Source organism: Delftia acidovorans NBRC 14950, from assembly GCF_001598795.1.
In the GTDB taxonomy this organism is placed as follows: Bacteria; Pseudomonadota; Gammaproteobacteria; order Burkholderiales; family Burkholderiaceae_C; genus Comamonas; species Comamonas acidovorans.
Window position 1 is genome coordinate 55,457 of the sequence record NZ_BCZP01000005.1, and the last position, 228,063, is coordinate 283,519.

Here is a 228,063-nt window from a genome sequence, read left to right on the forward strand (position 1 = left end):
TCCGCCGGCCGGCATGGCCACCAGCTGCCCGTTCAGGCTGCGGCAGGTGCCGGCCAGCGTCTTGCCATCGGGCATGGTCAGCGTCACGCTGTCGCCCTCGGCCTTGCCCTGGCAGGCCGTATAGGCCTCGGGCGGCGGCGACGGCGGATTGCCGTGCCCCCCGTGGCCCTGCGCATGGCTGCAGGCCGCCGCGAAGGCCGCCACAGCCAGCACAAGGGCCGGGCGAACGCGTGAAGCGTTGGTTTGCGAGAAATCAATCATGGTCTTTTCCTGGAGTTGCACAGGAATTCTTGCGACCAATCTGGGGGGAAATTGGGAGAAGTGACCGTGATCGAAATGCAGGCGGCAGGCGGCAGGCGGCAGGCGGCAGGCGGCAGGCGGCAGGCGGCAGGCGGCAGGCGGCAGGCGGCAATGATCGCCCCTACAGCCTGGAAGGCCAGCAGCTCAGCCTGGCCCAGTTGAAAAACGCGCTCTCCAGGAAATGGACATCAGCCCCCGATGCCAACAGCACGGCACGAATTGCCGTACGGGTCGATCCCGATGCGCCATGTCAGCACTGACAATGACTCAGATTTCCCTGTACTGCGGCACTGCGCTCAGCATTTAATTGAATCAGAGATAGTAAAAAGATAATCCAAGCCCAAGTTTCCAGGCCTGATTTCCTCCAGATGTTTTTGAAAGCAATTCGAATCTACATCGTCTCCATCCCGACCGTCCCAAAAATCATAAAGCTCAAGAACTTCTTTTGCCTCGTCAATCTCGGCTTGTGTAAAACCTCGTGCGTGAGCCAGACCAGGAGATGTGAGCACAGACAAAGAAATTGCAAGCCCAGCGATGCTGAGCCTGAAACACCTCGACATTTCTATCGCGAAGTTATCATGCATAGTCATTCCTCCTGTTCAAAATTGATATGACACACCTTTACCGGATATTTCAACAGAATGAACCAGCCATCACCTCACCCAGATTCAAGCACACTTCACAATAATTCATCCAATACGGATCAGATATTGACAATTTGAATCCGATAGATGTATTTCAAATGACGACGTGTCGCTGGTTGCAGCGTCTGGACAGCGCAAGCCTGTGTCCGAAGACACCCAGGCCGCCCCCTGTTTTCTGGCTGGCCCCGACCAGCACCTTCGGAGTTATCACGATTAATTGAAGTTTGCGTGATACATCCGCTACAGGGTCCCTCCAACAATGGGACCCATGAACACCGCCCTCATCACCCCCCAACCGGCACAGCCCAAGGATGGCCAGCGCATCCACCCGCTGTGGCTGCGCCTCACGCATTGGCTCAATGCGCTGGCCGTGGTCATCCTGGTGACCAGCGGCTGGCGCATCTACAACGCGGCGCCGTTCTTTGATTTCAGCTTTCCGGGCTCGATCACGCTGGGCGGCTGGCTGGGCGGGGCGCTGCAATGGCACTTCGCGGCCATGTGGCTGCTGGTGTTCAACGGACTGCTGTACCTGCTGCTCAATATCGCCAGCGGCCGGTGGCTGCGCAAGTTCTTTCCCGTCAGCGTGCAGGGCGTGCGCCAGGACCTGGTGGCCGCCCTCAAGGGCCGGCTGTCGCACGCCGACCCGGCCCGCTACAACCATGTGCAAAAGCTGGCCTACCTGTTCGTGGTGCTGGACCTGGTGGTGATCGTGCTGTCGGGCCTGGTGCTCTGGAAGTCGGTGCAGTTCCCGCTGCTGCGCGAGTTGCTGGGCGGCTATGAATCCGCACGGCGCGTGCACTTCTTCGGCATGTCCGCGCTGGTGGCCTTCGTGGTGGTGCACCTGGCAATGGTCGCCCTGGTGCCCCGGACCTTCCTGACCATGATCCACGGCCGTGCGCCCAAGTCCCCATGAACATCTTCAAAGCCCCTTCCCTGCCCGGCGTCGATGGCGCGGCCGTGGTGCGCGAGGCACGCTCGCTGATCTCCCGCAAGCTGGACCAGCCCGCACGCCGCACCTTCTTGCAGCGCTCGCTCACGCTGGGCGGCCTGTCCCTGCTCACGGGCTGCAGCATCAGCGATGACAGCCACGTCGAGGCCGCGCTCAGCCAGGTATCGCGCTTCAACGACCGCATGCAGGGCCTGCTGTTCAGCCCCTCGCGGCTGGCGCCCACCTATTCCGCAGCCGAGATCACGCGCCCCTTCCCTTTCAATGCCTATTACGGAGAGGACGAGGTACGCGAGGTGGACGGGGCCAGCTGGCGCCTGGAGGTGACCGGCATGGTCGCCGACCGCCATGCCTGGACCCTGGCCGAGCTGCGCGCCATGCCGCAGGACGAACAGATCACGCGCCACATCTGCGTGGAAGGCTGGAGCGCCATAGGCCGCTGGGGCGGCGTGCGCTTTGCCGATTTCCTGCGCCACATAGGCGCCGACACCAGTGCCAAGTACGTCGGCTTCAAGTGCGTTGACGACTACTTCACCAGCATAGACATGGCCACGGCCCTGCATCCGCAGACGCTGATGGCATTGACTTACGACGGGCAGCCCCTGCCGCCCAAATATGGCTTTCCGATGAAGCTGCGCATGCCCACCAAGCTGGGCTACAAGAACCCGAAGCACATCCAGGCCATGTTCGTCACCAACACCTACTCCGGCGGCTACTGGGAAGACCAGGGCTACAACTGGTTCGGAGGCAGTTGAGCGGCCTTCCAAGCCGCTGGGCCGCCAACGAAGGTGCGAGGCCGGGCCCATCCAAAGCCGGCCGATTTGCAATACCGCAAACCGCTAATCCAAAGGAAGACTCAAATGACCAAGCTCACCACCACCCTGCTCGCCACCTGCCTCGCCCTGGCCGGTGCCACCACGGCATTCGCTGCGGATGAGATGGCGAAGGACGGCATGTCCAACGGAGCCATGTCCAAGGATTCGATGTCCAAGGACGGAATGAAGAAGGACTCCATGGCCAAGGACGGCATGAAGAAAGACTCCATGTCCAAGGACGGGATGAAGAAGGACTCGATGTCCAAGGACGGCATGCACAAGGATGGAATGAAGAAGGATTCCATGGGCAAGGACGCCATGTCCAAATAAGCAGACGGACTCGCCTGATCCGTCTGGTGCCCTCCAGGCGGTCGGGCCGTCGGGGCTGCTTGGAAAGCTGACTGGGGCTGCCGATCAGGCAACCAGGCACAGAGCCCGGTCCTGCCTGCGCCCCGAGTGCCCGCTCTGCAACAGAAGCGGGCCGGCGGGCTTCAGCGGCGCTGCGGAGGACGCGGGCCCGGTGCGCCGGAGCGTTGCTCGATGTGGCGGAACGTGAGGCGACCCTTGTTCAGGTCATAGGGCGACATTTCAAGCGTCACCTTGTCGCCGGCCAGCACGCGGATGCGGTGCTTGCGCATTTTTCCGCCGGTATAGGCGATGAGCTGGTGGCCGTTTTCCAGCGTTACGCGGAAGCGGGAATCAGGCAGCACTTCGTCTACCCGGCCTTGCATTTCGATCAGTTCTTCTTTAGCCAATGGGACTCCTGTGAGTACATGTTGAAAGGGTTGCGTCGCCGCAAGTTGCTGGTGCAGCACCATGCTGCGGCCTTGGGCCAGCGCAGGATGACCGCTGCACGCAGGCAGCGGAGCATCGAAAAAAGGGAAAAGAGGTCCCTGCAGGTGGCAGGGAGAGTGCGGACCCGGGAGGTGGGTTGGATTCGCGTGGTGCTCGCCGTTGAGAGTGACAGTTGCGGACCTCGTCACAGACTTTGTGACAGTGGGCGGCTAACGGCAGCCCGGAGACCGCGAAGGTGTCAGACGGGCACTGAGGAGGCGAACAACAAGGACAGCACCTCCATCAGTATAGGTGAATTGCCGGCCGCGCGTTGAAGCGGCGCCGGGTACCACACCTGTACGGGACGGCATTTTCCCTGTCGCGACTGGGGCAATTCGCAGTCGAACCGGGAGAAGTGCCCTCTCTTGGTGGTTGCCGCGGCATCGAAGCGGCCGCCGGCGGCCCGCCTCATGCCTTTCACCTATCCCAGCTTGGGCAGCAGATTGAACAGCAGCACCATCAGCAGGCCCACAAAGGACACGATGGACTGGACCACGGTAATGGTCTTGGTGGCCTCGCCCATGCTCATGCCGAAGGACTCCTTCACCATCCAGAAGCCCGCGTGGTTGGCGTAGTTGAAGAACAGCGAGCCGCAGCCAATGGCCAGCGCCAGCAGCGGCACGTTCAGCGAAGGATCGGAGGCCGCCAGCGGCGCCAGCAGGCCCGCCGCGCCCACGATGCCCACGGTGGCCGAGCCGGTGGACACCGACAGCAGCATGGCGATCATCCAGCCCAGCACCAGCGGAGGCAGGGCGAACTGCTGGGTCATGTGGACGATGGCATCGCCCACCTTGGCGCTGGTCAGGATCTGCTGGAAGGCGCCGCCGCCCGCAATGATGAGCATGATGCCGGCGATGGGCTTGAGGCTCTGGCCCAGCGCGTCGCGCAGCTTCTCGGCATCGGCGCCGCGCAGATAGCCCAGGGTGATGGAGGCAAACACCACGCCCAGCAGCATGGCCACCAGCGGATTGCCCAGGAAGGCCGCCGCATGCAGCAGGCCCGAATCCTTGGGCAGAAGCACCTCGGCCAGCGCATGCACCAGCATCAGCAGCGCGGGCAGCAAGGCGCACAGCACGCCCATGCCGATGCTGGGCGCACTGCCCTCCCCGCCTTCCTTCTTGCCTGATGTGAACTGCTCCAGCAGGGCTGCATCGGGGCGCGTGCTCATGCGCGGCGTGATGAAGGCCCCATACAGCGGGCCACCCAGCACCATGGCGGGAATCACTGCCAGAAAGCCGTACAGCATGGTCGGGCCGACCGTGGTGTGCAGCGTGGCAATGGCGGTGAGAGGGCCGGGGTGCGGCGGCACCATGCCGTGCATGGCGGCCAGCGCGGCGATCACGGGCACGCCCACATAGACATAGGCCGATCCCTTGAAGCGCTCATTGCTTTCCAGCTTGCGCGCCACGCTGAAGATCAGCGGCAGCATGACCACCAGCCCCACCTCGAAGAACATGGGGATGCCGATCACGAAGGCCACCAGGGTCATGGCCCAGGGAATCATGCGCTCGGAGGTGCGCTGCAGGATGGCACTGGCCAGCCGCTCGGTGGTGCCGGAGTCCGCCAGGATCTTGCCCAGCATGGCGCCCAGGGCAATCACCACGCCCACCGCGCCCAGCGTCTTGCCGGCCCCGTTGGTGAGGTTCTTGACGATCTCGCCCGGCGCCATGCCCGTGGCAAAGCCCACGCCAATGGAAACCACCAGCAGGGCCAGCAAGGGATGAAGACGGATGCGCGAGACGATCAGCGCGACGAGGACCAGCACGCTGGCCAGCGCGATGAGCAGCAGTTGGGTATCGAATGAAGACATAGGAAGCTTGGAGTTGTGATTCTTGGCGTTGGACCCCGCCTGCGCGCTTGCGGCATGCGGCATGCCGCAAGCGGTGGGCGGTTTCCAATCGCTACAAATCGTATGCCTGGGCCTGTCGGCGGGTTGTAGGTTTCAGGCTTGTTCACAGAGTTCGCGCTGGCGCCGGTCCACAATCGTGCCTGCCGGGCAAGCCCGGTGCTGCCATCCCGGAACCCATGCGCATACACCATCCCCCCGTACCGGAGCTGCCCGGAATCTCCCTTCGCCAGATCGAACGCTCGGACATCGGCGCCTGGTACGCCTACCTGAGGCTGCCCGCCGTCACCGAGCACACCAGTTGGAACCTCGCCTCAGGCGACGACCTGCTGCCGCTGTTCGATGCGTTCGAGTCCCCGTCCGCCGACTCCCAGCGCCGCCTGGCCGTCGTCGATGCCCGCAGTGGCCGGATGGTGGGCAGCATCGGCTTTCACACCATCTCCGGCGTGAACCGCACCGCCGAAATCGCCTACGACCTCGCCCCGGAGTACTGGGGACGCGGCATAGCCAAGGCCCTGTGCGCGACAGTGACCCGATGGGCCTTTCAGGAATACGGCTTCATCCGCATCCAGGCTGCGGTGCTGGAGTCGAACCAGGCCTCGGCCAAGGTCGTGCAGGCCTGCGGGTACCGGCATGAGGGGCTGCTGCGTTCGTTCAGGCTGGTTCGCGGAATGCCCAGGGACTATGCGCTCTATGCGCGGCTTGCGACAGACGAATGAGCGGGCGATAAGCCCAGGCATCCCCATGCACTCCTGCAGCGATCCTCACGCGCCCCGCACTCTGGACCTCATCCCCAACGATCCTGTCCAGCCCGAGTTCCAGCGCCTGGAGGATGATGCGCGCGCAGCCATCGCCAGCGCCCTCGGCGAGGCGCTGGACAGCCTCTACCTGTATGGCAGCGTGGCGCGCGGCTGCGCGAGGGCGGGCTTCTCGGACCTGGATCTGACGATCGTGCTGGCCCGCCCCCTCTCCAGGCAGGAGAGCTCCCGGCTGGAGCAGCTGCGCCAGGACCTGCAACTACGTCACAAAGAAGTCGTGAAGATCGATTTCGATCTGGGCACTCGGCAAGAGGTGCTGGATCCGGCTCATCTTTACAGCTGGGGCTACTGGCTCAAGCATGAGTGCCGCTGCATCCATGGAGAAGACCTGGCGCAGCAGTTTGAGGCGTTCGAGCCGTCCAGGGCGATTGCACAGGCCGTCAATGGCGACTACGTGCAGGTGCTGAACGACTACCTGCAGCGCATTGCCGCAACCCGGGACGACATGGAGGCCCTGCGTCTGCAACGCGAAGCCGCACGCAAGCTGATCCGGGCCACCAATGTGCTGCGCCCCTGCTCAGGCGGCTTCTGGCCGCGCACGCTGGAGGAGTTCGCCGATTGCTTTGCGCAGCTCCATCCGGAAATGGCGCAGTCCATGGCTTTCTTTCTGGCGCAGTCAAGGACGCCCGAGGCACCCAGAGCTCGTTTCAACGCAGAGCTTTCGGCCTTCATCAGCTGGATTCGGCGCCAGCGGGCTGCATCTACGGCAGTCTAGGTACCGGGCAACGCCAGAGCCCCAAGCCGCCAAACGCCTGGCTGCCACAAAAGCTTCAAACCTTCGTCACCTCCCTGTCACGCGCAGCGGGTGCAATGTAAACGTTTTCAAGAAATCGTTTACATCCATGAGCATCACCGAGGTTGCACGCCGCGCGGGACTGTCCGTCGCCACTGTTTCGCGGGTTTTCAATACGCCGGAGGTGGTCAATGCGCAAACGCGCAGCACGGTGCTGCGCGTGGCGCAGGAAGTGGGCTATGTGGCCAATGCCAGCGCACGCACGCTGCGTACGCGCAGCAGCAAGGTGCTGGGCGTGGTGCTGCCCACGCTCACCAATCCGGTGTTTGCCGAGTGCCTGCAGGGCATTGCCTCACAGGCGGCGCTGCGCGGCTATGCGATTTCGCCCTGCACCACCGAATACGACCACGCCGGTGAAGACGCGGCCACCACGCGGCTGCTGGCCAGCGGAGTGGATGCGCTGGTGCTGGTGGTCTCCAACCCTGGCGATTCGGCGGCGCTGGCGCGTGTGCGCCAGGCCGGCAAGCCCTATGTGCTGGCCTATCACCACACCCATGAGCATGCCTGCGTGGGCGTGGACAACACGGGCGCCGTCAGGGAGCTGGTGCTGCGCCTGGCTGCGGCAGGCCACAGCCGCATCGGCATGGTCACGGGCCAGTTGCGCGCGTCCGACCGCGCCCAGCAGCGCTGCCGTGGCTATGCGCTGGGCATGCAGGCCGCAGGCCTGGCGCCGCTGCCCGTCTGGGAGGTGCCCTTTGCCGCCACGGCCGTGCAGATGCTGCAGCAGCACCTGAGCGAGCAGGCGCCGCCCACGGCCATTGTCTGCAGCAACGATCTGCTGGCGATACGCACCATCCGCGCGGCATCGCTGGCCGGGTTCCGCGTGCCTGCGGACCTCAGCGTGGTCGGCTTTGACGGGATTGCCATGGCGGGCGATCTCACGCCTTCGCTGGCCTCGATTTCCCAACCCAACCACGACATCGGCTCGGCCTGCGTGCGCCTGCTGTGCGATGCGCTGGCGGGCAAGAAAACCCTGGCCGCGCAAGACAGCCTGTGCCTGCCGCATGGCTGGCGCAGCGGCGAGTCCTGCCGGCTCTGAAACCAACAACAGCGGCCCGCGCAAGCCAAGGCCGCGCCCTTCCCTTCCCCACGCTCCCCCACCTCTTCGAGTACGCACCATGAAACTGACTGCCCTCCCCTTCAAGCTCTCCTTCAAGCCCTCCTTCAAGCGCCTGGCCCTGCTGGCCGCCACCACCGCCGTCTGCGGAACGGCCCTGGCCCAGAGCGCAATCTGCTACAACTGCCCGCCCGAATGGGCCGACTGGGGCACGCAGATCAAGGCCATCAAGGCCGATACCGGCATCACCGTGCCGCCCGACAACAAGAACTCCGGCCAGTCGCTGGCCCAGCTGGTGGCCGAGAAGGCCAGCCCCGTGGCCGATGTGACCTACCTGGGCGTGACCTTCGCCATCCAGGCGCAGAAAGACGGCGTGGTCGCCGCCTACAAGCCCGCCAACTGGGACCAGATTCCCGCCGGCCTCAAGGACCCCAAGGGCGAGTGGGTGACCATCCACTCGGGCACGCTGGGCTTCATGGTCAACAAGGCGGCGCTGGGCGGCAAGCCCGTGCCGCAGTCCTGGGCAGACCTGCTCAAGCCCGAATACAAGGGCCTGGTGGGCTACCTGGACCCGGCCTCGGCCTTCGTGGGCTATGTGGGCGCCGTGGCCGTGAACCAGGCCATGGGCGGCACGCTGGACAACTTCCAGCCCGCCATCGACTACTTCAAAAAGCTGCAGAAGAACGAGCCCATCGTGCCCAAGCAGACCTCGTATGCGCGCCTGCTGTCGGGCGAGATCGGCATCCTGCTGGACTACGACTTCAACGCCTACCGCGCCCGCTACAAGGACAAGGCCGACGTGGACTTCGTGATCCCCAAGGAAGGCACCGTGGTCATGCCCTATGTGATGAGCCTGGTGAACAAGGCGCCGCACACGGACAACGGCAAGAAGGTGCTGGACTATGTGCTGTCCGACAAGGGCCAGTCCATCTGGGCCAACGCCTACCTGCGCCCCGTGCGCGACGTGGCCCTGCCCAAGGAGGTGGCCGGCCATTTCCTGCCCGCCAGCGAGTACGCACGCGCCACCTCGGTGGACTACCAGAAGATGGCCGATGTGCAAAAGGGCTTCTCCACGCGCTACCTGCGTGAAGTGCGTTGAGCCAGGCGGACTGCATCGTGGGCATTCCCTCCCAAGCGCCAGGCGACTGGCGCGCCCGCGCGCTGCTGCTGGCCTGCAGCGCGCCGGCCGTGGCCTTCTTCGCGGCGTTCTGGCTGCTGCCGGCCGGCCTGCTGCTGGCGCTGCCGGCGCGTGAAGGCTGGCGCACCTACTTCGCCACGCTGACCGACACGCTGTACCTGCAAAGCCTGCTGCAGACGCTGGCCCTGTCACTGGCCGTGACCCTGGCCACGCTGCTGATCGGCGCGGTGATGGGCATTGCGCTGGCGCGCCACCGCTTCACGGGGCGCGGCCTGCTGCTGTCGCTGCTGACGCTGCCGCTGTCGTTTCCGGGCGTGATCATCGGCTTTTTCATCATCCTGCTGGGCGGGCGCCAGGGCGCGCTGGCCGACCTGTCGGTGGCCCTGGGCGGTGAGCGGATCACCTTCGCCTACGGGCTGCTGGGCCTGTTCCTGGGCTACCTGTATTTCTCGCTGCCGCGCGCCATTGCCTCCTACACGGCAGCGGCCGAGGCGCTGGACCCGCACCTGGAAGAGGCCGCGCGCTCGCTGGGCGGCAACGGCTGGCGCGTGGCGCGCGATGTGTGGTGGCCGCAGCTGCTGCCCACCACGCTGGCCTGCGGCGCCATCGTGTTCGCCACGTCGGTGGGCGCCTTCGGCACGGCCTTCACGCTGTCGAGCAAGTTCGAGGTGCTGCCCATCACCATCTACAACGAGTTCACCAACTACGCCAACTTCGCCCTGGCCGCCAGCCTGTCGATCAGCCTGGGGCTGATCACCTGGCTGGTGCTGTGGCTGTCGCGGCGCTGGGCGGGTCCGGCCGCCTCGGGAGTCTGAACATGCGGACCACACAAAAAAATAGCCCCCACGCTGCCCTTGCAGCGCAAGGTCCGCTGCCCCCCGAAGGGGCCGCTTTTTGCCTTGGGGCGGCCCGGCGGCCAAAAATGCCACCGCTGATGTGGCTGGTGACGGCCACGGTCACCCTGTTCATGCTGGCGCCCATGCTGCTGTCGGTGCTGGCCGGGCTGGTGCAGAACTACGGCCAGGGCCTGGCCAGCGGCTTGACCACGCGCTGGCTGGCCGAAGTCTGGGCCGGCTACGGCAATACCGTGCTGATGTCGCTGCTGCTGGCCTGCGCCTGCGTGGCCATGACCTTGGTGCTGGGCGTGCCCTGCGCCTATGCGCTGGCGCGCAGCCGCTCGCCCTGGGCCCGGCATTTCGAGGAGCTGCTGACGCTGCCCGTGGCCATTCCGGGCCTGGCCAGCGCCCTGGCCCTGCTGCTGGCCTATGGCAGCGTGGCCGCCTTCCGCCAGAGCTTTGCCTTCATCCTGGTGGGCCATGTGGTGTTCACCCTGCCCTTCATGGTGCGCATGGTGGGCTCGGCACTGCGCCGCCAGGAGCTGGTGGCGCTGGAGGAGGCTGCGCGCAGCCTGGGCGCCTCGTTCACGCAGCGCTTCCTGGGCGTGCTGGTGCCTGCCGTGCTGCCCGCCATCGTGGCCGCCTGCCTGATGGTGTTCACCCTGTCCATGGGCGAGTTCAACCTGACCTGGATGCTGCACACGCCGCTGACGCGCACCCTGCCCGTGGGCCTGGCCGACAGCTATGCGTCCATGCGCATCGAGGTGGGTTCGGCCTACACCCTCATCTTCCTCATCGTCATCCTGCCCGTGATGTGGTTGCTGCAGGCGCTGGGGCATTTCATCGAGAAGCATTATGGAAAGTAACAGCGTCGCCATCGACATCCGGCAATGCGCCAAGACCTATGCCGACGGCACCCGCGGCCTGCAGGCCACCGACCTGCGCGTGGAGCCCGGCGAGGTGCTGGCCCTGCTCGGCCCCTCGGGCTGCGGCAAGACCACGCTGCTGCGCATCATCGCGGGGCTGGAGACGCCGGACGCGGGCAGCCGCATCGCCTTCGGCGACACCGACGTCACCCGCGTGCCCATAGAAAAGCGCCAGGTGGGCATGGTGTTCCAGCACTACGCGCTGTTCCCGCAGATGAGCGTGCAGGCCAACATAGCCTATGGCCTGCGCATACGCGGCGTGTCCGAGCAGGAGCAGCGCCGCGTGGTGGGCGAACTGGTGGACCTTGTGCGCCTGAACGGCCTGGAGCACAAGCGCCCGGCCGAACTGTCCGGCGGCCAGCGCCAGCGCGTGGCCCTGGCCCGCGCCGTGGCATCGCGCCCGCGCGTGCTGCTGCTGGACGAGCCGCTGACCGCACTGGACGCCAAGCTCAAGGAAACCCTGCGCGACGAGCTGGCCCAATTGCTGCGCCAGCTGCGCATCACCGCCGTCCACGTCACGCACGACCAGCAGGAGGCCATGGCCATTGCCGACCGCATGGCCGTCATGCAGGCAGGCCGCATCCTGCAGGTGGGCGACGGTGAGAGCCTGTACCGCCGACCGGCCCATCCCTTTGTCGCCACCTTCCTGGGGCGCGTGAACCAGGTCGAACGCAGCGAAGACGATGCGCGCAGCAACCGGCTGGCGCTGGCCGGCATGGAGCTGGCCTGCCCGGCCGAATGCACGGGCGCGGCCCGGCTGCTGCTGCGCCCTGAAGACATCGAGGTCTGCGCCGCCGGCACGCCGGGCGCCGTGCCCGCATCAGTGGCGCGCCGCGTCTTTCTGGGCGACCGCCTGCAGCTCACGCTGGAACTGGCAGGCCACACGCCGCTGATGGCCGACGTGGCCCGCGACCACGCCGCGCAATCGGGCGACCGCGTGGCCTTGCGCATCGCCCCCCACCAATGGATGCCCAACCATGCCCACGCCTGAAACCCTGCGCCCCTCCATGACCACCTTCCTGGCCCAGCTCACCGACCTGCACATCCGCGAACCCGGCCGCCTGACCTACCGCCGCATCGATACCGCCCAATACCTGGAGCGCACGGTGCAAAGCGTGCTCGCCCTGCCGCAGCAGCCGCACGCCGTCGTGATCACGGGCGACCTGACCGACTTCGGCCGGCCCGCCGAATACGCCCACCTGCGCAGCCTGCTGGCGCCGATGGGCACGCTTCCCATCTACCTGCTGCCCGGCAACCACGACGACCGCGACACGCTGCGCACCGCCTTTCCCGAGCACACCTGGCTGCGCAGCGACGGCTTCATCCAGTACGCCGTGGACATTGGCGATCTGCGGCTGATCGCGCTGGACACCGTGGTGCCCGGCCACAGCGAGGGCGCATTGTGCGAGGAGCGCCTGCAATGGCTGGAGCTGCAGCTGGCCGCCAGCGAAGGCCGCCCCGTGGTGATCGCCATGCACCACCCGCCCTTCGAGACCCTGATAGGCCACATGGACAAGATCGGCCTGCTGCAGGGTGCACAGGCGCTGGAAGACCTGGTGCGCCGCCACCCCAACGTGCAGCGCGTCATCTGCGGCCACCTGCACCGCAGCATCCAGGTCGCCTTCGGCGGCACGGTGGCCATGACCTCGCCCGCGCCCGCCCACCAGGTCTGCCTGGACCTGGCGCCCGACGCCGCATCGGCCTGGACGCTGGAGCCGCCCGGCTTCATGCTGCACGCCCTGCCGCACGGCGGCCGGCTGGTCAGCCATGCCGTGGCCAGCGGGCAATTCGACGGGCCGCACCCGTTCTGGGATGCGGACGGGCGGTTGATCGACTGAGCCCGGGCCAGCGCCCCTGTGGCCGCGTCAGCGGCCCGCGCCGACCCGCTGCCGCCGCCCCAGCCCCATCCATCCGATGGCTGCAGCCAGCAGGCTCAGGACCACAAGGGCTGTGTGCTGCAGCGTCGGCACGGGGGTCACCTGGCCACCGCCGGGTGGAGCCGCCACCGTATTGATGGACGCGGAAGCCATGCACGGCACCGTTCCCACGACCTGCCCTGCTTGCATGCACTGCACCGCCGGGTCCCCGGCATTCACGGTGGCCACATTGGTAATGGTTGCGGGCGCCGGGTTGGACACGCTGGCCATCACGGTGAAAACCAGCGAGTCTCCTGCCGCGAACACGGGCACCGTGACTGCCAGCGATCCGGAGCCTGACGCCACGGGACATGGCGTGCTGGCGCCGGGCGTACAGATCCAGGTGGCGCGCTCCAGGCCGGCAGGCAGGCTGTCGGCAATCTGCGCCTGGGTGGCGGGCACGGTCCCCGTATTCCTGACGGTGATGGTGTAGCGCACCTCCTGCCCCGCCTGCACCTGGCCTGCGGGCGAGATGCTGTGGGTCAACGACAGGGCAGGATGCACGGCCTCCCTGTGCCAGGACATGACGTTCTGGTTTTGCACGGGCGCCCCGGTCCACGCAACGGACACGCCGTTGTCGGGCATCTCATAGGTGCCCAAACAGGTGTCGCTTTCACCCGAATGGCTGACCTGCTGGGATGTTTCCGAGAACAAGGAAGCGCACATCGCGTTGTTCATGGCACCCACCTGTTCTGTGGCCATTTCAAACCGGCTGAGCATATCCACATCATTGGGAGATCCACCCGGGCCAATTTGATTGATGGAGCGGTGCGGATTGTTTCCCGTCAGCCAGCGTTGAAGGTGGATTCTGTTTCTCACGATATTGGACCCACTGTCCGTGGAAACCCTGAAAATGAATGCGCGCACATCCGGATCGGAACTGCTGTAGGTGTTCAATCCGTCCGAGAAACTATAGGAAGTCACCAGCGCCCTTATTTCGCTCTCGTCCAGATTGGGCTGCAAGGGTGCGGCCGTTTCAAACCAGCCGGCCAGGCGGGCGGTCCTCGGAAAATCCTGGCATGAGCCGTGAGACCCCAGGGGACACGCCGTGCGATCCTGGAAATCCGAGTAGGAGGTTCTCATCTCCCCGTAGTAACGGGTCACTTGCGCGCTGGCGGGGGGGCAGGCCGAGAGTGCTGCGCCGGCCATCAAGGCAGCCATGAGGGCGTGATTTTTCATAGAACTCCCAGTGATAGATAGATTTGAGCTATCAAGGTATCACTGGCATTGAACTTTAAAAATCAACAATCCCTTACAGCCACTATTCAATGACAAATATTTGCAATCCCGCCATTGGAATTGAACTCCAAGCCGTCGTCCTGTTTACTTTTCAACGGAGAGCGCCGATGAATGCGGAACTCCATAACAACCGATCTTCCGCCCAATATCCTTTTTGATTGGATCGCACAATACCCCATTTGAATCAACGATATTGTGACAAACGTTTCAAACAGTAAATAACAATAAGAAATGGCGGTAGATCCGACCCTGGAACGCCGAGGACGGCTCCCTCACCGATCCACAGGCAGCGCCAGCGTCTCCTTGACCTCTTCCATCACCACATAGCTGTGCGACTCGGCCGGCACGGGCAGTTTCTTGAGGATGTCGCCCAGCAGGCGGCGGTACTCGCGCATGCCGCCCAGGCGGGCCTTGACCAGGTAGTCGAAGCTGCCCGAGACCAGGAAGCACTCCAGCACGTCAGGCACGTGCAGCAGCTCCTGGCGCACCTTGTCGAAGACCTCGCCCGACTTGGACGAGAGCTTGATCTCCACGAACACCAGCAGCGTCTTGCCCAGCGCCTCGGGCGAGAGGTGGGCGTGGTAGCCGGTGATCACGCCATCGCGCTCCAGGCGGCGCACGCGCTCCGAGCAGGGCGTGGCCGAGAGGCTGACCTGCTCGGCCAGTTCGGTCATGGAGATGCGGCCGTCCCGCTGCAGGATGTCGAGGATCTTGCGATCGGTGCGGTCAAGCACGCGGTTTTCACTTTTGGCGGCCATGGCGGCGATTCCCGGGGCTTATCAATCACTGGAGAGTAGCAATATTTCAGTGGTTTCCACTGCCTCATCGTCAATAGACTTTGATTTCATCTTGTTGACCTGGCGGTGAATCGTATGAAAGTCCTTGTTCTTGGCGGCGGTGTCATCGGCGTGACCAGTGCGTACTACCTGGCGCGGGCCGGTGCCGAGGTCACGGTGCTGGACCGGCAGGATGCGCCCGCGTCCGAAACCAGCTTTGCCAACGCAGGCCAGGTCTCGCCCGGCTACTCCACGCCCTGGGCGGCGCCCGGCATTCCGCTCAAGGCCCTGAAGTGGATGCTGCAGGAACACGCGCCGCTGGCCGTGCGCCTGGACGGCAGCCTGTTCCAGCTGCGCTGGATGGCGCAGATGCTGCGCAACTGCTCGGCCCAGCGCTACGCCGTCAACAAGGAACGCATGATGCGCGTGGCCGAGTACAGCCGCAGCTGCCTGCAGCAGTTGCGCGCCGACACCGGCATTGCCTACGAGCAGCGCACGGGCGGCACCTTGCAACTGTTCCGCACCCAGGCCCAGCTGGACGCCGTGGGGCGCGACGTGGCCGTGCTGCGCGAATGCGCCGTGCCCTTCGAGCTGCTGGACCGCGACCAGCTCGCCCAAGTGGAGCCCGCCCTGGCCCAGGCGCGCGACCGGCTGACGGGCGGCCTGCGCCTGCCCAAGGATGAGACCGGCGACTGCCACCGCTTCACCAACGAGCTGGCCCGCATCGCCACCGGCCTGGGCGTGGAGTTGCGCTTCAACCAGAACGTGGATGGCCTGGTGGTCGAAGGCGGCCGCATTGCCGGCGTGCGCGTGAATGGCGAGCTGCTGACCGCCGACCGCTATGTGATGGCCTTCGGCAGCTACTCGCGCCAGGCGCTGGAGCCGCTGGGGCTGGACCTGCCCGTCTACCCCGTCAAGGGCTATTCGCTCACCGTGCCGCTGGGCAACCCGGCGCTGGCGCCGCAGTCCACGGTGCTGGACGAGACCTACAAGATTGCCGTCACCCGCTTTGACGACCGCATCCGCGTGGGGGGCATGGCCGAGCTGGGCGGGTTCGACCTGCGCCTGGACCCGCGCCGCCGCGCCACGCTGGAACTGGTGGTCAACGACCTGTTCCCGGGCGGCGATGTGGCGCGCGCCAGCTTCTGGACCGGGCTGCGGCCCATGACGCCGGACGGCACGCCCATCATCGGCGCCACGCACTATGCCAACCTGTTCCTGAACACCGGCCACGGTACGCTGGGCTGGACCATGGCCTGCGGCTCGGGCCGCCTGATCGCCGACCTGATCACCGGCCGCAGCCCGGAAATCAGCACGGACGGCCTGGCCCTGGACCGCTACACGCACCGGCCGGCCCGGCACCTGGGGGGCAGCTCCACGCCCGTGTCCGCCTGAGCGTCCTGAGCGCGGCCGGGCGTCGCCCCCACTTCAATGCGCCGAGAACCCCAGCAGGTATTCGTAGCTGAGGCTGGTGGTGCGCGCGTCGCCTGCCACGGGCAGGCGCACGATGGCCAGCAACTGGTTCATGCCGGCACGCGGTGTGACGGTCACCAGGCCGTCGGCATCGGTTGCCAGTGGCGTGCCGCTTTCTCCCAGCGACACGCGCACGCCGGCCCGGGGCTGGCCGTTCAGCAGCACCTGGAATTGCTGGGGCTCGCCCGCGTGAGGCGAGCGGCGGGTCCTGGCGATGATCTCCAGGGTCTGGCCCAGCTTCTCGCGGGTGACCGGGCCCCATTCGAGGATGGTCTTGTGGAACTTGAGCGCATGCACGCCGCTGGTGGCACCGGGGTTCTCGGTCATGGGCTTTTCGACCATCGGCCCCTCGCCCACGCGGCTGAAAAATCCGTTGTCGAAATGCGCGGCCAGCAGCGCAGCCTTGCGGGCCGGCGTGGCGCGGGCGCCGCCGGGCACGGGCTGCACGGCCACGTCGATGCGGCGGCCGCGCGCGTCATAGGCCTCAACGCTCTTGAGCTTGCCGGCCGCAAAGTTCTCCAGCTTGCCCTCATGGCCGCCGAATTGAACGGTGTAGGCGCCGTCGGCATCGGGCTCCAGCCAGACGTTGTGGGCCTGGGCCAGCGGTGCGCAGGCCAGCAAGGCCGCGAATGCGGCGGATGTGAAATAGGGGTGGGATTTCATTTCTTGCTTCCTCAAAACTGTGTCTGCACGCCGACCTTGAGCGTGCGCGGCGCGCCGGGCGCGAACAGCGGCACGCCGCGGATGACCGAGGCCGACGTGGCATAGGCCTTGTCCCCCAGGTTGGAGACCACGGCATAGATGCGGCTGCGCGCCGAAGGCAGGCGCCAGCTCAGGCCCAGGTCCCAGGTGGCGTAGCCGCCGTAGAACACGCTGTTGTCGGCCGTGACGGCATAGCGGCCCACGCGGCGCCAGGTGAGCGTGCCCTCCCACTGCGCCAGCGGGCGCCAGGCCAGGCCCACGGTGGCCGTCTGCCGGGGCACGCCGGCCACCTGGTTGCCGACCAGGGCCGGGTTGCCGTTCTCGGTCACGCGCGAATGGGCGCTGCCCCAGGCCAGTTGCAGGTCCAGGTTCTTGCGCACCGCCCACAGCGCGCTGGCCTCCAAGCCCGTGCGGCGCGTGGCGCCGAAGTTCTCGTACACGCCGGGCGCCACGTTGCGGATCTCGCCCGAGGACTGCAGCCGATAGGCGGCCACATCCAGCACCAGGCCCGGCATGGGCTTGATCTGCGCGCCCACTTCGGTCTGCCGAAAGATATTGGGGTCCAGCCGCGCAGCGCCCAGCGCGTACTTGGCGAAATCGCTGGCCAACGCAAATCCTTCGGACCAGCTGGCGCGCAGCAGCACGCCCGGCGCCACCTGCGAGCGCAGGCCCAGCTTGGGGCTGGCATGCGAGGTGCGCGCGAGCGGGCCGCAGGGGTCGCTGCCCGTCTCGGGGCCGTTGGGACGGCAGCCGCCCGTGAAGCGGTCCCAGCGCAGGCCGGCGGACAGCTGCAGCAGGCGGTGAACGGGCGCATCCACCTCGGCAAAGGCCGAGAGGGTGTTGAGCCTGGAATTGCGGTCGTCAATGGCTGCGCCGGTGCGCTCGCGCCATTGCAGGCCGTCGTAGAACTGGTAGTCGGTGGACTCGCGCACGGCCTCCAGCCCGGCCACCCAGTTGAGCGGGGTGAGCGCCGTGACATGGCGGCCATTGAGGCTGGTGCCGGCGCCGTAGACGGCGCGGTCATAGCTTTCCTCGCGCTGGCGCCACTGCAGTGCGTCGATGGGCCGGCTGAACCAGCGCGTGAAGCTTTGCTGCGTGGTGTAGGCATGGCCCAGCCAGGTCAGCCGGGGCGAGAGCGCGTACTGCACATCGGCCCGCAGCGTGGCGAAGTTCTTGCGCGTGCCATCGTTCATGGCGCGCGGGTCCATGCCTTGCGGATCGCGCGCGAACTGCCCCGCCGTCAGGTACGACGGCGAATCGCCCTCACCATGGTGCAGCCGTGCCGACAGCGCAACCTCCAGCTGCGGCGTGAGCCGCTTGCTCCAGCGCAGGGCCGCCGTGCTGCGCTGGAACTGCGACTGCGCGCGAAATCCATCGGTGCGGTAGTGCTGGGCCGCCAGGTTCAGGAATTCGCCCTCCCCCAGCTTCAGCCCCAGGGCGCCCTGCGCGTCCAGCGTGCCGTGGGAGGACAGGCTGACATCAGCCTCGCGGTAGGGGGTGTAGTCGCCCTGCTTGCGCGTCTCTATCGCCATCAGCCCTGCACGGTTGAAGTTGCCGTACAGCGCGGACACGGGACCCTTGTAGATGCTGATGCGCTCCATCTCCAGCGGCACGATCACGCCCAGGTCCACATAGCCGTCAGCATGCGACATGGCCTCGTTCAGTGGAATGCCGTCCAGCACCACGCCCACGTCGCCGCCATGGCCGCCACCGCCGAAGCCGCGCATGACGATGGCGTCACCCACGCCGGACAGCTGGTAGTTCTGCACATTCATGCCCGGCACCTGGCGCAGCAGCTCCTGCGGATGGCTGACATGGGCGTTGGCGATGTCCTCGGCCTCGATCACCGTGGTGGTGTAGGCGGCCGAGGCGCCGCGCGCGGTCTGGCCCTTGACCTCGACAGGCTGCAGGCTGGCCGTGGCGTCGCCCGCCTGCTGTGCACCGACATGGGGAATGCAACCCAGGCCCAGCAGGCCAGCTGCCGCAATCTGGTGCACGGCAAGGCGCCGGGAAAGGGAATTCAGGGAATGTGTCATGCGTTTCCAGGAGTTGTATGAAGAAAAAAGCAAACTTCATACCGACCTGCATGACAAGGGCTGCGCAAGGCGCCCGGCCCCGGGCTGGCTCAATCGTCGTGCGAATGCGGATGGTGGTGCGCGTGATCGTGCCCGCCAGGCTCTGCCCTGCGCACCATCACCACGTTGAGCTGGCCGTGGTGCACGCCGCGCTCGGCCGTGATGGTGTCGGCAAATCGCCGCACGGCGCTGGCCGGGCCGCGCAGCATCACCGTCTCTATGCACTGCTCATGGTCCAGGTGCACATGGGTGGTGGCCATGTGCAGCTCATGGTGGTCGTGCTGCAGGCTGGCCAGGCGCTCGGACAGGTCGCGCTCGTGGTGGTTGTAGACATAGGACAGGTTGGCCACGCACAGGCCGTCGGCGTCCTCGCGCTCGCGCACCTGGGCCAGGTGGGCGCGCAGCACGTCGCGGATGGCCTCGGAGCGGTTGTCGTAGCCGCGCGCGGCGATCCATGCGTCGAAATCACGGGCCAGGTCGTCGTCGATGGAGATGGTGAAGCGTTCCATGGGCAGCAGAAGTGGGGAAACAGGTGGCGGGAACAAAAAAGGTCGGCATCACGCAGGATGTGCCGGCCATTGTCCGGCCATCCAGGCCGGTGCCCTGCATGCAACACCCGCGCCAATCACTGTCGGCGCAGGCTGGCAATAGCGACAAACCACCACGGTCATGCTTTGTTCACATTCGCGCAATATCCGGTTACCCTGATCGAGGTTGCGCAGTGCGCACCGTCGATCGCTGAAAGGGGCGCGGCATGCAGTATTCATTCGATCAGCTTCTGGACATGCTGCTGTCCCTGCTGGAGGCTGCGCCCGCCTGTTCCTCGCGCGAACAGTCCTTCGAGCAGCTGCGCACGCTGTGGCTTCAGACCCACACCTATTTCGCGGCCCCCGAGACCGAGCTGCGCCGCCTCGCCGGACGCAGGCTGGTCGAACTCCACGGCTGGAAGGATCTGGACAAGGACCCCTGCTACCTGGACCACGATCCCGGCAACGGCAGCGCCCTGCGCATCTACCTGCACCGCGATGGTGGCATGGTGATACAGCGCCTGCAGGGCGATGGCCGGCAGATCCTGTTCTCGCGCCTGGGCGTGCAGTTGCAGCCTGCTAGCTGAGCCTGCGCCCGGCTTGCGGGGCCAGTTGCTCCGGGGAAGACACGGCCCGGCCCTTGCGCTCCAGCAGCCACAGCACGGCCAGCGCCGTGACCACCGCCAGCCCCGCCAGCAGCAGCAACAGATCGTGGAAGGCCGCGCCGTACACCTGCGCCAGCAATCCGTCCTGCCCCGGCAGCACCTGGGCGGCACGCGCCAGATCGGCCTGGGCAAGCTGCCCGGCCATCTCGCGCCGCAGGCCTGCATCGAGCGACAGCCCGCCAAGCCGCCCCTCCACCAGCACCGCCAGCACGGCGCCCGCCACGGCCAGGGCCACGCCGTCCGCCGAGATGCGCACGGTGTTGAAGATGCCCGTGGCCATGCCCACGCGGTCTGGCGCCACGGTGCTCACGGCCAGCCCGTCCATCAGGCCCCAGGGCAGGCCAATGCCGGTGCCTATCAGCAGCAAGGGCAGCGCCAACGCCGGACCGGCGCCCTGCCCGAAGGCACCGGCCAGCCACCACAGGCCCGCCGCGGCCAGCAGCAGACCGGCCGCCGACAGCCGGCCGGGGCTGATCCAGCGCGACAGCAGGCCCACCAGCAGGGCCGCCAGCAGCGGCACCACCAGCAAGGGCGCCGCCAGCCAGCCCATCATGCGGCCCGCCGCCAGCGGGCTGAGGCCCTCCACGCCGATGAAGCGCCCGGGCAGCATGACCACCAGAGAGATGAACAGAAACGCCGGTGACGCCGCCAGCAACTGCACGCCCAGAAAGCGCGGCTGCGAGAACAGCGACAGATCCAGCAACGGACGGGCCACGCGCCGCTGCACCGCCACGAAGACCACGAGCAGCACGGCGGACAGCGCCAGCGGCCCCAGCACCTCGGCATGGAGCCAGCCGCGCTCGGGCACCATCAGCACGCCGTAGGTGAAGCCGCCCAGGGCCAGGGTGAACAGGGCTGCGCCCAGCCAGTCGGGCCGGTCGGCAGACACGGCTTCATCGCGCCGCGCGCTGGCCATCACCATGGGCAGGCCGAGCAGCGCCACCAGCCCCGTCCCATGGAACACCCAGCGCCAGCCCAGGCTGTCCACCATCAAGCCCGACACCCAGGGGCCGAAGGCCAGGCCCAGGCCAAAGGTCGTGCCCAGCAGGCTGAAGGCCCGCATGCGCGCTGCGCCCTCGAACAGCGGCGCCAGCGAAGACATGGCCGCCGCAAAGGCCACCGCCCCGCCCAGCCCCTGCAGCAGGCGCAGCCCATCGGCCCAGCGCAGATCGGTTGCCAGGCCCACGCCAAAGCTCAGCAGGCCGAACCAGGCCAGCCCCAGCAGCCACAGGCGGCGCCGGCCATGGATGTCGGTCAGGCTGCCGGCCACCATCATGGCGCTGCCGTAGCTCAGGATGTAGGCATTCATGATCCAGCCCAGCTGGGAGGGCGTGCCGCCCAGCTCGGCATGGATGGAAGGCAGGGCCACGGCCGGGCCCGTGAAGCTCAGGGGAATCAGCAGCCCCGTCAGGCAGACGGCCAGCAGTTGCAGCCATTTGAGGGGGCTGCCGCGAGAGAGGGAAGACATGGTTTGTGCGCCATTTCAAGAAACGACCGCCAGCGTAGGCCCGCCTTCATCTGAGACAATCCATCTTCATTTCCGAACACTTGAGACACCCGAGTCTCAAATCATCTTCTTCATTCACCTCTTCACACAGCGCATGGAAATAGACAGCCTGGGCAGCATCGGCCTGTTTGTGCGCGTGGCCGAGCGGCTGGGCTTTTCTGCCGTGGCGCGCGAGCTGGGGCTGTCGCCCTCGGCCGTGGGCAAGGCCGTGGCGCGGCTGGAGGAGCGCCTGGGCGTGCGCCTGTTCAACCGCAGCACGCGCACACTGGCACTGACGGCCGAGGGCGAACGCTTTCTGGAGCGCTGCCGGCGCATCCTCTGCGAGGTCGAGGCCGCCCAGCAGGAACTGCGCCATGCGGGCGAGCGGCCCCAGGGCCGGCTCAAGGTCAGCCTGCCACGCCACTGCGGTTTGTTCGAGCAGGCGCTCTCGGACTTCCTGCTGGAGTACCCCGAGGTCGAACTGGACCTGAACTTCTCGGACCATCTGGTCGATGTGATCGGCGACGGCTTTGACGTGGCCATACGCGCCGCGCCGCTGCAGGACTCGGGCCTCAAGCACCGGCGGCTGGGCGGCTTCCGGCGCGTGCTGGTGGGCTCGCCCGCCTATTTCCAGCGCCATGGCAGGCCGGCGCAACCTGCCGACCTGGCCCGCCACCAATGCCTGCACTACCGCTATCCGGCCACCGGCCGGCTGGAGCGCTGGCCCTTGGGAAATGACGACGACACCGCCCCGCCCGCGCTGCCCTCCAGCGTGGTCTGCAACAGCGTGGAGATGCGCATCTTCCTGGCGCTGCGCGGCCAGGGCATTGCCTGCCTGCCGGATTTCACCGTGGCCCGCCAGCTGGAGCAGGGCCTGCTGCAGACCGTGCTCGACCCGTTCACCGCCAACGCCCAGGGCACGGTATGGATGGTCTGGCCCCCGGGCCGCGACCTCTCGCCCAAGGTCAGGGCCTTTCTCGAATTCATGGCGCACAGGCTGTTTGCCTGAACCGGGTCAGCGCATCCGCTCAGCCCCGCAGTTGCGAGACGGCCCAGGCCGCGATGAACAGGCCCAGGCCGAACACCGTGTGCGCCATCAGGCTGCGCAGCCGCGCCACGGTGGGCTTGGGTGTCTTGCGGGCAAACAGCCCCGCCCCCATGCACGGCTGCAGCGCCAGGAAGGGTACGGCCACGGTGAACACGCCCCAGGCCAGGGCCGGCCACAGCGTGGGCGCCCGGGCCCAGCCCTCACCCGCCAGGGCCAGCAGGGCTGCCGCAAAGGCCACGCCGATCGCATAGTGCGCCACCCAGCCCAGGGCCTTCTCACCCGCCACCGGCGCGGACCGGCCGATACCGGCATGCACCAGCCGGCCGCGCGGCAGATGGCCCAGCCAGCGGCCCACCATGGCGTAGTCCAGCGAAGGCACGCCCCACAGACGCTGCAGCAGCAGCGCCCACACATCCATCACCAAGGTCGCGCCTGCGCCCGTCAGCACGGCGCGCAGCAGGAATTCCGGCACATCCAGCATGTCTCTTCACTCTCTTGCAGGTTTGCAGCGGCCTCCTTGGATGCCACCGCATGCACAATGAACAATACATTCAATTAATTGATTGAATGTTTGTGCGATGCTAGGCTATCCCCCATGAATCCGTCAAGCAGCCCTGTACCGATCGAGGCCTTCCCCGACCTGGCCGACCTGGCGCGCACCCTGGGCCATGCCCACCGCCTCGCCTTGCTGAGCCATGCGGCCGAAGGCGAGCAGCCCGTGGAGCGCCTGGCCGAGCTGTGCGGGCTGTCCGTGGCCAACACCTCCCAGCACCTGCAGCACCTCAAGCGCGCGGGCATGGTGCTCACACGGCGCGAGGGCAAGCATGTGCTGTACCGGCTGGGCGACGGGCCCATCACCGGCATCATCGATGCGCTGCACAACTATCTGCAATTCCGCCACGCCGAGATCCGCGCCGTGGTCTCCGACAGCCTGCGCCAGCGTGACCGCCTGCAAGCCGTTGCGCTGGACGAGCTGCTGCAGCGCATGCAGATGGACGACACCATCGTGCTGGACGTGCGTCCTCCAGCGGAATTCGCCCAGGGCCACCTGCCCGGGGCCGTCAACATTCCCCTGGAAGCGCTGGAAGGCGAGCTGGACGCGCTGCCGCCCGACAAGGACATCGTGGCCTATTGCGGGGGCCAGTACTGCGTGCTCTCGGCCAATGCCGTCACGGCGCTGCGCGCCAGCGGCCGGGAGGCGCGGCGCTTCGAGGCAGGCTTCACCGGCTGGCAACAGGCCGGCCTGCGCGTGGAGGCCGGCGCCTAGCGCAGCAGCCGCGCCAGCCCTTGCTCGAACCGGCCATGCAAGGCCTGCGCGCCCTCGCCCGACAGGGCCAGCGCCAGCGCATGGCCATGGGTGTAATCGATCAGCAAGTCCAGCAGCACGGCGGCATCGCCATCGCTGGACTCGCACTGCTGCACCTCGCCGCGCAGCCGCTGCGTGAAGGCGGCCAGCGACTCGGTGAACAGGGCCGGGTCGCCCAGAATGCACACCGTCAGCGCCGGATGGCGGCGCACGCGCTCCATGTAGCCCGCCAGCAGCGCCTGCACACGCTGCGCCGGCGCAAGTCCGGGCTGCGGTTCGGCCAGCGGCTGGCCATGCACGCGCTCCACCAGGCTGCGCATCAATTCCTGCTGGTCGCCCACATGGTGGATCACCGACATGGGCGTAATGCCCAGCTGCCGCGCCAGCGGCCGCAGGCCAAAGCCCTGCGCGCCCACGGCCTCCAGCAAGGCCAGCCCGGCATCCAGCACCTGATCACGGCTGAGCGAACGCCCTGCCGAGGGGCGCCCGCGCCGTGCAGCCTGTGCAGACGGTACAGCCTGCTCACTCATCGCCGCCCCCGTTGCGCACCATGACCCGGCCGCCCGCCTCCACCCGGTAGCGCGTGCTGACCATGCCGCTGGGATAGGCCTGGGAGGCCAGGCACGTCAACCGCAGATCGCAGCCAATATCGCCAAACAGCGGCCGCCCCGCGCCGATCAGCACGGGCACGCGGGTGATCGTCATCTCGCCAATCTCGCCGGCCGCCAGAAACGCGCGGATCACGGCGCCGCCGTCGATATAGGCGCTGCTCCAGCCCTCGGCCCGCAGCTCGGCCACCAGTTGGGCAGGCTGGGCTGACGTGATGCGCAACTTGCCGCGCAGGTGGGCAGGCACATCGCTCGCGCCCAGCGTGCGGCTCATCACCACCACGGGTTTCTCAAACGGCCAGCCGTCGAAGCCCAGCACGCTTTCATAGGTGGAGCGGCCCATGACGATGCCATCCACCGTCTTCATGAAGGCCGCGTAGCCATAGTCCTCGCCACCATCGCCCCCGGCCGGCAGCCAGTCCAGCGAACCATCGGGCCGGGCAATAAAACCATCCACCGAAGTGGCGATGAAGACCTTGCCGAATGCATTGCCGAACGCATTGCCGTGTGCTTTTGCGGGTGTCCTGTCGGGTGCCATGGCAGTCTCTCCATCCAATTAAACATACATCGTATGATAATTAATCTGCGGCACCCTGGCTACCGATGGCCGTGCTCAGGCATAGGCCAGGATGTCGGCCAGCGGCCTGCGCGCCTTCTGGGGGCGTGGCGTGCCTGCCGCGTGGCCCACGGCGACCAGCATCACGGGCAGTTCGTGGGCCTGCAGGCCAAAGCCCGCTGCCAGCAGTTCCGCATCGAATCCCACCATGGGGCAGCTGGCCAGCGCCAGGCCCTGGGCGGACAGCATCAGCGTCATGGCCGCCAGCGAGGCCGAGCGCACAGCCTCATCGCGCTGCAGCTGCAGGTTGTCCGCGTGCGCGGCCTGGGCCTGGGCTACCCAGCCATCGGCCGTGCGCTGGCTCATCAGCCCGCCGTCCACGCTGGGCTGCAAGAACTCCGCCAGCCGCGCATGCGCGGCCAGCGTGCCGCAGACGATGAAGACGGCAGAGGCGTCCTCCACCTTCTGCTGCCCATAGGCGGCGGCCTTCAGGCGCGCCTTGGCCTCGGGTGTGCGCACGGCAATGAAGCGCCAGTTCTGCAGGTTGTAGGCCGACGGGGACAGCGAGGCCTGGGCCACAAGCGCGGCCAGCGTCTCATCGGCCAACGGGCAGCCCGGCTCGAAACGGTCTGCGGAAATGCGCGAAGCGATGGCCTGCCCGATGGGCATGGAGGAAAGTGCGGAAGAAGTCATGTGAAACGCTCGGTGGGAAAAAGAGAAAGAACTCAGTGCAAAAACTCAGGCGCCGCGCGAAGCAGACCACTGCACCGCCAGCACGCTGGCCAGCACCACCAGCAGTCCCAGGAAGGACAGGCCCGTCATGGACTGCGACAGCAGCGCCCAGCCCAGGACCACGGCGGTGAGCGGGCTCAGCAGGCCCAGCGAAGACACGGCCACCGAAGGCAGTCGCCCGATGCCGCGAAACCACAGCACATAGGCCAGCAGCGCGCCGGCAAGACACAGGTAGGCATAGGCGCCCAGCTGGGTGGGCGACAGCGCGGGCAGCGGCGCATCCACCCACCAGGCCAGCGGCAGCAGCATCAGCCCGCCAAACAGCAGTTGCCAGCCCGTCAGCGCCAGCACCGGCAAGTCCACGCGCCAGCGCCGCGTGAGCCAGGTGCCGGCCGCCATGCACACCGCACCCGCCAATGCCGCCGCCATGCCCACAGGCTCGAACACCGTCTGCGGCGACAGCAGCAACACCGCCATGCCCGCAATGCCCGCCACGGCGGCCCACAACGTCAGCCGCGCGGGGACCCGCCCGTCCACGCCCCAGGCCAGCGCCATCACCAGCAGGGGCTGCACGGCACCCAGCACGGCCGCCAGCCCGCCCGGCAGCCGGTAGGCCGCCACAAACAACAGCGCCTGGAACACGCCGATGTTCAGCCCGCCCAGCACCAGCAGCCGCCACCAGCCCGAGCCCACGGGCAGCCGCCGCGTGAACAGCACCAGCAGCAGCCCGGCCGGCAGCACGCGGATCAGCGCAGCCGTGAACGGACGGTCTGGCGGCAGCAGTTCGGAAGTGACGATGTAGGTGGAGCCCCAGATGGCGGGCGCCAGCGCGGTCAGCAGGATGTCGCGCCAGGACAGGGCGGGGCTGGCCGAGGGTGAGGCGGAGGAGGATGGCGAGTAGGACATGGCATTTATCTTCAATTCAAGACAAATCCATTATGCACGACTTATCTTAAAATCAAGACAAATGCCGAAACCCACCCTCCCCCGCCTGCCCGACCGGGTAGACACCATCCTCGAACAATGGGCGCGCGAACGCCCCGACCTGGACGCCAGCCCCATGGGCCCCATCGGCCGTATCAAGCGCTGCGCCGCCCTGCTGGAGCAACGGCTGGAAGAGTGCTTTGCGCGCTTCGGCATGACCATGTGGGAATTCGACGTGCTGGCCACGCTGCGCCGCTCGGGCGCGCCCTTCTGCCTCACGCCCACGGCCCTGTTTTCCACGCTCATGGTCACCTCGGGCACCATGACCCACCGCATGAAAAGCCTGGAGACGCGCGGCCTGGTGCAGCGCCTGCCCAACCCGCAGGACGCGCGCAGCATGCTGGTGCAGCTCACCGACCAGGGGCTGGAGCTGATAGACCGCGCGGTGGAAGCGCACCTGGACAACGAGCGCGCCATGCTGGCGCCCATGCCCGTTGCCGAACTGGCCGCGCTGGACCAGCGGCTGTCCCAGCTGCTGCGCGTGCTGGAGGGCGGGCCTGACGAGGGCACTCGCCCTGCCCCCTGAACTGGCGTATATCCAGGTCATTGGGACTGGCGACGGTCGTGGTGCTCACGCCCTTCGTCATGACCCGGGAACGCTTTTGGCAAAAGAGGTGCTTCCCTTGAAGCACGTCGCAGGCACCCAGCCGCTTCTCGATACGCCATGGCAGGAATTGCTTACGCGCATGTCTCAAGACCTGCGCAACAGCCCGCATCCTGGACTCGGATGGGCAATGCCAGAAAATCCTGATCACGCAAGCGCGACCCACAGAAGACCATTGGCTTCCCCACAATCTGCTGCAAAAACCTTGGTGTCGAATTTTTGTAGCCAGATGTAATGATTTCACCAAAGATTTCCACTAAGATGTCCATTCCAACGGTGAAATGGCGATAACAGATTCTCAAACGACTTTGATACTCCCTCAACGCACCACACCATCTTGATAATGGTTTACTAATCTCCCGCCTTGGATACAAAAGGCTGCCACAGGCTGAATGCGCGCGATTTTCCATCGTCCAATGTTCAGGCTTTTTCCGGCTGATCCTTTACCGCACAATTTTCACACGAATGGCATGACGTCAGTTTACTCAGGCGGTAAACAGGCGGTTTAGCGAGTTATTCAATCTTTCAAACGGCACTGTGCAAAGCAGTCTCGCCGAGGCTTCGGCGTGGAATGGCCCTATGGCATCGGCACATAACAAATGGGAGACATACCATGGATAGATCGGAAATAGCTTTGGCAAATAGCGAATGCCATCTCGATGCTGCGCATCCAATAGCAGATGAAGTCATCGCGTCTGCGCTCACCGCGCGCGAAATCGATGTACTCGAAGCGATGGCCAAAGGCCTCGGCTGCAGGGACATTGCGCACACGCTGGGCATCAGCGAACACACGGTACGCAAGCACCGCAGCAATATGTGTACGCGGTTGGGCCTGCGCAATGCCGTAGAACTCGTCACGCATGCCAGGCGGCAAGGCTGGTTGAGCGCTGCCCGCTCACCGCTCCCTCTGTCTCCCCGCGAGCAGGAGGTGATGGTGCACGTGCTGGCGGGCCAGACCAGCAAGGAGATCGCACGTTCGCTTTACCTCAGCGACTTGACCGTGCGCAAGCATCGCGAAAACATTCTGCGCAAACTGGGCCTGACAAGCACCGCCCAATTGCAGACATTCGCGCCAACGGCAACTCGCAATGGCGGCAGCATCTGATATCCAGGCCAGCATGCATCGCCTGTCCGTGCTCACCGAATACGACATTGGAAGTATTCCATCCTCCTGATGCAATTGGGCATGATGAGTCCAACGAATATTTATGACGGCTTCAGCAGGCGCCAGTGCATTCCAGGTTTGCGCGGTTGATATGGAATATCCGCGCGAGCCTTGAAAGGCTGCAAAGGCTCATATCCCTTCACCTCTTCGTCTCTACGGTTAGCGTCCGTCGAGGCATCTTCCCGGCGCCCACGTGTCGGATTCCTGCACGCAACTCAAAGGAGTATCCCGCCATGAACCACTCTTCGCGGTCACCCCCTGCGATTTCTCCCAAGTACCCCATGCCTTAGGCCCAATACCGGGCAATCATTCTCATTGGCAAAGAAAAGCGTTCATGACTTCAAACCTCATGTCGCTCCCCATCCATTCAATTTCAGGAATTGCAAGCCATGTCAGATCAAGCCATGTTCAGCCAGTTGTACAACGCCCTTGTCGATAATCTCGGCACCCCGAATTTCCAGTTGCTTGGCACCCCCAAGGACTTCAGCTGGGGCACGGCTCCGACCGGGCAATGGGACCCGGCCGCCTATCAGATCGTCAGCGGCATGCCGCAGTGGTCCGCGATCGGCCAGTACGGCAGCCTCGATGCAACGCTCTTCGACGCCGTTCGTCAGATCTTCGGTCACGTGACATTCAAGGTCAGCCCCGAGCAGCAGGCCAATCAGACGGAGCTGGCCAACCTGTGCGTCCAGAAAAGCAATGCGATGGCCAAGGCCAACAGCGACATGAACCAGTTCTACCTGAGTTCAAAGCAGAACGGCGGCCTCATATTCGCAGCCCGCTACCCTGACATCAGCACGTGGATCAACAACGCGCCGGAGGCTGCTGCCTACATTACGACCATCCAGGCGGCCACCAACGCCTACAACCAGGCGGTCAAGATGAAGATGGAGCTGGAGCGGGCCAGCATGCCCAGCGATCTGCAGCGCGCCATCGACATGATGCAGATTCCGTCGGGCGACCCTGCCTCAAACAACGCACCGGCAGGCTGGACCAAGGTGCCGGATGGCTCGGGCATCCTGCGCTGGCAGCCGGACTTCCACATCGACACGACGGGCGCGGACTGGCGCGCAGCGCTCAGCAATGGCAGCGCAGGCGCGTTCTCGATCGCGATGAAATCTTCGCAATCGAGCAGCGACTTCAAGTCCTCGTTTGCCAAGGGCTCGACCAGCGTTGGCAACTTCTTCTGGAGCGTCAACGCATCGGGCGGCTGGAGCAAGTCGGACCTGTTCAACCAGGACTCGAGCTCGGCCGTGAAGATCAGCTGCGAGTCCTCCACGCGCGTGAAGGTGAATCCGGGCGACTGGTACCCCGGCGGCTTCATGAGCGAACTGGCCAAGGCACAGCAGGGGCCGAACGGCCAGGGCTACACCATCGTCGCCCCGTGGGTGGCAAACGGTGGCCCGGGGTCGAGCTCCCTGTTCGGCCCGAACGGCATCGTCGCGGCAAGGGTGTCCGAGCTGCTGGTCGTCTACAAGCCTTCGTTCGAGATCACGATGAGCGCCAACACCTATCAGCAAAACAAGCAGGCCTTCGAGGGCAGCGCGGGTGTGCGCATCGGGCCCTTCACCTTCGGTGGCACGGGCGGTCACCAGTCCGAGTACACCAAGAGCACCGCACAGGCCAATACCTTCAAGGGCAGCAGCACCTCGGTGAACCCGCAAATCATCGGCGTGATCGTCGACTTCCCGGGCATCCATTGACCTGAAGACCAGCGGGTGGGCGGGACGCCGTGGCGGGTCCCGCCCACCCCGCCCACCCCCGTCAACCGGAGACAGCGTTCATGAACGTGATCCATCAGTTCCTCGGCGGCTTGGCTGATCTGGTGCCTCCGCCCCCAAGGGCCCCAAGCGTATCGAGCGGGCCGAAAACCGGCATGGTGTTCAAGCGCTCGGCATCCATTTCGGCGCCGCTGGTGCGGGGGCAGATGCTGATGCCGGTGACCGCGTGGAACTGGCCGGATCCAGTGACCGGCACCATGGCCGATGCGCAGTTTCTCTTTGCAGATACGGTGCCCCAGTCCGCTGCCAATGGCGCGCTGTACCAAGCGTCGGGGCGCAGCTTTTCGCAGGGATACAAGACCTTTCTGCAGGTACTCGAAGCCTGCAAATTCCCCTATCAGTCGATGCTTGCAGGCGCCATGCAGAAGATGGCAACGCCTCCAGGCGAACCTGCATACTCGCCCACTCCGGTGGGATGGACCAAGGTGTACGAGACCGGCTACCTCCAGTGGAAACCGATCTGGACACTGCCCAAGAGTTCGTCGGAGTGGAGCGCAGCAGTGGCTGTCGGCACGATCGCAAACCCCGGCACCTTGCGCTTGAATCTCAACGACACATCTGGCGCAGGGCCGCAGGCTCCGGCGTCTCTGCAGGCCCTGGACGCTTCCGGCCGCGTCCTTGCGCTACCCGCCGCTTCACTGGAGACGGTCACGATCACCTCTGAATGCTGGGACCAAGTGCCGATCTACCCCGGCAGCTGGTACGACGCCTCGATGGTGGCGCTGGGTCGCGGCCTGGTGCCGGATGCGGGCGTATTCTTCGGGCCTGGCGGCCTGATGGCGTGCCGTGTGTCAACTTTCTACGTCGCGTTGAAACCCCGCTTCGACTTCACTGCCGCAGCGCCGATCCCCGCCTCGCTGCGCCAGACGCTGGATGAGGCTGACACCGTGCAGGCCATGGGGGTGACGGTTCAGCGCGCACGCGGAGACGGACAGCCAAACCAGGCCTTGCGCCTCGTGAACACGGAGCCTGCCCCCGTCATCGTGGCCGTGAGCCTCGAAACCTTGGCGTGATCCGTCACGTCCACGTCCACGTCCACGTCCACGTCCACGTCCACGTCACGTCACGTCACGTCACGTCACGTCACGTCAGACGATTGCATTGGGCACCCGAGGGCCGCAAGGCGCAGGCTGCTTGCCATGACGCAGCAAAGTGCTTGGTGGCCGAATGCGTGGCGGCCCCCACCCTATCGCAAACCTTCCGCCTGCAGCGACTGGCGCACGGCAGGCCGCTCCCGCATCCGCGCGTACCAGCCTGCAAGATGCTCCAGGCCATCAAAGCGAATGCTCGTCTTGTAGACCGACTCCAGCCACGGCGCCTGCCCCCACTGCGTGAGCGCGTACAGATAGGCATCGGCCACGGTGAAGCCATCGCCCATCAGGTAGCGCTTGCCGGCCAGTTGCGAATCCACCCAGGCATACCGCTGCTCCAGCTTGGGCTTGGCCGTCTCCACGCCGTACTTTCCCGCCAGCACGGCATACAGCAGCGGGATGAAGCCCTTGTGGATTTCCGAATTCAGGAAGGCCAGCCACTCCAGCAGCCGATAGCGCTCCAGGCTGCCCTGGGCCGGCGCCAGAAGCGCTGCAGGCCGCAGGTCCGCCAGGTACTGCAGGACGGCGGGCCCTTCCCGCAGCAGGCTGCCGTCGTCCAACTCCAGCAAGGGGACATAGCCGAACGGGCTGAGCGCACGGAAGTCCCTGCCGTCTTCCGTCTGGTGGGTCTTGTGGTCCACCCGGACCAGTTGGAAATCAAGCCCCAGCTCGTTCAGGACAATGTGCGGCGCCAGCGAACAGGCGCCCGGCAGGTAATACAGCTTCATGGAATTTCTCTGGTGATGGAACAAGGGGCCTGCGCATTCAGGCACAGCCCCTGGCCAATGTCATGCACCAGGGATAAATCTGGAAGAAGGCAATAAAACTGCCCATAGGTTAAAAAAATATACCTGCCGCCTGCCTATGATGAATGTGCTATGAAATCCAACATCTCCGGCTGCTCCGTGGAAGAAGCCATGCGCCTGCTGGGCGGCCGCTGGAGGCTGCTCATCGCCTCCTACCTCATCGACGGCCCCCGGCGCTTCAACGACCTGCGCCGCGACATGCCCGGCATCTCCCAACGCTCCCTCACCCTGGACCTTCGCGCGCTGGAGGAAGCGGGCCTGGTCAAGCGCACGGTCTACCCCACGGCGCCGATCAAGGTGGAGTACGAGCTGACCCAGGATGGGGAGCGGCTCAAGCCCGTGGTGGAAGTGATGAAGGAGTTTGGGCTGTGGGTGAAGGGGAAAGCGCCGGACTGACGAGAACTGCGCCGGCTGGTTGTCTCCATCCGCCCCCTGCTGACAGGCAGGCCCCGCCGCCGCATGCACGGTGATTTGAAGAACAACGACCATGACGAACAAGCCTTCCGAGCAGGCATCCCGCGCCGAGTACGCGCGACGGATCAATCGCGTGCTCAACTACATCGATGCCCACCTGGATCAGCCTCTGGATGGCGCACATCTGGCCGACATCGCCAATTTCTCGCGCTTTCACTTTCACCGAATTTTTGCGGCATGGATGGGAGAAACGCTGGGCAGCTATGCGCAGCGCCGACGGCTGGAGAAGGCGGCGTTCCGGCTGTCCTGCGGCAGCAAGGAAACCGTGCTTGAAACCGCCTTGGCCACCGGCTTCCAATCGGGCGAAGCATTTGCGCGAGCCTTCAAGCTCAAGTTTGGCTGCACGCCATCGGCCTGGCGCTCCACCACGCTTGAGCGACTGAAAACCCAGGCGGCCGCCATCGGACAGCCGCCAGGCAGCCAGGAGAGCAATCCTGATCAGGTCTTCGGCAATTTCCATCAGACAGACCCACGCGCGTTCGGCGAACCTCAGGGCTCTTGTCACCTGAAGGAAGAAATCGCCATGGACGTCCGCATCATTGATCTACCCAAAGCACATGTCGCCTATCAACGCTTGATCGGCCCCTATGGGCCAGCCATAGGCCAATTCTGGCGAGGCACCATTGCGCCGTGGATGCACTCACATGGCCTCAGCGACCAAACGTGCTACGGCATAGGTTATGACGACCCCTCTCTCACGCCCGCCAGCAAATGCCGCTATGACGCATGCGTGGAAGTCCCCGCGCATTTCGTCGCCAGCGGCCAGGTGGACACCCAAGCCCTGCCGGGCGGCCGCTACGCCGTGGCAAGGTTCAAAGGAAAACCCGAGGGCTTGGCCAATGCCTGGATGTGGCTGACGCGCGAATGGATGCCGTCCAGCGGAATGCAATGCGACGACCGGCCTTGCTTTGAGATGTTTTCTGCGGTCACCACCATTGATGCCAACACCGGTGAGTTCTGCTGCGACATCTGCATTCCGGTGCGGGCGCTGTAAAGCGGCTCAAGCTGGGTGAGGTTTGACGACGGCTTTGGGTTGGGCGATTGAACCCGCTACCCGCTGCAGTCGTTCGGCCTTAGCCGTCAGGTGTCGGCTTTGCAGCGGTTGCCGGCGCTGATACCAAAACGGCGAGCGAACGGTCTGCGCCAGTTTGCTGTCGCTTAAGCCTCCGTGGATCGAACGACTCGCTGGAAGGGCCTACGGACAATCCCGTCTTCGTCGTTCGAGGGCTGTCTCGGGCAGCAAGGGATCGACTTCGCGCAAGGTCGCTCTCCAAATCGTGTTGAACGCGAAAACAGTGGCGGAGATCGGCCCCGCGTCGAATCCAATGTTGGAGTGCGTCGCGATCGCCGCAACTATGGGTGACCGTGCTTTGGCAATCGCATCGCGGCTACACGGCAACTCTTCCTGCGTTGCTACGACCTTACCTGCCTTTGAGAAATTCAGACAGCAACACCCATATGAAGGGTCGTTGGCTTTTCGTGGCCAGGATCTCAAAATGATCCATGATGGCTTCCACGCCGTCCTGTGTATCCATGGCCATCTTGAGACAGGAAATACGGATGTCGGCCTTCCCATTGCCATCCATGACCGCAGTGAAGATGGTGCCGCCTACGCTGCCGCAGACGACATTCAACCTCGTCTTCAATCCTTCGGATCTCTGAAGATCAATGCCAGGACGGACTATCAGAGTGACTGTTGTTTCTTCTGTTGCCATGCTGTGTCCTCGTCGGAATGGCTTCAACCGTCGCTGCACGCGCCTTCCGTAGTTGTGAAGGCGTGGGGAGTCCGCGCTATTAAGGTGTTCAGTATTTGTTGCCCACGTACGTTGAATCCCAGGCTTCGGGAATCACCAGGCCGTCGCCCACGGTGAAGTTCTTGCCACCATCCTGGAGCCCGAACGTGCTCTTTGCCCACAGGCCCAGCGTTTGCCAGATCAACGACCCTGGATCGGATTGGCGATCCTTACTCGACTGCCGATGAGGGTGGACCGTCTTGATGGCGCCATTCTGGGCCGCGACCGAATCGATGATCCACCTGATCGTCGTCTGGACAGCTATCGTCTGCGCTTTCGGGAGATTCATGGGCAAGCGCTTGGGGTTCGAGCCGCCAGGTTGCCAGAGTGTCTCCGGCTTCCCCTCTATCCCAGCAAACCAGCCGTCGATCTCGATGCCGACGCTGATCTTGTTGAGGTTTCCTGCATGGTTGCAAACCTCAGTCAGCGCATATAGCTGGTAGATCTTTCCCCCGCGCGTGACGCCGAAATGAATGGGCACGTTGTGCCAGGCTTCTGCCGTTTCCCCGATCTTGGCGGCCGTCTGGTGCAGCACGATCGCGGTGATCGCGGACCAAGGCCTGAACGGATTGGACTTGGAACGCCCTGAGTGTGGGTGCTTGAGTTCTTCGTTAATGATCTCGCTGGGAGCCGGACTCGTGCTCAAGGAGTTGAAGGCCTTGTCCAGTGCGGCTGCTCCGGCCACGGTGACCGATTTGGGGAGATCATCGGTTGGTGCAAGCAACCCTGCTTCGATCATGAAAGCGGCATACGCAGTCAGCGTTTCATCCCCAAGATCTGCATCAGCGCCGAAACGAGGCAGAGCATAGCCGAGCGCTAAAAGCTGCTTCTGAATGTTCTCGACCGCAGGCCCCTTGGAGCCGCTCTTCAGTGCACTCAAAATTGCCATGGCAGTTCCTTTTTCCCAGAGTAGTCGCGGAGAGACCAGTAGCGCGTTGGCGCCTCATTGGTCCGTACGGTCACTGGATGGCGTCCTCCCCGGTCACCACTAAGGTGTCACCGTTGGCAAAGTAGAAGTCCCCTGGTATTAGCTGCTGCGCTCGTTCTTCGATCTGTTCGAGCGTCAGCGCGTTTGGGTTGGCTTCCAGCTGGGTTAAGACCTCTTGCATGGCTGGAGCCAATGCCGGCAAGCTGTAGTCGGCAGGCCGGGTCCGAAACCCCGTGTCGCCTGTGACCGACTTCATCGCGTTGATGCAGTTCTTCCCACAGGCGTTGCCGGCGATGAGCCTGATCCATTTGGGCCCGCCAACCAACACCGCCAAGTACATGGTCTTGGCCTTCGCTTGGGAAACACCCTGGTCCAGCAGTGCATCGTAGAGCACCCGATGCGTCATCCTCCACGAGCGGACGTGACGGTCGCAGTAGTGATCGTGGATCACAGCTGCCTTGATGAACCTTGTCTCAAAGGGACTCCCGATGAACGGCTGGAAGACTCCCGGGATTGAGGCACCGTCCGTCTTGAGCCCCGCCTTCGCCTCCCAGACCGTTCCAGATGCATCTTTGAAACGCAGAGCCTCCTTGATGATGCATTCCCCAGCGGCCTCGCATCCCTTCGGCCAGAGCACCAAATCGCCACTGAATTGGGCTGGCGCCAACGTAGGAGTGAGCAGCGCGGCAGCCGTTGCCAGCGTCCGAAACCACGATGGATTCATCTAAAACCTCCGAAAAGGAGTAGCTTGATGCCAAACGCTGGTGTGCAAAACACGAGCCGACGATGTGCCGCCAGCAACGGCGCATACATTTGCAGTAGTTTCTCGGCGGCAAATGCTTTGTGAGCAGTGCTGCGGATAGTACGGCATCTGCACGTCATTGGGCAATTGATGGCGCCGATGCCGATTTGAGCCATGTGCCAGAGAAGTGATGAGCGACTTCGCGCAAGCCGAAGGCCACGCCAGAGGTCGTGCGCTGCCTCATCTTCAAGGCTCAGATCCGCGCCTGCCACAGCAGCCGATCGCCTACAGCGCCGATAAGCTCCGGCATAAGCGGCTGATTCCGGGTAACGCGGACGAGCCACTTTCGGCGCAAAGCGCTAACTCGCCAACTGCGCGAGCAGCCGGTTGCACGATTTAGCGTTGAGTCGTCTCTGATTGACCTGTTCCAGGTGCACAGCGTACCGCCGCGCCTGTCGAGAGTCAGTGGCCTCTTTCGCAGGCGACGGTCGCTCAGTTCTGAAATCTCAAAGTCAGTAGTCAGCTTGCAGTCGTCGTTCGGTAGCGCACTGCGGCTGTCCGCCCCTGGCCGGATTCTGTCCGATGCTCAGGCTTCCCGCAGTTGCCCGGCAAGCACGACAAAGTTGCTGGTGCCAGCCGTGGATTCGACTCCCGAAGGCTTCGTCGTCGAAGCACTGACCAATGACCGGCCCGCCGCGTCAATCCACTCTGATTCGACCTCGCAAGCGATAGCGCCTGGCACCGGCAACTGGTCGACAGGTAAGGGGGCGGAACTCACGATGGCATCCTTCTCCACGAACCGATGCGTCCGACCTTGTGCGTCGACCAGGATGCATTCCACCAGGGGCGGATACGCGCTGTCGTCGACGAGACGTGTGATTTCAACGGAGATAACTTTCACGAATACCTACTTCTGCTGTTTGGGCGACCGTCTGCTGTTGGCCGAAGCCGGGCCTAGCTAATGGTGAGTACAGCACCGCAAAGCTGACCTTCGAGGCTGCACCTTGAGCGTCCGGTTAAGGAGAGGCATTCAACTGGTGCAGGCCGTCGCCAGTCGGCCAAGAGCGGACGCCTACCAAAGAACGCATCAAGGAAGTCTGCCAAACCGTCTCACACTCAAGGAGTGTCGCCGTTGGCAGACTCGAACAACTCGGGGGCTCCAGGCGACTTGCGCACGTATGATTCCCACCAGCCGTTGGCTGCCCGGGCCTGGCTGGATCCGTTTTCACACCCGCGGGGAGGAAGATGCACAACGTGCAGTTCGAGATTTCGAAACCCACCGAAGATGGGGCCTTCGAAGACATGTGTGCCCGCATCTACGGGACTGTCTTCAATGATCCATTGCCGCAGACGAACGGGCGCCGGGGTCAGAAACAAGGCGGCATCGATGTGTTCATCGATGCACCAGAAGGCCGGCTAGGCGTTCAATGCAAGAGGTACGCAGACGGTGCCCTGAAGCTCAAGCACGTAGAGCATGAGGTCTCAGAAGCAGACAAGGCGAACACCCCAATCGTACGCCTCATCGTCTCTACCACTGCCACGAGTGATGCGGTGCTTCTGCGGGAAGTGCAGGACCTGTCCGATGCCAGGGTGGCTAAGGGGAAGTATCCAGTCAAGATTGAGTTCTGGCAGGACCTCTGCCGGCACATTCGCGGCAGTTCGAAGCTCCAGAACGACTACGCTCCCAATGCACCTGGCGCCGTCTTTCACCGCTTGGATGAACAGAACTCAGGGATTGAGGCGAACCTGCTCAGCATCAACTCCAAACTGGAAGTTCTGACTGGCCTGCCCAGCGGCCGTGCCGACTCGGTCAATAAGTTCCTTACTTCGCAACTTGACGCCGTCAACGATGTGCTTCGAGCCTCAAGGTTCAAGGATGCCTTTGAAGACTTGCAGCGTATCGGCGCGGACATGTCGCTTTTCGATGCTCACCAGCAGGCACGCTGGTACGTGCAGCGGGGCGTCTGCACGTGGCATCTGGAGAGCGGCGCTGCTGCTGCCCCTGACTTCCTTCGCGCCTCCGAGCTGTATCCCGACGACGAGAAAATCGCAGCTGCGAAGGTGAGAGGCCTCCTCTTCACTGACAAGGTCGACGAGGCACTGGCCGCAGGACATGAGGCACTGGCAAGGTATCCCGTATCAGTCCACGTCTGGATTGCCCATGCCAATGCCAGGATGGTCAAGGGTCACACCCTGGCGCTCGCTGATGCACCGGCCGCGATGCGCGACGACTGCGATGTGCTGCAGCTCCTTGCTTGGGCGCGGAAGAAGGCCGGAGACCTAGCTGGCGCCGTCGAGCTTAGCGCCAAAGCATTGGCCAAGCCGAACGCTGCGTTCTTTGTCAGGAACACGGCGCTGGTGTTGGCACTCGAGGCAGCTGCCTGCGACCCCGTAAAGGTCGCACATGGTCTGGTGGGCGAAGCAGCAATCGCCGCGCTTAGGCAGGCAGTCGAAGCGCTCACCCCGCGAAAAGACCAGGTTTGGGCGGTGCAATCGCCGGGCTCAGTCGAAGAAACGCTGGTGCACCTTGGCTACAGCTACCTTGTGCTGGGTGCGCCTGGTGAGACTTTGGCTCTTATCGAGGAGGCCCGACACGCCGGCGTGCTGCCCCCTCGGCTGAAACGCGTCGCACTAGAAGCCTATCGTAGACTGGGCCGCTCAGACGAATTGGACCAACTTGGTCGGGAGTGGCTGGAAGATCTGGAGGAAGAGGCGTTGATTCTGGTCGCGGAGCATGCCGCTGATGTGGGCGATGTTCAGCTGGTCGAGGCAGTGCAAGCCTTGGTGACGCAAAAGGGCTACCAGCAGGCAGAGGTGCCGCACTTGCTGCTCGCTATGCGGTGGGTCGCTCTTTGGCGCTCGGGCACCGGCAAGCTGCAAGCGCTGACGGAGGTCAAGGCAGCGGATGTTGCGAACTCAAACAGCCTCGCCGTCATATGTGGCGGCGCCCGGATACTGCATGCGGATAAAGACGAAGTGACAGCCGATGCCGCGATTGAAAAGGCCTGCACCCTGGTGTCAAAGGACACTGCTTCGGCAGAGCGACTCTTGCTCGCGGACCTGCTCTTCGCCACGGACAAGCTGGAGTTTGCCGCTCGTCAGTACGAGCTACTCGCCCCACGCGGCAAGCACTCCGAGCTCCACAACCGGCTGCTTCGCTGCTATGTGCGCACGGGCGCACTCCGCAAGGCGAAGGAACTGATCTTGTCGTTTCCAGACACCTGGACAAGCGACGAACGAACTTTGAGTCTCGCAATTGACCTAGGACAGCAGGCATCAGACTGGGAGTTTCTGGTTCCCCTTGCTGAGTTGCATTGCGAGCGGCGGCCGCAGGAGGCCGGCGGCTGGTTGCTACGTCTCGCGCTCGACCTCAAGATGCGCAAGATGGCCCGATTCCACCATGCGCTTGAGTCGGTTCCGGCCGACTTGTCAGGGCCACCAAGACTCCTTTCTCAGGTTGCGTCACTTGAACTCCGCTTCGGCCGCAAAGAGACCGGCATGCTGCGGCTGTATGGCATGTTTCGTCGCAACCTCGACGATGTAGATGCAGCCTCAGCCTACTTCATCGCCCTAGTTGCCGCACCTCAAGAGCTTCCATTCATGGAAGAGGAACTGACGGAAGTTCAGCCTGGGGTTGCCGTGACGCTCAAGAACGAATTGGGCGAGACGGTGACACTGTCTCTGGACCCGGCGGGTTTGCCGGGCCTCCCAGCTCGCGAAGGCATGGTCGCTCCGTCCGATGATCTAGCCCGCAGCCTACTGGGCGCGGCCGTGGGCCAGCAAGTCTCTCTGCCCGGACCCTTCGGAACCGAACTGCGCTTCGTTGTCGAAGGGGTGACAAGTACCTTCCGGCGGCTGCTTCACATCGCGCAGGCACGGGTCAACTCGCCTGTTGCTTCAAACCTGCCGTTGATGTCCGTTCCTGTCCCGAAAACAGACAAAGGGGTCGATTTCAGCCACGTGCACGCCATGCTGAAGCGGCAGTCCGAGCACTCACGCCGCGCGCTTCAAGGCTACGCGGACAGCCCCATCACGCTGGGAATTTTGGGCAAGCTGCTCGGCCGAAGCGTGATAGACATGGTCGCTGGTTGGCCGTCTGACGCGCCGCCCTTGTTCGTGTGCGATGGCACCAAGGAGCAACGGGAGGCTGCTGTTGAACTGCTCCAACGGCATGACGTCGAGTATGTTGTTGACGCTGCAACCATTGCCGAACTGGCGTCACTTGACTGTCTTGCCGCCCTGGCGGCGTTACCTCGCGTCTATATCTCTACGAAGTCCGTTGAGACTCTCGAAGCTCGACTCGAAGAGGCGAAGGTCGAACGCTCCGACGGGCAGATGTTTGATGACAACGGCACGATGCGGTTTGTCGAGTACACGACCCAGGACAGGGAGCGGCAGACCGCGTTCATTCAAACCATGGTTGACGCCGTCCGACTGCACTGTGTGATGGCTCCTGCTTATGGCCCGGAAGAGATTCCGGCAGACCTGGAGCGAGCGCAGGACGTTCTCGAAGACGAGGAACTCGCTGCACTGCTACTGACATCGGAAAAGAACGCAACCCTGTTCACCGTTGACGGGCGACTCGCTCAGTTTGGTCTTGCATCGGCGAAGCTCAAGTCGGTGTGGCCGCAGGAGGTTCTCCGGTACGCCGGAGAACGAGGGGAACTGACGCCCCAGCAATACACCTACGCTGTCGTTCGGATGTTTCTGCGGAATCGCAGCTTCGTCTCGCTAGGCTCGTACGACTTGGTGTTCATGTGCTTGCAAGGAGGCTACGCGCTAACCGAGGGGCTTCAGCGATTCAAGGACTACTTGGCCTCCGGTTCCACTGAGCTTGTGTCGGCTGTTTCTGTTGCGTTCGAGTTCCTCGAGCTTCAAGCGCAACACCCCACTCAGTTCAAGGCGTTTGCGGAGCTCATGGGCCACATCGTCGAAGCGAGCCTTCGCCATCCGCACTGCAATCAGGAGGTACTCTTAAAGTTCGCACTTGATTTTGCAAGCGATATGGCACTCAAGAGCAATGGTACCTTCATACCGTACTCTCTTGCCGAGGGCTACAGGCAGGCGCGCATGCGTGTCTACGCCAAGGTCCTCGGGGATGCGGTTGAGGCCGCCGAACGGCTAGCCAGTTCACCTCCGCGTCGACGAGCAATCAAGCTGCGTGCGTTGAAGTGTACGCAGCCTCCGTATCTCACGTTCGATGGTGAGGCGAGGGATCCAGTCGAGCCACCTATCCAGCAAGTGGACGCGGCGCGCGGAGAAGACTTTCAAGCCGAAGGTGTTACGACCACGTTAGGCAGCAGTCAGGCAGTGATGCCGCCCCGCGCTGACGAAGCGGATGAACGTGCTGAAGATGCGACAACTAAACAGGAGCCGCAGCGAAGCACAGGGGGCGACTTGACGGTCAACTTCGAAACGGGCTCCGTTCCCCGAAAGCAGTCAGAACCCGATCCACTAACAATCCTAAAAGTGCCACTGGAAAGCTAAGACCCAGCCTACTGGTTTAGTTCCGCAGGTTCCTCTGCGATATTATTACGTTTAGGCGCCGCATCACACACCCTCGATAAAGTGGAGAAGCATGGACTGGCTTACGTTCATCAGCAAGTTAGTTGACTCTTTAGCATGGCCAGTGGCAGGAGTTCTTCTGGGCCTCATCTTCCGCAAGAAGCTACTTGACCTGATTCCATTACTCCGCAGGGTGAAGGCGGGTCCATTGGAAGCTGAGTTCGAGATCGCAGCAAAGCAAGTACTGGCAAGCACCGCTGAGCTGACCTCGAAGCAGCAGACACCAGATGTTGCCCAAACGGGAACTCAACCGAACGAGGGAGACACAGCAGAGAAATTGCTTACAGCAAGATCTGAACCGACCGCAACCATCATCGAGGGTTGGTCAACATTGGACGGAGAGTTGTATAAGCTTGGACGTCAGACTGGAATCGTGGTTGATCCACTTGAAAACCAACTCAAGGTGTATCAGGCCGTCATGGATTCAAACGTAATTCCAGTCGAGACAAGGCAGTTAGTGAAAAACCTTCGGCTGTTGCGAAATCAAGTCGCTCACGCGAAGGTCATTCCCACGCCCGAATCCGCACAGGACTATTTGGTGTCTATCGAGCGCGTGGTCGAACTCATACGCAACTACCGGAAAAACCTGCCTGGCTACACTGCCGATGTTCGCTAAGCACGGGAGCTCCTATGGCAAGCCACTAGGTGAGATTCGCCTCAAATGTCGAGCATCCGCAGGAGATACCCGTCACCGACCGACGTTAGTCGCGACCCATGGCTGCCGCCCGAAAGGCCGCGTGCCGGCGCGCGTATTGCTGCGAATGCAGGTCTCGGCTTCCGAAGATCGCATCTTTGCTTACGAGCTGAAGCGGTCATCGCTCATCTTCCTTCAAGTTGAGTATATATTTGTTACGTAATTAAGACCTCTCCTGCAAGCTAGCGAACCAAGCCAGCTTCTATGGAAGAAGAACCCATGTCAACGTGATTGAAGTAATGTCCCGACTAATTAGACCTGCAGATATTCCGGAAACACTTTGGCATGCCAAAACAACGTGTTTGCATCTTGCCCCGACACTTCGGAGAGCTTGGGAGCACTTGCTACTACACGCCGGACTCGAAGATAAGGCTCGGCTACCGGTTCCTGAGGGAAGAATCGGCGGCTTGAGTAAGGAAGATACGGACGATCATCTGGCATGGCGCTTCAGTGGGTCGTCGGCGCGGGTTCAGCTCAGTTTTCTCGATCCAGAGGAAAAACTTACTGAGGTGGCAGATGCGTTTGCAAAAGTCTTTTCTGGTGGAACCGTGTTGCTTGCAGACCTACCCTGCGGCTCAGGTGCTGCAGCATTGACGTTGCTGGCAAACATTGCTGAGTTGCGGCGCCAAGACCGAATCCCACGTAACCCGCTTAACGTCAAGATTGTTGGCGGTGAGTTGTCAGAGTTCGCACGAGGCTATGCCGACCTAGCAACAAAACACATCAAAGATGCGTTGGCCGAACAAGCAATCTGGGTATCCGCTGAGTTTCTTTCCTGGAATGCATTGGATAAATTTTCTACAGCAGAACTAACTAACCGCCTGACCGTGCTTGGCCAGGAATGTTCAGCCCGCCTAATAGTTCTGGCCAATTTTTCCGGATTTTTACAGCGCGAGGGAAAATGGAAGGAGGCTCTCCCTCAATTTGAAAACTTATTCCTGCATGGCCGAGCTCATAACAGTTTTGTACTCTGGATTGAGCCGCAAACAAACGAGGTGCTTGGCTCTGGGGGATTCTTCAGTAGAGCTATTAATTGGTTTAAAAAACTGTTTTCAGCACATCACACTAAGGACGAGCAAGATGCTCTAGTTGTTGAGAACCTCGGAAAGAGTGCTGCTGACGTCCAACACCCATTAAAGGATCATCAATTCAAAGTTCAACTAGTAGTTCAGCGCTTCGATTTACCTTTGAACGGAGCGAAGGCATGAGGCCACAGCTACTCGCACTGCGCACAGCCAATGAGTACCGCACACGTGACATTATGGCCTACCTTGGGTTGCGCTATTACTTTGCCAATCAGTGCGCACGCAGGGATCGCTGGGCTGAAGAGGTGTCTTCTCATCTTGTGATGAGCGGCAGCAGTGCTTATTTCGAGTCCCTGCATTTCAAGGATATTCGCTCTGACGGCTTGGTTGGCTACCGCAGCATTTTTGTGCCTGGCCCCAATGAGTCTTATGCTGAAGCCGCATTGCTCTCCGAGTGCAGTCGACACGCAGTATTTCGTTCACCCAGCTTTGTCTTTAGCTATCGTTTGGCAGAGGGCGAGGAAACTCAAGGGGTCTACAAGCCTTACTTCATGGGGTTACAAGAGCGGCAAAAAAAAATTGCCGATGCATGCAAAGCAGGCGCAGGTCAGGTTGTGCGCTATACCGATATTAAACGATTTTATCCGAATATATCCTATGAGCTGGCAATTGGTGCTTGGTTGAAGGCATGCGATGCAACTAAAATAGCCACCTTGTACCGTGATTTAGGTATAAAACTTTTAACTCAACACGCACAGGTATGTCAGACAGCCGCTCATGGCAAGGGATTGCTTACCGGCCCCATGTTCAGTCACCTAATTGCCAACCTTGTGTTACGCGATGTTGACGAAGCAATGTCTGCGGCCTTCCCAATGCGTTACTTCCGCTATGTGGATGACGTAGTCCTGGTAGGATCAGCAGCAGAGGTTTCCACAGGCCGGTCGCAATTGGCAGCGATGTTGACAGAGTTAGGGCTTGAATTGCATGAGAACGGCACGGGTAAGGACTTTGAGCTCGCTTCTGATGATTGGCTGCATGGAGAGGGGGATTTCAGCGGAAAAGACTCATACAACTGGATGCTCTTTGTTCATGACATTAAGCAGTTCCTAATTTCACAGCCATCGTCTCGTGCCAACCTAGTTAATAGATTTGCTGCAGAGGGATTCAGGATACCGTTGCTGGATTACAGCATGCAAGTCAGTGATGCGAGGTATCAAGAACGATTTTTTAACCAATTGCGCCGCTATCCTTGGTTATTAAAGAAAATATTCCGACGGGCTACTCCAAACACGCTTTTGATTTCTGCACAAAACCTTCGGGCTGAATTTTCAAATAGTTTGTTTAAAATCCTGGACGCCGGCCATGATTTGGATGGTTACGCTCGTAAGAGGGTCGTTACTAAGATTCGTTATTTCGCCGGCAGACTACTCTACCTAGCCAAAACTGAAGATTTGGCAAAAATTGCAGAGCGGCTGCGGCGATATCCAGAGCTCGCCATGCTTGCGGAAATACTCCACGCAGTCGGCACACGAGACGTCACGCAACTTTTGCGATTGGGTAATAATGCGGCCCAATCGGCTGCGCAGCCCCTAAAAATTACTCCCGGCGTAATCACTTGCCAAATCGAATCTTGGGGTTCCGCAGAACGTAAGAGCTTGGCCATTTTGCGAGCAAACGGTATCAGCGTTGCCGGTCCGGCCGACGATGAACTCAATCGCTTCGCTTTATGGAACGAGCGCGGGCATGAGCTAATGAGTGCAGGCGATCCCTTCATCAAGGAAATAGCCTGCCTGCACGGGATTTCAGAACACCCCCGCCATCCCGGGATTCTTGAGACGGCACTGGATCACGGTGAGGAACTTGCCTTCGATGCGACGACGCCGATTGATACCTACTGAGCTTCAATGACTGGTGGTGAGCGCAAGGGCCGCAAGAGCAGACGACTGAGAATGTCTCAGATCAGCCTGAAGCCGTCGTTCAAACGTCTGCGGTGGCCTACTGCTGACACACAGGCCTTGAACAACTGATCTGCGAAGAAAGCAAAACAGGTGACGTTGCCCTCGCAATTCACTGCAAAGCCCCTCATTCAACACGTCCCTGCCCCCTCCATCCAGCACCCCTACGTAACCGCTTTGGGCAGCTCCCGCACGCCCACACCTGCTACGATCCCCCCGGTGCTCAACACACCTTCATAGGCGGAAGTCACTCCCGAAAGTCAGTGGCGTTTCGTCCATACGCTTTGTCTTGCCTTGCAATCCAGGGCAAGTCTTGTTTATGGCCGGGCTGCCCGCCGCTGCACAAAGCCATTGCGGCAAAGACAGACGGGCAACCCTATGACCGTGTTGACATAGGAGGCCATTCATGGCTTTGCGATCCCCCTCCCGTGCCGTCCCCGCAGACGACATCACCCCCCAAACCCTCCACTTCGGCGACATCCCGATCCGCACGTTCTCCAAGAACGGCGTGATCTGGTTCCTGGCCAAGGATGTGTTCACCGCCCTGGGAATCTCCCGCCACAAGCTGACCACCGGCAAGCTCGCTGACGACCAGCGCTGCACCGTCCGCCTTGCCAGCGAGCCCGGCCGCAAGCCCAGGCGCGAAGCCTTGGCGGCCGTCAACGCGGACGGCTTGCATGCACTGATCCAGGCCAGCCCCTCACCTGAAGCCAAGCGCTTCAGGCGCTGGGTGCAGCGCAAGATGCTGGGCGCCAAGGATGCCCCGGCCAAAGACAGCAAACCCAAGTACAAGACCCGGCCCAGGCGCGATGCCAGGCACCCGCCCCAGAGCCTGATCCCGGGGCCTGCGCCCAAGGTCTTCCGCCGCATCCGCACCTGCGATGACCTGTCTTTCACACGGCGCAATGCGAAGGGGGAGCGCATTCAGTGGTTTGTGCCGCCGCGCGTGAACAGCGGGCATGAGCACTACGGGATTGGAGAGATCTGGTTCAGCGAGGTGGTGGAGCTGGCCCGCCACAACCCCAGGCATGCCTATGACGCCATGCGGTTTGCGGGGCCGGAGATGGCGCGGTACTGGAACCATGGGCACCCTGACGGGTTCTTTGACCGCATGGCACGTTGGGCGCTGGGGGCCATTCTGGCCAATGCGCAGGAGCCCGCGCTGCCGTTCGAGCTGCCCTGCCTGGGCTTTGCGCCGCTGGAGGGCATGGAGGCCATGCTGGCGACTGCGGCTGCGCCCCGGCCGCTGCCGGATCATGTGCAGGAGGCCATCGACAGGCAGGCCTGGCAGGAGGCGGCCGAGTGCCAGCGGCATTACTACGAGCGCCGCCGCCGTGACCTGATGGCGCGGCACGACTGACGCGGGCGTCAAATGCCACTCCTTTACCCCAGGAGTGGCCAGCGGCTGGCCGGGAAGTGTTCCGGCGCCTTGATTCCGAAGTGGGTGAAGCCTGGTATTGCGAAGTGACCAGGGCAGGCCAGAGCACCCCGCAAAAACTGTGGATGAGCGATGTGCCCGGCTTCATTGACCGGCGCGACTCTTTCAAGACCGCCGAGATCAGCGGCAACAGCTACATCGTCAAGAGTCGCCTGGGCCGGATGGTCTTCGAGACTCCGCTGGCGTAGCGCCCAACTGCCCCCGCCATTTCCGTTGCTGGAGCGCGCTCAGGGCAAATCGATCTTCAGCCCGCGCCCGGTCTGCACGGCCACGTGGTGCGCATCCTTCAGGGCACGGGCCAGCTCTGGATCGGTCTCGTCGAACTCCTTGACCGCAACGCTGCCGATGGTGATCTGGTGCAGCCTGGAGCGATCCAGGCCCCGGTCCAGCAGCACCGCACGCACGTATTGCAGCTGTTGCGCCAGGTGTTGGAAGACATCGTGACCTGGCAGGGCCAGGGCACGTTGGGCCACCAGCGCCAGGGCGCGATCGATGTATTCAAGGGGCGTCAATGGGATTCAACCGGTTCATGGAGTGGCTGCAGAGCATGCCAGAGCGCCGCGGGCCTGAGAGGGCGGGCCGCTGGAGCCAGGGGCTTCAGGGCCTCCATGCTCCCCTGGCCTCACCCGGTGACTCTCAGAAACTGTCCCAGTCGTCATCGGCCGTGGAGGCCATGGCGACGGGCTTGGCGGCGGCCGTTTTTGCCGGGGCCGCCGGGGCTGCGGGCTTGGCCGCGGCAGCGCTGGGCGCCAGCGCCGGGGCACGGTGGATTGCGTCGCTGGTTGTTGGCGCGGCGCTCGCTGCGCGGGCCGCAGTCTGCAGCGGCGCACCGCTGCCGCCCGGCAGCCTGAAGACCGAGACCACGCGCACCAGTTGATCGGACTGGTGGCGCAGGCCTGCGGCGGCGCCGGCCATTTCCTCGACCAGGGCCGCGTTTTTCTGCGTGGTCTGGTCGATGTGGGTGATGGCCTCGGCCACCTGGGCGACGCCGCTGTTTTGCTCGGCGCTGGCGTGGCTGATGTCCGAGATGAGCTGGGTGACCTTGCGGATTTCCTCCATGGCCTGCTCCATGGTTTCCCCGGCAAACGCGGCCTCCTGGTTGCCGGTGTGGATTTCGGCCACGCTGTGGCTGATGAGCTGCTTGATTTCCTTGGCGGCCTCGGCGCTGCGGCCTGCCAGGGCGCGCACTTCCTCGGCCACCACGGCAAAGCCCCGGCCATGCTCGCCCGCCCGGGCCGCTTCCACGGCGGCGTTGAGGGCGAGGATGTTGGTCTGGAAGGCAATGGAGTCAATGACGCCGATGATGTCGGCGATCTTCTTGCTGCTGGCGTCTATGCCCTGCATGGTCTGCACGACCTTGCGCACGGCCTGCCCGCCTTCGGTGACGACGCGCTGGGCCTCGCGCGTAATGCGGTCGGCCGATTGCGCGTGGTCTGCGTTGTGGGCCACGGTGGAGCCCAGCTCCTCCATGGCGGCGGCGGTCTGCTCCAGCGCGCTGGCTTCGCTTTCGGTGCGGGCGGCCAGGTCCTGGTTGCCCTGGGCGATTTCCGCGCTGGCCAGGGCCACGCTGTGGGCCTGTTCGTTCACGCTGCCGACCACGCGCGTCAGGCCCGTGCTGGTGGTGTTCATGGCTTCCAGCAGGTGGCCGATTTCATCCTGGCGGTCGCTGGCGATGCGCACGGTCAGGTCGCCATCGGCAATGGCGTAGGCCATGTGGCTGGCCTGCTTCAAGGGGCGCACGATCATGCGGCGGATGAGCCAGAACCATGCCGCCGACAGCAGCAGCACGGCGCCCAGGCCCATGAGGGCGAACTGCAGGACCAGGCTGCGGGTCTCGGACACGGCTTCGTCCACGTAGGCGCTGGTGGCAATGACCCAGTTCCAGGGTGCGTATTGGCTGAAGACGACCAGCTTGTCGCGGGCCTGGGTTTCGCCCGGATTGGTCCAGGGATAGGCCATGCTGCCCTGCTTGCGGTCCAGCATGTCGCGGATGAAGAAGCGGCCATCGCCGTCCTTGGAATCGCTCATGTTCTGGCCTTCCAGGGCGGGATGCACGACCAGTTGGCCGCGCTGGGGGCCGTCTTCGGCATTGAGCACGTAGTAGTAGCCGGTCTGGCCCACCTTGAGCGCGCGGATGGAGTCCTTGAAGTGCTCCAGCAGTTGCGAGAAGTCCTGGCCCACGAAGGCGATGCCCACGGTGGCGCCGGAGGCGTCCTTGAGCGGGCGGTATTGCGTCATGTACTGGCGGCCGAACAGGTGGGCCAGGCCCATGTAGCTTTGGCCGGCCTGGATGGCGGCGTAGGCGGGATGGGCGCGGTCCAGCCGGCTGCCCAGCACGGCCGCGCTCTGGTCGCCTTTCTCGTTTTTGAGCGTGGTGGCAATGCGCACGAAGTCGCCCTGCCCCTGGGCCGCAAACACCGTGGCCACGGCGCCGGTGCTGCGCGTGAAGGCCTGCAGGTGCGCATCGTTGCCGTTGAGCGGCTGGCCGTCCAGGCTCAGCACGGGTTCGCCGCCGCTGGTGTCCAGGCTGAGCGTTCCCTGCAGGCTGCGCGCCAGGCTGTCGGCCAGGAACTGGGTGCGCTGGCGCAGTTCCTTGTCGGTGGACTCGACGAAGTTGTGCAGCATCTGGACGCCCTGCTGCATCTCGTTGTGCATTTTTTTCTGCAGGGACTTGCTCACATCCCAGGCAATGCCCAGCACCAGCAGCGCCAGGATGGCGGCGACCCAGACAAAATTGGTGAGTGACAGCTTTGCGCCCAATCCTTGGCGGCGCCAGAAACGTTGACCGATGTGCATTGATGCATCTCCTGTGCGGCGTTGTGCGCCGCTGTTGTGCGCGCACAGGCGGGGAATGCCTGCGTGCCAAGCCATGCTGACCAAAGTCAAGCCCTGGTGATTCATGGGCCGAAGCGTATCGACGCTGCCGCATGCGGGATTTGAGATGGGTCAAGGAAGTAACCAAGTGTTGCAATGACAGCGTCCGGCCATCGCCGCAGGCTTCGGCCAACGCCCGCCAGAACGGCTGGGGCACAAACAGGCGCATGACAACGATGCCGAGGTGGCGGGCTTTGTCACCGAAGCCGCCAACGTGCGCTACCTGGAGACCGAGCTGGCGTTGGAGGGTGGCGGCATCCACTGCACGACACAGCAGCAGCCGCGTTGATGCGCGCCTACGGCAATAAGAATCGTCTTAGCCTTGGCGGCGCAAGGCCGGGCAAGACTGGAGAGCGGTATATCGATCCGTTTTTTCCAGAAATGCAGCCAAAGAGAACGTCCCAGAAACTGTGCGACCCGTGCTACGAATTGCTGAGCAATACGAGCCTGTCAACGCCCCACCCCGGACTGAGGTTCCGCTTTTACTCACTGGAGCAGGACGCCAATTTCGTGAACTATGACTGCGTGCATTGCCAGGCGCCCCTGGCGATGAAGACAAGCCGGCGCGGGGCACTTCTGGGGTTTCGCCTGATGCCGTCCGAACCGTACTATCCCCTGGGTGAGGGGGACATCGAGGACGGCGGCCCGGCGCAAGGCCAGGCGCTAAAAGGGTGACCGGCTTGTGCAGCCCGCAGGCCGGTCAGTCGAAGAGATGGTGCTCGGCGCAGAAGGCCGCCAGGTCCTGGTTGCTGTCCACGTTCAGCTTGCGCATGGCGGAGTTCTTCTGGAGGCTGACGGTCTTGACGCTGCGCCGCAGCCGTGCGGCGATTTCGGTGATGGACTCGCCATTGGCGAAATGCCTGAGAACTTCGAACTCGCGCGGCGAGAGGCTGTTGGCGCGCTCGGCCAGGAAAACGGACCGCTCCTGCCTGGGCGTGTCGGCCTGGAATGAGGGCGAATAGTAGCGGGCATTGAGGCGGACACACTGCAGCGCCGCCATGATCTGGGTGAGCGGCTCTTCCTTGAGCAGCACACCGGCGACGCCGGCGTCATACAGGGCCGAGATGATCATGGGATTGGAGACGGTCGTCAGCACCAGCACCTTGATGTCCGGGAAGTGGCGTATCAGATAGTCCACGTAGCGCAGGCCATCGCCATAGACATCGTCGCCCGGCATGGAGTAGTCGGTCAGAACCACGTCCAGGGGGTTCGATCTGGCGTATTGCATCAAGGACGATGGCGTGCTGAACGTGGCCACGACCTGGAGATTGGGGTCCTGCTCCAGGAAGTCCTTGACGCCAAGCAGGACCACGGCGTGGTCGTCCACGACAGCAATGCGCAGTTTCAGTTTCATGGGATCGCAAGCAAAGGGTTAGGGCTGGGGCAATTGCGCCATCATGGCGCGAAGGTCGGCCAAGAGGTCGTCCAGCAGGACTGACAGCCCGGCCTGCAGGCCGGGCTCCCGGGTGCCGTTCGGGAGCTGGTCCTCCAGCGACTGGGTGCGCGCGGCAAGCTCGTGCATCCTGGCCAGCAGCAAGGCGCCGCGCATGCGATGCAGCGCCTGCGCGGCCAGGTCGGGCCGGCGCTCCTCCAGGCCACGGGCCAGCATTGCGATGTCGTCGTTCATGCACTGTACGAAGACCTGCCGGTGCGTCTGCAGCACGTTGGGCTCCGACAGGGCCGCAGGCTGCGGGGTATCCCCCGCCGGGGTACCGGCCTGGGCAGGCGCCGGACGGAGCCGCTTTTTCGGCGCGAACTTCTCCAGGGTGCGGACCAGCGTGCGCAACTGGATAGGCTTGACCAGCCAGGCATTCATGCCGGCATCCAGGCAGCGGTTTTCCTCGTCCAGCATGGCATTGGCGGTCACGCCGACGATGGGGCAGGCAACGCCCTCCGAGCGCAGCCGCTCCGCCAGTTCGTAGCCGTTGAGGTAGGGCATGTTCACGTCCGTCAGCACCAGATCGTGCGGGCTGATGTCCCACAGCGCCAGCGCCTCCTCCCCGTCGTCGGCGACCGTGACTTCGCAGCCCAGGCTCTCGAGCTGGCCGCGCAGCGTCACCTGGTTGACGGGATTGTCCTCGGCGACCAGCACGCGCAGGTCGAACAGGGGCAGATCGGAGCCGGAGCCGGCCGAGCGCTGTGCGCCGCCGAGCACTTGCGCAATGCCCAAGCCGATGCTCATAACGTTGTGCCCGTCGATGCCCCGGTTGTCCGGCGAGGAAAGGTTCAGGTGCGGCCCCATCCATCCGGGCGCGGGGCTGTCCGCCGGCAACAGGGCGTCCAGCAGCAGCTCATCGTCATGGGCCGCCACCGGGGCGGCTGCCGCCGCGCGGGCCTGGCCGCCCCAGCGCCGCAGCCAGGCACAGATGTTGTCCGTCAGTTCCGGGTGGGGAGTGCGCACCGCGATGCGGGCACCCTTGAGCTCGGGCGCCTCCTCCTCCTGCGCGACGGTCTCCAGCCCCAGCTCGAACCAGAACCGGCTGCCCAGGCCGGGCTCGCTCCAGACCTCGATGGAGCTGGACATCATCCGGGCCAGGCTCCAGCAGATGGACAGGCCCAGGCCCGCTCCACGGGCAGTGCGGCTGCTGTTCTTGACGAGATAAAAGGGTGTGAAGAGCTCGCCATGCAGGGATTTTTCTATGCCCACGCCCGTGTCGCAGACCTCGAACACCAGCCGGACCTGCGAGGCCGTGCCCGGCACGCTGCGCAGGCGGACGATCACATGGCCGGCCTCCGTGAACTTGATGGCATTGCTGATGAGATTGCCCAGGATCTGGCGGATGCGCACCGCATCGCCCAGCACCGACTCGGGCACCTGCGCGTCCACGCAGGAAAACAGCAGCAAGCCGTTTTGCTGCGCCATGGCGGCATAGGAGCTGGTGCAGTTTTGCACCAGCTCCCGGGGATTGAACGGGGCCTTTTCCAGTTGCAACTGGCCCGCCTCGATCTTGCTGGTGTCCAGGATGTCGCTGATGATCTGCAGCAAGATGGACGAGGAGGCTTCGATACGGTCCACATACTTGCGCTGCAACTGCGTGAGCTCGGTCAGGCCCAGCAGTTCCAGCGTGCCCAGCGCGCCATACAGCGGCGTGCGGATCTCGTGGCTCATGGTCGCCAGAAAGGTGGACTTTGCCTCGTTGGCCTCGTCCGCCGCGATTCTTGCCCGCTCCAGATTGCTCTCGATTTCTGCGCGCGCACTGACGTCGGCAAACACGCACAGCGTCACATCCTGGCCCAGGTAGCGGGTGGGCGCGTAGGCCACGTAAAGCGTTCGGCCCTGCGCGGTGACCAGCTGCTCCATGGTTCCTGCGGCCCTGGCGTGGACAATTTCATCCAGCGCTGCCCTGTTTTCCGGCGAGCCGGGGCGCAGGTAGCCATCGGCCGAGTGCAGCCACTCCTGCACCAGCGAGTTGCTGAAGATGATCTTTCCACTGCCGTAGGCGACAAGGCAGACAGCCACGGGGGCGGTTTCGATCAGCGTCCTGTTGAATTGATTGCTCTCGACGATGACCCGCTGCGCTTCCTGGGCAGGCGCAATCACCTTGCGGTTGAACCAGCGGGTATAGGCAATACCGGCCAGCAGGCTCAGCAGCAGGGCCAGCACCAGGCCGGCAGAGGGCGCGAACAGCCGGCCCTGGAAAAAGGTGGCGTAGTCCACCTGGTAGTAGCCGGTCCACCGGCCGGAGGCATCCTCGGTCTTGAGGATCAGGCCATTGCGCGTGTACCGCATCCCCGCCTCGTCCACCTGCGGCACCGGGCCGGTGCCCATGAGCACGCCGAAATCCCGGTGCTCCAGCCAGAAAAGATGCCTGGGCAGCGTATGGATGGATCTTTCTATCGCGCTGATGCGCTGGCGGCTGAAAAGGATGGCGGCGTAGATCGGGCTTGTGGCGGCTTCGTCGCCGGCATCGATATGGCTTGAAAAGCCGGCTGCGACCATGCCGATCATCTTTTCCGGGAACTGGGGCGACCGGAACCAGACGATCTCCTGCGCCGGTGGCGTGGAGCCGGCGCCCGGCCGGGCATCGGCGGCCCTGGCCCGCAGATGCGCCTTGACGGCGGCAATCGTGCTGTCGAACATTTCCTGCGTGACGCTCTCATTGCCGATGGGCACGTCGATGGCCGGCACGCCGATGCTGATCGCCCCGTCCTCCTTGGTGAAGAATGCCGCGGCTGCCGGGAAGTAGGAGCCTGCCCAGAAGGAGGAATAGCCCGCGGCCAGGGAGCTGCCCAGCGAGAAAAGCCGGTCCGGGAGCGTGTCGCAGGCCGCGCGCGCAGAGCATTGCAGTGAAAAGGGAATGCCGCCGATGGCCTCGCGGCCACGGAACATGCGGTAGTCCGCCTGCGCAGGTGCGGGTACGTCGACGATGGTGGCGACTCTCTGGTCCGGCAGCGCTTTCCAGGACTCGTTGCGGCCCTTGAGCCGCCGAAGAAAGATCTCCTGCTCGTCGAGCGAGCCGACGATGGCGGAGAAGTTCAAGGCCAGGCGGCCCTGCTCCTGCTCGAAGATCCTCTCAGAGCCCCACAGCAGCACGGCGATGAGGAAGATCGCAAGGGGAAGCACTCCAAACAGTACCCGGTTCTGCCAGCGTGTGGTGCGTGTGATCTTGCTGAACGGGGAGTCGGGCATGGACGCCTTGCGTGCTTGGGTCAGGTGGGGTTGCCTTGGTGTCGGGGTTCGGATGCCAGCATAAGGGCAAATTCGCTGGCGGGCACCGCGGCGGACAGCAGATATCCCTGCACGCAATCGCATCCGATGCTGCGCAGCAACTCCAGGTCCTGGGTGGTCTCCACCCCTTCCGCCGTCACCGTCAGGCCCAGTTGCCGCCCCAGCTGCACCGACGACGTCAAGGCCGCAGTGCGCACCTCGTCACCTGCGGCGCCGGCCACGAAGGCCCGGTCTATCTTCAATTCGGTGAAGGGCGTGGAGATGAGGCTGTACATCGAGCTGTAACCCCGCCCGTAGTCATCCTGGGCCAGGCCGAAGCCTTTGAGCCGCAGGCGGCTCGCGCACATGTAGTAGTTGGCGGGTATGCCGACGGCCTGGTCCTCCAGCAGCTCGAACGTGATGTTCTCCGCAGCGATGCCGCACCGGGCCGCCATGTCGTGCAACTCATCCGGCAGCCCGATATCGTCCAGCAACGGTATCGGCAAGTTGACGGACACAGGCACGACATGTCCGGCACTGCGCCAGGCCAGGTGCGCTGCCATGGCGTCTTCCATCATGCGCACCAGCAAGGCATGGTCCAGGCCATGGAACCGGATGGCGGACATGAACGAGCCCGGCATCATGAAGCCGAACTGCCGATCGTTCCAGCGTGCCAGCGCTTCCACACCGACGGTGTGGCCCGTGAGCAGGGATTTCTTGGGCTGGAACCAGGCCTGTATGGTTTTCTCCTCCAGCGCCTGGATCAGGTGTGCCTTGGCGAAAATCGGCCGTTCCTTGATGCCTGGAGCGCTTTTCCTCTCGTAGGCACGCAAGGACCTGAGTTGGCTGGCCAGGACCTGGACATGGTCCGCACCGAACGGCTTTTGAAACATCCCGATGACGGAAAAGCCGGACTCCTTGGCCATGAGACTGACACTGTTCATCAACCGGCGCGAGCAGGAGCTGGATATGACGAGCATGGGATGCAGGCCGCGCTGGCTCAGTTCATTGATGAACTGCAGGCCGTCCATGTCGGGCATTTTCAGGTCGGTGATGACGAGGTGGAATCCGCCATCGCGCAGCATTTGCAGGGCATCGCGTGCGTTGCAGGCAATGTGCGTGTCCACGATTCCCGCCTCCATGAGCAGGCTGCGCGTGTGCTCGCAGCACAGGGCGTGGTCGTCAAGAATGAGTACTTTGAATGTCGACAGCATGGGATCAGGTCCTGCATTGCTTGATGTGGTTCAGGGTGGTGCGCAGCACCGCCAACGTGAATGGCTTGCACAGCAGGCTGTCGAAGCCGGCCGGCAGTCCGTCGCCCTGCCCTTGCGCCTGCGTCTGCCCTTGCGGCTGGGCATTGGCCGTCAGCCCGACGATCGGGCGGCCGTAGCCACGCTTTCTGAGCGCACGCGCCAGGGCCAGGCCGTCCAGCAGCGGCATGTGCAGGTCGGTGAGAACGGCGTCGAATTCGAGCAGGCCGGGCATGGACAGCGCGTCCTGTCCATTGCTGGCCTGCTGGACCTCGCAGCCCAGCACCTGCAGTTGCTCTCGCAGGATGATTCTGTTGATGGGGTTATCCTCGACGATGAGCACACTCAGCCCCATCGGCTCGTGGACCTGGGGAACGGCGGCGTACAGGTCAGGGCGCGCGCCCGGCGCAATGCCCTGCTGGGCCATGCCCAGCGCCTGGCCCACGGCCAGCACGCCAGGCATGCTGGTTTCCCACACACGGGCCTGCAGGGTTTCGCGGGGAACCTCGCCCGGCGCCAGCGCCAGAACGCATTTGCCCGTCCATTGCGGACGGCGCACCGACCGTGGCCAGGCTTGCACCAGTACCGCCTGTTCATTGGAGCCCTGCACCTGCTCCCGGTAGGGCTGGGCCATGGCGCCCCAATGCCGCAGCCAGGCGCACAGGTTGTGCACGACTTCCGGAATGGCGCCATCCACGTAGACGGTGTGCGGCAACAGGCTGGGCACTGCCTCATAGCCTGCCGCGCTTTCGCGCGGCAGGCGCAGCTCGAATGACACGCAGGTCCCCAGTCCCGGCTGGCTGGCGGCCGTCAGCCGCCCGCCCATCTCCTGGCTGAGGCGCAGGCAGATGGACAGTCCCAGGCCCGCGCCCTGGACCTGCCGCTGCGTGGCCGCATGGGCACGGAAGTACGGGTCGAACAGGAAGGGCTGCTGCTCCGGATCGATGCCAATGCCCGTGTCCTGCACCTGGAACCGCAGGTCGGTGCCTTCCTCGCTGTCGCCCATGACCTGCAGGCGGATGGCCACATGGCCGGAGAACGTGAACTTGATGGCATTGCCCACCAGGTTGTCCAGGATCTGCCGCAGCCGCAAGGCATCGCCCACCAGCAGGGGCGGCGTTTTCACATCGGAGACGGCATACAGCTGCAGCCCCTTTTGCTCGGCACGCGACAGCAGGCCCGCGGCCACGCTGTCGAGCAGTTCGGTGGCCGAGAACGCATGGGCCTCCAGTTGCAGCCGGCCCGCCTCGATGGCCGACAGGTCCAGGCTGTCGTTGACGATGCGCAGCAAGGAGGCCGACGCCTGCTGCATGGCCCCCAGGTAGCGGGTCTGTTCGGAAGGAGCCCTGGACAGCGCCAGCAGCTCCAGCGTTCCCAGGATGCCAAAGAGCGGCGTCCGTATTTCATGGCTCATGGTGGCCAGAAACTGCGTCTTGGCCTGGCTGGCCGATTCGGCGCGCAGCTTGGCATCGACCAGCGCTGCCTGCGCCTGCCTGAGCGCCGTCACATCGCTGACCAGGCAAAAAACCACCGGCTCGCCTGCGTGGCTGGTGTGCGTGGTGCTGACCTCCACCAGCCGACCGTCTCCCAGCACCAGCTCGCGCCGGCCTTCCTGCGCGCCCTCGGCAACGGCATGCTCGAACCACGAAGAATCACTGCACACCCACTGCCGCGCCAGTCCGTTGGACAGCAGCAGGCTGCGATCGCTGCACCGCACCAGCGCCAGGCCCACGGGTGCCGTGTCCAGCAGCTTTCGGCAGAGCGCATCACCGGCGGCGCAGGCGCCTGCCCGGCTCCAGGCCGAAGCCGGCACGCCGCGGCGCAGCCGGCGCACGCACCATGCAAGTGCAGCCATGAAGGCAAGTCCCAGCGACACGGACCCCAGCAGCAGCCAGACATGGGCCCTGACCAGCTGCCGCGCGGGCTCCCAGCGGTCTGCAAGCCATCCGGCGTTGTTCGCGGATTTGCGCAGCAACAGGGATTCGGGAAGCGCCCGGCCTGCCTGCATCAGTGAATGGAGCGGCCCGGGCTGGCCCTGCGCTGCGCTGGCGCGCCACGGCCAGGCATAACCGGCTTGCGTGTGGATGGCTGCGTGCGTGGCCCCCACCGCAGCGTCCAGCAGCAGGAAACATCGGTCCATGAAAAACAACTGAATGTCTCGCACGGGCACATGGCCCAGGCTGCGCGATGGCGTCGCCGGGGCGGTGTCGTCCCTGCCGCCGTGACCGGCACAGGCCAGCATGGCCATGATCGCCAGTGCAAATGCCATCAAATCACGCCGTGCCAGGGGCAGGCACAGCCTGTGTTGTATCGATCTGGAAGAAAACAAGAGAGCTTGAAACTGGCGCATTGCCAAATCTTAGGAATCAAAAGGAGAATTTGGTCTAAGAATTTTCTTAATACTGAAACCTCTTGCACGCCGCCTCGCCAAAGAGCGATTTCAAGCATCGATCCGCCATCGGAAAATCGTCAACTCTCTTTGAAGATGCCATAATTCCTGTCACTTTAAGAAAATTCTTAAACCAATATTCCGATGCCCTGGAGATCATTGCCGGATTGATTCATCGACAAAGGCTGCTCCGTTTCTGACCACCCCTGTGATATTGCACACAGACGTCGCGCATGCAGAATGCCAGCGCTATTTCACGTCCTGTATTGCGCAATATCCAGAATGCGTTTCGGCAGCCCATTTCAGGGGAAGTAAAAATGGCAATGAGGATATACAGGCGACGATTCACTATCAGGCCGGCAAGCAGGCCACTGCGCCTGCTCGCCCTGGCGTTGCTCTTGCAAGGCTGTGTCGCCACGGCCCATGCATGGACCGTCGTGGTGGACAGCGCCGCCGACGCAAGCGGCCCGTGCGCCAGCACCGGCCTGGGACCCTGCTCCCTGCGCGACGCCATCACCTACGCCAACGCCAACCGCAACAAAGGGGGCGACAACCGCATCGAGTTCAGCATCGGTGCGGGGGGAGAGCAGACCATCGTCACCCAAAGCAACTGGAATGGCAGCCTCATGCAGCCCATTGCACCGGCCACATCGCTGACGGTGGACGCCAGCACGCAACCCGGCTATGAGGACCACTTGCCACGCCGCCCCCTGATCACGCTGCAGGCAGGCAGCTCCGAGTTCGGTACAGGGCTCGAGCTGGCAGGCGCCATCACGGTGCGGGGTCTGGCGATAGGCGGCTTCAACACGGCCCTGGCGGTGACAGGCGACGGCAACACCGTGCTGGGCTGCCATATAGGCGTTGACGCATCGGGAACGGTCGCCATGGGTAATCGCAGCAACATCCTTGTCAACTCCGGCAACCGCAACCGCATCGGTAATCTGGATATTGGCGGACGAAATGTCATTTCCGCGGCGGAAAATTCCGGAATATGGCTTTCCTGGCCGGGCGTCGGTACAGAAAACATCATTCAGGGAAATTACATAGGCACCGATATCACCGGCAATGTGGCGCTGGGAAACCAGGGAAACGGCATCAGCGTGGCATCCGAATTTACCGGCACGCTGATCGACAGCAACCTCGTCTCCGGCAATGTCAGGGAAACCGGTGGTTCATCCGGGATTTCCATTTCCGGCTCGCACACGCTGGTGACCCGCAACCGTGTCGGGACCAATGCAGCCGGCACGGCCATGATTGCCAACAATGGGCCAGGCATTGCCGTATTCTTTTCGCCGGAAGGCGGACATCGCATTGGCACAGGCCCTGAAGACGGCAACCTGGTTGCCGGAAACAAGGAAACGGCCATTGAATTGAATGGAAACTACGCCGCACGCAACTCGAATACCCTGATTGCCGGGAATATCGTGGGAACCAGCCTGGATGCCAGCACCATGCTGCCCAATCAATGGGGCATCGTCATCAAGGATTCGGACGAGGTGACCGTGCGCGGAAACATCGTCGGTGGCAGCAAGGCGTCCGGCATACAGTTCCAGGGCGCCGGCAAGAACAACCTCGTGCAGGGCAACTACGTGGGCGTCAGTCCCCAGGGAACCGCCTTGCCCAATGGGGAAGGCGTTTCCTTTTTCCAGAAGGCCCATGACACCCTGGTCGGCGGTGACGACGCGGCACATGCCAACGTGATTGCGCACAACAGGCTGTTCGGCGTGGGATTGCGGGGGGACGAAGTCAAGGGCGTCTCCATGCTCGGCAATGCCATCTACGGCAATACCGAGGGAGGCATCGCACGAACCAGCCTGGCCAACGGAGATCCTGCCGATCCGGTGCTGCTCACGGTGACGCCCGACGGCCTGTCCGGCACGCTGGACAGCGTCGCCAACGAGAGCATGCGCATCGAGTATTTCTCGACGCCCAGGCTGCCCGACGGGCTGGTGGAGCGCGCCGCCGGCAAGGTTCTGCTGGGCTCGCAGACCGTGACCACCGATGCATCCGGCCATGCGCCTTTGGTGTTCAAGGGCGCCATGCCCCCGGGCGACCAGGCCGCTGTCACGGCGACCGCCACCCGGATTTCCACCGGCGACACCTCGCGCTTTTCCAACGCGATGGCGGCCAACGCCGCCCCCGTGGCGCTGCCGCAAGCCGTCACGACGCCGCAGGATACGGCGCTGTCCATCACCCTTGCCGGCACGGACTTCGAGTCGGACCCGCTGCGCTTCGAGATCACCGCCGGCCCCGCCCATGGCGTCATCAGCGGCTTCGATCCCCAGACGGGCGCGCTGGTCTACACGCCGGCGGCCGGCTACTCCGGGCCCGATACCTTCGCCTTCACGGTATCCGACGGGCACCAGAGCGCTGCCGCACCGGCAGCCGTGTCCATCGAGGTGGTCGCTGCCGATCCTCCCGATCCCGGCCCGGGCACCGATCCCGGTCCGGGCACGGACCCAGGACCCGGTCCCGGCCCCGGAAATGTCCAGGCCGTTCCCGGCCTGGGCAAGGGCGGCATGCTGGCGCTGCTGTGCGGCATGGCCTATCTGGCCAGCCGCAGGATGAGGAAAAGGCAGGCCTGAGCCTGCGGCGAGCGCAGAGGTCCCCGCGCAAACGTCAGGCCGGCAGCCAGCGCAGCCAGCTCGGCCGCCAGGTCAGGGTGAAGGCAATGGCCAGGGCGGCAGCGGCCAGCGTCATGATCCAGACCAGGGAGGCCATGGAGGCATGGTCCACCGCCAAGCACAGTCCCAGCGAGGCGGCCAGGCCTGAGGCGCCCAGCCAGCGCAGCAGCCTGACCTTGCCATCGGGCTGGGGCATGTCGCCGTGCACCTGCTCCCAGTGCACGTCCTTGGCCAGCGCAAACCAGCCCATGCCGGCCAGCGAGGCGGCAAAGGCGGCGGCCAGCAGCAGTGCGTCCATCAGTCCCTCAGACATGGGCCACCTCCGCGGCGCGCGAGAGCATGGCGGGCACGGCGCGCGTCTTGAGCTTGCGCGCAACCACCACGGCCAGCACGGCGCTGGCCAGCATGAACAGGTCCACGCCGGCCACGGGCCAGTAGCCCGCGCCCAGGGTCTTGAACAGGTGGTCGCCCGTGGTCAGCCAGTTCAGCAGCACGGCCGTGACGGCCATGGCGGCCACGGCCCAGCACTGCTCGCGCCAGGCGGGATTGGGCAGGCCTTGGGCCACGGGGGCGCTGCGCACAAAGGCGTGGAGCATGGCCAGCAGCCAGGCGGCCCAGAAGAAATAGCGCTCCATGTCGCCCCGGCCCGGCCAGCCCTGGGGCATGGCCTCGGGCAGCAGGCGGTTGGAAATCAGCATGCCCAGGGCGGCCACCAGCATGCCGGTGACGGTGGTGACGGCCAGGGCATCGACCACGCGCGCACCCTGCACGCCCTGTTTGGCGTGCTGCTTCTTGCGCTTTTCCACGAAGAAGACAAAGCCGGTGGCAATGCAGGCGCAGCCGGCCAGGCCACCGAGCACGTACAGCCAGCGCAGCAGCCAGTGGCGGAAGTGCTGCAGGTGCAGGCCGGTGAGGAAGGTGTTGAGGCTGTCCACGGCCGTGCGCGGCGGGTCTTCGCGCAGCAGCGCGCCGGTGCTGGCCTTGAAGTGGATGCCCTCGCCCGTGAGCGCGATGCGGTCGGTGCCGGCGCGGTAGACGCTGACGTAGCCATTGGCATCGCCCACATGGGTGACGGACAGGAAACCCACGTCGCCGGCCATGCCCTTGGCGGCCCAGCGGCGCTGCGCCTCGGCCACCATGGCGTCCACCGAGGCCACGGGCGCGGCCACGCCGGCGCGGTCGTGCGGCAGGCCGGTTTCCTCGGCCTCCATTTTTTCGTGCAGCTCGTGCAGCGGCTCCAGCTGGGTGTGGGTGATGGGGAAGTAGATGCCCGCAAAGATCACCAGCCCCGTGAAGGCGAAGAAGAAGTGGAAGGGCAGCGCCACCACGCCCGTCATGTTGTGCAGGTCCAGCACGCTGCGCTGGGTGGCCTTCTTCGGGCGGAAGGTGAACAGCTCGCGGAAGATCTTGCGGTGCATGACCACGCCGCTGACCAGGGCCACCAGCATGATGAGTGCGGCAAAGCCCACGATCCAGTAGCCAAGGCCCATCCAGTTGAGCGTCAGGCTGTAGTGCAGCGGGTAGAAGAACTGGCTGCCGATCTTGAGGTGGTCGTCCGGCAGGGACTCGCCATTGCGCGGGTCGATGGTGCGCATGGCCCAGATCAGGGTCTCGGGCTTCTTGGCGTTGGCCACCTCGTAGCCGGCAAACAGGCCCAGCACCGGGTCGCGGTGCGTGGTGTAGGCGCCCCAGCGCTGGGGCGTGTCGAAGCGCTCGGGCAGCGGGCCGTTGACCTCGCCGCGCATGGCCTCGCGCGCCTGGGCATTGGGCTGCATGGACTCGAAGACCGGCTTGAGGATCTGGTCGTACGAGGGCATGGGCGTGGGCTCGAAGCGCGAAGCCGGAATGGCCCAGCGGTCGATCTCGCGGTCGAACACCGACAGCGCGCCAAAGAAGAAGGCGGCCATGAGCACGAAGCCGAGCACCAGCCCGAACCAGGTGTGCAGCCAGGCCATGGAAAGGCGGAAATTCTGGAACATGGGAAGCGATCTCCGGATCAGGGCAGCAGCATCTGCTGGAGCAGCGATGCGCAGCCGGTCATGACAATGCCGCCACCGGCCAGCACGGCCCAGACGCGCGGGAGGCTCTGTGCCGCAAAGGCCCAGAGAAACACCGTCAGAAACACCAGGAAGCCGAGGATGTAGCCCAGATGCTCGGCATCGTGGAACTCCATTCCGGCGGCAAACATCAGCACCACGCCCAGGGCGATGAAGCCCCAGGTGAAGGCATAGCCGCCGAAGACGGCAGCCGCAATGCGAACCAAAATAGTTTTCATTTACACAGAAAAATACAGTTGTGCACCAAGTTCTCGGGGCGCATTATCCCCGAGGGTTGTTAAAACCTGTAATCGGCTGTGGTCTGTGGCGCCTCTATGCAGCCTGGCCTGCCGCGTGCGCCTTGGCCTGCGGCGCAGAAGGCTTGAGCGTGGGCGGCGCGAACTGGAAGGTGTGGGCGCTGGCGCCCGGCCAGTAGAGCTTGAACACGTTGTGCTGCTTGTCCAGCGGCCCCAGCAGCGCGCCGGGCTCCACGCGCAGGACCAGGTTGGCGAGCTGGCGCACCTCGGTGTCGGAGATGCGCCGCACGATGTGGTGGGCCGTGATGTCGCAGGGGTGCTCCAGGCCCGCCGCCTGCACCAGCTCCTGCAGCGCATGCAGGGTCTTGTCATGGAAGTTGGCCACGCGCGTGGCCTTGTCGGGCACGACCAGGGCCTTCTGGCGCGCCGCGTCCTGCGTGGCCACGCCCGTGGGGCAGTGGCCGGTGTGGCAGTTCTGCGCCTGAATGCAGCCCAGGGCCATCATGAAGCCGCGCCCGGCGTTGCACCAGTCGGCGCCCAGCGCCATCATGCGCGCGATGTCGAAGGCCGTGATCACCTTGCCGGCCGCGCCGATCTTGATGCGGTGGCGCAGGCCCACGCCGATCAGCGTGTTGTGCACCAGCAGCAGCCCTTCCTGCAGCGGCACGCCCACGTGGTCGGTGAACTCCACCGGCGCCGCGCCCGTGCCGCCCTCGGCGCCATCGACCACGATGAAATCCGGCGTGATGTCCGTCTCCTGCATGGCTTTGACGATGGCGAACCACTCCCAGGGATGGCCAACGCAGAACTTGAACCCCGTGGGCTTGCCGCCCGACTTCTCGCGCAGGCGGGCGATGAAATGCATCATCTCCACCGGTGTCTTGAAGGCGCTGTGGCTGGACGGGCTGATGCAGTCCACCCCCACGGGCACGCCGCGCGCGGCGGCGATCTCAGGGGTGACCTTGGCGCCCAGCAGCATGCCGCCGTGGCCGGGCTTGGCGCCCTGGCTGAGCTTGATCTCAATGAGCTTGACCTGCGGGTCGGTGGCGTTGGCGATGAATTTTTCTTCGTTGAAGCTGCCATCGTCGTTGCGGCAGCCGAAGTAGCCCGAGGCCACCTCCCAGATCAGGTCGCCGCCGTGCACGCGGTGGTGCTGGCTGATGGAGCCCTCGCCCGTGTCGTGCGCAAAGCCGCCCATCTTCGCGCCCTTGTTCAGCGCCAGGATGGCATTGGCCGACAGCGCGCCGAAGCTCATGGCCGAGATGTTGAAGATGCTGGCGCTGTAGGGCTGGGTGCAGGGCGAGGTGCCTTCATCGGCACAGCCGATGGTGATGCGGAAGTCATGCGAGGCCAGCTTGGTGGGCTGCATGGAATGGTTCACCCATTCATAGCCCTGGGCCGTGACATTGAGCTGCGTGCCCAAGGGGCGGCTGTCCGGATCGCCCTTGGCGCGCTGGTAGACCAGGGAGCGCTGGGCGCGCGAGAACGGCAGCGCCTCATGGTCGGACTCGATGAAGTACTGCCGCATCTCTGGCCGGATGAACTCCAGCAGAAACCGCAGGTGACCGATGATGGGGTAGTTGCGCAGCACCGAATGGCGCACCTGGGTCATGTCGCGCACGCCCAGCAGCGCCAGCGCGGCGCACACGCCAAAGCCCAGCCACCACCACAGCCCTCCCCACACCAGCGCCGCCACCAGCAGCCCCGCGCTGCCGACCAGGCTCAGGCAGAACGTGGTGTAGCGCAGCGGCACCCATGCGGGCAGGCGATGAACCGGGGAGGCAGACGTTGACATGGCGTGGGTCCTTGGGGGCGTGTTGACGATCTTGTGCATGCCGCGCCGTCGAGGGCGCGCTGTGCACAAGGGTAACCCACGATGCGCGTCAGCCCTGGCGCGGCCGGGCGCCGGCGCCCGTTGCCTGCGCGGCCGCCGGCAGCACGAACCGGAAGCTCGCCCCCTGCCCCGGTTGGTCCACCAGTTCGATGCGGCAGCCGTGCAGCTCCAGCATGCGGTGGACGATGCGCAGGCCCAGGCCGCCGCCGCGGCGGGCGCCGCCTACGGTGAAGGGCCGCTCGAACAGGCCTTCGCGCAGATCGGCCGAGATGCCGGGGCCGGTGTCGGCCACGGTGACTTCGACGGCGTTGCCCGCTGCCGCCAGCGCCACCTGGATGCTGCCGCCGCCGGGCGTGTGGCGCAGTGCGTTGTCCAGCAGGTTGCCCAGCACGCGCTCGATCATGCCCAAGTCGGCCTGGACGACGGGCAGGCGGGGCGGGAAGTCGGCCCGCAGTGCCACCTGGCGCGCCTCGGCACGCAGCTCGAATTTCTGGAACACGTCCTGCACCAGGTCGGGCATGGAAAACGGCTCCGGCTCGGGCTGGACAAAGCCGTATTCCAGGCGCGCCAGCTCAAACAGGCTTTGCGCCAGCTCACCCACCTTCTGGCTCTGGGCCAGGGCAATGCCCAGGTAGCGGCGGCGTTCGGTGGCGTCGAGCACGGCGTCCTTGAGCAACAGCGTTTCCAGGTAGCCGTGCAGGGACGACAGCGGCGTGCGCAGGTCGTGCGAGACGTTGGCGATGAGTTCGCGCCGCTCCTGGTCCTGGCGCGTGAGCGCCCGCCACTGCTCGCCGATGCGCGCCACCATGCGGCGGTAGGCCGAGTCCAGCACGGCGATCTCGTCACGGCTGTCCTGTGCGGCGCCGGGCTGGGGGGCCGGCAGGTCCGGGGGCGCGCCATGGATGTCGAAGCCGGCCACCTCTTCGGTGAGCCGGCGCAGCGGCCGCGTGATCAGCGCAAAGGCCACCAGGCCCGCCACCAGGCACAGCAGCGCCACCATGCCGATGGACCACAGCGCCGTGCTGAGCACCGAGTTGGCCGAGCCCTGCGCCACCAGCTGGTCATGCGCCTCGCCCTGCAGCACCACGTAGATGAAGCCCACGTCCTTGCCGTTGACGCGCAGCGGCGCCGCGCTGAAGACCTTGCGGCCTTCGACGCTGCGCGGGTCGTCGCCCAGGATGGGCAGCGTGCCGCCTTCCAGCAGCCGGTGCACGGGCGCCAGGTCCACGCGCTCGCGGCGCACGCGGCCGTCGGGGGCGGCATGGCCGGCAATGCGGCCGTCGGCATCCAGCAGGTAGACCTCCACGCTGGGGTTGACCAGCATGAGCTGGTTGAAGAAGCTGCGCACGGCGCCAGGCATGAGGCCGTTGGCGTCGGTCAGCTGGGCGTCGCGCGCAATGCTTTCGGCCACATCGCGCGACAGGCCCTGCACCACTTCCAGCTCGTGCATGCGGCTTGCGCGCAGCTGCATCCAGGCCGAGGTGCCGCTGCACACCAGCAGCAGCACGGCAAAGACCAGGGACAGGCGCTGGGTCAGTGTCAGGCGCAGCTTCATGTCAGGCGCCCTCCCCCGCCTCGGCGAACTTGTAGCCGCGCCCCCAGACGGTGAGGATGCGCGCGGGCTGGGCCGGGTCGGCCTCGATCTTGGCGCGCAGGCGGTTGATGTGGGTGTTGACGGTGTGCTCGTAACCCTCGTGCTGGTAGCCCCAGACGGCGTTGAGCAGGTCCATGCGCGAGAACACCTTGCCGGGCTGGCGCGCAAAGAAGTACAGCAGGTCGAACTCGCGCGGGGTCAGGTCCAGCCGGGCACCATGAAGCCGGGCATCGCGCGCCACGGGGTCCATGGCCAGGCCGGCGATGGTCAGGCTGCCGGACTCCAGACGCGCATTCTGGGCCAGCGCCTCCACGCGGCGCAGCAGCGCCTTGACGCGCGCCACCAGTTCCAGCACGGAAAACGGCTTGGCCAGGTAGTCGTCGGCGCCGATCTCCAGGCCCAGGATGCGCTGCACCTCGCTGGAGCGCGCGCTGATGATGATGATGGGCGTGTAGCGCGCCATGGCGCGGGCGCGGCGGCAGATCTCCAGGCCGTCCACGCCGGGCAGCATGATGTCCAGCACCAGCGCGTCCCAGCCGCCGCGCTCCAGTTGGCGCAGGCCGTCGTCGCCACGCGCGCAGTGCATGACTTCCAGGCCTTCGTCGCGCAGGTGCAGCGTGAGCAGGTCGGCGATATGGGCGTCGTCCTCGACGAGAAGTACGCGGCGCGTGGCGGTCATCGGATGCGGTTTCCTGGAAGTGGCGGGAGTGGCGGGAGTGGCTGCCATTGTGCGCAATACCGGGACCGGGAGTTATCACGAATCTTTGAACTCTGCGTGAAGACTTCGGGAGGCCGCCGCCCTAACCTGACTGGCATCGCATCGTTTTCAGACGCAAAGAACCTTCAGGAGCACACCATGACCACCAGACGCCATCTTCTGTGGACTGCAGGCGCCGGCACCACCGCCGTGCTGGCGGCCAGCCTGTTCCCGCGCCGCGCACCGGCCGCCGCCTCCAGCGAAATCTTCGAGGTGAGCTACAGCGACGCCGAGTGGCGTGCCCGGCTCACGCCCGAGCAGTACCAGATCCTGCGCAAGGAAGGCACGGAGCGCGCCGGCACCAGCCCCCTGAACAAGGAGCACCGCGCCGGCACCTTTGCCTGCGCGGGATGCGCGCTGCCGCTGTTCTCGTCCAAGACCAAGTTCGACAGCGGCACCGGCTGGCCCAGCTTCTGGCAGCCGCTGGACAAGGCCGTGGCCACGCGCCAGGACCGCACCTACGGCATGCTGCGCACCGAGGTGCATTGCCGCCGCTGCGGCGGCCACCTGGGCCATGTCTTCGACGACGGCCCCAAGCCCACGGGCCTGCGCTACTGCATGAACGGGCTGTCGCTGACGTTCACGCCCCAGCCTGCCTGAACCCGGGAGCCACGCCATGCTGCTGATCGTCCTGGCCTATCTGGGCGGGGTGCTGACCATCGTCAGCCCCTGCATCCTGCCGGTGCTGCCCTTCGTCTTTGCACGCGCCGACCAGCCATTCGCCAAAAGCGGCCTGCCGCTGCTGGCGGGCATGGCGCTGACCTTCGCCCTGGTGGCCTCGCTGGCCGCCGTGGGCGGCGGCTGGGTGGTGGCCGCCAATGAATACGGCCGCTGGCTGGCCCTGGGCCTGGTCGCCGTGTTTGCGCTGACCCTGCTGTGGCCCGGCCTGTCCGAGCGGCTGACGCGGCCGCTGGTGGCGGCGGGCTCGCGCCTGTCCGAGCGTGCCCAGGGCACGGACGGCGGCGCCCGCCCCGGCGCCTCGCTGCTGCTGGGCGTGGCCACGGGCCTGCTGTGGGCGCCCTGCGCCGGCCCCATCCTGGGCCTGATCCTCACGGGCGCCGCACTGCAGGGCGCCAACACCACCTCCAGCCTGCTGCTGCTGGCCTATGCGGCCGGTGCGGCCACCTCCATGGCGGCGGCCCTGCTGCTGGGCGGCAAGGTGTTTGCGGCGCTCAAGCGCATGCTGGGCGCGGGCGAATGGGTGCGGCGCGGGCTGGGCGCAGCCATGCTGGCCGGCGTGGGCGCGATTGCGCTGGGGCTGGACACGGGCGTGCTGGCGCAAGTGTCCACGGCCTCCACCGGCGGCCTGGAGCAAAGGCTGGTGGACCGCCTGAGCGGCAGGCCCGAGGGTGGCGCCATGGCCATGCAGGCTGGTCCCGCCATGATGGCCGCCGTGGACAGGGGCTCCGGTGCTGGCCCGGCCATGATGGCCGCAGGCGGCGCCATGCGCATGGCCGGTGGCCCGTCCCGCGCCGCCCTGCCGGACGAAGGGCTGGCCCCTGCGCTGGACGGCGCCACCGACTGGCTCAACTCCACCCCGCTGACGGCCGAACAACTGCGCGGCAAGGTGGTGCTGGTGGATTTCTGGACCTACTCCTGCATCAACTGCCTGCGCACCCTGCCCTATGTGAAGGCCTGGGCCGAGAAGTACCGCGACCAGGGCCTGGTGGTGGTGGGCGTGCATGCGCCGGAGTTCGCCTTCGAGCGCAAGCTGTCCAACGTGGAAAAGGCCATCAAGGACCTGGGCATCAGCTACCCCGTGGCCGTGGACAACGGCTACAAGATCTGGCGCGCCTTCAACAACCAATACTGGCCGGCGCACTACTTCATTGATGCCCAGGGCCGCATCCGGCACCACCACTTTGGCGAAGGCGGCTATGCCGAGTCCGAGCGCGTGATCCAGCAACTGCTGCAGGAAGCCGGATCGAAGCAGGTGGACCAGGGCCTGATCGACGTGCAGGCCAAGGGCGTGCAGCAGGCAGCCGACATGGCAGCCGTGCGCTCGCACGAGACCTACCTGGGCTATGAGCGCGCCGAGCAATTTGCCGCCACGCCAGCCGCCGTGCACAACCAGGCCACCGCCTATGCCACGCCCGAGCGCCTGCCGCTGAACGCCTGGGGCCTGAGCGGCCAATGGACGGTGGGCCCGGAAAGCGCCACGCTGGACGGCGCCACCGGTCGCATCACCTACCGCTTCCAGGCACGCGACCTGCACCTGGTGCTGGGCCCCGGCAGCGATGGCAAGCCCGTGCGCTTCAAGGTGCTGATCGACGGCAAGGCGCCCGGCGCCTCGCGCGGCATGGACGTGGCCGCCGACGGCAGCGGCAGCGTGACCGAGCAGCGCCTGTACCAACTGGTGCGCCAGGACGGCGGCGCAGCCGAACGCACCTTCAGCATCGAATTCCTGGACCCCGGCATCTCCGCCTATGCCTTCACCTTTGGCTGATCCCTGGCCACTTCACTTTCACCGGAGAGACACCATGACCAACGATTCCACCCTCGCCACCGCACCCCGGCGCCGCGGCCTTCTCCAACTGCTGACCGGCAGCGCCGTGCTGCTGGGCGGCGCCCTGCTGTGGCAGGGCAGCAACCTGCAGGCGGCCGAGCAGGCCGTGCGCATTCCGCCACCCGCGCAGGATGCGCCCGCCACGGGCCAGGGGCCGCAGAAAGCCATCTTTGCGGGCGGCTGCTTCTGGGGCGTGCAAGGCGTGTTCCAGCATGTCAAGGGCGTGCAGCGCGCCGTCTCGGGCTACAGCGGCGGCACGGCGGCCCAGGCCTCGTATTCGGCGGTGAGCAGCGGACGCACCGGGCATGCGGAGTCGGTCGAGGTCACCTATGACCCGGCCCAGGTCAGCTACGGGCAGCTGCTGCAGATCTACTTTTCCGTGGCCCATGACCCGACCCAGCTCAACCGCCAGGGGCCGGACACGGGCACGCAGTACCGCTCGGCCATCTTCGCCACCGACGCCGCCCAGCTCAAGACCGCCCAGGCCTACGTGGCCCAGCTGGACGCGGCCAAGGTCTTCGGCAAGCCCATCGTGACCCGGCTGGAGGACAAGCCCAGCTTCTTCCCGGCCGAGAACTACCACCAGGACTTCATGACGGAGAACCCGCGCCATCCCTACATCGTCATCAACGACCTGCCCAAGGTGGAGCAGCTCAAGCAGCTGTTCCCGGGCAGCTACCGCGCCGAGCCGGTGCTGGTCAAGCAGGCCGCCCGGCAGATGTAGCGTCTGCGCAGCACGGGTGCGGTGCGGGTGCGGTCCAGGTGCCTGCAGGCGTCGGCGGCGGCTGCCGTATGAGACATTTGCGGCATGCCTCCCAGTTCGCTTGATGCACCCGCTGCACCCGCTGCACCCCTCCCGCCCACCCGCGCCGAAGCCCTGCGCTACTGGCTGAAGCTGGGCTGCATCAGCTTTGGCGGGCCGGCCGGGCAGATCGCCATCATGCATGAGGACCTGGTGGAGCGGCGGCGCTGGATCTCGGAGGGGCGCTTCCTGCATGCGCTCAACTACTGCATGCTGCTGCCCGGCCCCGAGGCGCAGCAGCTGGCCACCTACATCGGCTGGCTGCTGCACCGCACCTGGGGCGGCATCGTGGCCGGCGGGCTGTTCGTGCTGCCTTCGCTGCTGCTGCTCATCGCCCTGTCCTGGATCTATGTGGCCTTCGGCCATGTGCCGGCCATTGCCGGCATCTTCTATGGCATCAAGCCGGCCGTGACGGCACTGGTGGTGCATGCGGCCTGGCGCGTGGGCTCGCGCACCTTGCGCAACGGCTGGCTGTGGGGCATTGCCGCGGCGGCCTTCGTGGCTATCTTCGCGTTGAAGCTGCCGTTTCCGCTGATCGTGCTGGCGGCCGGCGCACTGGGCTACCTGGGGGGCAGGCTGACGCCGCGCCACTTCTCCCCTGCGGGCGGGCACGGCCCGCGCGGGGGCAGCCACGGCCCGGCCGTCATCGACGATGACACGCCCACACCGGCCCATGCACGGTTCAGCTGGCGTTTTTTCAGCCAGGTGTTGGCGGCCAGCCTGGGGCTGTGGGCGCTGTCGCTGGGCCTGCTGGCCGCCGCCTTCGGCTGGCAGGGCGCGCTCACCCAGATGGGCTGGTTCTTCACCAAGGCGGCGCTGCTGACCTTTGGCGGCGCCTACGCCGTGCTGCCCTACCTCTACCAGGGCGCGGTGGACCACTACCACTGGCTCACGGCCACGCAGATGATGGACGGGCTGGCCCTGGGCGAGACCACGCCGGGGCCGCTGATCATGGTGGTGTCCTTCGTGGGCTTCCTGGGCGGCTGGAGCACGCAGGTGTTCGGCCCCGATGCGCTGCTGCCGGCCGGCGCCGCCGCCGCCCTGGTCGTGACCTTCTTCACCTTTTTGCCGTCCTTTGCCTTCATCCTGCTGGGCGGCCCCTTCATCGAGTCCACCCATGGCAGGCTGGGCTTCACCGCGCCGCTGACGGGCATCACGGCCGCCGTGGTGGGCGTCATCGCCAACCTGGCCGTGTTCTTTGCCTGGCATGTGCTGTGGCCCCAGGGCTGGGCGGGTCCCTTCGACTGGCCGTCCGCACTGCTGGGCCTGGCTGCGGCGGCCGCGCTGCTGCGCTGGAAGGTGGGCGTGATCCCCGTGGTGGTCGGCGCGGGGCTGGCCGGCCTGGCGATCACGCTGGCGCGCCAGGGTGGGTAGGAAAGGCTGCGGCATGGTTTCGACCACGGATGGGCATTTCAGCTGGCTGCGCTGCCGCACCGCAGGCGTGGAGGCCGTGGCCGCAGACACGGCGAGGCACTTTGGGCGGCACGCCCACGAGCAGTACGGGATCGGCCTGATTGAGCGTGGCGCGCAGAAATCCGCCAGCGGGCGAGGTCTGTACGAGGCCGGGGCCGGCGACCTCATCATGGTCAACCCCGGCGAGTTGCATGACGGCATGCCCCTGGGCGATGGCGGTCGCGCCTGGCGCATGCTTTACCTGGAGCCCTCGGTCGTGGCCGGGCTCATGGCGGACATGGATGGCGCAGGGCCAGCGACCGGCTTCGAGTTCCGCCAGCCCGCCGTGCGCGACCCGCGCCTGGCCGCGTGTTTTCAGGCTCTGTACCGCAGGATGACCGGCAGCGGCGAGGCAACGGACGCCCTGGACCTGGACGAAGCCCTGCTGCAACTGCTGGGCGGCATGCTGCAGCGCCCTGCCCCGGCGCCCCGCGCACCGGCCCCCATCACACTGGCCCGCGCCCGGATGGACGACGATCCCGGTGCACCGCTGACCCTGGGCGCCCTGGCCCACGAGGCGGGCCTGAGCCGCTACCAGTTCCTGCGTGCCTTTGCGCTCGCCACGGGAATGACGCCCCATGCCTATCTGCTGCAGCGGCGCCTGCACCAGGCGCGCAGGCTCATCGCCAGCGGCATGCCGCTGGCCGAGGCCGCCGCGCACAGCGGCTTTGCCGACCAGAGCCATATGACGCGCCTGTTCGTGCGCAGCTTCGGCATGGCGCCCGGCTTCTACGCCAGGGCAGCCAAGGCCTGCGCTGCGTGACGCGCTGCAATTTCCTTCAAGACCACGCAAACCGGCCTGGCGAGGATGGAGATCACATCCCCTCTCCACTCACAAGGCCTGATCTTGCAGTTCTCCTACTCACCCTCCATCCCCCGCGACTTTCCTGAACTGGCCTCGCAGACCTTGCTGCTGCGCGGCCTGTCACCCGACGTGCCCGCACACGCCGTGATCGCCCCCTTCATGGCACAGGCCAGGCAGAACCTGGCCTGCACCCCGGAAAGCGAGATGCCATCCATTCAGGCCTGGCGGCGCGGCTTTGCCAGGATGGGCCTCAAGCCCACGCAATACCGCTGCGCCGCCGAGGCCCTGCTGCGCCGCTTGCGCAAGGAAGGAGATCTGCCGGGCCTGCATCCGCTGGTGGACCTGTGCAATGCGGCCTCGGTGGCCTTTGCCATTCCCGTGGCCGTCTTCGACCTGGACCGCATCAGCGGCTGCCTGCAGGTGCGCCCCGCAACCGGCAGCGAGGTCTACGAGACCTTCTCGGGCGAGATCGAATATCCCGAGACCGGCGAAATCATCTTTGCCGACACGGCTGGCCGCGCCCACGCCCGGCGCTGGTGCAACCGCCAAAGCGGCCACTCGGCAGTGCGCGAATCCACCGTCAACGCGCTGATCGTGACCGAAGCGCTGCACGCCACCGGCAAGACGGATACGCAGCAGTTGGTGCAAGCGTTGCAGGCGGCGGCCGGTCGGCTGTGGCCCGAGGCCGTTTCACACCCAGGCAACCCCTTGCAGGCCGCCCAGGCCTGAGGCGACCGGGGCCGTTGACGCCCCGGCGCGAAGAGGGCTATCACGCTGCGCGGACTTCCCGCAAGCAAGTCCGTACGCGTATCGCACCGCCCTGCACATCGACCCGCAGGTCCCTTCAAAACAAGCTTCTACGCTATCAAAATGATAACAATGCGTTGCATGCTACATACAAATGAAAAGAAAAAGAAATCATTCCTATTGTCATTCTAGAATCCGCACCCGCCATGACAGGCTGCGCTGCTGGCCCCAGGCCGGCAGCAGCGCCGACGCACCCAGAGCACGCCCCACGGCACAGGTTTCCCAGCTCTCGACCATTGACCATGCTTACCCAAAGACTCTCGCGCACGGCAGTTGCGCATGCCGCCCTGCTTGCCCTGTGCGGCGCAGCCCACGCACAGGCCCAGCCTGAAAAGGTCCCCGAGGCCACGCTCGCCCCGGTCACCGTGAACGCAGGCACCGAGAAGGAAAATCCCACCGGCCCTGTGGTGGGCTTCACCGCCAAGCGCGCCATCTCGGCCACCAAGACCGACACGCCGCTGATAGAGACGCCCCAGGCCATCAGCGTGGTCACGCGCGACCAGTTCGAGGCCCAGGGCGTGCAGACGCTGCGCCAGACCACCGCCTACAGCGCCGGCGTGGTGTCCAACTATTTCGACAGCCGGGTGGACAGCTTCTCGGCACGCGGCGGCAACGTGAGCCAGTACCAGGACGGTCTGCTGCGCACCTACGGCACCTACAACACCAGCCGCCCCGACCCCTACACGCTGGAGCGCGTGGAATTCCTGCGCGGCCCCTCTTCCGTGCTCTACGGCCAGGGCAGCGTGGGCGGCGTGCTCAACCTGACCAGCAAGCGCCCGCAGGCCGAGGCGCTGCGCGAGGTGCAGGTGCAGATGGGCAGCTACGGACGCAAGCAGATCGCCACCGACCTGACCGGCGCCGTCACCGAAGACGGCCAGTGGCTGTACCGCCTGGTGGCCGTGGGCCGGGAAAGCGGCACCCAGGTGGACCATGTGAACGACGACCGCCTGGTGATCGCGCCCAGCCTGACCTGGAGGCCCAGCGCCGATACCTCGCTCACGCTGCAGGCGCTCTACCAGAAGGACAAGAGCGGCTCGCTGATCGGCTTCTTCCCCTGGCAGGGCACGCGCCTGCCCAGCCCCTACGGCCAGATTCCCACCAGCACCTTCATCGGCGAGCCCGGCTGGGACTCGTTCGACACAGAGAACAAATCCTGGGGCTACCTGTTCAGCCACCGCCTGAACGCGGACTGGACCGTGCGCCAGAACCTGCGACGCACCATCAGCGACGTGGACTACCGCTCCATCTACACCAGCTTCACCGCCATCCCCGGCCAGGGCCGCCCTGCGCGCCCGGTCTTCAACCCCGACAACCGCAGCGTCTACCGCGATGCCTCCTGGCAGGTCAACGGCGGGCGCATGCTGGTGATCGACACGCAGCTCGAAGGCCGGCTGCGCTGGGGCACGGCCGAGCACACCGTGCTGGCCGGCATGGATGCGCAGCGCAACAGCACCAGCCAGTCCACCTGGCGCGGCCTGACCGCGCCGTTTGACGTCTACAACCCCGTCTACGGCAATTTCACGCCGCCCACGGCCTCGCAGCTGGTGCGCCAGCCGGGCGTGTCGCAAAAGCAATTGGGCTTCTACGCCCAGGACCAGATCAAGTGGGGCCGCTGGACCGCCACCCTGGGCCTGCGCCACGACAGCGCCCAGACCGATACCGAAGGCCGGCCCGCCTCCGCCGTGGACGAAAAGGCCTGGACCAAGCGCGCAGGCGCCACCTACCAGATGGACGGTGGCTGGGCGCCCTACCTGGGCTACTCCGAGTCCTTCCAGCCGCTGGGCGGCGTGGATGTCTACGGCACGCCCTACAAGGCCCAGCGCGGCGAGCAATGGGAAGCCGGCGTGAAGTGGCAGCCACCGGGCCAGGGCCTGTCGGCCTTTGCCGCCGTCTACACGCTGCGCGAGAAGAACCGCAAGACCACCGACCCGGCCAACCCGCTCAACAGCCTGCAGATCGGCGAGGTCAAGGTCAACGGCTTCGAGGCCGAGCTCACCGCCAGCCTGGCGCGCCACTGGGACGCCACCCTGGCCTATGCGTACACCGACGCCGTCATCTCGCGCAGCAATGGCGGCGACCAGGGCCAGCGCGTGACCAGCGTGCCGCGCCACACGGCATCGGCCTGGCTGACCCACCGCTTTGCCAGCGAAGGGCGCGGCGGCTGGAGCCTGGGCGCGGGCGTGCGCTACACGGGTTCGCAGTGGACGGGCACCAGCCTGGTGGACACGCCTTCGGCCACCCTGCTGGATGCCATGGTGTCCTATGACGCCGGCCCATGGCGCCTGGCCTTCAACGTGGTCAACCTGACCGACAAGGTGCAGATCACGCAGTGCCTGGCACGCGGCGACTGCTTCTACGGCCAGCGGCGCACCTTTGCGGTGACGGGAACGCACCGCTTCTGAGGACCGCCGCCGCGCGCCTTTCACAGCGCAGGCAGCTCAGGCAGGCAGCTGCCTGAAGCTCCTTCGGTCCGCCGTGCTGCCAAACGATGCGCAGCCCGACAGCACGGCCGGCGAAGGTGGCGTGGTCGATAGCGCCTCGCTGCACCGCCGTGGCAGCTGGCTGTTTGCGTCTTCCAGCGCCTGCGTGTGCAGGACGGGCGCCTCGGCCACCACGTTGCCGAAGATGGTGGCAAAGGCCACGTCGGCTGCATCCCGGCCCGTGCCAAAGCGCATGAAGCCCATGGGAATGGCCGTGCCCGATGCATCGAACAGATACCACCTGTCGCCCAGGTAGGCTTCCACGTAGGCATGGAAATCGGGCGGGCCCAGTGCAGGATCGGCGCCGTAGTCCGTGCCGGTGGCGATGCGGGCGGGAATGTTCAGCGCACGGCACAGGGCGATCATCAGGTGCGTGAAATCGCGGCACACGCCCACCTGCTCCACCAGGGTATCGACGGCCGACGTGGACGAGTTGCTGGTGGCCGAAGCGAAGGTCACCAACTCCTGCACCCATTGCTGTATGGCCAGCACGCGCGAATAGCCGGGCGCCAGTTGGCCGAAATTGCGGAAGGCCAGCTGCATCAGCCGGTCGGACTGGCAGTAGCGGCTGGGGTAGATGTACGGCAGCACCTCCAGCGGGATGCAACGCACCGGAACCTCGCCCAGCGCCGCCGGATCCTCGCGGTGGTGCGCGATGCAGACGGTGGCCGTGTAGGTCAGGTGCAGGGGGCCTGGGTTGGCATGCAGGCGCATGAAGCGGGTGGAGGTGGCGGGCTCGGTCGCAATGTCGGGCTCCACGGGCTGGCTGAGCACCAAACGCTCGTTCTCCACCGTCTGGTGCGAGGTGTGGGCCGCATGGATGTTGAACACGAAATCGGCCCCGGCCGGATCGCGGATTTCATAAGCAAGATCCACCTGGATCTGCAGCCTGATCGCTGCGTTGGCCATTGGTTGTCCCTGGTTGGTGTGTCTGATCGCCACCATGGTGCGGGCAGCCACGCCCGCAGGCCGTAGGCCCCTGCTGAAAAGCCTGTAGTGCTTGGCAGGGACAGCGCGTGCGCCGGGCAGGAGGCCCGCCGGGGATGCAAACTCGGCTAACATCGGCGCCGCCCCGCATGGCGCAATGCCTGTGGCAGGGGCATCCACCAGCCAGGAACAGCCAAGGAGACCGCTAGATGGCGGAGATCATCGAGATATCGCGGGCGGCGCTGCACGAGCAGGTGGCGGACCGTTTGCGGTCCATGCTCATCGAAGGGCGCATCGCCCCGGGCGCCAAGCTCAACGAACGCGAGCTGTGCGAGCAGCTGGGCGTCTCGCGCACGCCGCTGCGCGAGGCCATCAAGCTGCTGGCCGCCGAAGGCCTGGCCGACCTGCTGCCCAACCGCGGCGCCATCGCCGTCAAGCTGAGCGAGGCCGATGTCATGCACGCCTTCGAGGTGCTGGCCGGCATCGAGGGCCTGTCGGGCGAACTGGCCGCGCAGCGCATCACCGACCAGGAATTCGCCGAGATCCGCGCCTTGCACTACGAGATGATGGCCAGCGTGGCGCGCGCCGACGTGTCTGCCTACTACCGGCTCAACGCCGCCATCCACGCGGCGCTGAACAGCGCAGCCAAGAACCCCGTGCTGACGGAGACCTTCCAGCGCATCAACAACCGCGTGCAGTCGCTGCGCTTTCGCACCAACCTGGACACGGCCAAGTGGAAGCAGGCCGTCAAGGAGCACGAGGCCATGATCGAGGCCCTGGGCGCACGCGACGCCACGGCCCTGCGCGAGCTGCTGGTCACCCACCTGCACCACAAGCGCGATGCCGTGCTGGCCATGCTGCGTGCCGAGGCCCTGCAGCCGCGCAAGTCGCGCTGAATCCAAGGGCCGCTACCGCTGCGGCGCGGCCTCCAGCGCCGCAATCCCCGCCCGCGCCACCTCCGCATCCTCTGCCGGCTTCACCCCGCTGACGCCCACGGCGCCCAGGCAGTGGCCCTCCCTGCTGATGGGCACGCCGCCTTCCAGCAGGCCCTGCAGCGCGGGCACGCTCAGGTAGGCGGTACGGCCACCATTGATCATTTCCTCATAGAGCCGGCTTTCCTTGCGGCCCAGTGCTGCGGCGTGGGCCTTGGCCGGCGCGATGTGGGCCGAGGCCGGTGCCGCGCCGTCCAGGCGCTGCAGCCACAGCAGGTGGCCGCCGTCATCGGCGATGGCGATGCTGACGGCCCAGCCGCGCGCCGTGGCATGCGCCTCGGCGGCCTGGGCGATGGTCTTGATGTCCTGGAGGTCCAGGCAGGGTTTGTGCTTCATTTTTCGGGCCTTTTGCAGGATGGATCAGGCGGTCAGCGCACGTCCAGCAGACTCTCCAGCAGCCGCGCCACATGCACGGCTTCGCGCGCAGCGCCGTCGGCGATCTGGTGGCGGCAGCTGGTGCCGTCGGCCACGACGATGGCCTCGGGGCGCTGGCGGATGGCCGGCAGCAGGGCCGCCTCGGCCATGTCCATGGAGACCTGGTGGTGGCTGGCCTCGTAGCCGAAGCTGCCGGCCATGCCGCAGCAGGAGCTTTCGATGAGCTCGGGCTGGGCGCCGGGAATCAGCCGCAGCACGTCGAGGATGGGGCTGACGGCGCCAAAGGCCTTCTGGTGGCAATGGCCGTGCACGAGGATGGGCGCCTCGGCGGCGCGCAGCGGCAGCGCAAAGCGGCCGGCCTTCACTTCGCGGGCAATGAATTCCTCGAACAGCAGGGCCTGGGCGGCAACGGCCTGCGCAGGCTCGCCCAGGCCCATGACCAGGGCTTCGTCGCGCAGGGTCAGCAGGCAGGAGGGCTCCAGGCCGACGATGGGGATGCCGGCGCGGGCCAAGGGCGCCAGGGTGTTGATCAGCGCACCGGCGCTGGCCTTGGCCTGCTCGACCATGCCGGTGGCCAGGTAGGTGCGGCCGCAGCAGTGGTGGCCGCCGCCTTCTTTGGCGGACTTGCTGGCGGTGTGCAGCGCATAGCCGGCCGCCTGCAGCACGCGCGCGGCGGCCAGGGCGTTTTCGCTCTCGAAGGTGCCGTTGAAGGTGTCCACGAAGAGCACGGCCACGCGCTCGCCGGCCGCCGCGCGGGCCAGGGCCTGGTCGCGGTCAAGGAAGGTATGTGCTTCGGGCGCGCGCCAGAAGGTGTCGCTGCGCCAGGCCGGCAGCGAGCGCCGGGCGGACAGGCCCAGCAGTTTTTCGCCCAGTTGGCGCAGCACGGGCAGGCGGTTGCGCAGGTTCAGCAGCCAGGGCATGCGGCTGGCCGTGGCCGCGTAGCGCGGCAGATGGGCGACCAGCCGGTCCTTGAGCGTGTGGCCATGGCGGGCCTTGTAGTGGGCCAGGAATTCCACCTTCATGCGGGCCATGTCCACGCCCGTGGGGCAGTCGCGCCTGCAGCCCTTGCAGCCCACGCACAGGTCCATGGTGTCGTGCAGGGCCTCGCTGGTGAAGGCGTCCGGCCCCAGCTGGCCCGAGATGGCCAGGCGCAGGGTGTTGGCGCGGCCGCGCGTCAGGTGCTGCTCGTCGCGCGTGACGCGGTAGCTGGGGCACATGGTGCCGGCGTCGAACTTGCGGCAGTGGCCGTTGTTGTTGCACATCTCCACGGCCTTGGCAAAGCCGCCCGTGACGTCGCCGCCCGTGCCGGGCGCCGTGGTGACCTCGGTGACCGGGTCGGCCTGCACGTTCCAGGCCGACCAGTCGAGCACGGGCGTGATGGGAATGCGCCGGTAGGGCTGGGGGGTGTCGGCGGGCGCGAAGCGGAACAGCCGGCCATCGTCCATCTTCGGCGTATCGATGATCTTGCCGGGGTTGAAGAGGCCCTGGGGATCGAACTCCTGCTTGATGGCGCGCAGGGCCTCGGTGATGGCGGGCCCGAACTGCCAGGCAATCCACTCGCCGCGGCACAGCCCGTCGCCGTGCTCGCCGCTGAAGGCGCCCTTGTATTTGCGCACCAGTTCGGCCGCTTCCTCGGCAATGGCGCGCATGCGCGCCGCGCCGTCGGTGCGCATGTCCAGGATGGGCCGCACATGCAGCGTGCCCACGGAGGCATGGGCGTACCAGGTGCCCCGGCTGCCATGGCGCGCGAACACTTCGGTGAGCGCATCGGTGTACTCGGCCAGGTGCTGCAGCGGCACGGCGCAGTCCTCGATGAAGCTCACGGGCTTGCCGTCGCCCTTGAGGCTCATCATGATGTTCAGCCCCGCCTTGCGCACTTCCCAGAGGTTTTTCTGGGCCGCTTCCTCGGGCATTTCCACCACGCTGCCGGGCAGGCCCAGCTCGCCCATCAGCTCCACCAGCTGGCGCAGACGCGCCAGCAGCGCGGCGCGGTCGTCGCCGGCGAATTCCACCAGCAAGATGGCGGCCGGGCGGCCGATGAGGGCGGTCTCTATGGTGGGCTTGAAGGCCGGGTTGGCCAGGCCCAGCTCGATCATGGTGCGGTCCACCAGCTCGACGGCCGTGGGGCCCAGCTTCACGATGTGCTGGGCCGAGTCCATGGCCGCGTGGAAGGTGGGAAAGTTCACCACGCCCAGCACCTTGGCGCGCGGCAGCGCGCTGAGCTGCAGGGTGAGCGAGCGCGTGTAGGCCAGCGTGCCCTCGGCGCCTATCAGCAGATGGGCCAGGTTGACGCTGCCGTCGGCCGTGTAGGGCCGCTCGCTCTGGTTGTCGAAGATATCGAGGTTGTAGCCGGCCACGCGGCGCATGACCTTGGGCCAGTGGGCGTGAATGTCCTCGCGGTGCTGTTGCGCCAGCCCGTGCACGAATTGCGCAATGCGCGCCGCGCGGCCCGTGGCCTGGGCCACGGGGCCGAAGTCCAGCAGCTCGCCATCGGCCATCCAGGCGCGGGCGCCGCGCACGTTGTGCACCATGTTGCCGTAGGCAATGGAGCGCGAGCCGCAGGAGTTGTTGCCCGCCATGCCGCCCAGCGTGGCCTGGGCGCTGGTCGATACGTCCACCGGATACCACAGGCCGAGCTTCTTGAGCCGGGCGTTGAGGTGGTCCAGCACCAGGCCGGGCTCGACCTCGGCCGTGCCTGCATCAGGGTCCACCGAGAGGATGTTGCGCAAATGCTTGCTGTTGTCGATCACCAGGGCCGCGCCCGTGGTCTGCCCGCACTGGCTGGTGCCGCCGCCGCGCGGCAGCACGGGCACCTTCAGCTCGCGGGCGATCTGCAGGGCCGTGGCGATGTCTTCTTCGCAGGTGGGCACGAAGACGCCCACCGGCATGATCTGGTAGATGGAGGCATCGGTGGCATAGCGCCCGCGCGAGGCGGCATCGAACAGGACCTGGCCGCGCGTGTCCGAGCGAAGGCGCCGCGCCAGCGCCTGGCTGACATCGTTGGAGGGCAGCACCGTGCCGGGAGCGGGCACGGTGTCGTCGGGGGAAGCGGCAAGGCGGTGCGTGGATTCCATCAGCATGGCGGCTCTCATTCGTTCATGGTTCGTGGGTAGATCTGGCCTGCCTTGAGCAGGGCGATGACGGTGTCGCGCTTGTGCTCCAGGTGGGCGACCAGCACCTGGCGCAGCGCGGCGGCATCGCGCGCCTGCAGCGCCTCCAGCATGCGTTCGTGCTCCTGGACGGCGCGCTTCCACTTGGCCGCGTCCTGGTTGGTGCGAAAGCGCAGCGACTGCACGCGGGCGTTGATGCGGCCATAGGTCTCGGCCAGCACGGGGTTGGCGGCGGCGCGGTTGATGGCCGAGTGGATCAGCGCATTGAGCCGGTAGTAGCCGGACAGGTCCTGGCGCGCATGGCTGGCCAGCATCTCGAAGTGCAGGGCCCTCACCTCGGCCAGTTGCTGCTCGCTGATGCGCTGCGCGGCCAGCTCGCCCGACATGCCCTCCAGCCCCGCCAGCACCTCGAAGGTCTGCAGCACATCGGCCTCGCCCAGCCGCACGGCCACGGCGCCGCGGTTGGGCACCAGGTCCACCAGCCCTTCGGAGGCCAGCAGCTTGATGGCCTCGCGCAGCGGCGTGCGCGAGACGCGCAGCTGCTCGCACAGCGCGCGCTCGTTGAGCTTGGCACCGGGCGGTATGCGCCCCTCCACCAGCCAGGTGCGCAGCCGCGCCGCCACCTGGTCATGCAGGGCAAGCCGCGAAATCTCGATGATCTCCGCCATGGATTCTCCTGGTCGAATGAATTTTGCATTCATTTTTACGCAAGCATTTCTCAAGGCATTCATGGTTATCACCAAGGCATTTATGAATTTTGAATGCAAAAATTCGCAAACACCCTCCCCCCGCAGACCGACCTGGCATTTCCTTGAAAGGGACGCACCATGCTTACGCTCGACAACCATCCCACGGGCCGCCACTTCCTCCAGATCCCCGGCCCCAGCCCGGTTCCCGACCGCATCCTGCGGGCCATGAGCCTGCCCACCATCGACCACCGGGGGCCGGAGTTCGGCCAGCTCGGCCTGAAGGTGCTGGCCGGCATCCAGCAGGTCTTCAAGACCCGGCATCCGGTGGTGATCTATCCGGCCTCCGGCACGGGCGCCTGGGAGGCGGCCCTGATCAACACGCTCAGCCCTGGCGACCATGTGCTGATGTTCGAGACCGGCCACTTCGCCTCGCTGTGGCAGAAGATGGCCACGCGCCTGGGCCTGTCCACCGAATTCCTGTCCTATGGCGGCTCCGATGAGCACCTGCCCCAGGCGCCGGGCTGGCGCCATGGCGTGCAGGCCGGCCTGATCGAGGCACGGCTGCGCAAGGACACGGAGCGCCGGATCCGCGCCGTGTGCGTGGTGCACAACGAGACCTCCACGGGGGTGACCTCGGACATCGCCGCCGTGCGCCGGGCCATCGATGCGGCGGGCCACCCGGCCCTGCTGCTGGTGGACACCATCTCGGGCCTGGCCAGCGCCGACTACCGCCACGATGAATGGGGCGTGGACGTGACCATCAGCGGCTCGCAAAAGGGCCTGATGCTGCCGCCCGGCATCAGCTTCAACGCGCTGTCGGCACGTGCGCTGGAGGCCGCCAAAAGCGCGAAGCTGCCCAAGTCGTTCTGGGCCTGGGACGAGATCGTGGAGATGAACCAGACCGGCTACTGGCCCTACACGCCCAACACCAACCTGCTGTACGCCCTATCCGAATCGCTGGACATGCTGCTGGCCGAAGGGCTGGACACGGTGTTTGCGCGCCACCAGCGCTGGGCGGCCGGCGTGCGCGCCGCCGTCCAGGCCTGGGGCCTGCCCATCCAGTGCGCCGATCCGCAGGTCTACTCGCCCGTGCTCACCGGCGTGATCACGCCCGAAGGCGTGGATGCCGACGCCCTGCGCCGCCTGATCCACACGCGCTTCGACCTGTCGCTGGGCGCGGGCCTGGGCAAGCTCAAGGGCCGCATGTTCCGCATGGGCCACCTGGGCGACAGCAACGACCTCACGTTGCTGGCCATGGTGGCGGGCGTGGAGATGGGCCTGAAGCTGTCCGGCATCCGGCTGGCCGGCAGCGGCGTGCAGGCGTCCATGGATTACTTCGCTGCTCACGCCGCAGCCGGTGCGCTGCGCAAGGCCGCCTGAACCCATCGGCCCCGCGCCGAAAACCCTTGGCAGAGCCGGAGCACATGGCTCGCCCCCTTGATCGTGGATTGCACCAATACCAGGAAATAACAGGAGACAAGAGACATGACATCGCCCCGCAACCGCCTGGCGGCAACTGCCGTCGCCACCCTCGCCGCCACCGCCCTCTGCGCCCTCTCAGCCCCTGCCGCCTGGGCGCAGTGGAAGCCCGCCAAGTCCGTCGAACTCGTCGTGCCGTTCTCGGCCGGTGGCGCCTCGGACCAGATGGCGCGCGTGATCCAGGCCATCGTCACCAAACACAAGCTGATCGAGCAGCCCGTGGTCATCCTCAACAAGGCGGGCGCCTCCGGCGCCGAGGGCATTCTGGACGTCAAGGCCTCGGCGCGCGACCCGCACAAGCTGCTGGTGGCCTCCACGGCCATCTTCACTCTGCCCATGGCCACGGCCCTGCCCTTCCAGTGGCGCGACCTGAATCCCGTGGCCATGATTGCCCAGGACCAGTTCGTGCTCTGGGTCAATGCCGAGACCGGCTACCAGACGCCCGCCGACTACCTGGCCGCAGCGCGGCAGGCCGGCGGCAAGTTCAAGATGGGCGGCACCAGTTCCAAGCGCGAGGACCAGATCATCACCGCCAACATGGAACAGGCCGCCGGCGTGAAGTTCACCTACATCCCCTACAAGGGCGGCGGCGAGGCCAGCACCCAGCTGGTGGGCAAGCACATCGACTCCAACGTCAACAACCCCAGCGAGTCCATGGCGCAGTGGCGCGCGGGCCAGGTGCGGGCGCTTTGCGTGTTCGACACGCAGCGCATCGAGTACACGGCCAAGGTCACGGGCAGCCAGGCGCTGTCGGACATCCCCACCTGCAGGGAGCAGGGCCTGGATGTGCAATACACCATGCTGCGCGGCTTCTTCCTGCCGCCCGGCACCACGCCCGAGCAGGCGCAGTTCTATGCAGGCGTGATGCACAAGGTGGTGGCCACGCCCGAGTGGAAGGAGTACCTGGAGAAAAACGCGCTCAAGCCCGAGTACATGACGGGGCAGGCCTTCGTGGACTTCCTGGCCAAGGACGAGACGCGCCACCTCGACATCATGAAGAAGGCCGGTTTCCTGTCGGCCAGCGTGGCCGCCGCCGCCAAGTGAGGAGCCGCGCCATGGACACCGCCATCCACCTTGCCCCGCCCTCCTCCAATGCAGCGGCAGCAGCAGCCCCGGCCCAGCCCTCCAGCGCGGCCACCGAATCCATCCCCGCCACCGAAGCCCAGGCCCCCGGCCTGTCCCGCCGCCATGTGGAGTACGGCGTGGCCGCCGTGCTGCTGGCGCTGGCTGTGCTCGTGGTCTGGGACAACCAGCGCATTGGCGCGGGCTGGAGCGACACCGGCCCGCAGGCCGGCTACTTCCCGCTGCGCGTGGGCGCCGTGCTGGGCATCTGCGCCATCGCCGTCTTCGTGCAGGCGCTGCGCAGCCGCAGCCAGGAGCAGTTCGCCAGCTGGCTGCAGCTCAGGCGCGTGGCCCAGGTGCTGCTGCCGCTGACGGCCTACATCGCCGTGATCGCGCCGCTGGGCATCTACGCGGCCTCGGTGCTGTTCATCACGGGCTTCATGGTGTTTGCGGGCCGCTATGCCTGGTGGAAGGCCGTGGCGCTGTCGGGCTTCACCAGCGTGCTGCTGTTCTACGTCTTCGAGATCCAGTTCAAGGTGCCCCTGCCCAAGGGTCCGCTTGAAGCCTGGCTCGGCTATTGACCCCTGTCGCCGCCACGGAGCAACACCATGGACGAACTCCAATACCTTGCGCACGGCTTCGCGGCCGTCACCACCTGGCAGAACACGGGGCTGATGCTCACGGGCATCCTGCTGGGCATCGTGGTCGGCGTGCTGCCGGGCCTGGGTGGCCCCAACGGCGTGGCCATCCTGCTGCCGCTGACCTTCGGCATGTCGCCGACCTCGGCCATCATCCTGCTGTCTTGCATCTACTGGGGGGCGCTGTTCGGCGGCGCCATCACCTCGGTGCTGTTCAACATCCCGGGCGAGGCCTGGTCGGTGGCCACCACCTTCGACGGCTATCCCATGGCCCAGCAGGGCCACGCCGGGGCGGCGCTGACCACGGCCTTCACGGGCTCGTTCATCGGCGCCATCTCGGGCGTGATGCTGATCACCTTCCTGGCGCCGGTCGTGGCCTCGTTCGCGCTGCAGTTCGGGCCGCCGGAGTTCTTTGCGGTCTTCTTCCTGACGTTTTGCTCCTTCATCGGCATGGGCAAGGAGCCCAAGGCCAAGATCGTGGCCGCCATGGCCGTGGGCCTGCTACTGGCGGCCGTGGGCATGGACACCATCTCGGGCGACCTGCGCATGACCTTCGGCTCCACCGAGCTGCTGCGCGGCTTTGATTTCCTGGTGGTGGTGATCGGCCTGTTCGGCATCAGCGAAATCCTGATGACCATCGAGGAAGGCCTGGCCTTCAAGGGCAAGAAGGCCTCCATCGACCTCAAGGTGGTGTTCAGGACCTGGGCCCAGCTGCCGCGCTACTGGCTGACCATGCTGCGCTCGGCCCTGGTGGGCTGCTGGATGGGCGTGACGCCGGGCGGCGCCGTGGCGGCCAGCTTCATGGGCTACGGGCTGGCCAAGAAGTTCTCGCGCGACCCCGACAGCTTCGGCAAGGGCAACCCCGAAGGCGTGCTCGCCCCCGAGACCGCCGCCCACGCGGCCGGCACCTCGGCCCTGCTGCCCATGCTGGCCCTGGGCATTCCGGGCTCGGCCACGGCGGCCGTGCTGCTGGGCGGGCTGATGATCTGGGGGCTGCAGCCCGGCCCGCTGCTGTTCACCGAGCAAAAGGACTTCGTCTGGGGACTGATCGCCAGCATGTACCTGGGCAACATCGCCGGCCTGGTCATCGTCATGGCCACCGTGCCACTGTTCGCCGCCATCCTGCGCGTGCCGTTTTCCATCGTCGCGCCCATGATCCTCATGGTCTGCGCCATCGGCGCCTTCACCGTCCACGGCAACGCCACCGACATCTGGCTCATGCTGGTCTTCGGCGTGGTCGGCTATGTCTTCAAGAAGCTGGACTATCCGCTGGCGCCCATGGTCCTGGCCATCGTGCTGGGCGACCGCATGGAAGACGCCTTCCGCCAGAGCATGCTCTCCAGCCAGGGCGAGCTGGGCATCTTCTGGCACAACGGCCTGTCGGGCACCATCACCACGCTGGCCCTGCTGATGCTGGTGTGGCCGCTGCTGGGCAAGTTGCGGGCGATGGCGTTCGGGAGCCGAGCTGTGGCGGCCTGAGACGCTAATCCCTGTACCGCTTCTTGCGAAACGCCAGCCAGGCGGCGATGACGGTGAAGGCGATCACGATGGACACCACGATCCAGAAGCCGTGCTCGTGCTCTGCCAGCGGTATGCCGCCCACGTTCATGCCGAACAGGCCGGCCAGGATGTTGATGGGCAGGGCCAGCACGGTGACCACGGTCAGCACGAAGAGGCTGTTGCTGTTGTCCTCGTTCACGGCGGCGGCCACTTCTTCCTGCAGCAGCTTGATGCGGTCCTGCAGGGTCTGCATGTCGCGCAGCATGAGCGAGAACTCCTCGCTGGCGGCGGCCAGGCCGCGGCGGTCGTCCTCGCCCATCCAGGCGGGGGGCTGCTGCAGCAGGCGGAACAGCGCGGCCGGCTCGGGCGCCAGCAGGCGCTGCAGGCGCACCAGCAGCCGGCGCAGCCGGCCCAGGTGGGCACGCGGATGGTGGTAGCGCTGCGCGATGATGGCGTCTTCGATGTCGTCCACGCGCGCCGTGGTCTCGCGCACCACCTTGACCAGCACGTCGGCCTGGGTGCGCATCAGGTGTTCCAGCAGCTCGGCCGTGCTGGCGGGGCTGTCGCCCTGGCGCACGCCGGCACGCAGCGCATCGACCGAGCGCAGCGGCTGGGTGCGCGCGGTGACGACCAGGCGCTCGTCCAGGCAGATCCACAGCGTGGCGATGTCGGCCGACTCGAAGTTGAACTCGAAATTCACATCGTTGAGCACGGCGACCAGGGAGTCATCGGAGCGCTCGATGCGCGTGGAGGCCAAGCCCTCGCGCAGCGTGGTGTAGAAGACTTCGGGCAGCGCGGCGTGGCGCTGCAGCCAGCGCAGGGACTGGGTATTGGCCAGGTTGAAGTGCAGCCACAGGAAGTCGCGCCGGCCGGGCTCGGTGAGCGGACGCTCTCCACCCAGCCACTGCGCGGCCGACTGCGCCGTCATGGCCTCCACACGCCGCTGCGTGTCGCAGAAAAACCGCCAGCCGCAGATCAGGCCTGCGTCTTCATTGGCCTGGGCCAGGGGGGAGGCTGCGTCAGTCATGGATGGGTGGGGCACCTGCGGGGAGTGGCCTGCGCGGGCCGGACAAGTGCGGGATTCTTGGCCGCCTCCATGACAGAGGTGTGACAACTGTCACGGAGTCGTCATCCGGGGGGTCTGCCCCCCAGTCGGGGGTGCGGCGCAGGCCTCAGCACATCACGACGTTCTCCAGTGTGAACGAGAACGGCGTGGACCCGGCGCCCGCACCGCCGCCTCGCATCACGATGTCGGCGCGCGAGATGCCCAGCAGGGAGATCTCGGTGTTGATGTCGCCCAGGATGGCCGAGTTCATGACCTGGCCCTGTTCGATCTGCGAGACCACCCCGATCCAGATGGAGGGCTTGAATTCGAAGACGGCCTTTTGCTGGGGGGCAATCGCGGTCTTGACGGCCAGCAGCCGGCCGTCCTTGTAACAACTGGCATTGATGGCGCCCCGGGGCAGCGAGTTGAGCACCTGCACTTCGTTGGAGCTTGCGCCATAGCCTGCGGGCGCCAGGCGATCGCCGCTGCTGCTCAGGGACAGTTGGAACTGCTGGCCGAACTGCGCCTCCAGCTGGGGCGTGTGGTTGCCATAGCTGTCGCTGGCACCGACCTGCAGGCCCAGCGGGAAGGTGAACGGGTGGTTGTCGCCCTGGCCGCAGTACTTGATGACCCGCCAGGCCACGGCCAGTTCCTCGAAATCGCTGGCCACGTTTTTCTGGAAGATGACGATCTGCGAGTTGTTTGCGTCGTTCGATTGATTGACGAAGTTGAGTTGAACGCCCATGCATCTCTCCTGATGGATCAAAAAAGCGCTGCGGCGCTTTCTGCTGCCCCGCCGTGCGGGCGCAAGCGCACTGTAGGGAACAACGATCCTTCAGAAAATTACGCCTGATTACATCCCGCCCCCTCCACCGGGAACGGCCCAGACCCGCCCGCCGCCCACAGCAAAGCACTGGAGGCCAGGACCGGGCGGCAGGCTGGCCATGCCCGTGAACAGACCGAAGGCCGGCAGCAGGGTGAAGCCGGCATGGACGGCAAAGCACGGCAGGCGCAGCGCATCGCGCCCCGGGCCGCGCAGCACGACGGCGGGGTGGACATGGCCGGCCAGCACATGGCAGGCAGGAGCCTCCTGCGGGTAATGGCAGCCCGCGAATGGCCCCAGGCGCCAGGGTTCGTCCACCACGCCGATGCCCAGCGCGGACGGCGGGTCGCCCGCATGGCTGTCGTGGTTGCCACGCACCAGGACCACCTCCAGCGCCGCGTGGCGGCGTCGCCAGTCGGCCAGGGCGGCCAGCACGGACGGCGTGCGGGCCTGCGCGGCATGCAGGAAGTCGCCCAGAACGACCAGCCGGCGCACCGGCAGGCCCTGCAGCAGCGCCGACAGCCTGTCCAGGTTGCCCTGGGTGGTGCCGGCCGGCACGGGAATACCGCGCGCGCGGAAGGTGGCGGCCTTGCCAAGGTGCAGGTCGGCAATGAACAGCGTGCCCTGGGCGGGCCACCACAGGGCGTGCTGGGCCAGCAGGTGGACGGGCTCGCCCGCCAGGAGGATGCCCAGGCTGCCGGCCAGGGCGTCGGGGGAAAAAGGACTTGGCAACGGTGCGTGGCCTTTCATCAGCGGTGCAATGGTTCTACAGCAGCGGCAAGGGCCGCGAGGGCTTGCGTACGCGGCGCGGGCGGCGGCTGGTGGCATCGGCCTCGGGGCCGTCGGTGGCCTGCAGCGAGAAATCCAGCGTACGGCGCACGGCGGCCGTGTCCTCGTCCAGGGCGGGGCGCTGGTCTGCCTTGGGCTTTTTCCGTGGACGCAGCGGTGGATCGGGCGGGACTAGGTCCTGCGTGCGCGGCTCGCTGGCTGCACCGCCGGCGTCTGCCGCCTCGTGCAGCTGGGCCAACATGCGCGCGATGCGGTCGGCCAGGTGCTCGTTGGTGAGCTTTTCGCGAAAGCGCTCCACCATCAGCGGAAAGGCAAACGGGCTGGGCCGGCGCAGCGCGCTCACCACCAGCTGCTGCGCCTGCATGCGGCGCAGCGCGGCCAGCAGCTGGGCCACGTCCAGCTCCTGGCTCAGCACTTCCTCGTCGGCCTGGCGCAGCAGCAGGTTCATGTCGTCGTATTTGCGAAAGACCTCGAAGAAGAGCTGGGCCGAGGCCTGCAGCTGGCGCGCGCTGCGGCGCTCGCCCGGGTGGCTCTGGAAGATCAGGCCCGAGACGCGGGCGATCTCGCGGAAGCGCCGCCGCGCCATCTCGGTGGCGTTGAGGCTGGCCAGCACTTCGTGCAGCAGGGCATGGCGCGCGTCATCGCCCGCCAGGTGGGCGTCGTCGGCGGCCTGGTCCCAGTGGCGGTCGGCATTGGCGGTATTGCGCATGGCGCCCGCCTCCGTGGCGGAGACACGTCCGGGCGCCGCCACGGCCTGCACCGGCTCAGCGCGCAGCAGTTCGGGCAGCATGGCGGCCCAGTCACGCTCGGTGGCGCTCAGCAGCTCCAGCCCGTAGTCGTTGACGGCGATGGAGAAGGTGCCCGTCTCGCCCTGCGCGGCGCGCCAGGCCAGCAGGCTGGCCAGCCCCGTATGGGCATGGCGGCCCGCAAACGGGTAGAGGAAGAGATGCCAGCCTTCGCGCGTGCGCAGGGTTTCGGCCAGCAGCGTGCCGGGCGTGGGCAGGGCCGACCAGCGCTGCTGCACCTCCAGCAGGGGGCGCACGCAGCGCAGCTCGGGCGAGTGGTAGTCGCCCGCTGCCGCCAGCGCCAATTGCTGCACCACGAAGTCGGCCAGCACGGTGGACAGCGGCATGCGCGCGCCCGCCCAGCGCGGCACGGTGGGCCGCGTTCTGGCGGCGCGGCGCACGTAGGCGGTCATGTCCTCGATGCGCACCAGCTCCAGCACCTGGCCCGCGAAGACAAAGGCATCGCCGGGCGACAGGCGCGACAGAAAGCTCTCTTCCATGCTGCCCAGCCGCGCGCCGTGCAGGATCTGCACGCTCATGCTGGCGTCGCTGACGATGGTGCCGATGTTGGCGCGGTGCCTGCGCGCCAGCCGCGCGTCGGGCATGCGCCAGATGCCCTCCCCGTCGGGCCGCACGCGCTGATAGTCGGGATAGGCGGCCAGCGAGGGTCCGCCCCGGTGCACGAAGTCCAGGCACCACTGCCAGACCCCAGGCGCCAGCCCGGCGTAGGCAACGGTGCGGCGCACTTCGGCATACAGCTCATCGGGCACGAAGCCGCCGCCCAGGGCCACGGTGGCCAGGTGCTGCACCAGTACGTCCACGGGCTGGCGGGGGCTGGCGCGCATTTCCACCTGCTGCGCGCGCACGGCGGCGCGGGCGGCGGCGGCCTCCACCAGCTCCAGGCTGTGCGTGGGCACCAGAGTGATGCGCGAGGGCCGGCCCGGCGCATGGCCCGAGCGGCCCGCGCGCTGCAGCAGCCGTGCAATGCCCTTGGCCGAGCCGATCTGCAGCACGCGCTCCACGGGCAGGAAGTCCACGCCCAGGTCCAGGCTGCTGGTGCAGACCACGGCCTTGAGCGTGCCGGCCTTGAGCCCGGCCTCCACCCATTCGCGCACACCCCGGTCCAGAGAGCCATGGTGTATGGCCAGCAGCCCGGCCCAGTCGGGCCGGGCCTCCAGCAGCGCCTTGTACCAGAGCTCCGCCTGCGAGCGCACATTCACAAAGACCAAAGTGGAGCCTGCCGTGGCCTCCAGCTCGCGCACCACGGCCGGCAGCATGGCCAGGCCCAGGTGGCCGGCCCAGGAAAAGCGCTCGGGCCGGTCGGGCAGCAAGGTGTCCACCACCAGGCGCTTGTCCACCTGGCCCTGGACCAATACGCCGGGCCGCGGCTGGCCATGGTCGTCCAGGCCCAGCAGGGTCTGCATGGCTTCGTCCAGATTGCCCAGCGTGGCCGACATGCCCCAGACGCTCAGTTGCGGGCTCCAGCCGCGCAGCCGTGCCAGGGCCAGCTGCAGTTGCACGCCGCGCTTGTTGCCCAGCAGCTCGTGCCATTCATCGGCCACCACCAGGCGCACGGAGCCCAGCAGCTCGCGCGCATCGGCGCGCGCCAGCAGCAGGGACAGGCTCTCGGGCGTGGTGACCAGCACGGTGGGCAGCTGGCGCGACTGCGCGCTGCGCTCGGCGCTTCCCGTATCGCCCGTGCGTGCGCCCACGGTCCAGCGCGCCAGCGCGGGATGGCACTGGGCCAGCGCCTCCAAGGGCGTCTGCAGCGCCTTGAGCGTGTCGGCCGCCAGGGCGCGCATGGGCGTGATCCAGAGCACGGTCAGCGGCGCGGCGGCGGGCTTTCTCCTGCTGGATGGGGCTTGGGCAGGGGCCTGGGCAGGCGCCTTGGAGGCCTGCGCAAAGGCCTGCAACGCGCCCAGCCAGACCGCATAGGTCTTGCCTGCGCCCGTGGTGGCATGCAGCAGGCCGCTGTGGCCCTGGGCCAGCGCCTTCCACACGGCGCGCTGGAAGGCAAAGGGCTTCCAGCCCCGTGCGGCAAGCCAGGCGGTGGCGAGGGGGTGGGGGGAACGGGTGGCCATGGCGCGGTGCGTCAAGGGTGGGTCACGGGTCGGTCATTCATCGGTCACGGGTCGGAGTGCGGCAGCAGGGCGGCCAGCGTGTCGATGGAGTCGGCCTCCTGCACAGGCTTGTCCTCGCGCCAGCGCAGCATGCGCGGAAAGCGCACGGCAATGCCGCTCTTGTGGCGTGCGCTGCGCGCAATGCCCTCGAAGCCCAGCTCGAACACCAGGGTGGGCCGCACGCTGCGCACGGGGCCGAAGCTCTCCACCGTGGTCTTGCGGATGACGGCGTCCACGCGCGCCATTTCGGCATCGGTCAGGCCCGAATAGGCCTTGGCGAAGGGCACGAGGGCGCGCCCCTCGGTGCCGGGCGGCGCGTTCCAGACGGCAAAGGTGTAGTCGCTGTAGAGGCTGGCGCGACGGCCATGGCCGCGCTGTGCGTAGATGAGCACGGCGTCCACGCTCAGCGGATCGATCTTCCACTTCCACCACACGCCGCTGTCCTTGGTGCGGCCCACGCCGTAGGCGGCATCGCGGGCCTTGAGCATCATGCCCTCCACACCCAGGGAACGGGCCTGCTCGCGAAGTTCGGCCAGGGCCTGCCAGTTGTCGCCTGCCAGCACGGGGCTGGGCAGCAGCGCCGGGTGCGCCACCAGGGCCACCAACCGCTCCAGCCGCGCGCGCCGTTCATGCTGGGGCAGCGCTCGCAGGTCCTGGCCGCCCTCCTCCAGCAAGTCATAGGCCAGCAGCACCACGGGCAGCTCGCGCAGCAGCTTGGGGCCCAGGGTCTTGCGGCCTATGCGCTTTTGCAGGTCGGCAAAGGGGCGCACATGGGCGGGCGCCTCACCCTGCTGCGCGGCCCAGACGACGATCTCGCCGTCGATCACGGTGCCCGCAGGCAAGGCATCGCCCATGGCCTGCAGCTCGGGGAAGCGCTCGCTCACCAGTTCCTCGCCGCGCGACCAGATCCAGGTGCCCAGCGCGTCACCGCTGCCGCGCCGCACGATCTGGGCGCGTATGCCGTCCCATTTCCACTCCACCACCCATTGGGACGGCGGGCCGAGCACGGCGTCGAACTGCTCCAGCGGCAACTGCAGCGGATGGGCCAGGAAGAAGGGATAGGGGTGGCCACGGGCTTCGCCCGAATGTGCGTCATCGCCCTCTTCCTCTCCCGCCACCAGCCGCAGGTAGTCGGCTGCCCCGGGCCGCGCGCCGATGTGGGTGTAGCCCATGAGCCGCTGGGCGATGCGCTTGGCATCCACCCCACTGACGGCCGCCAGCGCCTGCGTGACCTGCAGCCGCGACACGCCGACCCGGAAAGCGCCGGTGATCAGCTTGAAGTAGACCAGCCGCTCATCGGCCGCCAGCCGCGCCCATTGCATGCGCAGCGTGTCCGCCAGCGCCTCGGGCGCCATGCCGCGCAGCGGCAGCAGGTGGTCCGTGACCCAGGCGGCCAGGCCCAGGTCGTGCGCGTCACCGGGTGGCGGCAGCAGCAGCGCAATGGTTTCGGCCAGGTCGCCCACGGCCTCGTAGCTTTCGTCGAACAGCCATTCGGGCAGGCCGGCCGCCTCGCGCGCCAGCTCCTTCAAGACCTTGGTGGGCACCAGCTGGCGCGGCTTGCCGCCGGCCAGGAAATAGACGGCCCAGGCCGCATCGGCAGGCGCGGCGGCGCGCAGATAGGCCTGCAGCGCAGCCTGCTTGTCGCGGCTGGCGGTGCTGGCGTCCAGCGCGCGGTAGAGGGCGGCGAAATCCTTCATGGAGCGGGCGCCTCATCCGGTGCAGCCTGGGCGGCGGCGGCCTCGTCCTCATCGCCGTATTCGGTCTGGAAGGCTTGCGCATCCAGGCCCTGCTCGCGCAGCCAGCGCACCAGCACCGCCACGCTGCCATGCGTGACGAAGACACGCTCGGCGCCCGTGGCACCTATGGCGTACTGCAGGCCGGGCCAGTCGGCATGGTCGGACATGACAAAGCCCCGGTCCACGCCACGGCGGCGGCGCGTGCCGCGCAGCTGCATCCAGCCGCTGGCAAACGCATCGGCATGGCCGGGAAAGCGGCGCATCCACGGCGTGCCCTGCGCCGAAGGCGGTGCCAGCACCAGGGCGGTTTTGAGCAGTTGTGCATCCACGCCGGGGTCGGTCACGCGCAGCGTGGGCGGCAGGTCCACGCCTGCGGCACGGTACACGGCATTGAGCGGCTCCACCGCGCCATGCACGACGATGGGGCCGATGCGGCGGTCCACCCCGTGCAGGATGCGCTGGGCCTTGCCGAAGGCATAGCACAGCAGCACCGAGGGCCGGCCCTGGGCGGCGTTGGCCTGCCACCAGGCGTTGATGTCGGCCATGAGCTCGGGCTGGCGGGGCCAGCGGTAGATGGGCAGGCCGAAGGTGGATTCGGTGATGAAGGTGTCGCAGCGCACGGGCTCGAAGGGGGTGCAGGTGCCATCGGCCTCGGTCTTGTAGTCGCCCGAGGCCACCCAGACCTGGCCGCCATGCTCCAGCCGCACCTGGGCCGATCCGAGCACATGGCCGGCCGGGTGCAGGGAGATGCGCACGCCGTGGTGTTCCACGGCTTCGCCATACGGCAGGGTCTGCAGCGTGATGTCCGCGCCCAGCCGTGCGCGCAGCACGCCCTCGCTGTCGTCATGGGCCAGGTAATGGGCGTGGCCGGCGCGCGCGTGGTCGGAGTGGCCATGCGTGATCACGGCCCGGTCCACGGGCCGCCAGGGGTCGATGTAGAAGTCGCCGGCCGCGCAGTACAGGCCTTCGGGGCGGGCCACGATCAGGTCGGCGGGCATGCGGGATCAGGGGCGGGAATGCTCATGGCCCCATGCTAGTGGGGCGGTCGCCGCGCGCACGCTGGCCCGGAGCGCGGCAGGCTGTCAGCCTGCACCTACCCGCGCAACGAACGACCGCAACCGGGCCGCAACCTCCGCACAACCGGGCCGCAGGGCCGGTCAAATCGGGGAAGATAGCGCCCTCTCATCCCACACACATCCACACGCCTTCATGAACAACTCCGTCGTACGCATGTCCAATCTCTTCCTGCAACTGGGCCTGGATGCCAGTGACCAGGCCATTGCCGATTTCATCCGCGCGCACCAGCTGGCCGCCGATGTGGATGTGGTGGATGCGCCCTACTGGAGCGATGCGCAGCGCCAGTTCCTGGCCGAGCAGCTCAAGGCCGATGCGTCGTGGTCCATCGTCGTGGACCAGCTCAGCGAGTCGCTGCACGAAGACGCGGTCAGGCAGCGCGCTGCCCGATAGCACGGGCAGTCAGGCCGCCAGCGGCTCGGGCACCGTGATGTCCACGCTGTGGCGGCCGTCCACGCTGGTGGCCACGGTGCCGGTCACGGTGACGCGGCGCACCACGCGGTGGGCATCGCCGTAGTCGTTGATGGCGTAGTGCTGCGTGGCGCGGTTGTCCCAGATGGCCACGTCGCCCTGCGCCCATTGCCAGCGCACGGTGTTCTCCAGCCGGATGATGCGTTCGTTGAACAGCTGCAGCAGCGCCGTCGATTCATTGGCGCGCAGGCCCTTGATGCGCTTGGCGAAGTGGCCCAGCAGCAGCGCCTTCTCTCCGGTCTCGGGGTGCACATGCACCAGCGGCTGCTCCGACTCGATGGTCTTGCGCGTGAACACCTTGCGGTAGCTGGCGCGGCCTGCGGTCTCGGTCTGGCTGGCCGCGTTCTGGCGGAAGTTCTCGGCGTAGTCGTAGTCGTTGCCATGCACGGCCCACAGCTGCTCGGCCAGTTGCCTGAGCGGCTCGGGCAGGCCCTCATAGGCGGCCACGGTATTGGCCCAGACGGTGTCGCCGCCATGGCCGGGCAGCGTGACGGCGCGCAGCACGCAGACCTTGGGAAAGGCCGCCTTGAAGGTGACATCGGTATGCCAGGAATCGGCGCGGCCGCCATGCTGGGAATTGAGCTCCAGAAAGGCCGTGCCGTCCGGGGCAGGCACGGTGGGGTGCGATTCGATCTCGCCGAACAGCCGCCCGAAGGCCTGGTGCGATGCATCCGTCAGATGGTGCTGGCCCCGGAAGAACAGCACGCGGTGGCGCAGCAGGGCCGAATGGATCTGCGTGAACTGTTCGGCCGCCAGCTCGCCCGACAGCCTGGCGCCGTGGACCACGGCGCCTATGCGGCCGGACAGGGGCTGGATCTGCAGCGGCTGTTGCCGGTCCTGCTCCAGGTCTTGGGCCACGGTGCTCAGGTGGCTGGCTTCGGTGACAGCGTTCACGGTGTCTCTCCTCAGTGCTTGCATGGGTGGAAGTCCCCATGCTAGGAACCGCCCTGCCACGCCACAACGAAGCTTTTGGCGCATGGTTATGCGCAAGACAAGTGCATGCCAACCGGGGCTGTGCGCGTCACAAAACTGCAACAAGGAAAACGTAACATTCCTTAACAATTTTGCGATGTGCCTTCCATGGATGAGTCCCGCGCCTACCTGAGCGATTCCAGGCCACGTTTCCGCCCACCCAGCGCAGCGGACCTGTGTACCCCCGTTCCCTGCATGACCGCCGACGAGACCAACGAGAAGGTGCTCGAGGTCTTCACGCGCCACCGGGACCTGATCAGCCTGCCCGTGGTGGAGGGCAACCGCCCCATCGGCCTGATCAACCGCAGCATCTTCCTGTCCCAGTTCAGCAAGCCGTTTCGCATGGAGCTGTACGGCAAGAAGAGCTGCATCGCCTTCATGGACAAGGAGCCGCTGGTGGTCGATGCCTCCACCGACATAGACACCCTGACCGTGAAGACCGTGGAGTACGGCGAAAAGGCGCTGACCGATGGCTTCATCATCACGCGCGACGGCCTGTTCGCGGGCGTGGGCAACGGTCTGCAGCTGATGCGCGCGGTGGCGGACATGCAGGTGGCGCGCAACCGCCAGATCATGCACAGCATCGAATACGCCAGCGTGATCCAGCAGTCGCTGCTGCGCAGCTCGCGCGACTCCCTGGCCCGCGCCTGCCCCGGGGCCGACCTGGTCTGGGAGCCGCGCGATGTGGTCGGCGGCGACTTCTACCAGTTCAGCCAGGACGGTGATGGCTGGTTTGCCACCGTGGCCGATTGCACGGGCCACGGCGTGCCCGGCGCCTTCATGACGCTGATCGCCACCAGCAGCCTGAGCCAGGCCATCAAGGAGCACGGCCCGCGCGACCCGGCCGCGCTGCTGGGCCATGTGAACCGCAGCGTCAAGCAGATGCTGGGCCAGCTCGACGGCAAGGATGGCACGCCGGGCTCCGACGACGGGCTGGACGCGGCCTGCTTCTGGTTCGAGCACGCGCACCGGCGCCTGCGCTTTGCAGGCGCGCGCCTTGCGCTGTTCGTGCTGCGCCCCGGCGCCGAGGCGGTGGAGGTGCTCGATGGCCAGCGCAAGGGCGTGGGCTATGTGGACAGCGAGTTCGACTTCGCCTGGAACAACATCGACCTGGAACTGCCCGCAGGCACCCTGGTCTTCATCACCACCGACGGCCTGATCGACCAGGTCGGCGGCCCGCGCGGCATCACCTTCGGCAAGAAGCGCGTGCGCGAGCTGCTGCTGGAGCAGGCCGGCCACACGCCCGCCGAGATCAACCGCGCCCTGCTGGCCGCCCTGCAGGCCTGGCAGGGCGAGCACCACCGCCGCGACGACCTGACCTTTTTCTGCTTCAGAACCTGAATGCCTCCCATGCCCTCCGCACAGATCGCCGACAAGTACGGCAGCTTCTTCCACCTGGCGCGCCAGCACCAGGTGATCTTCTACTACGTGGGCTACTTCTCGCAGAACATCGTCGCGGCCATGGCCGAGGCCGTGCGGCTGCAGCTGGAAGTGGCCGGCGTGCCGGGCCCCACGCGGCGCAAGCTGTTCTCGTCCTTTGTCGAGATGGCGCAGAACATCATCCATTACTCGGCCGATGCCCTGACCCCGCCCCACCAGGACGATGGCGAGCTGCGCCACGGCGCGGTCTGCATCCGCCGCGAGGACGACGGCAGCTTCGTGCTGCTGTGCGCCAACCCCATCGAGCCGGGCATGGGCGAGGCACTGCGCGCCAAGCTCGACGCCCTGCGCAGCATGACGCTGGACGAAATCAAGAAGGCCTGCCGCCAGTCGCTGCGCGATGACGCGCCCGAAGGCAGCAAGGGCGCGGGCATGGGTTTCCTGACCCTGGCCCGCGATGCGCGCGAGCCGCTGCAGTTCGACTTCGATCCCGCCCAGACCGTGGACGGCCGGCCCGTCTTCTACCTGAAAGCCACGCTCTGAGCCGTCGCTCCGGCACCAGGCCTGGACAGGCCCGGCCCGCAGGCACGGACAACGCACCGAGATCACGCATGGACAACCTCTACATCGCACCGACTCCCAGTTCCCCGGAAGTGGACTTCCAGTTCGACACGCACACGCTGCACCTGCGTGGCGAGTCCTATCCCGAGAACGCCGCCGCCTTCTATGGCGGCATCCTGGCCCGCCTCAAGGACTACCTGGCCCAGCCGCAGCCGGCGCAGCAGCAGGCGCGCATCGAGGTGCACATCGCGCTGGCCTACTTCAACAGCTCCAGCACCAAGATGCTGTTCAACCTGATCGAGGCACTGAGCGGCGCCGCCGAGGCCGGCCGCCCCGTGGCCCTGCACTGGTACCACGACGAGGAAGACGACACCATCTGCGAGTTTGGCGAGGAGCTGCGCGACGACTTTCCCGCCATCGCCTTCACCGGCCACCCCGTGAAGGCGGCGTGATGGACACCGTGGCCGCTCCCGCGGACCTCTTCGATGCCGAGCACCAGGCCCTTTTGGCGGCCCGCGCCGCCCACGACCGGGGCGAAGAAGCCGGCGCCCAGGCCTGCCACCAGGCCCTGGGCGTGCTGCTGACCGCCTATGAGCGCCTGCTGCGCGAAACGCGCCGGCTGGTGCGCCGCAGCGACCGGGCCGAGCTGGAGATGACCCAGCTCAACCAGCGCCTGCAGGACCTGGCCGGCGAGCTGGAATACCGCGCCACGCACGACCCGCTGACCGGCGTGCTCAACCGCGCGGCCATCATCGAGCGCGTGAACCGCCACTTCACCCAGCAGGGGCTGGCCCTGATCGTGCTGGACATAGACCACTTCAAGCGCGTGAACGACAGCTTCGGCCACCCCGTGGGCGACAGCGTGATCCTGGGCGTGGTGCGCTGCCTCAAGGCCGCCGTGCCGGCCACCGCCCACATCGGCCGCGTGGGCGGCGAGGAATTCACCGTGCTGCTGCCCCAGCACGACAGCGACGGCGCCGTGTGCGTGGCCGAGCAGGTGCGCGCCGCCATCGAGGCCCATCCCTTTGGCCTGCCCGACGCCAGCTGCATCACGGCCAGCTTCGGCGTGAGCTGGCGCCCGAGCGGCGGCCGCTTCGACGACGCCTACAGCCTGGCCGACGAGGCGCTGTACGCCGCCAAGCGCAGCGGGCGCAACCAGGTCGTGCGCGCGGCAGACCATGCCACGGCCTGAGCGGCGCGGACACAGACAGGGCTGAGGCATGAGTTTCGTGATGCGCGCACGGGCGCCCAGGGCGCCCGCCCCTGCTTCCGCCCTCCTGCAGCCGGCTCTGCAGCCGCCCCCGCCATCGCCCGTGCCCGGGCCTGAATGGCGGGTGCTGATCGTGGACAGCGACCCCGACGTACACGCCGCCTTCCGCCTGGCGCTGGAAGGCCACAGCCTGTTCGGCCGGCCGCTGGTGTTCCTCTACGCCCGCTCCGGCACACAGGCGCGCAATCTGCTGCGCAGCGAGCAGGACCTGGCCGTGGTGGTGCTCGACGCCGTGACCGACGGCACGGGCGCCGGCCTGGACCTGGTGGACTTCATCCGCTACACGGCCGGCCTGCGCAACAGCCGCATCGTGCTGCGCACCGGCCGCCCGGGCCAGGCGCCCGATCTGGAAACCCTGCTGCGCTACGACATCAACGACTGCCGCACCAAGACCGAACTCACGCCCGACCGGCTGCTGGCCATCGTGGTGACCGCCGTGCGCTCCTACGAGCAGCTGTGCGCCATCGAGGCCAACCGCCGCAGCCTGGAGCTGATGGTGCGCTCCAGCGCCTCGCTGCTGGAGGAAACCAATCTGCACGCCTTCGCGCGGGGCGTGATCACCCAGCTGGCCACCTTGCTGGGCGTGGCCAGCGAAGGCCTGGTCTGCTCGGAGGGAACGCACCCGGCCGAGCCCTACCGCGTGCTCGCAGCCACGGGACCATTCGCCCGGCTCATCGACCAGCCCATCGCCACCGTGCTGGCCTCGCGCGGGCTGCGCCTGCTGCGCCAGGCGCTGCAGGCGCGGCGCAACATCTACGGCGTGCAGCGCGGCGTGGCGCTGTACATCGGCCGGGGCGACGAGCAGGACATGGCCGTCTTCATCGACGCACCGGCCTCGCACAGCGCACTGGACCGCCAGCTGCTCGAAGTCTTCTGCGCCAACCTGCGCACGCTGCTGCACAACCGCGGCCTGCTGGAGCGCCTGCACCAGTCCGCCTACTTCGACCCGCTGGTCTGCCTGCCCAATCGCGCCCACTTCGTGGAAAAAGTGGACGAATGCGTGTGGCGCGGCACGCGTGACCATGTGCTGGCCCTGGTGGACATCGACGACTTCAGCGCCACCAACGACGTGATGGGCCACCGCTTTGGCGACCGCCTGCTCGAAGCCATGGCCCGCCGCCTGGCCAGCGCGCTGCCCGCAGGCGTGCTGCTGGCGCGCGTGGGATCGGACACCTTCGGCATCCTGGGCCCCACCGACGAGGTGGCCCTGGCCCAGTTGCTGGACTGCGCCCGCCAGCCGCTGGCCGTGGACGGCGTGCCGCACAAGGTCTCGCTGACCTGCGGCTACGTGTACCTGCCCCATGAGCGCCAGGCCGGCACCGACCTGGTCAAGGACGCCACCATCGCCCTCAAGCGCGCCAAGCGCGATCACCGCGGCCAGCTGCTGGAGTACTCCGAGCAGATGGGCATGGAGGCGCGCGACCGCGCCCTGCTGCTGTCCGACCTGCGCGCTGCCATCGACGGCGCCCAGCTTTTCCTGGTCTACCAGCCCCAGGTGGACCTGGAAACCCATGCCCTGGTCGGCCTGGAGGCCCTGCTGCGCTGGCGCCGGCAGGACGGCAGCTTCGTGCCGCCCGACCGCTTCATTCCGGTGGCCGAACATTCGGGCCTCATCGTGCCGCTGGGCCAATGGGTGCTGGCCACGGCCTGCCGCACCATGCGCGAACTGCTGGACGCCGGCCGCGCCCCCAGGCGCATGGCCGTCAATGTCTCCACCGTGCAGCTGCAGGACCCGGGCTTTCTGCAGACCGTGAGCAACGCCCTGGCAGAGCACGGCCTGCAGGGCGCGCAGCTGGAGCTGGAGATCACCGAATCCGTCGCGGTCCTGCCCACCCAGCTGCTGCAGGCCACGCTCAGCGCCCTGCGCTCCCTGGGCGTGACCATTGCCATCGACGACTTCGGCACCGGCTATTCCTCGCTGAGCTACCTGGAGCGCCTGCCGCTGGACCGCATCAAGATCGACCGCAGCTTCGTGCGCCAGCTTGGCGAATCACAGGAAGCGCGCATCGCCGAAATGATCGCCCAGCTGGGCCGCAAGCTCGGCCTGCAGGTCCTGGCCGAAGGCATAGAGGACGCCAGCGCCTGGCAGGCCCTGCGCGCCATGGGCTGCCAGGAGGGACAGGGCTATCACGTTGCCCGGCCCATGGACAAGGAGCAGTTGCTGGGCTGGCTGCACCGGCGCACCGGAGTGAATGGCGCGCCGGAGTGAAGGCGCCCTGTCGCCCGTTCACGGCAGATGGGGCGCTATCACCTCGGCCAGCAGGCCGAAGCTGTGGCGGATCTCCTGCTCCGTCACGGCTCCGTAGCCCAGCACCAGGCCCCGGGCCGGATCGGGCCTGAGCGAGTACAGGGACAGCGGCCGCGTGAGAACGCCCAGCTTGCGTGCCTGCCGCGCAATGGCGTCATCGTCCGAGCCGGGCGGCAGGCCCAGCACCAGGTGCAGCCCCGCGTCTCCGCCCTGCACGGTCACCGCCGTGCCCAGGCGCTGGCCTATCTCGTCGATGAGCACGCGCCGGCGCTCGCCATAGACCTGGCGCATGCGGCGGATGTGGTTGACGTAGTGGCCCTGCCGCATGAACTGCGCCAGCACGATCTGCTGCATGATCTGCCCCTCCCGGAACAGCTCGCTCAGCGCGCGCGCAAAGCTGTCGGCCAGGTCGCTGGGCAGCACGAGGTAGGCCAGCCGCAGCGATGGAAACATGGTCTTGGAGAAGGTGCCCAGGTAGATCACGCGGCCATGCTCGTCCAGGCCCTGCAGCGCCGGCAGCGGGCGCGAGGTGAAGCGGAACTCGCTGTCGTAGTCGTCCTCGACGATCCAGACCCGCTGGGCCACCGCGTAGTCCAGCAGCTGGCGCCTTCGGCCATGGCCCATGAGCACGCCGCTGGGGTACTGGTGCGAGGGCGAGATGAACATCAGCCGCGGCGGTGTCTTCAGTTGCTGCGGCGTGGGCGCCAGGCCCTCGCCGTCCAGCGCGATGGGCTGCAGTTGCAGGCCGGCCATGCGGAACACGCTGCGTGCGCCCCAGTAGCCGGGGTCCTCCAGCCAGACGGTGTCGCCAGGATCGGCCAGCAGCTGGGAAATCAGGTGCAGCGCCTGCTGGGCGCCGCTGGTCACCAGGATCTGGTCCGCGCTGCAGGCCACGCCGCGCGTGCCCTGCAAGTGCTCGGCAATGGCTTCGCGCAGCGCGGGATGGCCTGCGCCCGTGGCATAGCTCAGTTGCAGCGGGTTGTGATCGCGCCAGGCCTGGGCGTGCAGGCGGCTCCATAGCGCGGCCGGAAACTGGCGCAGCTCGGGCACGCCCGGCGCGAAGGCGCCCCACTGCAGGTGGCTGGCCCGCGCCCCGCTCACGATGGCGCTGCCGCGCCGCGACAGCGGCGTGCCACGGCGGCGCGGCAACGGCGGCTGGCTCACGAAGGCCGGCGCCACCTCGGCCACATAGGTGCCCCGCCCCACGCCGGCCTGCACCAGGCCCTCCAGCGCCAGTTGCTCATAGACCTGGACGATGGTGTTGCGCGCAATGCCCAGCGTCTGCGCCAGCTCGCGGCTGGTGGGCAGCCGCGAGCCCGCCGGCAGGGCCTTGCGCAGGATGCCTTCCTTGACGATGCGGTAGAGCTGGCGGTGGTTATACTCGGCATCGCTACGTTGGAAATGCCGATTGACAAAGTCCGGCAGCGTGGCACTTCCAACGCGGGAAATTGGTTCTCTTTTGTTCACGGTATTTGGTTCTTTTGTTGGGATCAATGTGAACATAGACTCGCCCCCATGTATAGCTATCGAAGGCGTGAAAGCCGAATATTTTTTCAATGATCCGCCTCCAGACACTTCAAAGACCTGTGCCTTCCGCCCGGTTCCATTCGCCCCTCAGTCAGCCTATGTCCTTGAAGTTGAAAGCTTTTCGTTGCGGCACCCTGCCGGCCCGGCAAGCCGCCTGCCAGGAGGTGCAGCCATGAGCACAGCCACCACCTTCGGCATCGCCGGCGTCCAGATGGAGGTTTGCGCCTTCGACAGCAACCTGGAGCGCATGGCCGGCTACCTGCGCCACATCCGCTCGCGTTTTCCCTGGGTCCGCATGGTGCTGTTCTCCGAGCTGGCGGCGCTGGGCCCCAAGCACGACAGGGCCGAGCCGCTGCCCGGCCCCACCGAGGACCGGCTGTGCGGGCTGGCCCGGGAAACCGGCCTGTGGCTGATTCCCGGCTCGCTGTTCGAGAGCGTGGCCGGCCCCGAGGGCACCGTGGTCTACAACACCACGCCCGTCATCAACCCGCAGGGCGAGGTCGTCACGCGTTTTCGCAAGCTCTTCCCCTTCAGGCCCTATGAGCGCGATGTGGCCGGCGGCACCGGCTTTTGCGTGTTCGACGTGCCTGGCGCGGGCCGTTTCGGCGTGTCCATCTGCTACGACATGTGGTTTCCAGAAACCACGCGCACGCTGGTGGCCATGGGCGCCGAGGTGATCCTGCACCCCACCATGACGGACACCATCGACCGCGATGTGGAGCTGTGCATCGCACGCGCCTCGGCCGTCACCAACCAGGTCTATTTCTTCGATGTGAACGGCGTGGGCGACGGCGGCGTGGGCCGCTCCATCATCGTGGACCCCTCGGGCTACGTGCTCCACCAGGCCGACAGCGGCGCCCAGATCATGCCCATCGAGGTCGACTTCGCCCGGCTGCGGCACGAGCGCGAACACGGCCTGCGCAGCAACCTGGGCCAGCCGCTCAAGAGCTTCCGCGACCGCGACTGCGATTTCACCGTCTACCGCAAGGACGGCACCGACTTCCCCTACCTGCACAGCCTGGGAGCACTGGACAAGCCCCAATGACCTGACACGCCCCTTTTCCCAGCGATCGACATCACGAGCACCACAAAGCCGCAAGCCACCGGGCGATGCGGCAAAAAACCAGGAGACAACGATGACATCCCGCCCCCCGACCGAAACGCGCGCCCGTGCCTCCCTCAGCCGCCACCGCAGCGTCTGGGAAATGCGTGCCGATGGCTGGATCAGCCTGGTGGACGATCTCAGCCGGCTGGCCATCCTGGCGCCCGAGCACCTCGAGCGTGCCAGCCGCCTGGCCCATGTGCAGACCATCATCGACGCGCTGGCCCCGGTCGAAAGCTACTGGGCCTTTCCCGGGGGCCGGGTCTTCGGTGAGCTGTGCCAGTGGATAGAGCGCGAGGAGCTGGCGCGCGCGCACCAGGCGGCGCGGCGCATCCACCGCGTGCTGGCTGCGCGCACCTACCGCCATGACGCCAACACGCTGGACAACGACAACGAACTGCCCTCGCAGATAGAGACCGACAGCGAGCGCCAGGCGCAGCTGACGCGGCCTTACTTCGAGGTGCTGATCGTCGACGAGATGTCGGCCAGCGAGGAAGACGCGCTGCGCCGCCGCGTGCAGCGCAAGCGCAGCGCCGACGATGATTTCGTGTTCGACATCGTGGTGGTGCCCAGCTTCGAGGACGCGCTGATCGCCACCCTGGTCAACTTCAACCTGCAGGCCGTGGTGATACGCCACGGCTTTCCATTCCGCTCGGTCAACAGGAACGGCATGCTGCGCCGCTTCCTGGAAGGCATGGACGACAACAGCGAGGCCATGCCCGAGTTCGAGCGCGGCCCGCTGCTGGGCCGCCAGATCGCGCAGCTGCGCCCCGAGCTGGATCTGTACCTGGTCACCGATGTCAGCGTCGAGGAGATCGCCGCGCGCGTGGGCGAGGTCTTCAAGCGCATCTTCTTCGGCGAGGAAGACCACATCGAGCTGTACAGCGCCATCATGAAAGGCGTGGGCGAGCGCCACAGGACGCCCTTCTTCCACGCGCTGCGCGACTACGCCAAGCAGCCCACGGGCGTGTTCCACGCGCTGCCGCTGGCGCGCGGCAAGTCCATCATGAACAGCAACTGGATCGGGGACCTGGCCCAGTTCTACGGCATGAACCTGTTCATGGCCGAGACCTCGGCCACCTCGGGCGGGCTGGACTCGCTGCTGGACCCCGTGGGCCCGCTCAAGCTGGCCCAGGAGTACGCGGCCCGCGCCTTCGGTGCCAGGCGCACCTACTTCGCCACCAACGGCACCTCCACCTGCAACAAGATCGTGGTGCAGGCCCTGGTGCGGCCCGACGACATCGTGCTGGTGGACCGCAACTGCCACAAGTCCCACCACTACGGCCTGGTGCTGGCCGGCGCCCAGGTGGCCTACCTGGACTCCTATCCGCTGGACCAGTACTCCATGTACGGCGCCGTGCCGCTGCGCCACATCAAGGAGACCCTGCTGGGCTTTCGGCGCGCGGGCACGCTGGAGCGCGTGCGCATGGTGCTGCTGACCAACTGCACCTTCGACGGCATCGTCTACGACGTGGAGCGCGTGATGACGGAATACCTGGCCATCAAGCCCGACCTGGTCTTCCTCTGGGACGAGGCCTGGTTCGCCTTCGCGCGCTGCCATCCCATCTACCGCCCGCGCACGGCCATGGCCAGCGCCGCCAAGCTGTGCGAGACCTTCAAGGACCCGGCCTACGCCAGGCGCCACGCCGAGTTCGCCGCCAGCATCGACTGGGAGGACGACCAGCAGTTGCTGGAGACCCGGCTGATCCCCGACCCCGCCAAGGCCCGGATCCGGGTCTACGCCACGCATTCCACGCACAAGACGCTGACGGCGCTGCGCCAGGGCTCGATGATCCATATCTGGGACCAGGACTTCAAGGACAAGGCCGAGGAGTCCTTCCACGAGGCGTACATGACGCACACCTCGACCTCGCCCAACTACCAGATCCTCGCCTCGCTGGACGTGGGCCGCCGCCAGGTGGAGCTGGAGGGCTACGAGCTGATCCAGCGTCAGCTGGAGCTGGCCATGAGCCTGCGCGAGCAGGTGCTGCACCACCCACTGCTCAAACGCTACTTCCGCTTCCTGCGCATCGGCGACCTGGTGCCGCTGGCCTACCGCGAGTCGGGCGTGGACAACTACTACAACGACGAGACGGGCTGGGACAACCTGGAGGTGGCATGGCGCAGCGACGAGTTCGTGCTCGACCCCAGCCGCGCCACCCTGGTCATCGGCACCACGGGCATGGACGGCGACACCTTCAAGAACAAGGAGTTGATGGACAGGTACGGCATCCAGATCAACAAGACCTCGCGCAACACCGTGCTCTTCATGACCAACATCGGCAGCACGCGCTCGGCCATCGCCTACCTGATCGAGGTGCTGATCAAGATTGCCCGCGACGTGGACGCCCGCGTGGCCGACCTGAGCGCCATCGAGCGGCGCATCCATGAAAGGCGCGTGCGCTCGCTCACGCTGGAGCAGCCGCCGCTGCCCAATTTCTCCAGCTTCCACTTCGCCTTCCGGGGCCGCAGCGTCGAAGGCCGCGCAGGCACGCGCGACGGCGACATCCGCAGCGCCTTCTTCCTCTCGTACGACGACACCAACTGCGAATACATCGACATGGCCGAGGCCGCGTGCGCCATCGCCGAGGGGCGCGAGCTGGTGTCCGCGCTCTTCGTCATCCCCTACCCGCCGGGCTTTCCCATCCTCGTGCCCGGGCAGGTGATCAGCGCCGAGATCCTGCAGTTCATGGCTGCGCTCGATGTGCGCGAGATCCACGGCTTCCGGCCCGAGCTGGGCTTTCGCATCTTCAGCCGGGCCGCGCTGGACCGCGCCGCCCAGGCCACGGCCGCGCGCGCCGCGCTGGCGCTGTCGGGCCGCGCGGCGCAGCCGCAGGCGGGCGACGAAGGCCTGGGCCTGGTCCGACCCGAGCCCGAACCTGAACTGATCACGCTTTCCCCCACCCCGAAGAAGACCACGACGAGGAGCAAGAAGTGAACAACAAAGTCAAAAGCGTTGCCGACCTGCTGCTGATGTTCCACCGCAACGAGCGGCCCATCTACTTCATCAGCGCCACCAACTTCAACCTGCTGGGCATGGACCGCTGGGTCAACCGCTTCCGCTACATCAACTACATCGACTGCTTCGACGGCCGCCACCCCAACGCTTTCGTGCCGCAGGAGCTGCCGCACGAGCCCTTCGAGTCCATCGAGGACATCAACAACTATCTGCTGCAGCACAAGGACGTGGTGGACCTGATCGAGCGGCGCGGCGGCAAGCCGGTCGCCACCTTCCTGATGTTCGACGAGAAGACCGAGGCCCTGGCCCGGGAGCTGGGCATGGAGGTCTGGTTTCCGCCAGCCGCGCTGCGCCAGCGCTGCGACAACAAGATGGAGACCGTGCGCATAGGCAACAAGGCCGGCGTCTACTCGGTGCCCAACGCGCTGGAGAAGGTGGACAGCTACGAGCACCTGATGCAGATCGCCGAACGCCACGGCCTGGGCAAGGACCTGGTGGTGCAGTCGGCCTTCGGCGACTCGGGCCACACCACCTTCTTCATCGCCTCGCGCGAGGACTTCGACAAGCACAAGGACGAGATCGTCAACGACCCCGAGGTCAAGATCATGAAGCGCATCAACTGCCGCGGCGCCACGCTGGAGGCCTGCGCCACCCAGTCGGGCACCCTGGTCGGGCCGCTGCTGACCGAGGTGGTGGGCGCGCGCGAACTCACGCCCTACAAGGGCGGCTGGTGCGGCAACGAGGTGTTCCCGGGCGCCTTCTCCGAGGAGGTGCGCGCCAGGGCGCGCGACATGGCTGAGCGCTTCGGCAACCAGTTGCTGGCCGAGGGCTACCGCGGCTACTTCGACCTGGACTTCCTGATCGACACCGACACCGGCGAGGTCTACCTGGGCGAGCTGAACCCGCGCATCTGCGGCGCCAGCCCCATGACCAACCATGCCGCCTTCGCCTACGCCGATGCGCCGCTGTTCCTGTTCCACCTGCTCGAATTCTCGGGCGTGCCGTTCGACCTGAACGTCAAGGAGATCAACGAGCGCTGGGCCCAGCCGCATTTCATCGACTCCTGGTCTCAGGTGGTGCTCAAGTTCAACGAGGACCGCATCGACCAGGTCACGCATGCTCCGGCCACCGGCATCTACCGCATGGGCGAGGACGGCAGCGTCGCCTACCAGCGCTTCGACTACAACCGCAAGGCCATAGACACCGAGCGCGAGGCCTTCTTCCTGCGCATCACCGGCCCCGGCGACTACCGCTACGAGGGCGCCGACCTGGGCATCCTGATCACGCGCGGCCGCTCGATGGACGACAACTTCAAGCTCAACATCCGGGCGCGCGACTGGATACGCGGCATCAAGAACTACTACGCAGGCAAGCCCGTCCTGGCCACCCAGCCCGGCGCAGCACCGGCGCCGGGCTCGTTCAAGATCCTCTGAAGGCAATCCCATGCCCTTGTCCATGCCTTCCCGCATCCGCTTCCAGGCCATCGCCGAAGACCTGCCCGGCCGGAAATGGCAGGCCCTGTGCGAGCAGGCCTGGCCCTACTACCGGGCCTGGTTCCTGCGCCAGGGCGCGGTGGCGCGCGCCGGCTTCCTGGAGTGCCGCCGCGCCCTGCGCCAGCACATGCCGGAACTGGTGCCTACCTGGGAGCGGCTGGTGGAGCTGGCCGGCGGCGGCGACATCGAGGCGCGCTTCCTGTCGCTGTGGTGCCCGCCGCCCTACATCACCGGCTGCTCCCAGGCCGTCTGGCTCGATGCGGTGGGCCAGCAGGAACCCATGCTGCTGCGCAACTACGACTTCGCGCCCGCGCTGCTGGAGGGCCACTGGCTGGCCACGCGCTGGAGCGGGCAGCGCGTGGCCGCCATGGGCGACTGCCTGTGGGGCGCACTGGACGGCATGAACGAGTCGGGCCTGGCCGCCTCGCTGTCCTTCGGCGGCCGCACGGCCCATGGCGACGGCTTCGGCATTCCGCTGGTGCTGCGCTATGTGCTGGAGATTGCGCAGGACACCGCATCGGCCGTGGCCATCCTGCAGCGCGTGCCCGTGCACATGTGCTACAGCGTCACGCTGCTGGACGCCCGGGGCGAATGGGCCACGGTGTTCCTGAACCCCGACCGCCCCGTGGAAGTGACCCGGCGCCGGGCCGTGACCAACTTCCAGCACACGGTGGAATGGCCCGAGCATGCACGCGCCACCAGCGCCTGCGAGCGGCTGGCCGCCCTGCAGCAGCAGATCGAAGCCGGCACGCCGGCCAGCGACACGCAGGCCGCGCTGCTGCGCGAGCCCCTGTACCAGCCCGCCTGGCGGCGCGGATACGGAACGCTGTACACGGCCGCCTATGCGCCAGGAGCAGGCCGCATCGAGCTGTCGTGGCCGGGCCAGACCTGGCTCCAGAGCCTGCACGCCTTCGAGGAAGGCCAGCGCGAAATCGCCTACCCGGGCCAGCGCCCGCCGTGAGCGGACCCCGCGCGCCAGGCCCCTGCATGCGCCGGCGCAGGTCCAGCCTCTTGCCTCTTGCCTCTTGCCTCTTGCCTCTTGCCTCTTGCCTCTTGCCTCTTGCCACACATACACGACGACTACCAAAGGAGACATGGAAATGACAAGAAAACTTCCGCCCGCCATCTGGATTCTGGTTGCCATGGTGCTGGGCATCGTGATCGGCTACATGGTGTTCATCAACTTTCCCGACAAGAAGGCGGCCGCGCAGATCGCGGGCTACATCTCCATCATGTCGGACGTGTTCCTGCGGCTGATCAAGATGCTGATCGGCCCGCTGGTGTTCTCCACGCTGGTGGTGGGCATCGCGCACATGGGCGATGCGGCCTCGGTGGGCCGGGTGTTCCTCAAGGCCATGGGCTGGTTCGTCACCGCCTCGCTGGTGTCGCTGGTCATGGGCCTGGTCCTGGCCAACGTGCTGCAGCCGGGCCACAACCTGGGGCTGCCGCTGCCGGACATCGGCGCTTCGGCCAACCTCGCCACCGCCAAGTTCACGCTCAAGGACTTCGTCAGCCACCTGGTGCCCAAGTCCTTTGCCGAGGCCATGGCCAACAACGAGATCCTGCAGATCGTGGTGTTCTCCATGTTCTTCGGCGTGGCCCTGGCCGCGCTCGGTGAAAAGGGCAGGACGCTGGTGGCCGCCATCGACGAGCTGTCCCACGTCATGCTCAAGATCACCGGCTATGTGATGAAGCTCGCGCCGCTGGCCGTGCTGGCGGCCATGGCGGCCACCGTGTCGGTCAACGGCCTGGAGATCCTGCTGAAGTTCGCCGTCTTCATGGGGGACTTCTACCTGGGCCTGTTTCTGCTGTGGGGCGTGCTGGTGATCGCCGGTTTCCTGTTCCTGGGCCCGCGCATCTTCAGGCTGCTGGTGCTGATCAAGGAGGCCTTCATGCTGTCGTTCGCCACCGCCAGCTCCGAGGCCGCCTACCCCAAGATCCTGGACGCGCTGGACCGCTTCGGCGTCAAGCGCAAGATCTCCAGCTTCGTGATGCCCATGGGCTACTCGTTCAACCTCGACGGCTCCATGATGTACTGCACCTTCGCCGTGCTGCTCATCGCCCAGGCCTACGACATCCACCTGTCGCTGGGCACGCAGATCACCATGCTGCTGATCCTGATGCTGACCTCCAAGGGCATGGCCGGCGTGCCGCGCGCCTCGCTGGTGGTGATCGCCGCCACGCTCAACCAGTTCAACATCCCCGAGGCCGGCCTGCTGCTCATCCTGGGCGTGGACACCTTCCTGGACATGGGCCGCTCGGCCACCAACGCCGTGGGCAACTCCATCGCCACCGCCGTCGTCGCCAAGTGGGAGGGCGACCTGCTGCCCGAGACCGAAGCCGCCGCCAACGCCGCACGGCTGGATTCGGAGGCCAGGGCCGCGCTGGCCCATCCCGCCTCCCCGGCCCATTCCTGACAACCCGCACAAGGAAACGCCATGAAACCCGAACCCAGATCACGGCCCGGGCAGCCATGGGCGCTGCGGGGACCGGCGCGGGTGGCAGCGGCAGCGGGCGTGGCGGCCCTTGCGCTGCTGGCCACCACGGCCGGCGCCCAGGAAGCCGACACGCCAGAGCGCACCGCCGCCAGCCTCGCGCCCGCCACGCTCAGCGGCACGCTGGCCAAGGTGCGCGCCAGCGGCTCCATTGCGCTGGGCTACCGCCAGGCCTCGGTGCCGTTTTCCTACCTGAACGCGCGCAACGAGCCTATCGGCTACTCCATCGAGCTGTGCAAGGCGCTGGTGACCAGCATCGAGGATGCGGTCAACAGGAGCCTGGCCATCCGCTGGGTGCCCGTCACGGCCGACAACCGCGTGGACGCCGTGGCCAACGGCCAGGTGGACCTGGAATGCGGCTCCACCACCAGCAACCTGGAGCGCCAAAAGCGCGTGGCCTTCTCGCCCATCATGTTCGTGGCCGGCACCAAGGTCATGGTCCGGCAGGACGCGCGGATCCGCTCCTTGCGCGACCTGGCCAGCAAGAAGGTGGCGGTGACGGCCGGCACCACCAATGAAAAAGCCATGCGCGACCTGGACCGGAAATTTCACCTGGGCATGCAGCTGCAGGTGGTGCCCGACCACTCCCAGGGCTTTGCCCAGGTGGCCGGCGGCCAGTCCGACGCCTTCGCCACCGACGACGTTCTGCTGTACGGCCTGATCGCGGAGAACGCCGGCAAGGCGGATGGCAACGGCGGCACGGGCGCGAGCACGGACGCGAGCCCGGGCGCCAGGTTCCAGGTGGTGGGCGACTACCTCTCCTACGACCCCTACGCCATCATGTTCCGCAAGGACGACCCCCAGCTGGCCCAGGTGGTGAGGAGCAGCTTCCAGGCGCTGGCCGAGGACGGCGAGATCGAGCGCCAGTACAGGCGCTGGTTCCTGCGCCGCCTGCCCTCGGGCACCAGCCTGGACCTGCCGATGAGCGCCCAGTTGCAGACCCTCATCGAGACCATGGCCGTCCAACCCCGTTGAGGCGGTTACTGCCTGCACCCATTGCACGCCGGATGGCGCCTCGCCTGGCCTCGCTCTGCGCACGGCATGCAGCACGCGGGTCGCGCCCACTTTGCAACAGCAAATACAAGGAGACAAGAAATGAGTCAGCAACTCGAAGGTGGGCTGAAGCCGCGGCACCTCACCATGCTATCCATTGCGGGGGTGATCGGCGGTGCGCTGTTCGTCGGCTCCGGCAAGGTGATTGCCAGTGCCGGCCCCGCAGCCATCCTGGCGTACATGGGCGGGGGCATCCTGGTGGTGCTGGTCATGCGCATGCTGGGCGAGATGGCCGTGGCGCAGCCTGACAGCGGCTCGTTCTCCACCTACGCAGACCGCGCCATCGGGCGCTGGGCCGGCTTCACGATCGGCTGGCTGTACTGGTGCTTCTGGACACTGCTGATGGGCTGGGAGGCCTATGTGGCCGGGGCCATCCTCAACGCCTGGATGCCGGCCGTTCCCATCTGGGGCTACATGCTGGTGGTGGTCTTCGGCCTGATGGCCGTCAACTTCTTGCCGGTGCACAACTATGGCGAGTTCGAGTTCTGGTTCGCTCTGATCAAGGTCGTGGCCATTGTGCTGTTCATCGCCATCGGAGCGCTGGCCATCGCCAGGCTCTGGCCTGCGGGCGATGTCGCAGGCATGGCGCACCTGACCAGCAAGGGCTTCATGCCCAACGGCCCCGGCGCCGTGGTGGTGGCGCTGCTGGGCGCGATGTTCGCCTTCATCGGGGCCGAGATCGTCACCGTGGCGGCGGCCGAATCCCGGGACCCGGGCAAGGAAATCGTGCGGACCACCCGGTCCGTGGTCTGGCGCATTTCGCTGTTCTACGTGGGCTCCATCTTCATCGTGGTCTGCCTGATTCCGTACGACACCCCGGGCCTGATCCTCTCCACCGAAGGCACCTATGCCGTCGCGCTCAAGCACCTGGGCATTCCCTTCGCCGGCCAGATCGTCAACTTCGTGGTGCTGACTTCCGTGTGCAGTTGCTTCAACTCGGCGCTCTACACCTCCAGCCGCATGCTGTTCTCGCTGGCGCGCCGCGGCGACGCCCCCCGAATGTTCACGACCCTGGGCCGCAGCACCAGCGCGCCCTACATGGCCGTCATCGCCTCCAGCGCCCTGGCCCTGCTGACGGTCGCCCTCACCGCCACCGGCCAGATGGACGTGTTCGATGTGCTCATGGCCGCGACCGGCTCCATCGCGCTGCTGGTGTACCTGTGCATCGCCGTGTCGCAGTTGCACATGCGCCGCAAGCTCGAAGCCAGCGGCACGCCCATCCGCCTGAAGATGTGGTGCTTCCCGGCGCTGACCTACGCCACCATCTTCTTCATCGTCGCCTCCATGGTGGTCATGGTGGCCGAGGGCACCTACCGCAAGGAAGTGCTCTACACCAGCGTGCTGGGCGGTGCATTGGTCGCCCTGGGCATGCTGGCGCAAAAGCTCCACTGGGGCCGCCCGAAACCCGGCCGCGTGGAACAGGAGCAGGCCGTTCAGGAAGGCCTGGGTCCGTTGATCGTCAAACCCGAATAAATGGAGACACAAGCATGAGCACCGATCCATCCGTCCGCATCGAACACGACCTGCTGGGGGACCGCGAGGTTCCCGCCGACGCCTACTACGGCGTGCACACCCTGCGCGCCCGGGAGAACTTCGGCATCACCGGCACGCCCATCTCCATCTACCCCGAACTGATCCGCGCCCTGGCCAGCATCAAGCAGGCGGCGGCCCTGACCAACCATGAGCTGGGCCTGCTGGACCAGCGGCGCTGCGATGCCATCGTGAGCGCCTGCCAGGAGCTGCAGGGCGGGCGGCTGCACGAGCAGTTCGTGGTGGACGTGATCCAGGGCGGTGCAGGCACCTCGACCAACATGAACGCCAACGAGGTCATCGCCAACCGCGCGCTGGAGCTGCTGGGCCACCACAAGGGCGAGTACCGGTACCTGCATCCCAACGAGCAGGTGAACATCGGCCAGAGCACCAACGACGTCTACCCCACCGCGCTCAAGATCGCCACCTGGTTCGGCATCCACGGGCTGATCGACGCCATGGACACGCTGCGCCTGGCCTTCGCGCAAAAGGCCGAGGAGTTCCGGGATGTGCTGAAAATGGGCCGCACCCAGCTGCAGGATGCCGTGCCCATGACGCTGGGCCAGGAATTCAGCACCTATGCCGTGATGATCGAGGAGGACCAGGCGCGGCTGCGCGAGGCCGTGCTGCTGATCTGCGAGATCAACATGGGCGCCACCGCCATAGGCACGGGCATCACCGCCCATCCCGACTACGCGCCCCTGGTGCTCAAGCACCTGCAGGAGATCACCGGCATTGCGCTGCAGACCGCACCCAACCTGATCGAGGCCACCCAGGACTGCGGCTCCTTCGTGCAGCTGTCGGGCGTGCTCAAGCGCGTGGCCGTCAAGCTGTCCAAGACCTGCAACGACCTGCGGCTGCTGTCCAGCGGCCCGCGGGCGGGCCTGGGCGAGATCAACCTGCCGGCCATGCAGGCGGGATCGAGCATCATGCCGGGCAAGGTCAACCCCGTGATCCCCGAGGTGGTGAACCAGATCGCCTTCGAGGTCATCGGCAACGACATCACCGTCAGCTTCGCGGCCGAGGCCGGGCAGCTGCAGCTCAATGCCTTCGAGCCCATCATCGCCCACAGCATCTTCAAAAGCGTGAGCCACCTGCGCAACGGCTGCCTGACGCTGGCCGAGCGCTGCGTGCAGGGCATCACCGCCAACCGCGAACACCTGCGCGCGGCGGTGGAGAACTCCATCGGCATCGTGACCGCGCTCAACCCCTACATCGGCTACGCCAATGCCACTTCCGTGGCCCAGCAGGCCCATGCCAGCGGCGGCAGCGTCTACGACATCGTGCTGGCCCGGGGCCTGCTGAGCAAAACGCAGCTGGACACCATCCTGCGGCCCGAGATCCTCACGCGGCCCACGGCACTGAAACTCGGATGACCGGTCTGCCCTACCTGCACACCGCAGGAAACCCATGCCGCCTGGCCGCCCACACCACGGCCAGCGATGCGCACAGCAGCGCCAGCAGCACGGGCGTGAAGGCGCCCACGCCCATGCGCGCCAGCAGCAGGCCGCCCACGATGCCGCCGCCGGCAATCGCCATGTTCCAGGCCGTGACCAGCATGGACTGCGCCACGTCGGCGGCCTCGCCCGCCGTGTGGGCAATGGCGGTCTGCAGCAGCGTGGCGGCGCCGCCAAAGGCCAGGCCCCAGACGGCCACCGCCGCATACACCAGGGCCGGCGCATCTGCGGCCACGCCCAGCATCAGCGTGGACAGTGCAAACAGCGCAATGCTGGCCAGCGTGAGCGCACGCAGGTGGCGGTCGATCAGCACGCCGGTGATCCAGATGCCCAGCACGGAGGTGGCGCCGAACACCAGCAGCACCAGGTCCGTGCGCGCGGCCATGCCCGCCACCGCCAGGAAGGGCGCGATATAGGTGTAGAGAATGTTGTGCGCCAGCACGAAGGCCAGCACCACGAACAGCACGGGGCGCACGCCCGCCAGGGTGAACACGTGCCGCAGCGGCAGGTGGCGGCCTGCCGCCTGCCCCGCGAAGTCGGGCAGGCGGGCGCGCACCCAGACCATGAGCGCCAGCGCCAGCACGCTCATGAGGCCGAAGCACAGCCGCCAGCCCACCCACTGGCCCAGCACGGTGCCGGCCGGCACACCCAGCGACAGCGCCAGCGGCGTGCCCACCATGGCAATGGCGATGGCGCGGCCCTTGAGATGGCCGGGCACCATGCGTGCCGCGTAGCCGGCCAGCAGCGCCCAAAGCAGCCCGGCCGAGACCCCCGCCAGAAAGCGCGCCACCAGGGTCAGCGCAAAGTGCGTGGACAAGGCCGTGACCGTGTTGGCGACGACAAAGCCCGCGATCGCCGCCAGCAGCAGGGGGCGGCGGCGCATGCCCTGCGTGGCGGCCGTCAGCGGTATGGCGGCCACCAGGGAGCCTATGGCGTAGAGGGTGACGGTCTGGCCCACCCAGGCCTCGGACACGGCCAGGCCCTGGGCCATCTGCGGCAGCAGGCCAGCCGGCAGCGCCTCGGTCAATATGGTGATGAAGGCTGCCATGGCCAACGCCAGCAGGGAGGCAACGGGCAGGCGGTCCTGGCGTGTTCCGGTCATTGCGGCTCTCCCCAAGCCCCGTGGACCTCACAAACCCCGTAGACCGCGTCGCGCAAATCGTTGACGAAGCGCCCCGACATGCCTTCGTACAAGGTATTGGTGAAGGCCACGACGCTGAGCTCCTGCGCCCGGTCCACGAACCAGGAATGCCCGTAGGCTCCGCCCCAGCGCCAGGTGCCCACCGACTCCGGCGATGCCGCCTGCGCCGCATCGCGCAGCACGGAAAAGCCCAGGCCAAAGCCGAAGCCCGGCGCATTGGGCAGGGCCAGCCCGCCGGTCTGGTCCCGCGCCATCTCGGCGACCAGGGCGTCGGGCAGCAGGGTGTTGCCGCCCTGGCGCAGGGCTTCCAGCAGCCGCAGGAAATCGCCTGCAGTCCCCGCCATGCCGGCGCCCCCGGAGGCAAAGGCCTGGGCGTCAAAGATGCGCGAAGGGCTGAAGGCAATGCCGATGCTCCCCTCGAAGGGCGACACGGTCTCGCCCTCGGCCAGCGGATGGGGCTGCGGCACATCGCTGACATAGGCCGTGGCCACGCGCTGCGCGGCCAGCGCATCGGTGACGGCAAAGCCGGTATCGGTCATGCCCAGCGGCCCGGTCACCAGCTCGCGCACGGCCTGGTCCAGCGGCCTGCCGTGCACCTGTTCAATGAGGGCGCCCAGCACATCGGTGGCCAGCGAGTAGCCCCAGGCCGTACCCGGCGCGTACAGCAGCGGCACGCTGGCGATGCGCTCCAGGTTCTCTGCCAGGCCGATGGCCTGGCGGTCCATGCCGTCCGATACGCCAGCGCGCGCATAGGGGCCTTGTGCATCGGCCTCAAAGAAGCGGTAGCCCAGCCCCGCCGTGTGGCTGAGAAGCTGCCGCACGGTGATGCGGGCGGGCCGGCCATCGGCCAGCCGGGGGAGGAACCGTGGCAGCCAGCGCTCCACTCCCTCGTCCAGCGCCAGCAGTCCCCGCGCCACCAGCACCAGCGCGGCAGCCGAGACGATGGGCTTGCTGGCCGAGGCCAGGCGAAACACCGCATCCACGGCCATGGGCAGCCCGCGCTCGCGGTCGGCCCAGCCCGCGGCCTGGCGGTGGACCAGGGCGCCGCCACGCGCCACCAGCACCACGGCGCCGACCAGGCGCTGCGCCTCAAGCGCCTGCCGGACCACGGCATGAATGCGGTCGGACAGGGGCGAGTTCAACGGGGCTGCAGGCAGCGCAGCGGGCGCCGCAGGTGCTGAAGGCGCTGCAGAAAGGGCAATCGTCATGGGAATTCCCGGGATCAAATGAACAGGGTTCCGACGATAGAAAGACCGCGATTAAAGAAAAAGTGGGGTAGATTTCCGGTTTATGCGGAACTGGGCGTCCGCAATGAAGGAGCGGCGTTTGGACAGCCTGAACGGGTTCGTGGTGTTCGTGCAGGTCGCCGAGACCCGCAGTTTCGTGGCGGCCGGCCGGCTGCTGGGAGTCTCGGCATCGGCCATCGGCAAGAGCGTGGCAAGGCTGGAGGACCGGCTGGGCGTGCGCCTGTTCCACCGCAGCACGCGCAGCATCACGCTGACGGCCGAGGGCGCGCTGTTCCTGGAGCGCAGCCGGCGCATCCTGGCCGAGATCGAGGCCGCGCAGCTGGAGCTGTCGCAGGCCAGCACCGTGCCGCGCGGCCGGCTGCGGGTCAGCCTGCCCCTGGTCAGTTCGCTGGTCCTGCCGGTGCTGGGAGAGTTCATGCGCGCCTATCCCGAGATCGAGCTGGACCTGGACTTCACCGACCAGCTGGTCGATGTGATCGAGGAAGGCTTCGACGCCGTGGTGCGCACGGGCGCGCCCGCCGACTCACGCCTGTCCGCGCGCCGGCTGGGCGACTTCCGCTACCTGCTGGTGGCCTCGCCCGACTACCTGGCGCAGCGCGGCACGCCCCGGGTGCCCGAGGATCTGCTGGAGCACAGCTGCCTGCACTACCGCTACCCCCACAGCGGCAAGCTGGAGCCCTGGGTGCTGCGGCGCGCAGCGGGCGCGCCCGAGCTGCAGCTGCCCACCTCCATGATCTGCAACAACATCGAAACCCGGCTGTGCTTTGCGCTGCAGGGCCTGGGCATCGCCTACCTGCCGGAGTTCTCCATCCGCGAGCCGCTGGCCGACGGCCGGCTGCAGCCCGTGCTGGCGGACTGCATGGAGCACACCAATGTCTTCCACGTGCTGTGGCCCGCCAGCAAGCACCCCTCGCCCAAGCTGCGGGCGCTGGTGGACTTCCTGTGCGCGCGGGTGTTTCCGCAGGCGCAACCCGGGCAGGCCCAGGACGCTGCCAGGACCGGCGCGCCCAAGACACCCAAGACACCCCAGACATCCGAGACGCGCAGATAGGCTGCCCGCCGGCTGCTGCCCTGACTTGCTGGCTATCGCGCGGGCCCTTATCTGAGTTAGCATGCTTATAGAGCGACGTATTCACAGAGTCATATCGGTTGCTCTGGCCCACCGGCAGGCAGGACCTGCGTCTCGAGCGCTGTGGCGTGCAGGGGCGCTATATCGGTGGGCCATTGCGGTTGACAGCTGGCGTTGCAGATCTTTTTTCTTGTCTCGCTGCGTTGCATGTCTTCTCGTTCCACCGCTATCCATCGTCCCGCCCTTTCCTCGCGCTCGCACGCAAGAACATCGTTGGCCGTCATTGCAGGCGTCTGCTTGATGGTGCTCGCAGCGGGGCTGTACTGGGCCGCGTTGCTGGCCAGCCACCAGTACATGCAGCGCTACACACGGGATCAGGCATGGCTGCGCGTCTCGCAGATGTCCCAGGCGGTTTCCGCGCAGGCCGGGACCATGCTGTCGGGCCTGAACTATTCCCTGCGGGACCTGGCGCAGGACTACGAGTCGGGTGACTCCGAGGCGTTCGGGCGGGCCGTCGCCAGCGTCCAGGAGGCCTATCCGCCCGGCACCATCGTCCAGGTGGCCGTGGCCGATGCGAACGGCCAGGTGGTGTATTCGAGCCTGGCAGCCTCGGAGCCGCCTGCGCAGGGCGTGTCCATTTTCGACCGCGAACATTTCCAGGCGCATCTGAAGGGCCTGACGCAGGGAACCTTCATCGGCCGTCCGGTGCAGGGACGGGTTTCCGGCCAATGGGGTATCCAGCTGAGCCGCGCCCTGCACCACCGAGGCGCGTTTGCTGGCGTGCTGGTGGTGTCGCTGTCGCCGCAGTACCTGTCGCGGCAGCTGCAGGCCATCTTCGACAGCCCGCGCGACGTGATCTTGCTGCTGCGCGAGGACGGCACCTATCTTGCACGCTCGCAGAACCAGGATCGGGTACTCGGGCGCCAGCTGCCCGCGAAGCGGGTGGCGCTGTTTGCCCCCGACGTCACGCATGGCACCTACGAGGCGCTGGCGAGCACCGACGGCATACAGCGCATGTATGCCTGGAGCCGCGTGAGCGGCTTTCCGATCCTGGTGAGCACGGGGCTGGACCGAGAGGCCGTATTCGGCCCGCTCAACGAGACCATACGGCAGAGCCTGTGGCGCAACGGGATAGGCACGCTGCTGATTTTTCTGGGCGGGATGCTGACGGCCTGGCTGGCGTTCCAGCGCTGGCGGGAGGAGGACCAGCGGGTCCAGTCCGAAGAGCGCTTTCATCTCCTGTCCGAGGAAGTCCCGGGCGGCCTGTTCCAGTACAGCTGGGACCCTGCCGGCCACTACGCCCTGTCGTTTGCCAACCCCGGCTTTTATGCAATGCACTGCATCGATGCGGATACGGCAGGCACTGCCTTGCAGGACCTGGCACAGCGGGTTCATCCGGAAGATATCTCGGCGCTCAGGCAGTCCATCGACGAAGCGATGCGCAGCCAGGGGGACTGGGCCTGCAAGTACCGCGTGCAGTCCGCCGATGGCTCCGTGCGCTGGCTGCAGGGCCATGCACGCCCGCAACGCACTGAAGACGCAACCGTGCTCTGGCATGGCTACATCCTCGATGTCACCCAGGACGAAGGCCTGCGCAAGGCGCTTCACGAGAGCGAGGAGCGTCTGCGGCTGACCATAGGCGCCGTGCGTGACGGACTTTGGCAGTGGGACCGCGAACAGGACCAGGTGCTGTGGGATGCCCGCTGCTACCAGATGCTGGGCATGCCGGATCAGGCACTCGGTTCGTTCACCGTGGCCGGCTTCATGCATCTGCTGCACCCACTGGACCAGCCTCGCGTCCAGGAACGGCTCAGGCGCCACCTCGAACACGGCGACCCATTCCGTGTCGAGATGCGCATAAGGCAGGCCGATGGCTCCTGGCGATGGATCGAATCGCGCGGGGAAGTCACCCTGCGCGATGCCGACAACAAGGCATTGCGCATGCTGGGAATGCACACCGATATCCAGGAACGGGTGGAGCAGACCCACATGGTGAGCGCCCTGCTGGAGCGCGGAAGCGCCCTGGTGCTTGTCGCCAGCCATCGCCGCAGCATCGTCTACGCCAATGCCCGGGCAGCCGAGTGCTTTGGCCTTGCGGCGGGCGCACTGGAGCCGCAGTGTTCATTCCAACAGCTGCATCCGTCCAGCGACAGTTTCGACAGCTTCGCATCGCTGTATGAGCGCCTGAGCCTGAAGGGCACGGTGCGTACCGAGTGGGCACTGAAGGTCAAGGGCGGCCACATGCGCTGGTTCGACATGCAGGGCGCACTGCTGGACCCCGAAGATCCCCAAGGCAATGTGATCTGGACCCTGTTCGACGTAGATGCCCGCCATCAGGCGGAGAGTGCATTGCACGAGGTCCAGCAGCGGCTGGAGGCCATCATCGAGAAATTTCCGTCGGGCATCCTGGTGACCGACGATGCGGGGCAGTGCATCAGGGCAAGCAACGCAATGCTGGTGGACCTGTTCGAGCTGCCGCTGTCCGCCACGGACCTTGTGGGGAAAAGCCTGCAGACCTTGCTGTCCTATTTGCCCCCGGCCATGGCAACGGCCTTGCAGCCTGCGCCGCAACCGGGGGCAGGTGCCCTGTCGCAACGAACGATCTTTGCCCTGTCCAACGGCCGCCATATAGAAACGGAGCTGCTGCCGCTTCGCAGGCAGGAGCGGCTGCTTGGCTACTGCTGGGTATTCCACGACGTGACGGACTACAAGAGGCGCGAAACGCAGCTCGAAGCCCTGGCATTGACCGATGCGCTCACGGGTGCCAGCAACCGGAGGGCCTTCATCACGCGCATGGAGTCGGAGCTGGAGCACCTGCGCCTGGGACTGAGCCATCCGTCGGCACTGATCATGCTGGATATCGACCATTTCAAGCGCGTCAACGACAGCTTCGGCCATGGCGTGGGCGACGAGGTGCTCAGGCATCTGGTGATCGCGGTGTCCAAGGAGCTGCGCCAGGGCGACATGCTGGGCCGCCTGGGCGGCGAGGAATTCGCCGTCTTGCTGACGGACGTGGACGCCCCGACCGCACTGCGGCGCGCGGAGAACCTGCGTGAGGCCGTGGCGGCGCTGGCCGTGTCCGTACAGGGCCAGGACAGCCCGATCCGCTTCACCGTGAGCCTGGGCGTATGCCTCATGGACGAGGGCGAGGCATCGGTCGAGCGCTGCCTGGAGCGGGCCGACGCCGCCATGTATTTCTCCAAGCGCAATGGCCGCAATCGCACCACGTGCTGGACGCCCGATACCCCCGTGATTTCGGACGCCAAGTGAGCGCGATGCCAGTGCCGCGACACGCCCGCACGCCCGGGCAAGGCGATGTGTCAGCTACCCGGCCGCCTCACTCATCGCCGGGCACCCCGTAGCTGGGCGCGGCCGTGGGATCGATGGCGCGCGTCTGGTAGTCCTGCATCTGCGGCGCGTAGGCGGCCCAGAGGCTTTGCAGCGCGCCGATGGGATCGTGCTCGGACCAGTCCACGCGCAGGTCCGCCATGGGCCAGCTGTGCTCGCCCGCCACCTTGAGCGCGGCCGAATGCACGGACCCGGCCTCGCCGCCCGCGGCCATGGCGGCCTGCATGGCGGCCAGCAGGCGCTCGGCCAGCGGCAGCGCCGCGCTGCGCTCGAAGGCCGGCACCATGGCCTCGATGGTGCGTTCGCTGGCCAGCAGGTTGCCCGCCGCCACGCACTGCCGCCCCACGGCGCTGGTGAAGATGCCCAGCGCCTGGCTGCCGCTGAAGACGCCAGTGCGGCCCTGCGCGTCCACCACGGTGACCTGGCGGTACTGGGGCCAGCTGCCGTCGTCCAGCGCCTGGCGCAGCGCGGCCTGGGGGTCGGCGCCCTGCTCCAGCAGGTCCAGCACGCGCGGGCCCAGGGCGGGCAGCGTGATGTTCTGCGTGGACACCACGCCCACGCCCGCGCGCACCCAGGGGCAGCGCGCGCCCACCGCAATGCTGGACGAGCTGATGGCCACGCCCAGCTGCCCGGTGCGCTCGCAGCGCCCCACAATCGAAAAAGTCATGGTTTCTTCCTCCTGCCGATGCGGCTGTACCAGGTGATTGCTGTGGTTGACGTTCAGGCGCTGGCCGGCGGCTGCCAGTCATCGGGGATGACCGCGATCACGTCGATCTCCATCAGCCATTGCGGCTGCCCCAGGGCCGAGATGCACAGCCCCGTGGAGATGGGAAACACGCCCTTGAGCCACTTGCCCACTTCCCGGTAGACGGGCTCGCGGTAGCGCGGGTCGATGATGTAGGTGGTGGTCTTGACGATGTGCGACAGGTCGCTGCCCGCCTCCTCCAGCAGCTGCTTGACGTTCTTCATCGCCTGCTCGGCCTGCTTTTGCGGATCGCCCAGGCCGACCAGATTGCCCTCGAAATCGGTGCCGATCTGGCCGCGCACATAGACGGTGTTGCCAGCGCGCACGGCCTGGCACAGGTCGTTGTCCAGCGACTGGTTGGGATAGGTGTCCTTGGTGTTGAACATGCGGATGCGGGTATGGGTGGGCATGGTCTGGTTCCTGCAGGGGGTGGATGGGAAGGTGTCTCAGAGCGCGCTACCTGCTACCTGCTGCGGGCAGCGGCGTCGTAGTCGCTGTAGCGGCGCTGCTTGGCGATGTGGTCGGCCACGAACTTGGCGTCATGCCACACGCCCCAGATGAAGGACGAGCCACGGCGCGACAGCCAGGGCAGGCCCAGGAAGTAGATGCCGGGCTCATGGCCCACGCCGCGGTGGTGGCGCGGCTTGCCGCCGGGCTCGAAGCTGTCCACCTGCAGCCAGCTGAAATCCACCCTGTAGCCCGTGGCCCAGATGATGGATGTGATGCCTGCGGCAGCCAGGTCGAGTTCGCGCAGCGGATGGGTCATGCACTCCGGATCGGGCAGGCGCCTGCGCGCCTCGGGCTCCTCGGGCAGGTCCAGGCCGTTGCGGCGGATGTAGTCGTCGGCCGCATCCAGCATGGCCAGGTAGTTGGCGTCGCCGTTGGCGATGTTCTCGGCCAGGTCGTCCCTGAAGCGCACCCGGCCATCGGCGAAGGACTCGGTCAGCCCCACCAGGGTGATGCCCTGGTGGCCCAGCGCGCGAAAGTCCACGGTGTGGCCGCCGCGCGCGCCGCTGACGGCAATGGTCACATGCTCGCGGCCGGGCTTGGCAATGGCCGCATCCCATTCGCCCAGCACGCCCAGCCACCAGCAGAAATCACGGCCGCGATAGGCGCGCGGCGGCCGGTCATGGGCGCCTACCGAGAGAAACACCTTGCGGCCCGCGCGCTGCAGTTCATCGGCAATCTGCACGCCCGAGGAGCCTGCCCCCACCACCAGCACGGCGCCTTCGGGCAGCTGCGCGGGGCGGTGGTAGTGCGCGGAATGGATCTGCAGCAGGCGGCCATCGGCGGGCGCAGCCGGCGCTATCGGCGGGATCACCGGCACCTGGAACGGCCCCGTGGCCGCGATCACGTTGCGGGCCTCGATCACGCCCTCGGACGTTTCCACCGTGAAGCCCGGCCGGCCCTGGTTGCGCGTGACCCGCCTGACCTCCACGCCGGTGCGCACGGGCGCCTTGATCTGGCGGACATAGTCCTCGAAGTAGTCGGCCACCTCGTCCTTGCCGGGAAAGCCGTCGCGGTCGCCCTTGAACTGCAGGCCCGGAAAGCGGTCATGCCAGGCCGGCCCGTTGGCCACCAGCGAGTCCCAGCGCCCCGTGCGCCAGGCCTGGGCGATGCGCTGGCGCTCCAGCACCAGGTGCTCTACGCCGAGCTGGCTCAGGTGTTCGCTGGCCGCGATGCCGGCCTGCCCGGCGCCGACCACGAGCGTGTTGATGGTTTGGATTTCAGCTGTCATGGTGTGGGTCTCTCAGGAAAAAAAGGCGCAGGCCGTCCCGCATCGGCGCAGTGCCGACTGCCTTGGTGTGGTCCGCAATAAAAAAGGAAAGAAGGTGAAGGCCGCCCGTGCGGCGCTACAGGTACAGGTGCTTCACCACGTCGTTGGCCAGCAGCTCGCTGGCCGTGCCCGAGGCCACCAGCTGGCCCTTGAGCAGCAGATAGCCGGTGTGGGCGATGGACAGCGCCGCCTCGGCGTTCTGCTCGATGAGCAGCACGGTGATGCCTTGGCTGTGGATGCGCTGCACCGTCTCGAAGTACTCCTCGATGAGCTTGGGCGACAGCCCCAGCGTGGGCTCGTCCATCACCACCAGGCGCGGCTCGCCCATGAGCACGCGGCCCAGCGCCACCATGGCCTGCTCGCCGCCGGACAGGGTTCCGGCCGCCTGCGACAGGCGCTCGCCCACCCGGGGGAACAGGGCCACCACGCGCTCCAGCGCCTGGGCAAAGCCCTGCTGCGGACGCAGCGCGTCGTGGCCGATCTTCAGGTTTTCCTGCACGGTCAGCTCGGCAAACAGGCGCCGCCCTTCGGGCACGAAGCCCACGCCCAGGCCGGCCAGGTCCTCGGTGCGCATGCGCGCCAGCGGCTGGCCCATGACGCGGATGGCGCCGTGGTGCACGGGCAGCAGGCCCGCAATCGCCTTGAAGGTGGTGGTCTTGCCCGCGCCGTTGGGGCCCAGCAGGCAGACGATGCTGTGCTCGGGCACCTGCAGCGAGACCTGGTTGAGCATGTTCACCACGCCATAGCGTGTGCTGATGGAGTCCAGTTCAAGCATGGCTGGCCTTTCTGCCCAGATAGGCTTCCTGCACGCGCGGCAGCCGGCGCACCGCCTCGAAGCTGTCGTCGCCGATCTTGCGTCCGTAGTCCAGCACCATCACGCGGTGCGGCAAGGTGGCGATGAGCCGCATGTCGTGCTCGATGATGATGAAGCCCAGCGCCGGATTGCCTTCGCGCAGGCGCTGGATGTCGGCGATCAGCGCATCGGTGTCGCGGTCGTCCATGCCGCTGGAGGGCTCGTCCAGCAGCACGATGCGGGGCTCGGCGGCCAGGGCGCGCGCAATCTCCAAGCGGCGGCGGTCGGCCTGCGGCAGGCTGCTGGCCAGCACGTTGCGGCGCTGGTGCAGGTCGCTGGACACGCTTTGCAGCAGCGCGCAGGCGCGCTCGGCGCAGCGCTTCATCTCGGCGCGCGAGACGGCCGGGCGCAGCAGCGCGGTGAGCACGCCGCAGCGGGTGCGCGCGTGCATGCCGATGATCACGTTGTCCAGCACGCTCAGCGAGCCGAACAGCCGGCTGGTCTGGAAGGTGCGCGCAATGCCGGCGCCCGCGATGTCGTGCGCGGCCATGCCCTTGAGCGAGCGGCCTTGCAGCAGCACCTCGCCCTCGGTGGGCTGGTAGATGCCGGTCAGCAGGTTCAGCAAGGTGGACTTGCCCGCGCCGTTGGGCCCGATGATGCCCAGCACCTCGCCCGCCGCCAGGTGGATGTCCACGCCCTGCACCGCCGTCAGGCCGCCAAAGCGCATGGTCAGGCCACGCCCCTCCAGGACCAGCGGACCTGCGGGCGCGGCATGGTGGGTGGGATGGGAATCAATGCTCATGGTTGCGCACCCGTTGGGGGAAGATGCCGCGCGGGCGGATGATGAGGAAGGCGATCACCACCAGGCCGTAGAACAGGATGCGGTAGTCGGAAAACGCCCGCAGCTTCTCCGGCAGCATGGTCAGCAGGAAGGCGCCGACGATCACGCCCAGCGTGTTGTCCATGCCGCCTGCGATCACCAGCGTCATGATGGTCACCGACACCAGGAAGGTGAAGTTGTCCGGCGAGATGAAGCTCACATAGAACGCATACACCGTGCCCGCGAAGCCCGCCAGGAAGGCGTCCACCGCAAAGGCCTTGACCTTGAACCAGGTGACGTTGATGCCGCAGGCGCGCGCGGCGATCTCGTCGTCGCGCAGGGCATTCCAGGCCAGTCCCACGCGCGAGCTGTGCAGGCGCTGCGCCGAGACGATGGCCAGCCCCAGCAGGGCGACGGCCACGTAGTAGAAGTTGGCCTGGCCCGGCAGGCTGTGGCCCCACAGCGTGATGGGGTCGTTGAACGAATGCCCGAACAATGTGGGCGAAGGAATGCCCACCAGGCCGTTGGCGCCGCCCGTCCACTCCAGGTTCATCAGCAGCTGGTGCACGACGATGCCGAAGGCGATCGTCACCAGCGCCTGGTAGCTGTCGCGGGTGCGCATGGACGGCAGGCCCAGCAAAAAGCCGAAGACCGTGGCCACGGCGGCGGCCACCAGCAGGCAGATCCAGAAGCTCACGCCGAAGTGGATGGCCAGCAGGGCCGACGCATAGGCGCCGATGCCGTAGGACGCGCCGGTGGCGAAGTTCGGTATGTTGGCGCTGCCCAGCTGGAAGTTCAGCGCCAGCGCCAGCACCGCGTACAGGCAGGCGATGATCATCAGGTGCATGGCGTAGCTGTCACCGCCCAGCACCCACGGAAACACCAGGGCCAGCACCACGCCCGTGCCCACCGCCAGCGGCCTGCACTGGCCGAAGGCGGCCACGATGCGGTCTTCCACCAGCGGGCGCTTTTGCACCGCGACCAGGGCCACGGCAAAGCAGGCCAGCAACGCCAGCACCGTGATCCAGCTTTCGGCCAGCAGGAACTGGCGCAGCAGCACGGCGCCCGCCAGGGCCACGCCCAGCACGATGGCGGCAGAGCCCGCACTCCGTGGTGCCGCCTGCGGCGGCGCCTGTATCGTCGTTGTCTGCATCACACCTTCTCCATTTTCTGAACGCCGAACAGGCCGGCGGGGCGAAAGATCAGCACCAGGATCACCAGCGCGAACACGAACACCAGGCGGTACGAGGTGCCATTGGGCACATAGCCCTGCACGATGGTCTCGATGGCCGCAATCAGCAGGCTGCCGACAATGGCGCCCCCGAGCCGCCCCAGGCCGCCGACCACCGCGGCGGAAAAGCCGATCAGCCCCGCCTGCACGCCGAAGTCAAAGCGCACCACGCCCGCATAGCTGGCCAGGAAGATGCCGCCCACCGCGCCGGTGGCCGAGGCAATGAAGAAGGTGTTGCGAAACACCGGCCCCGGCGCAATGGAGAACAGCCGCGCGGTTTCGCGGTCCTGCGACACGGCGCGTATGCGCATGCCCATGGGCGTGTGGTGCAGCACATAGAGCAGCACGCCCACCAGCGCCACCGCCACCAGCACCGAGACCACGCTGATCAGGGGCAGCGGCCCGAACGGGGTGGGAACGGCCCCCTGCGCAATCGCCGGGAACGCGTGCGGATTGCTGCCCTGCGGGTACAGGTGGCGGATCAGCTCGCGGATCACGATGCCCAGAGCCACCGTGGCCACCAGCGGCATCATGGCCGGCGCATTGCGAAAGCGGCTGATCACCAGCCGGTCCAGGGCAACGCCCAGCCCTCCCACCGCCGCAATGGCCACCAGGCAGGCCAGGCCCAGCACCAGCCAGGTGGCCGAGCCGCCCAGCGCGGCGGCCAGGGCCTGCACGGCCGCCAGGGCGATGAAGGGGGCGACCATGGCCACGTCGCCATGGGAAAAGTGAATCACCTGCAGCACGCCAAACAACAGGCTGAAACCCAGGGCAAGCAGGCTGTAGATGCAGCCCAGGGTCAGCCAGTTGATGAGTTGCTGGAACAGCGCGTCATGCATCGATAGGGTTCCTCTTGTGTCGGGTTCGGCCGGGTTGGCGGGGCTTCGCTTGTCTCCATGTCACGCAACCATTGAAGCAAGAAACCGCGCAAAACCTGCGTCGCTTTTGCCGAGGCGCTGCTTCGGAAAACGCGATCCAGTCCCGGGCAGGTGCGGCGATACATTGATCCGGCGGCGTTGCCAGACAGCGCCGGCCAGCCCGCCACGCACCGTGGCGCCCCGCCGCCCCGGCCTCCCCGGGCCGCCATGGCTGCCCCTCGTCTTCACCTGAACAGGACCGACCGACCATGCAAGCCTTCACGACAACCACCGCCCTCCTGCCATCGCGCCGGCGCCTTGCCGCATCCGCCCTGGCGCTGGCCGCCGCCACGCTGGCCTGCGGCGCGGCCTGGTCCCAGTCCACCGTGAAGCTGGGCTTCATCGGCCCCGTCAGCGGCGGCAACGCACAGCAGGGCCTGGGCGCGAAGAACGGCTTCCTGCTGGCCATCGACCAGTGGAATGCCACGGCCGGCGTGCCGTTCAAGGTGGAGGGCGTGGTGCTGGACGATGCCTCCGACCCGCAAACCGGCGTGTCCGCCGCGCTCAAGCTGGTCAACGACCGCGACGTGGCGGGCGCCATCGGCCACTGGAACAGCCCCGTGGCCCTGGCCACGCTGCCGGTGTTCAACCGCGTGCAGATGCCCTTCATCGTCTGGGGCGCCATCGGCCCCAAGATCACCGACCAGAACTTCGCCAACACCACGCGCGTGACGCCCACCCTGGTCAACGAGAACAAGCCCCTGGCCGCCTGGGCCGCCACGGGCCTGGGCGCAAGAAAGATCGCCATCATTGCCGACACCAGCGACTACGGGCGCGCCAACCTGGCCTCGTTCGGCAGCTTCTACAAGGCAGAAAAAGGCAGCGTGGTGGCCGAGGAAAGCTACCCCGTGGGCACCACGGATTTCCGCTCCATCCTCACCAAGATCAAGAGCCTGAACCCCGACGCGGTCTACTTCGGCGGCGTGATCACCGAGGCCGGCATCGTGCGCAAGCAGATGGCCGAGCTGGGCATGAAGCAGCCCATGCTGGGCATCAGCGGCATCTTCGACCCGCAGCTCATCCAGATCGCCGGCCCGGCCGCGGACGGCACCATCGTCGGCACGCCCAAATCGCAGACCAACCCCCGGCTGGACGCCATGAGCCGCGCCTATGCCGCCAAGGGCTATGCCGACTCCGAGAGCCCGTACACCAAGTACGCCTACGACGCCACCGGCATCCTTTTGCAATCGCTCAAGACGGCAGGCACCAAGGACCGGCAGGCCGTGGCCAAGGCCATCCGCGCCATACGCTACGACGGCGTGACCGGCACCGTGACCTTCGACGCCAACGGCCAGACGCAGGTGCCCGTGGAGCTGCAGCTGCACGAGGTCAAAGACGGCAAGTGGGCCAGCCGCTGATGATCAGGACAGGCAGCCAGTACCGCGACTCCATCCGCGATGGCCGGCGGGTCTGGATGAACGGCGAGCGCGTCAAGGACGTGACCACTCACCCCATGTTCAAGCCGCTGGTGGACATCCGCGCGCGCATGTACGACCTGCAGCACGAGGCCGCGCTGCGCGACGCGCTCACCTACGACGAAGGCGACGGCGAGCGCCACCCCATCGCCCACAAGCTGCCGCTGACACGCCAGGACTGGTGGGACAAGCGCCGCGCCACCGACCTGCTGCTGGAGGACATGGGCGGCGTGGTCATGCGCGTGGGCGACGAGAGCGTGGGCGAGATGTGGTCGCTGTTCGACGGCCAGGACGTGCTCAACGAGCTGGACCCGCGCTTTTCCGCCAACATCCGCACCCACATCCGCCGCGTGGTGCAGGGCGACCTCTTCCACGTATCGGCCAACACCGACCCCAAGGGCGACCGTTCGCGCCTGCCGCAGGACCAGGACCCCGACGTGCTGCTGCATGTGGTCAAGGAGACCGATGCAGGCGTCATCGTGCGCGGCGCCAAGTACGAGACCGCCGCCGCCTATGCCAACCAGGCCTTCACCAAGCCGGGGCTGGCGCACTGGGGCGACGCTGCGCAGTCCGAATACGCCATAGGCTTCATCTGCGACCTGGGCGCGCCCGGCCTGCGCTTCATCTGCCGCCCGGGCCTGGCCGCCCGCGCATCGGCCCAGGACCATCCGTTGAGCCATCGCTTCGACGAAGTGGACGCCATCGTGGTCTTCGACGACGTGCTGGTTCCCTGGGAGAACGTGCTGTTCTACCGCCACACCCGCGCCGCCCATTTCCTGCGCGACACCCTGCACCGCTACTCGGCCTTCACCTTCCTGCAGCGCAGCCTCAAGCTGGCCGACATGCTGATAGGCACGGCCCTGCACAACGCGCGCCAGACCGGCGTGGAGAAGCTGCAGGCCGTGCAGGACAGGCTGGCCGGCCTGGCCTGCTACCGCGAAGGCATCAACGCCCACCTCACGGCCGCCATCGCGCTGGCCGAGCGCAGCCCGGCCGGGCTGATGATGCCCAACCAGTCGCTGCTGTTCACGGGACGGTCTCTGGCCACCAGCCAGCTGCACCACATGATGAACACCGTGCGCGAGCTGTGCGGCGGCCAGGTCTGCCTGACGCCGGACCACGCCAGCTTCGAGAACGAGGAAACCGGCCCCTGGCTGCGCAAGTTCTATACGCTCGGGCCGCAATCGCAGGCCGACGACCGCCGCAGGCTGCTGGCCTATGCGCGCGACCTGCTCGACTCGGACCACGCCGGCCACCGGCTCAGCTTCCAGCTGTTTGCGCAATGCCCGCCCTACGCCCAGACGGCGGCCGTGTACCGGCATTTCAACTGGGATGCGCCGCTGGACTTCGTGGGCAAGTCCGCCGGCCTGACGGACCGCGTGAAGGCCACGCAGGCGCCGGCCCAGGGCGACGGTGCGGTGGCGCAATGGTTTCGCAATCACAACGCCAGCGACTGAAGGCTGCCGGTGCCCGACCGCCGCACAATGCAGGCGCCTTGCGGGAAGGGCCTCTTGCAGCGCGGTCCGCCGCTTGGTCAACTACGCGGCGGACCACCCTGGCCGCCCTCCCCCTCTCCACCTCTTGCACACCGTGCTGACACGACTGACCTTCAGACAATTGGAATACTGCGTGGCGGCGGGCGAATTCGGCAGCATTGCCGAGGCCGCCAACCGCATCCACGTCTCGCCCTCGTCCATCTCATCGGCCATCACCCAGGTGGAGGCGGAGCTGCAGGTGCCGCTGTTCGTGCGCCACCATGCGCAAGGCCTGTCCGTCACGCCCGCAGGCGCCGAGGTCCTGCGGGAGATCCGCGGCCTGCTCGACCAGGCCATGGCCTTGTACGACGTGGCCAGCAGCGCGCAAAGCCAGGTGCGCGGCCCCGTGCGCGTGGGCTGCTTCACCACGCTGGCGGCCATGGTCGCCCCCGAGCTGTGCCAGGGATTCGCGCGCGCCCACCCCAAGGCCACGGTCACCCAGATCGAGGACCACCAGGAAGGCCTGATCCACAAGCTGCGCACCGCGCAGATCGATGTCGCCATCACCTACGACCTGCTGGTGGCCGAATCGGACATCTGCTTCGAGCCCCTGGCCCAGCTGCCGCCCATGGTCATCGTCAGCGAACTCAATCCGCTGGCCAACCACCGCTCCACCACGCTGGAGGCGCTGGCCCAGCTGCCCATGGTCCTGCTGGACCTGCCCCTGAGCCGTGAATACTTCATGTCGCTGTTCCGCGAAGCCGGCGTCTCGCCCCTGATCGCGGCCCGCAGCGCCAGCCCCGATGTGGTGCGCTCCCTGGTCGCCAACGACGTGGGCTACTCCCTGGTCAACGTGCGCCCGCGCAACTCCCACGCGCTGGACGGCAAGAAGATCGTCAACCTGCACCTGAACGGCAACCACCGCCCCATGAAACTGGGCCTGGCCTGGGCCCGCGAACAAAAGCCCCGCCACGTGGTGGAAGCCTTCATGCACCGCTGCCGCAGCTTCATCTCCAATGAATACATTCCGGGGATGACGGCGCCTGGGCGCGGGGAGGCGAACTGAGCGGCGCGCAGACCGAATCAGGGAGCCCGTCAGGCCGTGCTCTTGCGCACCTCGTAATGCAGCACCGCCATGCCCTCGCCAATCTGCCGAACCGACAGCAGGCGCAGCACCGGATGCAGCACCCGGCGCGGGAACAGCGGCTTGCCCCGGCCCAGCGTGGCCGAGCCCACGCACAGGATCATCTCGTCCAGCAGGCCCGCGTCATAAAACTGGCCTGCCAGGTCCCCGCCTCCCATGATCCAGAGATTGCGCCCGCCTGCCGCCGCCTGCATCTGCGCATGCACGGCACGCACATCACCACTGACAAACCGGATATCGGCACCCGGGATAGCAGGCAGCGTGCGGCTGGAAAACACCCAGGCAGGCTGCGTATAGGGCCACGCCGCCCCGGTCTCCCTGGCCACCGTATCCGCGTGGCGCAGCATCCATTCGTAGGTGGCGGACCCCATGGCCAGCGCGCCCACGCCGGCAATGAACTCCGGGTAGCCCGTGGCCTGCATGTCGCCCAGCGGGAACAGCCAGTCCAGGGAATCGTCCTCCGTGGCCAGGAATCCGTCGAGTGAGGTGGCGGCGAAGTATTGGGTCTTCATGGGGGAGATGGTAGCCAGGCAGGCGGGGCAAGGCCATCCGCCCGGATGTTGTGCAGGCCGGGCCCTGACCTCATCGTCAAATTTCTTTTGAAACCGCCTTCAGTCCTGCGGGTCTTTTTCAATTGAAACACCCAGGTCAACATCGCTCCATGCCCAGACGACTTGCGAACCGGACTTCCGCCACCGCCCCAACACCTCTACAGCTCCGCCAAGAAACCGAATGACCACCGCCTTCACGCACCTGTTTAGCCCCCTGCAGCTCGGCCCGCTCAGCCTGCCCAACCGCATGGTGATGGCCCCCATGACGCGCAGCCGCACCAGCCAGCCAGGCGACGTGCCCAATGCATTGATGGCCACCTACTACGCACAACGCGCCAGCGCCGGCCTGATCGTCTCGGAAGCCACCCAGATCTCCCGCCAGGGCCAAGGCTACAGCTTCACCCCCGGCATCTATTCAGAGGCGCAGGTGGACGGTTGGCGCCGCGTCACGGACGCGGTGCACGCCGCCGGCGGGCGCATGGTGCTGCAGCTGTGGCACGTTGGCCGCATGTCGCATGCCAGCTTTCACGCCGATGGCCTGCCGGTCGCGCCTTCGGCGCTGTCGCCCGAAGCCCAGGTCTGGGTGGTCGGCGACGACGGTGTCGGCCGCATGGTCGACTGCCCCGTACCGCGCGCACTGAGCGCACAGGACATCCAGGACGTGATCGGCGACTTCCGCAGGGGCGCGGCCAATGCGATGCGTGCCGGTTTCGATGGCGTGGAAATCCACGGCGGCAACGGCTACCTGATCGATCAGTTCCTGCGCACCACCTCCAACCACCGCACCGACGCCTACGGCGGCGGCATCGCCCAGCGCACGCGCTTCGCCGAAGAGGTCGCGGCCGCCGTGGCGGGCGAGGTCGGGGCCGAGCGCACCGGCATCCGCCTGGCGCCCTTCATCACGCAGCGCAACATGAACTGCCCGCAGATCATTGAGACCATCCTGCATCTGGCCAGCAGGCTCGACGAGATCGGCCTGGCCTACATCCACCTGTCGGAGGCCGATTGGGACGATGCGCCCGAGATTCCGCAGGACTTCCGCCACGCGCTGCGCCGCGCCTACCAGGGCAAGGTGATCGTTGCGGGCAAGTACGACGCGGAGCGCGCCCAAGCCATCCTGCACGAGGGCCTGGCAGACCTCGTCGCCTTCGGCCGCCCCTTCATTGCCAACCCGGACCTGCCGGCGCGCTACGCCGCCCAGGCGCCGCTGGCCGCATTCGATCCGAAGGCCCTGTTTGGCGGCGACGCGCGCGGCTACTCGGACTACGCAGCCCTCGCCACTGCCTGAAACCCTCCTTGCTCGCCCTCCCTGCTCTCCCTCCTTGCTCTCCCCTCTTCCTCAACCTTTGAAAGCACGACCATGAAAGCCGTTGGATACCAGAAACCCCAGGCCATCAGCCAACCCGAATCGCTGATCGACATCACCCTGCCCGATCCCGTGGCCACCGGCCGCGACCTGCTGGTCGAAGTCAGGGCCGTGTCCGTCAATCCGGTGGACACCAAGGTGCGCGCCAGCGGCGCGCCCGCCGAGGGGCAAACACACAAGGTGCTGGGCTGGGATGCCAGCGGCATCGTCAAGGCCGTGGGCCCCGAAGTCACGCTGTTCAAGCCGGGCGACCGCGTCTGGTACGCCGGCTCCATTGCGCGCCCTGGCACGAACAGCGAACTGCACCTGGTGGACGAGCGCATCGTGGGCCACGCGCCCAGGTCGCTGGACTTCGCACAGGCTGCGGCCCTGCCCCTGACCGCCATCACCGCGTGGGAGATGCTGTTCGACCGCCTGGGCATCGCGCCGGGCAAGCACCCCAGCCACAAGACACTGCTCATCATCGGCGCCTCCGGCGGCGTGGGCTCCATCCTCACGCAGCTGGCCACGCGGCTGACCAGCCTTACCGTCATCGGCACCGCATCGCGGCCCGAGACGCAGGCCTGGGTCAAGGAGCTCGGCGCCCACCACGTGATCGATCACAGCCAGCCGATTGCCGACGAACTCAAGCGCATCGGCTTTCCCACGGTGGACCTCATCGTGAGTCTCACGCAGACCGACCTGCACTTCGCACAGATCGTCGAGGCGATCGCGCCCCAGGGAAAATTCGGCCTGATCGACGATCCCGCGTCGCTGGACATCACCAAGCTCAAGCGCAAGTCGGTGTCGGTGCACTGGGAATTGATGTTCACCCGCGCCCTGTTCGGCACCGACGACATGATCGGCCAGCACCGCCTGCTCAACGAGGTTGCCGCACTGGTCGATGCCGGCCTGATCCGCACCACGCTGGCCGAGCGCTTCGGCAGCATCAACGCCGACAACCTCAAGCGCGCCCATGCCCTGATCGAGTCGGGCAAGGCGCGCGGCAAGGTGGTGCTGGAGAACTGGGGCTGAGCCATGAAGACAGAGACCATTTTCAACCTGGCCATCCTTGAGGCGAAGGCCGGCCAGCAAGACCAGCTGCGCGACGCCCTGCGCGCGCTGGTGCCATTCACCCGGCAAGAGGCCGGATGCCTGGACTACACGCTGTTCGAGCTGGCGGACAAACCCGGCACCTTCTACATGCGGGAGTCATTCAGGGACCAGGCAGCGCTGGATGCGCACTTCAGCATGCCGTACTTCAAGGCCTTCGAGAAACGCTTCGACGAACTGCTGGCACGCCCCCTGCAACTGGTGGGCCTGAAGGAAGTGCCCTGACGGGCGGTAGAGATCCGGGGGGTACGGGTCCGGGCGGTACAGATCCGGCCGACGACTAGCGCGCGGCTGCAACGCGCCGCCCCCACGCTGGCGGCAGCGTGGGGGTTGCCGCCGACAGCTCGTCCCATACGTACTGGGCGGCAAAGCCGTGGTGACGGCTGCGTGAGCGCACCAGGCAGGCTTGCCGGCCCAGATTTCTTTCGGCCAACGGGACTGCGTCCTGCACATCCAGGCTCATTGCAGCGGCACCGTTGAGCAGCGCAACCATGCCGTTTTCACGGGCGGCATGCACCAGGTCCTCCAGCGTATCGGACTCCAGATGCACGCCCGGCTTCAGCCCCTGCGCCGCAAAGGCGTTGTCGAGCTGGCGCCGCATGGCGTATTCGCTTGGCAGCAAGGCCAGGGGGTGGTTCGCGACCTCGCTGAGCTCCAGCAGGCGTCGCCGCCGGCGGGGCTTCAATCCCACGGCCACCACCGGCTCGTCGAAACAGGCCAGGATCTCCAGATCGGCATGCGGCTCCGGGTCGAAGCTGACGGCGAGATCGAAATCGCCGCGCAACACGCCCTCCACCAAGGCCTGTGCGGTGCGCCTGCGCAATGCGATCGCCAGCTGCGGCCACTGCGCCTGGGCACTGCGCACGACGGGCAGTACCCAGCATCCCGCGTAGGACTGCACCAGGCCGATGCGCACCAGGCCCGCCACGGTGCTCGCACGCGCCTGCACGTCGCGCAGCGCCGCCTGCAGCTCCCTGAGGCAGGCCGACACCCGGCGGTCGAGCTCATGTCCGGAGGCCGTGGCAACGGCGCGACCGCTCGCACGGTCGAACAGATGCACGTCCAGGGTCGATTCCAGCAAGGCGATCTGCTCCGACAGCGCCGCCTGCGAGATCGAGGCATCGCGCGATGCCGCACTGAAGCTGTGCGCCCGCATCGCCGACACGAAGTAGCGCAACTGGCGCAATGAGACGAGATCGAGGGGGTCGCGGCTGCGTGCGGACATGGCCATCGGATTATCCGATAGGCGCGGCCAGAAAATGCGAATTGCGAAGAAACAAGGGCCTGCCGACACTACGGCCACGAGACAACTCTGGTCACGAGAGCACCGATGAAACGACGCAACTTCCTTCAGTACGCCAGCACGGCGACGGCCATTTCAGCCTTGGGCGCAAGCCCCTTGGCGCGCGCGCAGGCATTCCCTTCCAAGCCCATCCGCATCATCTGCCCCTATCCGGCAGGTGCGACCACCGATGCCGTCTCCCGCCTGATGGCGAATGCCTTGCAGACGGACAGCGGCAGCACGGTGATCGTCGACAACCGCAGCGGTGCGGGCGGCAACATCGGCACGGAGGCAGCAGCACGCGCCGAGGCCGACGGCTACACGCTGCTGCTGGGCGCACTCGGCCCCATGGCCGCGAACCCGGCGCTGTACTCCAGGCTCAACTTCGATCCGGCCAAGGACTTCACACCGCTGGCATGGGCCGCCTCGGTGCCGTTGATCTGGGCCGTGCATCCCTCCTTCTCGGCGGCCACGGCCAAGGAGGCGCTCGAATGGCTGCGCAAGAACCCGGGCAAGTTCTCCTACGCATCCGCCGGCAACGGCACGCCGCAGCACCTGGCGGGAGAACTCGTCAAGCGCCAGACCGGCACTTCGATCCTGCACATTCCCTACCGCGGCTCCGCGCCTGCACTCAACGACGTGCTGGGCGGCACGGTGCAGATGGTGTTCGAAGCCACGCCGGCCATCCTGCAGCATGTGCAAAGCGGGCGCCTGAAGGCGCTGGCGGTGACGTCCGCCAGGCGCATTCCCGCGCTGCCCGGCGTGCCCACACTCAAGGAATCGGGCGTGGACGCCGAGATCAGCGGCTGGTACGGCTTCCTCGCGCCCGCTGCAATTGCGGCCGACCGCAAGGCCTGGCTGATCAAGCACATGGGCGCGGCGCTGGCGGCCAAGGCCACGCAGGACAGGTTGGCCGAACTCGGCTCGGTGCCCATCGACAACTCGCCCCAGGCATTCGCACGCCTGCTGGACAGCGAGCGGACACGCTGGCAGACGCTGATCCGCGAAGTCGGCATCAAGCTCGACTGAAGGCGCCGCCCCATGCCGCACATCGCCATCGAGGTATCGCCATCCTTGCTCCCGTCGATCCAGTGGGAGCCGGTCCTGCACGCCATGCACCTTGCGCTGGCCGAGCGCGGATGGGCACGGCTCGCGGACCTGAAGTCGCGCGTGGCACCCATCGCCGTCGGACTGTGCGGCGAGGACCCCCACGCGCAGCAACTCATCGCCACCCTGACGCTGACCAACCCGCGCCCGCCGCAGATGTGCTCGGCCATGGCCGAGGTCGTGTTCGAGCATCTCTCGCGTGCGACTGGTGCGATCGGTGCGATCGGCCCGATCGACGCGCCCCCGGAGTCAGCGGCGTGGGTGCAGTGCTGCGTTTTCCTGCAGGAGCACCCGAAGTCGCACTACCTCAAGCGGCAATGGAACGCGCCGCCGCCCGCTTCCTCAACTCCATGACAACGGGAAAAGCGCCATGTGTTGCGGCTGGCCGCTGATCGCGCGCTGCCGGCTCAGGCCGCCAGGCCTGCAGCCAGTTGCCGCACGGTCCGGGCACTGGCGCCCTTGCCGGTGATGGCCACCGCAGGAGGGTGGGCCAGCATGCGCTCGAAGACCTTGCGCACTTCCTCGGCACCGATGCCATCGATCATCGCCAGCGTCTCGGCCACGGACGTCACGCTGCCATGGGCAAAGAGGTCCTCGACAGCCCGCTCCATGGTGGCGTACGTCCGCTCGCCCGCGCGCACCCGCGAGACCGCCAGCTGGTTCTTGGCCCGTTCCAGATGCACGGGGTCGATGCCGGCAGCCTGGGCGCGCAGCAGGCCGCCTGTCGCGGCCACCAGCGCTTCGAGCTTGTCCGGCGTCGTGACGGCATGCACGATGAAGTTGGCCCAGACGTCACCGCCCTCCATCGCCGCATAGGCCGTATAGGCCAGTCCGAGCCGTTCACGCACGGTATCGACCAGGGGCGACGACATCCCCTCCCCCAGCAGATGGGCCGCCAGCGAGGCCACGAGACGCGCACGCTGCGGATGCTCGCCCTGCAACTGCTCGAACACCAGGGGATAGGCCAGGTTCACGAACACCTGGGACACCTGCGTGAAGCGTTGCGCCAGGGCCTGCCCAACATACTTTGCGGGCTGAGGGGGCAACGCCACAGCGGAATCGGCCGACGCAGGCATGCCGGCGAACAGCTGCGCCGCCTGCTCCAGCCAGGCCGGCACATCGAAGTTTCCGGCCGCGACGACGACGGTCTTTTCTCCCACGTAATGGGACTGCACATGGCGCACCAGATCCTGCCGGGTGAAGCCTTCGATATTGGCCACCGTGCCGATCACCGGCATGCCCATGGGGTCATCGCCCCAGATGGCGCGGTCCAGCAGATCACCGGCGCTGTCTTCCGGGTCCTCTTCGTACTCGATGGCCTCCTGCCGGATCACCTGCAGCTCCCTTTGCAGCTCATGCTCGGGAAACACGCTGTTCAGGACGATGTCCGCAATCATTCCCAGCAAGGCCTGCGCATGCCAGCCCAGGCCGGTCATGAAATAGCCGGTGATGTCCTTCCCGGTGAAGGCGTTGACCTCCGCGCCCAGCCGCTCCGCATCCAGGTTGATCTCCTGCACGGAACGCGTGTGCGTGCCCTTGAACGCCATGTGTTCCAGCACATGGCTGATGCCGTTGCTGGTGGAGGTCTCGTCGCGGGAGCCCACGCGCAGGAACACACCCACGCTGACGCTCTGCAAATGCGGCATGGGCAGCGCCAGCAGCCGCACTCCGTTCGCAAGAGTGCGCAGGGCCACAGCAGGCCGCTCCAGTTCGGTTGCCGCCAGGGGCTTTTCTTGAATCATGGGCTATTGTCGTCGCGCTCCAGAGGATGCGCAGGGCAGGTCTCTTCAGCCCTCTTTCGTGCGCCTGTGATCAAAGCTGCGGGGAGCTCGGCCGCAGCCCATGCGCCACCAGCAGACAGCATGGCGGACAAGGTCTGGGACCCTGCGCGTTACCCCTCAAACTAGCTGGATCTCTGTCGCCAGGCACGATGGAACCATTTCTCATTTCCATACAAACAAACAAACATGCTGACCATTGATTTCGATGACTTCAAATTCGATATCGTGCCGACTTCTCGTTCCATCGAGGAAGATGGCGTCCCTTATCGGGACTGGTTGACTCTCAATGTAAAAATCACGGACGGTAATTTTTCGGGCAGTGTTCAGTGGTTGACAATGCCAGCAGAAATCAAAAAATTCCAGCAAGACCTTTCACAGGCCTATGAGTCATTGGTAGCGGGCAATTTTGATATTGAACCTGTCCAACTCTCGGGGATCGAGCCTCAATTTCTGCTTGCCATCGGGGTGGCGAACGCATGGGGCCACCTGTTCGCGCAATACACCATGAAGGACTCCCCGGACGGCCCCGAGCTCAAAGGCTCGTTCGGATTGGATCAGAGCTTCCTTCCCGAATGGATTCGTGATCTGGATGAATTGCTGGAATTCCGCAGCCTTTAATAGTCGATAGCACAATTTGCCCAGAGCTCAGCACAATCACAAAATTTAATGCATTGGGCCCAGATAATTCCAGCCTTGCCAAAGTCAGAAACAAAAAAGCCCGCATTGATGCGGGCTTGAGGTGGAAACACTGCCAGACAGTTCCAGCAGTTTCCTATTGCGCAATCACTCCCACTCAATCGTCGCCGGCGGCTTGGTCGAAACGTCGTAGGTCACGCGGTTGATGCCGCGCACTTCATTGATGATCCGGCCAGACACCTTCTTGAGCAGGCCGTAGGGCAGCTCGGCCCAGTCGGCGGTCATGAAGTCGCTGGTCTGCACGGCGCGCAGGGCCACGACGTAGTCGTAGGTGCGACCGTCGCCCATGACGCCCACGCTCTTGACGGGCAGGAAGACGGTAAAGGCCTGGCTGGTGAGGTCGTACCAGTTCTTGCCGGTGGCTTCGTCGGTCCAGTTGCGCAGCTCCTCGATGAAGATGGCGTCGGCGCGGCGCAGCAGGTCGGCGTATTCCTTCTTGACTTCACCCAGGATGCGAACGCCCAGGCCCGGGCCGGGGAAGGGGTGGCGGTAGACCATTTCACGCGGCAGGCCCAGGGCCACGCCGAGTTCGCGCACTTCGTCCTTGAACAGGTCGCGCAGGGGCTCGAGCAGCTTCAGCCCCAGTTGTTCGGGCAGGCCGCCGACGTTGTGGTGGCTCTTGATGGTGACGGCCTTCTTGCTCTTGGCGCCGCCCGACTCGATGACGTCGGGGTAGATGGTGCCCTGGGCCAGGAAGGTGGCGCCCTTGTGGCCACCGTCACCTGCCTTGAGCTTGGCGGCCTCGGCCTTGAAGACGTCCACGAACAGGCCGCCGATGATCTTGCGCTTGGCCTCGGGTTCGCTGACGCCGGCCAGCTTGCCCAGGAACAGATCGCTGGCGTCCACGCGGATGACCTTGGCGTGCAGCTTGCCTTCGAACATTTCCATGACCATGTCGCCTTCATTGAGGCGCAGCAGGCCGTGGTCCACGAAGACGCAGGTCAGCTGGTCGCCGATGGCGCGGTGGATCAGGGCCGCGGCCACGGACGAATCCACGCCGCCCGACAGGCCGAGGATGACTTCCTCGTCACCCACCTGCTCGCGGATTTTGGCGACGGCTTCCTCGATGTAGTCGCCCATGATCCAGTCGGCATTCGCCGCGCAGATCTCGCGCACGAAGCGGTTGAGCAGGGCCGCGCCCTGCACGGTGTGCGTGACTTCGGGGTGGAACTGGACGGCGTAGAAGCGGCGCGCCTCGTCGGCCATGCCGGCGATGGGGCAGGACGGCGTGGAGGCCATGACCTTGAAGCCCGGGGGCAGCTCGGTGACCTTGTCGCCGTGGCTCATCCAGACCTTGAGCATGCCGTGGCCTTCGGCCGTGGCGAAGTCCTCGATGCCCTTGAGCAGTTCGGTGTGACCATGGGCGCGCACTTCGGCGTAGCCGAATTCGCGGGTGTGCGAGCCTTCGACCTTGCCGCCCAGCTGGGTGGCCATGGTCTGCATGCCGTAGCAGATGCCCAGCACGGGAATGCCCAGCTCGAACACGGCGTCGGGGGCGCGGTCGTCCACTTCGTAGACGCTGGCGTGGCTGCCCGACAGGATCACGCCCTTGAGGCGGCCGTCGGCGGCGAATTCGCGCACCCAGTCGCTGCTGACGTCGCAGGGGTGGACTTCGCAGTAGACATGGGCTTCGCGCACGCGGCGGGCGATCAGCTGGGTGACTTGGGAGCCGAAGTCAAGAATGAGGATCTTGTCGTGTTGCATGGTCATCTCAGGCAAAGGTGATGGGAGGGATCAAAAATCTTCAGGGGCCAGCAGCGCCAGCCCGCGCTTGCGGGCGGCGGCGGCCTGGGCCGCGTCAAAGGTGGCCAGCGGCAGGCGCAGCGACTGCGCCAGCCACAGGTAGGCCGCGTCATAGACCGGCAGGCGGGTGTCCAGCGCCACGTCGAGCACGGCCTTGTGCTGGGCGGGCGCCAGCTCGTGCAGTTCCACGCGGTGGCGGATGGCCTCGAGCACGCCCCACAGGCCTTCGACCGAGCTGTGCGGAATGCGGCCGCCGTGCACGCCCGAGGCGATCAGGTTGCCGCACTCCCACTGCCAGAGGTTGGGCGCCTGCGGGTCCACTTCGTGGCGTCGGATTCGGGTGTACAGGCGCTGGGTGTGCACGCTGGCGGCATCGGGCAGCAGCCAGGCGGCGGTGACGGAGGCATCGAGCACGAAGGAGGTCATGCCTGGCTCCGGCCTGCGTGGCGCAGTCGGGTGGTGGAGTCCGGCGCCTGTGCCGACTGTGCCGGCTGGGCTGGCCGCACCGTGGCCTGCAGCACCTGCATCTGCTCCAGCTCGCGGGCGATCTGCTCGTCGGTGATCACGGGGCGGCGGCGCACCGGCAGCATGCGCACCACTTCCTTGCCGTGGCGGGTGATGCGCACTTCCTCGCCCTGCTCGACAAGTTCGATCAGGGCGGAGAAACGGGTCTTGGCTTCGTAGATACCGACAGATTGCATGGCGGGGCTGAAAACAAAAACAGGCCTGGTGTCCGGCCTGGCCCGAATTCTAGCATTCTGGCCAGAATTTCTAAAAATTCAGACCAGAACCTTGCGGATATTAGAGGGCCTTGCCTCGGAGGGCTATCGGTGAACGCCACTCAGCGCTGTTCGCGCACGAAGCCGACAAACCGCGCCAGCGCGGGCGACATGGCTCCGGCAGGCCAGGCCAGGCTGGTCTCGCAGACCGGCAGGGCAACGGGTTTGCTGCCTGCACGGGCGCTGGCGAAAACCGCCTCGCGGTAGACCACGCCGGGCCTGCAGAACTGCATCACGCTGGCGGGCACCCAGGCCAGGCCGATGCCGCCCCAGACCAGGTTCACGATGGTCTGCATCTGTATCGCCTGCTGCGCGATGCGCGGCACATGTCCGTGCCGTCGGTACAGATCCGTCACCGCGTCATGGAGCGAGGGCATGATGCGGCGCGGAAAGATCACCAGCGGCTGCTCCAGCACTTCGTCGAGCATCAGCCGGTCCGCGCCGGCAAGCGCATGCTGCTGAGGCAGGGCCAGCACCATGGCTTCCCGTCCCACGGCCAGGCGCTCCAGGCCGGCCGGCGCATGCCCGGGGGCATGCAGCATGAGCCCGGCATCGATCTGTCCGCGCTCGAAGGCTTCCATCTGCACATCGCTGGTGGCCTCGACCAGCTCCAGCGCCACACCGGGCGTGCCTGCAACGAAGTCCCGCACCCACAGCGGCAGCCGGGTGAAGCCGATGGTGGAGACAAAGGCCAGCCGCACGCGCCCCACTTCCCCCGCTGCCGCAGCCCGCGCAATCCCCGGCAGCGCTGCCGCCCGCGCCAGAAGCTCACGCACCTGCGGCACAAGCGCCTCGCCGGCCGGCGTCAGCGCGACGTGGCGGCTCGAGCGCTCGAACAGCGCCACGTCCAGGCTGCGCTCCAGCTGGGCGATGGCCTGTGTGAGCGGCGGCTGCGTCATGTGCAGGCGCGACGCGGCGCGGCCGAAGTGCAGCTCGTCCGCCACGGCCAGGAATTGCCGCCAGACGCGCAGATCAATGAGGAGCTCATTCATATGCACAGCATATCAATCATGCCGATGAATAGGATTGGATCAGATGGATCAGTCGGCCCATACTCATCCAACCCCCACAACGAGAGACATGCCATGACCCCGCCGAACCTGATCAACCGCCGAAGCTCCCACATCACCGAAGGCAAGGCGCGCGCAGCCAACCGCTCCATGTTCTACGGCATGGGCTACAAGGAAGAGGATTTCAAGAAGCCCATGGTCGGCGTGGCCAACGGCCACAGCACGATCACGCCGTGCAACTCCGGCCTGCAAAGGCTGGCGGACGCGGCCATCGCAGGCATCGAGGAAGCCGGCGGCAACGCGCAGGTGTTCGGCACGCCGACCATCTCGGACGGTATGTCCATGGGCACGGAAGGCATGAAGTACTCGCTGGTCAGCCGCGAGGTGATCGCCGACTGCATAGAGACCTGCGTGGGCGGCCAGTGGATGGATGGCGTGCTGGTGGTCGGCGGCTGCGACAAGAACATGCCGGGCGGCATGATGGGCATGCTGCGCGCCAATGTGCCGGCCATCTATGTCTACGGCGGCACCATCCTGCCCGGCAGGTGGAAAGGCCGGGACCTGAACATCGTCAGCGTGTTCGAGGCCGTTGGCGAAAACGCCGCCGGCAAGATCAGCGACCAGGAGCTCAAGGACATCGAGCAGCACGCCATCCCCGGCACGGGCTCGTGCGGCGGCATGTACACCGCCAACACCATGTCGAGCGCGTTCGAGGCGCTGGGCATGAGCCTGCCCTACTCCTCCACCATGGCCAATCCCCATGATGAAAAGGAAAACTCGGCCAAGGAATCCGCCAGGGTGCTGATCGAGGCCATCAAGATGGACCTCAAGCCGCGCGACATCGTGACGCGCAAGTCCATCGAGAACGCGGTCTCGGTGATCATGGCGACCGGGGGCTCCACCAATGCCGTGCTGCACTTTCTTGCGATCGCCCATGCGGCCGGCGTGCCCTGGTCCATCGACGACTTCGAGCGCATCCGCCAGCGGGTGCCGGTGCTGTGCGATCTCAAGCCCAGCGGCAGATACCTGGCGGTGGACCTGCACCAGGCGGGCGGCATCCCGCAGGTCATGAAGATTCTGCTGAATGCGGGCCTGCTGCACGGCGACTGCATCACCATCTCGGGCCAGACCATCGCTGAGACCCTGGCCTGCGTGCCTGACGAACCGCCCAACCCGCAGGTCATCCGCCCCCTCTCGGAGGCGCTCTATCCGCAGGGCCACCTGGCCATTCTCAAGGGCAACCTGAGCCCGGAAGGTGCGGTGGCCAAGATCACGGGCCTGAAGAACCCGGTCATCACCGGCCCGGCACGCGTGTTCGACGATGAGCAATCGGCACTGGCGGCCATCCTCGACGGCAAGATACAGGCCGGCGACGTGATGGTGCTGCGCTACCTGGGCCCCAAGGGCGGCCCCGGCATGCCGGAAATGCTGGCACCCACGGGCGCCCTGATCGGCGCCGGCCTGGGCGAGAGCGTGGGCCTGATCACCGATGGCCGCTTCTCCGGCGGCACCTGGGGCATGGTGGTCGGCCACGTGGCGCCGGAAGCGGCCGTGGGCGGCACCATCGCGCTGGTGCATGAGGGCGACTCGATCACCATCGACGCGCACGCATTGCAGCTGCAGCTGAACGTGCCCGAAGACGTGCTCGCCCAGCGCCGCGCGGCATGGAAGGCTCCCGCGCCCCGCTACACGCGGGGCGTGCAGGCCAAGTTCGCATTCAACGCATCGAGCGCCAGCTCGGGCGCGGTGCTGGACAACTTCGCCATCTGAGCTTCGTGAGCGCACGAAAAAAAGAGGTCCGGGCAGTGGCTGCCCGGACCCCTTTTCCATCTCGCGCCAAGGCGCTGGATCTGGATCAGTCGGCGCGGTAGTTCGGCGCTTCCTTGGTGATCTGCACGTCATGCACGTGCGATTCACGGATGCCTGCGGCGGTGATCTCCACGAACTCGGCCGTGTTGTTCATCTCTTCGATGGTGGCGCAGCCGCAGTAGCCCATGGCAGCGCGCACGCCGCCGGCCATCTGGTAGACGATGGAGACCATGGAGCCCTTGTAGGGCACGCGGCCTTCGATGCCTTCGGGCACGAGCTTGTCGGCGTTGGGATTGCCGGTGCTCGACTCCTGGAAGTAGCGGTCGGCCGAGCCCTGCTGCATGGCGCCGATGGAGCCCATGCCGCGATAGCTCTTGTACGAACGGCCCTGGTACAGGATGACTTCGCCCGGAGCCTCTTCGGTGCCGGCGAACATGCCGCCCATCATGATGGTCGAGGCGCCAGCGGCCAGGGCCTTGGCGATGTCGCCCGAGAAGCGGATGCCGCCGTCGGCGATCAGCGGCACGCCCGTGCCCTGCAGGGCCTGGGCCACGCTGTCGATGGCCATGATCTGGGGCACGCCCACACCGGCGACGATGCGCGTGGTGCAGATGGAGCCAGGACCGATGCCGACCTTGACGGCGTCGGCGCCTGCCTCGGCCAGTGCCAGCGCAGCGGCGCCGGTGGCGATGTTGCCGCCGATGACATCGACCTGCGGGTAGTTCTGCTTGACCCAGCGCACGCGGTCGATCACGCCCTTGCTGTGGCCGTGGGCCGTGTCCACCACCAGTGCATCGACGCCGGCCTTGACCAGCAGCTCCACGCGCTGCTCGGTGCCCTCGCCCACGCCCACGGCGGCGGCCACGCGCAGGCGGCCTGCGCTGTCACGCGCTGCGTTGGGGAAGGTGGTCTGCTTGGTGATGTCCTTGACGGTGATCAGGCCCTTGAGTTCAAAGGCGTCGTTCACGACCAGGATGCGCTCGAGCTTGTGCTTGTTGAGCAGGGCCTTGGCTTCCACGGGCGTGGTGCCGTCCTTCTCGTTGACGGTGATCAGGCGCTCGCGCGGCGTCATGATCTGGCTGACCTTGACGTCGTAACGGGTCTCGAAGCGCAGGTCGCGGCTGGTGACGATGCCCACTACCTTGCCGCCGTCGCACACGGGAAAGCCGGAGATGCCGAGGTTCTCGGACAGCTGCAGCACCTGCAGCACGGTGTGCTCGGGGGTGATGACCACGGGGTCGTGCACCACGCCGGATTCGTGGCGCTTGACCTTGGACACTTCGGCAGCCTGTTGCTCTGCCGTCATGTTCTTGTGGATGACGCCGATACCGCCCTCTTGCGCGATGGCAATGGCCAGACGCGCCTCGGTCACGGTGTCCATGGCGGCGGACACAAGGGGGATGTTCAGGGAGATGTTGCGCGAAAAGCGCGTCTTGAGCGAAGTGTCCTTGGGCAGGACCTGGGAGAAAGCGGGGACCAGGAGGACGTCGTCGAAGGTCAGGGCTTTACCGAGAAGGCGCATGTGAGAGCTCCAAAAGAAGGATTGTACCCGTGCGCCGGATCACAATGTATGCTGTAGGCCATTGTTCCCCGCTATCGCTGCCCGCCATCATTTCCTGCTATTGCTACCTGCAACCGGCCCGATCACCCCAATCACCATGCATGCCACCAAGCTTGTTTTGCTAGCCGCGCTTGCCGCCTGTTCGCTGTCCGCAGCCGCCCAATGGCAATGGGTCGACGCCACAGGCCGCAAGGTCTTCAGCGACCGCGCGCCACCCCCTGACATTCCGGCCAAGAACATCCTGCGCCAGCCTGGCGGCAGCGCGCCCGCTCCAGCAGCGGCGGCGCCATCCACTGCACCGGCGGCTACAGATACGGCCACGCAGCCCGCTGCAGATGCAACGGCACAGGCAGCGCCTGCCGCCGCCAAGGACGCCAAGCCCGCAGGCACCGACAAGGCCCTGGAAGAGCAAAAGCGCAAGGCCGAGGCCCAGGAGGCCGCCAAGGCCAAGGCAGAAAAGGAACGGCTTGCCAAGCAGCGCCAGGACAACTGCGCACGCGCCAAGCAGTCCAAGACCGCGCTGTCTTCGGGCCGCCTGCTGGGCTACACGAATGAGCAGGGCGAGCGCGGCTTCATGGACGACGCCACGCGCGATGCGGAACTCAAGCGCGCCGACGCCATCATCGCCTCCGATTGCGGCGCAGTGCGCTGAGTGCCGAATCCGGCTCGGTCCCAACCCGGCCCGTGCGGGCCGGCTCAGTAGCCGGCCTTGGCTCCAGGCCTCTGGCGCTGGAACAGCCCCGTGGCCCGAGCGCCCTGGCGTGCGAAACGCTCGCGGCGCGCCACCTTGGGGTCCACGGTCAAGGGCCGGTACAGCTCCACGCGATCGCCGTCGCGCAAGCCTTGCGTCAATGGTGCGCTGCGGCCCCAAAGGCCAGCGGGCCCCTCCTGTGCAAAGCCCAGCGCCTGCCAGCCACCAGCGGCCTCGACTGCGTCGGCAATCGAGGCACCGGCCGGCAATTGCAGGGCCAGTTCAACGACTTCACCGGCACGCGGGCTGCATGCCAGCGTGATGCACAGAAACAGCCTGGGTTCAGCCATAGACCTGCTCGGCGCGCTTGACGAAGGCATCGACCATGGAGCCCGCGATGCGGTCGAACACCGGGCCGACCACGGCGGCCAGCGCCATGTTGTCAAAGCCATAGTCCAGCTGCAGCTCCACGCGGCAGGCACGCTGCGAGCCGTCGCCCACGGGGCGGAACATCCAGTTGCCCTCCAGCCGCGAGAACGGCCCCTTGATCAGGCGGATGCTGACCTGGCGCCCGCCATCGTCGAGCACGCTGTGCGTGTTGCGCGTGACGAAGGACTTGCGCATGCCGCCGAATGCAATGCCCACCTCGGCCGTCATGCCCTGCTCGTCCTGCTCCAGCACCCTGGCCTGGTCGCACCAGGGGAGGAAGTCGGCATAGTGGGCCACGTCCGTCACCAGGGCAAACATTTCTTGGGGGCTGTACCAGATCAGGACGGACTTGTTGACTTTTTTCATGAATGGGGCGGGCTGCACGGCATGCAAAACACCGGCTGCGCGGTCATGGCGCATACGGCTGTCACAATGACGGCAAGGCGAAACTAAAATCCCGCACGGAGGCGAGACGGCAATCCAGTATTGTATGGAGAGCTTTCATCTCCAGGTTTTCGCCGCATCTATTACTCCATGGCCAAGAAACCTGAAACACAGTCGCGCATCGCCGACAACAAAAAAGCCGCGTTCAACTACTTCTTCGAGGAACGCTTCGAGGCCGGCATCGTGCTGCACGGCTGGGAAGTGAAGGCGCTGCGCAGCGGCAAGGTGCAGCTGACCGACGGCTACGTCATCGTCAAGGACGGCGAGCTGTTCCTGCTCGGCTGCCAGATCAACCCGCTCAAGACCGCCTCCACCCACGTCAATCCCGACGCGGCGCGCATCAAGAAGCTGCTGCTCAAGAAGGACGACATCCTGCGCCTGATCGGCAAGGTCGAGCAAAAGGGCTTCACGCTGGTGCCCATCAACCTTCACTGGAAGAACGGCTTCGTCAAGTGCGACATCGCCCTTGCCAAGGGCAAGGCCGAGCACGACAAGCGCGACGTGATCAAGGACCGCGAAGGCAAGCGCGAGGTCGAGCGCGCCATGAAGAGCTTCAACCGTTGACGGGCATCCGCAGCTTTTTTTGCACTGCTGCGGAATAAACCGGCACGGCCCAGTGTTCATTGCAGTGTCCGGCCGCAATTTCGCGCGCCGGCAAGCACCGGAGACAGCGATGAAGAAGCTCGGCATGAAACTTGGTACCTGTGCCTTCACGGCAGCCCTGACATTGACACTGGCAGGCTGCTATTCCGCGCCTGCGGCCAACGCCTCTGGCCAGACCCCGCCCAGCGCGGTCAGCGTGCAAAACGGCATGCTGGTCGGAGCCAACGGCATGACGCTCTACACCTTCGACAAGGACACGGCCGGCAGCGGCAAGTCCGTCTGCAACGGCCCCTGCGCGACCAACTGGCCGCCGCTGATGGGCAAGCAGGCGCCGTCCGGCGGCAACTACAGCGTGATCCAGCGCGACGATGGCAGCAGCCAGATCGCCTACAAGGGCAAGCCGCTGTACTACTGGGTGAAGGACGGCAAGGCCGGTGACACCACGGGCGACGGCGTCATGGGCGTCTGGCATACCGCACGCCCCTGATTCCAGCCGCATCCGCCTTCGGACCTGCCCATGGACCGCAGCCAGATCCTGGAGCACCTGCCCGGCCTGCGCCGCTATGCGCGGCTGCTGGCAGGCGATGCCTGGGCCGCCGACGACCTGGTGCAGGACACGCTGGAGCGTGCCTGCCGCAAATGGCTGCTGTGGCGCCCCGACGGCGATCTGCGCGCCTGGCTGTTCACGCTGATGCACAACCTCTACCTGAACCAGCGGCGCTCTGCCGCGCGCGGGCAGTGGCTGGACATAGACAGCCTGTCCGAGACCCTGGCGGCACCCGAGGACAGCAGCGATGCGGCCCTGGACCTGGAGCGCTGCCTGCAGCGCCTGCCCGCCGAGCAGCGGGCCGTGCTGCTGCTGGTCAGCGTGGAGGACATGAGCTACGCCGACACGGCGCGCGTGCTGCAGCTGCCCCTGGGCACCGTGATGTCGCGCCTGTCGCGCGCACGGTCCCGGCTGCGCGAATTGATGGAGGCCCCATCGGCCACCTCGGCCACCTCGGCCTCCTCTGCAGCGCCTGCACAGTCAGCACCGACTGCCAAGGCCGCAACACCCCAAGCCGCAGTCCCCGCGCTGCGCCGGCTCAAATGACGAGGCCGCCATGACTGCATCCGCCCCCACCCCTCTTTCATCTTCCTCGCCCTTGACCCCGCCCATTTCCGACGAGCAGTTGCACGCCCTGGTCGATGGCCGCCTGCCCGCGCAGCAGGCGCAGGCGCTGCGCGACCAGCTGGACGAAGACAGTGCCGCGCGCGTGGAGCAATGGCAACGCCAGCGCCAGTTGCTGCGCGCCCTGCATGCCGCCCGGGATGAACCCGGCATGCCCGACGAAATGCGCGCCGCCGCCGAACAGTTGCAGGGCCTGCACCAGCGCCAGCAGCAGTGGTGGCACTGGGGTGGCATGGCCGCGGGCTGGATGCTGGCCTTCGGCCTGGGCTGGCTGGTGCATGGGCAGCAGGCGGTGCCCGCCGCCGCGCCATCAACGGCGGCCACGCTGGCTGCCGCCACCCCGGCCCGCTTCGCCCACCAGGCGGCCGTTGCCCACGCGGTCTACCAGCCCGAGCAACGCCACCCGGTCGAGGTGGAGGCCGCGCAGCAGGCCCATCTGCTGCAGTGGCTGTCCAAGCGCCTGGGCCGGCCGCTGAAGCTGCCGGCACTCACGGACCTGGGCTATGAGCTGGTGGGCGGCCGATTGCTGCCCGGCGACAGCGGCGCACGCGCCCAGTTCATGTACCAGGACGCGGCCGGCGAGCGCATCACCCTGTACCTGGGTGCGCTGGAGGACCCGGCCACGCGCGGCGAGACCGCCTTTCACTTCAGCAGCGACGGCCCCGTGCCCAGCTTCTACTGGGTGGACCAGGGCTTTGGCTATGCGCTCAGCGGCGCCCTGCCGCGCAACCGGCTGCTGCAGCTGGCCACGGCCGTGCACCAGCAGCTTTGAAGCCTGGGGCCACGGCTACCAAGGCAGCGGCGCCGCCTCGCCGTTGCCATGCTCGCCGTAGTACAGCGAGGGCAGGAAGCGCGACAGATAGGTGAACTCCGTGTAGCAATGGCGCAGCAGGCCCAGGCCCAGCGCGTCAGGCAGCTCGGCCGCCGGGTCGGCGCAGGACTGGCCCAGCAAAAAGCGGCTGCGCAGCACGCAGCCAAAAGGCGTGTCACGCGCCAGGTGCACCATCTGCCCGTCCATGGGGTCCCCGCTGGCGTCCAGCTGCACATGCTCACCAAAACCGATGCGCGCATACACGGCGGCCGATGCGCGTTTTTCGGCAAAGGCCAGCTTCAGCTGCGCAGGGTCGAACAGCTCGCGCGGGTCGTGGAACTTGAGCCTGGCCGCCACGGGCGGAATATCGGCCAGGGACTCCACGGCCTCGATGGACGCGCCGATGTAGCTCTCGCCCTTCTTCCATTGCGCATCCCAGCCGCGATGCGCGATGTGGTCGTGCGGATGCCACCACTTGATGTGCTGCGTGGTCTCGAAGAACTTGAACCACCAGTCCAGCATGCGGCCGCTGCAGCCATGCAGGTCGGTGCGGCAGGCCACCACCAGGCAGCCGCTGGGCAGGCGCTGGATTCCCGTCTCCAGCCGCAGCGGCGTGATGTGCAGCAGGTCGTCGATGCGGGAAATGTCGGGCTCGAAGGCATGGGGGTTCATGGGTGTTTTCCGTTCCTGGGTTGATGAGGAAAAGCCATCTTATATTAAAGAAACGAACAACGTTTCCAAACAATCGGATAATCCCTGCCGGGTAACAAAATGCTGCACAACAAGGCCCGACCCTGCACAACACCGAACGGAACGACAAGAAATCCAATGGAATCCGAAATCACTCCTGCGGCCCCCCGGCCGCGCGGGCGGCCGGCCCGGCCCGAGCACGAGGCCAACGACGCCGCCCTGGCCGCCGCCACCTGGCTCTTGCTCAACGAAGGCTATGCCGCCACCACTATGGAAGCCGTGGCCAGGCGCGCAGGGCTGGCCAAGAAGACGCTCTACCGCTTTGCCGCCAACCGCGAGGATCTGGTGGCCTTGGTGGTGCGCGGCTGGACCGACGGTTTCCGCCCTGCCCTGTCGGCCGATGCGCAGTCGGCCTCAGAGGTGGCGCCAGCGCTGGCCGAGATCCTGCGCGTGATTGCCGCGCGCGTGCTGTCGGCCGAGGCGGTGGGCATGTTCCGCCTGCTCACCACCGATTTCCCCGCCAAGCCGGAGCTGCTGGAGGTCTACCAGCGCAACGGCATAGAGCGCGGCCGCGGCATGCTGGTGGACTGGTTGCGGCGCCAGTGCAGCAAGGGGTTGCTGCGGGCCGAACAGCCCGAAGTCGTCTGCGACCTGCTGCTGTCCATGGCCATTGCCGAGCCGCTGCGGCAGATGGCCCTGGGCCTGACGCCGCCCGTGCCCGAATGGGATCCGGGCCCGCGCATTGACGACGCGGTACGGCTGCTGGCAGGCCATTCCTGCCGTATGGAGCCTGCGGATCGTTGAATGAAAAAAGGCCACCCGGCATGGCGCCGGATGGCCTTTTGAACCCTTGGAGGTTTGAGCAACCGCCGCGCGATCAGTCCAGCGCCGCCAGCGGATGCGAATGCGCAGGCCAAGGGCTGTCGAAGAAGGCGCGCCATTGCGCGTCCTGCACCTCCTCGATGCTCGCAGGGTTCCAGCGCGGGTGGTGGTCCTTGTCCACGGCCAGTGCGCGTATGCCTTCGATGGTCTCGCTCTGGCCGGGGCGCAGGTAGAAGCAGTGGCGCACCATGTCGCGCTCCATGCGCAGGTCCTGGGCCAGCGTCATGCCGCGCGCGCGGCGAATCTGCTCCAGCACCACGTGCAGCATCAGCGGCGAGCGCTTGCGCAGCGTGGCAGCCGTGTGCCGGGCCCACTCGCCATCTGCCGCTTCCAGCGCCTGCACCATGGCAGCCACCGTAGGCAGGGCAAACACGCGGTCGATCTCGGCGCGGGGCTGGGCCGCTGGCTTGGCCGGGGCCGTGAACTTCGACTTCACCAGGGCCTCGACGGCCGCTGCATCGGCAAAGCTGCCGGCGGCCAGCGCGTCCCACAGCGCAGGCTGCTGGTCCGAGGGCAGGTAGCCATCGGCCAGGCCGAAGTCCAGCGCATCGGCCGCGCCGATCACATCGCCCGTCAGCGCCAGCCACTCACCCGCGTGACCCGGGCAGCGCGAGAGGAAGTAACCGCCACCCACATCGGGGAACAGGCCGATGGCCGTCTCGGGCATGGCCATCTTGGTGCGTTCGGTGACGATGCGCAGCGTGCCGCCCTGGCTGATGCCCATGCCGCCGCCCATGACGATGCCGTCCATGAAGGCGATGTAGGGCTTGCCAAAGGTGTGGATCAGGTGGTTGAGCGCGTACTCCTCGGTAAAGAAGTCCTCCAGCTGCGGATTGCCCGTGCTGCCCGCGCCATGCAGGAAGCGGATGTCCCCGCCCGCGCAGAAGGCGCCGAAGACCCCTTCCTTGCCCATGCCTCGGATGGCCACGGCCAGCACCTGCTCATCCTTTTGCCAGGCCAGCAGGGTGGCCAGCAGATCGCGCACCATGCCCAGCGACAGCGCGTTCAGCGCCTTGGCCCGGTTCAAGGTGATCATGCCCATGCGGCCCCGCACTTCGCTGAGGACTTCGCCGGCAGCTCCCGTCATATCTTGCTCCTTGTTGCTATGCATGCCCTGCCCCGGCAGCCCGGGGCAATGAGCCGCAACCATAGCTGAAAAACCGCGCCCACCCCTGACAAACAGGTGCCAATATGCGCAACTGCGCGACAGGCGCCGCAACGCCCCGCACTCAGTCCAGAGAGACACCCGTGCTCTTGACCACGCCGGCCCAGCGCTTGATCTCGCTGCGGATATAGGCGCCGTATTCCTCGGGCGTGGAGCCCAGGCCTTCGGCGCCCTGCAGCTGCAGCTTCTCGACAACGCCCGGGTCCTTGAGCGCGCGCATCAGCTCCTGGTTGAGCCGCTGGATGATGGCGGCCGGCGTTTTGGCCGGCACCATCACGCCCTGCCAGGCGCCGGCCTCGAAGCCGGACATGCCGCTTTCGGCCAGCGTGGGTGCATCGGGGAAGTTGGGCAGGCGCTTGGAGGAACTCACGGCCAGCAGCTTGAGCCGCCCCTCCTTGATGAAGGGTGCGACGGAATTGATGGTGTCGGTCATGAAGTCGATCTGCCCGGCGACCAGATCCACGTCGGCCGGCGCGCTGCCCTTGTAGGGCACGTGGCTGGCCTCGATCTGGTAGTGCTGCACGACCTGGAAGGCCGCCAGGTGGGTGACATTGCCGTTGCCGGCCGAGCCATAGGACAGCTGGCCGGTCTTGTCCCTGGCATGGCGCACGAACTCCTGCACGTTCTTCACCGGCAGCTTGGGATTGACCACCAGGCCCAGCGGCACCACGGCCGTCAGCGCCACAGGCATCAGGTCCTTGCCCACGTCGTAGCTCATCTTCTTGTAAAGCGACGGGCTCAGCGCAATGGACGAGGTGTTGTAGAGCACGGTATAGCCATCGGGCGCGGCCTTGGCCACCAGGGCATTGCCGATGTTGCCATTGGCTCCGGGCCGGTTGTCCACGATCACGGTCTGGCCCAGTTGCTGGCCGACCTGCTGGGCCAGCACACGCGCCACCAGGTCGGTGGGCCCGCCCGGCGGGAAGGGCACGACCATCGTGATGGGCTTGCTGGGCCAGGGCTGCTGCGCCAGAGCGGCGCCGGGCAGTGCCGCCCCCACTGTCACCACCGCAGCCGCTGCCGCCGCAATAGGGGCCGCCAGGGTAGCCAGCGCCATGCGGCGCCCTCTTTTGCGGGCCACCTTGTCGATCTGCTTGTCCATGCTTTTGTCTCCTGATGTCGTTATGGGAATGCTTGTGGCCGCCTAGCTGCGCCCGGCCAGCAGGCGCACGGCCGTGTATTCCATGACCTTCTGGTGGCCCTGGTTGAAGACCTCGATGCGCGAGGTGACGACGGCGCGGTTGCCCTTGGAGGTGGGCTTGATGGCGGTGACTTCGACCAGGGCCTCGATGGTGTCGCCCACCAGCACGGGGCCGAGGATCTTCTGGTGCAGCTCCAGCATGGCCAGGCCCGTGCCCTGGATCATGCTTTGCAGGATGAAGCCTTCGATCAGCGCATAGGTCATGGCGCCCGGCACGGGGCGGCCGGCAATGGCGCCGCCGTCGTAGCCCTCCTCGATGAAGATGGCCTCCAGCATGCCCGTGGCATTGATGAAGGCGACCAGGTCGGACTCGGTCACGGTGCGGCGGAAGGTGCGCAGTTGCTGGCCGATCTGCAGGTCCTGCCAGAAAAAGCCCTGGCCCATGCGGGGCACGGCGTTCCAGGCAGCGCCAGGGTGGGGCTGCGGGGTGTTCACTGTCATCTCATGTCTCCTGTTGCGTGATCTGCAGGCCGGCGATGCGCTCGGCGCTCCAGCCCGCCTGGGCCAGCAGCGCCGCCGTGTGCTCGCCCAGGCGCGGGGGCATGCCCATGGGCGCCTGCCGGCCATCCATGCGCACGGAGGAGCGAGGCAGGTGCACGGTGCCCATGGCGGTGTCCTGCAGCGGCACGAAGAACTCCGTGGCCTGCAGATGCGGATCGGCGGGCAGATCGTCCATGCGCGCCACGGGGGCGGCGGGAATCTCCAGGCGCTGGCAGGTATCGAGCCAGTACTGGGTGCCGTGCAGCGCCACATGCTCGCCAGCGGTCTCCAGCAGCTCGGCAATGTGGGCCGTGCGGCTGGCCTGGCTGGCAAAGCGCGCGTCCAGGGCCAGCTGCGGCTGGCCCACGGCGGCGAAGAAGCGCTGCCAGTGCGCATCGGTGTACGGCATCATGCAGACGTGGCCGTCCAGCGTTCTGTAGGGCTTGCGCCAGGGCGCCATCACGCGCGGGTAGCCTGCGCCGCTGAGCGCCGGGCTGAAGTGCATGCCGTAGAAATGCTCGACCAGGTTGAAGCCCACCATGGTCTCGTACATGGGCACTTCCACAAAGCAGCCATGGCCGCTGCGCTCGCGCTGGAACAGCGCCGCCAGCACGGCATGCGCGGCCACCAGGGCGCAGGTCTTGTCGGCCGCAATGGTGGGCAGGTAGCGCGCCTCGCCCGTCTGGCGCTCCATCAGGTCGGCCAGGCCGCTCATGCCCTGGATGACGTCGTCATAGGCGGGCATGCCTGCATAGGGGCCGTCTTCGCCAAAGCCATGCAGGCCTGCATAGACCAGGCGCGGATAGCGCTCGCGCAGCGTTGCGGGGTCCAGGCCCAGCGGAGCCAGCTTTTGCGGGCGCATGCTGTGCATGAACACATCGGCCGTGGCCAGCAGCGCATGCAGAGCCTGGCGCGCCTCGTCCTGCTTGAGGTCCAGCACCACGCTCTTCTTGCTGCGGTTGGTGCCCATGAACATGGCTGCCATGCCGGGCTCCACGGCCGGGCCGGTATGGCGCGTGGAGTCGCCGGCCGGCGGCTCGATCTTGATGACTTCGGCGCCGTAGTCGGCCAGCACCTGGCTGGCCAGCGGCCCGAACACCACGCTGGACAGATCCAGCACCCGAATCCCTGTCAACGCAGCCTGCACTGTGGTCTCCATGTTGCTTCAGGGAGCCAGTATTTGATATCTTCAAAGCTGCGTCTAAGACTTAATTCAGCATCTCTGATACACGGTAGATATCAATGGACCTGCGCCAACTGCGTCACTTCGTCACCCTGGCCCGCACGCTCAACTACCGGCAGGCGGCCGAGCAGCTGCACATGTCGCAGCCGCCGCTGTCCCAATCCATACGCCGGCTGGAAGACAGCCTGGGCGTGCAGCTGTTCCAGCGCGACCGCCGGGGCACGGCGCTGACCGAGGCAGGCCAGGCGGCCCTGGAAAGTGCCGAGCTGGCCCTGCACCATGCGCGCCAGATGCAGGAGGTCTCGCGCGCCACGGCCGGCGGCGAGCGCGGGCGGCTGCACATAGGCTTCATAGGCTCGGCCACGTTCTCGCTGATACCGCGGCTGGTGCAGGCCTTTCGCAGCGAATATCCGCTGATCGACCTGGTGCTGACCGAATCGACCACGCGCGAGATCTGCGCGCAGGTGGCCAGCGGCGATTTCGATGCCGGCCTGCTGCGATACCCGGTGACGCAGGCCACCGACCTGTCCATCACGCCCGTGGAAAAGGACGAGCTGGTGGCCGTGCTGCCCGAAGGCAACCCGCTGCTGCAGCGGCCCGCCTTGCGGCTGCGGGACCTGGCGGACCAGCCCTTCATCAACTACCGCCCCAGCGAGGTGCCCGGCCTGCACGCGCTGGTGGTGCTGGCCTGCCAGAACGCGGGCTTCATGCCGCAGGTCAAGCAGCATGCCGTGCAGGCGCAGACCCTGGTCAGCCTGGTGGGTGCGGGCCTGGGCGTGGCGCTGGTGCCAGCCGTGGTGGCCAAGGGCAGCACGCCGGGGGTGGTGTTCCGCGCGCTGGCAGATACCGAGAACCTGCCCTCCATCGGCCTGGCCCTGGCGCTCAATCCGCAGCAAAGCGCAGCGGCCGGGCAGCGACTGCGCGAGTTGCTGCTGCAGCTGCAGTAGCAAGCAGTTGCAAGCAGTAGCAGCAGTTCCTTTGCCGTTGCGCCCGCACGCCTGAACGGCGCGCCACAAAAGACAAAGGCCGCAGATGCGGCCTTTGACAGTCAGGGCGGTGAAGCCATGCGGCTTGCGTGCGCCCTGGTCGCTACAGCGCTTATGCGCCACGCGAAGCGCGCTTGCGCTCGTTCTCGGACAGGTGGCGCTTGCGAACGCGGATGCTCTTGGGGGTGATTTCCACCAGCTCGTCGTCCTCGATGAATTCCACCGCGTATTCCAGCGACAGGTCGATCGGGGGGGTGATCTTGATGGCATCTTCCTTGCCGGACACGCGGAAGTTGGTCAGCTGCTTGGTACGCGTGGCGTTGACCACCAGGTCGTTGTCGCGGCTGTGGATGCCGATGATCATGCCTTCGTACACGGGATCGTTGGCCTTGACGAACATGCGGCCACGGTCGTCCAGCTTGCCCAGGGCGTAGGTGAAGATTTCGCCTTCGTCCATGGAGATCAGCACACCGTTCTTGCGGCCGCCGATTTCGCCCTTGTGCGGCTCGTAGCTGTCGAAGATGTTGGAGATCAGGCCGGAACCACGGGTCAGGTTCAGGAATTCGTTGGTGAAGCCGATCAGGCCACGCGCAGGAATGCGGTACTCCAGGCGCACGCGGCCGCGGCCATCGGGTTCCATGTTGACCAGTTCGCCCTTGCGCTCGCCCAGGGCCTGCATCACGCCACCCTGGTGGCCTTCTTCGATGTCGGCCGTCACCAGCTCGATAGGCTCGTGGCGCACGCCGTCCACGTCGCGGTAGACCACGCGGGGCTTGGACACAGCCAGCTCGTAGCCTTCACGGCGCATTTCTTCCAGCAGGATGGTCAGGTGCAGTTCGCCGCGGCCCGACACTTCGAAGATGCCGTCTTCGTCGGTTTCCTTGACGCGCAGGGCCACGTTGGAACGCAGTTCCTTTTGCAGGCGGTCCCAGATCTGGCGGCTGGTCACGAACTTGCCTTCACGACCTGCCAGCGGCGAGGTGTTGACGCAGAAGTTCATGGTCAGCGTGGGCTCGTCGATCTTGAGCATCGGCAGCGGCTGGGGGTTCAGCGGGTCGGTCAGCGTGACGCCCATGCCCAGGTCGGCGATGCCGTTGACCAGCACGATGTCGCTTGGACCGGCTTCGGTCACTTGCACGCGGTCAATGCCCTGGAACTTCAGAACCTGGTTGATGCGGCCCTTGTAGCTCTTGCCGTCAGGACCTTCCATGACCAGCACGTCGGTCGAAGGCTTGAGCGTGCCGGAGGTGATGCGGCCCACGCCGATACGGCCCACGAAGGTGGAGTAGTCCAGCGCCGAGATCTGCATTTGCAGCGGAGCGGCAGGATCGCCCTTGACGGCGGGAACGTGCTTCAGGATGGTGTCGAACAGGGCCGACATGTCGGGGCCCCACTGTTCGCCGGGAGCGCCTTCTTCCAGCGAGGTCCAGCCGTTGATGCCCGAGGCGTACACCACGGGGAAGTCCAGCTGCTCGTCGGTGGCACCCAGCTTGTCGAACAGGTCGAAGGCGGCGTTGACCACGTAGTCGGGACGCGCACCGGGCTTGTCCACCTTGTTGACCACGAGGATGGGCTTCAGGCCCAGGGCCAGTGCCTTCTTGGTCACGAAGCGCGTCTGGGGCATGGGGCCTTCCTGCGCGTCGATCAGCAGCACCACGCCGTCCACCATGGACAGGGCACGCTCCACTTCACCGCCGAAGTCCGCGTGGCCGGGTGTGTCGAGGATGTTGATGTGCGTCTCGTTCCAGCTCACGGCGCAGTTCTTGGCCAAGATGGTGATGCCACGCTCGCGTTCGATGGCGTTGTTGTCCATCACCGTGTCCACGACTTTCTCGTGTTCGGCGAAGGTTCCGGATTGGCGCAGCAGCTGGTCCACCATGGTGGTTTTGCCGTGGTCCACGTGGGCGATGATCGCGATATTGCGGATTTGTTTGCTCATAGTGTTTTCCCATTGCCGCTGCGTCATGGGCGCGGCGTGTCTTCCAAAATCTGTTGAATTTCCAGTGAACTGAGCAGGCGCCCGGGGATCAGTTCCCCACGCACCACGCGCCCCACTCCCAGCAGAGCCTGTGGGTTCTCGCCATACACAGCCACCGCCTCGGCATCGGCCCAAGCGCCCTTGCGGGGCAGGCCCGTGAGAAAACGGGCCGCATCTTGCTCGCCCAGCGTGACAGCCGTGTGGCTGGCCAGCAGGGCGTCGACAGGCTGCAACTGCTGCAGACGCTCGCCCTCGCCCATGGCGGCCAGCGCCTCCAGCGAGATACAGCGCTCGACACCCAGCCCCCCGGTGTCGATACGGCGCAGCGCGCGCAGGTGCGCGCCGCAGCCCAGGGCCTCGCCCACGTCCTCGGCCAGCGTGCGGATGTAGGTGCCCTTGCTGCAGGTCACCAGCATCCGAATCGCAGGCAGGCCTTCGCTGTCTTGCGTCAGCGAAAGCTCCAGTGCGTGGATTGTCACTTCGCGCGCCGGGCGCTCGACTTCGATGCCGGCACGCGCATATTCATAGAGAGCCTTGCCGTCCTTCTTGAGGGCGCTGTACATGGGTGGCACCTGGCGGATCGCACCCGTGAACTGCGCCTGCACGGCGGCCAATCGCTCGGCCGTGAGGGCGGCGAGGTCAACGGCGCGCTCGCGCAGCACCTCGCCCTCGGCATCGGCCGTGGTCGTGGTCTGGCCCAGGCGCGCAATCGCCTCGTAGGTCTTGGCAGCTTCAAGCTGCAACTGGCTGAACTTGGTCGCCGCACCGAAGCACAGCGGCAGCACGCCGGTGGCCAACGGGTCCAGCGTGCCGGTGTGTCCGGCCTTTTCGGCGCGCAGCAACCACTTGACCTTTTGCAAGGCGTCGTTGCTGGACAGCTCCAGCGGTTTGTCGAGTAGCAACACCCCATGCACAGGGCGCCGCTGCACCCTTGTGCGTGGCGCGTTCATGGGGCTACTCTTCCTTTCCGCGCGAAGAAACGGCCTTGGCGATCAAGGCGTTCATGTCGGCCGCACGCTCGGAGGTGCGGTCGTAGATGAAGTGCAGCGTGGGCACTGTGTGGATATGCAGGCGCTTGAACAGGCCATTGCGCAGGAAGCCTGCGGCCTGGTTCAACGCTTCCTGCGTCGCCTGTGGATCGCCCACGAGCAGGCTGAAGTAGACCTTGGCGTGGGCATAGTCCGGAGTCACCTCCACGCTTTGCAGCGTGACCATGCCCACGCGCGGGTCCTTCAACTCGCGCGCGATCAGCTCTGCCAGATCACGCTGGATCTGGTCAGAGACTTTGAAGCTGCGATTCGGCGCAGCGGACTTGCGTGTTGCCATGGCGAATTACAGCGAGCGCGCGATTTCCTTGATCTCGAACACTTCGAGCACGTCGCCTTCGCGAATGTCGTTGTAGTTCTTGAGCTTGATACCGCACTCGAAGCCTTCCTTGACTTCCTTGACGTCGTCCTTCAGGCGCTTGAGCGATTCGATCTCGCCCGTGTAGATGACCACGTTCTCGCGCAGCAGGCGGAAATGCGCATTGCGCGTGACCTGGCCTTGCGTGATGTACGAGCCGGCCACGGTGCCGATCTTCGAAGCCACGAACACGGTGCGGATCTCGGCCATGCCGATGATCTCTTCCTTGCGCTCGGGAGCCAGCATGCCGGACATGGCCGCCTTCACCTCTTCGACTGCGTCGTAGATGATGTTGTAGTAGCGCAGGTCCACATCGTTGCTCTCGGCCGTCTTGCGCGCCTGGGCATCGGCCCGGACGTTGAAGCCGATGATGATGGCCTTGGAGGCCAGCGCCAGGTTCACGTCGGACTCGCTGATGCCGCCCACGCCCGAGTAGACCAGCTGAACGCGGATCTCGTCGGTCGAGAGCTTGAGCAGCGATGTGCCCAGCGCTTCCTGCGAGCCCTGCATGTCGGCCTTGATGATGATGGGCAGGGTCTGGACCTCGCCTGCACCCATTTCGGCAAACATGTTCTCGAGCTTGGCAGCCTGCTGGCGGGCCAGCTTGGTGTGGCGGAACTTGCCGGCGCGGTAGGTCGCGATTTCGCGGGCACGACGCTCGTCCTGCAGCACCATGAAGTCGTCGCCGGCCTGGGGCACGTCGGACAGACCCTGGATTTCCACCGGGATGGAGGGGCCTGCAGACTTGGTCTGCTTGCCGTCTTCGTCCAGCATGGCGCGCACGCGGCCGTAGGTCTGGCCAGCCAGCACCACGTCGCCCACCTTCAGCGTACCGGACTGCACCAGCACCGTGGCCACAGGGCCGCGGCCCTTGTCCAGCTGGGCTTCGATGACCAGGCCCTTGGCAGCGGCTTCCACGGGAGCGGTCAGCTCCAGCACTTCGGCCTGCAGCAGAACCTGCTCCAGCAGCTCGTCGATGCCCTGGCCGGTCTTGGAGGACACGGCGATGAACGGGGACTCGCCGCCGTACTCTTCAGGCACCACCTGCTCGGCCACCAGGCCTTGCTTGACGCGGTCGAGGTTGGCATCGGGCTTGTCGGCCTTGGTGATGGCAACCACGATGGGCACACCAGCCGCCTTCGCGTGCTTGATGGCTTCCTTGGTCTGGGGCATCACGCCGTCGTCGGCCGCACACACCAGGATGACGATGTCGGTGGCCTGGGCACCACGGGCACGCATGGCCGTGAAGGCCTCGTGGCCCGGGGTATCCAGGAAGGTGACGATGCCGCGGGGCGTCGTCACATGGTAGGCACCGATGTGCTGGGTAATGCCACCGGCTTCGCCCGACGCCACCTTGGTGCGGCGGATGTAGTCCAGCAACGAGGTCTTGCCGTGGTCCACGTGGCCCATGACGGTGACCACGGGAGCACGCGACTCCTGGGCAGCTTCCTGCTGGGACACTTCCTCGGCCGTGAAGGCTTCGGGATCGTCCAGCGCGGCGACCTTGGCCGTGTGGCCCATTTCCTCGACCACGATCATGGCCGTGTCCTGGTCCAGAGGCTGGTTGATGGTGACCATCTGGCCCATCTTCATCAGCACCTTGATCAGCTCGGACGCCTTGACCGACATCTTGTGCGCCAGCTCGGCCACGGTGATGGTCTCGGGCACGTGCACTTCGATGGCGCGGAATTCCGCTGCCGCGCTCTGGTGCTGACCGTCATGACGGTCATTGCCACGACGGCCGCCACGCGGGCCGCCGCGCCAGTTGGAACGGCCACCCACGCCACCGGAGCTGTCGCCACGGGTCTTGATTTCCTTCTTCTTGCCATCGCCAGCCCAGCTCGACGAGAGCTTGGCGGACTTGACTTCCTTGCCGGCACCGGCAGGCGCACCCGCACGCGCACCGGCTCCACCGGTGGTCGTGCCAGCGGGCTTGTGCAGCGTGGTCTTCTTGGCATCGCCGGCAGCGGGCGCTGCAGGCTTGGCCACGGGCTTGGGCTCTTCAGGCTTCTTGGCCACGAGCACCTTCTTGGGCGCAGCCATCATGGCGCGAATGGCTTCGGCCTCGGCCAGCGCCTTGCGGCGGCGGTCTTCCAGATCCTTGGCGCGTTCGGCTTCCTCGGCCGCGCGGGCCTTGGATTCTTCCTCGGCCTTGACGCGAGCCGCAACCTGGGCTTCGGCGCGCGCGGCCTGGCCTGCAGCCTGCTCACGCGAAGCTTCCTGCTTCGCGCGGTTGGCCTCGAGGATCTTTGCGGCTTCTGCAGCCGCATAGGCGCTTGCGCGCTCTTCGGCTTCTCGCTCGCGTTGTTGAACTAGTTCGCGCTCTTCGCGCTCACGGCGTTGCTGTGCCAATTCTTCCTCCTCGCGGCCGATCATTTCGGCCTGGCGACGTGCTTCCCCTTCGCGGCGCACCAGATCCTGGGACTCGCGCTCCGATGCCGCGCGCTGCTCCTGGGCAGCGGCAACGACAGCGGGATCGGAGGCGCCCTCGGCGACCTCGTCACGCTTGACGAAGGTGCGCTTCTTGCGCACTTCCACCTGGATGGTGCGGGCGCGGCCCGACGAATCGGCCTGCTTGATCTCGCTTGTGGACCGTTTGGTCAGCGTGATCTTCTTGGCGCCACTTCCGTGGCTGGCCTGCAGATGGCTGAGCAGTTGCTGCTTGTCGCCGTCGGTCAACGCATCCGATGCGTTGTCCTTGGCGACGCCTGCAGCCTTGAGCTGCTGCAGCAACGTGTCAGGGGTCTTGTTGAGCTCTCTTGCAAACTCGGCAACCGTATTACTGGACATATATGCTCTGAACCTCCCTGACCTTACTCTTGCCCTTCGGTGAACCAGTGTTCACGCGCCTTCATGATCAAAGCCTTCGCTTCTTCCTCGGTCTGCCCGGTCAGCTCGGTCAACTCGTCGATGGCCAGATCGGCCAGATCGTCTCGGGTGTGCACATCGGCCTCGGCCAGCTTGTCCACGATCTCCGGAGTCATTCCCTCGAGCGTCAGCAGATCCTGCGACACTTTGCCCACGTTTTCCTCGTGCGCGATTTCCTGCGTCAGCAGTGCATCTTTCGCCCGGGTGCGCAACTCGTTCACCGTCTCTTCGTCGAACGCCTCGATTTCGAGCATTTCCTGCAGCGGCACATAGGCCACTTCTTCCAGGGTCTCGAAACCTTCCTCGATGAGGATGTTGGCGATTTCCTCGTCCACATCGAGCTTTTCCATGAACAGCTGGCGCGCAACAGCGGACTCGTCCGCCTGCTTTTGCGCAGACTCAGCCGCGTCCATGATGTTGATCTTCCAGCCGGTGAGCTCGGAAGCCAGGCGAACATTCTGACCGCCACGGCCGATGGCGATGGCGAGGTTTTCCTCGTCAACCACCACGTCCATGGCATGCTTTTCCTCGTCCACAACGATGGACGACACATTGGCCGGAGCCAGCGCGCCAATCACGAACTGTGCAGGGTCTTCGGACCACAGCACGATGTCCACGCGCTCGCCAGCCAGTTCATTGGTGACGGCGTTGACACGGGTGCCTCGCACGCCGACGCAGGTGCCGATGGGATCGACACGCTTGTCATGGCTGAGCACGGCGATCTTGGCGCGGCTGCCGGAATCGCGAGCGCAGCTCTTGATCTCCAGCAGGCCCTGCTCGATCTCGGGCACTTCGTTGCGGAACAACTCGACCATGAACTCGGGCGCCGAGCGCGACAGGATGATGGGCGCGCCGCGCAGCGTGGCGTCCACTTCCATGATCATGGCCCGCACGCGGTCGCCGTTGCGCAGGTTTTCCTTGGGGATCATCTCGTTGCGGCGCAGGCGTCCTTCGACACGGCCGGCCTCGACGATGATGTCGCCCTTGTCCATGCGCTTGACGGTGCCCGTGAAGATCCGGTCGCCGCGCGACAGGAACTCGTTGAGCAGCATTTCGCGCTCGGCGTCACGGATCTTCTGCAGGATGACCTGCTTGGCCGCCATGGCGCCGATGCGGCCGATGGGCACCGACTCGATCTCTTCCTCGATGTACTCGCCTTCGGAGATACCGGGAACGCGGTCCTGTGCGTCCATCAGCATTTCTTCGGCATCGGGGTTTTGCAGGCCCGCATCATCGGGCACCACCAGCCAGCGGCGGAAGGTGTCGTAGTTACCGCTATCGCGATCGATGGCCACGCGGATGTCCACCTCACCTTGGTACAGCTTCTTGGTGGCCTGGGCCAGGGCCGATTCCACTGCACCGAACACCAGATCGCGCTCCACGTTCTTTTCGCGCGAAATGGCTTCTACCAACATCAACAATTCGCGATTCATGCGACGACTCTCCTATTTCAATCACACAGGAAGGGGATGGCAGTGCCCTTCCTGCCCCAATGATTCGACGTACCCTGCCTGCTCCGATCAGACCGGCTTGGCAGAACGCCCCTTGAAATCCACGATGGGAGCCAGACGCGCCTCGCGCAGCTCCTCCAGAGTGAAGCCCAGCGCCTGCAGGGGCGCGGGAACACGCTTTTTGCTGACCTTCTGGCCAGGCTTGACGGGTGGCTCGTCGCTCCAGACGATCTGCCAGCCACCATCTTCGGCACGCTCCAGCGTGCCGCGGAATTTCTTGCGATTGGCGCTGACCTGCCCTTCAGCGGCGGCGCCGATGGGCTCCTTGAGGGTCAGGTCGATGACTTCACCGACAAAGCGGGTGAAGTCCTGCTCGTGCCGCAGGGGGCGGTCGATACCAGGGGAGGAGACCTCAAGGCGCGTGTAATCTGCGCCATCAACCTCAAGCGCGAACTGCAGCTGGCGCGTGATCTTCTCGCAGTCCTCGACTGTCACGAACTGCTCCGGCACCACCGGCTCACCCTCCACCGGGGGCTGCCAAGGCAAATCAATTGTGACGCGCAACAGCCCGCCCGCCGAGCGTTCTATTTCCACCAGGTCATAGCCCAGACCTGTCACGGTTTGTTCAACGATTTGCTGTAGTGCCACGTGTATTTAAATTCAGTCCTGCAAACACAAAAGACCCGGAACGCCCCTGAAACATTGGCAGCAGCCATGTCCCAACAGCGCCGAGCCCCATGGCAATCCCGAAGGTCGCCCGAAGATCGCCCAAAAAAAAGGGCGGTTGGTACCCGCCCGTTTGGTCGTGAATATGCCATTGTATCCGCAAACGACCTTCAGGCCAAGCCTGCCCCGCACAAAAGCGGGGACAGGGCGAGGGACCTCAGGCCCGCCCACCCGCCCTTGCCCGAAGCTCAGACGCCAACGCGCTCCAGCGCCTGCGCCGACTGGAGCCGCCGCAAGAGGGCCTGCGCCTCGGCGGGATCGGCAGGGGCCGCGCCCGGGTCCTGGGCCAGTGACTGCAGCATGCGCGCCACAACCCCCGCCTGGGGCAGCACCGGACCCAGAAAACGTGCACGCTCGCCATCGGCCACCAGCAGCGAGGGGAAGGTTTCGATGTCCAGATCTCCGGCCACGTCCTCGCGGTCCTCGACATCAAGCCAGACAAAGCGCATCTGCGGGAATTGGCTTGCCAGTTCCGAAAACGTGCTTCGGTATTGGTTGCAAACGCCACACCATTGCGCGCACAGGCAAACCACCCACCAGGGGCGGGTGGCGTCGCTGTCGTCCGGCAGCTTGCCGACCATTGAATCCATGAAAGCCTCTCAGAAACCACGCCCTTCCCGGGCGCGATAAACCTCCATGTTACCGATTTCCGCCGCCTTGTTGCCCCAGGCGTTGCGCACATAGCTGGCCACGGCGGCCACCTGTGCATCGGACAGCACATGACCGAAAGGCGGCATGCCGTGCGGCTGCGGCTGCTGCCGGGTGGAGGGTGGGTAGCCCCCCTCCAGCAACACCAGCAACAGGTTGCGCGGCTCGGCCAGGGTCACGGAGGCATTGCCAGCAAGCGCGGGAAACGCGCCCGGCGTTCCCTGGCCCTCGGCACCGTGGCATACCGCGCATTGCCGCTCGTAGATGGCCCGCCCCAGGGCCATTTGCCCGGATGGCACGGGCGCGGCAGCAGGCCTGCTCCTGGGCGGGCCTGCTGCCGCGCCCTGCTCCTGCAGGTAGGAAGCGAGGGCCTGCAGATCCTGCGGCTGCCAGTGCTGGGTGCTGCGCGCCACGACTTCGGCCATGGGGCCCAGCGCCGATCCCGAAGGACCCGAACCCGTCTGCAGCAACTGCACCCAGGCGGACTCCTGGCCCGCGCGCACGCCGGCTTCGCCCGGATCAAGCAGCGACGGCGCATACCAGGCCTGCCCTGCCACAAAGCCACCGGACATGGCCTGGGACGAGGCACCCATGCCGTTGCGCGGTGCATGGCACGCCGCGCAGTGCCCCAGGCCCTGGGCAAGATATGCACCGCGATTCCAGGCAGCCGCCTTCTGCGGCCGGTCCTGCCACTCCTGCGGGGTGAAGAACAGCGCGCGCCAGACAGCCAGCGAGCCCTGCCAGCCATAGGGAAAGTCCAGCGCATGCCGGGGCACCTGCGCGCGCACGGCGGGCAGGCTTTGCAGATAGGCAAACAATGCGTCCGAGTCGGCGCGCGTCACATGGGTGTAGCTGTCATATGGAAAGGCCGGATACAGCAGGCGCCCTTCCCGTGACCGCCCGTTATGCATTGCACGCCAGAAGTCCTGGGCCGTCCACAGCCCCAGGCCACTTTCCTTGTCAGGCGTGAGATTGCTGGTGTACAGCGTGCCGAACGAGGTGGGCAGGCCCCGCCCGCCCGCATACTCGGCGCCGCCAGCCGCCGTATGGCAGCCTGCGCAGTCGCCCACGCGGGCCAGGTAGGCACCGCGCTCTATCAAGGCGGCCGGCGTTTCGCGCGCGCCTGACCAGCCGCCGTGGTCATAGGCGTGCACGCCCTGCTCGCCCCGCAGGTTGAGCCAGACCAGGAGCGCGCCCAGCAGGGCGATGATCAGCGACGCCAGCCCTGCCACCCTGGCCAGCCGCCGTCGCCCGCGCGTGTTCCCGCTTGCCGCGTTTTCTGCCAGGGTATTCATGGCTTGCCCTCCTGGCCAGCAATGGCGGCTACAGCGCCGCAGCGCAGCGGCATGGGCAGGGCCAGGGCTTCATGTCCCCCCGGCGCCGCCAGTGCGGGGCGCGATGACAGCCAGGCCGTGACGGCTACGACCTCCTGCGCCGTCAGCGCCTTGGCCACCTGGTCCATGCAGTCGGGCGCTGCCGCCTTGCGCTGGCCGGAGCGCCAGGCACCAATCTGGCTGTTCAGATAGTCGCGCGACAGGCCCAGCAGGCCCGGAATATCGTCACCCGCACCCATAAGCCGCTCACCATGGCATGCAGCGCAGGCGGGCAGGCCGCGCTGCGCGTCGCCCCGCAAGACCAGTTGCTCGCCACGGGCGAGTTCAGAGGGCGGCAGTTGCGCCGGCACGGGCGGGGCATAGGGGAGCTCCAGGCCTGCGAAGTGCGTGGCGATCTGGCGCAGATAGTCGTCCGACATGAATTCGATCAGCCGGTTCATGGCGGGATAGCTACGGCGCCCTTGCTGGAAGTTCTTGAGCTGGCGGTACAGATAGCCCGCGGGCTTGCCCGCAATGCGCGGAAAGTAGCCGCTGGGGGTGGCCCGGCCCTCGGGTCCATGGCAGGCCGTGCAGGCCAGCACCCTGGAGGCCATGGAGCCCACATCGGGCAGCGGGGCGCTGACCACGGCCGGCGGCAGGTCTGCCATGGGCACGCCCGGTGCTGGCTGCATGGTCTGCGCGGTCTGCGCCATCACCCCGCAGGTTCCACACGCGCCGGCCACCAGCCATGCGCCCAGCAGGGCCCTCCATCCCCTGGAGCCTGTGCGCCCCCGCCCAGCCCGCCACCGTCTGCCATGTGCCATGTCCGACGCCTCCTGTTCCGTCCTGCCGACGCGCGAATGTAATGAACCCGTCACAAGATGCCAGTCAAGCAGGAAAAGGCCCATCGGTTGAGACCCTGCCATGACCGGGCTATGCTGCCTTCGGGTTTGTCCAGAACATCGCCCGCAAGGGCCGGAGGACGGAAATTCATGGATTACAAGGACTACTACCGCATCCTGGCCGTGGACAGGCAGGCCAGTGCCGATGACATCAAGAAGGCCTACCGCAAGCTGGCGCGCAAGTACCACCCCGATGTCAGCAAGGAGGCGGACGCCTCCGAGCGCATGGCCGAAGTCAACGAAGCCAATGCCGTGCTGTCGGACCCCGAAAAGCGCGCAGCCTATGACGCCCTGGCCGATGCGCCGCGCCGCAGCGGGCCCGGCGCCGGCGGCTTCCAGCCACCGCCCGGCTGGGAAGGGCAGGACTTTCACTTTCGCAGCAGCGACGGCGCCATGCCGGAGGGCGACGCGGACTTCAGCGAGTTCTTCTCACAGATGTTCGGCCAGGGCGCGCGTGCCCGACATGCGGGCGGAGGCGGCCAGCATCGCTCCCCGCCTGACCTGCGCGGGCAGGACCAGCACGCCAGCATCGAGCTGGACCTGCTGGACAGCTACCAGGGCGCGCAGCGCAGCCTGCACCTGCGCACCACGGCGCTGGATGAGGACGGACACCCCGTGGCGCGCGACAAGGAATTGCAGGTCAGCATTCCCAAGGGCGTGCGCGAAGGCCAGATGATCCGCCTGGCCGGACAGGGCGGCCCGGGCCTGGGCAACGGCCCGGCAGGCGATCTGCTGCTGGAAGTGCACCTGCGCCATGACCCGCGCTGGTGGGCCGAAGGCAAGGATGTCTACCAGCCCGTGTCCCTGGCCCCGTGGGAAGCCGCACTGGGCGGCCCGGTCCGCGTGGCCACCATTGCCGGTGAATTCGAGGTCAGCGTGCCCGCAGGCAGCCGCGCTGGCCGCAAGCTGCGCATCAAGGGCAAGGGCTTGCCCGCCGCCACGCCGGGCGACCTGTACCTGGTGCTGGGCATCGCCCTGCCCGAACCCAAGACCGACGCCCAGCGCCAGGCCTATGCGGCACTGGCCCAGGCCTTTCCCTCGTTCGATGCCCGCCAGCACGCAGCGGGCCAAGGAGCCACGCGATGAGCACGCCGCTGTACCCCTTCTACGAGCCCGCAGAACTGCTGGACGAAGGCGCTCTGGACCTGCAGGATCTGGCCCGCCACTGCCAGCGCAACACCGCCTGGGTGGTGGAGCGTGTGCAGACCGGCGTGCTGTACTGCGAAAACGAGCCATCCGGCGAAGCGGCCGCGCCACAGGCGCAGTGGCGCTTCAGCAGCCAGACCCTGGTGCGCGCGCGCCGCATAGCCCATCTGGAGCACAGCTTCGATGCCGACCCTCAGCTGGCCGCGCTGACGGCGGACCTGATCGAGGAAGTGCAGATGCTGCGCCGCAAGCTCCAGGCACTGCAGCATTGAGAGCGCCGCCTCAAAAGCAAAAGCCCTCGAAAGAGGGCTTTTGCTTTCAGAACGTGGCCGCAGCAGGCATGCATGCGGCCCGCCGTGCTCAGCGGTGACGCTTGCCGGGGTTCTTCTTGGTATGGGTGTGGGCACCACGGGCGCGGCTCACGCGCTGGCCACGGCCGGGCGTCGGCAGGGTGACGCCGTTGGGCAGGGGAGGCTGGGGAGTGAACTTGCGGTCGGCTTCGGTAACGATCTTGTTGCCCATGGCATTTCCTTCTTCAAAAAAATGAGAACGCGCAATTAGGCCATAGACCTGCATGACCGCGCACAAAAAAACACATGGCCTGCTCTGGCATAGGGAAAGTTCCAGCGTTGCGCGGCCCGCACAGCACCGGCGCAGGCAGCGCCGGCCTACACTGCGGCCCGGTTTTCTGTCCTAAAGTAGGAGCACGCTGCCAAGCGCGCAAGACCCTGGCATGCACGTCTGCCTGAACACGGAGTTCCGCACCATGTCACCCCGCCACCCCAATACAGAGTCAACCACCCCATCCACTTCCCGCCCCGCCTGGGTTCTGCCCACGGCCGGCCTGGCAGGGCTTGCCGTAGGCGCCGCCGCAGCAGCGTTGCTGTGGAAGGGCCTGCGCAACCCACCCATCCCCCCTACCGTGGAGCCGGTGCGCGGCTGGGACATCCAGCGCTACATGGGCCGCTGGTATGAAGTGGCCCGCATCGACCACAGTTTCGAAAAAGGCCTGGAGCGCACCCAGGCCGAGTACACACAGCTTCCCGACGGCACGGTGCATGTGCTGAACCGGGGCTACGACGCCCGCCACCGGCGCTGGAAATCCTCCGAGGGCAAGGCCCGCACGGTGCACGGCCCGGACGTTGCGGCGCTCAAGGTCTCTTTCTTCGGCCCGTTCTACGGCGGCTACAACGTGGTGGCTCTTGATGCCGAGTACCGCTGGGCCATGGTGGTGGGATCGGACCTGCGCTATTTCTGGATTCTTTCGCGCACGCCCGAACTGGCCGACGGCGTGGCGGCACGCCTGCTGGCACAGGCCCGGCTGCTGGGCGTGCCCGTGGACAAGGTCCAGTGGATCCTGCAGGACGGGGTCAATCCCACGGGCAGCTGGTAGCGCGGACCGGCAACTGCCTCAGAATCCCTCGGGCATGCCGTCGCCCGAGAAGCCGGCGGCCTCCACCAGCCGCTGCGTGTACGCCTGGCGCGGCGCGCCCAGCACCTGGGCGACGGGGCCGGATTCGACGATGGCACCATCCTTCATGACCACCACGTCATGGGCCATGGCGCGGATCACGTCCACGTCGTGCGTGATCAGCAGATAGGCCAGGCCCCGCTCGCGCTGCAGCCGTTGCAGCAGGCCCAGCACCTGCTGCTGAATGGTCACATCCAGCGCGCTGGTGGGTTCGTCGAGCACCAGCACCTCGGGCTCCAGCACCAGGGCGCGTGCAATGGCGATGCGCTGGCGCTGGCCTCCCGAGAATTCGTGGGGATAGCGGTCAAGCAGGCCGGGAAACTGTTCCTGCGTCAGGCCCACGGCCGACAGCATCTCCACGATGCGGTCGCGTTGCTGCGGCGCCGCCAGCGACGGCGCATGCACGCGCAGGCCTTCGCCAACGATCTGCTCCAGCGTCAGCCGGGGCGACAGCGATGAATACGGGTCCTGGAACACCACCTGCACCTTGCGCCGCAGCGCACGGTTGGCGGGCGAGTTGCGCGTGGCTGGCTGCTGCCAGGCATGGCCGGCAATGCGCAGCCGTCCTTCATGGGGCAGCAGCCCCAGCACGGCCTGCGCCAGCGTGGACTTGCCCGATCCCGATTCACCGACCACACCCACGGTGCGCCCGGGCAACAGCGCCAGGTCTGCGGACTGCACGGCGACGAAGCGCCCCTGGCCGAACCATCCGCGCATGCCTGCCAGCGGCACCGGATAGCTGACCTTGAGGCCCTGGGCCTGCACCAGCGGCTCGCCAGCCGTGGCCTCGGCGCCTGCCTCCACCTCGATCAGGTCGCGGCGCGGCACGCTGGCCAGCAACTTGCGCGTATAGGCATGGCGCGGAGCCGCCATGACCGCCGACACCCCGCCCTGCTCCACCAGTTGCCCGCGCTCCATCACCGCCACGCGGTCGGCAAAGCGCCGCACCAGGTGCAGGTCGTGCGTGATCATCAGCACGGCCATGCCGGTCTGGCGCTGCAGGTCATCGAGCAACTGCAGGATCTGGCCGCGCAGCGTGACATCGAGTGCCGTCGTCGGCTCGTCGGCCAGGAGCAGGCGCGGGCTGCTGGCCAGCGCCATGGCGATCATGGCGCGCTGGCGCTGCCCGCCACTGAGCTGGTGGGGAAAGGCGCGGGCGCGGCGCACAGGCTCGGCAATGCCGGTGGTCGCCAGCAATTCGGTGGCCTGGACCAGGGATTGCGCTCGCGTCAGCCCCTGCTTGAGGCGAAGCACCTCGCCCACCTGCTCGCCCACCGTCATCAGCGGGTTGAGCGCCGTCATGGGCTCCTGGAAAATCATGGCCACGTCGCCGCCGCGCACGGCGCGCATCTCGCGCTCGGGCAGGCGCAGCAGGTCGCGGCCGTCGAACAGGGCCTGGCCTCCCAGCTGAGCGTCTCCAGCCAGCCGCAGCAGCGACAGCGCGGTGATGGTCTTGCCCGAGCCGGACTCGCCCACCAGCGCCAGCTTCTCGCCTGCCGCCAGGTCGAAGCTCACGCCGTGCACCACATCCTTGCTGCCGAAGCGCACGCGCAGGTTGCGCACGGACAGCAATGTCCGGCCACGGCCGGGGGGCGAAGGTATCTCCATTGCCGGCTGCTCTGCGTTCATGCGGCGTCCTTTGCATCGACACCGGGGGCGGCATCGCTGGCAGCGGCCTTGCGCGGGTCCAGCGCATCGCGCAGCGCATCGCCCATGAAGGTCAGCAGCAGCAGCGTCACCACCAGCACGGCAAAGGTGGACAGCGAGATCCACCAGGCATCGATGCTGTTCTTGCCCTGGTTCAGCAGCTCACCCAGGCTGGGGGTGTCAGGCGGCACGCCCAGCCCCAGGAAGTCCAGCGAGGTCAGGGCCAGGATGGCCGCACTCATGCGAAACGGCAAAAAGGTCACCACGGGCGTCATGCTGTTGGGCAGCAGATGGCGCCAGATCAGCGCGCCATTGCCCACGCCCAGCGCCCGAGCCGACTTCACATAGTCCAGCTGGCGGTTGCGCAGGAACTCGGCACGCACGTAGTCCGACAGGCCCATCCAGCCGAACAGCGACAGCAGCACCAGCAGCAGTGAGACGCTGGGCGCCAGCACCGCGCTGAAGATGATCAGCAGATACAGCTCGGGCATGGAGCCCCAGATCTCGATGAAGCGCTGGAATGCCAGATCGGTCCTGCCGCCGAAAAAACCCTGGACGGCCCCCGTCACCACGCCCAGCACCACGCCCGACGCCGTCAGCGCCAGAGCAAACAGCACGCTGACGCGAAACCCGTAGATCAGCTGGGCCAGCAGATCGCGCCCCCGGTCATCGGTACCCAGCAGGTTGTCGCGCGAGGGCGGCGCCGGGTTGGGTGAGGTCGCAAAGTAGTTCAGCGCCTGTGGCCCATAGGGATTGAGCGTATACAGCGCCCAGTTGTCGCCCTGGCTCAGGCGGTCACGGATGAAGGGGTCCAGGTAGTCGGTGGCCGTCTCGAAGTCGCCGCCGAAAGTCTTCTCGGAATAATCGTTCCACAGCGGCCAGTAGGTCTGGCCTTCGTAGCGCACCACCAGGGGCCGGTCGTTGCTGATCAGCTCGGCGCCCAGGCTCAGCACCACCATCACGCAAAACGCCACCAGACTCCAATACCCCAGCCGATTGCGCCTGAACCGCATCCAGGCCCGACGCGCCGGCGACACTGCCACCACAGCCAGCGGTGCAGGCGCTGCCCCGGGCAGCCCTGCGCCTGGAGTGGCAAGGGAGTGCATCTCAGTTTCCATGTTGCTGCATCACAGTGGCGCGACCGCCCAAAGTCAGGCACACCAGGCAAGGGCCTGCGCCAGCCGCCAATGGCCCGAACGCTCCCCCCGCAAAGCAAGAGGGGGAAGCGGCGCAGCCGTTCAGGGGGCGCTCAATCAAACCGTACACGCGGATCCACCCACACATAACAAAGGTCACTGACCAGCTTGGTCACCAAGCCGATCAGCGTGAACAGATACAGCGTGCCCAGCACCACGGGATAGTCGCGCCGAATCACGCTGTCATAGCTGAGCAGGCCCAGGCCGTCCAGCGAGAACAGTGTCTCTATCAGCAGCGAGCCCGTGAAGAAGGCCCCGATGAAGGCTGCCGGAAATCCGGTGACGATGGGGATCAGCGCGTTGCGCAGCACATGGCGGTAGAGCACCTGCCGCTCGGACAGGCCCTTGGCGCGCGCAGTCAGCACGTACTGCTTGCGGATCTCCTCCAGGAAGGCATTCTTGGTCAGCATGGCCGTGATGGCGAAGCTGCCCGCCACCATGGCCGTCACCGGCAGCGCGATATGCCAGAGATAGTCCACAATGCGCGCGCCCCAGGACAGCTCGTCCCAGTTGGAGGAAGTCAGCCCGCGCAGCGGAAACCACTGCAACTGGCCGCCAAAGATCACCAACAGTGCCACGCCCAGCACGAAACCCGGAATCGCATAGCCGACCAGGATCAGCAGCGTGGTGGCGAAGTCGAACCGCGAGCCGGCCCGCACGGCCTTGGCAATGCCCAGCGGCACGGCAACGAGGTAGCTGATGAAAAAGGTCCACAGTCCCAGGCTGGCCGAGACCGGCAGCTTCTCCTTGATCAGCTGCCAGACATCCTTGTTCTGAAAGAAACTGCGCCCCAGGTCGAACCGCGCGAACTGCCCGAGCATCTGGAAGAAGCGCTCATGGGCCGGCTTGTCAAAGCCGTAGAGGGCCTTGATCTGCTCTATGCGCTGGGGGTCCACCCCCTGGTTGCCACGGTAGGCCAGGCCACCGCCCTCGCCGCCGCGACCCACGCTGGCCTTGGCCTCGGCCAGATACTGCTCGACCGGGCCACCGGGCACGAACTGCACGACCACGAAGGTCAGCAGCAGTACGCCCAGCAGGGTCGGCACCATCAGCAGCAAGCGTTTGAATATGTAGGCCCACATAAGAAGTCTTGCATTATGTCCATTGCGGGGAGGGGCCCCGGCCGGGGGACGCCCTCATCATGCAACGGATCGCAACGACACAGCCGCAACGCCGGCTCATGGAGGCGGCGCGGTCAGCACCGGCATGCGGGCCCACCAGGTGTCCATGGCCCAGCTCTCGCCCTTCGCATAGGCCGGAACCACAGCCGGCCGCACCAGGCGCCAGGAGTCGTAGACCATGCGGTGCGTGCCCGCGCTCCACTGCGGAATCAGGTAGTGGCCGTGCGTGATGATGCGTTCGAGTGCGTGGCAGGCAGGCAACAGTTGCGCCTCTGTCTTGGCCTCGGTCATGCGGCGGATCATGGCGTCGACCGCCGGGTTCTTCACGCCGGGGAAATTGCCGGAACCCTCGGTTGCCGCCGCCTGGCTGCCGAACAGGTCGGCGAACTCCTGGCCCGGATTGTTCGTGCCCTGGTAGGCGATGGAGATGATGTCGTAGTCGAACTTCTCCACGCGCTGCTGGTACAGCGCAAAGTCCGCCGAGCGAAAGCGCAGCCGGATGCCCAGCTTTTCCAGATTGCGTATCCAGGGCGAGACCTGGCGTATGCCCGAGTCGCTGCTGTCCAGGTACTCCAGCTCCATGGCCTGGCCCCGCGCGTTGCGCAGCACGCCATCCTGAATGGTCCAGCCGGCATCAGCCAGCAGTTGCCGCGCCTGGCGCAGATTTCCGCGCAACGAGCTGTCGCCATCGGTGCGCGGCGGCTCGGCCATGGGGCCGAAGGCCTCCGGCGGGATGCTCTTGCGCAAGGGCTCCATCAGCGCCAGCTCCTCTGGCGAGGGCTCGCCATGGGTCTCGCAGGCCGTGTTGCCGAACAGCCCGCGCACGCGCTGGTAGGAACCGTAGAACATCTGCCGGTTCATCCACTCGTAGTCCATGGCCAGGCCCAGGGCGCGGCGCACCCGGACGTCCTGCAGCACAGGCCGACGCACGTTGAGCACATAGCTCTGGAATCCTGATGGCAGCTTGTTGCTGAACTCGCCCTTGACCAGCTCGCCCCGGTCGAAGCGCTTGCCGTACAGGCGCCGCGCCCAGTCACCGGCGCTGTAAAAGCGCATGAGGTCGAACTCCCCGGCCTTCAGCGCCTCCAGCCTCGCCGTGTTGTCGCGGTAGATCTTGACGGAGATGCGATCGAAATTGGCCGTGCCAACGCGCACAGGCAGATCGCGGCCCCAGTAGTCCGGGTCACGCACATAGGTGATGTCCTTGCCGAATCGCACGGGACCTATCTTGTAGGGCCCGCTGCCGATGGGCGTGTCCGTCACCACCTGGTCGAAGGGCTTGGCCTTGCCGTTTTCCACGCCCCAATCGCGACTGAACACTGGAATGGCCCCCACGGTCAGCGGCAATTCCCGGTTCGGCTGCTTGAAGCGAAAGCGCACGGTGCGTTCGTCCAGCACATCGACGCCCGCCACATCGAAGAACAGCGTTCTGTAGCCGGGCAGTGCATGCGGGCCCACCAGCGTGTCATAGCTGAACTTGACATCGGCGGCCAGCACGGGCTTTCCGTTGTGAAAGCGTGCCTGGGGCCGCAACCGGAATGTGGCGGACAGGCCGTCGGCCGCGGCCTGCACATCTTCGGCCAGCAATCCGTAGCCGGTGGCGGTCTCGTCCAGCGAGGGCCACAGCAAGGTGTCGAACATCAGCTCCGCCAGATAGGCGGGCGACGACCCCTTGATGGTGAACGGGTTGTATTTGTCAAAGGTGGAGATGCGCAGATTGCTCACCAGGCGCAGCTCGCCGCCCTTGGGGGCCTTGGCGTTGACATAGTCGAAATGGCTGAAGCCCTCGGCATAGCGGGGCTCGCCCCACAGGGCATAGGCATGCGAGCCCCAGGCCGGCACACACGCCGAGGCCAGCAGCAGCGAAGAAATCATCCAATGGCGCATGCGACAATTCTGCACCACGCAGCCAGCCCTTCCGCTGGCAAACGCTGACGCGGGCCCCGGCCGTCGCCGCCAGCTGGTGCGCACTTCCACTCACTTTCTCTGGAGAACAACAATGGGCTTTCTCGCCGGTAAAAAACTGCTGATCACGGGCGTTCTGTCCAACCGTTCCATCGCCTACGGCATCGCCAAGGCCTGCCATGCACAGGGCGCGGAGCTGGCCTTCAGCTATGTGGGCGAGCGCTTCAAGGACCGCATCACCGAGTTCGCCGCCGAATTCGACTCCAAGCTGATCTTTGACTGCGACGTGGCAGACGATGCCCAGATCGAAAAGCTGTTCGCCGACCTGGGCGCGACCTGGGGCAAGTTCGACGGCTTCGTGCACAGCATCGGCTTTGCACCGCGCGAGGCCATCGCCGGCAACTTCCTGGACGGCCTGTCGCGCGAAGGCTTCAAGATCGCGCACGACATCAGCGCCTACAGCTTCCCCGCGATGGCCAAGGCGGCCCTGCCCTACCTCAACGACAAGTCCTCGCTGCTGACGCTGTCGTACCTGGGCGCCCTGCGCTCCATCCCCAACTACAACACCATGGGCCTGGCCAAGGCATCGCTGGAAGCGTCGGTGCGCTACCTGGCCGAGGCCGTGGGCCGCACGGCAGACGGCCGCGCCATTCGCGCCAACGGCATCTCGGCCGGCCCCATCAAGACCCTGGCCGCCTCGGGCATCAAGGACTTCGGCAAGCTGCTGGGCCGCGTGGCCGATGCATCGCCGCTGCGCCGCAACGTGACCATCGAGGACGTGGGCAATGTGGCCGCCTTCCTGCTGTCGGACCTCGCCTCGGGCGTGACGGCCGAGATCACCTACGTGGACGGTGGCTTCAGCCAGACCGCAGGCCTGTCGGCCGACCAGGTCTAAGTCACCGCCAGACTGCGACCCGCCCCGCAGGCATTGCCGCCTGCGGGGCTTTTTTTCGCCTGGAATCCAGGCATCCGCATCCTGCCGATGCGCGAAGGAAATACACATCGGATTGCATACGGTCATTTTTGTTTTGAATGAGAATGATTCTCATGAATAATACAATTCTCAGATCAATATCAAAGAACCTCTGAAAACCTCGGAGCCAGCAGATATGCAAGCAACCTCTGACCTCAGTCTGCCCTCTCCCGTCCCTGCACCCTCCCAAGCATCCTTGAATCAATGGGAACAGCTGGCGCGCCGCGCCCATGGGCATTTCCATGCAGGCCAGATCGAAAGCGCGCTCGCCATGCAGATGAAGGCCCTGCATGTGGCGCAGCGCCTCATCGCCGGCCCGCTGCTGGCGGAACACGCCGATCACTGCATGGCCGCCTGGGTGGTCTCCCACCACAACCTGGCCGAGTTGCTGGCATTGCGCCAGCAGCCAGCACTGGCCATCGAATACCTGTGCGAGGCGCACCAGGGCCTGTTGGCCCTGGGTGATGCGCGCCACCATGCGGCCGCCGTGTGCAGCGCCGCCTGGCGCCATATGCGCGAAACCCATTCAGCCCTGCTGCAGTGGCAGCGCCAGCACGGCAGCCAGCCCCGCATCGATGCAGCGCTTCAGGCCTCGGCCCGCGTCTTCGACTGCACAGCCACCGCCCTGCCGCCCCGGCTGGCGCATTGATTGGAGCCGCACAGACATCGCAACGCACCGATTTTTTCCCCGTAGTCCCTGAAAGAAACCACATGAGCAACTACACCCTGCCTCCCCTGAACTACGCCTACGACGCGCTGGAGCCACATATCGATGCGCAGACCATGGAGATCCACTACACCAAGCACCATCAGGCCTATGTGAACAACCTGAATGCCGCGCTCAAGGACACGCCGCACGGCAGCCAGCCCGTGGAGCAGTTGATCGCCGACCTGTCCCTGCTGCCTGAAGGCGTTCGCGGTGCCGTGCGCAACAACGGCGGCGGACACGCCAACCACAGCCTGTTCTGGACCGTGATGGCCCCGGTGGACCAGGGCGGCGGCGGTGCTCCCTCGGGCGAACTGGCACAGGCCATTGAGCGGGAACTGGGCGGCTTCGATGCCTTCAAGGCCGCCTTCACCCAGGCCGCGCTCACGCGCTTTGGCAGCGGCTGGGCCTGGCTGGTGGTGGGCAAGGACGGCAAGCTGGCCGTGGAAAGCAGCGGCAACCAGGACAGCCCGCTGATGGCAGGCATCGGCTCCGGCGCCACCCCCATCCTGGGCCTGGACGTGTGGGAACACGCCTACTACCTCAAGTACCAGAACCGCCGCCCTGAATACATCGCGGCGTTCTACAACGTAGTCAACTGGGCCGAAGTGGCCCGCCGCTACGCCGCCGCACGCGGCTGAACGGTCCGCAACGCCAACCTCTGACCTCGACCAGCATGGATCTGCCACAACGCTTCCGCTCCAAGACCAGCGTACGGTCCAACATCCGCCTGTGGATAGGCCTGGCCATCATGATGGCCGGCGCCTGGGCGCTCACCAGCCAGTTCTGGGCCTACGCCCAGAACCATCCGGTGGTCTTCCAGGCCCTGGCCGGAGGCTCGGCCGCCGCGCTGGCGACCGCACTGGGCACCGTGCCCGTGATGCTGTCCCAGCGCCTGTCCGAGCGCACGCAGGACACCCTGTTCGGCTTTGGCGCCGGGGTCATGCTGGCCGCCTGCGCCTTCTCGCTGATCCTGCCTGGACTGGAGGCCGTGCGCACCCAGGAACTATTCGGTGGCGGCAGCTGGGCGGCGGGCGGGGTCATAGGTTCGGCCATCCTGATGGGCGGTGCCGCCCTCATGCTCATGGACAGGCTCCTGCCCCATGAGCACTTCATCAAGGGCCGCGAAGGCCTGGACCCGCAAGGCGCGCGCAAGCTGCAGCGCACCTGGCTGTTCGTCTTCGCCATCACCCTGCACAACCTGCCCGAAGGCCTGGCCATCGGCGTGGGCTATGCGGGCAACGACGGATTGCGCGCCAATGCACTGGCCACGGGCATTGCCATACAGGATGTGCCCGAAGGCCTGGTGGTGGCCGTGGCCCTGCTGGCCGCAGGCTACAAGCGCAGCTTTGCCGTGTTGCTGGGCATGGCCTCCGGCCTGGTGGAGCCCGTGGGCGCCGTGCTGGGGGCAGCCATCGTGAGCGGCTCGGCAGCCATGCTGCCCTGGGGCCTGGGCTTTGCAGCGGGCGCCATGCTGTTCGTGATCAGCCACGAAATCATTCCCGAGTCGCACCGCAAGGGCCATGAAGCCTTTGCCACGGGCGGCCTCATGCTGGGCTTTGTGCTGATGATGGTGCTGGACACGGCCCTGGGCTGAGCCAGCGCACCGCGCACGCCTGGCTCAGGGCAGCAAAAGCCCCAGTTCCCGCGCCGCCGCCAGCACATGGCGGGCGTGGCGCTCTTCATAGCGGTGGGCTGGCATGGTCAGTGTCAGCGCCGCTGCCAATTCCCCATCGCGCTTGAACACGGGGGCCGAAATCCCTGCGATCTCGCGGTGCCTGTCCCCCACCATGGCGCAGTAGCCATCGGCGCGCACACGGGCCAGCTGCGTTCGGCTGCCGCCGCGCGATGCGGCGTACAGCTCGGTGTCGAAAGCCGACAGCACGCGCCCGCCTGCGCCCTGGCCCAGCGGCAGCAGATCGCCCGTGCGTGCATGGTCGCGCACGGGATGGGGCGAATCCACGCGGTACAGGCACAGCCGGTCCTGGCCCTGGCGCACGTGGTAGGCCGCACTTTCGCCCGTGGCCTGCACCAGAGTGCGCAGCACGGGCATGACCACGCTGTCCAGCGAGAAATGCCGGGCATAGACGGTGTTCAGCCGCGCCACGGCCGGGCCCACGGCGTAGCGGCCGTCATCCATGCGCAGCACCCAGCCGCCATGCTCCAGCGAGGCCAGCAGCCGCAGCACGGTGCTCTTGTACAGGCGCGTGCGCTCCGACAACTGGGCCAGCGTCAGCCCGTCGTCGCCGTCGCGAAACGCTGCCAGCAGGCTCAAGGCCCTGTCCACGGCCGCCACGCCGCCCGGCGCGGCGTTCTCGTCGGCCACCGATTCCGTCACTGATTTGCGAGGCATAAAAAGGCACCCAAGGGAAAACCCCAGGCACGCAGGCTTGACGATGGCGCGTGCAGCAGGGAATATTTCAATAGAGAGAATACAGTTCTATCTATTAGAACCACACAGAACCCCGATGTCAACAGGTGAATCCGCCACCATCGACACCCACCACCGGATGCAACTGCCCATGTCCTCCCACCGTTTTGACGTACTCATCAGCGAAGTCGGCCCGCGCGATGGCCTGCAGTCCGTGGCCTCCACCATGTCCACGGCGCACAAGCATGCCTGGATCGCCGCGCTGGCCCATGCAGGCCTGCAGGAGATCGAGGTCGGCTCCTTCGTCTCGCCCAAGTTGCTGCCGCAGATGGCCGACGCGGCCGAGGTGGTCGCCCAGGCCATCACCCTGCCGGGCGTCACCGTGATGGCCCTGGCCCCCAATCTGCGCGGCGCCGAGGCCGCGCTGCGCGCCGGCGCCCACAAGGTCACGCTGCCCGTCTCGGCCAGCCCCGCGCACTCCATGGCCAATGTGCGCAAGACGCCCATACAGATGGTGGACGAGGTGCGGGCCATTGCCGCGCTGCGCGACGAGATCGCACCGCAGGCCCTGATCGAGGCGGGCATCTCCACGGCCTTCGGCTGCACCCTGCAGGGGCTGGTGCCCGAGGACGAAGTGATTGCACTGGCCCTGGCCTGCGTGGCGGCAGGCGCCGATGAATCGGGCCTGTCCGACACCACGGGCATGGCCAACCCGGCCCAGGTGCGGCGCCTGTTCACACGGCTGCGCGCCGAGCTGGGCGGGCACGCAGGCGCGGCCCACATGCACAATACGCGCGGCCTGGGCCTGGCCAACTGCCTGGCTGCCTACGAGGCCGGCGTGCGTACCTTTGACGCCTCGCTGGCCGGCCTGGGCGGCTGCCCGTATGCGCCCGGCGCCTCGGGCAACGTGGTCACCGAAGACCTGGTCTTCATGTTCGAGGCCATGGGCATCCGCACCGGCGTGGACATCGATCGCCTGATCGCCGCCCGCCAGCCGCTGGCCGCAGGCCTGCCCGGCGAGGAGCTGCACGGCATGACGCCGCTGGCCGGACTGCCCAAGGGCTTTGTGCCCCGCATCTACGCACCGGCCTGAGCCGCAGCGACAACCCACATATTCATTCACCGTTTTTCCATGAGCCAACCCAACTCCCCCGACACGGCCGCAGGCCAGGCCACGCCACTGCCCTACGCAGGCATCCGCGTGGTCGAGTTCACCCACATGGTCATGGGCCCGTCCTGCGGCATGATGCTGGCCGACCTGGGCGCCGAAGTCATCAAGATCGAGCCCGTGGGCCACGGCCGCGACGGCGATGCCACGCGCAAGCTGCTGGGCTCGGGCTCGGGCTTTTTCCCGCTGTTCAACCGCAACAAGAAAAGCCTGACGCTGGACCTGCAGACCGAGGAAGGCAAGCAGGCCGCGCTGCGCCTGATCGCCACTGCCGACGTGGTCTGCGAGAACTTCAAGCCCGGCACCATGCGCAAGCTGGGCCTGGACTACGACAGCCTCAAGGACCGCTTCGAGCGCCTCATCTACGTGAGCCACAAGGGCTTTCTGCCCGGCCCCTACGAGCACCGCACGGCGCTGGACGAAGTGGTGCAGATGATGGGAGGCCTGGCCTACATGACGGGCCGCCCCGGCGACCCGCTGCGCGCAGGCGCCAGCGTCAACGACATCATGGGCGGCATGTTCGGCGCCATGGGCGCGATGGCCGCCCTGGCCCAGCGCGAGAAGACCGGGCGCGGCCAGGAAGTGCAAAGCGCGCTGTTCGAGAACAACATCTTCCTGGTCGCCCAGCACATGATGCAGTTCGCCGTCACCGGCAAGCCGGCCGCGCCCATGCCGGCACGCATCTCGGCCTGGGCCATCTACGACGTGTTCGAAGTCCGGGACGGCGAGCAGATCTTCCTGGCCGTGGTCAGCGATGGCGCCTGGCGCCTGTTCTGCGACGCCTTCGGCCTGGGCGAGCTGCGCGACGATCCGCGCCTTGGCAGCAACAACGACCGCGTGCTGGCGCGCAGCTGGCTGATGCCGCTGCTGCGCGAGAAGATGGCCCCGCACAGCGCCGCCCACATTGCGGAGATCTTCGAGAAGAACGGCCTGCCCTTCGCGCCCATCGCACGCCCGCAGGACCTGCTGGAAGACCCGCACCTGAACGCCACGGGCGCGCTGGCCCCTATCACCCTGCCCGATGGCCGCGAGACCAAGACCGTGCTGCTGCCCTTCACGCTGGACGGCAAGCGCCTGGATGTGCGCCTGTCGCCGCCGCGCCTGGGCGAGCACAGCCTGGAGATCCTCACCGCCCTGGGCTACAGCAGCGAGCAGGCCCTGGCCCTGGCCCGGGGCGACGCCACCGACAGCCACGCCAAGGCTTCCCACTGAAGCCAGGCTGAGCCACTGAAGGCGCCGCCGTCCACCCGGCGCGCGGCGCCCTTCCATCCCATCCACCCCTTACCGGACGACGCTTGCCACGCGCCCGGCGGGGAGGCCTTTTCCCAAAAATTCCCGGAGACAACACCATGCCCGCCATCCACCGCAACCCGGCCGCCCAAAAACAGATACAGACACTGACACAGACCCAGGCCCGCCCTTGCTCCGCCCCGCGCCGCCAGTTGCTGCTGTGCGCCCTGCCCGCATTGGCTGCCGCCCTGCTCCCGCTGGCGGCCCAGGCCCAGCCTGACCACTGGCCCTCACGCGCCGTGCGCATGGTCGTGCCCTACACGCCGGGCGGCGGCACGGACGCGGTCGCGCGCCAGATCAGCGAGCGCGTGGGCACGCTGAACAAATGGACCGTGGTCGTGGACAACAAGCCCGGCGCGGGCGGCAACATCGGCCTGGATGCAGTGGCCAAGTCCGCGCCGGATGGCTATACCTTCGGCATGGGCCAGACCGCCAACCTCGCCATCAACCCCGCCCTGCTGCCCAGCATGCCCTTCAACCCGCGCACCGACCTGATCCCCGTGGCCCTGGTCGCTGCCCAGCCCACGGTGCTGGTCGTGCCGCAGGAATCGCCATGGAAGTCCGTGCAGGACCTGGTCAAGGCCGCCAAGGCCGACCCGGGCGGCATCCGCCAGGGACTGGCATCGACGGGCACGGTAGGCCACCTGGCCGGCGAGATGCTGGCCTTCAAGGCCGGCATCCAGGTGCTGAACGTGCCCTACAAGGGCGCAGCGCCGGCCGTGACCGACCTGCTGGGCAAGCAGACGCACTACATGTTCGGCACGCCCCAGGCCGTCTATCCGCTGCTCAAGGGCGGCAAGCTGCGCGCCCTGGCCGTGACCTCGGCCAAGCGCCTGCCCATCCTGCCCGAGGTGCCCACCGTGGCCGAATCGGGCTATGCAGGCTTCGAGGCCGTGGACTGGAAGCTCATCGTCGCGCCCAAGGGCACGCCGGCTGCCATCGTGCAGAAGATGAACACCGCCGTGAACGCGGCCCTGCAGCAGCCCGCCGTGCAGCAGCAACTGCAGGCCGAGGGCAGCACGGCCCTGGGCGGCAGCATCCAGGACGCGGCCCAATACCTGCTCAAGGAACAGACGGACTGGGCCGCGCTGATCCGCGACGCAAAGATACGCCTGGAGTGACCACGGAATAACGACGCCGCAGCGGCGCAATGAAAAAGGCGCGGAGCCCCTTTCGGGACCCGCGCCTTTTTTATGGGCCGTCAGCCGGCCCGGCGATCAGATCGTGCGGCCGAAGGGACCATCGTCCCCCACCTGCACCATCTTGCGGCCGCGCGCAGGCTTGGCTGCGGTGCCGACTTCAGGCGCGGCGGGCTGCGCCTTGCGCGCTGCGGGGCGCTTGGCAGGCGCCTTGACCCCGGCGGCCTTGGCAACCTTGGCGGCCGGCTTGGCTGCCGGTTTCGCGGCTGCCTTGGCAACTGTCTTGGCCGCTGCCTTGGCCGCAGGCTTGGCTGCAGTCTTCACGGCCTTCTTCGCAGCAGGCTTGCCACCTGCCGGCGTCTTGCGGGCCGGCGCGGTCCCGGCCACGCAGTCGGCGTAGTAGCGCACTTCGCCATCTTCGCTTTGCAGTTCCACCAGGCCGTGGATGTCGGTCTCGAAGCCTGGGCACTCCTTGGCGAACTCGCGCGCAAACAGCAGGTAGTCCACGATCTTGCGGTTGAACACTTCGCCGGGAATCAGCAGCGGAATGCCGGGCGGGTACGGCGTGACCAGGCCCACGGTGATGCGGCCTTCCAGGTGGTCGATCTCCACGCGCTCGGTCTTGCGCTGCGCGATGTGGGCGTAGGCATCGGTGGGCTTCATGGCGGGCTGCAGGTCCGACAGGTACATCTCGGTCGTCAGGCGGGCGATGTCGTACTTGGCGTACAGCTGGTGCACGTGCTGGCACAGGTCGCGCAGGCCCATGCGCTCGTAGCGGCGGTGCTGCTGGCAGAACTCGGGCAGGATGCGCGCCAGCGGCTGGTTGCGGTCGTAGTCGTCCTTGAACTGCTGCAGCGCCGTCAGCATGGTGTTCCAGCGGCCCTTGGTGATGCCGATGGTGAACATGATGAAGAACGAGTACAGGCCCGTCTTCTCCACCACCACGCCGTGCTCGGCCAGGTACTTGGTCACGATGGAGGCGGGGATGCCCGTGTCCGAGAAATCGCCGTCCAGGTCCAGGCCCGGCGTCACGATGGTGGACTTGATCGGGTCCAGCATGTTGAAGCCGTCGGCCAGCTCGCCGAAGCCGTGCCAGTTGTCGAACTCCTTGCCGTTCTTGGCCTTGGAGCGCTTGGGCGCCGCGTCATGGCCGCGGATGATCCAGTCCTGGGCCGAGCCCACGCCTTCATCGGCCAGCTTCTCGGGACCCCAGACCTCGAACCACCAGTCGTCGTCGCCGAACTCGTCCTCCACCTTGCGCATGGCGCGGCGGAAGTCCAGCGCTTCCAGAATGGACTCCTCCACCAGGGCCGTGCCGCCGGGCGGCTCCATCATCGCGGCGGCCACGTCGCAGCTGGCGATGATGCTGTACTGCGGGCTGGTCGAGGTGTGCATCAGGTACGCCTCGTTGAACAGGTGGTGGTCCAGCTTTTCGGTCTGGCTATCCTGCACCAGCACATGCGAGGCCTGGCTGATGCCGGCCAGCAGCTTGTGGATGGACTGCGTGGCATACACCACCGAGTGCTTGGGGCGCGCGCGCTTCTTGCCCATGGCGTGGTAGCTGCCATAGAACGGGTGGAAGGCAGCGTGCGGTAGCCAGGCCTCATCGAAGTGCAGGTTGGCCACATAGCCGTCCAGCATGCTCTTGATGGTCTCGGTGTTGTAGAGCACGCCGTCGTAGGTGGACTGCGTCAGCGTCAGCACGCGCGGCTTGACAGTCTTGGCATCCACGCCCTTGAGCAGCGGATTGGCCGCGATCTTGGCCTGGATGGACTCCACCGAGAACTCGCTTTGCGGGATCGGGCCGATGATGCCGAAGTGGTTGCGCGTGGGCTTGAGGAACACCGGAATCGCACCCGTCATGATGATGGAGTGCAGGATGGACTTGTGGCAGTTGCGGTCCACCACGACCACGTCGCCGGGCGCCACGGCGTGGTGCCACACGATCTTGTTCGACGTGGACGTGCCGTTGGTCACGAAGTAGCAATGGTCGGCATTGAAGATGCGGGCGGCATTGCGCTCGCTCTCGCCGATGGCGCCGTTGTGGTCCAGCAGCTGGCCCAGCTCCTCCACCGCGTTGCACACGTCGGCGCGCAGCATGTTCTCGCCGTAGAACTGGTGGTACATCTGGCCCACGGGGCTTTTCAGGAAGGCCACGCCGCCCGAGTGTCCGGGGCAGTGCCAGCTGTAGGAGCCGTCTTCCGCATAGTCCAGCAGCGCCTTGAAGAACGGTGGCTGCACGCCTTCCAGGTAGCTCTTGGCTTCGCGGATGATGTGCTTGGCCACGAACTCCGGCGTATCCTCGAACATGTGGATGAAGCCGTGCAGCTCGCGCAGGATGTCGTTGGGCAGGTGACGGCTGGTCTTGGTCTCGCCGTAGATGTAGATCGGCACATCGGCGTTCTTGCGGCGCACTTCGCCAATGAAGCTGCGCAGGCTGTGGATCACGGGATCGGTTCCGCCATCGCCCAGCGAGAACTCCTCGTCATCGATGGACAGAATGAAGGCACTGGCCCGGCTTTGCTGCTGCGCGAATTGCGACAGGTCGCCGTAGCTGGTCACGCCCAGCACCTCGAAACCTTCTTCCTCGATGGCCTGGGCCAGGGCGCGGATGCCCAGGCCCGAGGTGTTCTCGGAGCGGTAGTCCTCGTCGATGATGACGATGGGAAAGCGAAACTTCATGGGGGCAGCCTCCGTAACCTGAGCGGGCCAAAAAACGAAACAGGCGCGAAGTGTAAGGAATATCCTTATTGCGCCTTTGAAGCGTGCGGATTTTCACCCAGAATGTGCTGCACTAAACACAAGCAACTGTCACAAAGGGAGTCTCACGCATGGAATATTCCACCATCTGGTGGCTAGTCGCCGGCGCCTTGGTCATCGCCGAGCTGCTGACCGGCAGCTTCTATCTGCTGATGCTGGCGCTGGGCGCCATCATCGGCGCGCTGTGCGCGCATGCGGGCCTGGCGCCCATTGCACAGATCATCATCGCCGCCGCGCTGGGCAGCGCCTTCGTGCTGGCCTGCTATCTGGTGCGCCGCCGCCAGCCCAGCCGCCAGCCGGCATCGAGCAACCGCGATGTCAATCTCGACATAGGCGAGTCCGTCATGGTCGAGCAATGGAATTCCGACGGCACGGCCCAGGTCCGCTACCGTGGCGCCCAATGGACCGTGATCGGCCGCCCGGGCAACCTGCCCTCGGCCGGCATGCACCGCGTGGCCGAGGTCGTCGGCAACCGGCTGCTCGTGGACAAGCTCTGAGCCACCGCTGCACCTCTTGCGCACACCTGGGGATGCAGTCCTCGCGCCCCTTCGCCTCACCCTCTTGTTTCACTGAATGCCCTCCGGGCTTGGAGACACCATGGAAATCGCCATCGTCATCGCCGTCATCGCGGCCATCTTCATCGCACGCTCCGTCAAGGTCGTGCCCCAGCAGCACGCCTGGGTCAAGGAACGCCTTGGCAAGTACGCCGGCACGCTCACGCCGGGCCTGAACTTCCTCGTGCCCTTCGTGGACCGCGTGGCCTACAAGCACAGCCTCAAGGAAATCCCGCTGGATGTGCCCAGCCAGGTCTGCATCACGCGCGACAACACCCAGCTGCAGGTGGACGGCATCCTCTACTTCCAGGTCACCGATCCCATGCGCGCCAGCTACGGCTCGTCCAACTACATCATGGCCGTCACCCAACTGGCCCAGACCTCGCTGCGCAGCGTGATCGGCAAGCTCGAACTGGACAAGACCTTCGAGGAGCGCGACATGATCAACGCCCAGATCGTCTCGGCCATCGACGAGGCCGCGCTCAACTGGGGCGTGAAGGTGCTGCGCTATGAAATCAAGGACCTGACGCCGCCGGCTGAAATCCTGCGCTCCATGCAGGCCCAGATCACGGCCGAGCGCGAAAAGCGCGCCCTGATCGCCGCCTCCGAAGGCCGCCGCCAGGAACAGATCAACATCGCCACCGGCGAGCGCGAAGCCTTCATCGCACGCTCCGAAGGCGAGAAGCAGGCCGTCATCAACAAGGCCCAGGGCGAGGCCGAATCCATCAAGGCCGTGGCTGACGCCACCGCCCAGGCCATCGAACGCGTGGCCACCGCCATCCGCCAGCCCGGCGGCGAACAGGCCGTGCAGCTCAAGGTGGCCGAAAAGGCCGTCGAGGCCTACAGCCAGGTGGCATCGGACGCCACCACCACCTTGATCGTTCCCAGCAACATGACCGAGGTATCGAGCCTGATCACCTCGGCCATGAAGATGATCCAGACCGGACAGCGCACCAGCTGAGATCCGCCGGACCCCCACGAAGAACGGGCCATCGCGGCCCGTTTTTCATTGCGCGCCGGTCTGCTGCACCAGTGCCATGGCGAAGCGCCCATGGCCCACGGACCAGTCCGAGTAGTCGTTCTCATGCATGAAGATGAACACATCGGCCGGCGCAACCCCGGCCCCCTCGTGCAGGTTGCGCGCAATGGCCGCATACAAGGCCTTCTTCATCGCGTCGCTGCGTCCGCGCCGCATGGTGATCTCGACCACCACCACCGCATCCGAACGCGCCACCCCGTTGAAACTGCGGCTGAACGCGAACTGCCCGGGAGCGTACGGGTGCACCATGTTGAACAGCTCGTCCTCGGGCATGCCAATGCCTTGCACCAGCGCCTGGTGGATGCCCTGCACGACGGCATCGCGCTGGGAAGTGGAGGTGGACTGGGGCAGATAGGTGTGGACGAAGGGCATGGTGCTATGTGCTTTGGGATCGAATGGAGAGGGAGAGTCCGGCCAGAATCCACGCAGGAATTGCCGGCCGAAGCGGCAAATCTATCCACCGGCCCATTGCCTGAAAAGCGATGATTCGGCCGGTTCTATGTACCTGAAACTCACATAGCCTCCACCCGCCCCGTGACACGACTCATGACCCGACCCATGACCCGCCACCTGCCCCCGCTGGCCGCCCTGCGCGCCTTTGAAGCTGCCGCACGCCTGGGCCGCATGACGGCGGCGGCAGACGAGCTGTGCGTCTCGCCCGGCGCCGTCAGCCGCCAGGTACGGCAGCTGGAGCAGCACCTGGGCCTGGCGCTGTTCGCGGGCACCAAGGCCCGCCCCACGCTCACCGCAGCGGCGCGCACCCTGCAGCCCGCGCTCACCCAGGCCTTCCAGCAGATCCAGGAGGCGGTGCGCAGCCTGGGCGACGCCCACGAAGGCCCGCTGGACGTGGCCTGCTTCAGCACCTTCACCGTCAAATGGCTGATCCCCCGGCTGTTCGACTTCCACGCGCACCATCCCGGCATCGAGGTGCGCCTGCGCACCACGGACACCGGCACCGACGCTGCACGCGAAGGCTGCGACCTGCTCATCACGGCCATCCCCACCGACAGCAGCGGCAACAGCGGCCAGGCCATTGCAGACGACGAGTTGGCCCTGCCGCTTTTCGACGAATACCTGGGCCCCGTGATGTCCCCCGCAATGGCCGGGCCTGTCGCGCGGCCCCAGGACCTGGCCAGCCTCCCCTTGCTGCACACGCGCGGCCGGCGCGATGCCTGGGACCTGTGGGCCGCCTCCATGGACATGGCCCCGCCCGCAGCAGCCGGCCCCGTCTACGAGCACTACTACTTCACGCTGGAAGCGGCGCTGCGCGGCCTGGGTGCAGCCGTCGCCCCCTGGCACCTGGTGATGGACGACGTGCAGGCCGGCCGCCTGCTGGCGCCCTTCGGCTTCAGGGCCTCCGGCTACCGCTACCTAGCACTGCGCCGCAGCACCGCCGCGCCTGCCCGGCTCGACACCCTGTGCACGTGGCTGCAGGCGCAGGTGCGGGCCATGCCGCAAGTGCCAGCCGTCCAAGGCATGCCGATCACGCAGGCAGGCAACTTCGCCGCCACCCCCAAAAATCGATGCTAGAATCGCGGTCTTCGGAGAGGTGGATGAGCGGTTTAAGTCGCACGCCTGGAAAGCGTGTGTGGGCTAATCCCCACCGCGGGTTCGAATCCCGCCCTCTCCGCCAAAATGATCTAAGCCCTTGATTGATTCAATCAAGGGCTTTTTTCTTTGCGCAGCGTGACCACACGGCAGGCATCAGGCGAGCCCGCTCCTGATCGCAGCGGGTTCGATTCAGGCCTGCCGCCCGGGCTACCTGAGCCGTGGCTGCACGATGATCTTCACCGCCGATTCGTTGTTGTGAATCAGCGTGTCAAAGCCCTGCGCCACCAGGTCATCGAGCTGGATGCGCTGGGTGATGAAGGGCTCGAGGTTGATCTTGCCCTCCTCGACCAGCTTGATGGTTTCCTGGTGGTCGTTGCAGTAGGCAATGGTGCCGCGCACGTCCAGCTCCTTCATGACCACGCTGTGCACGTTGATGGTGGCCGGATGGCTCCAGATGGACACGATCACCACCACGCCCGTGGCCTTCGTCACGGCCACCAGCGTGTCCAGCACCTTGTTCACGCTGGAGCATTCGAACGACACATCCACGCCCTTGCCGCCGGTGAGCTTCATCACCTCGGCCACCACGTCCACTTCGGAGGGGTCCAGGATGTGATCGGCCACGCCCGATTCGCGCGCCTTCTGCTTGCGCTTGGCGCTCAGTTCGGTGATGACCACCGTCAGGCCCTTGGCCTTCAGGATGGCGGACAGCAGCAGGCCGATGGGGCCTGCGCCGCCGACCAGCGCCACATCGCCCGCCTTCGCTCCGCTGCGGGTATAGGCATGGTGGCCCACGGACAGCGGCTCGATCAGCGCGGCCTGGTCCAGTGGAATGGCATTGGAGATCGGGTGCACCCAGCGGCGCTTGACCGCAATCCGCTCGGACAGCCCGCCGCCGCGCCCGCCCAGGCCGATGAAATTCATGTCCTTGGACAGGTGGTAGTGGTCGCCCGGCCCCGTGGGCACGTCGTCGGCCACGATGTAGGGCTCCACCACGACGTGCTGACCGACCTTGATATCGTCGACGCCCGCGCCCACGGCGTACACCACGCCGGAGAACTCGTGCCCCATGGTGATGGGTGCGGACTCGCCCGAGATGGGATGCGGATGGCCGCAGGGCGGAATGAAGATCGGCCCTTCCATGAACTCATGCAAATCCGTGCCGCAGATACCGCACCAGGCCACCTCGATGCCCACGGTGCCGGGCTCCACCACGGGTTCGGGGATGTCTTCGATGCGGATGTCGCCCCGGTCGTAGAAACGTGCTGCTTTCATGATTGAACTTTCTGTTTGCAAGGCTGGGTTGGCGGGCGGCACAGCCGCCCCATGGCGATTATTCGGCCTTACCGCAGGTGATGAACTTGCTGCAGGTCATAGACACGCACTGGCAGGCCTTCCTGTCGCGCCTTGAGCTGCAGCGCCAGGTACAGCGAATAGTGGCGCGACTGGTGCAGGTTGCCGCCGTGGAACCACAGCGCCTCTTGCTGCGTGGGCTTCCACATGTTGCGCTGCTCACCCTCCCACGGTCCCGGGTCCTTGGTGGTGTCCGAGCCCAGGCCCCAGACCTTGCCCACCTTGTCCGCCACCTCCTGGCTGATCAGGTCGGCCACCCAGCCGTTCATGGAGCCATAGCCGGTCGCGTAGACCACCAGGTCGGCCGGCAGCTCGGTGCCATCGGCCAGCACCACCGCGTTTTCCGACAGGTGGCTGATCTGCTTGCCCGCCTGCAGCTTGATGCTGCCGTCGATCACCAGATCGCAGGCCCCCACGTCGATGTAGTAGCCCGAGGCGCGGCGCAGGTACTTCATGAAAAGGCCGGAGTCGTCATCACCGAAGTCCAGCATGAAGCCGGTCGCCTCTAGCTTGCGGTAGAAGTCCGCGTCGCGCTCGCGGATGCGGTTGTACACCGGCACCTGGAAGTCGGCCATGATGCGGTAGGGCAGCGAGGCGAAGATCAGGTCCGCCTTCCTGGTCGTCACGCCGCTGGCCACGGCGCGCTCCGAGTACAGGTCGCCCAGGCCGATGTCCATCAGCGAATCGGAGCGCACGATGTGCGTGGACGAGCGCTGCACCATGGTCACATCGGCGCCGTGCTCCCACAGGGCCGCGCAGATGTCATGCGCTGAATTGTTGGCACCGATCACCACCACCTTCTTGCCGGCGTAGGCGTCCGGTCCATGGTGCTGGGACGAGTGCTGCTGCTCGCCCTTGAAGACGTCCTGCCCCTTGATCTTGGGCACATTCGCCTTGCCCGACATGCCGGTGGCGAACACCACATGCCTGGGACGCAGCACCTGCGTCTCGCCATTGCGCTCCACGGTGACTTCCCATTCCTGTCTGTCCTCATCGAAGCGGGCGTTCAGGCAATCGGTGGAGGGCCAGTAGTTGACCTCCATCACCTTGGTGTACATCTCCAGCCAGTCGCCGATCTTGTCCTTGGGCGCGAACACGGGCCAGTTGTCCGGGAAAGGCATGTACGGCAGGTGGTCGTACCAGACCGGGTCGTGCAGGCACAGCGATTTATAGCGGTTGCGCCACTGGTCGCCGGGGCGCGCCTGGCGGTCGATGACGATGTGCGATACCCCCAGCTGGCGCAGCCGCGCGCCCAGCGCAATGCCGCCCTGGCCGCCGCCGATGACGAGCACGAAAGGCTGCTTGTCACGGCCCAGCTCCTGGGCCTCCTGCTGGCGGCGCTCCAGCCAGGTCTGGCGGCCACGCCGGATGCCGTGCTCGGCCCCCATCGGGCGGCGCGTGCCCATGGGTTCTTCATGGCCCTTGAGCTCCTGGGCGGCCGTCAGCAGCGTCCAGATGCGCCCGTCCCTGATGCGGACATGGCCGCCGCCGCGCGCATGGCGCGTGTCGATCACGATCCAGGCGGACACCACGCCATCGGCCTCCTCCACCGCCTCACGCTCGTCCAGCGAAAAGCGCACGGGCGCCGCGGCGTCCAGCTGCGCAGCCAGCATGTCGGCGATCTGGCTGCGCCCTTCCATGGTCTTGATGTTCCAGGTCAGCAGCACCAGGTCGCGCCAATAGCATTCATCGGCGAACAGGCGGCTGGCGGCCGCGAAGTCGCGGTCTCCCAGGGCATGGTTGAGTTGGTCAAGCAGCGCCTTGGCGCGGGCGTTGGGCGTCGTATCGGTCATGGTTGTCTCCTTGATGCGGTCATGCCCGCTGGTTTTTCTTCGGGCAGGCGCTCTTACGCAATCACCATGCCAGGCAGGCCCGGCGGCAGGATGCGCCAGGCAAATCAAGGGGTTGCCTGCGCGCCTCCGGTACAAACCCTGCGCCTTGCACCCCGCTGCCCGGAGTTGCCGCCCGCGACAGGTGGGGCAGCCCTGCGACACCTGTCGCACAAGACGTGCTGCAGCGCAGCAGGAGCAGTGGGTAAATCTCCATTGGCGTAGCCAGGTGCGGGGCACAGAATCGTCTGCGGCACGTTCAAAGCCCGCATCGACTCAACGCCATGCCCCTGCAGTCCTACGCCTCGCACATCCAGGAAATCGAAGCCTTCGGCCTGGGCTACTCCAACCGCGGCCAAGAGCGCGACCGCGCCGTGCTGCGCAGCTGGCGCCGTTGCATCGACTCCCACCGGCTTGACCCGGCGCATACCAGCGAAGCCCACATCGTGACCGACGGCCAGCTGCGCGCGCACCGCGAGGAATCCGAGCCGCTGATCCACATCGCCCGCCATGCGCTGGAGCGGCTGTACCAGCAGCTCAAGGGCCTGGACTACGTGCTGCTGCTGGCAGACCGGCACGGCGTGGCCGTGGACTTCCTCGGGCACGAGGCCGACGCTGGCGACCTGCGCCGCGCAGGCCTGTACCTGGGCGCGCAATGGCGTGAGGACCACTCGGGCACCTCGGCCGTGGGCGCCTGCCTGGAAACGGGCGAGGCGCTGACCGTGCACCAGAGCGACCATTTCGACTTCACCCACACCGGCCTGTCCTGCACGGCCGCGCCCATCTACGACATGCACGGCGAACTCGCTGCGGTGCTGGACCTGTCGCTGCTGCGCTCACCCGCCGAGCGGGCCAGCCAGAACCTGGCGCTCAACCTCGTCGTGGCCGCCGCGCGGCGCGTGGAGCAGGCCAACCTGATGGCCCAGTCCGGCCAGGACTGGGTGGTGCGCCTGGCGCAGTCGCCCGATTTCCTGGACGTCGATCCTGACGCCTCCATCAGCGTGGACGCACGGGGCCGCATCCGCGCCATGACCCACGCGGGCGCCCGCCTGCTGGTGGCCGCCGCGCAGCTGGACTGGCGCCAGCGCCACAAGCTCATCGGCCAGCCGCTGGAGCGCTTCTTCGATGTGGACCTGCGCCACCTGCCCGAGCTGCGCCGCCATCGCCCGGCGCAGGAGCGCATCATCCGCGCCCGCGACGGCAGCATCCTTTTCGCCCATGCCATGGAGCCGCAGCGTCCGACACGCCGCCTGCGCGCGCAGGCAATGCCGGCGCAGCCCCCGCTGCCGGCAGCGCTGCAGGCGCTGGACACGGGCGATGCCAAGCTGCAGACGCTGCTGCGCAAGGCCGCACGGCTCGCGCCGCAAACGCTGCCCATCCTGGTGCAGGGGGAGACCGGCGCAGGCAAGGAATACCTGGCCCGCGCGCTGCATGCCAGCAGCGGCCGCAGCGGCGCCTTCGTCGCCATCAACTGCGCGGCCATTCCCGAGGCGCTGCTGGAAAGCGAGCTGTTCGGCTACCTGCCCGGCACCTGGACCGGCGGCGCCAGCAAGGGCCGCGAGGGCCTGATCGCCGCGGCGCACGAAGGCACGCTGTTCCTCGACGAGATCGGCGATATGCCACTGGCCCTGCAAGCCAAGCTGCTGCGTGTCCTGTCCGAATCCGAAATCACCCCGCTGGGCGCCCGCGCGCCACGGGCGGTGTCCGTTCGCGTCATCTCGGCCTCACACCGGCCGCTGGCCGAATTGGTGCGGCGCGGCAGCTTCCGCGAAGACCTGCTTTACCGCCTCAATGCCGCCGAGCTGCAACTGCCCGCGCTGCGCCAGCGCAGCGACCTGCAGGCGATTGCCGACCAGATGCTGGCCACGCTGGGCAGCCATCTGCACCTGGGCGACGCGGCCCGCGCGCTGCTCACCGCGCACGCCTGGCCCGGCAACCTGCGCGAGCTGCACAACGCGCTGCGCTACGCCGCAGCCCTGTGCGGGAACGATGGCGACGGCAGCATCGAACCCGACCACCTGCCCGACGCGCTGCACGGCAACCCGCCCTGCACCGCCGCCCTGGCCAGCAACACCAGCGAGCCCGCCGCACAGGCGCTGGAGCAACTGCTTGCCCAATGCCAGGGCAACGTCTCCGAGGCGGCGCGCCAGCTCGGCGTCAGCCGCTCCACCATCCACCGCCGCATCCAGCAGCTGCAGCTTGGCGTGCGGCATGCCCAATGGCGCGGGCCATAGGGCCGAGCGGCAACCGGCAATCCCGAAGCGTCGCTGACACGGTGTTACAGGAGCTACGGCGTTCACCAGTAGATTGGCGCGTTTCGTCCATTGCAGCCCCAAAAAAAGATGAAACCCAAGATCAACTTCATTGAACGCGAGCGCCTGTTCCGGCGGGAACTGAAACGGCGAAAGGTCAGGTTCCTGCCCATGCAGGTATTGCGCCGGCTGTTCGAGAAGGCAGGTGTCTGAGCCAGACAGATCGCCGCGCCGGACATGCGCGGCACCGTTGCCTTGACCCGTGCACGGCATCACGGCAGTTCGCACGACACTAGAATCGCAACAGACCAGCGTGGGCGGGGCGCCGATTACCCAGCCCGCGCGCCCCAAGACCCCCAGGCCCCTCACGCAGGCGCACACACAAGCCAGAGGAGCTGAATGCCCCATCTTGACCTTCGCTCCCTGGCCGTCATGGCGGGAATGATCGGCATGGTCATGGGTGTTGTACTCCTGGGTCTGCGCCGGACCTACCCGCCATCGATAAGAGGCATGGGCCTTTGGGGTGCGGCACCCTTGCTGTGCGCGGCCTCCACCCTCTTCTACGGCCTGGACGGCGTGCTGCCGACCGCCCTGGTGGCTTCTGTCGGCAACGGGCTGCTGCTGGCTGGCGTCACCCTCTTCTTGCTTGGAAGCGAGCGTTCGCTGGGCCGCCCCTCTTCGGCACGCAAATGGACTGCGGTGATTGCCGGGGTCCTGGTGCTGCTGGCCCTGCTCACCCATGTCTACCCGGACTACCGCATGCGCGTGCTGATTTTCAGCGGTTGCCTGGCCACCATCGTCATCGAGCATGCACGCCTGCTGGGGCAGCATGGCAAGGGATTCGCCAGCCGCTTCACCGCCGCAGTGCTGTGGGCGCAGGCGCTGGTGCTGATCGGCCGGGCCGTTTCCACGCTTTGGCTGGATCAGGCGGATACCCACAGGTTTGCGCAGTCCACGGTCCAGACCCTCTACATTGCCACTTTCAGCTTCTCGGTCCTGCTGGTGAGCATCGGCGCCTTGCTGATGGCCGGTGAACGGGTGCGCGCCGAGTTCGAGTACCTGGCCACTCACGACGCACTGACAGGTGCGCAGACGCGTCGATCGACACTGGCGGCCTGCTCCGACGAACTGGCCCGATGGAACCGCTATGGCAAGCCGTTTTCGCTGTTGATGCTCGACATCGACCACTTCAAGCGCATCAACGACGGACATGGGCATTTGACGGGAGACCGCGTTCTGTCCCATTTCGTCAGACTCATGCAATCGCAACTGCGATCGGCGGACCGGCTCGGGCGTTACGGCGGGGAGGAATTCATCGTGCTGCTTCCCGAGACCGATGCCGAGGGCGCCCTTACCCTGGCAGAACGCATGCGGGCCGCGCTGGACGCATCGCCCGCGTCCGCAGATTTGCCGCATTGCACCGTCAGCATCGGAGTGACCACCATCCAGCCCGGCGACACCACGGTCGATGAACTGATATCGCAGGCGGATGCGGCTCTGTACACCGCCAAGGCGCAGGGTCGCAACCGGGTTCATATCGGCTGAAGGCTCACGCCCTCACCAACTGATGCAGCAACTGGCTCAGATCCTCCTGCGAATACGGCTTGGCCAGCCGCGTCATTCCAGGCGGCAGCGCCGGGATGTCTGCAAAGCCGCTGGCCAGGATGAAATTCAAGCCCGGATACCGCTGCGCAATGTGTTCGGCCAGCTCGACGCCGTTCATGCCCGGCATGGCGTAGTCGGAGATGACCACGTCAAAGCGTGCCTGGCGCGCCAGCAGGTCGATGGCCTCCTGCCCGGCGCCGAGGGCCGTGACACGGTGGCCCAGGTCCTCCAGCAGGGCCGAGGCGTTGGCCAGCACCAGCGGGTCGTCGTCCACCAGCAGCACGTCCATGGGTCCCACGTCCTGCGTGCGCTGGGCGCCCAGGTGGCAGGCCGTGCTCTCGTCCTTGGAGATGGGCATCCACATCTCCACCGTGGTGCCGTTGCCCGGTGTGCTGTGCAGCACGAGCTTGCCGCCGGATTGGGCCACCAGCCCGTCCACCATGGCCAGGCCCAGGCCGGTGCCCTTGCCCACGCCCTTGGTGGTGAAGAAGGGCTCGACCACGCGGGACAGCGTCTGCTCGTCCATGCCCTCGCCGGTATCCTTCACGCGCACGCAGACATAAGAGCCTGCGGCAAGGCCTGCAAGCTGGCGCGGCAGCGTCGTTTCCACGGCCGCCGCGATCTTGATGACGCCGCCGCCCGGCATGGCATCGCGCGAGTTGGCGACAAGGTTGAGCATGCTGCTCTCGAACTGGCTGGGGTCGGTGAGGATGCGCGGCAGGTTGGCGGCCAGGGCCATCTTGAGAAAGATATGCGGGCCGGCCGCCTGCTGCAGCAGATCTTGCAGGCCCGACAGCAGCACCGCCACGTCCACCGCCTGCGTCTTCAATTCCTGCTGCCGCGCAAAGGCCATCATGCGCTGGGTCAGCGAGGCGCCACGCTGGGCGCCGCGCGTGGCGGTCTCCACCAGCGCGCGCAGCCGCTCGTCGGGCGGCATGCGCTTGCGCAGCAGCTCCAGGCTGCTGAGCACGGCCATCAGCAGGTTGTTGAAGTCATGGGCCACGCCGCCCGTGAAGCGGCCGATGGCCTCCATCTTCAAGGCCTGGCGCAGCTGGGATTCGGCGGCCTTGCGCTCGGTCACATCGCGGGTGACCTTGGCAAAGCCGATCAGCCGGCCGTCATCGTAGATGGCATCGATGACCACCGAGGCCCAAAAGCGCGAGCCATCCTTGCGCACGCGCAGGCCTTCGGCCTCCATGCGGCCCGTGCTGACCGCCGTGCGCAGCCCCGCCTGCGGCAGCCCGGCCTGCTGGTCTTCGGGCGTGTAAAAGCGCGAGAAATGGGTGTTGAGGACCTCCTCCTCCTCATAGCCCTTGATGCGCTTGGCGCCCAGGTTCCAGCTCACGATGCGGCCTTCTGGGTCGAGCATGTAGATCGCATAGTCGGTCACGCTTTGCACCAGCAAGGCAAAGCTGCGCTCGGCGCTGGAAAGCGGGCTGGACAGGGGCGGGGGCGCGGACGGCGGCGCTGCAGGCGAGTGCGCATCGGCCTCGCGCACGCACAGCAGCAACGCCGGGCTGCCGTCCAGCAGCCGTATGCGCGATGTGCTCGAAGCCACGGGCCGCTCGCGCCCTGAACAGGTCAGCAGCGGCCAGCAGCTGGCCTGACGGGGCTGTGCGGCCTGGGCAGGCTCCCATTGGCGGCTTGCCCAGCCTGAACGCGCAGCCTGGGCCACGAAACGCTCTTCGAAAACGCTGCCCTCCAGCGCATCTCCGGAGTGGTCCAGCAGGCTGCGGGCCTGGCGGTTGCAGTGGGCCAGACGGCCGTCGAGTCCAACGACAAAGACGGCGTCGGGAAACGCATCCAGAACGGCGTGGCCCGGGTCAAGGGGCAAGAGAGCGTCGGAGCCTGGAGAGGCCGACGCCAGACCATTCGAGGTCAGCATGTGAGCGACTCCGTAGGCAAATGGGTTGAATGCGCCGCGAAAATTGTAAGCAGCACGGATTCATCGCAAGCGGTTGCATCACAGGATCAGGGACGCGCTTCCTGCTCGTGCTCGGAAGCCACCGGGGCAGGCACGGCGCCCAGGTCGGGTTCGGAATGCAAGGCCTCGCTGAGCTGGTCCACCACCAGCGCCCAGGTCGCATCGGCATGCCACTGCTGCGAGAACAGGGCGCGTTGCGCATCGGTCCAGAACGGAGCGTCCACCAGCAGCGTGTTTTTCTCCAGGCGGTGCGAAAGAATGAACTGACGGATGCCCTCCGGGCTGGAGTCCAGTCCCAGCTGATCGAAGAGGTTGGTCATGGTGGGTTCGGCTGTGATCATGGTGTGTCCTTCTTGGGTGTGGCGGGGGTTGGTCCAAGGCTAGAAGCTCGGCCGGCTGCCCCATGTCGGACACCGAAGCAAGCTACCGTCGGAAGCCCTTCTGCGCTTGGGCCGCAGTGCCCGCGCACAGCACAGCCCTGCTCCTACAAGGCAGCACCAGCGCACTGGCGCACCATGCAGCCACCTCATCACAGGACATCTATTCCATGAAAAAACTGCTGCTTGCCACCGCCATTTCCCTTGCCTTCGCCGCAGGCCTGTCGACCGCCCACGCCCAGGTGGGGAAGGCCGCCTCCGAGGCCGCCGACGCCGCAGACCACAAGGTGAAGGAAAAGCAGGCCGACGCCAAGGCCAAGGACAGCGGGCCGGTCGGCAAGGCCGTGAACAACGTCAAGTCGGACTACCACAAGAAGCGCTCCAAGCAGTCGGCAGACAACGCCAAGGAATCGCTGAAGAAGGCGACCGAGTAAACGGCACTGCCCAAATGGACAAAGGCCCACTTGCGTGGGCCTTTGTCTTTTGCAGAGGCCGGCGCTGCCGGCGCGGCCTCAGAAGCTGTGCCGCAGCGTCACCATCACATTGCGCGGCGCACCGGGCAGGTTCAGGTTGGGGCTGGTGCCGTGGGCCGAGACGATATAGCGGCGGTCGAACAGGTTGCGCAGGTTCAGCTGCACCGTGGTGGCACGGCCGATGCGGTACTGGGCCATGGCATCCACCACCGTGTAGGCAGGCAGCGTGACGGTGTTGCCGGGGTTGGCAAAGCGGTCGCCCACGTAGTTGAGGCCGCCGCCCACGGTCCAGGCATCGCCCAGGCGCTGGGTGAGCCAGACAGACAGGGAGTTCCTGGGCGTGATGGTGGCGCGCTTGCCCTGCACGGGCTGGCCGGCGTCCACGGTGGTGGATTCGGTGACCACGGCATCCAGGTAGGCGTAGCTGAAGGTGGCCTGGGTGCCGGGGCGCAGTTCGCCGGACAGCGACAGCTCCAGGCCGCGCGTGCGCTGCGTGCCGATGGGAATCAGTTGGGTGGGCTGGGCCGGGTTGGTGGTCTTGATGTCGGTGCGTTCCAGCTGGAACAGCGATGCCGTCGCCATGGCCTTGCCGTCCATCAGGTCCCATTTGCCGCCCACTTCATAGTTGGTGGTGCTTTCCGGCTTGATGGCGGCATTGGTGGCCGACAGCGCAAACATCTCGGCCGAAGGCTGGTAGGAGCGGCTGACCGACAGGTAATAGGACTGCACGGCATCGGGCTGCCACACCAGTCCGGCGCGCGGGCTCCAGGTGGAGTCCGTGCGGCTGAAGTCGCTCTGGCCGGCCAGGCGGTTGTCGGTTTCCTGGCCGAAGCGGTCATAGCGCAGGCCCACCAGCAGCTTCCACTGCGGCGACAGCGTGACCTGGTCCTGCAGGTACAGGGCCCGCGTGAGGTAGCGGTTGAGCGTGCTGCCGCTCAGGGTGCCGCCGCCGTTGAGCGGGGCCACGGGCAGCACGGGGTTCCAGAGGTTCACGTTGGCCAGGGTGCCGCCGCTGTAGGACAGCGCATCCTTGTTCTGCTGGCCCAGCTCCAGGCCGTAGAGCACTTCATGCTGCACGCTGCCGGTGCTGAAATTCTGGATCAGCTCGGTCTGGTTGAAGATGCCGTGCTCGTTGCGGTCCACGCCCGAGCGGGTCAGCGCCACGGTGCCGGCCGCCTCGTTGGTGGTGCCGGCCGGCAAGGTGTTCTGGCGGTCCAGCTCGTAGTGGTAGTAGCGCAGCGCGTTGCGCACGCGCAGCGTGTCCGAGAAGCGGTGGTTGAAGGTGGCGGTGAAGGAGCCCACGGTGGATTCGGAGGTGTCCGCATCGCGCGCATTGGCCGAGCCGTAGTAGGTGCCGGGCGCCACATCCACGGGGCGGCCGCGGTAGGCGGGAATGCCGAAGTCGGTGACGCGCTTGTCGCGCAGCAGCTCGGCCTGCAGCGTCAGCGAGGTGTTGCCGTCCGGCTTCCACATGACGGAGGGGGCGATGGTCTCGCGCTTGAGGAACTGCTGGCTGCGGTAGCTGTTGGCGTCTTCGGCGGCGCCGGTGACGCGCCAGGACCAGTCGCTGCCCTCGGGCGCGCGGCCTACGTCGAATTCGGCACGCTTGTCGGCCCAGCTTCCCACGCTGACGGCCACGTCGGAGACATTGACGCCCGGCTTCTTGGTCACGCGGTTGACCAGGCCGCCCGAGGAACCCCGGCCATAGAGCACGGCGGCCGGGCCCTTGACGACTTCCACGCGCTCGATGTTGGAGAGGTCGCGGAAATACAGCGCATCGTCGCGGAAGCCATCCACGAACTGGTCGCCGATGCTGGTGAAGCCGCGGATGCTGACCTGGTCGCGCTGGCCGTCGCCGTGCGACAGGCCGATGCCGGCCACGTTGCGCAGCGTGTCCTGCAGCGAGGTGGCGGCCTGGTCGCGCATGACCTGCTGGGGGATCACATTGATGGTCTGGGGCACGTCGCGCAGCGACGCCTCGGTCTTGGTGCCGCTGGCGGCCGAGGGGGCGTAGTAGGCAGTGTCCTCCGCGCGCGAGGCCAGCACGCGCACTTCTGCCATGACGGCGCCTGCCGCGCCGGAGCTGGCAGCCGGGCCGCCGCTGCGCTCCACGGTGAAGGTACGCTCATCCTGCGCACGCACCTGCAGGCCGCTGCCGGCCAGCAGGCGCTGCAGGGCCTCGCGCACTTCCAGCGTGCCGCGCAGCGCGGGCGCCTGCAGGCCCTGGGCCACATCGGTGAGGAAGATGATCTGGGCGCCGCTTTGGCGCGCCAGCGCGTTCAGCGACTGGGCCAGCGGCTGGGCCGGCAGGTCCACGGCCAGGGGCTGGGCATGGGCCAGGCCGGCAATGCACAGTGCGGCGGCCAGGGCCGCGATGCGAAAGCGCGGCAGGCCGGCGACGGTAGGGGAAGGGTTCATGGCGACATCTCTCCTGAGGCGTTGGGTACGGGATACGGGATAGGGGATACGGCTTTTGCGGCAAGCCCCTCCAGGGCCAGCTCGGCCCCGGGCGCGATGCCGGTCTGCCTGTAAGCCGCTGCAGCGCGCAGGTTTGTACACATGGCCACGGAAAATTTCTGGATCAGGCCAGCGGCTGCAGGGACAACTGCCGGGCGGCCTACCTGTGCCTACCTGTGGCGCGTGGAGATCAGCACGCGGCCGTCGTCCTCATGCCGCACCTGCACGGGGGCAAGGCGGGGCAGCAGGTCCAGCAGCTGGTCGATGCGGTCCAGGTCGAACTGCCCCGAGATGCGCAGCTGCGCCGCATGCCGGTCGGCCAGCACGATGGGTGCGCTGCGGTAGCGCTGCATCTGCGCCACGGCCTCGGACAGCGGCGTGCCGTCCAGCACCAGGCGGCCCTCCCGCCAGGCCAGGGCGGCCAGGGCAGCGGCGCCGTCGCCCGCCTCTGCCGGCACGAACTGCGGCAGCGGCCGGCCGGCGCGCGTGCGCAGGTGCTGGCCGGTGGACAGCTCCATGGGTGCGCCGCCACCCTCCATGGAATGCACGCGCACCCTGCCCTGCAGCACGGTGATGTCGGCACCATCCTCATGGCGGTGCACGCCGAACACGGTGCCGATGTCCTGCACCACCACGCCGCCGGCCTGCACGGTGAAGGGCCGCTGCAGCCAGGGCACCCAGCCGTGCCAGAAGGCATGGGATACCTCGAAGGACGCCTCCCCCTGGTCCAGCACCAGGCGGCGCGAGCGCAGGTGCTGCGCCACTTGCACGCGCGAGCCGGTGTTCAGCCGCACCTCGCTGCCATCGGCCAGTTGCCAGCTCTGGCGCTGGCCCACGGCGGTCGCCAGGGTCTGGCGCTGCAGCGCGGGGTCGGCCCAGAGCAGCAGCGCCAGCGCCGCCAGGGCCGCAGCCGTGCCTGCGCGCAGCGCCCTGCGCTGGCGCAGCTTCTGGCGCTGGGCGGCGGCCTGCTCGATTTCCTCGGGCGTGGGCAGGTGCCGGCGCAGCATGTCGGCAAAGGGGGCCAGGGCGTCATCGACGGGCAGATGGGCGCTGCGCCCCGAAGACTGCGCAGAAGCACCCTGGCGCGCGCTGCGCGTGCCGCCTGTGCTGCGCGTGATCTCAGGCGGCATGGTCGGCCGTGAGCACGGGCTGCACATCGCGCAGCGCACGCGCCAGATGGCGGGCCACCATGCCGCGCGAGATGCCCATGCGCTGTGCGGCCTCTTCCTGCGGCATGCCGTAGAGCTTGGTGAGGATGAAGGCCTCGCGGCTGGCCTGGGGCAGCTGCTCTATCGCCACCAGCAGCGCGCGCTGGCGCTGGGCGGCGGCCACGGCCAGCTCGGGCGGGGACAGCGGCATGGCTGCGGCGGGGGCAAGGCGCTCTTCCAGCTCGGCGCCATCGAAGGGCGTTTCGGGCCGGCGCGCCTGGGCCCGGTGGCGGTCTATGGCCAGGTCACGCGCCAGATGCCGCAGAAAGGCCAGCGGGTTGGCAATGCCCTGGGGAACGGGCCGCTCCATCAACCGCAGGCACAGCTCGTTGACGATTTCGCGGGGCTGGCATTCGTCGCCGAAGCGGTGGCGCAGGAAACCGACCAGTTCGTCATAGTGCTGCACCAGCTGGGCCAGCAGGGGCTCGGCGGGCGGTTGTAGCGTGGAGGGGGACGGCATGGAGGAAAAGCCAATCGCGAAGAAGATCGCAAATGATTCTTATTATCCTATGCAGTTGCCATGCTTACCGTTGGCAAACCGGGCGGTGACGCGCCGCCGCAACAGCGGCGGGCGAACGGCTCAGGGCAGCGGCGCGCGCATTCCCGTGAGTCCCGGCATGACCTCCCGCATGGCCGCGATGAAGGCACGCAGGCGCGCCGGCTGGTGGCGCGCCGGCGGATACACCAGGTGCACGGGCAGCGGCGCGGCCTGCCAGTCCGGGGCCAGGTGCACCAGGCGGCCCGCCTCCAGATCGTCGCGCACGATCCAGGCCGAGGCCAGGGCCGCACCCAGCCCGCCCAGGGCGGCGTTGCGCAGCGCATAAAGGCTGTCGGTGCTGAGCCGGGGCTCGAACTGCAGGCGCCAGGATTTGCACACCCGCTCATCGCCCACGCGGTGCAGTTCCAGCTCGCGCTGGTAGAAGGTGCGCAGCGCAATCCAGGGCAGCCCCTGCAGCTCGCGCGGGTGCTGGGGCACGCTGCCCTGCCCCAGCAAGGCAGGCGCGGCCACGGCAATGCGCGGCACCTCGGCCACGCGCAGCGCGACCACCGATGGATCGACCACGGCGCCCACCTGCACGGCGCAGTCGATGCCCTCGGCAATGAAGTCCGGCTGGCGGTCATGCAGCAGCCACTCGACCTTGACGGCCGGATGGCGGCCCAGGAACTGCAGCAGCGGCGCCATGAGCTGGTCCTGGCCGAATGCGTGGGGCGCGACCACGCGCAGCAGGCCGCGCGGCGTGTCCTGGGCGCCGCGCAGGTCGGACTCCAGCGCCCGCCATGTATCGAGCAGTTCGCGCGCATGGGCCAGGCAGCGCTCTCCGTCGTCGGTCAGCGCCATGGCGTGGGTGGAGCGCCGCAGCAGGCGCAGGCCCAGCGCGCGCTCCAGCGTCTGCAGACGCCGGCTGACCGTGGGCTGGGTGGTGGACATCTGCTGCGCGGCGGCCGAGAGGCTGCCGCTTTCGACGATGCGCACAAAGGTCTGCAGCAGTTCGATGCGGTCTGCGCCCGAAGGCAGGGAGAGGTCGGCGATGGTCATACGCCAAGCGTATATCGATTCTGCGGACGCAGCCACTACCGTGGGTTGCTGCATCGCACCACACTACGGCCATCGTTTCTCAAACACGCCGTATCGGCGGATCAACATGTCTTGCATTCAATCTACGCATAACCAAGCGGCCACCAGCGAAAAGGCATCCGGCGTGCCCCGGTCGCTGGTGCTGCTGATGGCGACCACGGCGGGCGTGGGCGTGGCCTCGCTCTACTACAGCCAGCCCATGCTGGGCGTGCTCGGCCCCGACCTGGGCGCGGGCGAGCGCGCCGTGGGCTTTGTGCCCACGCTGACCCAGCTGGGCTATGCGCTGGGCATTTTGCTGCTGGCCCCGCTGGGCGACCGTATGGACCGCCGGCGCATCATCCTGGCCAAGACCGCCGCGCTGATGCTGGCCCTGCTGGCCAGCGGGCTGGCCCCGGGCCTGGCGCCGCTGCTGGCCGCCAGCCTGGCCGTGGGCCTGGCCGCCACCCTGGCGCAGGATGTGGTGCCGGCCGCCGCCACGCTGGCGCCCGAGCACCAGCGTGGCAAGGTGGTGGGCACGGTGATGACGGGGCTGCTGCTGGGCATTTTGCTGTCGCGCGTGGTCAGCGGGCTGCTGGCCGAGCATGGCGGCTGGCGCAGCGTCTACCTGCTGGCCGCAGCTGCCATGGCACTGCTGGGGGTGGCCCTGTGGCGCGGGCTGCCCAGTTTCAGGCCCACCACGCAACTGGGCTATGGCGCGCTGCTGGGCTCCATGGTGCAGCTGTGGCGCAGCCAGCCCGCGCTGCGCCGTGCGGCCCTGGCCCAGGGCCTGCTGTCGGTGGCCTTCAGTGCCTTCTGGTCCACGCTGGCCGTCATGCTGCACCAGCAGTTCCACATGGGTAGCGCCGCAGCCGGCGCCCTGGGCCTGGCGGGCGCCGCCGGTGCGCTGGCCGCGCCGCTGGCAGGCCGGCTGGCCGACCGCAGCGGCCCGCAGCGCGTGACCTGCCTGGGTGCGGGCCTGGCCCTGGCGTCGTTTGCCGTGCTGGCACTGTCGCCCTGGCTGCCGGCTGCGGCCCGGCTGCCGCTGCTGGTGGCCAGCGCCATCGGTTTCGACTTCGGCATCCAGGCGACGCTGGTGGCGCACCAGACCCTGGTGTATGGCCTGGACCCCGCTGCACGCAGCCGGCTCAATGCGCTGCTGTTCACGGGCGTGTTCATCGGCATGGCCTCGGGCTCGGCGCTGGGCGCCCTGGCCCTGGCGCAATGGGGCTGGAGCGGCGTGGTGGCCCTGGCCTGTGCGGCTTCGGCGGCGGCATTGGCCGTACGGCTGGCGGGCCGCAACCGCTGAACTTCTGCAGGCTGCCGGCAGGCTTATGCCCCGCCCTGCAGCCGTGCCGCGCGCTGGGCCAGCCGCTGCTGCTCCGAGGCGCGCAGGGCAGCGATCTGCGCCAGGATCTGCTGCTGCTTTTCCATCAGGCGCTGCGTGTGCACGCCATGCGCATCCCCCGCCAGGCCCTGGGCAATGCAGGCCAGCGCGCGCGCCGGGTCGCCGCGCTGTTGCCAGGTGTAGGCCAGGTTGAGCTGGGTGCGCGCATCGCGCGGGTCTATGCCTTCGGCCTGCAGGTAGGCCTCATGCGCGGCCGCGAACTGCTCCTGGCAGAACAGGCAGTCGCCCAGCACATTCCACAACCAGGTACTGAGCCAGGGATTGAGGTCCAGCGCGCTGCGCGCCAGCTCGATGCCGGCGGCAAAGTCCCGCAGCTGCAGGCCCACGAATTCGGCCACCTCGCCCAGCAGCCGCCAGTCGCGCGGGCTGCGGGTGATGGCCTGGCGGTAGCTTTCCAAAGCGGCGTCCTGGCGGCCCGACTCCAGGTGCGTGCGAGCCTCATGGGCCGGGGCCTCGAAGAACTGCTGCGCGTCGGCGCTGAAGCGGTTGAGAAAGGCGGCCGCCGTGCGCTCGCATCCCTCGCCGATCAGCAGCCGCGCATGGATGGCCCTTTGCGCATCGCCCGAAGGCGCCAGCACCTGCCAGCCCTCGCGCCCGAACAATTGCGCCAGCAGCGGAAAGTTCAGGCCGATGGCGCTGGTGCGGCCAAAGCGCTGGGAGGCGCCCGCTTGGGCCGCCGCCTCGGGCGTGCAGGCGCCGTAGTCGTTGATGAGCACCAGCCCCTTGGGCGCCAGCCGCTTGTGCAGCGTCTGCAGCGCGCCAAAGGCGCCGTGGTTGACCAGCAGGCGTGGTGCCGCCTCGCTGACGGACAAGGCGGCATCCACCCAGGGCGACAGCGCTGTCTGGTCGCAGTCGAAGAAGCCCACCTCCTGCTCGAACAGGCCCACCAGGGGCAGCAGGCGCGCACGCTGGGCCGCATCCGCATGGTCCACCAGGGCACGGATCTCGCCCGGCGACAGCGCGGTGTACTGGCGCACGAGCTGGGCGTCATCGGTGAGGCGGGTGCGTATGCGCAATTCCTGCACCGGCCCATCGCCCTGCCGCCGCACGACGGTGGCAGGCAGTACGTCCAGCACGTAGTTGCAGAACACGGCGTGCAGCAGCGGCAGGGGCACCGTGCTGCCGTCCGGCAGCTGCATGGCCTCGGGCCGCATGGCGTCGCAGCAGCCGGCCACGACCTGGCCGCCGAACTCGGCAAACAGGGCGCGCTCCTGCCATTGCGCGACCGTGCGGGGAGAGCCGTCGGTGACGTAGTAGACCAGCCGCTGGTCGAAATCACGCCCTTCCTGCTGGCACAGGTGCCGGAAGGCCTGCAGGAACATGCGCGCAAACAGGCCGCAGCCGGCACCCAATTCCAGCACGGCAATGGCGCCTTGCGGCGCGGTGTCCGCGCAGTGGTGGAACAGCAGGGCCGCCGCATCCTCCGAGAGGCGGCCGCTGTTGTTGACCACGTAGGGCACTTCGTTCTCGGCAAAGGTCAGCAGGCCGGCCTGCGCCCAGTGCAGGTGACCCAGCTCCCACTCGATGCTTTCGGTGATGGGGCGAAAGTCCTGCAGCAGCTGCGAGGCAACGCGCACGCCCGAAAGAACGTCCTGCGGGGCGCGGATGGCAGGCGGCCCGCACGGCGCTGCGTCAGCGTCCATGGCGGGAAGGGACGCCGAAAGGGACGCGGACAGGGACACAGGCAGGGGCAGCGAAAGGGACAGTGGCGCGCGCAGGGCGGCCTCGCCCGTCGAAGGGTCGATTCTCAAGATGCTCTCTCCGGAAGATGCGATGGGAGTGACGCCTGCCTGCACGGCAGGCGTCCGGCCAGGCTCAGGGCACGGGCGCCCACTTGGACCAGTTCAGGTCGGCCTGCTCGAAATCGGCCTTGAGCATGCGGCGCATGGCGTCCACCTCGTTCTGGGTGATCTGCGCTTCCTTGACCTGCTTGCCGGTGGCCGCCGTGCGGGCCTTGGCAAGATCGGCCTTGGTCACGGAGGCTGTTCCAGCCCAGATGGACTTGGCGGACCCCACATTCACCCAATGCTTGCCCTGGGACTGCAGGTCGGCCTGGTAGGCGGATTTCCAGCCCATGTTGTTCTGCGACACGGCGTTGAGCAGCTTGGCCAGCGAGCGCTGGTTGCTCACCCCCTGCTGGGCGAATGCCTGCAGGTGAACGCGCTCGAACTTCAGCGGCAGCAGGCCCTGCTTGGCCGCCAGGCTGTCGCGCTCATTCCACCAGCGCGATGCATCGGCGGACTTGACGGCCTCCAGCTGGTTGAGCCAGTCGGCATCGGTGACGATGCTGCCGTCGCCCTTGACCCACTGGAAGCGCTTGAAGCCGATGTCGGCCGCGCGGCCGAAGTTGTGGTTGCTCTCGCCCGGGCCGGCCTTGGTCTGGGTCTCGGCGGCCTGCTGGGCAAAGGTGCGCCGGCGCCCCGTGGGCGTGATCCACAGCGCGATCTTGTGCGTGTCATACATCTGCTGCACCAGGCTGGCCAGCTTGGCGCGGAAGGTGGGCTCGTACTCCGCATCGTTGGCAATGGCGGCCTTGCTGGTGGCCACGTCCTGGGCCTTGGCCTCCAGGTACACCGTCTTGGAGTTCTGCGCGGCGCGCATGCCCTGGTGCGAGGCCGGCAGCATGCCGCTGAGCTTGGCCACCGTGGCCCCTCCGGCTGCCGCCAGGCCCAGCGCCTCCTTGGCACCCCCGGCCTGCGGCTGGCCCGGCGCGGCCTTGGCGGCGGCCAGCTTGTGGTCGTTCTGGAAACGCTCCAGCGCGGCGCGCGTCTGCGCGCCGTAGCTGCCGTCGTAGTCCACGCCCAGATACGGCGCGTTCTTGGCGTCCTTGACCACGCGCAGCATGGCCTGCAGCAGGGCCACGTCATGCACCTGGTTGCTGCCGCCCTCGCCTACGCTGTCCTTGATGTCAGGCATGTTTCTCCCCTCTTTGTGGTTGTCGATATGGCCCGCAGCACCGGCTCAGCGGGCGGGCTCGGGTTTGCGGTCGGGTTTGCGGTCGGGTTTGTTGCCGGGCTTCAGGCCGGCATCCGGCAGCAGGTGCACCAATGGCACGGTGCGCGGCTGCAGGCTGGCCGAACAGGCACGCAGCCGCAGCGATTCGGCATGCGCCTGCGCCATGTCCGCCGCCACCTGCACCAGAGCGTGATGGGGCGCGGCGCCTGCGGGACGTGTGCGCACGACGGAATAGGCGCCCAGGCATTCAGCCTGCTGCGCGCGCGCGGCACGCGCTGCCGCCACGCTGGCATAGCGCGCCGCCACCACGGCCTGCACGGCGGCCGGTGGTGCCGAGGCCTGCTCGGCAAACGCCTGCCGGCCCTTGTTCCAGCGCAGGCTGCGGGTCTCGATCTGGTCGGGCGCATCGTCCTGCGGTGATGCATAGCGCACCAGCAGCACCGGAATCCGGCCCGTGGGCGCCAGCACCCAGCTTTGGTAGTTGCCCTGGGGCTCGTCGTACTGCCAGGCCAGGTGCGGGCCCTGGGCGGTGGCGACATACAGCGCATGGCGGCGCTTGGGATGCTCAAAGCCCCCCATCTGCGTGACCAGCAGCGCACGCGAGCCGCCCTGCACACCGGGCAGGCGCAAGCTGCGCACGGCAGCGGTGACGGTGTCTTCCTCCTCGCCAGTCGTCCACACGCGCTCGAGGTGCTGGAGCCCTGCTGCCGCAGACAGCGGATCGCCCACGCCGTACAGCGGATCGGGCTGCGCCAATTGCGCCGGCCCCCTGGACGCAGGCCAGGACAGCGCCGCTGGCTGGCCCTGCTGCACACCGGCACGCACCAGCCGCAACTCAAAGGGACAAGGCGCCGCCGTGCAGGCAGGCAGCGACAACTCATAGGCAGGCGCCCCCTTGGCCGTGCCGGACGGCAGGCTTTCCAGCACCTGCCGCTGCGGCCCGGCAGCGAGCGCCGCCCCGGCACCCAGCACCGCCGCAAGGCTCAAGGCCAGTGCCCGCCATGGCAGCGCCCCGCCACAGTAAAAATCGGAGCGCATTGAATGGTGAGCCATGGTGATAGCGGGTTTCTATGATTGGCCTGGGCTGTCGATACGCCGCAATACAGGAGGAATCTGCCGCAATGGGCTTGAAACAGGCATTTCAAGGCCCGGCGCCGCAGGCATTGTCTACAAGCTGGCATGCGGCGTCTGTTGCAAAATGCATCCGGCGCTTGAGAATTGCATTCAACATTTGCAATTCATCCAGGATGCATTCTGGAACCGTTCAAACCAGATAAATTTCATTTGCACAAAAATCAACAATATCAATGACTTACATGAAATTCACCCCAATTTCACAAAGCAAGGAAAATACCTTCTTGTATACATGACAACTCCCGACATCTGCCTCCATCGAATGCAAGGGCTGAGGAAAGCCTGAATCAATGCGGATACGCCATGACTTGCCCACTGCAAATAGTGCGCACCGAGGATTCCCTTGATGGACCCGCATCACAAGTTCGCCGGATTTCACGATACTGCAACCATTCACCATCCCAAATGGCTTGCGGCTGAACGACCGGGGCTGCCTTGCCGGTTGTACCTGCAAGGTGCAGCGGGGCGCACCTGCATCGCTGCCGGTTCCAGCTTCTTACCTTGACCACCCGAAATCACTGCTACAATCGCTGGCTTCGGAGAGGTGGATGAGCGGTTTAAGTCGCACGCCTGGAAAGCGTGTGTGGGCTAATCCCCACCGCGGGTTCGAATCCCGCCCTCTCCGCCATACACCCAGCAAAACGGGCCCCTACACGGGGCCCGTTTTCGTTTCCGGGCCGGCTTGTGGCAAGGTTCATGCCCAGGTTTGCGCCCGCCGTGCCCGCCCCTGCCCCGGCCCCGCGCACCGGCCGCACATCAGGGAAAGCGACAGCACGGACACCCCCTCCAAGCCTTGCGCAGACGCGCCCCAGGGCTTGCAATAGGCAGCAGCTGGCAGCAATAGGCAAGCGTCTGACAAGCACATCCTTGTTTCGGTGATGTACTAGCTGCAACAAAGCCCCCAGGCGCGCAGCTTTATGCAACAGCACCCCTGGCGCGAACGTGCATCCAGCCCCATGGCGCGCATGGCTTGCGGCGCTTGAGATTCGACGGAGGTTCCCCAATGGAAAGCAAGGTCATCAAGCTCCCTCAAGTCCTCTTAACTTCCGTCAATTTCCCTCAATTGACGATAGTTTTCAATCGAATCGGAGCAATCGATCGAAAATTCCAAAAACCCGCCGTATATTCCACACCGCTTTGCAGCCTGCCCGGCCCGTCTTCGGGCTGAGACGGGTCCTGCCCCTGCCGGGTACAGCGCAGCACAAGAACGCACAAGCGAAGAGCACAGGAAAACGCAAAAGGGGTTGGCATGAAGATTCTTTCGTTTTTCGGGACCCGTCCCGAGGCCATCAAGATGGCGCCACTGGTCACGGCCCTGTCGCAGACGCGGGGCATCGAGAGCGTGGTGTGCGTCACCGGCCAGCACCGGCAGATGCTGGACCAGGTGATGGATCTGTTCGGCCTGCAGGCGCAGCACGATCTCGCCGTCATGCAACCCAACCAGACGCTCAACGGCCTGTTCTCCCGCGTGGTGGCAGGTGCCGATGGCGTGCTCGAGCAGGAAAAGCCCGACTACGTACTGGTGCACGGCGACACCAGCACGGCCACGGCCTGCGCGCTGGCGGCGTTTCACCGCCGCATTCCGGTGGGCCACGTGGAAGCCGGCCTGCGCACCGGCGATCTGGCCCAGCCCTTTCCCGAAGAGATGAACCGCCGCGTGGTCGATGTGGTCAGCCAGTGGATGTTTGCGCCCACGCCCACGTCGCGCGCCAACCTGCTGGGCGAGAACCTGCAGGGCCGCATCGCCGTGACGGGCAACACCGTCATCGATGCGCTGGCCACGCTGTGCGACCGGCTCGATGCCCAGCCCGAGCTGGCCCGTGCCATTGCCCAGCGCCATCCCTGGGTGGATGCGCAGCGCCCGCTGCTGCTGGTCACGGGACACCGGCGCGAGAATTTCGGCGAAGGCTTCCAGAACATCTGCGCTGCGCTGGCCGAGCTGGCGCAGCGCCATCCGGACCTGCTCATCGTCTACCCCGTGCACTTCAACCCCGCCGTGCGCGAAGTGGTCATGCGCACGCTGGGCGGCATGGACAACATCCGCCTCATCGATCCGCTGGACTATGTGGACTTCGTCTGGTTCATGCAGCGCGCCCACATCATCCTGACCGACTCCGGCGGCGTGCAGGAAGAGGCGCCCTACCTGGGCAAGCCCGTGCTGGTGATGCGCGAGGTGACCGAGCGGCCCGAGGCCGTATCGGCCGGCACCGTGCTGCTGGTGGGCACGCAGCGCGCGCGCATCGTGGCCGAGGTCAACCGGCTGCTGGCCGACGAGGGGCACCACGCCTCGTTTGCGCGCCGCATCAATCCCTATGGCGATGGCCAGGCCTCGCAGCGCATCGTGCGCGCCCTGCTGGGACAGCCCTTCGACGAGTTTGCCGCCGGACACACAGGCGGCGCGGCCGTCCCGGGCATCACGGCCGCCGTGACCAAGGGCATGGCGCCGGCCTGAACCACGCACGCACCACCCGCGCACCACGTCCACGAAGCGCATTACGAATCGAGCACCGAAGTGAGAAAAGAGGCCCCCATGCAACCGACCATCCGCCAATCGCTTTCCCGCACCGGTGCCCGCTGGGCGCTGGGTTCGCTGCTGGGCCTGGGCGCCCTGTTCGCGCAGACGGCCTCGGCCTCGGCGCTGGGTGACGCCATACGCCAGCTGGGCGCCAGCGACGGGCTGCAGCGCAGCGTCACGCTCAAGGAGCTGGGCATCGTCGATCCCGTGGTGCTGGCCGGCACGGCCACCCAGGACTTCTACCTGCCCGTGCCGCGCGGCCTGCCGCTGGGCGATGCCAGCATTGCCTTCGACAGCCGCTACCTCAAGGGCGAGCCCGGCGTCTCGACCGTGGTGATCTCGCTCAACGGCACGCCCGCCGTGTCGCAGACCGTGCCCGATGGTGACGGCATGCTGCAGCGCACGCTGCCCGTCGCCCAGCAGGCCCGCGCCAGCGATTTCGTGCGGCTGGGCGTGAACTGGCGCAGCCGCAACGGCCAGGTGCGATGCGATGACAACCATTCCCTGGCCAACTCCCTGACCATCTCGCCGCAGACACGGCTGAGCTACCGCGTGGACCCGCGCGATGTGCGCAGCATCGAAGATGTCTGGAACACCCTGCCCGTGCGCACCACCGTGCTGGTGGCGGGCAGGCAGCTGGAGCAGGCCTCGTTCGACAGTGCCTGGCGCATTGGCGCCAGCCTGCAGCGCAACAACAGGCGCATGACGGTGAACGCATTGCCCGCCGTGGGGGAGACGCTCGACCTGCGAGGCCTGGAGGTTCCCGCCGCCCTGGCCGGCGTGCCCGCCTTTGCCGCACTGCGCGGCGCCGAGCCCCAGCACAAGCTGGCCAGTGACGCCGAACTGGGCGCGCTGCTCATGCTGGGGGCCGCCCAGGTCAGCGGAGACATCGTGGTGGCCGACAAGGCACTGCAGCAGCGCCTGACCGCCGCCTTCGCGGCCCTGCAGGCCCAGCTGGCGGCCGACCCCGATGCGGGACAGGCCCTGCAGCAATGGCGCGCCCGGCGCGCACCGCTGGCCAACGAGGCGCTGGCCTCGCAGCAGTTGCGCGCCCTGCCCATGGGCCGCCAGATGGTGCTGGCCGTGGCCGCCGACGCGGGTGCGCGCGTGGCCGGCCTGCAAGAGGCCGCCCTGCAGCGCCTGCTGGTCAGCGACAACGTGACCGTGGCCGCGGCCCAGCCCCCGCAATGGGACGAGGCCAAGGGCATACGCCTGTCCAGCCTGGGCGGCAGTCCCGACAGCTTCGACGTGCTGTCGCGCGGCGACTGGACGATGAACTTCCCGCTGAGCGCCGTGGCCTCGCAGGGCCAGATGCCGGGCGAGATCACGCTGTACGTGGCCGCCGCCCCCGGCGCCTCGGCCACGCGCCCCGTGGCCACGCTGTTCTGGAACGGCATGCTGCTGTCGGCCCGCCAGCTGGAGGCCAACGGCCAGCCCGAACGCCTGCGCGCCCGTGTGCCCGGCTATGCGCTGGGCATCAACAACACCTTGCGGGTGTCCGTGCAGCGCCAGCCCTACTCGGCCGACTGCAACGAGATTCCCCAGCCCTACCCCGCCAGCGTGCTGCCGGCCATCAGCTACGTGACGCCCGGCAAGGCCGAGGCCAACGGCAGCTTCATCGGCCTGCTGCCGCTGCTGGGCGCCAAGTCGCAGTTCCTGGTGCCCGCCAGCTATCTGTCGGCGGCGCCGGCCGCGCTGGAGCGCATGGCCAACCTGGCGGCCGCCAGTGGCCTGTCGGCTTCGCAGGCCGAGCTGGTCGTGGCCCAGGCCGATGCAACGGCCAAGCCCTCCATGCCCTTTGTCGCCATGGAAGTGCCGGTGGACGGCGCCAAGCCCCTGGTGACGGTGGCGGACCGGCAGCAGCTGCGCATCCGCGGCAAGTCGGTGGACTGGCTGGACATCAAGGGACTCAAGCAACTGTCCTCGGCCGAAGTGGTCACGGCAGGCGGCCAGCAGGGCGTGCTGTGGCATGCCATCGGCGAGTGGACGGGCGGCCTGGGCGAGCCCTTCCTGCTCAATCGCGGCAACATCGCCGTGATCGGTGGCGACGGCCCGCTGGCCTGGGTGGACAGCAGCAATCCCGAAACCGGCATTCCGTCGGGCCCGCGCGAAAGCGCCTTCCACGAATGGCGCAACTTCCTGTCCTGGAGCGTGCCGGGCATCGCCATCGCGCTGTTCGTGGTGCTGCTGCTGGTGGTGCTGGCCTGGGCGGTGGCGCGCAGCAAGCAGTCCAAGCACTGAGCCCGGCCCGGGCAACGATGACGACGGCATGAGGCGATCGCCATGATCTCTTCCCTCTACTGGCCCTACCTGGTGGCCGACTACTACCACGCGCTGGAGATCGTCAGCGCCGTGGTGGCCGTCGTCATCCTGCTGTCCAGCATCGACGACCTGTTCATCGACGCCTGGTACTGGGTGCGCGAGGCCTGGCGCGCGCTGACCGTCAAGCGCCGCTACCAGCCGCTCAAGGCACAGCAGTTGCAGGAGGTCGAGGAAAAGCCGCTGGCCATCATGGTGCCGGCCTGGCTGGAGTACGACGTGATCGCACCCATGCTCGAGAGCATGGTGGGCACGCTGGACTACAAGAACTACATGATCTTCGTGGGCACCTACCGCAACGACGAGCGCACCAAGAACGAGGTGGAGCGCATGCGCCGGCGCTACCGCCAGCTGGTCCGCGTGGAGGTGCCCCATGACGGCCCCACCTGCAAGGCCGACTGCCTCAACTGGATCGTGCAGGCCATCTTCCAGCAGAACACGCTGCAGCCCGAGCCCTTTGCCGGCCTGATCCTGCACGACAGCGAGGACGTGCTGCACCCGCTGGAGCTCAAGTACTACAACTACCTGCTGCCGCGCATGGACTTCATCCAGCTGCCCGTGACCTCGCTGGAGCGCGAGTGGTACGAGCTGGTGGCCGGCACCTACATGGACGAATTCGCCGAATGGCACACCAAGGACCTGGTGGTGCGCGAGAGCATGTCGCACATGGTGCCCTCGGCCGGCGTGGGCACCTGCTTTTCGCGCAAGGCGATGGAGGAGCTGGCGGCCGAGACCCACAACCAGCCCTTCAACACCGACACGCTGACCGAGGACTACGACATCGGCGCTCGGCTGGCGCGCCGGGGCATGAAGCAGATCTTCGGCAAGTTCCCCGTGGACTACGTGATACGGCGCAAGCCGCTGTTCGGCCTGGGCAAGGAAAAGGTGTCCACGCTGACCATGCCGCTGGGCATCCGCGAGTTCTTTCCCAACACCTTCAAGACCGCCTACCGGCAAAAGGCGCGCTGGACACTGGGCATCGGCCTGCAGGGCTGGAGCCAGGTCGGCTGGGCCGGGCCGCTGTCCACCAAGTACCTGCTGTTCCGGGACCGCAAGGGGCTGGTGACCTCCTTCGTGGCCATCCTGGCCTATCTGCTGCTGCTGAACTTCCTGCTGTTCCTGCTGGCCGATCACATGGGCTGGTGGACGGTGTACTACCCGTCCCTGTTCGCTCCCAACGGCTGGCTGGTGACGCTGATGAGCGTCAACGTCATCGCCCTGCTGCTGCGCGTGGTGCAGCGCGCCTGGTTCGTCTCGCGCCTGTACGGCTGGGAGCACGCCATGCTGTCCATCCCGCGCATGGTGATCGGCAACTTCATCAATGCCATGGCAGCGGCGCGCGCCTGGAAGCTGTTCATCGTCCACCTGGTCACGGGCAAGCGGCTGGCCTGGGACAAGACCATGCACGACTTCCCGTCCCCCGACCAGTTGAGCCACCAGCGCCAGCGCCTGGGCGAGCTGCTGCTGTCATGGCAGGCCATCGACGAAACCCGGCTGGCCACCGCGCTGGAGATACAGCAGCGCGAACGCCGTCCGCTGGGCGCCATCCTCATGGAGCAGGGCTGGCTGGACGAGGCCACGCTGCGCGAGGCCATCAGCTTCCAGCAGGGGGAGCCCACCGACCCCACGGTGCATCCCGACATTCCCGCACAAGGCATTCCAAGCACCCCAAGGGCCGGCATATGAAGCATCTCGCTCCCCTCGTTCGCCCTCTCACGCTGGCCGCGCTGCTGGGCGCCGGCTGGAACGCGCCGCCGGCCTGGCCGCAGGCCGCAGCAGCCGTCAAGGCCGAGGCGCCGCTCAGGGGCCGCGCATGGCAGCTGGCCAACCAGGCCTATGCCCACTATCAGGCCGGCCGCTTTGCACGGGCCGCCAGCGCCGCCGCATCGGCCGTACAGCTGCGCCCCGACCTGCTGCGCCTGCGCATGCTGCTGATCTACTCGCTGCAAAAGCAGGGCAAGAACGAGGAAGCGCTCAAGGCCATCGCCTCGGCCCGCGCCGCCGGGCTGGACGAGGCCACGCTGCAGCAGGCCGAAACCAATGTGCGGGCCGCAGCGGCAGGCGGGGCGGCGGGCGGGCCTGCGGGGGCCACGGCTTCCGAGGCCTACAACAAGGCCTTTCCCATCGCCACGCAGGCCTACGCCGACTACAACGCCAGGAACTACGCAGACAGCGCGCGCAAGGCCGAGCAGGCCTTTCGCCTGGACCCCAGCCAGGGCCAATGGGCGCTGCTGTGGATTGGTGCGCTGGAGGCGCAGGAACAGCTGGGTGCCGCCATCGAGGCCGCAGATGCCGCCCTGGCCCTGGAGCCCCCCAACAAAAGCGATCTGGTGGCCAAGCGCCAGACCCTGCGCCGCAGCCAGGCCGTGCTGCCGGCGCAAAAGGCCTACCAGGCGCTGATCGCCAACAACCCGGCGCAGGCCGTGCCCTTTGCGCGCGAGGCCGTGGCGCTGGCGCCGGGAACGGCATCGCACCGCCTGCTGCTGATCACCTCGCTGCTGCTGGCCGAGCAATTGCCCGATGCGGAAAAAGCCGCAGACGAGGCGCTGGCGCAGGACAACGAAGACACAGCGGCGCTGGGCATGCGCGGCTACATCCGCCAGCGCCAGGGCAAGACCGCACAGGCCAATGAAGACTTCGATGCCGTGCTCAAGCAGGACTGGCTGGACGAAAAGCAATCGGCCAACCTGCGCCTGATCGCGGCCGACGCGGCCCTGGCCGCTGGCGACGCGGCACGCGCCCGCGCGCTGCTGGCGCCCATGCCGGCACAGGATGAATCCGTGGCCCGCCGCCTCAAGCAAGCCGATGACCTGCGCCCCGGCCGCGATACGCCCATGGTGGCCGATACGCGCGGCGCTTCGCAGACCCTGGCCATGGCCGACTATCCGCCGCCCCTGCAGGACTGCCGCGACACGCCCTATGGCACGGTCTGCGAGCTGCAGCCTTCCGATGCCCAGGGCACGGGCGGCCCCAGCGCCCAGGCCTATGCGGCCTACGCGCGCCAGGACTACAAGGCCGCCATCGAACATGCGCAAACGGCCGTGGAGCAGGACCCCGACAATGCGCAACTGCAAAAGCTGCTGACCACCACGCTGGCCGCAGGCAACCGCGACCAGCAGGGCCAGGCCCTGCTGCGGCTGGACAAGTCCCTGTCCCTCACCCCCAACGACCCCCAACTGCTGATGCAGCGCGGCTACCTGTACTCGCGCCAGGAAGAGCCGGCCAAGGCGCTGCAGGACTTTCGCGCGGCGCGCGCCACGGGCGAGGCGCCAGCGGGCGCCATGCTGGACGAAGGCTATGCGCTGGCCGGCACCGGCGACAACCGGGGCGCCGTGCGCACCTTCAAGGAAGCCATCGACCTGGACGACGCCGGCACCGCCAAGCTCACGCCTGGCCAGCGCGAAAACGCACGCAGCGCCGTCTCCGGCTACGCACGCGAGTGGGGCGCCATCGTCTCCATGGGCTACCGGGGTGCGCGGCCTGCGGGGCGTGCGTTCTCGGACGGCATCCTCACCCAGGCCGGCGACGCCGTGTTCGGCACGGCCGAGGCCTACTGGCGTCCGTCCAACTTCCTGAACTCGTCCACCCGCATCTTCGATGTCTACGGGCGGCTGGGCAGCACCTTGCATGACGGCGGCGGCACCACGCTGGGCCAAAGCGCCATCGACCCCTGCACGGGCCTGCCCATCAATGTGCAGGCGGGCGACAACCGCGGCATCTCTGGCCTGCCCACCACCACGGGCTCGCTGGGCATGCGCTTCACGCCGTCCACCAAGTACGCGCTGACCTTTGGCATAGAGCGCCAGTTCAACATCGGCTCCGCCACGCGCTCGGGCTTCATCACGCCTGAATCGCCCCAGCTGCGCTGCCTGATGAGCGGGCGCGATCCGCTCAACCCCACGGGCCCGGCGCTGGGCAACCCGATATCGGCCAAGTACAGTGCGGGCGCGGGCCAGGGCGGCTGGCTGGCCTATGTCACCCATGGCTTCTACGAGGGAACGGGCCGGCGCACGGACCGCTCCAGCTGGTTCACCATGGAAGGCTACAGCCAGGCCGGCTATGCCAACCAGAGCATGGCCTCGCGCTTCACACTGACCGACCAGACCAGCGGCGCCCAGGTGGGCGACGGCTCGGGCCGCTACAAGCGCGAGCAATGGTTCTTCTCCACCGAGGCCCGCATCGGCCGCAGCTTCCGCGCCGACGGCATCAACCAGGGCCTGGTGATCTTCCCGTTCGGCGTGGTCGCGGCCGACTGGATCAAACAGAGGAACCGCGTGCAAGTGCGTTCCCTGCAGGCCGCCCCGGGCGCCACGCCCACCGCAGCCCAATTGGCCGCCCAGCAGGGACAGACCCTGGCCCTGCAAGGCAATGGCAGCAGTTGGTCGGCCAGCGCCGGCGTGGGCGTCAGCCTGCGCCAGTGGTTCCGCGAAAGCCACTACAGCACGGCCCAGTCCTATGTGGACTGGTCCATGCAATACCGCTTCAACATCGGCGGCGGCCAGGCCGACCGGGCCAAGGGCCTCTTCATGACGCTGACGCTGTCCTATTGAAAGCCCTGCCCCGCCGCCGCCACCACCACACAGAAAAGAGAAAAGGAGAAAGCTCCCATGGATTCGACCAAGCAAGCACCCCGCCCTGCCCTGCACGGACTGCGCTCGGGCATGGCGCGCGCCGCACGCGGGCTGGCCGGCTGCGCACTGGTGCTGGGCGCGCTGGCAGCGCAGGGTACGGCCCAGGCCCAGGCCCAGGCCCAGGCCCAGGCACAGGACAGCTCCTCCATCGTCCTCAGGGGCAAGGATGGCTGGCTGTTTCCGGGCTGGGGCAGCCTGACCCAGGTGGACCGCGCCGGCATCACCGAATCCACCCGGCTGATCACCGAGGCGCGCAACCTGCTGGCCGCTCGCGGCGTGAAGCTGCAGGTGCTGCTGCTGCCCGACAAGGTGCGCTTCTATGCCGACAAGATGCCCGACGGCAAGGCCATGAGCGCCGATGTCCAGGGCCGCTACAGGCAGGTGCTGCAGGCGCTGCAGGCCGCCGGCATTCCCAGCTTTGACGACGAGGCCGTGCTGCGCACCGTGCGCGACAGCGGCAAGGATGTGTTCTACCGCACCGACCAGCACTGGACCCAGGCGGCAGCCGACGCCACGGCCGAGGCCACCGCCCGCATGGTCCAGGGCGAGGTGCCCCAGCTGGCCGGCAGCGCCGGCAGCGGCCTGGCCCTGGGCGACACCGTCACCGAGCGCCGCTATGGCGACCTGGCCGAGCTGTTTCTGACCGCCGAGGAGCGCAAGCAGATCGGCCGCGAGGTCTACACCGTGCGCCGCCAGGCTCCGGCCAAGGGACTGCTCGACGATGAGCCCGCACCCGTCCACGTGACGGGCCACAGCATGGTCCAGCCCTACTTCGGCTTTCCGCAAAAGCTCTCCAACCTGCTGGACCGCCCGGTCTCGCTGAACTGGAAGCCCGGCAACGTGGGCCAGTGGACCATGCTGCTGGAGTACCTGGAGTCGCCGGCCTTCAAGTCCCACAAGCCCCAGGTGCTGGTGTGGCAGATGTTCGAGCCCACCTACAGCTACGGCCCCAACGCGGCCGGGCAGTGGGACAACGCCTCGCTCATGCCCAACGCCACCTGGCTGGAGCGGCTGCGTGCCGCGCTCAAGGGCTGACACCGTGGACCCCACCGCGCAAGAACTGCAAACCGACAAAGGACACCGGCGCAACGCCTGGATCTGGGGCGCCCTGCTGCTGTCGGGCCTGGCCTGGGGCGGCTGGACGCTGGCCAGCGGGGGACCGAAGGCCGGCGAGCTGCAACTGGCCGCCTGGCTGGATGGCCGCGCGGGCGCGGCGCTGAACAAGGGCCTGCGCCTGCCTGCGCAGTCCTCGCTGGAAACCGGCCAGGCCGCGCTGCGCTACCGCCTGCTGGGCGACACGGGAGCGCAGGTGGCCCTGGGCTGCCCGCAATGGATGTTCTACCGCGACGGCCTGCGGCCCCAGCCCGGCACGGGCGCCGCGCCCTTCGAGGCGCGCCAGCGTCTGCTGCGCCACTGGACGCGGCAGTTGCAGGACAAAGGCATTGCCACCCTGGTGGTGGCCGTGCCCGACAAGTCGCGCATCGAGGCCGCCCATCTGTGCGGCCTGCCCGTGGCTCCCGTGATGCTCCAGCGCCTGGACCTGTGGCAGCAGCGCCTGCAGGCCGACGGCATTGCCTTCGCCGATCTGCGCCCCGCCCTGCAGGCTCAGGAGCAGTCACAGCCGGTGTTCTTTCGCACCGACGTGCACATGAATGCCGAGGGCGCACGCGCCGCCGCCCTGGCCGTGGCCCAGGCCGCGCTGCCGCTGCTGGGCGGGCAGCGCGGCGCCCAGGCCTTCGAGGAATCCGCGCCCGGGCCGCTGCAGCCGCTGCCCGGCGACCTGCTGGCCCTGGCCGGCCTGGCCGACGCACCGGCAGGCTGGCGCCCGCAGCGCGACGAAATACGCCCCCAGGCCATCACCCCCGTGCGCGGCGGCGGCCTGCTGGACGAGACGCCGCCCGTGCAGGTGCTGCTGGCCGGAAGCTCCAACGGGCTGCGCAGCAATTTCGCGCCACAGCTCGGCCGCGCGCTGGGCCAGGAAGTCTGGAACCTCAGCATGGACGGCGGCCAGTTCAGCGGCGCCATGGTGGCCGCGCTCAAGCGCCGCGCCTCCTGGCCGGCCAGCCTGCGGCTGGTGATCTGGGAGTTCTCGGAAAACACCTTGTCCCTGCCCCTGACGGACGATGAAAAAGCGGCGCTCAAGGAGATGGACGCCGCCTCCCCGCCTGCGTGACCCCGCCCGCTACATGCTGTTCAATTCCTATCTTTTCCTGCTGCTGTTCCTGCCCATCGCGCTGGCGGGCCACTACCTGGCCGGGGCCATCAGCCTGCGGCTGGCCGCGTTCTGGCTGTGCCTGACGTCCTTCGTCTTCTACGGCTGGTGGAACCCGCAGTTCGTCGCCCTGCTGGCCCTGTCCATCGCCTTCAACTACGTGGTGAGCCTGCTGATCCTGCGCTTTGCGGGCCGCGCGCGGCTGCAGGGGCTGGTCACCGCCCTGGGCGTGGGCGCCGACCTGGCGGCACTGTTCCACTACAAGTACTTCGCCACGCTGTTCAACTTCCTGGGCGAATGGGGGCTGACGCAGGGCGGCATGCACGAGCTGATCCTGCCCCTGGGCATCTCGTTCTTCACCTTCACCCAGATCGGCTACCTGCTGGACTGCCGCTCGGGCATCGTCAAGGAACGCAGCCTGCTCAGCTACGTGCTGTTCGTGACCTTCTTCCCGCACCTGATCGCGGGGCCCATCCTGCACCACAAGGAAATGATGCCGCAGTTCGCGCAGCCGGATAACTACCGGTTCCGCGCGGACAACCTGTCCATCGGCGGCACGCTGTTCGTGATCGGCCTGGCCAAGAAGGTGCTGCTGGCCGACGAGATCGCGCCCTATGCAGACGCGGGCTTTGCCGCGCCCGGCGACCTGCAGTTCTGGGCCGCCTGGGGCGCCAGCCTCAGCTACGCGCTGCAGCTGTACTTCGACTTCTCGGGCTATTCGGACATGGCGCTGGGCCTGGCGCGCATGTTCGGCATCCGCTTCCCGCTGAACTTCAACTCGCCCTACAAGGCCGGCAGCATCATCGACTTCTGGGCGCGCTGGCACATGACGCTGACGCGCTACCTCACGGCCTACCTGTACTACCCCGTGGCCATGGCCATCTCGCGTGCACGCGAAAAGCGCGGCCTGTCCGTGGGCTCCAGCGCCGCGCGCACGCCCGGCGGCTTTGCGGCCACCATCGTCGTGCCCACGCTGTTCACCATGGGGTTGGCGGGCATCTGGCACGGTGCGGGCCTGCAGTACGTGATCTTCGGCCTGCTGCATGCCTTCTACCTGTCGGTCAACCATGCCTGGCGCATCTTCGTGGTCAGCCGCAAGCCGGCCGCCGCACGCAAGTCGGGCCGGGGCGTGCAGGCGCTGTGCGTTGTCATCACCTTCATCGCCGTGCTCATCGCCCAGACCTTCTTCCGCGCCCATGGCGTGGGCGACGCCATGCTGTTGCTCAAGGGCATGGCCGGCCTGCGCGGCGTGGAGGCGCTGGAATCGCTGTCGCACCTGCAGGGCCTGGCCGTGGGCGACGCGCTGCGGCTGGCCATAGGCCACCACATGCAGCTGGCCCTGGTCCTGCTGCTGCTGGCCATTGCCTGGTTCACGCCCAATGCCCACCAGATCCTGGGCCGCTTCTCGCCCGCCATGTTCAAGGTGCAGGAAGCGCCCCGCGCCTGGATGCGCTGGCGCCCCAGCGCAGGCTGGACGGCCGTGACCCTGGTCCTGCTCTTCCTGTGCCTGGTCAACCTGCACAAGGAAACCCGCTTCCTGTATTTCCAGTTCTGAAACACCTGTTGGAGAAAAACCATGTCCCTGAATGACATCGAAACCAAGATTGCCCAGATCATCGGCGCCATCATCCTGACCTCGGTCGAGCCCGATACGCTGCTGCTCGAATCGGGCCTGGTGGACTCGCTGTCCGCCGTGGACGTGGCACTGGCCATCGAAAAGGAATTCGGCGTCAAGATACCGCCATCGGAGATCGACCTGCACCTGGAATCCGTGCACACGCTGGCGCAGTACGTGGCCGAGCAGCGCAAGGCCTGATGCAGCGCCTGCACGCCGCCGCCCTGTCCCTTTGTCCCTGCGCAACAAGGAGCCCGCATGCGATTCAGTTTTGACCGCTTCGACTTCACCGAGCCCGGCGCCGACACCGCGCGGCCCGCCGTGATCGATGCCGCCGGCACGCTGGACTGGCAGCAACTGGCCCAGGCCGTGGCGCAATGGGAGCAGCAGGCGCTGGCGCGCGGCGCGCGGCGCGACGAGCCGCTGCTGATCACGGGGCACAAGGAGACCGCGTTTCTCGTGGCCATCCTCGGCTGCCTGCGCCTGGGCGTGCCCTTCGTGCCGGTGGACGTGATCAACCCGCCCGAGCGCATGGCGCGCATCGCCACGCTGGTGCAGGCCGGCCTGCACTACGACGCGCAGGCCCGCAGCTTCCTGGACACCGGCATCGCCGCGCAGCCGCTGCAGGAAAAGTCGCTGGCCTACATCATGTTCACCTCGGGCAGCACGGGCGATCCCAAAGGCGTGCAGATCGGGCGCGAGAGCCTGGGCCTGTTCGCCGGTTGGATACGCGACTGCCTGGCCCTGGGCGAGGCGCCGGTCTTCATGGACCAGATGCTGTTCAGCTTCGACTTTTCGCTGTTCAACTGGATGGGCGCCCTGGTCACGGGCGGTGCCTGCGTGCTGTGCGCGCGCGAGACCATTGCCGACCGCCAGGCCTTTGCCGCCTACCTGGCGGGCACCCATGTGAACGTCTGGGCATCCACGCCCTCCTTCGTGCGCCAGCAGCTGCTGGATGCAGACTTCGACCAGCAGCACCTGCCCGACCTGCGCGTCTTCGTCTTCGGCGCCGAATCGCTCACGCCCACCGTGGCCGAGGCGCTGTGGAGCCGCTTTCCCCAGGCGCGCATCATCAACTCCTACGGCCCCACCGAGGCCACCTGCTCCACCACCTGGGTGGAGATCGACCCCGCGCTGCGCCAGCGCGCGCCGCTGCCCTTTCCCATCGGCCGGGCCAAGCCCTATGCCGATGTGTTCCTGGACGAAGGCGAGATCTGCGTGGCCGGCGACCATGTGATGCGCGGCTACCTCAACCGCACCGACCTGCACGCCACACGCATGTTCATGCGCAACGGCAAGCGCGGCTACCGCACGGGCGACCTGGGAGAGATCGACGGCGAGGGCCTGGTCACCTTCCACGGCCGGCGCGACGACCAGATCAAGATGCACGGCTACCGCATCGAGCTGGCCGAGGTCGATGCCGTGCTGGCCACCCTGCCCGGCGTGCGCGCGGGCGCGGCGGTGGCACTCAAGCGGCCCGATGGCTTCATCGTGCGCATGATCGGCTTCGTGGACCTGGACCGCAGCGGCCCGCCCGGCATGCAGCCCCTGCCCGAAGACCTGGCCGGGTGGCGCGAACTGCTGGCCCAGCGCGTGCCGCCCTACATGATTCCGTCGGAACTGCTGGCCTGCCACGGCTTTCCGCTAACGCAGACTGACAAGGCCGACCGCAAGCAACTGGAGCGCATGTACCTTGATGCACGCATGCGCCCCGCCAAGGAAACCAAGGACCCGCAGGCATGACCTCCGCTTTTTCCCCCGTGATGCGTACCGTCGCGCTCGCCCTGGCCGGCCTGGCCGGGCTCTCCTGCCTGCCCGCCGCGCATGCCGAAGGCACGCTGGCCCAGCTCTATGCGGCGCGCCCGCCCGCAGGCTCGTCCTTCGTGCGCGTGGTCCACCCCGACGCGGGCAGCCTGCGCGTGAAGATAGGCAGCGGCCCCGAGCAGACGCTGTCCGGCAGCAAGCCGGCCAGCAGCTACGCCATCGTCAAGGGCGACACGCCCTTCGGCATTCAGCTGGACGGCAAGAGCGCCGGCAGTATGAAGGTGGCGCCGGGCAGCTTCACCACCCTGGTGCCGCAGCGCCCGGGCAGGAATGCGGCCGCGCGCTTCACGGCCATCGACGACTCCGGCGGCAGCCAGGACGCGCTCAAGGCCGAGCTGCGTTTCTACAACCTCACCACGGACTGCCCCCAGGGCGGCCTGCAGGTCGCGCCCGCGGGCACGCCGCTGTTCACGGGCGTGGCGCCGGCCGCATCGGCCAGCCGCTCCATCAACCCGGTCAGTGCCCAGCTCGCCGCCACCTGCGCCACTGCGGCCAGCGCGCCGCTGGCGCTGCCACAGTTGCAGCCGGGCGACCACTACAGCCTGTTCATGACGGGTACGGCCGCCGCACCCGT

The 228,063-nt window shown here is 66.7% G+C and carries 199 protein-coding genes and 2 tRNA genes (2 of these 201 only partly in view); 105 read left to right on the top strand and 96 right to left on the bottom strand.

The window, feature by feature from the left end:
* Positions 1-261: the 5' portion of a hypothetical protein gene (locus DA1_RS07875; protein ID WP_013802880.1), read on the bottom strand. 39 nt of this gene lie to the left of the window's left edge; the window shows 261 of its 300 coding nt (coding positions 1-261); it begins with the start codon at positions 259-261; its stop codon lies off the left edge, out of view.
* Between the two features lie 335 nt (positions 262-596).
* Positions 597-884, bottom strand: coding sequence for a hypothetical protein (locus DA1_RS30290; RefSeq protein WP_155294207.1), 288 nt, complete (start codon positions 882-884; stop codon positions 597-599).
* 319 nt (positions 885-1,203) lie between these two features.
* Here DA1_RS30290 and DA1_RS07880 point away from each other — a divergent pair, with 319 nt between their 5' ends.
* The 3 genes from DA1_RS07880 to DA1_RS07890 all read left to right on the top strand — a co-directional run bounded on the left by DA1_RS07880 (position 1,204) and on the right by DA1_RS07890 (position 3,035).
* Positions 1,204-1,857 (top strand): cytochrome b/b6 domain-containing protein, encoded by a 654-nt coding sequence (locus DA1_RS07880; protein ID WP_034392405.1) that lies wholly within the window; start codon positions 1,204-1,206, stop codon positions 1,855-1,857.
* Positions 1,854-2,645, top strand: a complete 792-nt coding sequence (locus tag DA1_RS07885; protein ID WP_034392402.1) for a molybdopterin-dependent oxidoreductase — start codon at positions 1,854-1,856, stop codon at positions 2,643-2,645. The genes DA1_RS07880 and DA1_RS07885 overlap by 4 nt, the downstream gene beginning before the upstream one ends.
* A gap of 105 nt (positions 2,646-2,750) precedes the next feature.
* Positions 2,751-3,035, top strand: a complete 285-nt coding sequence (locus tag DA1_RS07890) for a pentapeptide MXKDX repeat protein (protein WP_034392399.1) — start codon at positions 2,751-2,753, stop codon at positions 3,033-3,035.
* A gap of 161 nt (positions 3,036-3,196) precedes the next feature.
* Here the strand turns inward: DA1_RS07890 and infA are convergent, their stop codons facing one another.
* Both infA and DA1_RS07900 read right to left on the bottom strand, forming a co-directional pair.
* The gene (infA, locus tag DA1_RS07895; RefSeq protein WP_012204971.1) at positions 3,197-3,460 is read right to left on the bottom strand and encodes a translation initiation factor IF-1; all 264 of its coding nucleotides are present in this window, start codon (positions 3,458-3,460) and stop codon (positions 3,197-3,199) included.
* Positions 3,461-3,960: 500 nt separating this feature from the next.
* Positions 3,961-5,349: a GntP family permease gene (locus DA1_RS07900; RefSeq protein ID WP_016453662.1), complete on the bottom strand. Its 1,389-nt coding sequence runs from the start codon at positions 5,347-5,349 to the stop codon at positions 3,961-3,963.
* Between the two features lie 215 nt (positions 5,350-5,564).
* Here DA1_RS07900 and DA1_RS07905 point away from each other — a divergent pair, with 215 nt between their 5' ends.
* The 8 genes from DA1_RS07905 (at position 5,565) to DA1_RS07940 (ending at position 12,791) form a co-directional block, all read left to right on the top strand.
* A complete protein-coding gene (locus tag DA1_RS07905; RefSeq protein WP_034392396.1) occupies positions 5,565-6,104 on the top strand; it encodes a GNAT family N-acetyltransferase in 540 nt (179 codons plus the stop codon).
* 25 nt (positions 6,105-6,129) lie between these two features.
* Positions 6,130-6,918: a nucleotidyltransferase domain-containing protein gene (locus DA1_RS07910; protein ID WP_034392395.1), complete on the top strand. Its 789-nt coding sequence runs from the start codon at positions 6,130-6,132 to the stop codon at positions 6,916-6,918.
* Positions 6,919-7,045: 127 nt separating this feature from the next.
* A complete protein-coding gene (locus DA1_RS07915; protein ID WP_034392392.1) occupies positions 7,046-8,035 on the top strand; it encodes a LacI family DNA-binding transcriptional regulator in 990 nt (329 codons plus the stop codon).
* A 79-nt stretch (positions 8,036-8,114) separates the two neighbouring features.
* Positions 8,115-9,152, top strand: a complete 1,038-nt coding sequence (locus tag DA1_RS07920) for an ABC transporter substrate-binding protein (protein WP_012204963.1) — start codon at positions 8,115-8,117, stop codon at positions 9,150-9,152.
* Positions 9,149-10,006 (top strand): ABC transporter permease, encoded by an 858-nt coding sequence (locus DA1_RS07925; protein WP_034392389.1) that lies wholly within the window; start codon positions 9,149-9,151, stop codon positions 10,004-10,006. The genes DA1_RS07920 and DA1_RS07925 overlap by 4 nt, the downstream gene beginning before the upstream one ends.
* 119 nt (positions 10,007-10,125) lie before the next feature.
* Positions 10,126-10,893, top strand: coding sequence for an ABC transporter permease (locus DA1_RS07930; RefSeq protein WP_034398390.1), 768 nt, complete (start codon positions 10,126-10,128; stop codon positions 10,891-10,893).
* Positions 10,883-11,944 (top strand): ABC transporter ATP-binding protein, encoded by a 1,062-nt coding sequence (locus DA1_RS07935; RefSeq protein ID WP_016448130.1) that lies wholly within the window; start codon positions 10,883-10,885, stop codon positions 11,942-11,944. Before DA1_RS07930 ends, DA1_RS07935 begins: the two co-directional genes overlap by 11 nt.
* Positions 11,931-12,791 carry a phosphodiesterase gene (locus tag DA1_RS07940; protein WP_034392386.1) on the top strand — a complete coding sequence of 287 codons (861 nt, stop codon included), beginning with the start codon at positions 11,931-11,933 and terminating at the stop codon, positions 12,789-12,791. The genes DA1_RS07935 and DA1_RS07940 overlap by 14 nt, the downstream gene beginning before the upstream one ends.
* 27 nt (positions 12,792-12,818) lie before the next feature.
* On the opposite strand, the gene DA1_RS07945 is transcribed toward DA1_RS07940, so the two are convergent.
* Positions 12,819-14,048 (bottom strand): IPTL-CTERM sorting domain-containing protein, encoded by a 1,230-nt coding sequence (locus tag DA1_RS07945; RefSeq protein WP_034392383.1) that lies wholly within the window; start codon positions 14,046-14,048, stop codon positions 12,819-12,821.
* 332 nt (positions 14,049-14,380) lie between these two features.
* Positions 14,381-14,866, bottom strand: a complete 486-nt coding sequence (locus DA1_RS07950; protein ID WP_012204957.1) for a winged helix-turn-helix transcriptional regulator — start codon at positions 14,864-14,866, stop codon at positions 14,381-14,383.
* A 114-nt stretch (positions 14,867-14,980) separates the two neighbouring features.
* Here DA1_RS07950 and DA1_RS07955 point away from each other — a divergent pair, with 114 nt between their 5' ends.
* The gene (locus tag DA1_RS07955) at positions 14,981-16,279 is read left to right on the top strand and encodes a D-amino acid dehydrogenase (RefSeq protein ID WP_034392380.1); all 1,299 of its coding nucleotides are present in this window, start codon (positions 14,981-14,983) and stop codon (positions 16,277-16,279) included.
* Positions 16,280-16,312: 33 nt separating this feature from the next.
* Here the strand turns inward: DA1_RS07955 and DA1_RS07960 are convergent, their stop codons facing one another.
* From DA1_RS07960 to nikR, 3 genes are all read right to left on the bottom strand, one after another.
* Positions 16,313-17,020, bottom strand: coding sequence for a DUF4198 domain-containing protein (locus DA1_RS07960; protein ID WP_034392376.1), 708 nt, complete (start codon positions 17,018-17,020; stop codon positions 16,313-16,315).
* 11 nt (positions 17,021-17,031) lie between these two features.
* Positions 17,032-19,095, bottom strand: coding sequence for a TonB-dependent receptor (locus DA1_RS07965; protein ID WP_034392373.1), 2,064 nt, complete (start codon positions 19,093-19,095; stop codon positions 17,032-17,034).
* Between the two features lie 89 nt (positions 19,096-19,184).
* Complete coding sequence (nikR, locus tag DA1_RS07970) at positions 19,185-19,643, bottom strand: nickel-responsive transcriptional regulator NikR (protein ID WP_034392370.1); 459 nt, start codon at positions 19,641-19,643, stop codon at positions 19,185-19,187.
* A gap of 245 nt (positions 19,644-19,888) precedes the next feature.
* Here nikR and DA1_RS07975 point away from each other — a divergent pair, with 245 nt between their 5' ends.
* Positions 19,889-20,248: a hypothetical protein gene (locus DA1_RS07975; protein ID WP_034392367.1), complete on the top strand. Its 360-nt coding sequence runs from the start codon at positions 19,889-19,891 to the stop codon at positions 20,246-20,248.
* On the opposite strand, the gene DA1_RS07980 is transcribed toward DA1_RS07975, so the two are convergent.
* Positions 20,241-21,794, bottom strand: a complete 1,554-nt coding sequence (locus tag DA1_RS07980) for an MFS transporter (protein WP_034392364.1) — start codon at positions 21,792-21,794, stop codon at positions 20,241-20,243. The two genes, DA1_RS07975 and DA1_RS07980, sit on opposite strands and share 8 nt — an antisense overlap.
* Positions 21,795-21,933: 139 nt before the next feature.
* Here DA1_RS07980 and DA1_RS07985 point away from each other — a divergent pair, with 139 nt between their 5' ends.
* Complete coding sequence (locus DA1_RS07985; RefSeq protein ID WP_034398388.1) at positions 21,934-22,821, top strand: LysR family transcriptional regulator; 888 nt, start codon at positions 21,934-21,936, stop codon at positions 22,819-22,821.
* Positions 22,822-22,840: 19 nt separating this feature from the next.
* Here DA1_RS07985 and DA1_RS07990 read toward each other — a convergent pair whose 3' ends face one another.
* Positions 22,841-23,341, bottom strand: coding sequence for a DUF2938 domain-containing protein (locus DA1_RS07990; protein WP_034392361.1), 501 nt, complete (start codon positions 23,339-23,341; stop codon positions 22,841-22,843).
* 114 nt (positions 23,342-23,455) lie between these two features.
* Between DA1_RS07990 and DA1_RS07995 the strand changes: the two genes are divergently transcribed.
* On the top strand, positions 23,456-24,127 hold the full coding sequence (locus DA1_RS07995; RefSeq protein WP_034392359.1) for an ArsR/SmtB family transcription factor: 672 nt from the start codon (positions 23,456-23,458) through the stop codon (positions 24,125-24,127).
* Here DA1_RS07995 and DA1_RS08000 read toward each other — a convergent pair.
* The 4 genes from DA1_RS08000 to DA1_RS08015 all read right to left on the bottom strand — a co-directional run bounded on the left by DA1_RS08000 (position 24,124) and on the right by DA1_RS08015 (position 26,968).
* Positions 24,124-24,696 carry a TetR/AcrR family transcriptional regulator gene (locus DA1_RS08000; RefSeq protein WP_034392356.1) on the bottom strand — a complete coding sequence of 191 codons (573 nt, stop codon included), beginning with the start codon at positions 24,694-24,696 and terminating at the stop codon, positions 24,124-24,126. The two genes, DA1_RS07995 and DA1_RS08000, sit on opposite strands and share 4 nt — an antisense overlap.
* On the bottom strand, positions 24,689-25,312 hold the full coding sequence (locus DA1_RS08005) for a dihydrofolate reductase family protein (protein ID WP_034392353.1): 624 nt from the start codon (positions 25,310-25,312) through the stop codon (positions 24,689-24,691). The genes DA1_RS08000 and DA1_RS08005 overlap by 8 nt, the downstream gene beginning before the upstream one ends.
* Before the next feature lie 75 nt (positions 25,313-25,387).
* Entirely contained in the window at positions 25,388-26,023 is a 636-nt protein-coding gene (locus tag DA1_RS08010; protein ID WP_034392350.1) for a nitroreductase family protein, read from the bottom strand.
* Positions 26,024-26,068: 45 nt separating this feature from the next.
* Positions 26,069-26,968 carry an EamA family transporter gene (locus DA1_RS08015; protein ID WP_174549375.1) on the bottom strand — a complete coding sequence of 300 codons (900 nt, stop codon included), beginning with the start codon at positions 26,966-26,968 and terminating at the stop codon, positions 26,069-26,071.
* A gap of 61 nt (positions 26,969-27,029) precedes the next feature.
* On the opposite strand from DA1_RS08015, the gene DA1_RS08020 reads away from it, so the two are divergent.
* The 4 genes from DA1_RS08020 (at position 27,030) to DA1_RS08035 (ending at position 31,609) form a co-directional block, all read left to right on the top strand.
* Positions 27,030-27,572, top strand: a complete 543-nt coding sequence (locus tag DA1_RS08020; protein ID WP_012204944.1) for a MarR family winged helix-turn-helix transcriptional regulator — start codon at positions 27,030-27,032, stop codon at positions 27,570-27,572.
* Between the two features lie 691 nt (positions 27,573-28,263).
* Positions 28,264-28,755 carry a response regulator transcription factor gene (locus tag DA1_RS08025; protein WP_034392348.1) on the top strand — a complete coding sequence of 164 codons (492 nt, stop codon included), beginning with the start codon at positions 28,264-28,266 and terminating at the stop codon, positions 28,753-28,755.
* Positions 28,756-29,204: 449 nt separating this feature from the next.
* Entirely contained in the window at positions 29,205-30,518 is a 1,314-nt protein-coding gene (locus DA1_RS08030; protein ID WP_034392346.1) for a hypothetical protein, read from the top strand.
* A gap of 80 nt (positions 30,519-30,598) precedes the next feature.
* Positions 30,599-31,609 (top strand): hypothetical protein, encoded by a 1,011-nt coding sequence (locus tag DA1_RS08035; protein WP_034392344.1) that lies wholly within the window; start codon positions 30,599-30,601, stop codon positions 31,607-31,609.
* A gap of 173 nt (positions 31,610-31,782) precedes the next feature.
* Here DA1_RS08035 and gstA read toward each other — a convergent pair whose 3' ends face one another.
* Positions 31,783-32,415 (bottom strand): glutathione transferase GstA, encoded by a 633-nt coding sequence (gstA, locus tag DA1_RS08040; RefSeq protein WP_034392343.1) that lies wholly within the window; start codon positions 32,413-32,415, stop codon positions 31,783-31,785.
* Between the two features lie 150 nt (positions 32,416-32,565).
* Here gstA and DA1_RS08045 point away from each other — a divergent pair, with 150 nt between their 5' ends.
* Both DA1_RS08045 and DA1_RS08050 read left to right on the top strand, forming a co-directional pair.
* Entirely contained in the window at positions 32,566-32,889 is a 324-nt protein-coding gene (locus DA1_RS08045) for a winged helix-turn-helix transcriptional regulator (protein ID WP_034367256.1), read from the top strand.
* Between the two features lie 91 nt (positions 32,890-32,980).
* Entirely contained in the window at positions 32,981-33,961 is a 981-nt protein-coding gene (locus tag DA1_RS08050; RefSeq protein ID WP_034392341.1) for an AraC family transcriptional regulator, read from the top strand.
* A gap of 427 nt (positions 33,962-34,388) precedes the next feature.
* Here the strand turns inward: DA1_RS08050 and DA1_RS08055 are convergent, their stop codons facing one another.
* The 4 genes from DA1_RS08055 to DA1_RS08070 form a co-directional block, all read right to left on the bottom strand.
* The gene (locus tag DA1_RS08055) at positions 34,389-34,682 is read right to left on the bottom strand and encodes a hypothetical protein (protein ID WP_155294206.1); all 294 of its coding nucleotides are present in this window, start codon (positions 34,680-34,682) and stop codon (positions 34,389-34,391) included.
* 88 nt (positions 34,683-34,770) lie between these two features.
* On the bottom strand, positions 34,771-35,649 hold the full coding sequence (locus DA1_RS08060) for a peptidoglycan recognition protein family protein (RefSeq protein WP_034392338.1): 879 nt from the start codon (positions 35,647-35,649) through the stop codon (positions 34,771-34,773).
* Positions 35,650-35,719: 70 nt separating this feature from the next.
* Positions 35,720-36,412, bottom strand: a complete 693-nt coding sequence (locus tag DA1_RS08065) for a DUF1353 domain-containing protein (protein WP_051940644.1) — start codon at positions 36,410-36,412, stop codon at positions 35,720-35,722.
* Between the two features lie 604 nt (positions 36,413-37,016).
* Complete coding sequence (locus DA1_RS08070; protein ID WP_034392335.1) at positions 37,017-37,331, bottom strand: hypothetical protein; 315 nt, start codon at positions 37,329-37,331, stop codon at positions 37,017-37,019.
* A gap of 344 nt (positions 37,332-37,675) precedes the next feature.
* Here DA1_RS08070 and DA1_RS08075 point away from each other — a divergent pair, with 344 nt between their 5' ends.
* The 6 genes from DA1_RS08075 to DA1_RS31250 all read left to right on the top strand — a co-directional run bounded on the left by DA1_RS08075 (position 37,676) and on the right by DA1_RS31250 (position 47,295).
* Positions 37,676-41,917, top strand: coding sequence for a PIN domain-containing protein (locus DA1_RS08075; protein ID WP_034392332.1), 4,242 nt, complete (start codon positions 37,676-37,678; stop codon positions 41,915-41,917).
* Between the two features lie 91 nt (positions 41,918-42,008).
* The gene (locus DA1_RS08080; RefSeq protein WP_062794111.1) at positions 42,009-42,611 is read left to right on the top strand and encodes a hypothetical protein; all 603 of its coding nucleotides are present in this window, start codon (positions 42,009-42,011) and stop codon (positions 42,609-42,611) included.
* A gap of 485 nt (positions 42,612-43,096) precedes the next feature.
* Entirely contained in the window at positions 43,097-43,897 is an 801-nt protein-coding gene (locus DA1_RS30295; protein WP_155294205.1) for a hypothetical protein, read from the top strand.
* Positions 43,894-45,612 carry an RNA-directed DNA polymerase gene (locus tag DA1_RS30300; protein WP_155294204.1) on the top strand — a complete coding sequence of 573 codons (1,719 nt, stop codon included), beginning with the start codon at positions 43,894-43,896 and terminating at the stop codon, positions 45,610-45,612. Before DA1_RS30295 ends, DA1_RS30300 begins: the two co-directional genes overlap by 4 nt.
* Before the next feature lie 463 nt (positions 45,613-46,075).
* A complete protein-coding gene (locus DA1_RS08085; RefSeq protein ID WP_034392330.1) occupies positions 46,076-47,029 on the top strand; it encodes a BRO-N domain-containing protein in 954 nt (317 codons plus the stop codon).
* A 143-nt stretch (positions 47,030-47,172) separates the two neighbouring features.
* Positions 47,173-47,295, top strand: coding sequence for a hypothetical protein (locus DA1_RS31250; RefSeq protein WP_255288105.1), 123 nt, complete (start codon positions 47,173-47,175; stop codon positions 47,293-47,295).
* A 39-nt stretch (positions 47,296-47,334) separates the two neighbouring features.
* On the opposite strand, the gene DA1_RS08090 is transcribed toward DA1_RS31250, so the two are convergent.
* Positions 47,335-47,619: an immunity protein Tsi6 family protein gene (locus tag DA1_RS08090; RefSeq protein ID WP_034392327.1), complete on the bottom strand. Its 285-nt coding sequence runs from the start codon at positions 47,617-47,619 to the stop codon at positions 47,335-47,337.
* Positions 47,620-47,743: 124 nt separating this feature from the next.
* Positions 47,744-49,903, bottom strand: coding sequence for a methyl-accepting chemotaxis protein (locus tag DA1_RS08095; protein WP_034392323.1), 2,160 nt, complete (start codon positions 49,901-49,903; stop codon positions 47,744-47,746).
* A gap of 262 nt (positions 49,904-50,165) precedes the next feature.
* Between DA1_RS08095 and DA1_RS31255 the strand changes: the two genes are divergently transcribed.
* Positions 50,166-50,270, top strand: a complete 105-nt coding sequence (locus tag DA1_RS31255; RefSeq protein ID WP_221632757.1) for an agmatine deiminase family protein — start codon at positions 50,166-50,168, stop codon at positions 50,268-50,270.
* Positions 50,270-50,656 (top strand): hypothetical protein, encoded by a 387-nt coding sequence (locus DA1_RS08100; RefSeq protein ID WP_230590757.1) that lies wholly within the window; start codon positions 50,270-50,272, stop codon positions 50,654-50,656. The genes DA1_RS31255 and DA1_RS08100 overlap by 1 nt, the downstream gene beginning before the upstream one ends.
* Positions 50,657-50,681: 25 nt before the next feature.
* On the opposite strand, the gene DA1_RS08105 is transcribed toward DA1_RS08100, so the two are convergent.
* From DA1_RS08105 to DA1_RS08120, 4 genes are read right to left on the bottom strand one after another with little or no spacing between them, the layout of a single operon-like run.
* The gene (locus DA1_RS08105) at positions 50,682-51,335 is read right to left on the bottom strand and encodes a response regulator (RefSeq protein ID WP_034392317.1); all 654 of its coding nucleotides are present in this window, start codon (positions 51,333-51,335) and stop codon (positions 50,682-50,684) included.
* An 18-nt stretch (positions 51,336-51,353) separates the two neighbouring features.
* Positions 51,354-54,611: a hybrid sensor histidine kinase/response regulator gene (locus DA1_RS08110; protein WP_034392314.1), complete on the bottom strand. Its 3,258-nt coding sequence runs from the start codon at positions 54,609-54,611 to the stop codon at positions 51,354-51,356.
* 20 nt (positions 54,612-54,631) lie between these two features.
* Positions 54,632-55,843, bottom strand: a complete 1,212-nt coding sequence (locus tag DA1_RS08115) for an EAL domain-containing response regulator (protein WP_034392311.1) — start codon at positions 55,841-55,843, stop codon at positions 54,632-54,634.
* A gap of 4 nt (positions 55,844-55,847) precedes the next feature.
* On the bottom strand, positions 55,848-58,148 hold the full coding sequence (locus DA1_RS08120; RefSeq protein ID WP_155294203.1) for an ATP-binding protein: 2,301 nt from the start codon (positions 58,146-58,148) through the stop codon (positions 55,848-55,850).
* 353 nt (positions 58,149-58,501) lie between these two features.
* Here DA1_RS08120 and DA1_RS08125 point away from each other — a divergent pair, with 353 nt between their 5' ends.
* Positions 58,502-60,853, top strand: a complete 2,352-nt coding sequence (locus DA1_RS08125; RefSeq protein WP_230590756.1) for a cadherin-like domain-containing protein — start codon at positions 58,502-58,504, stop codon at positions 60,851-60,853.
* A 34-nt stretch (positions 60,854-60,887) separates the two neighbouring features.
* On the opposite strand, the gene DA1_RS08130 is transcribed toward DA1_RS08125, so the two are convergent.
* From DA1_RS08130 to DA1_RS08155, 6 genes are all read right to left on the bottom strand, one after another.
* Complete coding sequence (locus tag DA1_RS08130; RefSeq protein WP_013802942.1) at positions 60,888-61,205, bottom strand: DUF3325 domain-containing protein; 318 nt, start codon at positions 61,203-61,205, stop codon at positions 60,888-60,890.
* Entirely contained in the window at positions 61,198-62,871 is a 1,674-nt protein-coding gene (locus DA1_RS08135) for a PepSY-associated TM helix domain-containing protein (RefSeq protein ID WP_034392308.1), read from the bottom strand. Before DA1_RS08135 ends, DA1_RS08130 begins: the two co-directional genes overlap by 8 nt.
* A gap of 17 nt (positions 62,872-62,888) precedes the next feature.
* A complete protein-coding gene (locus DA1_RS08140; RefSeq protein ID WP_013802944.1) occupies positions 62,889-63,167 on the bottom strand; it encodes a hypothetical protein in 279 nt (92 codons plus the stop codon).
* A gap of 94 nt (positions 63,168-63,261) precedes the next feature.
* Positions 63,262-64,980: an FMN-binding glutamate synthase family protein gene (locus DA1_RS08145; RefSeq protein ID WP_034398378.1), complete on the bottom strand. Its 1,719-nt coding sequence runs from the start codon at positions 64,978-64,980 to the stop codon at positions 63,262-63,264.
* An 88-nt stretch (positions 64,981-65,068) separates the two neighbouring features.
* Positions 65,069-66,574: a sensor histidine kinase gene (locus tag DA1_RS08150; RefSeq protein WP_034392305.1), complete on the bottom strand. Its 1,506-nt coding sequence runs from the start codon at positions 66,572-66,574 to the stop codon at positions 65,069-65,071.
* A gap of 1 nt (position 66,575) precedes the next feature.
* Entirely contained in the window at positions 66,576-67,292 is a 717-nt protein-coding gene (locus DA1_RS08155) for a response regulator transcription factor (protein ID WP_012204915.1), read from the bottom strand.
* A 177-nt stretch (positions 67,293-67,469) separates the two neighbouring features.
* On the opposite strand from DA1_RS08155, the gene msrB reads away from it, so the two are divergent.
* The 7 genes from msrB (at position 67,470) to DA1_RS08190 (ending at position 76,144) form a co-directional block, all read left to right on the top strand.
* Complete coding sequence (gene msrB / locus DA1_RS08160; protein ID WP_013802950.1) at positions 67,470-67,970, top strand: peptide-methionine (R)-S-oxide reductase MsrB; 501 nt, start codon at positions 67,470-67,472, stop codon at positions 67,968-67,970.
* A gap of 16 nt (positions 67,971-67,986) precedes the next feature.
* Entirely contained in the window at positions 67,987-69,816 is a 1,830-nt protein-coding gene (locus DA1_RS08165; RefSeq protein WP_034392302.1) for a cytochrome c biogenesis protein DipZ, read from the top strand.
* 34 nt (positions 69,817-69,850) lie between these two features.
* Positions 69,851-70,600 carry a peptide-methionine (S)-S-oxide reductase MsrA gene (msrA, locus tag DA1_RS08170; protein WP_034392299.1) on the top strand — a complete coding sequence of 250 codons (750 nt, stop codon included), beginning with the start codon at positions 69,851-69,853 and terminating at the stop codon, positions 70,598-70,600.
* 84 nt (positions 70,601-70,684) lie between these two features.
* Entirely contained in the window at positions 70,685-72,052 is a 1,368-nt protein-coding gene (chrA, locus tag DA1_RS08175) for a chromate efflux transporter (RefSeq protein ID WP_034392296.1), read from the top strand.
* A gap of 13 nt (positions 72,053-72,065) precedes the next feature.
* Positions 72,066-72,893, top strand: coding sequence for an AraC family transcriptional regulator (locus DA1_RS08180; RefSeq protein WP_034392294.1), 828 nt, complete (start codon positions 72,066-72,068; stop codon positions 72,891-72,893).
* Positions 72,894-72,977: 84 nt separating this feature from the next.
* Positions 72,978-73,664 (top strand): B3/B4 domain-containing protein, encoded by a 687-nt coding sequence (locus DA1_RS08185; RefSeq protein ID WP_034398377.1) that lies wholly within the window; start codon positions 72,978-72,980, stop codon positions 73,662-73,664.
* 320 nt (positions 73,665-73,984) lie between these two features.
* A complete protein-coding gene (locus DA1_RS08190; RefSeq protein WP_034392291.1) occupies positions 73,985-76,144 on the top strand; it encodes a TonB-dependent siderophore receptor in 2,160 nt (719 codons plus the stop codon).
* A gap of 36 nt (positions 76,145-76,180) precedes the next feature.
* Here the strand turns inward: DA1_RS08190 and DA1_RS08195 are convergent, their stop codons facing one another.
* Positions 76,181-77,131: a transglutaminase-like domain-containing protein gene (locus DA1_RS08195; RefSeq protein WP_034392289.1), complete on the bottom strand. Its 951-nt coding sequence runs from the start codon at positions 77,129-77,131 to the stop codon at positions 76,181-76,183.
* 227 nt (positions 77,132-77,358) lie between these two features.
* Between DA1_RS08195 and DA1_RS08200 the strand changes: the two genes are divergently transcribed.
* Positions 77,359-78,045 carry a GntR family transcriptional regulator gene (locus DA1_RS08200; protein ID WP_013802958.1) on the top strand — a complete coding sequence of 229 codons (687 nt, stop codon included), beginning with the start codon at positions 77,359-77,361 and terminating at the stop codon, positions 78,043-78,045.
* A 12-nt stretch (positions 78,046-78,057) separates the two neighbouring features.
* On the opposite strand, the gene DA1_RS08205 is transcribed toward DA1_RS08200, so the two are convergent.
* Genes DA1_RS08205 through DA1_RS08215 form a run of 3 tightly spaced genes read right to left on the bottom strand, consistent with a single transcriptional unit; the run spans position 78,058 to position 82,294 of the window.
* Positions 78,058-78,477 carry a heme-binding protein gene (locus DA1_RS08205; RefSeq protein WP_034392287.1) on the bottom strand — a complete coding sequence of 140 codons (420 nt, stop codon included), beginning with the start codon at positions 78,475-78,477 and terminating at the stop codon, positions 78,058-78,060.
* A 32-nt stretch (positions 78,478-78,509) separates the two neighbouring features.
* Entirely contained in the window at positions 78,510-81,596 is a 3,087-nt protein-coding gene (locus DA1_RS08210; protein WP_034392284.1) for an FAD-binding and (Fe-S)-binding domain-containing protein, read from the bottom strand.
* A gap of 8 nt (positions 81,597-81,604) precedes the next feature.
* Positions 81,605-82,294, bottom strand: a complete 690-nt coding sequence (locus tag DA1_RS08215; protein ID WP_012204897.1) for a GntR family transcriptional regulator — start codon at positions 82,292-82,294, stop codon at positions 81,605-81,607.
* A gap of 159 nt (positions 82,295-82,453) precedes the next feature.
* On the opposite strand from DA1_RS08215, the gene DA1_RS08220 reads away from it, so the two are divergent.
* The 4 genes from DA1_RS08220 (at position 82,454) to DA1_RS08235 (ending at position 86,973) form a co-directional block, all read left to right on the top strand.
* The gene (locus DA1_RS08220; protein ID WP_034392281.1) at positions 82,454-83,695 is read left to right on the top strand and encodes a pyridoxal-phosphate-dependent aminotransferase family protein; all 1,242 of its coding nucleotides are present in this window, start codon (positions 82,454-82,456) and stop codon (positions 83,693-83,695) included.
* 105 nt (positions 83,696-83,800) lie between these two features.
* The gene (locus tag DA1_RS08225) at positions 83,801-84,838 is read left to right on the top strand and encodes a Bug family tripartite tricarboxylate transporter substrate binding protein (protein WP_034392278.1); all 1,038 of its coding nucleotides are present in this window, start codon (positions 83,801-83,803) and stop codon (positions 84,836-84,838) included.
* A gap of 11 nt (positions 84,839-84,849) precedes the next feature.
* Positions 84,850-85,437: a tripartite tricarboxylate transporter TctB family protein gene (locus DA1_RS08230; protein WP_080736838.1), complete on the top strand. Its 588-nt coding sequence runs from the start codon at positions 84,850-84,852 to the stop codon at positions 85,435-85,437.
* A 27-nt stretch (positions 85,438-85,464) separates the two neighbouring features.
* Positions 85,465-86,973: a tripartite tricarboxylate transporter permease gene (locus tag DA1_RS08235; RefSeq protein ID WP_034392275.1), complete on the top strand. Its 1,509-nt coding sequence runs from the start codon at positions 85,465-85,467 to the stop codon at positions 86,971-86,973.
* Positions 86,974-86,977: 4 nt separating this feature from the next.
* Here DA1_RS08235 and DA1_RS08240 read toward each other — a convergent pair whose 3' ends face one another.
* From DA1_RS08240 to DA1_RS08265, 6 genes are all read right to left on the bottom strand, one after another.
* Positions 86,978-88,021: a transporter gene (locus tag DA1_RS08240; RefSeq protein WP_034392272.1), complete on the bottom strand. Its 1,044-nt coding sequence runs from the start codon at positions 88,019-88,021 to the stop codon at positions 86,978-86,980.
* Between the two features lie 145 nt (positions 88,022-88,166).
* A complete protein-coding gene (locus DA1_RS08245; protein WP_034392269.1) occupies positions 88,167-88,784 on the bottom strand; it encodes a hypothetical protein in 618 nt (205 codons plus the stop codon).
* A 108-nt stretch (positions 88,785-88,892) separates the two neighbouring features.
* Positions 88,893-89,612: a ligase-associated DNA damage response endonuclease PdeM gene (pdeM, locus tag DA1_RS08250; protein WP_034392266.1), complete on the bottom strand. Its 720-nt coding sequence runs from the start codon at positions 89,610-89,612 to the stop codon at positions 88,893-88,895.
* Between the two features lie 16 nt (positions 89,613-89,628).
* The gene (locus tag DA1_RS08255; protein ID WP_034392264.1) at positions 89,629-92,517 is read right to left on the bottom strand and encodes a ligase-associated DNA damage response DEXH box helicase; all 2,889 of its coding nucleotides are present in this window, start codon (positions 92,515-92,517) and stop codon (positions 89,629-89,631) included.
* Between the two features lie 44 nt (positions 92,518-92,561).
* Complete coding sequence (locus tag DA1_RS08260) at positions 92,562-94,253, bottom strand: ATP-dependent DNA ligase (protein ID WP_034392261.1); 1,692 nt, start codon at positions 94,251-94,253, stop codon at positions 92,562-92,564.
* Positions 94,250-95,290 carry a ligase-associated DNA damage response exonuclease gene (locus DA1_RS08265; RefSeq protein ID WP_034392257.1) on the bottom strand — a complete coding sequence of 347 codons (1,041 nt, stop codon included), beginning with the start codon at positions 95,288-95,290 and terminating at the stop codon, positions 94,250-94,252. The genes DA1_RS08260 and DA1_RS08265 overlap by 4 nt, the downstream gene beginning before the upstream one ends.
* 211 nt (positions 95,291-95,501) lie before the next feature.
* On the opposite strand from DA1_RS08265, the gene DA1_RS08270 reads away from it, so the two are divergent.
* Positions 95,502-95,759 (top strand): DUF2789 domain-containing protein, encoded by a 258-nt coding sequence (locus tag DA1_RS08270; protein ID WP_012204886.1) that lies wholly within the window; start codon positions 95,502-95,504, stop codon positions 95,757-95,759.
* Positions 95,760-95,768: 9 nt separating this feature from the next.
* Here the strand turns inward: DA1_RS08270 and DA1_RS08275 are convergent, their stop codons facing one another.
* Entirely contained in the window at positions 95,769-96,731 is a 963-nt protein-coding gene (locus DA1_RS08275; protein WP_034392254.1) for a TauD/TfdA dioxygenase family protein, read from the bottom strand.
* Positions 96,732-96,917: 186 nt separating this feature from the next.
* Between DA1_RS08275 and DA1_RS08280 the strand changes: the two genes are divergently transcribed.
* The 5 genes from DA1_RS08280 (at position 96,918) to DA1_RS08300 (ending at position 102,229) form a co-directional block, all read left to right on the top strand.
* The gene (locus DA1_RS08280; protein WP_034392251.1) at positions 96,918-98,150 is read left to right on the top strand and encodes a SpoIIE family protein phosphatase; all 1,233 of its coding nucleotides are present in this window, start codon (positions 96,918-96,920) and stop codon (positions 98,148-98,150) included.
* 9 nt (positions 98,151-98,159) lie between these two features.
* A complete protein-coding gene (locus tag DA1_RS08285) occupies positions 98,160-98,732 on the top strand; it encodes a SiaB family protein kinase (protein ID WP_013802972.1) in 573 nt (190 codons plus the stop codon).
* A 68-nt stretch (positions 98,733-98,800) separates the two neighbouring features.
* Complete coding sequence (locus DA1_RS08290) at positions 98,801-99,202, top strand: DUF1987 domain-containing protein (protein WP_012204882.1); 402 nt, start codon at positions 98,801-98,803, stop codon at positions 99,200-99,202.
* Positions 99,202-99,942 carry a GGDEF domain-containing protein gene (locus DA1_RS08295; RefSeq protein WP_034392248.1) on the top strand — a complete coding sequence of 247 codons (741 nt, stop codon included), beginning with the start codon at positions 99,202-99,204 and terminating at the stop codon, positions 99,940-99,942. Before DA1_RS08290 ends, DA1_RS08295 begins: the two co-directional genes overlap by 1 nt.
* Positions 99,943-99,970: 28 nt before the next feature.
* On the top strand, positions 99,971-102,229 hold the full coding sequence (locus tag DA1_RS08300; RefSeq protein ID WP_034392245.1) for a putative bifunctional diguanylate cyclase/phosphodiesterase: 2,259 nt from the start codon (positions 99,971-99,973) through the stop codon (positions 102,227-102,229).
* An 18-nt stretch (positions 102,230-102,247) separates the two neighbouring features.
* On the opposite strand, the gene pdxR is transcribed toward DA1_RS08300, so the two are convergent.
* Complete coding sequence (gene pdxR / locus DA1_RS08305; RefSeq protein WP_373861018.1) at positions 102,248-103,735, bottom strand: MocR-like pyridoxine biosynthesis transcription factor PdxR; 1,488 nt, start codon at positions 103,733-103,735, stop codon at positions 102,248-102,250.
* 232 nt (positions 103,736-103,967) lie between these two features.
* On the opposite strand from pdxR, the gene DA1_RS08310 reads away from it, so the two are divergent.
* The 8 genes from DA1_RS08310 (at position 103,968) to aspA (ending at position 115,803) form a co-directional block, all read left to right on the top strand.
* Positions 103,968-104,840 (top strand): carbon-nitrogen hydrolase family protein, encoded by an 873-nt coding sequence (locus DA1_RS08310; RefSeq protein ID WP_034392242.1) that lies wholly within the window; start codon positions 103,968-103,970, stop codon positions 104,838-104,840.
* A gap of 91 nt (positions 104,841-104,931) precedes the next feature.
* Positions 104,932-107,835 (top strand): aminotransferase class I/II-fold pyridoxal phosphate-dependent enzyme, encoded by a 2,904-nt coding sequence (locus tag DA1_RS08315; protein WP_034392240.1) that lies wholly within the window; start codon positions 104,932-104,934, stop codon positions 107,833-107,835.
* Complete coding sequence (locus DA1_RS08320; protein ID WP_034392238.1) at positions 107,832-109,289, top strand: biotin carboxylase; 1,458 nt, start codon at positions 107,832-107,834, stop codon at positions 109,287-109,289. Before DA1_RS08315 ends, DA1_RS08320 begins: the two co-directional genes overlap by 4 nt.
* Before the next feature lie 10 nt (positions 109,290-109,299).
* Positions 109,300-110,310 (top strand): C45 family autoproteolytic acyltransferase/hydrolase, encoded by a 1,011-nt coding sequence (locus DA1_RS08325; protein ID WP_155294202.1) that lies wholly within the window; start codon positions 109,300-109,302, stop codon positions 110,308-110,310.
* A gap of 139 nt (positions 110,311-110,449) precedes the next feature.
* Positions 110,450-111,766 (top strand): dicarboxylate/amino acid:cation symporter, encoded by a 1,317-nt coding sequence (locus DA1_RS08330; RefSeq protein ID WP_034398369.1) that lies wholly within the window; start codon positions 110,450-110,452, stop codon positions 111,764-111,766.
* A 21-nt stretch (positions 111,767-111,787) separates the two neighbouring features.
* A complete protein-coding gene (locus DA1_RS08335; RefSeq protein ID WP_155294201.1) occupies positions 111,788-112,819 on the top strand; it encodes an amino acid ABC transporter substrate-binding protein in 1,032 nt (343 codons plus the stop codon).
* 120 nt (positions 112,820-112,939) lie between these two features.
* Positions 112,940-114,370: an amino acid permease gene (locus DA1_RS08340; RefSeq protein ID WP_034392236.1), complete on the top strand. Its 1,431-nt coding sequence runs from the start codon at positions 112,940-112,942 to the stop codon at positions 114,368-114,370.
* Between the two features lie 14 nt (positions 114,371-114,384).
* Positions 114,385-115,803, top strand: coding sequence for an aspartate ammonia-lyase (aspA, locus tag DA1_RS08345; RefSeq protein WP_034392234.1), 1,419 nt, complete (start codon positions 114,385-114,387; stop codon positions 115,801-115,803).
* Between the two features lie 10 nt (positions 115,804-115,813).
* Here aspA and DA1_RS08350 read toward each other — a convergent pair whose 3' ends face one another.
* A complete protein-coding gene (locus DA1_RS08350) occupies positions 115,814-116,986 on the bottom strand; it encodes an MFS transporter (RefSeq protein ID WP_034392231.1) in 1,173 nt (390 codons plus the stop codon).
* The gene (locus DA1_RS08355; protein WP_034392229.1) at positions 116,983-118,233 is read right to left on the bottom strand and encodes a serine hydrolase domain-containing protein; all 1,251 of its coding nucleotides are present in this window, start codon (positions 118,231-118,233) and stop codon (positions 116,983-116,985) included. Before DA1_RS08355 ends, DA1_RS08350 begins: the two co-directional genes overlap by 4 nt.
* Positions 118,234-118,351: 118 nt before the next feature.
* On the opposite strand from DA1_RS08355, the gene DA1_RS08360 reads away from it, so the two are divergent.
* Entirely contained in the window at positions 118,352-119,323 is a 972-nt protein-coding gene (locus DA1_RS08360) for a LysR family transcriptional regulator (protein ID WP_034398365.1), read from the top strand.
* Positions 119,324-119,641: 318 nt separating this feature from the next.
* Positions 119,642-122,611, top strand: coding sequence for a diguanylate cyclase (locus DA1_RS08365; protein ID WP_080736997.1), 2,970 nt, complete (start codon positions 119,642-119,644; stop codon positions 122,609-122,611).
* Positions 122,612-122,678: 67 nt separating this feature from the next.
* Here DA1_RS08365 and DA1_RS08370 read toward each other — a convergent pair whose 3' ends face one another.
* The 7 genes from DA1_RS08370 to DA1_RS08400 form a co-directional block, all read right to left on the bottom strand.
* Positions 122,679-123,356, bottom strand: a complete 678-nt coding sequence (locus DA1_RS08370; protein ID WP_034392226.1) for a DUF1028 domain-containing protein — start codon at positions 123,354-123,356, stop codon at positions 122,679-122,681.
* A 53-nt stretch (positions 123,357-123,409) separates the two neighbouring features.
* The gene (locus tag DA1_RS08375) at positions 123,410-123,844 is read right to left on the bottom strand and encodes a RidA family protein (protein ID WP_012204875.1); all 435 of its coding nucleotides are present in this window, start codon (positions 123,842-123,844) and stop codon (positions 123,410-123,412) included.
* Positions 123,845-123,897: 53 nt separating this feature from the next.
* Positions 123,898-125,172: a flavin-containing monooxygenase gene (locus tag DA1_RS08380; RefSeq protein ID WP_034392223.1), complete on the bottom strand. Its 1,275-nt coding sequence runs from the start codon at positions 125,170-125,172 to the stop codon at positions 123,898-123,900.
* A 115-nt stretch (positions 125,173-125,287) separates the two neighbouring features.
* On the bottom strand, positions 125,288-125,986 hold the full coding sequence (locus tag DA1_RS08385; protein ID WP_016448200.1) for an ABC transporter ATP-binding protein: 699 nt from the start codon (positions 125,984-125,986) through the stop codon (positions 125,288-125,290).
* Positions 125,979-126,806, bottom strand: coding sequence for an ABC transporter ATP-binding protein (locus tag DA1_RS08390; protein WP_016448201.1), 828 nt, complete (start codon positions 126,804-126,806; stop codon positions 125,979-125,981). Before DA1_RS08390 ends, DA1_RS08385 begins: the two co-directional genes overlap by 8 nt.
* A complete protein-coding gene (locus DA1_RS08395; protein ID WP_026062742.1) occupies positions 126,796-127,977 on the bottom strand; it encodes a branched-chain amino acid ABC transporter permease in 1,182 nt (393 codons plus the stop codon). Before DA1_RS08395 ends, DA1_RS08390 begins: the two co-directional genes overlap by 11 nt.
* Positions 127,977-128,894 (bottom strand): branched-chain amino acid ABC transporter permease, encoded by a 918-nt coding sequence (locus DA1_RS08400; protein ID WP_013802992.1) that lies wholly within the window; start codon positions 128,892-128,894, stop codon positions 127,977-127,979. Before DA1_RS08400 ends, DA1_RS08395 begins: the two co-directional genes overlap by 1 nt.
* A gap of 287 nt (positions 128,895-129,181) precedes the next feature.
* Here DA1_RS08400 and DA1_RS08405 point away from each other — a divergent pair, with 287 nt between their 5' ends.
* The 3 genes from DA1_RS08405 (at position 129,182) to DA1_RS08415 (ending at position 132,928) form a co-directional block, all read left to right on the top strand.
* Positions 129,182-130,330 carry a branched-chain amino acid ABC transporter substrate-binding protein gene (locus tag DA1_RS08405; RefSeq protein ID WP_034392220.1) on the top strand — a complete coding sequence of 383 codons (1,149 nt, stop codon included), beginning with the start codon at positions 129,182-129,184 and terminating at the stop codon, positions 130,328-130,330.
* Positions 130,330-131,844 carry a 4-hydroxyphenylacetate 3-hydroxylase family protein gene (locus DA1_RS08410; RefSeq protein WP_034398361.1) on the top strand — a complete coding sequence of 505 codons (1,515 nt, stop codon included), beginning with the start codon at positions 130,330-130,332 and terminating at the stop codon, positions 131,842-131,844. The genes DA1_RS08405 and DA1_RS08410 overlap by 1 nt, the downstream gene beginning before the upstream one ends.
* A 133-nt stretch (positions 131,845-131,977) precedes the next feature.
* On the top strand, positions 131,978-132,928 hold the full coding sequence (locus tag DA1_RS08415) for a LysR family transcriptional regulator (RefSeq protein WP_034398359.1): 951 nt from the start codon (positions 131,978-131,980) through the stop codon (positions 132,926-132,928).
* A gap of 29 nt (positions 132,929-132,957) precedes the next feature.
* On the opposite strand, the gene DA1_RS08420 is transcribed toward DA1_RS08415, so the two are convergent.
* On the bottom strand, positions 132,958-133,518 hold the full coding sequence (locus tag DA1_RS08420; protein ID WP_034392217.1) for a dihydrofolate reductase family protein: 561 nt from the start codon (positions 133,516-133,518) through the stop codon (positions 132,958-132,960).
* 220 nt (positions 133,519-133,738) lie between these two features.
* On the opposite strand from DA1_RS08420, the gene DA1_RS08425 reads away from it, so the two are divergent.
* The 3 genes from DA1_RS08425 to DA1_RS08435 all read left to right on the top strand — a co-directional run bounded on the left by DA1_RS08425 (position 133,739) and on the right by DA1_RS08435 (position 136,240).
* Positions 133,739-134,845, top strand: coding sequence for an alkene reductase (locus tag DA1_RS08425; protein WP_034392214.1), 1,107 nt, complete (start codon positions 133,739-133,741; stop codon positions 134,843-134,845).
* 72 nt (positions 134,846-134,917) lie between these two features.
* Positions 134,918-135,937 (top strand): zinc-binding alcohol dehydrogenase family protein, encoded by a 1,020-nt coding sequence (locus DA1_RS08430; protein ID WP_016448208.1) that lies wholly within the window; start codon positions 134,918-134,920, stop codon positions 135,935-135,937.
* 3 nt (positions 135,938-135,940) lie between these two features.
* A complete protein-coding gene (locus DA1_RS08435) occupies positions 135,941-136,240 on the top strand; it encodes a putative quinol monooxygenase (protein WP_016452308.1) in 300 nt (99 codons plus the stop codon).
* Positions 136,241-136,295: 55 nt separating this feature from the next.
* Here the strand turns inward: DA1_RS08435 and DA1_RS08440 are convergent, their stop codons facing one another.
* Positions 136,296-137,240, bottom strand: a complete 945-nt coding sequence (locus DA1_RS08440; protein WP_230590755.1) for a LysR family transcriptional regulator — start codon at positions 137,238-137,240, stop codon at positions 136,296-136,298.
* A gap of 105 nt (positions 137,241-137,345) precedes the next feature.
* On the opposite strand from DA1_RS08440, the gene DA1_RS08445 reads away from it, so the two are divergent.
* The gene (locus DA1_RS08445; RefSeq protein ID WP_034392208.1) at positions 137,346-138,326 is read left to right on the top strand and encodes a Bug family tripartite tricarboxylate transporter substrate binding protein; all 981 of its coding nucleotides are present in this window, start codon (positions 137,346-137,348) and stop codon (positions 138,324-138,326) included.
* A 12-nt stretch (positions 138,327-138,338) separates the two neighbouring features.
* Positions 138,339-138,758 (top strand): 5-carboxymethyl-2-hydroxymuconate Delta-isomerase, encoded by a 420-nt coding sequence (locus DA1_RS08450; protein WP_034392205.1) that lies wholly within the window; start codon positions 138,339-138,341, stop codon positions 138,756-138,758.
* A 53-nt stretch (positions 138,759-138,811) separates the two neighbouring features.
* Here the strand turns inward: DA1_RS08450 and DA1_RS08455 are convergent, their stop codons facing one another.
* Positions 138,812-140,146 carry a M16 family metallopeptidase gene (locus DA1_RS08455; protein WP_174549376.1) on the bottom strand — a complete coding sequence of 445 codons (1,335 nt, stop codon included), beginning with the start codon at positions 140,144-140,146 and terminating at the stop codon, positions 138,812-138,814.
* 225 nt (positions 140,147-140,371) lie between these two features.
* Here DA1_RS08455 and DA1_RS08460 point away from each other — a divergent pair, with 225 nt between their 5' ends.
* Complete coding sequence (locus DA1_RS08460; RefSeq protein WP_034392202.1) at positions 140,372-140,803, top strand: WapI family immunity protein; 432 nt, start codon at positions 140,372-140,374, stop codon at positions 140,801-140,803.
* Between the two features lie 165 nt (positions 140,804-140,968).
* Here DA1_RS08460 and guaA read toward each other — a convergent pair whose 3' ends face one another.
* The 4 genes from guaA to DA1_RS08480 all read right to left on the bottom strand — a co-directional run bounded on the left by guaA (position 140,969) and on the right by DA1_RS08480 (position 144,395).
* Complete coding sequence (guaA, locus tag DA1_RS08465) at positions 140,969-142,585, bottom strand: glutamine-hydrolyzing GMP synthase (RefSeq protein ID WP_034364424.1); 1,617 nt, start codon at positions 142,583-142,585, stop codon at positions 140,969-140,971.
* A gap of 30 nt (positions 142,586-142,615) precedes the next feature.
* Positions 142,616-143,050 (bottom strand): type II toxin-antitoxin system VapC family toxin, encoded by a 435-nt coding sequence (locus DA1_RS08470; RefSeq protein ID WP_012204856.1) that lies wholly within the window; start codon positions 143,048-143,050, stop codon positions 142,616-142,618.
* Positions 143,047-143,325 carry a type II toxin-antitoxin system Phd/YefM family antitoxin gene (locus DA1_RS08475; RefSeq protein WP_034392201.1) on the bottom strand — a complete coding sequence of 93 codons (279 nt, stop codon included), beginning with the start codon at positions 143,323-143,325 and terminating at the stop codon, positions 143,047-143,049. The genes DA1_RS08470 and DA1_RS08475 overlap by 4 nt, the downstream gene beginning before the upstream one ends.
* A gap of 140 nt (positions 143,326-143,465) precedes the next feature.
* Positions 143,466-144,395, bottom strand: a complete 930-nt coding sequence (locus tag DA1_RS08480) for a LysR family transcriptional regulator (protein ID WP_034392198.1) — start codon at positions 144,393-144,395, stop codon at positions 143,466-143,468.
* Positions 144,396-144,488: 93 nt separating this feature from the next.
* On the opposite strand from DA1_RS08480, the gene ilvD reads away from it, so the two are divergent.
* A complete protein-coding gene (gene ilvD, locus DA1_RS08485) occupies positions 144,489-146,183 on the top strand; it encodes a dihydroxy-acid dehydratase (RefSeq protein ID WP_034392195.1) in 1,695 nt (564 codons plus the stop codon).
* Between the two features lie 85 nt (positions 146,184-146,268).
* Here the strand turns inward: ilvD and guaB are convergent, their stop codons facing one another.
* Complete coding sequence (gene guaB / locus DA1_RS08490) at positions 146,269-147,744, bottom strand: IMP dehydrogenase (RefSeq protein ID WP_013803023.1); 1,476 nt, start codon at positions 147,742-147,744, stop codon at positions 146,269-146,271.
* 136 nt (positions 147,745-147,880) lie between these two features.
* Between guaB and DA1_RS08495 the strand changes: the two genes are divergently transcribed.
* Positions 147,881-148,435, top strand: coding sequence for a DUF4124 domain-containing protein (locus tag DA1_RS08495; protein ID WP_034392192.1), 555 nt, complete (start codon positions 147,881-147,883; stop codon positions 148,433-148,435).
* A gap of 44 nt (positions 148,436-148,479) precedes the next feature.
* Here the strand turns inward: DA1_RS08495 and DA1_RS08500 are convergent, their stop codons facing one another.
* Together DA1_RS08500 and DA1_RS08505 are read right to left on the bottom strand one after the other, a co-directional pair.
* Complete coding sequence (locus tag DA1_RS08500; RefSeq protein ID WP_034392189.1) at positions 148,480-148,824, bottom strand: RnfH family protein; 345 nt, start codon at positions 148,822-148,824, stop codon at positions 148,480-148,482.
* Complete coding sequence (locus tag DA1_RS08505; RefSeq protein WP_034398355.1) at positions 148,817-149,269, bottom strand: type II toxin-antitoxin system RatA family toxin; 453 nt, start codon at positions 149,267-149,269, stop codon at positions 148,817-148,819. The genes DA1_RS08500 and DA1_RS08505 overlap by 8 nt, the downstream gene beginning before the upstream one ends.
* A gap of 168 nt (positions 149,270-149,437) precedes the next feature.
* On the opposite strand from DA1_RS08505, the gene smpB reads away from it, so the two are divergent.
* The 4 genes from smpB (at position 149,438) to DA1_RS08525 (ending at position 151,893) form a co-directional block, all read left to right on the top strand.
* Positions 149,438-149,911: an SsrA-binding protein SmpB gene (gene smpB / locus DA1_RS08510; protein ID WP_013803027.1), complete on the top strand. Its 474-nt coding sequence runs from the start codon at positions 149,438-149,440 to the stop codon at positions 149,909-149,911.
* A gap of 109 nt (positions 149,912-150,020) precedes the next feature.
* Positions 150,021-150,437, top strand: coding sequence for a COG4315 family predicted lipoprotein (locus DA1_RS08515; protein ID WP_012204847.1), 417 nt, complete (start codon positions 150,021-150,023; stop codon positions 150,435-150,437).
* 30 nt (positions 150,438-150,467) lie between these two features.
* A complete protein-coding gene (locus DA1_RS08520) occupies positions 150,468-151,043 on the top strand; it encodes an RNA polymerase sigma factor (RefSeq protein WP_034392185.1) in 576 nt (191 codons plus the stop codon).
* Between the two features lie 10 nt (positions 151,044-151,053).
* Positions 151,054-151,893 carry an anti-sigma factor family protein gene (locus tag DA1_RS08525; protein ID WP_034392182.1) on the top strand — a complete coding sequence of 280 codons (840 nt, stop codon included), beginning with the start codon at positions 151,054-151,056 and terminating at the stop codon, positions 151,891-151,893.
* A 15-nt stretch (positions 151,894-151,908) separates the two neighbouring features.
* On the opposite strand, the gene DA1_RS08530 is transcribed toward DA1_RS08525, so the two are convergent.
* Positions 151,909-152,604, bottom strand: a complete 696-nt coding sequence (locus tag DA1_RS08530; protein WP_034392178.1) for a DAPG hydrolase family protein — start codon at positions 152,602-152,604, stop codon at positions 151,909-151,911.
* A 156-nt stretch (positions 152,605-152,760) separates the two neighbouring features.
* On the opposite strand from DA1_RS08530, the gene DA1_RS08535 reads away from it, so the two are divergent.
* A complete protein-coding gene (locus tag DA1_RS08535) occupies positions 152,761-153,426 on the top strand; it encodes a TetR/AcrR family transcriptional regulator (RefSeq protein WP_034392175.1) in 666 nt (221 codons plus the stop codon).
* Positions 153,427-153,499: 73 nt separating this feature from the next.
* Here DA1_RS08535 and DA1_RS08540 read toward each other — a convergent pair whose 3' ends face one another.
* The 4 genes from DA1_RS08540 to DA1_RS08555 all read right to left on the bottom strand — a co-directional run bounded on the left by DA1_RS08540 (position 153,500) and on the right by DA1_RS08555 (position 157,509).
* Complete coding sequence (locus tag DA1_RS08540) at positions 153,500-154,591, bottom strand: enoyl-CoA hydratase/isomerase family protein (protein ID WP_034398353.1); 1,092 nt, start codon at positions 154,589-154,591, stop codon at positions 153,500-153,502.
* Between the two features lie 142 nt (positions 154,592-154,733).
* Positions 154,734-155,771: a Bug family tripartite tricarboxylate transporter substrate binding protein gene (locus DA1_RS08545; RefSeq protein WP_034392172.1), complete on the bottom strand. Its 1,038-nt coding sequence runs from the start codon at positions 155,769-155,771 to the stop codon at positions 154,734-154,736.
* 42 nt (positions 155,772-155,813) lie between these two features.
* Positions 155,814-156,311, bottom strand: coding sequence for a MaoC family dehydratase (locus DA1_RS08550; protein WP_034392170.1), 498 nt, complete (start codon positions 156,309-156,311; stop codon positions 155,814-155,816).
* Between the two features lies 1 nt (position 156,312).
* A complete protein-coding gene (locus tag DA1_RS08555) occupies positions 156,313-157,509 on the bottom strand; it encodes a CaiB/BaiF CoA transferase family protein (RefSeq protein WP_034392168.1) in 1,197 nt (398 codons plus the stop codon).
* 83 nt (positions 157,510-157,592) lie between these two features.
* On the opposite strand from DA1_RS08555, the gene DA1_RS08560 reads away from it, so the two are divergent.
* A complete protein-coding gene (locus tag DA1_RS08560) occupies positions 157,593-158,480 on the top strand; it encodes a LysR family transcriptional regulator (protein WP_034392165.1) in 888 nt (295 codons plus the stop codon).
* 151 nt (positions 158,481-158,631) lie between these two features.
* Here DA1_RS08560 and typA read toward each other — a convergent pair whose 3' ends face one another.
* The 9 genes from typA to DA1_RS08605 all read right to left on the bottom strand — a co-directional run bounded on the left by typA (position 158,632) and on the right by DA1_RS08605 (position 169,731).
* Entirely contained in the window at positions 158,632-160,458 is a 1,827-nt protein-coding gene (gene typA, locus DA1_RS08565; RefSeq protein ID WP_034398352.1) for a translational GTPase TypA, read from the bottom strand.
* A 23-nt stretch (positions 160,459-160,481) separates the two neighbouring features.
* Positions 160,482-161,447: a tRNA pseudouridine(55) synthase TruB gene (gene truB / locus DA1_RS08570; protein WP_012204836.1), complete on the bottom strand. Its 966-nt coding sequence runs from the start codon at positions 161,445-161,447 to the stop codon at positions 160,482-160,484.
* A 4-nt stretch (positions 161,448-161,451) separates the two neighbouring features.
* The gene (gene rbfA / locus DA1_RS08575) at positions 161,452-161,823 is read right to left on the bottom strand and encodes a 30S ribosome-binding factor RbfA (protein WP_012204835.1); all 372 of its coding nucleotides are present in this window, start codon (positions 161,821-161,823) and stop codon (positions 161,452-161,454) included.
* Positions 161,824-161,829: 6 nt separating this feature from the next.
* Complete coding sequence (gene infB / locus DA1_RS08580) at positions 161,830-164,691, bottom strand: translation initiation factor IF-2 (protein ID WP_034392162.1); 2,862 nt, start codon at positions 164,689-164,691, stop codon at positions 161,830-161,832.
* 23 nt (positions 164,692-164,714) lie between these two features.
* Positions 164,715-166,202: a transcription termination factor NusA gene (nusA, locus tag DA1_RS08585; protein ID WP_012204833.1), complete on the bottom strand. Its 1,488-nt coding sequence runs from the start codon at positions 166,200-166,202 to the stop codon at positions 164,715-164,717.
* Positions 166,203-166,289: 87 nt separating this feature from the next.
* Positions 166,290-166,868, bottom strand: a complete 579-nt coding sequence (gene rimP, locus DA1_RS08590; protein WP_034392158.1) for a ribosome maturation factor RimP — start codon at positions 166,866-166,868, stop codon at positions 166,290-166,292.
* 266 nt (positions 166,869-167,134) lie between these two features.
* On the bottom strand, positions 167,135-167,536 hold the full coding sequence (locus DA1_RS08595) for a thioredoxin family protein (RefSeq protein WP_051940639.1): 402 nt from the start codon (positions 167,534-167,536) through the stop codon (positions 167,135-167,137).
* Between the two features lie 9 nt (positions 167,537-167,545).
* Positions 167,546-168,889: a c-type cytochrome gene (locus tag DA1_RS08600; RefSeq protein ID WP_034392152.1), complete on the bottom strand. Its 1,344-nt coding sequence runs from the start codon at positions 168,887-168,889 to the stop codon at positions 167,546-167,548.
* Positions 168,886-169,731 carry a c-type cytochrome gene (locus tag DA1_RS08605; RefSeq protein ID WP_034392150.1) on the bottom strand — a complete coding sequence of 282 codons (846 nt, stop codon included), beginning with the start codon at positions 169,729-169,731 and terminating at the stop codon, positions 168,886-168,888. The genes DA1_RS08600 and DA1_RS08605 overlap by 4 nt, the downstream gene beginning before the upstream one ends.
* A 168-nt stretch (positions 169,732-169,899) precedes the next feature.
* Between DA1_RS08605 and DA1_RS08610 the strand changes: the two genes are divergently transcribed.
* Both DA1_RS08610 and DA1_RS08615 read left to right on the top strand, forming a co-directional pair.
* Positions 169,900-170,895 (top strand): DnaJ C-terminal domain-containing protein, encoded by a 996-nt coding sequence (locus DA1_RS08610; RefSeq protein WP_034392147.1) that lies wholly within the window; start codon positions 169,900-169,902, stop codon positions 170,893-170,895.
* Positions 170,892-171,227 carry a chaperone modulator CbpM gene (locus tag DA1_RS08615; RefSeq protein WP_034392145.1) on the top strand — a complete coding sequence of 112 codons (336 nt, stop codon included), beginning with the start codon at positions 170,892-170,894 and terminating at the stop codon, positions 171,225-171,227. The genes DA1_RS08610 and DA1_RS08615 overlap by 4 nt, the downstream gene beginning before the upstream one ends.
* A gap of 88 nt (positions 171,228-171,315) precedes the next feature.
* On the opposite strand, the gene DA1_RS31030 is transcribed toward DA1_RS08615, so the two are convergent.
* Positions 171,316-171,477, bottom strand: coding sequence for a hypothetical protein (locus DA1_RS31030; protein ID WP_012204826.1), 162 nt, complete (start codon positions 171,475-171,477; stop codon positions 171,316-171,318).
* 244 nt (positions 171,478-171,721) lie between these two features.
* Here DA1_RS31030 and DA1_RS08620 point away from each other — a divergent pair, with 244 nt between their 5' ends.
* Positions 171,722-172,348 carry a lipocalin family protein gene (locus tag DA1_RS08620; protein WP_034398350.1) on the top strand — a complete coding sequence of 209 codons (627 nt, stop codon included), beginning with the start codon at positions 171,722-171,724 and terminating at the stop codon, positions 172,346-172,348.
* An 18-nt stretch (positions 172,349-172,366) separates the two neighbouring features.
* Here DA1_RS08620 and DA1_RS08625 read toward each other — a convergent pair whose 3' ends face one another.
* From DA1_RS08625 to DA1_RS08640, 4 genes are all read right to left on the bottom strand, one after another.
* Positions 172,367-174,055 (bottom strand): ABC transporter ATP-binding protein, encoded by a 1,689-nt coding sequence (locus DA1_RS08625; RefSeq protein ID WP_034392143.1) that lies wholly within the window; start codon positions 174,053-174,055, stop codon positions 172,367-172,369.
* A complete protein-coding gene (locus DA1_RS08630; protein ID WP_080736836.1) occupies positions 174,052-175,191 on the bottom strand; it encodes an ABC transporter permease in 1,140 nt (379 codons plus the stop codon). Before DA1_RS08630 ends, DA1_RS08625 begins: the two co-directional genes overlap by 4 nt.
* A 131-nt stretch (positions 175,192-175,322) precedes the next feature.
* On the bottom strand, positions 175,323-176,351 hold the full coding sequence (locus tag DA1_RS08635) for a microcin C ABC transporter permease YejB (RefSeq protein WP_013803046.1): 1,029 nt from the start codon (positions 176,349-176,351) through the stop codon (positions 175,323-175,325).
* Between the two features lie 96 nt (positions 176,352-176,447).
* Positions 176,448-178,277, bottom strand: a complete 1,830-nt coding sequence (locus tag DA1_RS08640; RefSeq protein ID WP_034392138.1) for an extracellular solute-binding protein — start codon at positions 178,275-178,277, stop codon at positions 176,448-176,450.
* Positions 178,278-178,389: 112 nt separating this feature from the next.
* Here DA1_RS08640 and fabI point away from each other — a divergent pair, with 112 nt between their 5' ends.
* From fabI to DA1_RS08660, 4 genes are all read left to right on the top strand, one after another.
* Positions 178,390-179,190: an enoyl-ACP reductase FabI gene (fabI, locus tag DA1_RS08645; protein ID WP_034392136.1), complete on the top strand. Its 801-nt coding sequence runs from the start codon at positions 178,390-178,392 to the stop codon at positions 179,188-179,190.
* A gap of 274 nt (positions 179,191-179,464) precedes the next feature.
* Entirely contained in the window at positions 179,465-179,917 is a 453-nt protein-coding gene (locus DA1_RS08650) for a DUF2753 family protein (protein ID WP_225614194.1), read from the top strand.
* A 62-nt stretch (positions 179,918-179,979) separates the two neighbouring features.
* Entirely contained in the window at positions 179,980-180,615 is a 636-nt protein-coding gene (locus DA1_RS08655; protein ID WP_034392132.1) for a superoxide dismutase, read from the top strand.
* Between the two features lie 35 nt (positions 180,616-180,650).
* Entirely contained in the window at positions 180,651-181,571 is a 921-nt protein-coding gene (locus tag DA1_RS08660; protein WP_012204817.1) for a ZIP family metal transporter, read from the top strand.
* Positions 181,572-181,595: 24 nt separating this feature from the next.
* Here DA1_RS08660 and DA1_RS08665 read toward each other — a convergent pair whose 3' ends face one another.
* On the bottom strand, positions 181,596-182,327 hold the full coding sequence (locus DA1_RS08665) for an IclR family transcriptional regulator (protein ID WP_034392130.1): 732 nt from the start codon (positions 182,325-182,327) through the stop codon (positions 181,596-181,598).
* A gap of 157 nt (positions 182,328-182,484) precedes the next feature.
* Between DA1_RS08665 and DA1_RS08670 the strand changes: the two genes are divergently transcribed.
* The 3 genes from DA1_RS08670 to DA1_RS08680 all read left to right on the top strand — a co-directional run bounded on the left by DA1_RS08670 (position 182,485) and on the right by DA1_RS08680 (position 185,924).
* Positions 182,485-183,438 (top strand): hydroxymethylglutaryl-CoA lyase, encoded by a 954-nt coding sequence (locus DA1_RS08670; protein WP_034392128.1) that lies wholly within the window; start codon positions 182,485-182,487, stop codon positions 183,436-183,438.
* A 39-nt stretch (positions 183,439-183,477) separates the two neighbouring features.
* Positions 183,478-184,725 carry a CaiB/BaiF CoA transferase family protein gene (locus DA1_RS08675; RefSeq protein WP_013803050.1) on the top strand — a complete coding sequence of 416 codons (1,248 nt, stop codon included), beginning with the start codon at positions 183,478-183,480 and terminating at the stop codon, positions 184,723-184,725.
* A gap of 137 nt (positions 184,726-184,862) precedes the next feature.
* Positions 184,863-185,924 (top strand): Bug family tripartite tricarboxylate transporter substrate binding protein, encoded by a 1,062-nt coding sequence (locus DA1_RS08680; protein ID WP_034392126.1) that lies wholly within the window; start codon positions 184,863-184,865, stop codon positions 185,922-185,924.
* A gap of 96 nt (positions 185,925-186,020) precedes the next feature.
* Here the strand turns inward: DA1_RS08680 and DA1_RS08685 are convergent, their stop codons facing one another.
* Positions 186,021-188,624 (bottom strand): arginine/lysine/ornithine decarboxylase, encoded by a 2,604-nt coding sequence (locus DA1_RS08685; protein ID WP_034392124.1) that lies wholly within the window; start codon positions 188,622-188,624, stop codon positions 186,021-186,023.
* A 149-nt stretch (positions 188,625-188,773) separates the two neighbouring features.
* On the opposite strand from DA1_RS08685, the gene DA1_RS08690 reads away from it, so the two are divergent.
* Positions 188,774-189,199 (top strand): NfeD family protein, encoded by a 426-nt coding sequence (locus tag DA1_RS08690; protein WP_013803053.1) that lies wholly within the window; start codon positions 188,774-188,776, stop codon positions 189,197-189,199.
* Between the two features lie 100 nt (positions 189,200-189,299).
* Positions 189,300-190,217, top strand: coding sequence for an SPFH domain-containing protein (locus DA1_RS08695; RefSeq protein ID WP_013803054.1), 918 nt, complete (start codon positions 189,300-189,302; stop codon positions 190,215-190,217).
* Positions 190,218-190,262: 45 nt separating this feature from the next.
* Here the strand turns inward: DA1_RS08695 and DA1_RS08700 are convergent, their stop codons facing one another.
* Entirely contained in the window at positions 190,263-190,667 is a 405-nt protein-coding gene (locus DA1_RS08700) for a tautomerase family protein (protein WP_012204809.1), read from the bottom strand.
* 186 nt (positions 190,668-190,853) lie between these two features.
* Here DA1_RS08700 and DA1_RS08705 point away from each other — a divergent pair, with 186 nt between their 5' ends.
* Together DA1_RS08705 and DA1_RS08710 are read left to right on the top strand one after the other, a co-directional pair.
* Positions 190,854-191,825, top strand: a complete 972-nt coding sequence (locus tag DA1_RS08705) for a LysR substrate-binding domain-containing protein (RefSeq protein WP_034392122.1) — start codon at positions 190,854-190,856, stop codon at positions 191,823-191,825.
* A gap of 13 nt (positions 191,826-191,838) precedes the next feature.
* Positions 191,839-191,928: transfer RNA gene (locus tag DA1_RS08710), tRNA-Ser, on the top strand.
* Between the two features lie 125 nt (positions 191,929-192,053).
* On the opposite strand, the gene DA1_RS08715 is transcribed toward DA1_RS08710, so the two are convergent.
* Together DA1_RS08715 and DA1_RS08720 are read right to left on the bottom strand one after the other, a co-directional pair.
* Positions 192,054-193,121 carry a 2,3-butanediol dehydrogenase gene (locus DA1_RS08715; RefSeq protein WP_013803056.1) on the bottom strand — a complete coding sequence of 356 codons (1,068 nt, stop codon included), beginning with the start codon at positions 193,119-193,121 and terminating at the stop codon, positions 192,054-192,056.
* Between the two features lie 68 nt (positions 193,122-193,189).
* A complete protein-coding gene (locus tag DA1_RS08720; RefSeq protein ID WP_034392119.1) occupies positions 193,190-194,992 on the bottom strand; it encodes an NAD(P)/FAD-dependent oxidoreductase in 1,803 nt (600 codons plus the stop codon).
* A gap of 320 nt (positions 194,993-195,312) precedes the next feature.
* Here DA1_RS08720 and DA1_RS08725 point away from each other — a divergent pair, with 320 nt between their 5' ends.
* The 3 genes from DA1_RS08725 to DA1_RS08730 all read left to right on the top strand — a co-directional run bounded on the left by DA1_RS08725 (position 195,313) and on the right by DA1_RS08730 (position 198,825).
* Positions 195,313-197,262, top strand: a complete 1,950-nt coding sequence (locus tag DA1_RS08725) for a sigma-54-dependent Fis family transcriptional regulator (protein WP_034392118.1) — start codon at positions 195,313-195,315, stop codon at positions 197,260-197,262.
* A 108-nt stretch (positions 197,263-197,370) separates the two neighbouring features.
* Positions 197,371-197,493: a hypothetical protein gene (locus DA1_RS31260; RefSeq protein WP_013803059.1), complete on the top strand. Its 123-nt coding sequence runs from the start codon at positions 197,371-197,373 to the stop codon at positions 197,491-197,493.
* 186 nt (positions 197,494-197,679) lie between these two features.
* Entirely contained in the window at positions 197,680-198,825 is a 1,146-nt protein-coding gene (locus tag DA1_RS08730; RefSeq protein ID WP_034392117.1) for a GGDEF domain-containing protein, read from the top strand.
* A 4-nt stretch (positions 198,826-198,829) separates the two neighbouring features.
* Here DA1_RS08730 and DA1_RS08735 read toward each other — a convergent pair whose 3' ends face one another.
* Both DA1_RS08735 and DA1_RS08740 read right to left on the bottom strand, forming a co-directional pair.
* Positions 198,830-200,770, bottom strand: a complete 1,941-nt coding sequence (locus DA1_RS08735) for a hybrid sensor histidine kinase/response regulator (RefSeq protein ID WP_034392116.1) — start codon at positions 200,768-200,770, stop codon at positions 198,830-198,832.
* 86 nt (positions 200,771-200,856) lie between these two features.
* The gene (locus DA1_RS08740) at positions 200,857-201,150 is read right to left on the bottom strand and encodes a DUF2789 domain-containing protein (RefSeq protein WP_034392115.1); all 294 of its coding nucleotides are present in this window, start codon (positions 201,148-201,150) and stop codon (positions 200,857-200,859) included.
* 206 nt (positions 201,151-201,356) lie between these two features.
* On the opposite strand from DA1_RS08740, the gene DA1_RS08745 reads away from it, so the two are divergent.
* Complete coding sequence (locus DA1_RS08745; protein ID WP_034398349.1) at positions 201,357-201,620, top strand: hypothetical protein; 264 nt, start codon at positions 201,357-201,359, stop codon at positions 201,618-201,620.
* Between the two features lie 78 nt (positions 201,621-201,698).
* Here DA1_RS08745 and DA1_RS08750 read toward each other — a convergent pair whose 3' ends face one another.
* The 4 genes from DA1_RS08750 to DA1_RS08765 form a co-directional block, all read right to left on the bottom strand.
* The gene (locus tag DA1_RS08750; RefSeq protein ID WP_034392112.1) at positions 201,699-204,077 is read right to left on the bottom strand and encodes a TonB-dependent siderophore receptor; all 2,379 of its coding nucleotides are present in this window, start codon (positions 204,075-204,077) and stop codon (positions 201,699-201,701) included.
* A gap of 209 nt (positions 204,078-204,286) precedes the next feature.
* Positions 204,287-205,246 (bottom strand): FecR family protein, encoded by a 960-nt coding sequence (locus tag DA1_RS08755; RefSeq protein ID WP_034392111.1) that lies wholly within the window; start codon positions 205,244-205,246, stop codon positions 204,287-204,289.
* Entirely contained in the window at positions 205,236-205,784 is a 549-nt protein-coding gene (locus DA1_RS08760) for an RNA polymerase sigma factor (RefSeq protein ID WP_013803066.1), read from the bottom strand. Before DA1_RS08760 ends, DA1_RS08755 begins: the two co-directional genes overlap by 11 nt.
* A gap of 120 nt (positions 205,785-205,904) precedes the next feature.
* On the bottom strand, positions 205,905-206,861 hold the full coding sequence (locus DA1_RS08765) for a LysR family transcriptional regulator (RefSeq protein ID WP_013803067.1): 957 nt from the start codon (positions 206,859-206,861) through the stop codon (positions 205,905-205,907).
* A 106-nt stretch (positions 206,862-206,967) separates the two neighbouring features.
* Between DA1_RS08765 and DA1_RS08770 the strand changes: the two genes are divergently transcribed.
* Entirely contained in the window at positions 206,968-208,185 is a 1,218-nt protein-coding gene (locus DA1_RS08770) for an MFS transporter (protein ID WP_034392108.1), read from the top strand.
* Positions 208,186-208,208: 23 nt separating this feature from the next.
* Here the strand turns inward: DA1_RS08770 and DA1_RS08775 are convergent, their stop codons facing one another.
* From DA1_RS08775 to DA1_RS08785, 3 genes are all read right to left on the bottom strand, one after another.
* Positions 208,209-210,035 carry an SAM-dependent methyltransferase gene (locus DA1_RS08775; protein ID WP_034392106.1) on the bottom strand — a complete coding sequence of 609 codons (1,827 nt, stop codon included), beginning with the start codon at positions 210,033-210,035 and terminating at the stop codon, positions 208,209-208,211.
* A 64-nt stretch (positions 210,036-210,099) separates the two neighbouring features.
* Positions 210,100-211,200 (bottom strand): M15 family metallopeptidase domain-containing protein, encoded by a 1,101-nt coding sequence (locus DA1_RS08780; protein WP_034392104.1) that lies wholly within the window; start codon positions 211,198-211,200, stop codon positions 210,100-210,102.
* Between the two features lie 45 nt (positions 211,201-211,245).
* On the bottom strand, positions 211,246-212,226 hold the full coding sequence (locus tag DA1_RS08785; RefSeq protein WP_230590754.1) for a hypothetical protein: 981 nt from the start codon (positions 212,224-212,226) through the stop codon (positions 211,246-211,248).
* A gap of 685 nt (positions 212,227-212,911) precedes the next feature.
* Between DA1_RS08785 and DA1_RS08790 the strand changes: the two genes are divergently transcribed.
* The 11 genes from DA1_RS08790 to DA1_RS08840 form a co-directional block, all read left to right on the top strand.
* Positions 212,912-213,001 (top strand) — tRNA-Ser (locus DA1_RS08790).
* Positions 213,002-213,622: 621 nt separating this feature from the next.
* Entirely contained in the window at positions 213,623-214,825 is a 1,203-nt protein-coding gene (gene wecB, locus DA1_RS08795; RefSeq protein ID WP_034392100.1) for a non-hydrolyzing UDP-N-acetylglucosamine 2-epimerase, read from the top strand.
* A 78-nt stretch (positions 214,826-214,903) separates the two neighbouring features.
* Positions 214,904-217,129 carry a hypothetical protein gene (locus tag DA1_RS08800; protein WP_034392098.1) on the top strand — a complete coding sequence of 742 codons (2,226 nt, stop codon included), beginning with the start codon at positions 214,904-214,906 and terminating at the stop codon, positions 217,127-217,129.
* A 42-nt stretch (positions 217,130-217,171) separates the two neighbouring features.
* Positions 217,172-218,893 carry a glycosyl transferase family protein gene (locus DA1_RS08805; RefSeq protein WP_034392096.1) on the top strand — a complete coding sequence of 574 codons (1,722 nt, stop codon included), beginning with the start codon at positions 217,172-217,174 and terminating at the stop codon, positions 218,891-218,893.
* Positions 218,890-221,757: an NfrA family protein gene (locus DA1_RS08810; RefSeq protein ID WP_034392094.1), complete on the top strand. Its 2,868-nt coding sequence runs from the start codon at positions 218,890-218,892 to the stop codon at positions 221,755-221,757. The genes DA1_RS08805 and DA1_RS08810 overlap by 4 nt, the downstream gene beginning before the upstream one ends.
* A gap of 57 nt (positions 221,758-221,814) precedes the next feature.
* Positions 221,815-222,873 carry an alginate O-acetyltransferase AlgX-related protein gene (locus DA1_RS08815; RefSeq protein WP_034392093.1) on the top strand — a complete coding sequence of 353 codons (1,059 nt, stop codon included), beginning with the start codon at positions 221,815-221,817 and terminating at the stop codon, positions 222,871-222,873.
* A gap of 4 nt (positions 222,874-222,877) precedes the next feature.
* On the top strand, positions 222,878-224,011 hold the full coding sequence (locus DA1_RS08820; RefSeq protein ID WP_034392090.1) for an alginate O-acetyltransferase AlgX-related protein: 1,134 nt from the start codon (positions 222,878-222,880) through the stop codon (positions 224,009-224,011).
* A gap of 13 nt (positions 224,012-224,024) precedes the next feature.
* Positions 224,025-225,605, top strand: a complete 1,581-nt coding sequence (locus DA1_RS08825; protein WP_034392088.1) for an MBOAT family O-acyltransferase — start codon at positions 224,025-224,027, stop codon at positions 225,603-225,605.
* 21 nt (positions 225,606-225,626) lie between these two features.
* Complete coding sequence (locus DA1_RS08830; RefSeq protein WP_012204786.1) at positions 225,627-225,866, top strand: acyl carrier protein; 240 nt, start codon at positions 225,627-225,629, stop codon at positions 225,864-225,866.
* Between the two features lie 57 nt (positions 225,867-225,923).
* Entirely contained in the window at positions 225,924-227,408 is a 1,485-nt protein-coding gene (locus DA1_RS08835; RefSeq protein WP_034392085.1) for an AMP-binding protein, read from the top strand.
* Positions 227,405-228,063, top strand: the 5' portion of a protein-coding gene (locus DA1_RS08840) for an alginate O-acetyltransferase AlgF (protein WP_034392083.1). Its footprint extends 43 nt past the window's final position; the window shows 659 of its 702 coding nt (coding positions 1-659); the start codon lies at positions 227,405-227,407; its stop codon lies beyond the right edge, outside the window. Before DA1_RS08835 ends, DA1_RS08840 begins: the two co-directional genes overlap by 4 nt.

Excerpts from the sequence above, each read along its gene's own strand:
- DA1_RS30290 (WP_155294207.1), bottom strand. The coding sequence starts at position 884 with ATGCATGATAACTTCGCGATAGAAATGTCGAGGTGTTTCAGGCTCAGC.
- DA1_RS07880 (WP_034392405.1), top strand. The coding sequence starts at position 1,204 with ATGGGACCCATGAACACCGCCCTCATCACCCCCCAACCGGCACAGCCC.
- DA1_RS07885 (WP_034392402.1), top strand. The coding sequence starts at position 1,854 with ATGAACATCTTCAAAGCCCCTTCCCTGCCCGGCGTCGATGGCGCGGCC.
- DA1_RS07890 (WP_034392399.1), top strand. The coding sequence starts at position 2,751 with ATGACCAAGCTCACCACCACCCTGCTCGCCACCTGCCTCGCCCTGGCC.
- DA1_RS07900 (WP_016453662.1), bottom strand. The coding sequence starts at position 5,349 with ATGTCTTCATTCGATACCCAACTGCTGCTCATCGCGCTGGCCAGCGTG.
- DA1_RS07905 (WP_034392396.1), top strand. The coding sequence starts at position 5,565 with ATGCGCATACACCATCCCCCCGTACCGGAGCTGCCCGGAATCTCCCTT.
- DA1_RS07910 (WP_034392395.1), top strand. The coding sequence starts at position 6,130 with ATGCACTCCTGCAGCGATCCTCACGCGCCCCGCACTCTGGACCTCATC.
- DA1_RS07915 (WP_034392392.1), top strand. The coding sequence starts at position 7,046 with ATGAGCATCACCGAGGTTGCACGCCGCGCGGGACTGTCCGTCGCCACT.
- DA1_RS07920 (WP_012204963.1), top strand. The coding sequence starts at position 8,115 with ATGAAACTGACTGCCCTCCCCTTCAAGCTCTCCTTCAAGCCCTCCTTC.
- DA1_RS07930 (WP_034398390.1), top strand. The coding sequence starts at position 10,126 with ATGTGGCTGGTGACGGCCACGGTCACCCTGTTCATGCTGGCGCCCATG.
- DA1_RS07935 (WP_016448130.1), top strand. The coding sequence starts at position 10,883 with ATGGAAAGTAACAGCGTCGCCATCGACATCCGGCAATGCGCCAAGACC.
- DA1_RS07940 (WP_034392386.1), top strand. The coding sequence starts at position 11,931 with ATGCCCACGCCTGAAACCCTGCGCCCCTCCATGACCACCTTCCTGGCC.
- DA1_RS07945 (WP_034392383.1), bottom strand. The coding sequence starts at position 14,048 with ATGAAAAATCACGCCCTCATGGCTGCCTTGATGGCCGGCGCAGCACTC.
- DA1_RS07950 (WP_012204957.1), bottom strand. The coding sequence starts at position 14,866 with ATGGCCGCCAAAAGTGAAAACCGCGTGCTTGACCGCACCGATCGCAAG.
- DA1_RS07955 (WP_034392380.1), top strand. The coding sequence starts at position 14,981 with ATGAAAGTCCTTGTTCTTGGCGGCGGTGTCATCGGCGTGACCAGTGCG.
- DA1_RS07960 (WP_034392376.1), bottom strand. The coding sequence starts at position 17,020 with ATGAAATCCCACCCCTATTTCACATCCGCCGCATTCGCGGCCTTGCTG.
- DA1_RS07965 (WP_034392373.1), bottom strand. The coding sequence starts at position 19,095 with ATGACACATTCCCTGAATTCCCTTTCCCGGCGCCTTGCCGTGCACCAG.
- nikR (WP_034392370.1), bottom strand. The coding sequence starts at position 19,643 with ATGGAACGCTTCACCATCTCCATCGACGACGACCTGGCCCGTGATTTC.
- DA1_RS07975 (WP_034392367.1), top strand. The coding sequence starts at position 19,889 with ATGCAGTATTCATTCGATCAGCTTCTGGACATGCTGCTGTCCCTGCTG.
- DA1_RS07980 (WP_034392364.1), bottom strand. The coding sequence starts at position 21,794 with ATGTCTTCCCTCTCTCGCGGCAGCCCCCTCAAATGGCTGCAACTGCTG.
- DA1_RS07990 (WP_034392361.1), bottom strand. The coding sequence starts at position 23,341 with ATGCTGGATGTGCCGGAATTCCTGCTGCGCGCCGTGCTGACGGGCGCA.
- DA1_RS07995 (WP_034392359.1), top strand. The coding sequence starts at position 23,456 with ATGAATCCGTCAAGCAGCCCTGTACCGATCGAGGCCTTCCCCGACCTG.
- DA1_RS08000 (WP_034392356.1), bottom strand. The coding sequence starts at position 24,696 with ATGAGTGAGCAGGCTGTACCGTCTGCACAGGCTGCACGGCGCGGGCGC.
- DA1_RS08005 (WP_034392353.1), bottom strand. The coding sequence starts at position 25,312 with ATGGCACCCGACAGGACACCCGCAAAAGCACACGGCAATGCGTTCGGC.
- DA1_RS08010 (WP_034392350.1), bottom strand. The coding sequence starts at position 26,023 with ATGACTTCTTCCGCACTTTCCTCCATGCCCATCGGGCAGGCCATCGCT.
- DA1_RS08015 (WP_174549375.1), bottom strand. The coding sequence starts at position 26,968 with ATGTCCTACTCGCCATCCTCCTCCGCCTCACCCTCGGCCAGCCCCGCC.
- DA1_RS08020 (WP_012204944.1), top strand. The coding sequence starts at position 27,030 with ATGCCGAAACCCACCCTCCCCCGCCTGCCCGACCGGGTAGACACCATC.
- DA1_RS08025 (WP_034392348.1), top strand. The coding sequence starts at position 28,264 with ATGGATAGATCGGAAATAGCTTTGGCAAATAGCGAATGCCATCTCGAT.
- DA1_RS08030 (WP_034392346.1), top strand. The coding sequence starts at position 29,205 with ATGTCAGATCAAGCCATGTTCAGCCAGTTGTACAACGCCCTTGTCGAT.
- DA1_RS08035 (WP_034392344.1), top strand. The coding sequence starts at position 30,599 with ATGAACGTGATCCATCAGTTCCTCGGCGGCTTGGCTGATCTGGTGCCT.
- gstA (WP_034392343.1), bottom strand. The coding sequence starts at position 32,415 with ATGAAGCTGTATTACCTGCCGGGCGCCTGTTCGCTGGCGCCGCACATT.
- DA1_RS08045 (WP_034367256.1), top strand. The coding sequence starts at position 32,566 with ATGAAATCCAACATCTCCGGCTGCTCCGTGGAAGAAGCCATGCGCCTG.
- DA1_RS08050 (WP_034392341.1), top strand. The coding sequence starts at position 32,981 with ATGACGAACAAGCCTTCCGAGCAGGCATCCCGCGCCGAGTACGCGCGA.
- DA1_RS08055 (WP_155294206.1), bottom strand. The coding sequence starts at position 34,682 with ATGGCAACAGAAGAAACAACAGTCACTCTGATAGTCCGTCCTGGCATT.
- DA1_RS08060 (WP_034392338.1), bottom strand. The coding sequence starts at position 35,649 with ATGGCAATTTTGAGTGCACTGAAGAGCGGCTCCAAGGGGCCTGCGGTC.
- DA1_RS08065 (WP_051940644.1), bottom strand. The coding sequence starts at position 36,412 with ATGAATCCATCGTGGTTTCGGACGCTGGCAACGGCTGCCGCGCTGCTC.
- DA1_RS08075 (WP_034392332.1), top strand. The coding sequence starts at position 37,676 with ATGCACAACGTGCAGTTCGAGATTTCGAAACCCACCGAAGATGGGGCC.
- DA1_RS08080 (WP_062794111.1), top strand. The coding sequence starts at position 42,009 with ATGGACTGGCTTACGTTCATCAGCAAGTTAGTTGACTCTTTAGCATGG.
- DA1_RS30300 (WP_155294204.1), top strand. The coding sequence starts at position 43,894 with ATGAGGCCACAGCTACTCGCACTGCGCACAGCCAATGAGTACCGCACA.
- DA1_RS08085 (WP_034392330.1), top strand. The coding sequence starts at position 46,076 with ATGGCTTTGCGATCCCCCTCCCGTGCCGTCCCCGCAGACGACATCACC.
- DA1_RS31250 (WP_255288105.1), top strand. The coding sequence starts at position 47,173 with ATGAGCGATGTGCCCGGCTTCATTGACCGGCGCGACTCTTTCAAGACC.
- DA1_RS08095 (WP_034392323.1), bottom strand. The coding sequence starts at position 49,903 with ATGCACATCGGTCAACGTTTCTGGCGCCGCCAAGGATTGGGCGCAAAG.
- DA1_RS08100 (WP_230590757.1), top strand. The coding sequence starts at position 50,270 with ATGCGCGCCTACGGCAATAAGAATCGTCTTAGCCTTGGCGGCGCAAGG.
- DA1_RS08105 (WP_034392317.1), bottom strand. The coding sequence starts at position 51,335 with ATGAAACTGAAACTGCGCATTGCTGTCGTGGACGACCACGCCGTGGTC.
- DA1_RS08110 (WP_034392314.1), bottom strand. The coding sequence starts at position 54,611 with ATGCCCGACTCCCCGTTCAGCAAGATCACACGCACCACACGCTGGCAG.
- DA1_RS08115 (WP_034392311.1), bottom strand. The coding sequence starts at position 55,843 with ATGCTGTCGACATTCAAAGTACTCATTCTTGACGACCACGCCCTGTGC.
- DA1_RS08120 (WP_155294203.1), bottom strand. The coding sequence starts at position 58,148 with ATGGCATTTGCACTGGCGATCATGGCCATGCTGGCCTGTGCCGGTCAC.
- DA1_RS08125 (WP_230590756.1), top strand. The coding sequence starts at position 58,502 with ATGCAGAATGCCAGCGCTATTTCACGTCCTGTATTGCGCAATATCCAG.
- DA1_RS08130 (WP_013802942.1), bottom strand. The coding sequence starts at position 61,205 with ATGTCTGAGGGACTGATGGACGCACTGCTGCTGGCCGCCGCCTTTGCC.
- DA1_RS08135 (WP_034392308.1), bottom strand. The coding sequence starts at position 62,871 with ATGTTCCAGAATTTCCGCCTTTCCATGGCCTGGCTGCACACCTGGTTC.
- DA1_RS08140 (WP_013802944.1), bottom strand. The coding sequence starts at position 63,167 with ATGAAAACTATTTTGGTTCGCATTGCGGCTGCCGTCTTCGGCGGCTAT.
- DA1_RS08145 (WP_034398378.1), bottom strand. The coding sequence starts at position 64,980 with ATGTCAACGTCTGCCTCCCCGGTTCATCGCCTGCCCGCATGGGTGCCG.
- DA1_RS08150 (WP_034392305.1), bottom strand. The coding sequence starts at position 66,574 with ATGAAGCTGCGCCTGACACTGACCCAGCGCCTGTCCCTGGTCTTTGCC.
- DA1_RS08155 (WP_012204915.1), bottom strand. The coding sequence starts at position 67,292 with ATGACCGCCACGCGCCGCGTACTTCTCGTCGAGGACGACGCCCATATC.
- msrB (WP_013802950.1), top strand. The coding sequence starts at position 67,470 with ATGACCACCAGACGCCATCTTCTGTGGACTGCAGGCGCCGGCACCACC.
- DA1_RS08165 (WP_034392302.1), top strand. The coding sequence starts at position 67,987 with ATGCTGCTGATCGTCCTGGCCTATCTGGGCGGGGTGCTGACCATCGTC.
- msrA (WP_034392299.1), top strand. The coding sequence starts at position 69,851 with ATGACCAACGATTCCACCCTCGCCACCGCACCCCGGCGCCGCGGCCTT.
- chrA (WP_034392296.1), top strand. The coding sequence starts at position 70,685 with ATGCCTCCCAGTTCGCTTGATGCACCCGCTGCACCCGCTGCACCCCTC.
- DA1_RS08180 (WP_034392294.1), top strand. The coding sequence starts at position 72,066 with ATGGTTTCGACCACGGATGGGCATTTCAGCTGGCTGCGCTGCCGCACC.
- DA1_RS08190 (WP_034392291.1), top strand. The coding sequence starts at position 73,985 with ATGCTTACCCAAAGACTCTCGCGCACGGCAGTTGCGCATGCCGCCCTG.
- DA1_RS08195 (WP_034392289.1), bottom strand. The coding sequence starts at position 77,131 with ATGGCCAACGCAGCGATCAGGCTGCAGATCCAGGTGGATCTTGCTTAT.
- DA1_RS08200 (WP_013802958.1), top strand. The coding sequence starts at position 77,359 with ATGGCGGAGATCATCGAGATATCGCGGGCGGCGCTGCACGAGCAGGTG.
- DA1_RS08205 (WP_034392287.1), bottom strand. The coding sequence starts at position 78,477 with ATGAAGCACAAACCCTGCCTGGACCTCCAGGACATCAAGACCATCGCC.
- DA1_RS08210 (WP_034392284.1), bottom strand. The coding sequence starts at position 81,596 with ATGCTGATGGAATCCACGCACCGCCTTGCCGCTTCCCCCGACGACACC.
- DA1_RS08215 (WP_012204897.1), bottom strand. The coding sequence starts at position 82,294 with ATGGCGGAGATCATCGAGATTTCGCGGCTTGCCCTGCATGACCAGGTG.
- DA1_RS08220 (WP_034392281.1), top strand. The coding sequence starts at position 82,454 with ATGCTTACGCTCGACAACCATCCCACGGGCCGCCACTTCCTCCAGATC.
- DA1_RS08225 (WP_034392278.1), top strand. The coding sequence starts at position 83,801 with ATGACATCGCCCCGCAACCGCCTGGCGGCAACTGCCGTCGCCACCCTC.
- DA1_RS08230 (WP_080736838.1), top strand. The coding sequence starts at position 84,850 with ATGGACACCGCCATCCACCTTGCCCCGCCCTCCTCCAATGCAGCGGCA.
- DA1_RS08235 (WP_034392275.1), top strand. The coding sequence starts at position 85,465 with ATGGACGAACTCCAATACCTTGCGCACGGCTTCGCGGCCGTCACCACC.
- DA1_RS08240 (WP_034392272.1), bottom strand. The coding sequence starts at position 88,021 with ATGACTGACGCAGCCTCCCCCCTGGCCCAGGCCAATGAAGACGCAGGC.
- DA1_RS08245 (WP_034392269.1), bottom strand. The coding sequence starts at position 88,784 with ATGGGCGTTCAACTCAACTTCGTCAATCAATCGAACGACGCAAACAAC.
- pdeM (WP_034392266.1), bottom strand. The coding sequence starts at position 89,612 with ATGAAAGGCCACGCACCGTTGCCAAGTCCTTTTTCCCCCGACGCCCTG.
- DA1_RS08255 (WP_034392264.1), bottom strand. The coding sequence starts at position 92,517 with ATGGCCACCCGTTCCCCCCACCCCCTCGCCACCGCCTGGCTTGCCGCA.
- DA1_RS08260 (WP_034392261.1), bottom strand. The coding sequence starts at position 94,253 with ATGAAGGATTTCGCCGCCCTCTACCGCGCGCTGGACGCCAGCACCGCC.
- DA1_RS08265 (WP_034392257.1), bottom strand. The coding sequence starts at position 95,290 with ATGCCCGCCGACCTGATCGTGGCCCGCCCCGAAGGCCTGTACTGCGCG.
- DA1_RS08270 (WP_012204886.1), top strand. The coding sequence starts at position 95,502 with ATGAACAACTCCGTCGTACGCATGTCCAATCTCTTCCTGCAACTGGGC.
- DA1_RS08280 (WP_034392251.1), top strand. The coding sequence starts at position 96,918 with ATGGATGAGTCCCGCGCCTACCTGAGCGATTCCAGGCCACGTTTCCGC.
- DA1_RS08285 (WP_013802972.1), top strand. The coding sequence starts at position 98,160 with ATGCCCTCCGCACAGATCGCCGACAAGTACGGCAGCTTCTTCCACCTG.
- DA1_RS08290 (WP_012204882.1), top strand. The coding sequence starts at position 98,801 with ATGGACAACCTCTACATCGCACCGACTCCCAGTTCCCCGGAAGTGGAC.
- DA1_RS08295 (WP_034392248.1), top strand. The coding sequence starts at position 99,202 with ATGGACACCGTGGCCGCTCCCGCGGACCTCTTCGATGCCGAGCACCAG.
- DA1_RS08300 (WP_034392245.1), top strand. The coding sequence starts at position 99,971 with ATGAGTTTCGTGATGCGCGCACGGGCGCCCAGGGCGCCCGCCCCTGCT.
- DA1_RS08310 (WP_034392242.1), top strand. The coding sequence starts at position 103,968 with ATGAGCACAGCCACCACCTTCGGCATCGCCGGCGTCCAGATGGAGGTT.
- DA1_RS08315 (WP_034392240.1), top strand. The coding sequence starts at position 104,932 with ATGACATCCCGCCCCCCGACCGAAACGCGCGCCCGTGCCTCCCTCAGC.
- DA1_RS08325 (WP_155294202.1), top strand. The coding sequence starts at position 109,300 with ATGCCCTTGTCCATGCCTTCCCGCATCCGCTTCCAGGCCATCGCCGAA.
- DA1_RS08330 (WP_034398369.1), top strand. The coding sequence starts at position 110,450 with ATGACAAGAAAACTTCCGCCCGCCATCTGGATTCTGGTTGCCATGGTG.
- DA1_RS08335 (WP_155294201.1), top strand. The coding sequence starts at position 111,788 with ATGAAACCCGAACCCAGATCACGGCCCGGGCAGCCATGGGCGCTGCGG.
- DA1_RS08340 (WP_034392236.1), top strand. The coding sequence starts at position 112,940 with ATGAGTCAGCAACTCGAAGGTGGGCTGAAGCCGCGGCACCTCACCATG.
- aspA (WP_034392234.1), top strand. The coding sequence starts at position 114,385 with ATGAGCACCGATCCATCCGTCCGCATCGAACACGACCTGCTGGGGGAC.
- DA1_RS08350 (WP_034392231.1), bottom strand. The coding sequence starts at position 116,986 with ATGACCGGAACACGCCAGGACCGCCTGCCCGTTGCCTCCCTGCTGGCG.
- DA1_RS08355 (WP_034392229.1), bottom strand. The coding sequence starts at position 118,233 with ATGACGATTGCCCTTTCTGCAGCGCCTTCAGCACCTGCGGCGCCCGCT.
- DA1_RS08365 (WP_080736997.1), top strand. The coding sequence starts at position 119,642 with ATGGTGCTCGCAGCGGGGCTGTACTGGGCCGCGTTGCTGGCCAGCCAC.
- DA1_RS08370 (WP_034392226.1), bottom strand. The coding sequence starts at position 123,356 with ATGACTTTTTCGATTGTGGGGCGCTGCGAGCGCACCGGGCAGCTGGGC.
- DA1_RS08375 (WP_012204875.1), bottom strand. The coding sequence starts at position 123,844 with ATGCCCACCCATACCCGCATCCGCATGTTCAACACCAAGGACACCTAT.
- DA1_RS08380 (WP_034392223.1), bottom strand. The coding sequence starts at position 125,172 with ATGACAGCTGAAATCCAAACCATCAACACGCTCGTGGTCGGCGCCGGG.
- DA1_RS08385 (WP_016448200.1), bottom strand. The coding sequence starts at position 125,986 with ATGCTTGAACTGGACTCCATCAGCACACGCTATGGCGTGGTGAACATG.
- DA1_RS08390 (WP_016448201.1), bottom strand. The coding sequence starts at position 126,806 with ATGAGCATTGATTCCCATCCCACCCACCATGCCGCGCCCGCAGGTCCG.
- DA1_RS08395 (WP_026062742.1), bottom strand. The coding sequence starts at position 127,977 with ATGCAGACAACGACGATACAGGCGCCGCCGCAGGCGGCACCACGGAGT.
- DA1_RS08400 (WP_013802992.1), bottom strand. The coding sequence starts at position 128,894 with ATGCATGACGCGCTGTTCCAGCAACTCATCAACTGGCTGACCCTGGGC.
- DA1_RS08405 (WP_034392220.1), top strand. The coding sequence starts at position 129,182 with ATGCAAGCCTTCACGACAACCACCGCCCTCCTGCCATCGCGCCGGCGC.
- DA1_RS08410 (WP_034398361.1), top strand. The coding sequence starts at position 130,330 with ATGATCAGGACAGGCAGCCAGTACCGCGACTCCATCCGCGATGGCCGG.
- DA1_RS08420 (WP_034392217.1), bottom strand. The coding sequence starts at position 133,518 with ATGAAGACCCAATACTTCGCCGCCACCTCACTCGACGGATTCCTGGCC.
- DA1_RS08425 (WP_034392214.1), top strand. The coding sequence starts at position 133,739 with ATGACCACCGCCTTCACGCACCTGTTTAGCCCCCTGCAGCTCGGCCCG.
- DA1_RS08430 (WP_016448208.1), top strand. The coding sequence starts at position 134,918 with ATGAAAGCCGTTGGATACCAGAAACCCCAGGCCATCAGCCAACCCGAA.
- DA1_RS08435 (WP_016452308.1), top strand. The coding sequence starts at position 135,941 with ATGAAGACAGAGACCATTTTCAACCTGGCCATCCTTGAGGCGAAGGCC.
- DA1_RS08440 (WP_230590755.1), bottom strand. The coding sequence starts at position 137,240 with ATGTCCGCACGCAGCCGCGACCCCCTCGATCTCGTCTCATTGCGCCAG.
- DA1_RS08445 (WP_034392208.1), top strand. The coding sequence starts at position 137,346 with ATGAAACGACGCAACTTCCTTCAGTACGCCAGCACGGCGACGGCCATT.
- DA1_RS08450 (WP_034392205.1), top strand. The coding sequence starts at position 138,339 with ATGCCGCACATCGCCATCGAGGTATCGCCATCCTTGCTCCCGTCGATC.
- DA1_RS08455 (WP_174549376.1), bottom strand. The coding sequence starts at position 140,146 with ATGATTCAAGAAAAGCCCCTGGCGGCAACCGAACTGGAGCGGCCTGCT.
- DA1_RS08460 (WP_034392202.1), top strand. The coding sequence starts at position 140,372 with ATGCTGACCATTGATTTCGATGACTTCAAATTCGATATCGTGCCGACT.
- guaA (WP_034364424.1), bottom strand. The coding sequence starts at position 142,585 with ATGCAACACGACAAGATCCTCATTCTTGACTTCGGCTCCCAAGTCACC.
- DA1_RS08470 (WP_012204856.1), bottom strand. The coding sequence starts at position 143,050 with ATGACCTCCTTCGTGCTCGATGCCTCCGTCACCGCCGCCTGGCTGCTG.
- DA1_RS08475 (WP_034392201.1), bottom strand. The coding sequence starts at position 143,325 with ATGCAATCTGTCGGTATCTACGAAGCCAAGACCCGTTTCTCCGCCCTG.
- DA1_RS08480 (WP_034392198.1), bottom strand. The coding sequence starts at position 144,395 with ATGAATGAGCTCCTCATTGATCTGCGCGTCTGGCGGCAATTCCTGGCC.
- ilvD (WP_034392195.1), top strand. The coding sequence starts at position 144,489 with ATGACCCCGCCGAACCTGATCAACCGCCGAAGCTCCCACATCACCGAA.
- guaB (WP_013803023.1), bottom strand. The coding sequence starts at position 147,744 with ATGCGCCTTCTCGGTAAAGCCCTGACCTTCGACGACGTCCTCCTGGTC.
- DA1_RS08495 (WP_034392192.1), top strand. The coding sequence starts at position 147,881 with ATGCATGCCACCAAGCTTGTTTTGCTAGCCGCGCTTGCCGCCTGTTCG.
- DA1_RS08500 (WP_034392189.1), bottom strand. The coding sequence starts at position 148,824 with ATGGCTGAACCCAGGCTGTTTCTGTGCATCACGCTGGCATGCAGCCCG.
- DA1_RS08505 (WP_034398355.1), bottom strand. The coding sequence starts at position 149,269 with ATGAAAAAAGTCAACAAGTCCGTCCTGATCTGGTACAGCCCCCAAGAA.
- smpB (WP_013803027.1), top strand. The coding sequence starts at position 149,438 with ATGGCCAAGAAACCTGAAACACAGTCGCGCATCGCCGACAACAAAAAA.
- DA1_RS08515 (WP_012204847.1), top strand. The coding sequence starts at position 150,021 with ATGAAGAAGCTCGGCATGAAACTTGGTACCTGTGCCTTCACGGCAGCC.
- DA1_RS08520 (WP_034392185.1), top strand. The coding sequence starts at position 150,468 with ATGGACCGCAGCCAGATCCTGGAGCACCTGCCCGGCCTGCGCCGCTAT.
- DA1_RS08525 (WP_034392182.1), top strand. The coding sequence starts at position 151,054 with ATGACTGCATCCGCCCCCACCCCTCTTTCATCTTCCTCGCCCTTGACC.
- DA1_RS08530 (WP_034392178.1), bottom strand. The coding sequence starts at position 152,604 with ATGAACCCCCATGCCTTCGAGCCCGACATTTCCCGCATCGACGACCTG.
- DA1_RS08535 (WP_034392175.1), top strand. The coding sequence starts at position 152,761 with ATGGAATCCGAAATCACTCCTGCGGCCCCCCGGCCGCGCGGGCGGCCG.
- DA1_RS08540 (WP_034398353.1), bottom strand. The coding sequence starts at position 154,591 with ATGACGGGAGCTGCCGGCGAAGTCCTCAGCGAAGTGCGGGGCCGCATG.
- DA1_RS08545 (WP_034392172.1), bottom strand. The coding sequence starts at position 155,771 with ATGGACAAGCAGATCGACAAGGTGGCCCGCAAAAGAGGGCGCCGCATG.
- DA1_RS08550 (WP_034392170.1), bottom strand. The coding sequence starts at position 156,311 with ATGACAGTGAACACCCCGCAGCCCCACCCTGGCGCTGCCTGGAACGCC.
- DA1_RS08555 (WP_034392168.1), bottom strand. The coding sequence starts at position 157,509 with ATGGAGACCACAGTGCAGGCTGCGTTGACAGGGATTCGGGTGCTGGAT.
- DA1_RS08560 (WP_034392165.1), top strand. The coding sequence starts at position 157,593 with ATGGACCTGCGCCAACTGCGTCACTTCGTCACCCTGGCCCGCACGCTC.
- typA (WP_034398352.1), bottom strand. The coding sequence starts at position 160,458 with ATGAGCAAACAAATCCGCAATATCGCGATCATCGCCCACGTGGACCAC.
- truB (WP_012204836.1), bottom strand. The coding sequence starts at position 161,447 with ATGAACGCGCCACGCACAAGGGTGCAGCGGCGCCCTGTGCATGGGGTG.
- rbfA (WP_012204835.1), bottom strand. The coding sequence starts at position 161,823 with ATGGCAACACGCAAGTCCGCTGCGCCGAATCGCAGCTTCAAAGTCTCT.
- infB (WP_034392162.1), bottom strand. The coding sequence starts at position 164,691 with ATGTCCAGTAATACGGTTGCCGAGTTTGCAAGAGAGCTCAACAAGACC.
- nusA (WP_012204833.1), bottom strand. The coding sequence starts at position 166,202 with ATGAATCGCGAATTGTTGATGTTGGTAGAAGCCATTTCGCGCGAAAAG.
- DA1_RS08595 (WP_051940639.1), bottom strand. The coding sequence starts at position 167,536 with ATGGATTCAATGGTCGGCAAGCTGCCGGACGACAGCGACGCCACCCGC.
- DA1_RS08600 (WP_034392152.1), bottom strand. The coding sequence starts at position 168,889 with ATGAATACCCTGGCAGAAAACGCGGCAAGCGGGAACACGCGCGGGCGA.
- DA1_RS08605 (WP_034392150.1), bottom strand. The coding sequence starts at position 169,731 with ATGGCACATGGCAGACGGTGGCGGGCTGGGCGGGGGCGCACAGGCTCC.
- DA1_RS08610 (WP_034392147.1), top strand. The coding sequence starts at position 169,900 with ATGGATTACAAGGACTACTACCGCATCCTGGCCGTGGACAGGCAGGCC.
- DA1_RS08615 (WP_034392145.1), top strand. The coding sequence starts at position 170,892 with ATGAGCACGCCGCTGTACCCCTTCTACGAGCCCGCAGAACTGCTGGAC.
- DA1_RS31030 (WP_012204826.1), bottom strand. The coding sequence starts at position 171,477 with ATGGGCAACAAGATCGTTACCGAAGCCGACCGCAAGTTCACTCCCCAG.
- DA1_RS08620 (WP_034398350.1), top strand. The coding sequence starts at position 171,722 with ATGTCACCCCGCCACCCCAATACAGAGTCAACCACCCCATCCACTTCC.
- DA1_RS08625 (WP_034392143.1), bottom strand. The coding sequence starts at position 174,055 with ATGAACGCAGAGCAGCCGGCAATGGAGATACCTTCGCCCCCCGGCCGT.
- DA1_RS08630 (WP_080736836.1), bottom strand. The coding sequence starts at position 175,191 with ATGGAAACTGAGATGCACTCCCTTGCCACTCCAGGCGCAGGGCTGCCC.
- DA1_RS08635 (WP_013803046.1), bottom strand. The coding sequence starts at position 176,351 with ATGTGGGCCTACATATTCAAACGCTTGCTGCTGATGGTGCCGACCCTG.
- DA1_RS08640 (WP_034392138.1), bottom strand. The coding sequence starts at position 178,277 with ATGCGCCATTGGATGATTTCTTCGCTGCTGCTGGCCTCGGCGTGTGTG.
- fabI (WP_034392136.1), top strand. The coding sequence starts at position 178,390 with ATGGGCTTTCTCGCCGGTAAAAAACTGCTGATCACGGGCGTTCTGTCC.
- DA1_RS08655 (WP_034392132.1), top strand. The coding sequence starts at position 179,980 with ATGAGCAACTACACCCTGCCTCCCCTGAACTACGCCTACGACGCGCTG.
- DA1_RS08660 (WP_012204817.1), top strand. The coding sequence starts at position 180,651 with ATGGATCTGCCACAACGCTTCCGCTCCAAGACCAGCGTACGGTCCAAC.
- DA1_RS08665 (WP_034392130.1), bottom strand. The coding sequence starts at position 182,327 with ATGCCTCGCAAATCAGTGACGGAATCGGTGGCCGACGAGAACGCCGCG.
- DA1_RS08670 (WP_034392128.1), top strand. The coding sequence starts at position 182,485 with ATGCAACTGCCCATGTCCTCCCACCGTTTTGACGTACTCATCAGCGAA.
- DA1_RS08675 (WP_013803050.1), top strand. The coding sequence starts at position 183,478 with ATGAGCCAACCCAACTCCCCCGACACGGCCGCAGGCCAGGCCACGCCA.
- DA1_RS08680 (WP_034392126.1), top strand. The coding sequence starts at position 184,863 with ATGCCCGCCATCCACCGCAACCCGGCCGCCCAAAAACAGATACAGACA.
- DA1_RS08685 (WP_034392124.1), bottom strand. The coding sequence starts at position 188,624 with ATGAAGTTTCGCTTTCCCATCGTCATCATCGACGAGGACTACCGCTCC.
- DA1_RS08690 (WP_013803053.1), top strand. The coding sequence starts at position 188,774 with ATGGAATATTCCACCATCTGGTGGCTAGTCGCCGGCGCCTTGGTCATC.
- DA1_RS08695 (WP_013803054.1), top strand. The coding sequence starts at position 189,300 with ATGGAAATCGCCATCGTCATCGCCGTCATCGCGGCCATCTTCATCGCA.
- DA1_RS08700 (WP_012204809.1), bottom strand. The coding sequence starts at position 190,667 with ATGCCCTTCGTCCACACCTATCTGCCCCAGTCCACCTCCACTTCCCAG.
- DA1_RS08705 (WP_034392122.1), top strand. The coding sequence starts at position 190,854 with ATGACCCGCCACCTGCCCCCGCTGGCCGCCCTGCGCGCCTTTGAAGCT.
- DA1_RS08715 (WP_013803056.1), bottom strand. The coding sequence starts at position 193,121 with ATGAAAGCAGCACGTTTCTACGACCGGGGCGACATCCGCATCGAAGAC.
- DA1_RS08720 (WP_034392119.1), bottom strand. The coding sequence starts at position 194,992 with ATGACCGATACGACGCCCAACGCCCGCGCCAAGGCGCTGCTTGACCAA.
- DA1_RS08725 (WP_034392118.1), top strand. The coding sequence starts at position 195,313 with ATGCCCCTGCAGTCCTACGCCTCGCACATCCAGGAAATCGAAGCCTTC.
- DA1_RS31260 (WP_013803059.1), top strand. The coding sequence starts at position 197,371 with ATGAAACCCAAGATCAACTTCATTGAACGCGAGCGCCTGTTCCGGCGG.
- DA1_RS08730 (WP_034392117.1), top strand. The coding sequence starts at position 197,680 with ATGCCCCATCTTGACCTTCGCTCCCTGGCCGTCATGGCGGGAATGATC.
- DA1_RS08735 (WP_034392116.1), bottom strand. The coding sequence starts at position 200,770 with ATGCTGACCTCGAATGGTCTGGCGTCGGCCTCTCCAGGCTCCGACGCT.
- DA1_RS08740 (WP_034392115.1), bottom strand. The coding sequence starts at position 201,150 with ATGATCACAGCCGAACCCACCATGACCAACCTCTTCGATCAGCTGGGA.
- DA1_RS08745 (WP_034398349.1), top strand. The coding sequence starts at position 201,357 with ATGAAAAAACTGCTGCTTGCCACCGCCATTTCCCTTGCCTTCGCCGCA.
- DA1_RS08750 (WP_034392112.1), bottom strand. The coding sequence starts at position 204,077 with ATGAACCCTTCCCCTACCGTCGCCGGCCTGCCGCGCTTTCGCATCGCG.
- DA1_RS08755 (WP_034392111.1), bottom strand. The coding sequence starts at position 205,246 with ATGCCGCCTGAGATCACGCGCAGCACAGGCGGCACGCGCAGCGCGCGC.
- DA1_RS08760 (WP_013803066.1), bottom strand. The coding sequence starts at position 205,784 with ATGCCGTCCCCCTCCACGCTACAACCGCCCGCCGAGCCCCTGCTGGCC.
- DA1_RS08765 (WP_013803067.1), bottom strand. The coding sequence starts at position 206,861 with ATGACCATCGCCGACCTCTCCCTGCCTTCGGGCGCAGACCGCATCGAA.
- DA1_RS08770 (WP_034392108.1), top strand. The coding sequence starts at position 206,968 with ATGTCTTGCATTCAATCTACGCATAACCAAGCGGCCACCAGCGAAAAG.
- DA1_RS08780 (WP_034392104.1), bottom strand. The coding sequence starts at position 211,200 with ATGCCTGACATCAAGGACAGCGTAGGCGAGGGCGGCAGCAACCAGGTG.
- wecB (WP_034392100.1), top strand. The coding sequence starts at position 213,623 with ATGAAGATTCTTTCGTTTTTCGGGACCCGTCCCGAGGCCATCAAGATG.
- DA1_RS08800 (WP_034392098.1), top strand. The coding sequence starts at position 214,904 with ATGCAACCGACCATCCGCCAATCGCTTTCCCGCACCGGTGCCCGCTGG.
- DA1_RS08805 (WP_034392096.1), top strand. The coding sequence starts at position 217,172 with ATGATCTCTTCCCTCTACTGGCCCTACCTGGTGGCCGACTACTACCAC.
- DA1_RS08810 (WP_034392094.1), top strand. The coding sequence starts at position 218,890 with ATGAAGCATCTCGCTCCCCTCGTTCGCCCTCTCACGCTGGCCGCGCTG.
- DA1_RS08815 (WP_034392093.1), top strand. The coding sequence starts at position 221,815 with ATGGATTCGACCAAGCAAGCACCCCGCCCTGCCCTGCACGGACTGCGC.
- DA1_RS08825 (WP_034392088.1), top strand. The coding sequence starts at position 224,025 with ATGCTGTTCAATTCCTATCTTTTCCTGCTGCTGTTCCTGCCCATCGCG.
- DA1_RS08830 (WP_012204786.1), top strand. The coding sequence starts at position 225,627 with ATGTCCCTGAATGACATCGAAACCAAGATTGCCCAGATCATCGGCGCC.
- DA1_RS08835 (WP_034392085.1), top strand. The coding sequence starts at position 225,924 with ATGCGATTCAGTTTTGACCGCTTCGACTTCACCGAGCCCGGCGCCGAC.